Here is a 225338-nt window from a genome sequence, read left to right on the forward strand (position 1 = left end):
ACCATCAGGCGGCGCATGGAGGTCTACGCGGGGCAGACCGCGCCCTTGCTGTTCCACTACGAGAGACAAGGCCTCCTCGTGGAGGTGGAGGGGAGTGGGACAGTCGAAGAGGTCCGGCAGCGGATGCTTGAGGCCGTGGCTGCCCGCAAGGCCTGAGATGACGATTGAGATCAAGACGCCGGGCCAGTTGCGCAGGATGCGTGCGGCTGGGTTGGTCGTGGCTGAGGGCCTGCGCCGTATGCAGGAGGCGACTGTCCCCGGAGTCACCACCGCGGAGATCGACGCCGTCGGGCGTGAGGTGCTCGCGGCGGCGGGAGCAGAGTCGAACTTCCTCGGGTACGGAGCTGAGTATGGCGTTCCCTTCCCTGGGGTCTCCTGCATTTCTGTCAACGATGAGCTCGTCCACGGCGTACCGGGTCAGCGGGTGATCCGCGAGGGAGACCTCGTTTCCATTGACTTTGGTGCCGTGCTCGATGGCTGGCATGGGGACGCGGCCCGCAGCTTCGTGGTCGGCGAGGGCAAGCCGGAGGATGTCGAGGTCAATGAGGCTACCAGGCATGCATTGTGGACCGGGATCGCTGCGATCCGCGACGGCGGCCGGGTTGGTGATGTTTCCCGGGCTATCGAGCAGAGCATCAAGAGCCAGCCACGCCGCTACGGCTCACTGCGTGATTACACAGGCCATGGGATCGGCTCAAAGATGCACATGGAACCGGATGTCCCGAACCAGTTCAGGCTTCGCTCCAACCAGAGGTTGGGAGCCGGGATGGCCATCGCGGTCGAGCCAATGCTGACTCTTGGGCTGCACCAGACCGTGGTGGATGACGACGGCTGGACGGTGCGGAGCCGGGATGGGCAGCGCGGCGCCCACTGGGAGAACACCGTGGCCATCACCGAGCGGGGGCTCTGGGTGCTGACAGAACCCGACGGGGGAGAGGCGGAACTGGCCGCTCGCGGAGTCGCTTTCGGGCCGTTGCCGGAGTGACATTCCCTGGTGGCGCATGCCCGAGCGACTCTGAATTCTTGAACCTGTCGGCTGGGCCTCCCAGCTCTGTCACGGATAGGCCCAGCGGCTTTTCTCATATGGCTGCCCTGGCAACATCGTCCGGCCGGCTGCCGCCGGTCGGTGATTGACCTCCGGCAGAGGACACTACTATGGCCTCATGAGCAACCTTCCGCCCTCCTCCCGGTATCTGCAGCGTGCCGATGAGGCAGTCGAGGAGATTGAGCGGGAGGCGCTGGCTCAGAGGGTGTCGGATGCCTATGCCGATGGACGCCTTGAGGTGGAGTCCTATCGGCAGTCCATGGATGTGATCTATGGGGCGAGCACCCTGGGGGAGTTGGTGCCTGTGATAAAGCAACTCCCAGCTGCCGCCGTCAACACACCGGAGATCGTGGGCAAAGGAACCCTCCCGGCGGGCCAGACCGGGGCCCCGGCCACGCTGGCCCGCATTGTGTGGCCGGCCGTCGGGATCGTCGCAGGCATTGTGGTCCTGTTGATCCTCGTGGCCGTCATCGGAGCCTTGCTGTGGATTCTATGAGCCCTTGCCCCCAGGGAGGGCGGCGCTTGAAGCAATTGATGACGCGAGGCTGCGTCCCTGTGCGCGTATCCTTATTCTGCGAAGATGCCGATCACAGGGGTCCACGGGACGACCTTGGCATCGGCCAGGACCCCATGGATGCGGAACGGATCGTCTGCCAGCATGGTGGAAACTGCTTCGGCGCTTTCGGCCCGGAAGATGAGAAGTGCTGACGGGGGAGCGACCTCCGGGTAGGCGCCTCCCGCGATGAGCCCACGATCAGTTAGGCCCGTCAGGAAAGCCCGGTGGTCCGGGCGGTGACGTGTGATGAGGTCGGTGTCATCGACGTAGGTGTAGTGCACGGCGAAGTACTGCATGAGAGTAACGCTACGCCCCGCCGGGGCGGCTGTATGGCGGGGGCGGATTTGGGGTGCTGTTGCGTGCCGCGTAGACTGCATGTGGCATCGCGGCTTGTAGCCGCACCCGGAAACCGGGTTCCACCGACGAATGAGAGCACATGGCGAAGAAAGAAGGAGCCCTCGAGCTTGAGGGGACCGTGGTCGAGGCATTGCCGAACGCGATGTTCCGCGTCGAGCTGCCCAACGGGCACAAGGTCCTGACCACCATCAGCGGAAAGATGCGCCAGCATTACATCCGTATCCTGCCTGCCGACCGAGTTGTCGTCGAGCTTTCCCCCTACGACCTCACTCGCGGTCGCATCGTCTACCGTCACAAGTGACGGGGCAGTGCCCCTGAACATCACCCACGCCCGGCTTACCGCCGGGCGTCTGCTTTTCCCGCATCTGTCGCGCTCCCGAGTTTGGTGAAAGCCGGTGACGTGACGTAAGCTTTGACGTCGGTCGTCTATGTCCGGGCGCTCGAGCATGCGTGCTTTACCCGGTTTCCGGCGGCCAGCTCATCCACCACAGATTGGGCAGGCAGCTGCCCAGTCGCCGATTGAAAAGGTTGCTCGAATGAAGGTTCAGCCGAGCGTCAAGAAGATCTGCGACAAGTGCAAGGTCATCCGCCGGCACGGTCGTGTGATGGTGATCTGCGACAACCCGCGCCACAAGCAGCGTCAGGGCTGAAGCTCGGCGAGAGCTCGCAGAACATCGCGGAACGGGTCAGGTCGCCCAGCCCGCCAGACAACTCAAACAACGTGATCGTAAGGGCCACTGGAGACGGTGACTCCCGACCCTTGGACGAAGGCCAAGGCCCCTTTGCGGCTAAAGACACGCCGCGAGCCAGGAGGGGACGCGACACGCCACACACCTTCGCGGTCCCCGGCCTGACCGGGTGAGAGCCCACCGGGACCGGAGACACTGAAAGGTAAAATATGGCACGCCTCGTTGGTGTCGACCTACCGCGCGAGAAGCGCCTGGAGGTCGCCCTGACCTACATCTTCGGTATCGGCCGCACCCGCGCCGCCGAGACCCTCGCCGCAACCGGCATCAGCGGCGATCTCCGTGTCCACCAGCTCACCGACGAGCACCTCGTCGCGCTGCGTGATCACATCGAAGGCAACTACGAGATCGAGGGTGACCTCCGTCGCACCGTTGCCGCCGATATCCGCCGCAAGGTCGAGATCGGCAACTACCAGGGCCGCCGTCACCGCAGCGGTCTCCCGGTGCGTGGCCAGCGCACCCGGACGAATGCGCGCACCCGCAAGGGCAAGAAGAAGGCCGTGGCCGGCAAGAAGAAGGCACGCTGACCCGCGCGGTGAGCTGAGACAGGAGATTTGACTACTGATGGCAACTAGCCGCAAGCAGGCCGCCAAGACCAAGGTGCGCCGCAAGGAGAAGAAGAACGTCCTCGCCGGACAGGCTCACATCAAGAGCACCTTCAACAACACGATCATCTCGATCACCGACCCCAACGGGGCAGTGATCTCCTGGGCCTCCGCCGGCACCGTCGGCTTCAAGGGCTCCCGCAAGTCGACACCTTTCGCCGCTCAAATGGCAGCTGAGGCCGCTGGCCGCCGCGCCATGGAGCACGGCATGAAGCGTGTCGACGTCTTTGTCAAGGGCCCGGGCTCGGGCCGTGAGACCGCGATCCGTTCGCTGGGCGCTGTGGGCTTGGAGGTCGGGACCATCTCCGACGTCACGCCTGTGCCGCACAATGGCTGCCGCCCGCCGAAGCGCCGTCGCGTCTGAGCGCCCGAGAAGTAAAGGACTGAAGAGAAAATGGCTCGTTACACCGGCCCCATGACCAAGAAGTCCCGTCGTCTCGGGACCGACCTGGTTGGCAATGACAAGGCGTTTGAGCGCCGCCCCTACCCGCCTGGCGTCCATGGCCGCGGTCGCACCAAGGACTCCGAGTATTCGCTGCAGCTCAAGGAGAAGCAGAAGGCGCGTTTCGCCTACGGCGTCCTGGAGAAGCAGTTCCGCCGCTACTACGAGGAGGCGGACCGTCACCCCGGCAAGACCGGTGACACGCTGCTGCAGATCCTCGAGTCGCGTCTCGACAATGTCGTGTACCGCGCCGGGTTCGCGGCTACTCGCCGCCAGGCCCGTCAGCTCGTGGTGCATGGCCACTTCCTGGTCAACGGTAAGAAGGTGAATATCCCCTCGTACCGCGTCAAGGCTCACGACATCATCGACGTCGCCGAGAAGTCGATGAACCTCCACCCGCTGGTGGTGGCGCGTGAGACCCACGGGGAGCGCTCCGTCCCGGCGTGGCTTGAGGCCCGCCCCAACCGGATGCGGATCCTCGTCCACCAGCTCCCGGTCCGCGATCAGATCGTGATCGACGTACAGGAGCAGATGATCGTCGAGCTCTACTCCAAGTAGTTGACGCCACCGGGCTGGCCGGCATCCAACTGGCCAGCCCAGCTCGGTTCTCCGGGCCCCGCGGCCGGAGCGGTTCCGGTCGCGGTATTCGCGTCATCAAATAGTGGGTGACGCGGGAAGGAAGAAAATGCTCATCGCACAGCGTCCGACTCTGTCGGAGGAAGTGGTCGCCGAATACCGTTCGCGGTTCATCATCGAACCACTCGAGCCGGGGTTCGGGTACACCCTCGGGAACTCGATGCGTCGCACGTTGCTGTCGTCTATTCCGGGCGCAGCCGTGACCTCCATCAAGATCGAGGGAAACCAGCACGAGTTCTCCACCCTGGAGGGCGTGGTCGAGGATGTCACCGAGATCATCTTGAACCTCAAGGGCCTGGTGCTGTCCTCGGAGGAGGACGAGCCTGTGGTCATGTACCTGCGCAAGGCGGGAGCCGGGGAGGTCACGGCGGCTGACATCCAGCCGCCTGCCGGTGTCGAGGTGCACAACCCCGAACTGCACATCGCTACCCTCAGCGAGGATGGCAAGCTTGAGATGGAGCTGGTGGTCGAGCGCGGTCGTGGCTACGTCTCCAGCGTCCTCAACAAGGATCCCGATGCCGAGATCGGGCGTATCCCCGTCGACTCCATCTACTCACCCGTGCTGAAGGTCAGCTACAAGGTGGAAGCCACCCGTGTGGCTCAGCGTACCGACTTCGACCGTCTCATCATCGACGTCGAGACCAAGCCCTCCATGGCTCCCCGCGACGCCGTCGCCTCCGCGGGACGGACGCTGGTGGAGTTGTTCGGCCTTGCCCGGGAGCTCAATGTCAATGCGGAGGGCATCGAGATGGGGCCGTCTCCGGTGGATGAGCAGATCGCCGAGTCGCTGAACCTGCCTGTCGAGGACCTGAACCTGTCGGTTCGCTCCTACAACTGTCTCAAGCGTGAGGGCATCCACACCGTCGGCGAGCTTGTCGCCCGCTCGGAGGAGGATCTCCTCGACATCCGCAACTTCGGGTCCAAGTCCATCCTTGAGGTCAAGGTCACCCTGCACAATCTGGGCCTCTCCCTGCGCGATGCCGCTCCGGGCTTCGACCCGATCCAGGCGATCGAACGCTACGACGAGGAACATGAGGGCGAGGAAGACGTCGACGCTGAGGCTGACGAAGACTACGCCGAGACCGAGCAGTACTGAGAACACACACCGAGCGCTGCTCGGGACGAGACCGAAAGAATTTGAGAAATGCCTAAGCCGACCAAGGGGCCCCGTCTGGGCGGTAGCCCCAACCATGAGCGCCTCATCCTGCGCAACCTGGCCACTCAGCTCTTCGAGCACGGCCGCATCACCACCACCGAGGCCAAGGCGCGCCGTGTCCAGCCGCTGGCCGAGAAACTCATCACCAAGGCAAAGCGCGGCGATCTGCACTCCCGGCGGCTGGTGCTGAGGTCGGTTACTGACAAAGACGTGGTGGCGAAGCTTTTCAATGAGATCGCACCCACTCTGCAGGGACGCGATGGTGGCTGCACCCGTATCACCAAGATCGGCATCCGCAAGGGTGACGCGGCTCCTCTCGCGGTGCTGGAGCTCATCGCGGACCCGGTGCCTGCGCCTGCCGGGGCTGAGACGGAGTGATCTGAACTCAACGCGGGAACGGGGAGACACTCATGGGTGTCTCCCCGTCTTGTATTTCTGGCGCGGTCAGCGCTGTTCGCGGGCCCAGGCCGCGATTCCCCGGTTCTCCGGCAGCAGCGCGTAGCAGGTGGCCTGGTAGGCATGGTAGAGGTCGGGTTTGCCCTCCCACGTGTGGACGACAGGGCGGTTGTTCACATCCAGTTCGTGCCACCAGGAACCGTCTGCATGGTCAATGACGTGTTCCTCGGCGTAGGTCCAGAGCCTGCGGTAGGCATCCTCGTAGCGTTGCTCTCCCGTGGCTCGGAACAGGCCCGCGGCTGCTCCTATGCCTTCTGCGATCTCCCAGAAGAAGCGCTCGGGAACCACTGGCGTTCCATCCCAGTCGACGGTATAGCAGAATCCGCCGTTGCTGGCCCAGGCGTCGCGGAAGGCCCCGTCGAAAAGGTGTCGTGCGGCATCAAGCAGCCAGGGTTCCCCAACGCCGAGCCCGCGGATCTGGAGCAGCAGCTTTGCCCACTCCAACCAGTGGCCCGGCTGGGAGCCGTAGGGACGGAAGGGATGCCGGGGCTCGTCGTGGTTGTGTTCCGGGAGTTCCCGCCAGCTGGCGTCGAAATGCTCTGGGAGCCGCCAGGCCCCATCCTGTCCCGCGGCGGCTCGGTCGGCGATACGGTGTGCGATCCGCAGAGCACGTTCGAGTAGGTATTCGTGGCCGGTCACCTCATAGGCCGCCAGATAGGCCTCGGTCAGGTGCATGTTCGCGTTCTGGCCGCGATAGTGTTCTGCGTCGCGGAACTCCCGGTCGAAGGCCTCGACGCCCGCGCCGTCGCCATCCACCCAGAACCGGTCGGTGACTTCCAGGGCTGCTGTCAGCAGTTCCGCGCCTCCTGGGATGCCGGCGGCTGTCGCGGAGCTGGCTCCGAGCAGGATGTGTGCCTGGCCGTAGAGCTCCTTGCGGGGACTAGGGGCATCGCCACCCACCACCGGGAACCAGCCGCCGTATTCGGCGTCGCGTCCTGGACCATGGAGATAGAAATCGATGCCATGCCGGGCGACGTCCTCGGCGCCGGAACGTCCCAGCAGAGCGGCTATCGAGAAGCAGTGCAGCATCCGTGCACCCAGCCACAGCTGGGAACCCATCTGGGGCAGGGGGCGGCCTGTGGAATCTAGGTAAGCAAAGCCCGCGCCGGGCAAGACCACCTCGGGCTGGTAGAAATCCAGCAGTGACTCCCGGTGCTGCGCCAGCCAGGCGTGATGTTCAGCAGCATCCAGCCAGCTGCTTTGATTGGCGGTTGATTGACTCATCCGGTCTCCTTCGACGCTGGGCATCACGAGTATCGCCGCCCAGGCTATACCTTGTCACGGGTTTCCCGCTGTGGCAGGCTAAGAACCCACTAGGTGAAGTTAGGCTTGGTGCCGAGTCGAACCAACGGAGGTTTATTTTGAGATTTTCTTTGGTGCAGGGCTGAGCGATCTATCCGGATTTATGCATGGCACTCGCGGTGTCTTGGTCCTACTAGGTGATTTTTGATCCCGCCAGATGATTTTGAGAGCTGGAAGATATGAGTATGAGGCTTTCCTGATGTCCTTGCAGCCACTTCCAGTTGAGCAGCAGGGGGTTCTGCATACCACAGTGGACGTCGCTCCCGCCACGCTTGACGAGTGGGCAACCGAACGCGATAAAGCACCCAGAGAGGCGCTGGCAGTGCAGGTGAAACCCGATCTCGCGCCACCCTGGGCAACAATCTCACTTACAAAAGCGGATTTCGATGCTTTTGAGCGGATGGCAAGGGGGCATGTCCGGTTCAGGGCAGATCCGTCAGAGATAGTTGATCGAAGATTGATGGCAGCCAATCTCTTTGATGAGGTAGGAAAGGCCACCGAGATCGGATCGTGGATTCGAAAGATCATGTTGCGTGGGAATTCCTGGAAGGCTGAGAAAGCGATGCAACACCCGGCATCTTTCCGCGTCTGGGCCATGGGAAATTCTAGCCTCATTGTAACGACGTCACCTGATGCGGGAGCAGGGTTGATGCAGTGCTCTATTGAATATTGTCCAACTGAGGATATTGGTAGACATTTACTGGTTTGGAGTGGCTTACAGCCCAGCTGGGCAATGAAGTTCACTATGAAAATTTCTAAACATGCATTCGAAAATAAAATTGATGGGGATGTATGTCCGTCAGCTGTTTTTGAGGATGATGCCGCGGTCTTCTGTCGGGAGTCCTGGGGCTTTGTGATTCTGAGTGATTCACGGGGGGCTGGTGGGTTTAGTTGGGTTTACGCTCCGGCCCGTGGAGCCGCTATTCTTGAGGCATGTGGTGATGCTGATTTGGTGTTATCCCGTGATGATTCTAAACCTTTCTGGCAATTATTGATTGGGGCTGCTTTTGTTATGAGTCTAGGAGAATGAAATGACTAGTTATGAAGTTCAGCCTGACGTCTGCATGGCTATATTTGCACAGGCCGAGGAGGCTGCAGACAGGGCGGATGAACAGCATGTGAGTATGTCATCAGAGGTGGATGAGTTGCGTGGGCTTTGCTCTCGCGGAGAAAGTGCTCCTATAGCCTCGGGTCTGTCTGGAGTTTATAATCGCCTGCTTACAAGGGGGATGACGGGGGCAACCCAGCAGATCAGGAATGCTGCTTCAGGTGGTCGACAAGCAGTTGGTTGTATTCAGCGTGGCGATCATGAGATTGCGGATACAAATGAACGTGCTGCCCGTGAGGTCGACGAAGTCAAAATCAGCGATGGGAAGCCGCTATGACTGTTGATTTCACGGTACTGCAGGATTGGCCGGATGCCGCATCCATTGAAAGATCAGCGGAGAATATTGGAAAACGAGGCGACTTATTCGCTGAGACGGTAACTGACGCTCAGCAAAAATGGCGTGGACTTATGTCATGCTATCACACGCCCCATCAAGACCAGCTTTACTCATCGCTGGATCCGGCAGTCGCATCAGCGGGATACGTGCGGATGGGAACCAGCACTTTAGCGGTGGTTATGGGCGTTTTTGCAAGTACTCTGGCTTCTTTGTCAGGGCAAAGAGTAGATTTAATTAAAAAAGCGGAAGCGGCGAACTCCGAGCCGCCGCCAGTGACATCGTCTGACCTCGAGGAAAAAGTCAGAAGAGAGGGGGAGCTGCAGGCTGAGATAAATACGCTAGCCCAGAAATACAAAGATGCTGTTGAAGAGTGTGTGAGCGGGCTGTCTGGCATAAACAGCGAGGGTAGGTCTGAGTCGTGGGTCAATAGTACTTTGATGCCCTATATAGGAAATGCTAATCTTTCTATACTTGGCGCTCTTGGCGAGTCGCGTATAGTCGAGAGTACAAGTACCTGGATGAATCTGACCCTCAGGCTCTTCGGGCATGATTTCCATCCGCGTCTCCCCTGGGATTATACGTCGATGCGCTATTGGAAGCTCTGGGAGAAAATTCCCAAGGGATCAACTTATCTAGAGCGTTTCGGTGCTGCCTTGAGGGAGGCGTTCATTGGGCCTAGACCAACGACCTACAGTCCTGTGCAGTATCAGATCGCCAAGACTGGCCCGAACGGGAAGTGGTTTGGTCTGGGGGCTGAGAAATTAAGCCAGAGTCGTGTGGGGGTTTCGGGTTTCGGACGGATGGCCGGTCGTGGTCTGTTCCTGCTCGGTACTGGCCTGACATTTGCCGGTGAGTATGGTAAAGCTCAGGAAAAACTAGCTTCGGAGCAGCCAGGTCTATCGGAGAGCGAGCGTAATGGTAAGGCAGCTGAGAGTGCTACGGTCCGGACTGGAAGTCAGGTGGGAACTGCCGCTCTCGTGGGCGCTGGCATAGGGGCTGGCTGCTATTCCAGTGGGAGGGCCTCTTGTCGGTTTTGGAATTGGTGCTGCTGTGGGTGGAGTGATGATGATCCCAGCTGGTGATGGTAAGACCGTGGGAGATCGCATCGCGGACGGCGGGGAGGCCATGTGGAACTGGGGTAAAGATAGATGTGGTGATGTGGCAAACTTTGGGAAGGACCTATGGAAGTCGGTTTTCGGATGATCCTGTTGGAAGGTAGTGGATCTATATCAATGCCGATTTATATCAGCATCGGTCTTGTGCTATTTGGGTTATTTGCGCTTTGGCAAGGTGTCAGGATCAGAAGGGAGCCAATTCCTCGGTTTGTCTTATATTACAGAGGCTGGTCGTCTATTGCGCTGGCAATGCCATATGGCGGGGTCTTTCTTATCACTCTTGGGTTAGGTCCTCTTCTGCCCTATCTGCCATTGGCGCTAGGCTTGCTTATATGGTTTGTCTGGGTTTTCTCGGGAGTGATTTTTTTAGTTGGAATCTTTATTTGGTTTCCCTGGTTTTTGACCCCTAAATGGTATAGACGTGCGCGGAAAGCAGGGGTTCCGAGGCATGATCCAGCCGCTATGGGGGACTTCAAAGCTCTACCGGTGGATGAACAGAAACGTCTCGCGAAGTCCAGATCTCGGCCTTAGAGAGGGGAACCGCCGCTCTCGTGGGCGCTGGCATAGGGGCTGCTATTCCAGCGGGAGGGCCTCTTGTCGGTTTTAGAATTGGTGCTGCTGTGGGTGGAGTGATGATGATCCCAGCTGGTGATGGTAAGACCGTGGGAGATCGTGTAGCAGATGTTGGAGAAGCTGCCTGGAGCTGGACCAAAGACATGTGGAAGGGGACATTTGGATGATTCTGTTCGAGGAGGTTGCTCCTGGTGATTTTTACACGCGTATAGGGATGATAATTGTTGGTGGATTGATATTTTTACAAGGAGTGCGGATAAGATGTTCAAATCCGCCTAAATTTGTTGCCAATTACAGAGGTTGGTCTTCGCCTGAACTGGCATTGCCTTTTGGCGGAGTGTTCGTTTTTACCTTAAGGGTCGGCGCTTTTCGGCCTCCTGTGCCTCCCCTTTTGGGGCTGTTTTTTATGCTTTTTGGCTTTCTCTCGGGAGTGATTTTTTTAGTTGGGATCTTTATTTGGTTTCCCTGGTTTTTGACCCCTAAATGGTATAGACGTGCGCGGAAAGCAGGGGTTCCATTGCATGATCCAGCCGCTATGGGAGAGTTCAAAGCTCTACCGGTGGATGAACAGAAACGTCTCGCGAAGTCCAGATCTTGACCTTAAGAGGTTATTCACGAGCACCTCGGGAGAATGCAAAATCCCTTGCCAGATCCCAGTCGCCTAAGGTCGTGAATAACGCCCTTAGGGTGCTAGCGTTTTCGCTGAGATTTTGTGAAACCTCTCCAGGTGATGGAGAAACCCTTAGGGTGAGCCAGAAACGTGGATAGTTGGGGCTCAGTAGGGAGAGCTGCTGGCATGCCGTAGAGGCTTATTTATAGTTGTGAAATATCTGCTGCGGCAAGGGGTTTGCTGCTTTTTAGATCACTTGTAGATAAGCTTATAGTCTGCCGAGCTCTCCCTGCTGTTTAGTTTCTTCTCTTCTTGACTGATGGCTTAGCCCAGTGTTTTATCCAGGAAGGTGCTGATTTCCTCGAAGGGAATGATATCCTTGCGATGGTATAGGTCGACGTGACCGGCGCCAGGGACCACCAGCAGCTGCTTCTTGGTGGTCAAGCGTTCATGGATCGCCTCTGACAGAGCGTGGGTGGCCGTTTGCTCACCGACCACCGTCAGCACCTCAGCCTCGATCCAATCCGGGTGGGCCAGTTCGGGGAAGTTCATGAGAGAGGGCCGAGATAGCTGTGAACTGGGTGGTGGAATTGTGGTGGTGGCCGTTTTCACACCAGAGGAGACGTGGCGGGGCTCACCCCTGGAGTATCCGTTGTAAGAGGGGTCGAACGCCAGGGTCACGTAGCCGTGCTTCGCCAGCTTATTGGCGTAGAGATTCCCGCCACCTGCTCTTTCACCGCTCCATAGGGAGAGCCGACGAGTAGCGCATGATGCCTCGTGGAACGGCCCAGATCTGCGGGAGCGTAGAGATCCGCAACGATTCCTATACCGTAACGATTCAGGTACGAGACATGCTCCCTTGTCACGTTCTCGGCCAGTGGGAAGATGTAGTTTCCGTCTTGAGCCATGGAGTGTTCCCTTATTTTTCTGGTTGCCAGGCCTAATCAGTCTGGCGCGGGGTTTGATGCGGCACCGGATAATCCGCTCCCTGGGTGTGGATAATCGCAGAGAGGAAGACCGGAAGCTGCATTCCACGTAAGCATAAATGGTGCGATCTGCCACTGGCTCCGCTAGGGGGAGAAGATCTTCTCACCCTAGCGGAGCGGGTTTGATCCACAGGCTGCCCGGTGGCTTTGTCAACTGTGGCATCGCACGAGCTGGGTGCTCCTGCATTCTCATCGTCATGGGGTTAGCCAGGTGTTCTCCGGGCAGCCGTGCAGTTTTGTCAGACCGCTGTCACTCCAGGCGCAGCAGTGCCTGCAGCATCCGGGGGTCTTGGTGGGTGAAGCCCGCGTTTGGGGTTTTCTTGTCCACACCGGCGATGGCGTTCATCTCCTCCTCGGACAGGGCGAAACCGAAGACGTCGAGGTTGGCGCGCAGCCGCTCCTCGTGGGTGGATTTGGCGACCAGGGTTGCGCCGCGCTGAATGAGCCAGCGGATGATCACCTGGGCGACGCTTACACCATGCGCCTCGGCGATCCCTACCAGGATGGGATCCTCCCGGATCGCCGTGTTGCCCTGTCCGAGTGGACCCCAGGCCTGCAGCACCGTGCCGTACTCGGCCATCAGCTCCTGCATCTCGATCTGCTGGTTGTAGGGGTGGGTCTCCCGCTGATTGACGGCCGGGATGATTCCCGCGTGGGTCACGAAGTCCAGGTAGCGGTCCGGGTAGAAGTTCGAGACGCCGATGGCCCTCACCAGACCCTCTGACATGGCCTCCCCCATGTCCCGCCAGGCCGCGTAGTAGTCGCTGAACGGCTGGTGCATCAAGTAGAGGTCCAGATATTCCAGGCCCAGGTTCTCCAGCGACACCTTGAGGGCGTCCTTCGTCTTTCCCTGGCCGTAGTCTTTGAACCACAGCTTGGTGGTGATGAAGAGCTCCTCGCGGGGGACGTCCAGCTCGGCGAGAGTCTGGCCGAGGGCTTTCTCGTTGTAGTAGCGCGAGGCGGTGTCGATTAGGCGGTAGCCCGCGTCGACAGCGGCGGGCACGACGTCGCGGATCGTGGCGTCGTCCATCTGGAAGACGCCCAGCCCGATCACCGGCATCTTCGCGCCGGTGTTGAGTGTGATGGTCTGCATTTCTTATCCCTCTGTCGTTGTGTGGGTTTATTTACCAGGGCAGCTGTTTGCCGTCGCGGAAGAACAATCCAGTTGGCCCATCGTCGGGCAGTGTCGCCGCCCAGACGATTCCCTTGGCGCTCTCCGCTGCGGAACGTCCGAAGCCGACTCCCCGGCTGTCGGTGACTCCTGGGCAGACCGAGTTGACCAGGATGTGGTCGCCTCTGAGGTCTTTCGACATCTTGATGGTCAAACCATTGAGCGCAAGTTTGGTCAGCCCATAAGCGGTGATCGGTGCATCGCCAGAACCAGCGAGAGCAAACCCCGGGTAATTGACCAGCCCATAGTCCGGATCCCAGAAGGAACCCGCCCCACTGGAGACGTTCACCACCCGGCCGTGCCCACCCGAGGCGAGCAGCGGGACGAAGTGTTTCGTGACGCGCCAGACACCAACCACGTTGGTCTCGAACTCCTGGCTGAGCTCGGCCAGGTCCTTTTCCATGATTGTTCCTGAGGACACCATCATGACGGCATTGTTGACGAGAACATCCAGGTGACCGAATTCAGCGGCTACATCCTGTGCGGCCGCTGTAACGCTCGCCTCGTCGCTCACATCCAGGCTCAGCGCGGAGGCGCCCAGACCGGAATTCCTCAATTCCTGGGCAAGAGGCTCGACCTGTCCCAGCTGACGGGCGGTCAGTATCACGTGATATTCCCGCTCCCCAAGCTGCCTGGCGATTTCGTGGCCCAGCCCTTCCCGTCGTCCTGCACCGGTGATCAGTGCTATACGCATACAGTTCTCCAATCGTGGACTGGGACTCAAACTACCCCTGAGACCCAGAATGCCGCCGCGACCTGCAGGTCGCGGCGGCATTCTGCAGCAAGCTGGGTGAGCCGGATATGTCGTGGGTCAGGCGCAGTCGTGTGTCCTGGTCACGGTCCTGTGGAGCGGCATTGTTTTCAGCGGTTGCACAGCAGCGAGTCGATGGTGTCGGACATCAGCTTCTGCTTCTGCAGCATAGGCTCCATATCCGCGACTCCGGTGGCGAACGCCAACGGCATGGCGGTGACGGCGATGGCCACAGCAGTGCCGTCGGGGCCGATCATGCTCTGGCTGGTATAGCCAAAGAGGCCGCCGGTATGTCCCCAGGCCTCGCCACCGCAACTGAGAGGCAGGCTGAAAATGCCCAAGCCATAGCCGTTCATCCCGAGCTCGGGGTGGTCGGTATCGACGGTCTTCTGCATCTCGGTGATGGAGTCCGGGCTCAGGAGGGTGCCGTCGAAGGTTGCCTGGATGAACGTGGTTAGTTCGCTGGGGGTGGAGATCATGGCTCCCGCGCCGCCGGCCCAGGAGGGGTCCATGTGGGTGATGTCTTGCCAATTCTCGGTGGGGGTGTTGCGGTGGTAGCCGTGGGGGTGCGTGTTGCGGATGTCTTCCTCTCCGGGGTTCGGGTAGTAGGTGTGGGTGAGTCCGAGGGGTTCGATGATGCGCTGGGTGATCTGCTCGGCCAGGGGCCGGTGGGTGACCTTCTCAGCCAGCAAGGTCAACACGATGTAGTTGGTGTTGGTGTACCTGAACTGGCTGCCTGGTTCGAAGGCTGCTGGTTTGCTCAGGGCGACATCGAGTAGGTCGCGGGTTGAGTAGTAGTTGTCTCTGATCTGGAAGATGTCGGTCTCGCCAGGAACAGTGTCGGTGTATTCGGGGAGGCCGCTGGTGTGTTGCAGGAGTTGGCGGACGGTGATTTTTGCGGCGTCGATGCCTTCGCCGTGGAGTAGGCCTGGGAGGTAGGTTTCGATGGGTTCGTCGAGGCTGATTTTGCCTTCTTGGACGAGTTGCAGGATCACCACGGCTACGAAGGTTTTGGTGTTGGATCCGATGCGGACTTCGCCGTCGAGGGGTGGGGCTTCGCCGGTTTCCAGGTTGCCTACACCTGCGACTGCGCTGGTGGTGTTGCCTTGGGGATCACGCACTGTAGCCAAGGCCGCTGGGAAGTCTTCGTCCACCAGGCTCTGTAGTGCCGTCAGTACTCGTTCCTTCTCAGCAGATGATGCGGAGTTGTTCGTCGAATCTTTCATAGCACCAGCCTCGCGGACTTTGTTCCGTCTAAGCCCCAGCCGCGAGAACAGTGTTGCCTGTCCAAAAGAACAGGTACGCCGGCACCGGAAACCACAGGGGATTTTCTGTGCTGGAACGGGCACCGAGGCCGCTGAGCCCGGAAGCACACAAGACGATGGCCCCGGCAATCTTGAGTGAGTTGCCGGGGCCATCGTCATCGGGTCAGGCGGCGAAGGCCTGGGCCTTGGCGAACCGCTCGGCAACGTCCTTCCAGTTGACGATGTTCCACCAGGCGTTGACGTAGTCGCCCTTGACGTTCTTGTACTGCAGGTAGAAGGCGTGCTCCCACATGTCTAGCTGCAGCAGCGGGATCTGCGCGGCCGGCAGGTTGCCCTGCTGGTCGTACAGCTGGTTGATGTTCAGGCGGCGTCCTAGCGTGTCGAAGACTAGCATCGACCAGCCGGACCCCTGGATGCCGTTGGCGGCTGCGTTGAACTGCTTCTGGAAGCCCTCGAAACCGCCGAAGTACTCGTCGATGGCTGCGGCCAGCTCACCCTCGGGACGGCCGCCGCCTTCCGGCGACATGTTCTTCCAGAACGTGGAGTGGTTGATGTGGCCGCCCAGGTGGAAGGCCAGGTCCTTCTCCAGTTTGTTGATGGCGCCGAAGTTGCCTGACTCGCGGGCCTCGGCCAGCTGCTCCAGCGCGGTGTTGGCCCCGGCGACATAGGCAGCATGGTGCTTGTCGTGGTGCAGCTCCATGATTTCCGCAGCGATGTGGGGGGCCAGGGCACCGTAGTCGTAGTCGAGATCGGGCAGGACGTAGGTCATCGAGACTCCTCGGTTGGGGACACGCGGCCGGGCCGCGCAGGTCTGCTCTATCCTATGCAGCCTCGCGGGTGCCTGCCGGATGGATCAGGCTGGCGAGTCGCTGCGCTGGACCCTCAGCACCCGGAATCCCTTGGCAGAGGCCAGCTTCTTCGTGGGCCAGTCCTGGCCGGTCAGCCAGGCCGTCAGGGAGTCCGCTCCCAGGTTCTTGCCCACCACCAGGTAGGCGGCACCACCGGGTTTCAGTCGCGGCAGCCAGGTGAGCAGGAGGTCGTGGAGAGCCTGCTTGCCGATCCGGATCGGCGGATTAGACCAGATCTCGTCATAGGTGGCGTCATCGGGCGAGAAAGTCCTCACCCGGCCGGCCACCCCGGCACGCTCCGCATTGAGACGGGTTAGGGCAAGTGCCCGTTCATTGATGTCGACCGCATCGACTGTCACCCTCGGACTGACAGCGGCTAACCCCACCGCGATGGGTCCGAAACCACAGCCCAGGTCGAGGAGGTGCCCGCACTGCGGTGCCTCGACGCTGCGCAGCAGCACCGACGTTCCCAGGTCCAGGCGGGAGCCCGAGAACACCCCGTTTGCGGTGGTGAAGACGAGATCCCGTCCGAAAACCGTGGCCCGGATCTCCCGGGTGACCATGGGGGAGTCGTCGTTGGTGAAATAGTGGTTCATGCTTCCCCTGGTTCTTCCAGGCTCCGGCGGGCGCGGGCCTGCCTGGCCCTGTCTGCAAGCTGATCGTCAGCGGGATAGCCCACCTCCTCCAGCACCAGGCCGTGGGGAGGCATCAGCGGCACCTGGCCGCAGCGATGGTCGCTGGCGGCGACTTCCTCCAGCCAGGCCAGATTCCGGCGGCCCCCAGCGACCACGGTCAGCGCGCCAACCAGGGCCCGCACCATGGAGTGGCAGAAGGCGTCGGCCAGCAGATGCACCTCGATTACCCCGTCGACGCGCTGGGAGACAGAGAACTCCCGCAGCTCCCGGATGGTGGTGGCCCCCTGACGGGCCTTGCAGAACGGGGCGAAGTCGCGCAGCCCCGTCAGCAGCCGCGTCGCCTGCTGGGCGGTGCCGAGGTGGAAGGGGTGCCTGAGCTGGGTCACCTGGGTGCGCAGTAGCGGATCCGGTGTCTGCTCGGAGTCGATCAGCCGGTAGCAGTAGCGACGCCAGATGGCAGAGAACCGTGCATCGAAACCCTCGGGGGCCTCGGTGACGTCGCGGACTGCGATGTCGTCAGGGCAGATGCGGCGCAGCCGCCGCAGCAGGTCCGCCGGCGGGGTAGTGCTTTCCAGGTCGGCGTGGCACACCTGCCCGCGGGCATGCACTCCGGCATCCGTGCGTCCCGCGACGGTCAGCGACGGCGGCGGGTCCAGGCGAAGCAACCTGCCCAGCGACTCCTCCAGTACTCCCTGGACCGTGCGCAGCCCGGGCTGGGCAGCCCAGCCGTGAAACCTGCCACCGTCGTAGGCCAGGTCGATGCGCAGCCGCGTCATGGCAGCCGCCGGTAGGCCAGGTCGAAAACCCTGCGGCCCTGGACCAGCCCCTTGGCTTCGTATTTCGTGACGGGCCGCTCCTCATAGCGTGGTGCCCAGCCGCCGTGGATGTTCTCGAAGCGGGGATGGGCATCGAGGGTCTGGCGCTGCCATAGGGCGTAGTCCTCCCAGTCGGTGGCGAGCCGCCAGATCCCGCCGGGCTGGAGCCTCGCCGCCGCCAGGTCGGCGAAACCAGTGCTGACCAGACGTCGTTTGTGATGGCGGGCCTTGCGCCACGGATCCGCGAAGAAGGTCCACAACTCCTGCAGCGAGGCATCGTCGAACAGGATTGCCAGACCCTGAGCGCCATTGGCCGGCACGATACGCACGTTGCCGACCTGCTCGCGGCCCAGCCGGCCCAGCGTGGAAGCCACCCCGGGCGGGAAAACCTCAAAAGCCACGAAGTCGGCTACCGGACGCGCCTTGGCCATGGGAACCAGCGAGTCGCCATTACCCGAGCCGATCTCCACGATGCGTGGCGCCCGCCGTCCGAACACCTCGTCCCAGTCGACATGGGCGTCGTCGGCGATCGAGGTGTCCATGTCGGCCGCCGGCACCTCGACCATGAAACGGTCCCGGTAGCGGTCCCAGGCGGCCTGTTGGGAATCGTTCATCCGGGTGCTGCGACGCACGAAGCTGACCACGGTGCGCTGAGGACGAGACGGTTTCACCCCGCGATGATAACCGTGATACCTAGACCTGGCCGGGCAACTCAAGGTAAGTTCTCGCTTAGTCTCGTTGCGCAGGAATCCGGTGTGAATCCGGAACGGTCGCGCCACTGTGACCCCTGCGTGGGGAAGTCAGGAACTGCCTTCGATGACCATCCCAAAGGACGCGATATCCAGGATTGGTGATCAACGTGGAATTCACCCGAACCCTCGCAGCCTTCGCTGCCGTCACGCTGCTGCCGCTAGCGGCCTGCTCCCAGTCGACCACAACAGGTGATGGGAGCCCCTCCGCAAGCCCCACCGGGCGTGGGAGTGATGGCTGCGTCACCCAGTACGACGCTAATGCCGACTACTTCCCCGACAAGGCAAGCTTCACCCAAGCCGCCGGTGTCACGGTGGAATATCACGGCTCCTACAAGACCGTGACCGTCAAGGAACCCGTCCAGGGTGCCTCACCTGAGACCTACGTGCTCGTTCAGTGCGGGGCCAGCCCCGAGCTGCCCGCCGAACTTGCGAGCGCACAACGCATCAGCATCCCCGTCCATCGGGCAGCGACCTCATCGACGACGCAGCTGCCGGCCTTCGAATTGCTGAACGTGACCGATTCCCTGGCCGCGGTGGAGTCGCCGGCGATGGTCTGGTCCGATCCCATCGTCAAGCGCATTGCCGAGGGCAAGATCACCGGGTTCGGGAACGAGTCCGGTGGAATGAACGTGGAGACCGTGGCTGCCGCAACGCCCGACGTGTTCTTCTCCAGCGGTACCCCAGACCCGGCCTATGACAAGATCCGGGAACTCGGGATCCCTGTGGTAGGCAACGCTGAATGGCTGGAGAACACTCCACTCGGTCGTGCCGAGTGGCTGAAGTTCACGGCGCTGTTCACCAACACCGAGAGCACCGCCAACCAGGTCTTCACCCAGATTGAAACCGACTACACGGCTGTCAAGGAGAAGGCCCAGCAGGCGTCCGACCGGCCCAGCGTCATAGCCGGTGCCCCCTTCAACGGCCAGTGGTACCGGGCCGGGGGACGAAGCTACCTGGCGGCGTTCCTGGCCGATGCCGGGATGAAGTACGTGTTCGCCGACGACGAATCCAGCGGCAGCGATCCCGCCCAGATCGAGACGATGCTGGAGGCCGGGGCGCAGGCCGATATCTGGGTCAACGCCGACATGACGAAGAAATGGCAGACCATCTCCGCCATCGGGGCCGAGGACCCGAACCTGGCGACCATCAAGGGCGCTAAGGATGGCCGGGTCTACAACCCAACCAAGCGCATCAATGCGGGTGGCGGAAACGACTACTGGCAGCTGGGCGTGGTGCGTCCCGACCTGGTTCTTCGCGACCTCACCAAGGTTGCTCATCCAGATCTGTTCACCGACCAGGAGTTCACCTTCTACGAGCAGCTGCCGGCCTGATGCGTCACCCGGTCAGGTTCGCGGTCCTCGCCGCTGCCCTGGTGGCGGCGGTGGCTGCGGGCCTGCTGCTCGGCCCCGCTCAGATCACCCTCCAGGAGGTCTGGGCGGTGCTGACCGGTCAGCCCACCCGGCCCATCGCCCAGCTGATAGTTGGGTCAGTGCGCCTACCGCGTACCATCACCGCCTGTCTGGCAGGAGCCGCGCTCGGGACAACCGGGCTGGCGATGCAGACCCTGTTCCGCAATCCGCTGGCCGACCCCTTCATCCTCGGTATCTCCTCCGGCGCATCCCTCGGCGTGGCGGGGGTGATCCTGGTGGGCGGTGGTACAGGGGCGGCCTTCCTGACCGCTGGGCTTGGGATTGGCGGTGACCTGGCAGTCATCGTCGCCTCCGCCCTGGGGGCGGGAGCCGTGATGTCCCTGGTACTGCTGCTGGGACGAGTGGTGCGCTCCGCCGTGACGCTGCTGCTGGTGGGCGTGATGATCGGCTACCTGGTGTCGGCGGGCGTCAGCGTCATGATGTCGTTCTCAACCCCCCAGCTGATCGCGGCCTATTCGCGATGGCATTTTGGCAGCTACGGCGGGGTGACCTGGGGGAACCTCGTCCTGATCAGCCTCGTGATCGGGGCCGGGCTGCTGGCTTCCCTGACGCTGGCGAAGCCCCTCAACGCCCTGCTGCTGGGGGAACGCTACGCCGAGAGCATGGGACTACGCCTAACGATGATGCGCACCGCTTTGATAGCGCTGACCTCGGTGCTGGCGGGAACCGTCACCGCCTTCTGCGGGCCGATCCAGTTCCTCGGCATCGCCGTGCCCCACCTGGCCCGGGGCATCTTCAACACCTCTGACCACCGTATCCTCATTCCCGCAACCGCCTTGGTGGGTGCGCTGCTGGCGCTGCTGGCTGACATCATCGCCGCCCTTCCCGGGGACGGCGTGCTGCCACTCAACGCGATCAACGCCGCCTTCGGTGCGCCCGTGGTGATCTGGATCCTGCTGCAGCGTAGGAGGCTTGCCCTGTGAACGTCCTGGAACTGGTGGGACTCACCGTCGGGTACCGGACCCACCGGCGGGTCCGGACAGTCCTCACGGGACTCGACGCCACCTTGGAGGCAGGCGGGCTGGTCGGACTGGTGGGACCGAACGGGGCGGGCAAATCCACTCTGCTGCGGACCATCAGCGGACTGCAGCCGCCGCTTGCAGGGAGCGTGAAGCTACTTGGCCAGGAGATCAGCCGGATGAAACGCGACGAGGTGGCCCGCCAGGTCGCTGTCGTGCTCACCGACCGGGTGGATCCGGGACGTCTCACGGTCTTCGACGTCGTCGCGCTCGGCCGCCATCCCCACACCGGCTGGTCTGGGCGCCTTGGGGCCACGGACTGCGCCGCGGTCATGTCTGCCCTGGACGATGTCGGCGTGGGTCAGCTGGCAGGCCAGATGCTGTGGGAGCTGTCCGACGGGCAGCGGCAGCGAGTGATGATCGCCCGCGCCATCGCGCAGGAGCCGAGGCTGCTGCTGCTCGACGAGCCAACAGCGTTCCTGGACCCTCCGGGCCGGGTCCGGGTGTTCGAGGTGCTGCAGGACCTGGCCCATGGCCACCGCCTTGCCGTGGTGGTCTGCACCCACGACGTCGAGGTCGCGGCCCGGCACGCCGATCAGCTCTGGGTAGCCGGTGCAGGCGACGGCATGTGCACGGGTACTCCCGCGGACCTGGCCGCCGCCGGTGTCATGGAAACTGCCTTCGGCGGCGAGGCGGAGTTTGACCCGGTCACCTACACCTTCGTGTCGAGGCGAAGGCTGCTGGAACAGGAGAGGATTCAGGGGGATACCTGAGGCCGTGTGAGCCGGGAATCCTTATCCTGGAGTCCATGCGCACCCTGCTGAATCTGATCTGGTTCCTCTTCGCTGGTGTCTGGCTGGCCATCGGTTATTTCCTGGCGGGAGTCATCGCCTGCGTGTTCGTCATCACCATCCCGTTCGGCGTGGCCGCCTTCCGGATGGCTGCCTATGTCGCCTGGCCCTTCGGGAAGGCCGTGATCCGCAGGCCGGACGCAGGGGTTGGCAGCGACGCCATGAACATCGTGTGGTTCATCTTCTGCGGCTGGTGGCTGGCCATTGGGCACATCGTCGCCGCCGTCGTCCAGGCGATCACCATCGTCGGGATCGTGAATGCGGTCGTCTCGCTCAAGATGATCCCGGTCACCTGCTCGCCGTTCGGCAAGCAGATCGTGGACCGCAACAACCTGGCTCCCTGGGACCGGCCGCTGCACTCCATCTGACCCATCCGGCAGACTTTTCACACCCTGAGCGCCGCTGGATCATCCAGCGGCGCTCAGGGCTGCGTGTGGAGGAGGTCCCGGACGGGCTGGGCCGTAGTGTCCCCGGGCGGTGGGGAGCCCTACTTCTGTGGCCAGAGCTCCCTGGGCATGAGCTCGTAGCTGTGGAATTCACGGGTGAAGCTACCCGTGCCCTGCGCCAGGCCGCGCAGGTCGATGGGGTAGTTGATTAATTCCAGCTGCGGGACCAAGGCGTCGATGATGGCGTGGTGCTCGGTGTCGGCGTCGCTGCCCAGCACCTGCCCGCGGCGGCCCGCCAGGTCCGTCAGGACCGGTCCGAGCAGGGCCTCGCCGACGGTGATCCGGACTCGGTCCACCGGCTCCAGCACCCCAATGTTGCTCTCGGTGGCCGCTTCACGCAGGGCCAGGGCTCCCGCGGTCTGGAAGGCCATGTCCGAAGAGTCCACGGAGTGGGCTTTGCCGTCGTACAGGGTCACGGCGATGTCGACCATCGGGAAGCCGAACAGGGTGCCCTTGGCCATCTGCGTCTGGATGCCCTTGTCCACCGACCCGATGAACTGCCGGGGAACAGCGCCGCCGACCACCTTGTCGATGAACTCGTATCCTGCGCCGCGTTCCAGGGGAGTGATCTCGATGTCGCAGACCGCGTACTGTCCGTGGCCGCCCGACTGCTTCACGTGACGCCCCTGAGCCTTGGCCGGTGCGATGAAGGTCTCCCGCAGCGGCACCTTGACCGGGACCTCGTGGATGCTCAGCCCATAGCGCTGCCTGAGACGTGCCAGCAGCAGTTCCTTGTGGGCCTGCCCCATCGTCCAGAGCAGCTGCTGGTCCGTCTCGGGGTGACGTTCCAGCCTGACGGTGACATCTTCCACGGCCAGCCGCTGCAGTGCGCCGCCGAGCTTGTCCTCGTCCCCCCGGGTGTCGGCCTCAATCGCGACCGGCAGCAGCGCCTGCGGGACGCGCCAGGGCCGGATCGCACCCGGGCGATCCGGGCTGGACAGGGAATCCCCGGTCTCGGCTTTGGCCAGGCGGGCCACGTAGACGATGTCACCCGCGATGGCCTTGTCTTTGCCCACCAGCTCCAGGCCGATGGGGGCGGAGAGCTGGCCCGCCTTGTCGCTTTCGTCGTGGTCGGGGTGCGACGGATCCTCGGTTTCGCCGAACAACTCGCGCCTGCCCGAGACGTGGATGGCGTCGTCGGTGCGCAGCGTGCCCGAGAAGACCCGTATCAGCGATAGGCGTCCCGAGTACTGGTCGCTGGTGGTGCGGATCACCTGCGCGACGAGGGGACCCTCCGGGTCGCAGGTGGCGCGGGGCAGGGTCTCGCCATCGAGGGTGACGATATCGGGAACGGTCGTGGTGTTCGCGGCCGGGAAACCCTTCTCGATCCAGCGCAGCAGCTCCTCCGTGCCGACGTCGCTGGTGGTGTGGGCGGGCAGCACTGGGAAGAAACGGGCGCTGATGATCGCCTTGTTCAGCACCTCGTACACCTCGGCCACGGCGATCTCCTCGCCCTCGAGGTAGCGCTCCATGAGGTCCTCGTCCTGGAGCTCGGTGATGATCGCCTCAAGCAGCGGGGAGCGCTGCTCGTCGATGTAGGCGGTCTCCTCTTCATTGGCGTCGCGGGAGACGCGGGTGCCGGAGGAATAGTCGTGGATGCGCTTGTTCAGCAGTGAGATGTTGCCGGTGGAGCGGTCGCCCTCGCGGATTGGCAGCAGCGCCGCGACGACGCCCTCCCCGAAGGCGTCGCGGCAGACCTCGACCATGGTGAGGAAGTCGGCGCGGCCCTGGTCCAGTTTCGTGATGGCGATGATGCGGGGCAGCCCCACTCCCTGGCACTCCTCCCAGAGCGCGACGGTGGCCGGCTGGATCTCCTCCCCAGCTGGGATCACAAACACCGCCGCGTCGGCAGCGCGTAGCCCGGCGCGTAGCTCACCGACGTACTCAGGATGTCCAGGGGCGTCCAGGAGGTTGATCTGCACGTCCCGGGCGGGAATGGAGGCCAAGGTGAGCGAGGCCGCCCGCTCCGGGGTGTCCTTCTCGCCGCGATACCCCTCCACCCTGGCGCGCAAGAGGTGTTCGAAAAGGGTGGTTTTCCCTGACCCGCTGGCTCCGACGAGGATGACATTACGGATCTGGTCGGGAGAACTGATTGCTACGTGAATACTCGACTTTGAGGCCATACATGAACATTAGTGCCTTGCTGGGAGGTGACAGGGACAGGGCGAGGGATTTTGGCTGAATTTCACTACTGCCATGTCCAGATCCCGCCAGAGATCATGCCTATGCCGCGGGCAGACTTGGGAGGGTGAGTCTGCTGCCTCTTGACGAAGACGCCTGCTACCGGGCATGTTCCGGTCGTGACCAGGCGTGGGATGGGCATTTCGTGCTTGCGGTGACCTCCACCGGTATCTACTGCCGCCCATCGTGTCCTGCCAGGCTGCCCCGGCGGGAGAACTGTCGTTTTCTCGCCAGCGCGGCCGCAGCCGTGGCGGCTGGCTTCCGGGCGTGCAGACGCTGCCGTCCCGACCGGCTTCCTGGGATGAAGGGATGGGACGACCGTGCAGACCTGGCAGCATGCGCGATCCGGGCCATTCGCGATGGTGAGGCCGATGAGCGTGGTATCGCCTCGATGTCCAAGCGGCTGGGTGTCAGCCAGCGGCATCTGAACCGGGTGCTGGTCGCGGAGGTCGGCGCTACCGCCCAGCAGCTGGCGCAAAGCCGGCGAGCCCACACTGCCCGGGCGCTGATGGATCAAACCGGCTGGCAGCTGGCAGATATCGCGTTCGCCGCGGGTTTCGGGAGCGTCCGTCAGTTCAATGCCGTGATGCGGGCCGAGTTCGGTGCTGCTCCGTCCCGGCTGCGACGTGCGTCGGCGGTGGAGCGCCACGATGGCGGACGGTGCCGCCTGGTGTTGCGGATACCTAGTCCTGGGGCGGCTGCGGGTGATGCGATGCGCGCTGCGCTGGCCGCCCACATCGTCCCTGGTGTGGAACGGGCGGTGGGGGACCGCATAGAGCGCCTGATCACAACTGGTGCGGGGACTGCGACAGTGGCGGTCGATCTGCGCGGCCACCTTGAGGTGAACCTGCCGGGGCTGTCGGCACTGACTGAAACCCTGACGGTTGTCCGGCGGTGGCTGGCCCTCGATGCCGACCCGCAGCCAGCGCAGGCGTTGCTGGGAACTGATCCCGCTGTGGGAAAGCTGATTGCCGCACGGCCCGGGCTGCGGATACCGGGGGCCGTCGATGGCGGGGAATTCGCCTTGTTCACCGTCCTGGGGCAACAGATTTCTCTGGCCGCCGCCAAGACCGCGGCTGCGCGCATGGTCTCCACCTACGGGAAGGCTGCGCCTGAACTGGGTGCTGGATGGACTATCCCGCCTGCTCCGGATGTGCTGGCCGGGATGGGGCCCGATAGATTCCGGGCAGAGCTACGGCTGACCCGGACCAAAGCGGCGACCCTGCACGCGGTGGCTGCCTTGTTGGCGGCCGGCCTGCGGTTGGACGGGCAGGCGGACCGGAGTGAGGTCCGCCGTCGGCTGCTCGCGGTCAAGGGGGTGGGAGAGTGGACCGCGGAGTTCATCGCCATGCGGGCCCTGGGCGATCCCGACGCCTGTCCTGCTGGTGACCTGGTCTTACGGCGCGCTCTCGGGGTAGCGGGCGGGCGCGAGGTACGCGCCCGGGCCGAGAGCTGGCGGCCCTGGCGTGCTTACGCTGTGATGCATTTGTGGACGGAGGCGAGTTATCTGTGCAGCAAGAACTGACCATGGAGCTACCGGGTGGCCGGTGGGCCTTCATCGTGGAGGACGAGGTGCTGGTGAAGGCCTGGCAGGGCGATGCGCTGGGGCAGCTGTCACCAGCGCCACAGGATCACCCAGTCCGAGCCGCGCTGGCTGCCTATGCGGCCGGCGATGTGACGGCATTGGACGAGCTGGCCGTGCGCCAGCCGGGCAGCGAGTTCTTCCAGCGAGTCTGGGAGGAGATGCGCAGGATCCCTGGCGGGACGACCCTCTCCTATGCCGGGCTTGCGGCCCTGGCTGGGCGTCCCAAGGCCGTCCGGGCTGTGGGTGCCGCCTGCGCACGCAACCAGATTCCTCTCGTCGTGCCTTGCCATCGCGTGCTTCGCAGCGATGGCAGCCTAGGCGGCTATGCCTATGGATTGCCGGTCAAGCAGGCCCTGCTGGATTTCGAGCGTCATCATGCCTGAAAGGGACGAGGGAGCGAAGTGTCCGCCTTCGGTTGGTCGAGCCGGTTCCGGAGCTTGAGCAGGAACAGTGTCGAGACCTTGGCGATGGTTGGCAGCGAATCCTTCAGGCGTCTCGGCTGCCGGGCGCTGGATGCCCAGCGCCCGACGGAGAGCAACCTGCAAGTTCGTAGCCGCTGTGTCAGGTCAGACCGTGGCGATGGGCCCAGATGACGGCCTGCACCCGGTCCCTGGCCCCGATCTTGGGCAGCAGCCTGGTCAGATGGGACTTCACGGTACTGACCTCCACCATCAGCTCGCTCGCGATCTCCGCATTCGACATGCCACGGGCAAGCAGCGTGATGATCTCCTGCTCACGAGGGGTGAGGAGCTGGGTGGCCTCGGTGCTGGGGATCGTGGCCTGCCTGCGGGCAAACTCGGCGATCACCCGTTTCGTGACTGCCTGATCCATCAAGCCGAAACCTGCGGCCAGGCGCCGTACCGCAGTCACCAGTTCCTCAGGCTCACAGTCCTTGAGGATGAATCCGTCGGCTCCGGCCTCCAGGGCTCCGAACACGTCGGTGTCCATGTCGAAGGTGGTCACCACCAACACGGCAGGCGTCTCCCTCTGCCGCTCGGTAACAATGCGGTGCGTGGCCTCCAGGCCGTCCCCGGCGGGCATCCGCAGATCCATGCACACCACATCCGGGTTTGTTCTGGCCACGACCTGCACGGCTTGACGGCCGTCGGAGGCCTCACCGACCACCTGGATGTCGGGCTCGGCCTCCAGCAGCATCTTGAACCCGGTGCGCACCACGGCCTGATCATCCACCAGCACCACAGAGATCATGTCTCCTCCTCGCTCACTTGTGGCCAGGTCAGCCGCACCAGCCATCCGCCAGTACTTGTGGGCCCGGCATCGAATGCAGCTCCGATGGCGGCGGCACGTTCCCGCATCACCTCCAGGCCAACGCCGCCGCTGCCGAGGCCGATTTCACCGTGTCCCGGCCCATTGCCAACCCGGAGCCCCTCAGCATCGATCTCGACGTGGATCGTGGCACCGGGAGCGTGTTGGATGGCATTGCTGATGGCCTGCTGGACGATCCGGTACGCGGCGGTATCGCTCAGTGGGGGCAGCGTGGGTGCCTGGGCTAGGCGCAAGGTGATGGGCACTCCCAGTGCGCGTGTGGTATCGATGAGTTCGGGGATGTCGCGCAACCCTTGTTGCGGGTTGTCGTGGCGCAGCAGTTTCACTACTGAACGCAGCCCGGCCAGGGCCTCCTTCCCCAGGCCGCGCAGTTGTCTCGCCGTGTCTCTGGCTTGGGCGGGGTCCCGGTCGATCAGTTGTTCGAGCGCGGCTGCCTGCACCACCAGACCGGCCAGGTGGTGGGCTGCGACGTCGTGAAGTTCGCCTGCCAGACGTCGCCTCTCCTCAAAGAGGGTCATCGCCAGTCGCTTCTCGTTTTCCTCACTCTCCAGTCGCCTGACGGCCTGCTCGTGTCGTGTCCGGCTGGCCAGCATGGCTCCGCCGAGCATGGGCACCACGAAGTTGAGGAAATAGACAATCACCACTGTGGTGCCGGTGGGCCAGTCCGGCTGCTTCACCAGAATCGTGATGAGCGCCATGACTGAGGCCAGACCGGTCAGCAAAACTGTTGCCCGGGGCAGGGGCAGCCGGAGTCCGAGACAGAACGAGATCACCGGTTGGGCGATGCCTGAGCCAGACAGATCATCCGGAAAGAGCCACACGAAGGGGATGGCAAGAAGGAAGATGATTCCTTGGACCAGCAAGGGGTGCTTGCGCCACCAGATCAGCGCCAGTCCCCCCAGGGCCATGAGCACCACCGCGGTCTCCCATGCTCCAGGAGCGAGGGGAGCCGTGGGGAGACCCGTCAGGAGGCTGATGAGCAATGGTAACGCAGCGATTCCCAGGGCCAGTAGCACGTCACCTTGTCGGACCATGATGGATAATCTGCCGTGGATGGCGCGCAGAAAGGTGAGATCTACTGCGGTTATCCTGGTGCCTTCCTGGCAGCGTTGGTCTCCTTGAGCGCACGGTCCAGTGCGATCTTCGTCGTTCGTCTTGCCAGGACGGCACCATGACAATTCTCGTGATGACCCCATCTGTCCGCGCATCCTCTCGTCTCACAATCCGAGGTTGGGGTTGATGGCGTTGCCGGTGATGGCCCACCAGCAGGTGGCCAGGAGCGCCGCCAGGAGGAGAGCTGCCATGGTGGTGCGTTTCCACCCAGCTCTGGTCTTGATGGTGGTGATGAAGTCGAGGGCTGCGGGGATGATGGCGGCGATTCCTGCCCATTGGAGCACCTGGATGGTGCGCAGGAGTGTGTTTTCGAGCAGGTCGAAGTTGCTACCCATCACGGCCATGAAGACGCTGCACCATCCGGTGAGGGCGGTGGCGGCGCTCACTGCGCCGAGTCGGGCGATCCGGGCCGGCCAGGGTAGGCCTGGGACGGATTGACCGCGGCGGTTCTGGACAAGGCGCGTGATGGCGCCTATGAGCCATGCCCCCAGAACCAAGGCAAGAGCTGCAAGGCTGGCGATGAACACCGGGAGGAGGGCCTGTTGTGTGGGGGTGACGGGGAGCAGAGCCGATGCTGGTCCTGGTCCAACGCCGACGGCCTCGACCTTGCCGTCGACAACTCGGGCGGTGAGGGTGGCGTCGGTGTGCGGGTCCTTCCAGATCCAGGGCGCGACTTCCACGTATTCCTTGTCTGCTTTGTCGCGTTTGTCGCGGTAGAGCAGGTTGCCGTTGTCCAACACCTGGATGGTGCTGGATGAGACGAGTGTGCTCCAGGCGGAGAACCACGTGGTGTGAACCGACTGGCTTGAAAAGTAGACGCCTGCGACCTGGTGGGCGCGTTCGGCGGAGCCTTCCAGGTGGGGGGTCTCGACTCTGTCGGTTGGGAAGTAACGGTCGGCGAAGCCTTCGGTGAGGTCGGCTCTCAAGTGCGTGCCGAGGCCTGCCGAGGCGTTGCCATCACCGTTGACCGAGAGGAAGATGCCGACCCGGGAGTCGGGGTAGATCTCGAACTCGGAGTGGTAACCAGTCAGGTCCCCGCTGTGCGCGACGAACCGGTGGCCGTTGCGAGTGCCGGTGAAGTAGCCGAGCCCCGTGCGGGGGGAGTTGGCGAGGTTGCCCAGTGTGTCCTCGGTCAGAGCGGGGGTCCACATCTGTTCCCAGCCCTGAGCGCTGAGGAGATGGGGTGAGCGGTTCAGCTGGGCGAGCATGAAGGCGGCGGCATCGGCCCCGGAACCGCTCAGCGCACCCGCTGGGCTGTCCGGCATGGCGTCGAAGGGCACAGGATCACCGTCGAGGGAGTAGCCGTCTGCCAACTGGCTGGTCATGCCGTCGGGTAGAGGCTGTTCGAAGGTTGCGGTGGTCATTCCGGCTGGGGCGAGGACGTGCTCGCGGAGGTAGTCCTGGAAGGGTTGCCCACTGGCCTTTTCGACGAGATATCCAGCGAGGGCGATGCCGTAGTTGGAGTAGCCGGGGGTGGTGCCTGGGCGGTACACGGAGACGGGTGGGTTGTATCTGACGTAGTCGGCCAGCGGCATGTGCTGGAGATCAGGGCTGCCAGTGTTGAGACTTCCCTCGAAACCTGCGGTGTGGGTGAGCAGGTGGCGCAGTGTGATTGGTTCACTGTGGTGTTTCTTGACCGGGACATCGGTGTAGGTGGCGATGTCGGTGTCGAGGTCGAGTTTGCCCTGTTCGACGAGTTGCATCGCGGCGATGGAGGTGGGGATCTTCGAGATCGATCCCCAGCGGAACACAGTGGTTTCAGGGTCCACCGGCACCTGAGTGCTGGCATCGGTGCCGATGGTGGCGTGGCCATAGCCTCGGCTGGTGAGGATCTCGCCGTCCTTGACCACCACAACCATGGAACCGGGGAAGTCGCCATTGTCGAGGGCATCGGTGAGCTTCCCGTCGAGCCAGGCATCGATGTCGGTCTTGGTGAGCTCATGTGCCCCGGTTGGTGGGGTCACTGGTGGTGGTGGGCTCGTGGGCGGGCTGCTGCATGCGCTGAGCAGGGCCAGTACTGCGATGAAGATGGCTGCCATCAGGCGTCGTGGAAGTGTTTGTGACATGTGTTCCAGCCTTCCGGCACGGCCTGCCGGGCCACCAGAGTCGTAAGAAGGAACTTGGATGACGACTATCGACGCCACTGGAGTTACGACCATCGACGGCAGAGACGTTGTTCACGACGGTTCTTTCGCGCCTTCCCATTCCCAGGTGACCGAGTTGAAGAGCTTTGCGCCCGGCCGTTGCGAGCCTCAGACAAGCAGACCGGGGATTCATGCAGGTGGGCGAGGTCCTGGAACCGCTTCATAGCAGCGGAGCCTGGGTGGTTTTTGACCGCGGCCGCTCGCCGCGCATAGGATAGGTAGCTGTTGCGCGCCGTGCCGTCGATCCAACAGGTCGAGCGGCTGCGCGTGTGCGACCTCTCAAGTGTTTGATAACGAATGGAAGTTGCTGTGTCCACGTACACCCCAAAGCCTGGCGAGATCGCCCGGAACTGGCATGTGATCGATGCTGAAGACGTCGTTCTCGGACGTCTGGCCACTCAGGTCGCCACGCTGCTTCGCGGCAAGCACAAGCCGACCTACGCGCCGCACATCGACGGTGGTGACTTCGTGATCGTCGTCAACGCTTCCAAGATCGCACTCACCGGCAACAAGCGCACCGATGACATGCGCTACTCCCACTCCGGACGCCCCGGTGGCCTCAAGGCTGTCTCCATCGGCGAGCTGCTGGAGAAGGATCCCCGCAAGGCGGTGGAGCGCGCCGTTTGGGGGATGTTGCCCAAGAACAAGCTGAGCCGCCAGCTCATCGGCAAGCTCAAGGTGTACTCCGGCCCGGAGCACCCGCATGCCGCGCAGAAGCCGCAGCCCTTCGAGATCACCCAGATTGCCCAGTGAGCTTAGGAAGTTCGATGACTGAGACCACCACCGCGGTCGAGGAGACCGCCGACGAGATCAAGCCGTTCGTCGACGAGCAGGACCGCGAGATCGCCTACCGCTCCGACTCCACCCCCGGGGCCGCGTCCAGCGAGACCGCCCGGCCCGCCGTCATCGCGCCGGGAGCCGCCACGGGCCGCCGCAAGGAGGCCATCGCCCGCGTCCGTATCATCCCGGGCTCCGGTCAGTGGACCATCAACGGCCGCACCCTGGAGGACTACTTCCCGAACAAGGTGCACCAGCAGCTGGTCTCGGACCCATTCGCGACGGCCGGGGTGACGGGCTCCTACGATGTCATCGCCCGCATCGACGGCGGCGGCGTCACCGGCCAGGCCGGGGCGCTGCGTCTCGGTATCGCCCGGGCCCTGAACGAGGTCGACGCTGAGGCCAGCCGCCCAGCCCTGAAGAAGGCCGGCATGCTGACCCGCGACGCTCGCGTCAAGGAACGCAAGAAGGCCGGCCTCAAAAAGGCCCGAAAGGCCCCGCAGTACTCCAAACGCTGATTCTCACACGCCAGTCAGGAGGGCTCCCACCCCGGTGGGAGCCCTCCTGCGTCCTCCTCTGAGCGCCGGGCGAGCGGAGCGCTCCGGCGGAAAAACTGATGGAAGACATCCATCGGGGAGGGGACTTTCTTGGAGAGCTATTCCTCCATGAGGAACTCGCTGCTGAGATCCGCAAATGGAAACGGGACTGACCGGCGAGTCCCCAGGTCGCGGGCCGCAGCTGTGATGGGTGCGTGGGTCTTCGCTGGGACAGCTGGTCCCTCGCGGCCGGAGCGTGTGGACCGCTGGGGCGGCACGTAGATTCCTTACCCCCTAAGCTTGCTCCCATGGCTCGACTCTTCGGAACTGACGGCGTGCGAGGCGTCGCGAATCAGGAACTGACCGCTGAACTGGCTCTCAACCTGTCGGTGGCGGCTGCCCATACCCTCGGCGAGGCCGGGGTGTTCGGGCGGCGCCAGCCGACGGCCCTCGTGGCACGCGACCCACGCGCCTCGGGGGAGTTCCTGGAGGCCGCGGTCTGCGCCGGGCTGGCCAGCGCAGGCGTGGACGTGCTGAGGGTGGGCGTGGTCCCCACGCCCGCAGCCGCCTACCTGGTGGGCGAGTACCGCACGGATCTCGGCGTGATGATCTCGGCCTCCCACAATGACATGCCGGACAACGGCATCAAGTTCTTCGCCCGCGGCGGCGTGAAACTCGATGACGACCTCGAGGACGCCATCGAGCAGCGGATGGGGGAGTCGTGGCAGCGTCCCGTCGGCGACAAGGTCGGGCGTATTGTTGATCAGCATCAGGCCGTCGACTCCTACGTGGAGCATCTGGTGAAGTCGTTGCGCGCCGACAAACCCCTCGCGGGCCTGACCGTCGTCCTCGACTGTGCCAACGGTGCCTCCTACGAGACCGCCATCGCGGCCTTCGAGGCGGCCGGGGCGTCTGTGACCGCCATCCACGCGTCCCCGGACGGGATCAACATCAATGCCGGTTGTGGCTCCACCCATCCCGAGGATCTGCAGAAGGCTGTCGTCTCCTCGTCCGCGGATCTCGGCCTGGCGTTCGATGGCGACGCCGACCGCTGCCTCGCCGTCGACCACGAGGGGAGCCTCGTCGATGGCGACCAGATCCTGGCGATCCTCGCTTTGGCACTTCAAGAGGACCACCGCCTGGCCTCCAACACGGTCGTCGCGACGGTGATGAGCAACCTCGGGCTGAAACTGGCGCTCGCCGAGCATGACATCCAGATCGACCAGACCAAGGTCGGCGACCGCTATGTGCTGGAGTCCATGAGCGCCAACGGCTTCTCCCTCGGCGGGGAGCAGTCCGGGCACGTCATCATGAATGAGTTCGCCACCACCGGCGATGGTGTGCTGACGGGCCTGCACCTGGCCAAGCGGGTAGCGACCACGGGCAAGTCCCTGAAGGAGCTGGCCTCGGTAATGACGAAGCTGCCGCAGGTGATCATCAACGTCCGGGGTGTGGACAAGCTCCGCGCCGGCATCGACACCGAGATCACCTCGGCGGTCTCCGACGCCAGCCACGAGCTCGGCACCACAGGACGAGTCCTGTTGCGTCCCTCCGGCACCGAGCCGGTGGTGCGTGTCATGGTCGAGGCCCCGACTGACGCCCAGGCCCGCGAGATCGCCGAGCGCCTGGCCGCGCTCGTGAAGGCGCGTCTGGCCATCTGAGCGGCGAGAGACTCACACCTTCCGGATGGCGATCGTCTGAACCCGGTGGTCCGGGCCCTTGCGGAGAACCGCGGTGGCCCGGTCCCGGGTGGTGACGATGTTCTCTCGCAGATTCGGGCCGTTGATGGTGTCCCACACGTGGCTGCCGAACTGCAGGGCCTCCGCGCGGCTCAGCTGGGTGAAGCGTTTGAAGAAGCTCTCCGGGTCCCGGAAGGCGGTGTCGCGCAGCACCATGAAACGGTCCAGGAACCAGCGTTTGATGTCTGCCTCGTCGGCGTCCACGTACACCGAGAAATCGAAGAAGTCACTGATCGCGGCTCCGGAGCGTCCCTGCGCATCGACCCGGGCGGGCAGCAACACATTGAGCCCCTCGACTATCAGGATGTCCGGGTTCTCGATCACTGCCCGCTCACCCGGGATGATGTCGTAGATCTTGTGGCTGTACACGGGGGCGGTCACGCGCGGCTCCCCGGACTTGACATCGATGACGAACTGCAGCAGCGCCCGGCGGTCGTAGGACTCCGGGAAGCCCTTGCGGTCCATCAGGCCCCGCTTCTCCAGCTCCGCGGTAGGCAGCAGGAAGCCGTCGGTGGTGATCAGGTCCACCTTCGGTTTGCCGGGGGCACGGCGTAGCAGCTCTTGCAGCAGGCGGGCCGTCGTCGACTTCCCGACCGCCACCGACCCGGCGACGCCGATCACGAACGGCGTGCGGCGCACCTTCAGCTTCAGGAAGCGGTTCGAGCTGTCACACAGCTGCCCGGCGTTCGCGATATACAGGTGCAGCAGCTGGGTCAGGGGGCGGTAGATCTCGGCGACGTCCTCGGCTGAGGTTGGGTCGCCGAGGCCACGCAGCCGGGCAAGGGTTGCCTCGTCGAGATCGATCTGGGTGTTGTTTGCCAGCGAGGCCCACGCGCCGCGCCGCAATACCACGTAGGGTCGGGACACTTCATCTCTCCGTCGGGGTAGGCCATACCGGGGAAATGCTAGCAGGGTGTCGCGAAGCTGGTCTGACCGTGTCGCTGGCACCTCGCCCAGCGAGAATTAGCAGGTTCCACGCCCCGGTTGCCGGACAGTCTGTGGCTGCTCCCGAGGTTCCTGGCGTCGTGCACCGGGACGTCATTCAGCGGGAGGAGCTGAGCTCTCAGCGAGTGTCACCAGCTGGCTGGTGGTCACGACGGTGGCGAACTCCTCATGCAGGTTCGCCGCGGTGATCAAGGACAGGGTCTCCGCAGACACGTTCGTCCCGTCCAGGGCGGTGCGGTTGAACGTGTGGGTCGCGTCGATGACGAAGTACGTGTCATACCCGAGATTTCCCGCCATCCGGGCTGTTGTCTCGCAGCAGTGGTTCGTGGTGATGCCGCAGATAACAACCTGGGTGATGTCCTGGTCCTTGAGCCATGCGTCAAGGCTGGGGGTGCCGTAGAAGCTGGAGTTGACCTGCTTGCGGACCAGCAGGTCAGGCGCGCCGGTCACCACGTCCTTGAACTCATGTCCTGGGGAATCCGGATGAAGTGACGAGCGCGGATCGGTGGAATCGTGCTGGACGAACACCAGCGGCCGGCCAAGCTCGCGCCACAGGGTGATCAGCCTGCCGATGTTGGCCTCGCATTCAGGGTTGTCGCGCACGCCCCAGTAGTCCGCATCGTCAAAGGACCGCTGCACATCAACGACGACGAGGGCTGGCTGCTTGAACAGGTTCGTCATGCGCCCATGATCCCACTGGCACCAGGCATGTAGGCCTCACCGATGCCGGGCATTGTCGTCCGCAAGGCGTGGCTAGGCAGTGGGGACATCGCGGGCGATCTCATCCAGCCAGATGCGGGGGCCGACGTCGGAGGGCATCCGCCAGTCGCCGCGTGGTGACAGGGAGCCGCCGGGTACCACCTTGGGGCCGTTCGGGAGGGTGCTGCGCTTGAACTGGTTCGTCGTGAAGCGGCGCACGAAGGTCTCCAGCCAGCGGCGGATCGCCGCCAGGTCGTAGGAGCGGCGCTCCCCGGTGGGATGGCCCGCCGGCCAACTGCCGGCCGCCGCGTCATGCCAGGCGTGGTGGGCCAGGAACGCGATCTTCCGGGGCCGCAGGCCATGCCGCAGCAGATGGTAGAGGGTGAAATCCTGCAGTTCGTAGGGACCGATGGCCGCCTGGGTGGACTGTGGCGCCTCGCCTGGTTTCGCGGGAATCAGCTCTGGGCTGATCTCGGTGTCGAGCACCGAGGCCAGCACCTGGTTCACCTCCTCGTCGAACTGACCGGAGGAGACCACCCAGCGGATCAGGTGCTGGATGAGGGTCTTCGGCACCCCGGCGTTCACGTTGTAGTGGCTCATGTGATCACCGACGCCGAAGGTGCACCAGCCAAGGGCCAGCTCCGACAAATCGCCTGTACCGACGACAATGCCGCCATGATGATTGGCGGCGCGGAACAGGAAGTCGTAGCGGATGCCGGCCTGGACGTTCTCGAAGGTGATGTCGTAGGTCTCCTCGCCCTCCGCATAGGGATGGCCGAGGTCCGTCAGCATCTGCGTGGCCATCGGCCGGATGTCGACGGTCTCGAAGGTTACCCCGAGGGCCTCTGAGAGAGCCTGGGCGTTGTTGCGGGTGTGGTCCGTCGTCGCGAAACCCGGCATGGTCCAGGCCAGGATGTGGGTGCGCGGTAGGCCCAGGCGGTCGCACGCCTTCGCGGCGACGATCAGCGCGTGGGTGGAGTCCAGGCCTCCGGAGACCCCGATGCATAGGCGCGGGGCGCGTGCCGCGTCTCCTCCGCCGATGGCCAGCATGCGCCGTTCCAGGCCCGAGACCTGGATGTTGTAGCCCTCGTAGCAGTCCTGCTCCAGGCGGCTGGGATCGTCGGGGACGAAGGGGAAGCGGTCGATGGGGCGCTCCAGGCCCAGGTCCCCGGATGGGGGGCCGAGGGTGAACTCGATGGTGGCGTGCGGCATCGGGGCGTCCAGGCCTTGGCGGTTGTCGTCGAAGGAGCCCTGGCGCAGCCTTTCCTGCCGGATGCGGTCCAGGTCCACGTCCGCGACCGTCAGCTGGGCTGAGTCCGGGAAACGCTCGCCTTCCGCCAGGAGGGAGCCGAGTTCGTGGATCATCGTCTGCCCGTCCCACGACAGGTCCGTGGTGGACTCCCCGAACATCGCGGCCGCATAGACATGGGCTGCCAGGCAGCGCTGTGAGGTGGAGGCGGCCAGCGCCCGCCGGTCCGCCGCCCTCGCGATCGTGATGGGGGAGGCCGACAGGTTCAGCAGCACAGTCGCCCCGGACAGGGCAGCGAGGTGGCTGGGCGGCACCGGCACCCACATGTCCTCGCAGACCTCGGCGTGCACCTTGAGGCCGGGGACGTCGGTGGCGGTGAATATCAGGTCGTTGCCGACGGGGATCAGCTCTCCCCAGCCGGGGATGCCGACGGTCAGCGGCAGATCGTTCATACCCGCCGCGAAATGGCGTTTCTCGTAGAACTCCCGGTAGTTGGGCAGGTAGGACTTCGGGACGATACCCAGCACCCGGCCGTGCTGGATCACCACGGCGCAGTTGTACAGGCGGTTGCCCAGCGCGACCGGAGCCCCGACGGCGATCAGCGGCCGGTAGTCCGCGGTTCCCCGGCACAGCTGAACCACCGCGTCCAGGACAGCGTCTAGCAGTGAGTCGGTCAGCAGCAGGTCATCGATGGCGTAGCCGCTGATTCCCAGCTCCGGGAAGGCCACCACCGCGACGCCACGTTCATGGGCCTCGCGCACCACCTGAAGTGTGCGTTCCGCATTGGCTGCCGGATCGAAGTCGGCGACGGGCAGCGTGGCGGCCGCCACCCGGGCGAAACCCTGGGCGTAGACATTGAAGAAGTCCATGCGGGAAGCATAGAGGTCCATGCGGGAGGCATAGAGACAGCTGCCATCAGCGCCGACGTCTCTTCGAGACAAGTCACAGAATTCTCAAGTCAAGAAGTGAGCATTTTTGATGTACAGTTTGCCAACGTGTGTGGAATTGTTGGATACCTCGGAAGCCGCGATGGGCGGCAGGTTGTCATCGACGGACTACGTCGGCTCGAGTACCGCGGCTACGATTCGGCGGGCATCGCCGTCGTCGCCGGAGGGGAACTCTACACCCGCAAGAAGGCGGGAAAGATCGCCAATCTGGTGGCGGCCATCGAGGCTGACCCGCTGCCGGAGTCAGGCACCGCCATCGGCCATACCCGCTGGGCCACCCATGGGGCGCCCACGGACGTGAACTCGCATCCGCACGTCGCGGGCCGCATCGCCGTGGTGCACAACGGTATCCTCGAGAACCACGCGGCCCTCAGGGAGGGGCTGGGCGCCGAGTTCACCTCGGAGACCGACACCGAGGTGGCAGCTCAGCTGCTGAACCGCGAGGTTGTCGCCGGGGCCAGCCTGGTCGACGCGATGCGGGCGGTGGTCACCCGCCTGGAGGGGGCATTCACGCTGGTCGCGGTCAGCGCCGACGAGCCCGACAAGATCGTCGCGGCCCGCCGCAACTCGCCACTCGTGGTCGGGATCGGCGACGGCGAGTGCTTCCTCGCCTCTGATGTCGCCGCATTCATCGAGCACACCCGCGATGCCATTGAGCTGGGGCAGGACCAGGTCGTCGAGCTGACCCGGGACGGCGTGGTCGTGACAAACTTCGACGGCACCCCGGCCACCACCCGCGAGTTCCACGTCGACTGGGACCTGAGCGCCGCCCAGAAGCAGGGCTACGACTGGTTCATGCGCAAGGAAATCTTCGAGCAGCCCCGGGCCGTGGCCGACACCCTGCTGGGGCGCACCAACGAGCTCGGTGAGATCGTCCTGGATGAGATCCGCATCAGCCCCGAGGAGCTGCGGCTGGTGAACAAGATTGTCATCGTCGCCTGCGGCACCGCCTTCTACGCGGGGCTCGTCGCGAAATACGCCATCGAGCACTGGACCCGCATTCCCTGCGAGGTCGACCTGGCCAGCGAGTTCCGCTACCGCGACCCCATCATCGACCCCACCACCCTGGTGGTGACCATCTCCCAGTCCGGCGAGACCGCCGACACCCTGATGGCCATCCGGCATGCCCGGGAGCAGCACGCCAAGGTGGTGGCGATCTGCAACACCAACGGCGCGACCATCCCGCGCGAGTCCGACGCGGTCATCTACACCCACGCTGGGCCTGAGATCGGGGTCGCCTCCACGAAGGGGTTCACCACTCAGCTCATCGCCTGTTATCTGCTCGGCCTCTACCTGGCGCAGGTGCGCGGCACCAAGTACTCCGACGAGATCGGCGGGGTCCTCGCGGAGCTGGAGCGGATGCCCGCTGAACTGCAACGGGTCCTGGACGCCCAGCAGTCGGTGCTGGAGCTCGCCGCCCAGCTGAAGGACAACCCGTCCATCCTGTTCCTCGGCCGTCACGTCGGCTACCCCGTCGCCCTTGAGGGGGCACTGAAGCTCAAGGAGCTGGCCTATATCCATGCGGAGGGCTTCGCTGCCGGTGAGCTGAAGCATGGTCCGATCGCCCTGATCAGCAAGGGCCTGCCGGTGTTCGTCGTGGTGCCGCCATACAGCCGCGACCAGCTGCGGGACAAGGTGATCTCGAACATCGCGGAGGTGCGTGCCCGGGGCGCTCGCACCATCGTGCTGGCGGAGGCAGGCGACGCGGCCGCACGGGCCCACGCCGACCACTTCATCGAGCTGCCGAGCGTCTCCACGCTGCTCCAGCCGCTGCCCGCCATCCTGCCGCTGCAGCTGTTCGCCTGCGAGATCGCGACCCTCCGGGGTCACGACGTCGACCAGCCACGCAACCTGGCGAAGTCGGTGACCGTCGAGTAACCCCCGGTGCTACGCCATAGGCTGGGCGCATGATCGTTGGCATCGGCACAGACCTGTGTGTCGTCGCGAGGTTTGAGGCCATGCTGGCCCGGCGGCCCCGCCTGGCGGAGCGGTTGCTCACGGAGACCGAGCGGGCGCTTCCCGTCCAGTCGCAGGCCGCGCGGTTCGCGGCGAAGGAGGCCCTCGCCAAAGCCCTCGGCAGTCCTGGTGGGCTGCGCTGGCTGGACGCAGAGGTGGTCACCTCCGCCGCCGGGGCGCCGTCCTTCCGATTGTCCGGCACGGTTGCGGAGCGCGCCGCCGCCCTGGGGATCGGTGGCGTTCACCTGAGCATCTCGCACGACGGTGGGTTCGCCACCGCGATGGTGGTGTGTGAGTCATGACCAGGGCAGTGACGCAGGTGACCGCCGAGGACCTGGCGGCCTGGTGGCCGGTCCCCGGGGCCGACAGCCACAAATACACCCGCGGTGTGGTTGGCATTGACACTGGCTCCGAGGACTACCCGGGGGCAGCGTTGCTGAGCATCGCGGGGGCGCTGGGCGCCGGACCCGGCATGGCGCGATACCTCGGCACAGCGCCCCGTGATCTGATCTTGGGCAGGTTCCCCAGCGTCGTTCTGGTCCCTGGTCAGGTTCAAGCCCTGGTGGTCGGATCGGGCTGGGGGCAGCGCCCGGATGCCGAGGCGCGGCTGTCCGGGGCTGTGAGCCGGGGCGTTCCCCTGCTGGTCGACGCGGATGCCCTGCAGCTGCTCCCGGCGCACCTGCCCCCGGAGTCGCTGCTGACCCCCCACGCTGGGGAACTCGCCCGTATGCTGTCCATGCGTCGGGCCGAGGTGGAGGCGGACCCTGTTGCCGCAGCCCGTGAGGCTGCCCGTGCATTCGGGTGCGCGGTGCTGCTGAAGGGCGCGATGCAGCCTCTGGCCACCCCGGATGGGGAGGTGCGGCTCGCGATCCCGGGGCCGGCCTGGACCGCCCAGGCCGGTTCGGGGGACGTGCTGGCCGGGGCCTGCGGCACGCTTCTCGCGGCAGGCCTGCCTGCGTGGCGAGCAGGTCTGCTGGGAGCCAGCCTCCAGGCATTGACGGCGTCGCTTTTCCCGGGGCCACACACACCCGATGCCCAGGCTCGGCGGTTTCCCGAAGTCCTGGCGCAGACCATACAACCTGACCGACTCAGAAATACCCTCCTCTAAAACCTGGAGACTAATCCACAGCTGCTAGCAACCGGGCTCTGACATGGGGTTTCGTTGTTTTCGAAACCCCATGAATAAGCCTCGTTTCCCTGATTTTTAGGCCCATGTGGAAAGGGTTTGGTGTGGAGTGCCCGGCGTTTCGTGGACAGTGGTGAAAAACCTGAGTTTATTCGAACATGTGAGGTAAAATCTGTACTATGCCGGCTTCGAAATTTAGTAAAGAGTTTAAAGAACAAATCATCGCGGAGGTTCTTGAGGGGTCTCGGCCGATAGCGGAAGTGGCGAAGTCCTACAATCTGGTTCCGGCGAACTGTGGGTAACTGGGTGAGAATATGGCGGAAGCAGCATCCCGACCCAGGTATGGTAGAAGCCTCGTCGGATCAGGTGGCGGAACATCAAACGCTTGCAGGCCGAGGCTGGGTGAAGCGAAGACGGAGGGTTCGAGTTCAGAGATAAAGCGGCGGCCTTCTTCGCGCAGGAATCCCGGTAGCAGCGAAGAATGTGTTTATATACCTCCGCGAGGAAGGCAGCTATCCTGTGTATCTGATGTGCCGCTGGGCCAGCGTATCTCGTTCCGGCTACCACAAGGTGGCGGAATCAGGGCTTATCCGAGACGCAGAAACGCCGGGAAGAACTCACTATTTTAATTACGCATTTCTTCCACGAGTCTGAGCAAACCTACGGGTATCGACGTATCCACGCAGCTCTGGTTGAACGGGGAATCCACGCGAGCCCAGAGCTGGTGCGTCAGCTCATGCACCGGGCTGGCTTGGTGGCCTGTCAGCCCCGGAAACGGGTCCGTACCACCATCCCGGCCCAGGATCTTCACCACCGCCCGGATCTGGTGAAAAGGAATTTTACCGCCAACAAACCAGGGCAGAAATGGGTAGGCGATATCACCTACATCCCCACCTGGGAAGGATTCACTTATCTAGCAACCGTCATGGATTGCTACCCGAGATGAAGATCATCGGTTATGCGATCACTGGGAATATGCGCACCCGGCTTGTTGCCGAGGCTTTACACATGGCAGTCAGAAATTGCCCAGTAACCCGAGGTGAAACCGTCTTCCATTCGGATCGTGGTTCGCAATACACCTCAGCTGATTACGCGGAAATCATGAACACATATGGTATCCGTGCCTCGGTAGGTAGAACTGGGTCGTGTTACGACAATGCCGCAGCAGAATCATTTAATGCCACCTGCAAGAAGGAGGTAGTGAACCGGAAGATCTACCCAACACGGAAACACGCCATAAAGGATGTGACAGCCTGGATCGAGTTACGCTACAATCAGAAACGACTCCACTCGGCGTTAGGGTACCGAACCCCCAACCACGTCCACCAAGAATGGAGCCAACACCAGAAAGCAGCCTAGAAATCCCATTTTTCAGTAGTGTCCACAAAACCCATAGCACTCCAGTGCATTCAAGACGGCAGGTTTTGTTTTAAGAGGGCTATATCAAGGATGTGACATCCTGGATCGAGTTGCGATACAATCAGAAAAGACGTCACTTCGCACTCGGGTACAAAACCCCCAACCATGTCCATCAAGAGTGGACTGAAACCCAGATTCCAGCCTGAAAACCCATTTTTCACAAGTGTCCACAAAACCCATAGCAGTCCAGCTTGCTCTTTTGAGATAACCGGGTGCGAAAACAAACCATCACCTGAAAATGCCAGCACAAAACCCTGATGCCAGTGGAATCCTCGACCTATGCGCAGACGCCCACACCCGAGACCGGCCACCTACCTGCCGGATCACACACACCCGGCCTCCTCACCAGTATTCGCCCCTTACGCCACAACATCACCCAAGAACTTGCTCACGGAGCTGTTTGAGATTTCTCACTCCATGGTCAGCAGGCGTTGTCAACGCCTACACCCCACCCATCGCCGAGGTCCTCCACGTTCGGGTTCTCACCCTGGAAGACCCCCCGACCCAACAACTGAATCCTCGACCGACGCTCCCCCAGCCCTGCTGGTCCTGGCATCAGCCATCAGCATCCGGAGCTGTACTCGGGCAGAGAGCATCACACCACCGGAGCCCCCCATCCAGGTGGCCTGCATCCAGGCGGGAAGACCTACACAGGTTCCACAACCCCTCCCAGACACACACCCCACGACCTCACAGCGCTGAAGACTCCCGACTCCTCGACGTCATTCATCAAGCCACCCACACCGGCGATAAAGACCACACTCCAACACCAAGATTGACCACCCCGACCAAGAAACCCGCCAGTCATGAACCACACAACACCAAAAAGAAGTTCAATAAAAAGATCAACACCATCCCCCACCTCATAGAACAAACTCAAGGGGGCGGTTGAAGACCTGGCACATCCCCCACACCGACTACCACCAACCCATGAGGCTTAGTCAGAATGTGTTTCTGTAGAATTCGAGTGCGGCTACTGTGGTGATTGTTTCTGGGAATGTTGTGAAGGGTCTGCGGTAGTCGGTGTGGAGAATTCTCCAGGTTTTGAGGTTGGCGATGACTCGTTCGATCATGTAGCGTATCGCGTTTACTGACTTGTTGAACCTTTTTTCTTCTTCTGTGTGTTGTTGTTTCGGTTGGGTTCGGATGGGGGTGATCATGCCGAGTCCGATGTATCCTTTGTCGCCGATGAGTTGCCCGGTGGTGATGTGGTCGAGTAGGCCGGTTTCTTTGAGTGCGTGTGCGTCATGGGTGCGGCCGGGCATCGGGTCGGAGATGAAGGCGAGCCGTCCTGTCAGGTCGCATGCAACCTGGACGTTGACGCCGGTGGTTTTGTGTTTGCCGGAGTACAGTTCTGGCATGGTGCGCCATGACCAGGTCGGCAGTAGGGTGCCATCGACGATGAGTGGTTCGCTGACATCGAGGTCGTCGACCGTGGGGGTGCAGTCCTGCAGGGCCTGTCCCAGGATGGGCATCCAGGATGCGATGGTTCGAGAGATCGTTTTCTGGGAGACGTGGAACTGGTCGGCAATCTGGAGTGCTATGGGTTTTGTGGACACTACTGAAAAATGGGATTTCTAGGCTGCTTTCTGGTGTTGGCTCCATTCTTGGTGGACGTGGTTGGGGGTTCGGTACCCTAACGCCGAGTGAAGTCGTTTCTGATTGTAACGTAACTCGATCCAGGCTGTCACATCCTTTATAGCATGTTTCCGTGTTGGGTAGATCTTCCGGTTCACTACCTCCTTCTTGCAGGTGGCATTAAATGATTCCGCTGCGGCATTGTCGTAACACGACCCAGTTCTACCTACCGAGGCACGGATACCATATGTGTTCATGATTTCCGCGTAATCAGCTGAGGTGTATTGCGAACCACGATCCGAATGGAAGACGGTTTCACCTCGGGTTACTGGGCAATTTCTGACTGCCATGTGTAAAGCCTCGGCAACAAGCCGGGTGCGCATATTCCCGGCGATCGCATAACCGATGATCTTTTTCGAGTAGCAATCCATGACGGTTGCTAGATAAGTGAATCCTTCCCAGGTGGGGATGTAGGTGATATCGCCTACCCATTTCTGCCCTGGTTTGTTGGCGGTAAAATTCCTTTTCACCAGATCCGGGCGGTGGTGAAGATCCTGGGCCGGGATGGTGGTACGGACCCGTTTCCGGGGCTGACAGGCCACCAAGCCAGCCCGGTGCATGAGCTGACGCACCAGCTCTGGGCTCGCGTGGATTCCCCGTTCAACCAGAGCTGCGTGGATACGTCGATACCCGTAGGTTTGCTCAGACTCGTGGAAGAAATGCGTAATTAAAATAGTGAGTTCTTCCCGGCGTTTCTGCGTCTCGGATAAACCCTGATTCCGCCACCTTGTGGTAGCCGGAACGAGACACTCTGGCCCAGCGGCACATCAGATACACAGGATAGCTGCCTTCCTCGCGGAGGTATATAAACACATTCTTCGCTGCTACCGGGATTCCTGCGCGAAGAAGGCCGCCGCTTTTTTCAAAAACTCGATCTCCATCTTCGCTTCACCCAGCCTCGGCCTGCAAGCGTTTGATGTTCCGCCACCTGATCCGACGAGGCTTCTACCATACCTGGGTCGGGATGCTGCTTCCGCCATATTCTCACCCAGTTACCCACAGTTCGCCGGAACCAGATTGTAGGACTTCGCCACTTCCGCTATCGGCCGAGACCCCTCAAGAACCTCCGCGATGATTTGTTCTTTAAACTCTTTACTAAATTTCGAAGCCGGCATAGTACAGATTTTACCTCACATGTTCGAATAAACTCAGGTTTTTCACCACTGTCCACGAAACGCCGGGCACTCCAATCGATGCTTGTGTGCGGTTGGATCGCAGATAGATCAAGGCCACAACAACACACTTGTACAGTCCTAGTGTGGGTTTCCGTCCTGCTCGGGAGGCTGGTGCCTCGCGGAGGTCATGGATGCGTGCGACAAGGTCGGTGATCTGTTCGCTGCTAAGACCTGTGCTAGAGTACATGGGAAGGCTCAACTTTCGATTGACTGTGTTGGTACTATCAATTATTCAGGAAGTTGAGCCTTCCTCGCGCATACCGACACGCACAACACGTCAATTAACTATTGCAGCCACCGATTCTGACTAAGCCTCCATCACAACCCTCACTACCACCATCAACACCATCCTCAGAATCATATCCACCTACACCCCGCGGTGGTGTCATAGGGTCGTAGCAACAGTGTTTGTTAGGGAGGGGTTGTTGGTGCGGCGGTTGTTGACGGTGACGGATCGGGCTGGGATCGCGAGGGGTTTGGCGGAGGGGTGTGGGTTGCGTGAGATTGCTCGGCGGATTGGTAGGGATGTGTCGGTGGTTTCGCGGGAAGTGGCCCGGAATCAGGGTGAGACGGGGTACAAGTGTGTGGCTGCTGATGTAGCTGCGCAGCGGCGGCGTGCCCGGCCCAAGCTCCGCAAGTGGAGTGCCCGGCGTTTCGTGGACAGTGGTGAAAAACCTGAGTTTATTCGAACATGTGAGGTAAAATCTGTACTATGCCGGCTTCGAAATTTAGTAAAGAGTTTAAAGAACAAATCATCGCGGAGGTTCTTGAGGGGTCTCGGCCGATAGCGGAAGTGGCGAAGTCCTACAATCTGGTTCCGCAAACTGTGGGTAACTGGGTGAGAATATGGCGGAAGCAGCATCCCGACCCAGGTATGGTAGAAGCCTCGTCGGATCAGGTGGCGGAGAACAAGCGCTTGCAGGCTGAGTTGCGTGAAGCGAAGATGGAGATCGAGTTTTTGAAAAAAGCGGCGGCCTTCTTCGCGCAGGAATCCCGGTAGCAGCGAAATATGTTTATATTCACCGCGAGGAAGGCAGCTATCCTGTGTATCTGATGTGCCGCTGGGCCAGAGTGTCTCGTTCCGGCTACTACAGATGGCGGAATCAGGGTTTATCCGAGACGCAGAAACGCCGGGAAGAACTCACTATTTTAATTACGCATTTCTTCCACGAGTCTGAGCAAACCTACGGGTATCGACGTATCCACGCAGCTCTGGTTGAACGGGGAATCCACGCGAGCCCAGAGCTGGTGCGTCAGCTCATGCACCGGGCTGGCTTGGTGGCCTGTCAGCCCCGGAAACGGGTCCGTACCACCATCCCGGCCCAGGATCTTCACCACCGCCCGGATCTGGTGAAAAGGAATTTTACCGCCAACAAACCAGGGCAGAAATGGGTAGGCGATATCACCTACATCCCCACCTGGGAAGGATTCACTTATCTAGCAACCGTCATGGATTGCTACCCGAGATGAAGATCATCGGTTATGCGATCGCCGGGAATATGCGCACCCGGCTTGTTGCCGAGGCTTTACACATGGCAGTCAGAAATTGCCCAGTAACCCGAGGTGAAACCGTCTTCCATTCGGATCGTGGTTCGCAATACACCTCAGCTGATTACGCGGAAATCATGAACACATATGGTATCCGTGCCTCGGTAGGTAGAACTGGGTCGTGTTACGACAATGCCGCAGCGGAATCATTTAATGCCACCTGCAAGAAGGAGGTAGTGAACCGGAAGATCTACCCAACACGGAAACATGCTATAAAGGATGTGACAGCCTGGATCGAGTTACGTTACAATCAGAAACGACTTCACTCGGCGTTAGGGTACCGAACCCCCAACCACGTCCACCAAGAATGGAGCCAACACCAGAAAGCAGCCTAGAAATCCCATTTTTCAGTAGTGTCCACAAAACCCATAGCACTCCAAAGATTGATGCTGATCTGGTGTTGAAGCAGCGGGTGATTGCTGATCTTCGGAGGTCTCGTACACCACGTCAGATCGCGGGAAGATTACGTGCTGAGGCTGGGGGTGACAGGCTTGAACCGTGTCAGGGTTCCCCCACGGCCCAAGGAGCGAGCGTGTCTCATGAAGCGATCTACACCTGGATTTATGCGATGCCGAAGAAGACGCTGCGGGAGCACGGTGTCATGCTCGGGTCGAAACGCACTAGCCGTCAGTCCCGGCGTCGTTTGGGTGAGCGGAAATCCCCGATTGTGGGAATGGTCAGTATCGATCAGCGGCCTCAGGAGGTTACAGGACGGAAGGTTCCCGGTCATTGGGAAGGAGACTTGATCATCGGCGCCTACGGCAGAACAGCCGCGATCACCCTCGTCGAACGAACCACCCGGTTCGTCACGATCCTCGCCCTGCCGAAGGGCAAGAACGCAGACGGGGTGTGTGACGCCCTGATCGACCACATCACTGGGCTGCCCGAATTGATGAAGGGCACCCTGACCTGGGATCAGGGCTCTGAGATGGCCCGGCACGCCGCGTTCACCATGGCCACCCAGATGCCGGTGTACTTCGCCCATCCCCACTCTCCCTGGGAACGCGGCAGCAATGAGAACACCAACCGACTCATCCGTGACTACCTGCCCAAAGGCACTCCCATCCCCCAACACCAGCCCTATCTCACAGCCATCGCCGAAGAACTGAACGAACGCCCCCGAGCCACCCTCGGCTACCTCACCCCACGAGAAGCTTTCCAGAAACTACTCGTTGCTTCCACCACTTGACACCGCCCGCGAATAAGCCTCAAAACCCCCAGCCATGTCTGTCGGGAGTGAAGTCAAACCCAGACCCTGGAGGGTTATTCGGGTCTGTCTGATTAACGGTGTGTAGGGTCCGGTGGTTTTCATCAGTGGGTGGTTCGGTTGAACCGTTCAGCGAAGGTGATTGCGAACGCGTTGAGTGCGGGCTTCCACCTGATCACCCAGCGTGCCCGGCTCCCGCTGGTGGGGTCAAGGGAGCGGGTCACTAGGTACAGGCACTTCAATGCGGCTTGCTCGTTGGGGAAGTGCTCACGGGCCCGCATGGCCCGGTGGTACCTCGCGTTGATGGACTCGATGGTGTTGGTCGTGTAGATCACCTTCCGGTTCTCCATGTCGTAGGCTAGGAACGGTACGATACTGCGCCCACGTGTTGCGCCACAGCTGCACGATCGCCGGATACCGGTCGCCCCACTCGGTGGCGAACTCGGCAAACCGGTCCTTGGTCGCTTGCTCGGACGGGGCCGTGTACACCGGTTTGAGGGACTTCACGATCGCGTCGCGGTGCTGCCGGCCGGCGTAGCGGAAGCTGTTGCGGAACCAGGTAGATCGATGCACTGCTGCACGATGGTGTGTTCCCAGGTCGTGTTGATCGCCTCAGGGAGTCCCTTCAACCCGTCACACACCGCGATCATCACCTCGACGATGCCTCGGTTCTTCACCTCCGAAAAGATCTGCAGCCAGAACCGGGCACCCTCAGCACCGTCACCAGCCCAGATCCCTGTGGATGTCGCGTTCCCCGTTCATCGTGACACCCATGACAACGTAGAACGGGGTGTTACGGACTTGACCGTCGCGGACCTTCACGTGCGAATCGCGCCGGGCGAAGATCACCGGGTAGACAGGATCCAACGGCCGACTCGACCACTCGGCGAGCTCACCGACGATCTTCTCGGTGATCCGGCTGATGGTGTCCTTCGACACCCTCGCTCCGTACACCTCCTCGAAGTGGGCAGCGACTTCACCGGTGGTCAGCCCGCGGGCGGTCAACGACAACACGATCTGATCGATGCCGTCCAAACGTCGCTTCCGTTTCGGGACGATGATCGGCTCGAAGGAGCCGTCACGATCACGGGGTACCACCGGTCTCGACCGGCCCGATCTGGGTCAACACCGTCTTGACGCGGGTGCCGTTGCGCATGTTCGCCTCGATCGGCGTGCCACCGTGCTCGTGACCCAGATGCTCGGTCAACTCGGCGTTCAACGCCGCCTCCAGGACGTTCCTTGGTGAGCTGGTTCAACAACCCTCCCGGGCCGACCAGACTCACCCCCTGTTCCCTGGCCTGCGCCAGCAGACACTCGGCCAGGTCCTTCTGATCGATGATCTCTCCGGTCACGGGATCGATCATCTCGTCTTCCATCATGTCGGTCGTGTCAGCCACAGCCATCTCCTCTCGAATCAGACCGGACCCCACACACCGTTAATCAGACAGTCCCACAACTGGCAGGCACTCGAAGGTGGCCCGGGATAGGAGCCGAGTCGTGCGGCCGCACCACAACTTGGAGTTGGTGTGGAGATGATGCTGAGGGTCTGGTGCAACCGCTACGGGCTCGCGGGCGGGTAAAGTTCGTCGAGATAAAATCCAGGGCTTGGACGGCAAAGAGGGAATGATGTGACTGCTTGGCGGGATATACCTAACGGTGGCCCTGTGGCTAGCTGGGAGACAGCGCCTGCGTCGACGGCGGGCTGCTGGTGCTGACTCACTCATCGCCTGACTTCCGTCGACTGTTGGTCATCTCTTTTGTCAGTAGCTTCGGCGAGTGGATGAGTCTGATGGCACTCAGTTACATCGTCTTCATCGCCTCTGGCCTGACCGCCCTCGGCATCCTGACGTCGGTACCGGTGGTAGCAGGCACGGCACTGTCCCCGTGGGTCGGTGCCTGGGTCGACCGACTGAACGCCCGCCGTGTTGTGCTATTGACCACCATCGCCCTTGCAGTCGTCACCGCCGCGCTGCAATGGTACCAGCCGCTCGCCTACGTTCTGCTCCTGGCGGTCCGGCAAGTCCTCGGGGGCCTCATGTACACCGCACAGGGCCGTCTGGTTCCGGCGGTGGTCCCCTCAACGGAGCTCGAACGAGGAGCTGGGCTACTAAATGGAGCCGACCGGATCGGCGCCGGGCTAGGGCTCGCCGTCGGGCCGGTCTTGGCGGCTCAACTGGGCCCAACGGTCTTCCTTGTCAACAGCGCCACCCTCCTTCTCGCCTCGGCACTTTTCTGGGGCTTGCGTGCAGACGTCGCGCCGGCACCCACCGGGAAACACGGACGTACCGTGCGTGAGGCCCTGCCGTGGCTTCGCTCGAACGCCATTGTTCTCGCCCTCTACTGTCTCGGCTCGATTCTGTGGGGGCTGAGGGACATCGGCACCCTGCCGGTTGTTGAGCAACGCCTCGGTCTCGATATCGCGACCTGGTCGGGTGCGTTCGCGGCCATCGCTCTGGTTGGAGAGGTACTCGGTGCCGCCGTCCTCGCCTGGCACAACCCCGACGTCCGGACCCACGGGCTACAGATCGTCGGCGGACTAGTGGTGGCACTGGCCCTGACGATCATGCTCCCCGCCCTGGTCGTGTGGCTCCCGCTTGTTGTAGCGGTCAAAGTGGTCGAGGGTCTCGCATCCAACCTCCTCGGCTCCGTGGCTACGATCGTGTTGATCTTTCAGGCACCAGAGGGGCTGCGTGGTAGGGTCGCCGGAGTGTTGTTTTCACTTACCATGTCGGTACTCGCCATGTCGAAGCTTGTTTGGGGGTACGCGATCGATCAGTGGGGCGTCGTTCTAGTCTACGTTGGGGCGCTCGTGGTCACAGTCGTTGTTGTTTTCGCTCTCTCGGCCGCCGGGTTCGGTGAGTCGAAGCAGCTCGGGCGGTCTCGCCCATCCGATTCCTGAAGTGGGGGACCGCTTGGACAACAGAGAGAGGAAGAATCAAGTGGTAGTGGCGAAGACCGACCAACCGCGGCACAAGGTGTCCGAGAACGTCGAGCTGTTGCTCTACAGCGGGTTCGCAGTCATGCCCGAAGCCCCCTCGCTCAACGAGGTCGAGGCATGTCGGGGCGCCGTGCACGTGCTACACGCCAGCGCGCCTGGCAGCCAGGCGAAGTGCACCTCTCCGGCTGATCCCCCTCATACTGTAAGGCAACCCGACAGGGCGCAGCGATCCCAGGGGATCTCCTGCATCGGTCGTACTCGACGTGGCGTATAAGCTGGACAGCTAGGGCACGATGACGACTAACACGGTTCACCATCACCCCGGGCCGATACCGTCGTCGGCCGCTGCACGTTCCTACGCCGGCAAGAGCGTGTTAGTGACCGGTGGGAACGGCTTCATCGGCGCGAACCTCACAGCAGTGCTTTTGGCGGCTGGTGCGCGCGTCACTGTAGCCGACCTAGATTGCACGCCGAGCCGGGCCTCCGCGCTCAGTTGCCAGGGTCTGCTGGATCACCCAAAACTGCGGATGGTCGAGCTTGACGTTCTTGATGCCAACGCGCTGCGCGCTGAGATGGTTCGCACGCGCCACGATGTGATCGTGCATCTGGCTGCGTGCTCAGTGATCGAGCGGTCCGCAATGCAACCGCACGAGGCGATCCGAACCAACGCGATGGGGGTGGTGACTCTGCTCAGCACCTTGCTCGAAGATGATGTCCCGGTGCCCGATTCGATTGTGACGATCTCAACCGACAAGGTCTACGGTGAGTCGGGGAATGAGCCAACGGACGAAGGCGCACCCTTGGGGGGGCTTGGAGTCTATGAAGCAGGCAAGGCCGCAGGCGATATCCTCGCCCGCGCCTTCCACGCCACGCGCGGGCTTCCTGTAACCGTCCTGCGACCGTGCAATGTCTACGGCCCGCATGACTACGGCGGCTCACGCCTGATACCAAGGGCCCTGAGCGCTCTTTACGCGCACGATGAGCCGCTCCCGCCGCAGCTGTACGCGGACTCGGTGCAGCACAGTCGCGATTTTTTATACATCGAAGACGTCATCGAGATGGTGTTAGCGGCGGGAACGTCGTCAGCAGCCATTGGCGAGGTATTCAATCTGGCGGGCAAGTTTAATGCGGCCCCGGCGGAGATCCTCGACCTATTGGTCCAGTGCGCGGCGGAGTGGGAGACCGGCTTCGACCGAACCCGCGCCCAACGCATCCGTGACAACGGTGTGGTGGTCGAGCCGTCTTCGCCGCCGCCCGGCACGCTCGTCATCTCGACGCAGCGTATCGACGGTAGGAAGCTGTCCCGGACGCTGGGGGTTGTCCCCGTCGTCAGCATTGAAGAGGGTTTGCGTCGCACGATCGCCGTCTACCGCGACCATTACCGGGAGGGGCGCGGATGAGCGACGCATGGTCCGGACTACGTTGTTTGGTGACGGGCGGGGCGGGGTTCGGCGGTCGTCGCTTGGTCGACGAGCTCATCTGCAAAGGCGCCGAAGTTACGGTCCTCGACCGTCGTCTCGGCACTCGTGCTTGTCCTGAAGTCGACTATGTCGTTGGGGACGTCCGCGACGACGCGCTGGTGCGCACGCTGCTGCGGACGCGGCACGTCGACGCTGTGTTCCACCTCGCTGCCGAGGCGCTGGTGCCTTATAGCGTGGCGCACCCGGCTGAAGTCTTGGACGTAAACGCGCGCGGTACCTACGTGATGCTCGAGGCGTGGCGTCAGGAGCGCCCGGATGCCCGGTTCATCTTTGCTTCCAGCGGCGCGTATTACGGCGATACCACCTCGTCGGAGCCACTTCCCGAGTCCGCCAGCCCGCTAGCCGCTGCCAATTTGTACGCCTCCTCTAAGGCCGCCGCCGACCTCGCGGTGCAGGGGTACGCTGCGACCTACGATCTACGTGCAGCCGTGTGCCGCTTCATGAACACCTATGGCCCTGGTGATACACATCGCTCGCGCCTAGTCCCGCGGGCGCTCGCCCTGCTTGCCAGCGCAGGACCCTTCGACTTTGGCAACCGCGACGATGGTACGAGCGCCCTGGACTTTCTCTACATCGACGACATGGTGAGCGGCTACCTCGCGGTCGCTGAACACCTTGAGTACGGTGATAGTGGGGCGTTTAATTTCGGCTCGGGTCGATGTGTGCCGATCGCGGAGGTGGCCACCCGGGCGAGCGTAGTCTGGGATGGCCTGTCCCGAGTGCCGGTGTTCTCCGGCGCTCGGCGGGCAGCACCCCGGCGCAAGTGGCTCGACATCCGCAAGGCACGAGACCTCCTCGGGTGGGAGCCAAGAACAGACCTCGATACGGGGCTTGCGGCCACAGTCCGCTGGTTCCGTGAGGCCAAGCGTGGATGCTGACGGTCGATTTGGTCCTTGACGTTGACGCACTGCGACATAGAGCGTTCCCCGCGTCACCCGTGAGCTGGCCTATCTTGCACATGCGGCGGTGGCATTGTTGCTTGCTGTAACGGTCGATGCCATTACCGGCCTCGCCCAGCGCGCCGGCCCGCGCGGCCAGTTCGAGTACCTGTTGGGGGACGCCGGGTCGCAGGTACGTGGGCTGGCCGCAGCCATGCTGGCGGTGTCGGCCGACGAGGTCGCCCTTGTGCCGTTCACCTCGGCCGGACTATCAATGGTGGCCGCAGGGCTGGAATGGTGACCGGGCGACAACACCGTGGTTGAGGCTGGCGACTTCCCGTCCAACACCTACGTGTGGCGGGCACTACGCCACCTCGGCGTGCAAGTTCGGGAGGTCGAAGTCGGCCCGTCCCTCTCAGTCGCATGCATCTTCAGCCATGCGTCAACGAACGGACTTGCCTCGTTGCGTTCAGTAGCACCCACTACTTATCCGGCCGACCCGTCGACGACCTGTGCGGCATTGACGTCTTGCTGTGCGTCGACGCGATCCAGACTCTCGGGGCGCAACCGCTGTGCGGCCGCCACATCGACTTCACCGTGGCGGACGGTCACAAGTGGCTCCTAGCGCCAAAAGGGATGGGAGTGCTTTCGGTGCGGAGCGAGCTGTTTCCCTTACTGCCTCTGGCCGTCCTAGGATGGCGGTCCGTGGACGATTATCGCAGTCTTTGCGTCCGGGAGACCCTCGCCAGTACCGCCCGCCGCTACGAATCAGGTAGCCTGAACGAGATGGGGCTGATCGGTCTGGAGGCCTCCTTGGGACTACTCGTTCAGGTCGGTCAGCACCATGACCCCAAACGGTTGCGGGTGGCTAGGCTACAGCTAGTGGGCGGACTGCGCGCGCTCGGTCTACCGGTGCTGGGTACCCCTAGGCTCCACGACTGGGCCGCTATAGTCAGCTTTCACATGCCGGATACGCATAGTGCAGAGGTCGCGCGCGAGCTTCAGCGGGCCGGGGTCGTCGTGTCCGTTCGGTACGAAACCTCCGGTACAGAATTCCTCCAGTCCGCGCCGCACCTCTACACCACTGACGATGACATCGACCGGCTGCTCGACGCCCTTTCGGGGCACTCGAAGTGTCAGTCACGGCACGAAGGGACGAAGCAATGATCAAGCTGGACGACGGGAGACGACTGCCTGCCGCCCACGTAAACTGGACCGCTCCCGCCGCTGCAGGTCGCGTCCGGTCCGGGGCTGGGGTCGACGTACGCCGTCTCCTACCGCCCTTTGAGGTTGTCACCATGCTGCACTCAGCGCGGGCATGGGAACGACACCACGGCCCGGTCGACCTTTACACCGACCAGGACGGGTACCGGTGGCTTACGCACTGGGGCCTCGAAGATCTGTACCGCGCCATCGACCTCAATGTGCTGGCCAGCGTTGACCATAAGCTCTACGACCCTTCGACCTACTACACTCTCGGCAAAGTGTTTGCCTTGGCCGCGTCAAATACCGCACTGACTTGGCTTGATACTGATCTTTACCTGCACCGCCCCATTGAGAACCTCGGTGGTGAGGTCTTCGTGGTTGCCCACCGTGAAGCCGTCGGCAACGTTGTCTACCCCACCCGGGACCGGCTGCCCGACCCAAACGGCATCGTTGAGGACGGGTGGGACTTCAGGAGGTCAGCCGCCAACACGGCGCTGGCCTACTTCGGCTCCGCCGTGCACCGGGATGCGTTCGTGCGCAGCTGTCTGGCGTTTGCCGCGCGGAACCATACACCCATCGAAGGGTATGACCCCCGGCCGGCCTTCGCGGAGCAGCGCGTTTCGGTGTTTGAGGCGGCCTCGCTCGGTGTCCCGGTGCGCTGCGTCGTCGACACCGTCTGGGACCCTGCGGCGCGTGAGTGGGATCCGGTACCGACGGACGCCGCCTTCCATCACACCTGGCGGGAGAAGAAGCGCCTGGCCAGAAACCCCGTGGCCGCTCGCGCATACCTACAGCAGGAGGTCATCTGCTTTATCAGCCGTTTCCCTGACGATGCTGACCGGATATCCCGGCTCGCTGAGCGCGGCCTTTTCGACTCGATCTGTGACGCGGCCGACGTGTACTCGTGGGTGGATCAGGCGGGAGCGCTGCGGTGATGAGCTGTCCGAACCCAATCGAAGTGGCGGCCTCGTGGGGTGTAATGGTCGAGCACGTTGACGGTCTGCGTCGGGTGCGCCAGCTCGATCCCGTCGTCGCCGCCGATCTTGTGCGCTACCTCGGCGGCGATCCTGAAGAGGCCCGTCAGGACGTGGCCGCGTCGATACTCACGGTTCGCGGCGACGAACCGGTCGCCTTCGCCGACAAGGGCGAACTCGTCCTGGCCAACGGCCAAATGGTGGCGGTCTCACCGGACGTCCCAACTACCGTTCCAGTCGGCTACCACAGATTCTATCCGACCGGGTCTATGGAGCCTGTGACCGTGGTGGGCAGCCCTGCGGTTGCCGCACCCACCCCAGGCCGCGGTTGGGGACTCAGCGTGCAACCCTACGCCCTGCGCTCCAGCCAGGACTGGGGAATAGGTGACCTGGGCACGGTGCGCGACCTCGCGCGCTGGGCGGCGCAGCAGGGGGCGACAACGTTGTTGCTCGGTCCGATGCTCGCCGCCGCACCGACCACACCCCGCGAGCCGAGCCCGTACTACCCGGCCACACGCCTTTTCCTGGACCCGCTCTATCTGTCCATGCAGGACGTGCGCGCACCGGACGGAACGCCTGTTGCTGTGTCCCGTCCGGCGGGACTCAGTGACTCCGCTGATGCGCCGATCGACCGCGATGCGGTGCATACCGCCAAGTACGCCACGCTGAGGGCGCTCTGGACAGACCTTGATGGCAGTCCGGACCCCTTGCTGCAGGACTTTCTTGCCGCCAGTGCGCTTCCTGTGCAGCTCTTCGCCACCTGGTGCGTCCTTACCGATAAGCTCGGGGGCGATTGGCGACAGTGGCCAACGGAACTTCAGGACCCGCGTTCGGCGCAGGTCGAAGCCTTTGCAGAGCAGCACGCTGATGATGTCAGTTTCCATGTCTGGCTGCAGTGGATGTGCGAGCAGCAGATGGCGAGGATCGCTGGCGAAATCGACGTCATTAACGACCTACCGGTCGGCTTCGACCCCGGCGGCTTCGATGGCTGGTTGTGGCAGGAGGCACTAGTCCCACAGGTGCGTATCGGTGCTCCGCCGGATGGATTCGCGCCTGATGGCCATGGCTGGGACAGCGCTCCCTTCTCGCCGATGGCCTTGGAACGGCTGCGGTTCGCGCCGTTGGTGGCGGTCTGGAGGGCGAACATGGCTCGTGGCGCAGGCCTGCACCTAGACCATGCAATGCACCTCACCAGGCTGTTCTGGGTGCCGTGGGACAGGACGCCGGCCGAAGGGGCGTATGTTGAGTACCCTTTCCGGGAGATCCTCGACCTATTGGTGCTGGAAAGTGTTGCGAATAGCTGTTACGTGGTAACGGAGGACCTCGGAAATGTCCCCTCCGATTTCCGGCAGCAGATTGGGGAGCGCGGCCTTCTACGAACAATCATTTTGTGGTTTGTCAAGATTCCCCCGAACAAGTGGCCCGAAGCCGCAGTTGCCTACGTCTCGAACCATGACCACCCGCCGGTGGCGGCAGTCTGGGCCGACCACGACGCTGGCGCAAGGTTGATCGACGTCGATCCGCAAAGTGAGGAAGCGTTTGCCCGGCTGTCGCACCATCAGCGCCTCGTCGCGCTAGGTGAGGGGACGCCGGTCGATGCAGACCTGTTCACCGCGCTCCGCCGGACTCACGAGGGCCTAGGGCGCAGCGGAGCCGGCCTCGTACTAAGCCAGGTGCTCGACCTGATGCTCGGGGCTCAGCGGGTGAACTCTCCCACCGGCGACCGGTCGCAGAGCTGGCGCACGTCTCTGCCAATGCTGCTCGATGATCTGGTGGAGGATGAGGTGGCGCGTGAGCTGTGTAGCGTGCTCGCCGCCGCGCGCAATAAGGACCGATCCGACTTCGACCTCACGGGAGGATAACCATGACGAAGGTCTACGTCGACAGCGCAGACGTGGAGGAGTGCGCATACTGGTTTGCCACCGGCCTCGTCGTGGGAACCACCGCTAATTCCACGCTAGTACGCACTGCCGGTGCGCTGAGCCTGTGCGACCTCGCGGGCCAGTTACTGGCGCTCGATCCCACTGAGCTGCATCTGCAGGTGCTGCCGGAAGACCCAGCGGAGGCCTTCGACCAGGCAAGGACGCTGGCGGCGCAGGGTGACAAGGTGCGGGTTAAGATCCCACTGCTAACCGGCTCTGGTGAGCTCCGGACGTCGCTCATCAGTCGCTGCGCGCAGAACGGCATCAAGGTCAATGTCACTGCGTGCACTACCCCAGGGCAGGCGATGGCAGCTGTGGGCCTTGGTGTGAGCCATGTCAGCCTGCTGTGGTGCCGAATGCGCGACGCCGGCATCAACCCAGCCCGGGCTCTCAAGCAGGTCACTGCTCACCGTGACCGCAGTGGTTTGTCGGCCAAGACAGTGATTGGCAGCATCCGCAAACCGGCGGACGCTTCAGACGCACTCGCGGCTGGCGCGCAGTACCGTCGTCAGTTCTGCGGGCGTGGCTGGCCCCGGACCCGAGCCGCCTGTTTGCTGAACAGTTCAGCACCGACTCTGTCCACCTCACGCTGTGAGCGGCGGGATGGTTGAGCAAGAAGTGGGCACTGCTATTGAGCCGGTCGTGGTGCCGTTCGCAGCGCCGTACCTCGGGAGCGAGGAGCAACAGGCGGTGCTGTCCGTCGTCGAGAGCGGGTGGATCGGGACCGGCGAGGTCGCGCGCGACACTGAGTCCCGGTTCGCGACCTACCTGAATGTCCCGCACGCGCTGCTACTGAGCTCCGGCACGGCTGCCTTACACCTGGCACTGCTAGGACTGGGCGTCGGTGCGGGCGATGAGGTCGTGGTGCCGACTGTAACCTTCACGGCGACAGCAGCCACGGTCGTGCACGCTGGGGCGCGGCCGGTGCTGGTCGACGTTGAGCCTGAAACGCTGAACATCGACCTCGAGTCTGCGCGTCGGGCCCTCACGCCGCGCACCAAGGCCCTCGTTATCGTGCATATGTCAGGCCGGATGGCCGATGTACGTGCTGCCAGGAAGTTCTGCGATGAGCACGGGCTGCGTCTCGTAGAGGACTCCGCGCACGCGCTCCCGGCAGAGCGGGACGGCATTACCCCCGGCGCACTGTCGGACGCCGCAGCTTTCTCGTTCTTCGTCACCAAGCCGCTCACCAGCGCGGAGGGCGGTCTGCTTGTCACACCTCACGCGGACGTTGAGCAGAGATGCCGCGTGCTGAGTAGACACGGTATCGACCGAAGCACGCACGACCGGCACCGTTTCGGCCGCTCGCCCCACTACGACGTAGTCGCCGCCGGGTTCAAGTACAACCTGCCAGATATCCTCGCGGCGGTATTGCGGTGCCAGTTGGCGCGTGCTGACGAGTTGCACGCGCGGCGCGCTGGCATCGCCCGCATCTATCTGGAAGGGCTGGACGGCGTCCCGGGGCTCGACTTGCCGCCCGCCGACACTCGTACCAACAGATCGTCCTGGTACCTATTCATCGTCCGCATCCCGGCGCACCTCAAGCGTGACGAGCTGGCCACCCGGCTGGCGGCCGACGGTGTGGGCACTAGCGTGCATCTGCGCCCGCTCCACCAATTCAGCTACTACGCCGATCACTTCCCCACCGATCCGGCCCATGTCCGGGTGGCTGATGAGGTGTACCCTCGGCTACTCTCTCTTCCCATCTTCCCAGCGATGACAGACGAGCAGGTCGCGCATGTCGTGAGCACTGTCCGCAGGCACGCGATGGCCCGGTCATGAGGCAGGTCGTCGTACTGTGTGGGGGCGCTGGGACCCGGCTGCGTCAGATCACCAGGGGATCACAGAAGTGCATGGTTGAGGTCGCTGGGGCACCATTCCTCGCCCACGTGCTCGGCGTGGTCGACCAATGGAAGCCGGACGAGGTGCTGTTGCTGGTGAGCCACCACGCCGAACAGGTCATCGCGTTCGCGGCGTCGTCCGAGCGGCCGTACCGGGTAAAGTATCGGCGCGAGGCTACGCCGGCAGGGACAGTGGGCGCTCTGCGCGCTGCAAGAGGTCTGCTTGCCTCGGAGTTTCTGCTCGTCCTCGGTGACGTCCTGCCCCCGAAAGTCGGTCGTATCTGGGAGCGCCTGGTACAGGTGGCACAGCGCACCAGCGCTGCGGCGGTCATGACGACGGCCGCTGCGTCGCAATCGATGGACCAGGGGAATATCGACGTAGACGCCGACCTGGTTGTGTCCTACGACAAGTCTTCGCCGTTGCCGCTAATCGACCGCGGGACGCGGTACCTGCGGGCAGACGCACTCGACGCGTTCAGTGGCAACGATGACGATACTTTTTTCGGATCGATGGTGCCGACGCGAGCGCTCGCCCACTTATTTGTCGAAGGGCCGGTGCTCGACGTTGGCACGCCGGAGCGGCTACAGCGAGTGCGGTCCGCACTGGTAGGGTTGCATCGTGCCTGACGCAATAGTCTCGGCTGCCCCGATGCGCCTTCCAGTGGCCGGCGGTGGCACGGATCTACCGGAGTTCTACCAGCGGAGCCAGACTCGGGTACTGGCCGTGGCGATCGACCGCGAGGTCGTCGTCTCCGTCGCGAGCGATCCCGAGGCCGCGCGCGCCGCGGTCCCGTCGCAGGCCGGGTGGTACTGGGTCGAGCACGCTGCCGAATCCGCCGACCCATACGTCGGCGCCGCAGCCGCCTGCCTAGAGACCGCGCCAGTCGTTCACGTCGTTGTAACCTCACCGATAGCACCCGGCTCGGGTCTTGGCGGGTCGGGCGCCTACCTGGTCGCACTCGTCGATGCGCTCGCACGCCATGTCGGTCGGGTCTTGCCAAAGCCAGAGATCGCCGAGATCGCATTCACCATCGAGCGTGACCTGTTGGGCCGTACGGTCGGTAAACAGGACAGTTGGGTGGCAGCGATCGGTGGCGCGGTGCAGCTTGACATCGACACTAAAGGGCATGTATTCTATCATACCCGCTTCGACTTGCTGCATGCCGCGACGCGACTCCTCAAGGACTCTCAGCTGCTCCTATTTGGCCTGCCCGAAACCCGCGACGCTGCGACAGTCCTCGCCTCGTCCGGCCTAGTCAATTCCGCGATCGTGGACACGGCGCTTCGGCTCACGGACGAGAACGAGCGCGCTTTTCTCGGCCAGGACATCAAGCAGATCGGCGCGGTGTTGCGTCGACACTGGGATGAGAAGGTGAGGCGAAACCCCGCAGCGGACCATCCAGCCTGCCGTCGACTGACTGCTTGTGCGGACTCGATGGGTGTGCTGGGGTTCAAGGTCGTTGGAGCTGGCGGAGGTGGGCACCTGCTGGTAGCAGTGATGCCTGGTCGGGCGCAGGATCTTCGGGCGTCGATGGCCACATGGGGCCTGCGGCACATACGAGTGCGACCAGTTGCGACCGGTCTGCGCAGATGGTTTCGGTAGGCGGTCGCTGCGATGATTTCATGACCACTAGAGGAAGTATGAGGATGACGTGCGGGTAGGTATTGTGGGAGCCGGGCTGCAGGCCAACCGACGGTTGGCGGCGCTGGCGCCGGAAGACCGACTGGTCGCGCTGTACTCCCAGCGAGATAGGCGCGCCGAAGCACTTATTGAGAGATACGGCGGCGAAGCGGTCGACAATTGGCAGGACCTCGTGGCGCGAAAGGACTTGGACGCCGTGATCGTTGCCTCGCCGCCGAGGTCACATCGCGAGATCGTCGTCGCGGCACTGGAGGCCGGAAAGCACGTGTTGTGCGAGAAGCCGCTTGCCGCGTCCAGTGAGGAGGCAACGGTAATGGCAGAGGCCGCAGCCCGGCGGGGCCGGATCCTAATTTGCGGCTTCAACCATCGGTTCCACCCGGCCATCACGGCCGCGCGCGAGCTACTCGAGACTGGAATCCACGGTAGAGTGCTAGCGCTGGACGCTGCCTACGGACACGGCTTGCGCGGCGGGTATGCAGAAGAGTGGCGGTCCGACCCGGCGCAGGTATCTGGGGGGCAGTTGATGGAGCAGGGCATCCACCTAGTGGATTTAGTCGAGTATCTGGTGTCGCCCGTCGACGCCGTGGTTGCCCGGCTAGGCCACCACTTCGCCCTGCCGGGCAACCTTGAGGATGACGCGCGCCTGCTGCTTGCCCTGCGTTCGGGTGTGACCGCCACTGTGCATAGCAGCCTCGCCTTCTGGCGCAACCGCTTCACGTTCGAGGTCACGTGCGAGCGGGCGACCATCCGGGTCGTGGGCCTCGGTGGTTCGTACGGGGTGGAGACTTTGGTGGTCGAACCCCGCATCGATGGTCCGTTCCGTCAGGAGATCACCGAGTTTCGCGGCAGCGACTGTTCCTGGGATCGTGAGTGGGAGTATTTCCGGGAGGCGACGGCGCGACCGCAGCACCAGGAGAGCGACGCTGGACGGCGAGCTCTCGCCGTCGTCGAGGCCGCCTACCGGTCAGTGAAACACCAACGATGGGAGCAGGTTGCGTCATGACTACAGCAGACGAGATCGCGACGTTGTGGAGGAATTCCGCCGATGCATTCAGCCGAATTAGCGGTAAAGACATCCTGAGCGCCGCCGAGGTTTTGCACCAGGTCCGGGTGCGCAACGGCGTCGTTCTCGTTGCCGGCAATGGTGGTTCCAGCTCGACCGCGGCGCATTTCGCGGCGGACCTTACGAAGTTCACTCGTCGGACAGGGTGGCCCCACTTGCGCACCGTGTCTCTGACGAACGATGTTAGTTGCCTCACTGCATGGACGAATGATGAGGACCCCGCGCTGGCGTTGGCGCACCTCGCTGAGCCATGGCTACAGGGTGAGTACCCAGTCGGTACGAACGCCGTGGTGCTCTTCTCCGTGCACGGGGGCTCGCGGGACGGATTGGTATCGAGCAATCTAGTCGAGCTCGCGAGTCTCGCAAGGTCGCACGGTACTGCGGTCATCGCCGTCACCGGCTTCGACGGGGGTGCACTGGGCGACCTCGCTGACGTGCACGTAAACGTGGAGATGGATGTGGAGCCATACGCAACACCGGGAGTGGAGTCGCTGCACCTACTGGTCGCGCACGCCATCTGCCTCGCGATGCGCACTACGGGGGAAGAGCTGTGAACGGACGAACGCTGGTCACCGGCGGCGCCGGCTTCATTGGCAGCCATGTCGTTGACGCACTCGTCGCCGAAGGGCGCACGCCGGTGGTTGTCGACAACCTCTCTAATAGCACGATGCGATGGATCGCACCGCACGTGGAGGTCGGGACGTGCCTATTCGAGCAGATCGATATTCTCGACACCCAGGCCCTTCAGCGTGTAATGGACAGCAACGAAGTCGACGACGTCGTGCACCTCGCTGCAAGCGTTGACATGCGGGTGGGCCTTGTCAACAACTGGGTTGACGTAGAGCAGTCCGTCCTCGGAACCCGCTCAGTGCTGGAGGCAATGCGCGCCACCGGCTGCACAAGAATCGCGTTCTCGTCGTCATCCACGGTCTATGGCGAGCCTACGCAGCGGCCGACGTCGGAATCGTATGGACCCCTTCTACCCATCTCTGTGTACGGCGCTTCCAAGCTGGCGGCCGAGGCGTTGATCTCGTCCTACAACCACCTGTATGGCATAGAGGGGACTATCCTGCGTTTTGGTAACGTCGTGGGCGGCCGTCTCAACCACGGCGTCGTGTATGATTTTCTACATAAGCTGCGTAAGGACCCCACGAGACTTGAAGTGCTCGGTGATGGATGTCAGCGCAAGAATTACTTCTTAGTTGAGGATTGTGCTCGGGCCCTTCTCACCTTTCCGGCTCACACCGCTGGCGGTATTCTGGTCGCAAATCTCGGAGCAGAAGACACCGTCAGCGTGTCGGAGATCGCGCAGATGGTCGCCAAGGAGCTCGGGGTCAATCCTCTGATCGAGTTCGGCGCTACAAGCCGTGGCTGGCCGGGAGACGTCCCGGTGGTCGAGTTCGACCTCTCGCTGGCCCATGGGCTCGGCTGGCACGCATCCGTCACGTCGCATGACGCGCTGGTCACGTGCGTGCGTCGACTACTGCAGGAGCACAGAACCAATGGGTGAGGTCGTTGTCGTGGGGGACTGGCACCTCGCGTCGGTCACGTCAGCGGGTCTGCTCAACCTTGGCTACTCTGTTCGGGGTTGGGACCGTGATAGGGATGCGCGCGAGGTCCTCGAGACACTTGGCGGCACGGCCGGTGAACCTGGCGTGGCCGATGTTTTGGCGACCGCTGCCGCCGACGGTCGCTACGTCGTGCTGGCCGATGAGGTGGACTTGGACCAGGCGCTGGGGGGCGCGGGGCTTGTTGTGGTGGCCTACGACTCGCGTACGACCGTCGACGGCGAGATCGACGACTCGCGCTCCGAGGATGCGGTCCGCGCACTACTGGAGCGCGGTGTCAGCGGACCGGCAATAATGCTCTGCAGTCAGGTTCGGGCAGGCACCTGCGAGCGGCTTCTGCGATCGAGCGGCCTGCCGGCGGACAGCCAGGCGTTGGTCCACGTGCCCGAGAACCTGCGGCTCGGGTCGGCACTCGAGGACTTCCTGCACCCCGAGCGCCTTGTCGTGGGCTGCGATGCTCCGGAGCTTCCGCCCGCAGTCGCGGAGCTAGTTGCCCGGTGGAAAGCACGAGATATCCGTCGGGTCCGGCTTGTGGAAGCCGAACTGGTCAAACACGGCACGAACGTCTTTCTGTCCATGTGCATCGTCTTCGCTAATGATCTCGGGTGGATCGCCCGCGAACTCGGCGCAGACCCGGTCGCCGTGACGGAGGCTGTCCGGGCAGACTCGAGGGTGAGCCCAAAGGCCCCCCTACGCCCCGGACAGGCATATGCCGGCGCGACGCTGCAGCGCGATGTCCGGGCGCTGTGGGAGGTGGGTGAATTGTTCGGCCGCGATACCCTATTCGCTGCGGTCAGCCGCTCGAATGCCAGCCATGCGCTCGCGCCGGTGGCTCTCCTAGACCGGATTCTCGATGGTCTGTATCAGCGGCGCGTGTGCCTGCTGGGGCTGACCTACAAGCCGGGGATCGCGACGCTGCGAGACTCACCGGCCCTGCGACTAGCCAAAGAGCTCACTGCGTTCGGCTGTACGGTGACGGCGCACGACCCACACGCGGAACAAATCGCGCTCGATGCGGTTGACCGCCACTGCACGGTTTCATCCGCGGCAGCCGAAGCTGACTGCGTTGTGCTGGTCACCGCCCACGAGGAGTACCGGTCGCTCGACCTGGGCTCACTGCCCGTCCGCCGACCGAACCTGCTTAACCTGTGCGCGGCCGCCTCAAATCTGCGCGGGCATGACGGATGGCAGCTGCACGACATGTGGGGAAAATGAGGCGGGATGTCAGATCGATGGGCGGTATTCTTTGACCGTGACGGTACCTTAAACGCGCACGTAGCGCGCGATGACCGCCGGAGTTCGCCATGGCGAATCGACGAGTTCGCGCTCCTGCCGGACGCCGTCGTGGCAGCCGCGGCCCTACGTGACGCTGGGGCGCGCATGTTCGTCGTGACGAATCAGCCCGACCTACAACGCGGCCTACTCGACCCTTGCGACCTGGACAGCATGCACTGCCAACTGCGTGAGATACTCGTCCTTGACCACGTCTACGTCTGCCCGCACGTTGCGGCGTTACGGTGCGCGTGCCGCAAGCCGGCGGGCACCCTATTCCGCCGTGCGGTCGAGGAGTTCGGGATCGACTTGAGCCACTCTTGGATGCTCGGAGATCGGGCCACTGATGCCCAGGCGGCGCTGTCTGCCGGACTGCGCGCCGTAATCATCACGCCTGTGCAGCGGGCTACCGAGAGTACTGTGCCGGAACTTTCCTATGCCACTAGCCTGATGAGCGGCGTCCGCGAAGTTTTGCGGGCCCGAGATATCCGACACACGATTAGGAGTACGGAATGAAGCTGGGAACCGTCATCGCCACTCAGGAGATCGAGCAGATGGCCGGCGGCGATGTGACCGCCGAGGCCCTCGATCGAGGGTGGATTCACGAGTTTGCCGAAGGGCAGTACATCTATGGCGCTCCGTGGGTCAGGCTCCTGCGCAAGCTGCAGAGCGCGGTGCTCGACCGTGCCGCCGAACTCGGCTTTGAGGAGTGGTTGTTCCCGCGGCTGATCCCGCGCGAGGCCCTCGACAGCTTCCGCCTCAGCCAGTACGCACCGGAGCTGCTCGTTCCCGCAGGCATCGACGCCGATCAAGTGCTTGATCCTGTCCAGTGCATCAGCCTTTACCAGATGCTCCGTGGCCGTGAGCTCGACATCTCCACGACACCGATCCGTATCGTCGAGACCCTCGGCGGGTGGACGTGGCGCAACGAGCTGTCACGCCACCTAGATGGCCCCATTAAGGCGCGGGAATTCATGCGGGTCGAGCATGTGTTTCTGGGCAGTCGGGACGACGTCCGGCGTATCCGCGGCGAGGTACGTGAGGCCTTGACCGGGCTGCTGAGTAGCTGGGGTCTTGCCTGGCAGGTCGTCGTCGCTGAGGGCTGTATGGAGATCCCGTCGCTGGTACAGATGCAGGAAGATGCTCAGACCCCCGATGAGGTTCCGGTGCAGGACATTGAGGTGCCGCTTAGCAGTTTGCGCGCCGACCGGTTCCGGCCCGAGTGGGCCAACCACTTCGATGACCGCTTCGACCTGCGCGAGATCTCCGGCTGCTCCGCCGAGGGCAACCACATGACCCAGAGTTTCGGGATCAGCAGCTCGGATGGCGAGGAACTGTGGAGCGGTTGCTGCGGTATCGGGATGAACCGGCTCGTGGTCGCTTACCTCTACCGCCACGGTTTCGACGACGCTCTGTCCAGCCTAAATGGCTGACCACCGGGTGGCAGTGCTCCTAGTTACAAATGAGGGGTTCTACCGCGTCGACGGTGGGGTAGCGCGCTACGTCCGCAACATCCTGGACGCGCGGGCGATTTCCCAGGAGGTTGCCGCTGCGCACGGCGTGGACCTGAGCTGGCATGTAGCCGAAAGGACGTTGGGAGGTCGTGTTGATGATGCCGCGCTTGAGCAGGCAATGGAGCAGTACATCCGCCCGGGGCACGTCGAGTTCCATCCGCTTGTCGACCCCCGCCGCTCCAACTCGGAGCCGGACCATCTGGAACACTTCGTCGCTCTCGGCGCCGCCGTGGGGCAGCTAGTGGCACATCTCGCCCGGTCGGTTGATTCTGTCCTGGTGGTCGGCGGGATGAGTATGTTTTCGATAGCACCACGGTTCGTGCTGAGAGCCGCAGACCAGTTGGGGCTGCGCGTCAGTTACGTGCATATGACGCATAACCCGGTCATAAGCGCGCACGGCGGGGCAGACCGGCCCGAGGCATACAGCGATGCCGTGATGGGTCACTTAGCCCGCTCTGACGAACGCGTGAACGTCGGCTGGGAGTCTGCGTGGATGCGTCGGCAGTACGCGAGCGTCTACGGCATCGACGAGGATGACATGATCTTCGCTCGTGCCGGGGTGCCGACCAGCGACGCGAAGTTTCGGCGCCAGTCCGACGCGACCGTGCACCATACGCTACGCGCCCTCGGCGTGCCACTCGATCGGCCCCTGGCGCTCAGCTGGGGTCGCGCGGGGGCAGGGAAGGGCTTCTCGCTGCTCGTCCGCGCATGTCGGGCGATTGATGACCGGGTCGTGCCCGTGGTACTGAATCCGGTACCCAACCAATCGTTGGCGCATACTGTGGCCGCGCTCGAGTCGTCTGCGGTGCTACTGGACGGTCAGGACGATGACGTCATCTCAGCGCTGTGTCAATGGGAGGGTACGCTCACAGCGACCTTCTTGTCCTGGGGAGAGGCCGCTTCGGTCACCCCGATTGAGGCGGCGCTAATGAGCGACGGAGGGGGATCAGTGGTGTCAGCCGTCCCGACCGGAGTGTATAGGGAACTGGTGGTCCCCGGACGAAACGGCGTCCTAGCGGAGGATCGCAGCGTCGACGGTGTCGCCCGGATGCTTGACTGCCTCACCCGAATGCCCCTCCAAGAGCGAGTTCGACTTGGCGCCGTCGCCGCCGAGGACGCCCGACGCCACCACGACTTCGCCACGAACTGGCGTACCACCCTGAACGAAGCGCTTGGGCGACACCTTCACGTTATCAGCCGGTCGGCGGCTCAGCGTCGCGACTTGCAGCGTCAGCGGTTCCTCTACGCACCCGGGCCAGACCGGGAGGCCGTTCGATGATTACACGGTTCCGGGAGGGTTATTCAGTGAATCCAGAAGCTCGGCCAAAAAGTAGAGTCTAAATAATGGCAAGAGCGGCTCGTTTCAGAAGCCGTACTCCGGCAAACACCATCAGGCTGGGGTTAACATCCAGATCCTCGCAGACACCCACGGTCGGCTGCAATGGGCATCACCCCCTCTACCCGACTCCACCCATGATGCCACAAGTGTTCGATGCCCATGCCATCCTCGCCCATCTTACAGCTGACACAATCATCGCTGACACGGGCTACATCGGTCGAGGTCTCATTGGAGTGCTATGGGTTTTGTGGACACTACTGAAAAATGGGATTTCTAGGCTGCTTTCTGGTGTTGGCTCCATTCTTGGTGGACGTGGTTGGGGGTTCGGTACCCTAACGCCGAGTGAAGTCGTTTCTGATTGTAACGTAACTCGATCCAGGCTGTCACATCCTTTATAGCATGTTTCCGTGTTGGGTAGATCTTCCGGTTCACTACCTCCTTCTTGCAGGTGGCATTAAATGATTCCGCTGCGGCATTGTCGTAACACGACCCAGTTCTACCTACCGAGGCACGGATACCATATGTGTTCATGATTTCCGCGTAATCAGCTGAGGTGTATTGCGAACCACGATCCGAATGGAAGACGGTTTCACCTCGGGTTACTGGGCAATTTCTGACTGCCATGTGTAAAGCCTCGGCAACAAGCCGGGTGCGCATATTCCCGGCGATCGCATAACCGATGATCTTTTTCGAGTAGCAATCCATGACGGTTGCTAGATAAGTGAATCCTTCCCAGGTGGGGATGTAGGTGATATCGCCTACCCATTTCTGCCCTGGTTTGTTGGCGGTAAAATTCCTTTTCACCAGATCCGGGCGGTGGTGAAGATCCTGGGCCGGGATGGTGGTACGGACCCGTTTCCGGGGCTGACAGGCCACCAAGCCAGCCCGGTGCATGAGCTGACGCACCAGCTCTGGGCTCGCGTGGATTCCCCGTTCAACCAGAGCTGCGTGGATACGTCGATACCCGTAGGTTTGCTCAGACTCGTGGAAGAAATGCGTAATTAAAATAGTGAGTTCTTCCCGGCGTTTCTGCGTCTCGGATAAACCCTGATTCCGCCATCTGTAGTAGCCGGAACGAGACACTCTGGCCCAGCGGCACATCAGATACACAGGATAGCTGCCTTCCTCGCGGTGAATATAAACATATTTCGCTGCTACCGGGATTCCTGCGCGAAGAAGGCCGCCGCTTTTTTCAAAAACTCGATCTCCATCTTCGCTTCACGCAACTCAGCCTGCAAGCGCTTGTTCTCCGCCACCTGATCCGACGAGGCTTCTACCATACCTGGGTCGGGATGCTGCTTCCGCCATATTCTCACCCAGTTACCCACAGTTTGCGGAACCAGATTGTAGGACTTCGCCACTTCCGCTATCGGCCGAGACCCCTCAAGAACCTCCGCGATGATTTGTTCTTTAAACTCTTTACTAAATTTCGAAGCCGGCATAGTACAGATTTTACCTCACATGTTCGAATAAACTCAGGTTTTTCACCACTGTCCACGAAACGCCGGGCACTCCAGTAGACTCGAGGTGGTCGTCGTCGCCACACCTCTGTCATCCTAGACGGAGGTTGCCGTGACGGCCCTCAATGCTGGTTGCCACGTGTCGGTCGAGTGTCCTATGGTCACTGGTGCCGTGGAGGCCGACGTGGTCCGTTCGGCCGCCGAACGCGGCGGGCGGCTCGCAGCTCTCGCCGAGTCTTTCTGTTACTTCCCGCAGTGCTGGCGATACAGCTGGGAGCTGTCCATCCTAGGCGGCAGCGTGCTGGGGCGGCGAGGGCTGGTCCTGAAGATGGACTCCAGCGCGCCAGCCGCTCGGTAGCGGGAGGATCTGGGAATGTCGAGGTACCTAACCGATGGCCTCAGGCCGCTCCTGCACCTGACGGATGACCAGGCGACTGTCGTCACCGGTGTCGAGCCGCTTAGCCGGCGCGGGTCCCTACAACCGGTAGCCCTTGCGCAGACCGCTGCCGGCGCTGCTCACTACATAGTGAGCAGCAGCCTGGTGCCCCGCCCGGTGACCCGGTGGAACCTCACCGGCGAGTGGTAGTCCCTTGAGTCGGATCCGGCAGGCGCCTACCAGGGTGACCTACGGGTGTACCGGCACGATAGCAGGGGACATGGACGACAGCTCCCACCTGCCCGGCCGAACTATACGGAGATTTGTGGGGCCTGGGCCGCGAGCCCGAGCGGCTGATGCTTAGGCGCTTCTTGGTGGCTGTCGCGGGTGACCTACCGGACCTGTCGCTCGAGACGTCGCTCAACATTGCACTCGCGGGCGCCGCTGCCGCCGAGTCGGCCCGTGCGGGCGGGCAGCCCGTACCCATCCCGGTGAGGTGAGAATGTCTGATGGGCAGGATCGCGCTCGCGAGGCCTGTGGGCAGGTTTCCCCTGAGTTTGCGAGGCCGTGGCAGTCAGGACCGTGGGGGCTCGCACTTGGCTCTTCGGCTGGGACACCTCGGCCGAAGAGGCGGAGCGACTGATGGGTGCGGTACTCGACCACGGCATCACCTACTTCGACACCGCCAATAACTATGGCCGCGGCCGGTCTGAGCAAATCGTCGGTGCCTTCCTCGCACCTGTCCGCGACGAGGTCGTGATCAGTACCAAAGTGTACGCACCGTTCGGGCCCCGGTCTGCCGACCGGGGTCTGTCAGCGGACGCAGCTAGACGCGCGACTGAGATCTCGCTACGCCGGCTGGGCACTGACCGTATTGACTTGCTGCTGTTGCATCGTCCCGATCCAGACGTCCCAGCCGAGGAGACCGCAGGTGCGTTTGCAGAGCTTGTCACCGAGGGCAAGGATCTGCAGATTGGGACGAGCACGTTCCGCAACCACCAGCTCGATGCGCTCCAGCAGGCTCCGCCGGCCGTGTTGTATAACCAAGCTCCGTATAGAGCATGTTCGAACACGCTGTCGAACACGTCGCGGCCGCGGCTCTGGACCGCTGGGATATAGGGGTGGTCGCGTGGAGCCCGCTAGCCGAAGGGTTGCTCACCGGCAAGTACGCCGATCCCTCGCCTTCAGGACGGTTACTGCGCTGGTCCGTCGCAGACGAGCCCCGCTTCCGCGCAGGCCCCGTGCGCTCGCCGACGAGCTCGAAACTGGGCTCACGCAGTTGACGCCGGCGCGGCGTCGAGCTCCCACACCTCGAACGAAGGACCCTCGCCGGGCACCTCGGCGACGCCGTCGGGTCTCTCTCGTAGAGGCACCTGCCCGTAGAGCAGGGCGGCGCTGGCGGTGCGACAGCCGAGAAGGAGTTCGGGCGGCAGGGGCACGGGTCGGTGGGCGCGCCGGCTGGCCCGCACGAGCAGGCGCTGACTGGCGCTCTCTCGTAAAAAGATCAAGACGTCCTCTCCAACGTGAACCCAGCGGAAGCCACCCCGTGAAAAGGCGACATGCTCGCACCTCAGATGGATGAGTCGGCGGTACTCCTCGAACAAGGCGGTGTCCCAACGGCTCTCGTCCCAAACCATTGGGGAGCGCGCCAGGTCTCCCTTGGATCCGGTGAGGCCGATCTCATCGCCGTACAGCATCGACGGCACACCGGGGTAGCTCATTAGCAGCCCGACCCCGACCACAGCAGTCTCAACGTCTCGGGCCACTGTCCGCCATCGCGGCGTGTCGTGGGAGCCCAGTAGGTTCAGCGCATGCGTCGCCGCCGTCCATGGTGCGTTGGCGCGATAAGCGTCAAGGGCTTCGGCGACGTCCTGGCCGGAGAGGGAGGGCATCACGGGATTTCCCATGAACCAAGCCCGCCCGAGCAACTCGACGTCCCCTAGCCAGCCGAGTACCGGCCACGTGAAACCTGAATAGTTCGTAACGCCGTGCCAACCATCGCCAAGGAGGTCCGGAGAGGCATCGTACATGTGCTCACCGACGAGGTAGGTCGCGGGGTTCACCTTGCTCATCGCGCGCCGGGTTGCGCGTGCGATTGGCTTGTTTTCATCCGAGTCTCGGTATCGCCCAACCATATTGGCTAGGTCGATCCTCCACCCGTCCAGCTCGAAGGGAGGCCGCAGCCAACGGGTAACGACGGAATTACTCCCCGTCACCATCGCCTGGCGAACACGTGAGGAACGATAATCGAGTTTGGGTAAGGTCGGGATTCCGCGGCAATATGCGAAGTCTGTCCCCTCCCACGGGAAGTACTCCGAAGTGGCCGCCGCCTGTCCGAGCTCATGCGCGGATTGGAACCACTGATGCGTCGAGCCGCAGTGGTGAAGTGTTAGATCACCCAGGATCCGCATTCCGCGACGGTGCACTTCGGCCGACAACATTGCAAGTCCCTCGTCGCCCCCGAGGAGGGGGTCAACGTGAGTGAAATCATCTGCGTTATACCGGTGGGAAGAGGGCGCGCTGAAGAACGGGGTTAGGTACAGAGCGTTGACACCCAGTCGTTCCATGTGGTCGAGGCGCTCGGCGATGCCCTGGAGGTCTCCGCCGTAGACCTGCCGGATGGATACCCGCCAATCGGTCGAGACTGGATCGTCCCAGGCCGACCGCAGCGACCATTCCGGCCATTCGCGCGTGGCACCCGAGTTGGCGAAACAGTCGGGAAAGATCTGGTAGAAGACGCTGTTCGACACCCAGTCCGGAGGCCCAGCGAAGGTCGTTAAGCAGAAGTCTGTACTCTCTGGTGGTTCCCAGCGCGAGACGCCGGCCGCTGTCAACCACGACAGGCCCCCAGGGGAGCGAAGCTGGAACCGGTACCGCGTTACCTGGTTGTGAATAGGTAACTCACACCGCCAGATGACGTCGTGCTCCTCGACCCGGTCCGGGACGCCCTCCCGTAAATGCAGCGTTCCATCGGGCCGCGAACGCACCCATACTTGGCGCACGTCGACCCACCGCGGCACGCGGACGAACACGGCGACGAGTTCGCCAAGCTGTGGGTGCGGATCGCTGACGTACAGCTCTGATCCATCGTGGTGTGGAGGGAGTCTCATCAAGGTGCGCACATCGTTGCTCGGGCACGCTCATATACACCCGTCACAGTTGCCGCTACCTCATCCCAGCTGGGAACTGACCTGAGGTCGTCGGCGGCAGTACGGACTAGTCGCTCGGCGAGACCGGCTTCAAGTAGCACGCGGTCGATAGCTGCCACGAGGGCTTCCACATCGCCCGGCGGGTAGGTCAACGCATTTCGCTCGTTCTGGACGTGCTCGAGTAAGCCACCGGTTGCGGCGACCACTCTCGGCACTCCGGCCGCGGCGGCTTCCAACGCGACCAGACCGAATGGCTCGTACCGGCTCGGGATTACGACCACCGACGCAGCGGCCAGCAACTCTGCCAGTTGGTCCTGCGGGACGAAGCCCACGAGATCGACGATGTCTTGGACACCCTGCTTGGCAGCCTCGGCAAGGAGGTCTTCGCGTCGGTGGCCCTCACCCGCAACGACGACTCGCAGGCCGCGATGACGGTGTCGCAGTAACGCCGTCGCCCGGATAAGGTCCCCGACACCCTTCTCACGTACGAGACGCGCGATGCAAGCCAGTAGTGGACCGGAACTGTGCTCTCCGACACTGCTCCGAGCAACAGGTTGCGCTAAAGGTGACCACGCACGCGCGTCCACGCCGTTAGGCACCACCTCGACTAGACCGACGGCGGGAGCGAACAAGCACTGGACCTCATCGCGCATGTGCGTCGAGCACACCACCACCCGGTTTGCTGACTCCAGCATCCAGCGTTCGACTCCGTGGATCTTGCGGTGTAGATCGGTCCGCAGCGAATCCCCATGACGGCCGGATTCGGTGGCGTGCACGGTCACGACAAGCGGCGCACCGGTCGCAACACTCAAGTTGACACCTGCGTGAGCGACCAACCAGTCGTGGACGTGGACTACATCGAACGGGCCCTCTAATGCAAGCGCACCGCGAGTGAGGGCGTGATTGAAGGCCAGGGCCCAGGTGACGATGTCATCGGGGCCTATCTTGGGCACCGCCGGGTCGGGCTCGGTGCGGATAATCCGGACGCCCTCGAAAACTATAAGGGCAGGGCTGGTGCCGTCATCAGCTCCCCTGGTCATCACGGTCACCTCATGCCCAGCCGCAGCGAGCGCGACACTCAGGCCGTGGACGTGGCGGCCAAGGCCACCGACGACGACTGGGGGGTACTCCCAAGACAATATAAGCACTCGCACTCTCGTATGATGGCACAGTTGCTTCCCACGGCTGCCGCCAGGGCGTGGAATCGTTACGAGTCGAGGAACCCTTCATGAGTGCATGGTCCGGTCGCAGCACGGCTGGTGACGTAGCTGGGTCGTTGCGCGGTCGAGCGTCGGACTACGCCGCGATGATGCGGGAACCCTGGCACCAGCTGCGGATTGAACTTGTATGGCGTACTCTGGAACCGTTCATTCCCCCGAGGTCGAAGTTGCTCGACGTAGGCTGCGGCGACGGTAGCCTCGCACTGCGGGCGGCGGGCGCCGGTCACAGCATCACGATTGCCGACATTGATCCAGACATGGTGGCGGTGGCGACCGACGCGCTGCGCGGTGTGGCCTCTGCGGGCTCATGGGAGCCGCTTATGCTCCACGAACCAGCCGAGGCCGCGTTGGGCGAGCACGCGGAATTCTATGACGTAGTTACAGCGCACAACGTTCTCGAGTACGTCGCCGATCGGACGAGTTTCGCCCGAGCACTTGCCGGCCGGTCGCGACCCGGCGGGATCGTGTCGCTGGTGGTGGCCAACCCGGTTGCGGTGCCTCTGACGACAGCCGTGCGCACCCAGGATCCTCGTGCATTGCTCAGTGACCTGCGCGGGGAAGGTCTGCGACTGGGTATGCCTGGTAAGCAGGTTGCCGCCCCTCCAGTCGACACCACTGCGGTCGTGGACGAGATCGTGGCAGCCGGGTTCACGCCCGTAGGCTTCTACGGAATCCGGGTCTTCAACGAGGTGATGACTGACGAGCACCGCAAGCACGGGCCTGGCTGGTTGACCGATATGGTCGAGGCTGAACTTCTCGCTGCCGAGCGTGAGGAATACCGGGCGATAGCCCGGCACCATCACCTCGTCTTGCGCCGCGAGAACTGAGGTCCACGCCGATACTTCGTCGATGTGGCGGACACCTTACCGACGAGGCTGTGGAAGACCGTGACCCACTGGTCCGGGGATACGTAGGCCACGACGGCGTCTGCCGGCACCCCTGCTGCGCCGAGGCTCTCGCGCACCAAGGCCGAGGGGTATTTCTTACTCAGCGACGCTCTCACCGATCCGCCGACGCCGCTGAACGCTAGCTCGACCATTGCGGCGTACGCCTGCATCCGGCAAGTTGCGACCAACGGAGAGTCGCGACGGTGCAGGTGCAAGACCCCAGCGTCCACCCGGGGAACTGGCCGGAAGTCGGTGCGGGGGATCCGTCCACGCAGCTCCCACTCGTGCTCCGGCCAGGTCGTGGCCGTCAGGCGGGTCCACCGGCCGTACGCACCAGTACGTTTCTTGGCATACTCAAGTTGGGTGATAAACGTTGCCGACCTGACCGCTTGGAGACCCAGCACACGGTCAACGATCGCCGACGTCGTCCCAAAGGGGATGTTCCCCACCACCTTGATTGGGCCGGTTGGCAGAGCAGCCGCGAGGAAGTCCTCGTAGACGATCGCGACGTTTGTCCGACGGGCGACTTCTGCCTCAAGCTTGCTCGACCAGCTTCGGTCGACCTCGTAGGCCACGAGGCGTGCACAGCGCTCGGCGAGTAGCCCGGTAAGTGCGCCTGAGCCGGCGCCAACCTCCACCACCTTGTCGTCACGCTCCAGTTCGGCGGCGTCCAGGAATCTGGAGATGGAGCTCGGCTTGACTAGAAAGTTCTGCGAGAACGTCCGTCGACGCTCGTCGCGTAACGTTCGAATCTGGCTCATGGCGCTCCCTCCGTTGCTTCTCGTGATGACGTCCCCCTGAGTCATGCGGTTCCGCGCCAGCCGTACGGGCGTATGGGCCAAGCGTGTTGCAACCCCAGGGTACCTGGTCACTGGGAAGGTGAATCGCCCTGGGTTCGGTTGAGGCTCTTAGATTCGGTTGAGGCTCTTAGACCAGTGAAGGATGTGAGCCACGGCAGCACCGAGGAAGTGTAGCGTCGAGCTTCAGCATCGCTCGACGTGGATGGCGATGGAGACCTCCGTCAGACTCACGAGTGGATCGACACCGTGGGCCCCGCCACGGCAGCCGGGTTCTGGTTCCCGTGTGCTGACGCCGGTGCTGTCCCGCGGGAGAGGAAGCCCGCCCATTCCTCGTGCGACGTCGGAGGTACCGGCGCGCGAGGAGGAGACCCCGATGACGACAAGGCCCGCATCCCGTACACCCGGACATGGAACGGCTTCGTCGACCAGGCGGCTCACCACCAGTTGACCGTCCTGCACGACGAGGGCCTGTACCGGCACCTGCGGATGGCCGCGCCGGGAATGTCGATGTGGCACTGGGAGGTCGTCACCTGGGCGGGCCACCTGTCGATCACCGGGGCGGAAATCCGGCGTGACAAGGGGTTTCAGCGTCAGCTGCCCTCAACCTGAGCCTGTCGGGCGAGGCCCGTCAGTGATCCCTGTTGAGGGACTTGCGGCGCACGCTCAGACGGATGGCCTCCTCGTAGTGCCCGACCAGCTCTCCGCAGACATTGGCCCAGGTGCGGGTGAGCACGGACTCACGGCCGCCGCCCCGAAGGCGATGCGTTTGGCGTCGTCCCCGACGAGGTCTGCAACCCGGGCGAGCAGCTCCGCCAGGTTTCCCGGCTCGTAGAGCCAGCCGGTGCGCGACGGGTCGACGAGGTCGATGGGGCCCCCGCGCCTGGGGGCCACGACGGGCAGCCCCGAGGCCTTCGCCTCCTGGATGGCCTGGCAGAAGGTCTCCAGCTCACCGGTGTGGACGAACAGGTCGAGGCTGGCCATGGCGCGTGGCAGATCGTCGCCGCCCAGCTGCCCCAGGAAGGCCGCCTCAGGCAGCGCCTGCTCCAGCTCGGGGCGGGAGGGACCGTCGCCGATGATCACCAGCCGGGCGCCGGGGACGCCCTTCAGGGCGGTCAGGTCCTGGACCTGCTTCTCGGCGGCCAGGCGACCCACGTAGCCGATCAGGCATCCGTCGGGGCCGGCGAGCTGGCGGTGGAGACCGTGATCGCGCTTGGCCGGGTCGAAGCGCTCCGAGTCCACGCCACGCCCCCAGATGCGGACGCGGGGGATGCCGTGGCTGATCAGCTGCTGCTGGGCATACGTCGACGGGGCGAAGTTCAGCGTCGCCAGGGAGTGCACCTGCGTCACGTGATGCCACAGCAGGTACTCGGCGTGTGGGAAGCCATACCGGGCGGCAAACGAGGGAACGTCCGTCTGGTAGATCGCCACCATGGGGATGCCCAGCCTGGCGGCGACGGAGGCGGCCTTGAACCCCACGATGAATGGGGCGGCCAAGTGGATCACATCGGGGTTGAAACGGCTCAACAGCCGTTCGATGGTGAAGGAGGGAGTCGTCACCACCCGCACCGAGCCGTATCCGGGAAGGCCGATGGAGGCGACGGTCTCCACAGGGAATCCCGCATAGTCCCTCGGGGTCCTGTCACCGTCAGCTGGTGCGATCACCATCGCCTCATGTCCGATGCCCCGGAGGTGCTCAAGCACCCGCAGGACGGAGTTCGTCACTCCGTTGACCTGCGGCAGGAACGACTCCGCAACGACGGCCACACGCACTGCATCAGTCTACCTAGTCAACGACGCGCGACACCCCTGCCGTAAGTTATGATGGTAAGCTGCCAAAAATAGGTGTAGGTTGTGGATGTGACCGCTGGCAGCAGGCGTAAAAATGGGGTGTCGCGACCCCAGACCCCTTTGCTTCTGAGCACTGTGCTCATGGTGTACGTGGGTCAGATGACCCTCAACCCGATCATTGCCCCACTGGCCCGTGACCTCGGGCTGCAGGACTGGCAGGTGGGGGTGACCATCTCCAGCGCTGCGCTGATGGTGGTGCTCACCTCGCAGGTCTGGGGCAGGCGTGCCCAGGCACTGGGTGCCAAACCCGTGCTGGTGGCAGCGTTGTCCATGGCTGTCATCACCATGGCCCTGTTCACCTGGGTGACGGCCGTGGGGCTGAGTGGCGGGCTGAGCGGGTGGCTGCTGTTCGCCCTGTTCCTGCTGCTGCGCGGTGTGGCGTTCGGGGTGGCCATCGCCGCAGTGCTTCCCACGGCCCAGTCCTATATCGCCGAGGTCACCGACGACGGTCCGGAGCGTGTCAAGGGCATGGCCGGGATCGGTGCGGTGCAGGGGCTCGCGTCCATCCTGGGAGCCATCATCGGGGGTGCGCTGGCCGGATTCGGACTGCTCGTCCCCATCGGCGTGATTCCTCTGATGATCGGCATCAGCCTGATCCTCGTGGCTCTCCAGCTCGGACATGGGGAACGCGGCCAGCTCATCGCGGCCCCGAAGCGGGTCAGCCCAGCCGATGCGCGCATCTGGCCGTTCCTGCTCGCCGGGTTCGGCATGTTCACGGCTCTGGGATTCATCCAGGTCACGGCGGGCTTCCTCATCAAGGACCGGCTCCTGCTGGGCTCTGAGGAGGCGGGCCAGATCACCGGCCTGATGATGCTCTGCATGGGGCTGGGCATGGTGCTGTCGCAGGTGGTGATCGTCCCCAAGAGCACGTGGGCTCCGCCCACGCTGCTTCGCGTTGGGACGGTGGTGTCTGCGCTGGGATTTGTGGCCCTGCTCCCGGAGACGGGAATGTGGCTGTTGCTCGTCGCCCTCTCGCTGCTGGGTCTGGGGCTCGGGATCGCCATCCCCGGGTACATGGCGGGGCCCACCATGCTGGTGCGGCATGACGAGCAAGGTGGAGTCGCCGGGGTGGTCGGCGCGACAAACGGCCTCACCTACGTCATGGCCCCGACGCTCAGCACCATCCTGTATGGCTGGTGGCAGCCCCTTCCTGTCGTAATCTCGCTGATCGTGTTGACGTTCGTTGCCGTATTCGTGACGGTGCACCCGGCTTTCCGACGTTTCCAGCCACTCGCGGAGCAGCAGGAGGTTGAGCTTTGACGGCGGCGGAGGGGCGAAGAGGGCGTCCGCCCCGGCTCACCCGGGGGATGGTGGCGCAGGCGGTGCTTGAGACCGGTTTCCCCAGGCTGACGTTCGCGGCGGTGAGGGAGCGTCTCGGGGTGGGGGAGAGCACTCTGTTCCGTTATGCACCCGACCGTGATGAACTGGTGCGGTTGGGGCTCGGCCTCGTCATCGGGTCCATAGCCTGGCCCGAGCTGGAGGGGACCTGGCGTGAAGTGCTGGCCCGGTACGCCCACTGCGCCTGGTGGGGGTATGAAAGCCACCCCGGCTCGGCCACCGAGGTGTCCAGGGGCATCATTCCATCTGAGGGAATCCGGATCCTGGACGATGTGTGCGTCCACCTGATGGACTGCGGGTTCACCGCGCAGGAGGCGGTACTGTCCTGCGACCTGGTGTTCGACCTCGTGGTCGACAGCCGCCGCGGCGTGGAGCACCTTGATGGGCTGCTGGGTGATGACGGCTCAAGGCGCGCAGAGATCAAGGAGGTCTGGGGTTCGGAGGCAGAGACCGGTTGGGACGCGTGTCACAGGGCCGTTGCGGAGGCGAGACGAGCCGCCGTCGGCGTCGCCCCCTTCGAGTGGTTCCGCAGAAAGCTGGAGGTGCTCCTGGACGGTCTGTCCGTGACCATCGGGCACAACTCCGACAACCTCCCTGTCGAGCGTCCGGAGTGATCGGCTGTGCCTGATGATTGGGTCCAGGGCGCTTTCGTGGGCTACAGTGATGCGTCGGCCTCATTGGCCCGGCCCGGGGCGTCGCTGACCAATCCCCGGGTTCCCTGAGCCGGATACCGGCTGTCAGCATCGCGCATCAAGCGCCAACGGCCGTCTTGTGTTGAGAGCTTCTCTTATGGGACGAGACGAGCCACAGCCCGCGGATCTCTCCGCTGGGCCCGAGACGAGCACGTTTGAGGACCTGACATGGCCATGCCCAAGAAGAAACCCAAGTCGCACAAGGCGGACGGTACCCCGAAGAGACGTTGGACCGCCGCCGAGCGCGCAGCCCGCGGCCACAAACCCCGCAAATCCGGAGGAGTCCGCAACCCCGAGGCGCGCGCCCGGCGCGACGAGATCCCGGGCCGCGTGGAACGCGCCGACTGGCATGAGCGTCGCGACGACCCCCGTCAGTCCCGGTTCTCCCGTGATGACAGGGATGGCGACCACTCGCGAGGCGGGAGATTCCGCGACCGCGACGAGCCCTTCCGCGACGGGGGGCGGCGGGGCCGGCGGTTCGGGGACTCGCGTGAACGGTTCCGCGGGGATGACCGCCGCGACAGTGGCCGCTGGCGCGGTGAGCACGATGCCGACCGGCGGGAAGGCCGGCGATATGATTCGCGCCGGGACTGGGACAGGGATTCCAGGCGTCCGGGACGGCGTGACGTCGATCGCGACGCTGATCGTCGTGGTTGGCGCGATGACCGAGGCTTCGAACGCCATGACTCCGACCGTCGACGTGGCTTCGACCGGGACGACCGCCCCCGCGGCTACCGGGGCCCCGCCAGGGGACACCATGACCGTTCCCGTGGTCGCCGCGAACACGAGCCCCGTGGCTTCGACCGCCGCCGAGACCATGAGCCCCACGACGTCCAGGATTCCGGTCTGGACCAGATGAGCTGGCAGGCCACCACCGTCGACGTTGAGGTCACCGAACGCGACGAGACCTCAGGGTTCGCCGAGCTGGGGGTGGCCATCCCGCTCGTGGCGGCCCTCGCCCAGCAGGGCATCACAGATCCCTTCCCGATCCAGCGCGCCACCATCGCCGACGCCATCGCGGGTCGGGACGTGCTGGGGCGCGGACGCACCGGCTCCGGGAAGACCCTGGCCTTCGGCCTGCCGCTGCTGACCCGTCTGGCTGCCGGTGAGGCGACAGGTACCCCCCCGCGCCGTGGTCCTGACCCCCACCCGCGAACTGGCGTTGCAGATCGCCGACAACCTGTCCCCGCTGGCCGCCGTGATGGGGCTACGCCTGTTCCTGGTGGCTGGTGGCATGGCCTACGCGCCGCAGATCAAGGCCTTCGAACGGGGAGTGGACGTGGTGGTGGCCACCCCCGGCCGGCTCATCGATCTCCTGGAGCAGGGAGCCGCCGACCTCAGCCAGGTCGAGGTGATGGTCCTCGACGAGGCCGACCACATGAGCGACCTCGGTTTCCTGCCAGCCGTCACCACCATCCTCGACGCCGTGCCGGCCGACGGGCAGCGGCTGTTGTTCTCCGCCACCCTCGACGGCGCCGTCGACAAGCTGGTCAGGCGCTATCTCGCGGATCCTGTGACCCATGAGGTGGACTCTGGCAAGGCGTCGGTGACCACCATGAGTCATCATGTGCTGCTCCTGGCACCACATCACAAGAACCAGGTCACGGCTGAGATCGCGAACCGCGAGGGCAGGACCGTCATCTTTGCCCGCACCCAGATGGGAACCGACCGCATCGCAGGACAGCTGCGCGACGCCGGGGTAATGGCGGGGGCGCTGCACGGCGGTCTCACCCAGGGGGCGCGTGCGCGCATCCTCGCGGCCTTCAAGAGCGGGGAGGTGCCTGTCCTGGTAGCCACCGATGTGGCGGCGCGGGGCATCCACGTCGACGACGTCTCCCTGGTGCTCCAGGTGGACCCGCCCAAGACCCACAAGGACTACCTCCACCGCGCCGGGCGCACTGCCCGGGCAGGGGAGGAGGGGGCCGTGGTGAGTCTCGTCCTGCCGCATCAGCGCAAGCAGATGCGCCGCATGGTGGGTCAGGCCGGGGTCAAGACTGAACCGGTTGAGGTGACGCCGGGCAGCGAGGCGCTCACGTCGCTGACAGGTTCCCGGCCCTGCCTCGGTGCGCCTGTCACGGAGGCCGACTACCAGGCCCTGATCGCACCTCGCCCACAGCAGCGACGCCGTCCCGGCGGCGGCCGTGGCCGCGGCCCCTGGCGGCGTGGCGGGCGGCGGGATCGTGGCCACCGGGAAGACCGGGATTAAAATCTGCCCGCCATGACCGACACTCTTCAGGTACGGCTGGCCACCGCAGCCGATGCCCCAGGAATGCTGCGCGTCAGCCAGACCGCCTTTTCCGCCCGTCGCCCCGCAGGGCCCCCGCCAGCTGCGCTTTCAGACAGTCTCGCTGATGTGGAGCGGGCCCTGGCCAAGGGGTGGGGGGTGTGCGCCTTCGACGGCGGTCGCATGGTCGGGAGCCTGCTGGTGGCGCGGGACGGCGAGACCGCCACATTGCGGCGGGTCTGCGTCCTCCCCGATGCGGCCGGCCGCGGAGTCGCGAAGGCTATGGTCGGCGGTGCCGTCTCGCTCGCGGTGGACGCAGGCCTGCGGAGAGTGGAACTCCTGTGCCGCCCTGAATTCCCGGAGCTCGCGAAGTGGTGGTCGGAGCATGGCTTCACCCTGGTCCGCCAGAACACCGACGGGCTGGTCCTGGGACGTGACCTGCCCGTCGGGATTACCGTCCCCACGCCTGGGGCGATGCAGGCCCTCGGAGTGGAGCTGGCGGGCCTGCTCCGGGCCGGAGACGTGATCATCGCCACCGGCGGGCTGGGTGCGGGCAAGACCACCCTTGCGCAGGGCATCGGTGAGGGCCTGCGCGTCGAGGGGCCGGTGATCTCACCCACTTTCGTGCTCTCCCGCATCCACCCGTCTGCCGGTGCCGGCCCCAGCCTGGTGCACGTCGATGCCTACCGCATGACGGACGCGGGAGAACTGGCTGACATCGACCTCGATGCCACCCTGCCGGAGGCGGTGACCCTCGTCGAGTGGGGGGAGGGGCTTGCTGAATGGCTCTCGGAGGACCGTCTGGAGATAGACATCGACCGTCAGGCCGGTGATGATGCCCGATACGTGACCCTGACCGGCGTCGGTCCCCGCTGGGCCGGAGCGCTGGAACCCCTGAGGAGGCAACCATGACCTGGACCCTGGGAATCGACACCTCCCACCATGTGGCCGCCGGCCTCGCCCGGGACGGGGAGCCGGTGGCCTCCGAGGTGGTGCCCGACACCCGGGCCCACGGCGAGACCCTCATCCCCTTGGTCCAGCGTCTCTGCGCCTCGGTGGGTATCGCCGTGACCGACGTCGGCGCCTATGCCGTCGGGATGGGTCCTGGGCCGTTCACCGGGCTGCGGGTCGGAATCGTCGCGGCCCGGACTCTGGCATCGGTCTCGGGCAGGCCTCTGCATGGCGTCTGTTCCCTGGATGTGCTGGCCGCGCAGTGGGTCGACGCGCCGCCGGAGTTCGTCGTGGCCTCCGATGCCCGGCGCAGGGAGTTCTACTGGGCGCTCTACCGGGACGGCACCAGGGTCGACGACCCCCAGGTGAGCGCACCGGAAACCCTGCCCGGCTTGCCTGCGGCCGGCCCGGTCTTCGATGATCCCGCTGGTCCGCGGGCCCTCGACGCGGGCGTGCTGGCAGCCTGCTGGGGCAGCCTGCCGCCCGTTGACGGCGAACCCTTCTACCTGCGGCCCGCGGACGCCACGGTGCCGAAGGCCCGCAAGTCGGCGCTGCCCCGGCTCAGGGCCCCGCGATGATTGTCCGTCCAGCCCACCCGGCGGATGCTCCCGCGCTGGCCGGCCTGGAGACTGCGTTCCCGATGCGGCGGCGCTGGTCGGAGGTGTCCTGGCTGGAAGAGATCTCTGGGCCCGGGCGGCTCGTCGAGGTTGCTGAAGCCGGCACGGTGATTGCCTGCGCGGCCTGGCGCTGTGCCGGGGAGACCGTCGACCTGGACCGGATCATCGTCGCTGGGGAGCATCGTAGGCGGGGGATCGCGGCTCATCTCCTGGAGAGCGGGCTTTCCTGGGCCACGAAGCAGGGCGCACGGAATGTGATGCTGGAGGTGGCCGATGACAATCCGGCGGCCATCGAGCTCTACCGTGGAGCCGGGTTCGCCGCTGTCGCCCGGCGTGCGAGCTACTACGGCGGCGCCGATGCGCTGGTCCTGGAGATGACGCTGGCACCGGAAGGCGTGAAGGAGTACCAATGAGCGAACCGTTGATCCTGGGTATCGAGTCCTCGTGCGACGAGACCGGCGTGGGGATCGTCCGCGGCGACCAGCTGCTGGCCAGTGAGGTCGCCAGCTCCGTCGACCTGCATGTGCGTTTCGGCGGGGTCGTGCCGGAGATCGCATCCCGTGCGCACCTCTCGGCTTTCGTACCGACCTTGGAACGCGCCGTCGCCGCCGCTGGCGTTGACCTCGCTGAGATCGACGCCAGCGCGGTCACCGCCGGGCCCGGCCTGATGGGGGCGCTGCTGGTGGGAATCTCGGCCGCCAAGGCCCTCGCCGCGTACCTCGGCAAACCGCTGTACGGGGTGAACCACCTCGTCGGGCACATCGCCGTCGACCTCCTCGACCACGGCCCCCTCCCGATGCCCGCCCTGGCCCTGCTGGTCTCCGGAGGTCACACCTCCCTGCTGCACGTCCGCGACCTGGCCCGCGACATCGAGGAACTGGGCTCCACCATCGACGACGCCGCGGGTGAGGCCTACGACAAGGTGGCGCGACTGCTCGGCCTGCCCTACCCGGGTGGTCCCGTCATCGATCGCGCCGCGGCCGGTGGCGATCCCGCGGCCATCCGTTTCCCGCGCGGCCTGACGGCGCGCCACGACCTCGAGAAACACCGCTTCGACTTCTCCTTCTCCGGGTTGAAGACGGCGGTGGCGCGTTGGGTGGAGACCGCCCGGTTGGAGGGCCGGGAGGTTCCTGTGGGAGACGTGTGCGCCAGCTTCCAGGAAGCCGTCGCCGATGTGCTGGTCTCCAAAACCCTTGACGCTGCCCAGCATCTCGGGGTGGAGACGATCCTGCTCGGAGGGGGAGTAGCCGCCAACTCACGGCTGCGTGGACTGCTTGAGGAACGGGCCGGCGGAGAGGGGCTTGCGGTGCGGCGACCGAGGCCGGGGCTGTGCACCGACAACGGGGCCATGATCGCCGCCGTCGGCCTGACAGCCGTGCGCGCAGGATTGCCGTCGTCGCCGCTGGACTTCTCCGCTCAGACCGGGCTGCCGGTCACTCGGATTGTGGTCTGAACTGTGGTCTGATAAGGGGTCTCACGTATCAGATACGTAACAATATGTCTCACAACTGACCCCCGGGGTGCGTGATGACTTCGACTACCACTAGGGTCCGATGCCAACCGGTCCTGTGGTGGGACCGCATGTCGGCTCACGACAAGGAGAAAACATGAAGTTCAGGGGAACCAAGGCGGCCCTGGCTGTGCTGGTGAGCGGAGCGCTGGTGCTCAGTGCCTGTTCCAGTGGCGACGAGGCCGAAGACAATGCCAAGCCCGCAGCCTCCGAGACCGCCATCGGAGGCGACAATCCATGCGTCCGGGACGTGGGTATCAAGGAGACTGCCGATGGTCAGGTGGTCTACAGCCCCGGCGCTGGAAACTGGGGTGCCTACAACTCGCTCACCTCGGCGACGAACTCCGTCTACAACCAGGTGGTCGTTGATCAGCTTCTCGGTAATTTCTGGTACTTCGGTACTGACGGCACCATCTGCGAGGACAAGGAATTCGGTTCTTTCGAGACAGTCAGCCAGGACCCGCTCGAGATGAAGTACACCATCTCCGACAAGGCTACGTGGTCGGATGGAACCCCTGTCACCATCAACGACTTCCTGCTGGCCTGGGCCGCCCAGAACCCCGAGTTCGTGGCGCCGGGTCTGATCAGTGGAACGGACGAGAATGCCCAGGCTGTCTTCAACCATGTCTCCACGGTGTGGGCGGAACAGGTCCCGGAGGGGCCGCAGGGTGAGATCAACGGCAAGACCTTCACCATGAAGTTCAAGGGCAATTACCCTGACTACAAAATCATGGTGGATCCCCCGCTCCCGGCCCATGTGGTCGCCAAGCAGGCCGGTCTTACCTCCGACCAGCTTGCTCAGGCGATCCTGAGCCGCGATGCGGACACGGTCAAGAAGGCGGCTGATTTCTGGAATAGCGGCTGGATCTTCAACCCGGGCGAGTTGCCCAATTCCGATCTGGTCCCGTCCTCGAACCGCTACCAGCTCAAGGCGTGGAAGGACAACAACGTCACTCTGGAGGCGAACCCGAACTACTGGGGAACCCCAGCAGGGACGAAGAATCTGGTGTTCTCCTACGTGGACGACAACCAGATGGCGCAGTCGCTGCAGAACGGTGACCTGGATGTGATTCGTCCGCAGGCTACCGTTGACACCGTCGACACCCTTAAGGGCATGGGGTCCTCCGTCAACATGTCGACCTACTCGGAACTGACCTGGGAACACCTGGACTTCAACTTCCGTGACAACAACGTGTTCTCTGACTCCCAGGGTGGACAGAAGCTGCGCGAGGCCTTCGCCTACTGCATTCCGCGCCAGACCATCGTCGACACCATCATCAAACCGATTGATCCCAATGCGACGGTGATGAACGCCCGGGAAGCGTTCCCGTTCCAGTCCGACTACAAGACGATCACTTCAACGTCCTACGATGGTCGGTACGACACGGTCGACATCGAGAAGGCCAAGCAGCTGGTGGCAGAAAGCGGCGTTCAGACTCCCGTCAAAGTTCGGCTCGGATACAAAGCCGGCAACCAGCGGCGCACGGAAACCGTCCAGGCCATCCAGTCCTCCTGCAAGGATGCCGGCTTCAACGTGGTGGATTCCCCTGCGCCGGACTTCTTCCAGAAGGATCTCGTGAATGGCGACTACGAGGTCGCTCTTTATGCCTGGTCGAGCTCCGGTCAGATCGTCACCGGACAGAACATCCAGGCCACCGGTAGGCCCCAGAACTACGGTAAGTACTCCAACGCGACAGTGGACCAGGCCTGGGACAAGATGACCAACACCCTTGACCGGGGGGAGCAGCTCGAGCAGCTCAAGATCATCGAGAAGACGGAATGGGACACACTGTTCAACATCCCGCTTTACGCCCACCCGGGCGTCACCGCGTGGAAGAACAAGGTCAAGAACGTCCGCCCCACATCCACCCAGACCCTGACGTCCTGGAACGCCTACCAATGGCGGGTGAAGTGACATCTGATCTGATCTGAACTGAACTCTTTCGTGGGGGTGGGCTGTCTTGGAGGCTCGCCCCCACGAACTGTTTCCAAGGGACTACTCGTCTCAAAGGTGAAAGGTGGCCGGCGCATTGTTGCCCGGAAGTGCTCTATCATCGGGCGCTATGGGTCAGCCAGGCGTTGGCCTGACAGCCTCCTGGAATAGGAACTCTCGTGATCAAGTACATTGCCAAACGCTTGGGGATCTCTGTGGTGGTCCTCCTGCTGGGCTCTCTGCTGATGTTTGTCCTGGCCATCAACGCAGGTGATCCGCTGGCGGATCTGCGCGAATCGAACTCGCCCAACAGGGACAACCTGATGAAGCAACGGATCGCCTTCATGGGGCTCGACAAGCCTTGGTATGAGCGGTACTTGGAGTGGCTCGGAGGCGCGGCGAAGTGTCTGTACGGCCAGTGTGACCTGGGTACTGCCAGCAGCGGTCAGCCCGTTACCGTCCTGCTCTCCTCGGCGGCCTCGGTCTCGGTCAGGCTGGTGATCTTCGCGGTCTGCCTGGCCATTGTCACGGGTGTCATTCTGGGCATCCTGACCGCCATCAGGCAGTACAGCGGATTCGACTATGCCATCACTTTGATGGCTTTCGTGTTCTTCTCGCTCCCGGTGTTCTGGTTTGCGGTGCTACTGAAGCAGTACGCGGCCATCGAGTTCAACAACTGGATAGAGAAGGCGCGTTTCGCGCCCTTGACGATAGCGGTGACAGCTGTGGTACTCGCCTTCATCGTTGCAGCGATCGTCGGCGGTTCGTGGAAGCGGCGCCTGATCACCTTCGGGTCCCTGGCCGTGAGTTTTGCCGGGATCATGGTCTACTTCGACGCCGTGCGCTGGCTCCGTAAACCCGTCTTCGGGATCCCCATGTACATCCTGGTGGTGATTGGCATCGGTGCCCTGATGGTCGTGCTCACCAGCGGTTTTGAGAACAAGAAGGTGCGCAACGCAGTGGGGGCAACGGTTCTTGGGGGGATCATCGGCTATGTCGCTCTGCGTGGGGAGTTGATGACGAATCCCTCAGTGCCGCTGCTGCTCGGTCTGCTGGCAGCCGCCATCGTGGTCGGCATTGCTGCGGGGCAGCTGCTGGGTGGGTTCTCCAAGCGTCAGGCGACCTTCGCCTCGGTGATCACCTCGCTGCTGGCCTCTCTGACTGCGATGATCGATCTGCTGCTGAGCAACTGGGCCGCCTATCTGAAGGACGTCGATCACCCCATCCCCACCATCGGAGCGTCCACGCCGAACCTGGACACCAGCTGGTGGGGATACACCATCGATGGCCTCACCCACATACTGCTCCCGACGATGGCGCTGACCCTGATCTCGATTGCCTCCTACACCCGGTATACACGAGCCTCCATGCTGGAGGTCCTGAACCAGGACTACATTCGCACAGCCCGTTCCAAGGGTGTTTCCGAGCGTAAGGTCATCACCCGTCACGCGTTGCGTAATGCCCTGATCCCACTTGCCACGATCGTGGCATTCGACTTCGCCGGTCTCGTCGGTGGCGCGGTTATCACCGAGACCGTCTTCGGCTGGCAGGGCATGGGCATGCTCTTCAAGGAAGGGTTGTTGGCCGCCGACCCCAACAGGATCATGGGCTTCTTCCTAGTGACAGGTACCGCCGCCGTCGTCATGAACATGGTGGCCGACATCGCCTACGCCTTCCTCGACCCGAGGATCTCCCGATGAGCCCCACAGAACCCGAGGAAAAGATGTCCGAGCAGAACAAACCGGAACAACCGGAACACAAAGACGCAGAGCAGGCCACCTCGGAGCAGGGGCAAGGCGTCCCTGAAACCAGTGAACCCGATCAGGTGAGTCCGGATCCGGGAGAATACGAATTGGAAGAGACGATCGACGAAGCGGGCCGGAACTCCTACTCTCAAGGCGCCCTGGTGCGTCGCCGTTTCCTCCACCACAAGGGAGCGATGGCGGCGAGTATCATCCTGCTCCTGGTCATTGTGCTCGCGTTCTCCTCCAGCCTCTGGTGGCCGAAAAACCACGTCGACCTGTACCCGCTGGCCAAAGCGAACGGTGCCCCCACCTTCCAGCTGTGGCCCTTCTCCTTGGGGGAGAACCCCTTCGGGCAGAACACCATTGGCAAGGACTACTTCGCCCTGGTGATGCAGGGCACCCAGAAGTCCGTGATCATCGCCTTCGTCGTCGGTTTCATTGCGACCGCGATCGGAACCGTCGTCGGCTCCGCTGCCGGCTACTTCCGTGGGCGTGTCGAATCAGTCCTCATGCGGGCCACTGACCTCGTGATCATCATCCCGCTGCTCGTATTGGCCGCGGTGTTGGGGCGCATGGTCGACGGTGCGAACATCTACATTCTGGCCGGAGTGCTGGGGCTCGTGGTGTGGACCGGGATGGCACGCCTGGTGCGTGGCGAGGTGCTTTCGTTGCGGGAACGTGAGTTCGTGCATGCGGCCAAAGCCATCGGTACATCGGATTGGCGCATCATCTTCCGGCACATCCTACCGAACTGCATCGGCACCATCGTGGTGAACTCGACCCTGCTGATTGCCTCGGCCATTCTGTTGGAGACGGCGCTGTCCTACCTGGGATTCGGAGTCAGGTCTCCCGAGACCTCGCTGGGTCTGTTGATTTCCGAGAACCAGGCTGCCATGGGCACTCGACCCTGGCTGTTCTGGTGGCCGGGCCTGTTCATCCTGGTCATTGCGCTGTGCGTCAACTTCATCGGCGACGGCCTGCGCGATGCCTTCGACCCGCGGCAGCAGATGGACTGAGGGGAAAGAAATGAGCACTGAAGTCAACGAGACCACTCCGTCTTCCAAAGAACTCGAGCCGGTGCTCCAGTTCAGGGAACTGGATGTCAGCTTCCGTACTGAGTTCGGGCGGGTTCAGGCCGTCAAGGGCGTCAGCCTCGCGGTCAAGCCCGGCGAAGTGGTGGCCTTGGTCGGCGAATCGGGTTCGGGCAAGTCGGTGACAGCCACCACGGCCCTCGGTCTGCTGCCCAGGACCGCGCGTATAACCGGCGACACGATGGTTGCGGACAAGACAGTGGGGAGCCTCAGCCCGCGTGAAATGCGCAGTCTGCGTGGCAATCGTGTTGCCATGGTTTTCCAGGAGCCGATGACTGCCCTGAACCCGGTCATCAAGATCGGCGAGCAACTCACCGAGTCGATGGAGGTGCACAACGTCGCACACGGTGAGGTCGCCTGGCAGAAGGCGATCGACCTGCTCAAAGCCGTCGGTATCCCGAATGCGGAGCGGCGCGTCAAGCAGTACCCCCACGAGCTATCCGGTGGTATGCGGCAACGTGTGGTGATCGCCATGGCCCTTGCCTGCGACCCCGAGGTGATCATCGCCGACGAGCCCACCACTGCCCTCGACGTGACCGTGCAGGCCGACATCCTCGATCTGCTGAGATCGCTGAAGGAAAAACTGAACACCGGAATCCTGCTCATCACCCACAACATGGGTGTCGTGGCGGACATGGCCGATCGAGTCGCAGTGATGTTCAAGGGCAACATCGTCGAACGCGGTACGGCAGAGGAGGTCCTCCTCAACCCGCAGCACCCCTACACCAAAAAACTCCTGGACGCGGTTCCGCACCTGGGGGCAGGGCATGGCCAGTTCGGTTCTGTACCGTCCGATGTCGCCGAGAACGCCACGTCGGCCCTCGAGGTCAATGAACTGGTCGTGGAGTACAAACGCACCGGAAAAAGACCGTTCCGTGCGGTTGACGGCGTCACCTTTGACGTGAAACGCGGTGAGATCGTCGGCCTGGTGGGGGAGTCGGGTTCCGGGAAATCCACCATTGGCAGGGCGCTGTTGGGACTGATCCCAGCCGCCGGGGGCGACGTGAAGGTGCTCGGCCAGGAACTGGTCCGGGGAGCCAGCTCGAAGAAGGGCCCACAGGGCCGAAACCTGAAGGAGCTGCGGCGCCGTATCGGGGTGATTTTCCAGGACCCTGCCGCATCCCTTAACCCGCGCCTTCCCATTGGCGATGTGATCTCCGAACCACTGGAGGTGCACAAGGTCGGGGACAAGGCATCGCGGCAGAAACGGGTCTACGAGCTGCTGGAGGCCGTCGAGCTTCCAAGGAGCGCCTTCAACCGTTATCCGCACGAACTCTCCGGCGGCCAGCGGCAGCGTGTCTCGATCGCACGCGCGCTCTCGCTGAGCCCGGACCTGCTGATCGCCGACGAGCCGACGTCGGCTCTCGACGTGTCGGTGCAGGCCCAGGTGCTGGGAATGCTGACCGACCTGCAACGCGATTTCGGCTTTGCCTGCCTGTTCATCAGCCATGACCTAGCCGTCATCGACTCCCTCGCCCACCGTGTCGTCGTGATGCAGCACGGCAAGATCGTCGAGAAGGGGGATCGTGCGCAGGTGCTACTCGATCCGCAGGAGGAATACACCAAACGGCTCCTGGCCGCTGCCCCCGTCCCGAATCCCATCGAGCAGCGCGAACGGCGTGAGGAGCGTCACCGCCTGCTGGCGGCGTTGGGTGACGAAGTCGTGGAACTCGACACCCGCGAACTGGATCAGTAGAGGTCCTCGGCGCGAGCTGGTCGACTCGAGGGGGTTTTCAATCCCCCGATCCCATCAGCTTGTCGATGGCCCTGCGGTCCTTCTTCGTCGGGCGCCCCGCGCCGCGATCGCGTTTGGCAACTGGCACGTTGAGGAACGCGGGACGTTCGGGGGAATGGTCCACGTAGGCCTTCCGGGCGATGGGTGCTCCGACCCGCTTGCTCAGCAGTTCCATCACCTCGAATTCCCGTGTCCAGCCGGGCTCTTTGACGGTGACGCGATCCCCGGGCCTGATTGTGTGTGCCGGTTTGACGGGGTCGCCGTTGAGCCGGATGTGCCCTCCGGTGACGGCTTTCGTCGCCAGTGAACGGGTCTTGAAAAGCCGGACGCTCCACAGCCACACGTCGATTCGGGTCATGCAGGAATTCTAGGAGAATTGCGGATGAGTGCCTGCCGCCAGGTCTTTCACGAACTGAGTGGTTTCGGCTCGGTCGGCTCAACCGGAACCCCTAGGCTGCGTGTGTGGACATTCTGAGCGATGACGGTGCCATGGCTCTGGAAATGGCGGCAGCGGAGTCCGATCCGGATTCACTCGGCGCAGCCGAGCGGCTGCGGCGGCGTTTCCCGTCGGAACTGGCTGCTGCTGCTCTGACCCAGGTGGCCCTGAGGCGCCGGGCCCGGGGGAAACTGCCGATGGCGGAACAGATGTTTTTCACCCCCGATGGGTTGGAACAAGCGACTCGCTGGGTGGTGGCCCGGTGGCGTGCCGCCCGGTTCGTCGATACCGGTGTCAGCGAGGTCTGGGACCTGGGATGTGGGATCGGGGTTGACGCGATGGCCCTCTCGGAGGCGGGCCTCGGCGTTCATGCCGTCGAATTGGATCCTGTGACCGCTGCCCTTGCCCGGGCCAACCTGGCTTTGGTCGGGGGTGGAGAGGTGACCGTGGGGCGCGCCGAGGACGTCCAGGTTCCCGAGTGGGGTGGGATCTTCCTCGACCCGGCCCGCCGTACCGCGCGGGGCCGGACCTGGGACGTCGCCGACCTCACCCCGCCGTGGCCGCTGGTGGAAGGCCATCTGACGGGGGAGCAGGCAGCCATCGCCAAGCTCGGCCCTGGCCTGCCGAAGCAGCTCATCCCTGACGGCGCCGGTGCCGCGTGGGTCTCGGTGGGGGGAGATGTGGTCGAGGTCATGCTCAGCAACATTTCACCGCCTGGCCCCAGGGCTGTGGTGTTTCCCAGGGGAGAGACCGAGCCCGACATCCTGGTGCGGGGCGCCGGGCCGCTGCCCGTCGCCCCGCCGGGAGGGTTCATTCACGAACCCGACAATGCCGTCATCCGTGCCGGGCTCGTCGCGGAGGCCGTCCCAGGCGGCTGGCTGCTGGCCGCCGGGGTGGCCTATGCCTCCTCTGAGGCCCCGGCCTCCAGCCCCTTCGTGACCGACTATCAGGTGCGCGAGGTCCTCGAATACGACGTCGCCACCCTGAGGCGCTGGGTCCGGCAGCACCGCATCGGGCGGCTGGAGATCAAACGCCGCGCCATCGACGTCGATCCCGCCGTTCTGCGGAAACAGCTGAAACCGAGGGGCGACGGGGCCGCGACCCTGCTGCTGGCCCGGACCGCCGCCGGAGCCAGGGCCTTCGTGGTCGAACGGGTGGGCTGACCTGCTGTTCGAGATGGAGCAGCCGCTCGGACTTCTTACTCCCGGGCGCCTGGGGTGCGCATCGCCGAGCTCGTGGACGCCGAAGTGGATCTGGTTCCTGAAAGCACGCTGCGCCCTGGCCTCAGGCAGCGGGTGCTGGAGGAGGCGGTCCCGCTGTGAGGTGTTCGGATCCGACACTTTCTTGGCACTCGGCTTGATTGAGTGCTAACGGGGGTATAGCCTTTTTCTGGCACTCGGTAGGCCCGGGTGCCACCCGGGTGGCACCCGCGACGACGCCCGGACCGGACACCGAACTGAATCCGGCGTCAGCCGGACAACTACAGAAAGGGGTTTGTCGTGGCAACCACGATCAAGCCGCTCGAGGACCGCGTCCTCGTCCAGCCGCTCGAGGCCGAGCAGACCACCGCTTCCGGCCTGGTCATCCCTGACACCGCCAAGGAGAAGCCGCAGGAGGGCCGCGTCGTGGCCACCGGGCCCGGCCGCATTGATGACAAGGGCAACCGCGTTCCGCTCGACGTCGCCGAGGGCGATGTCGTGGTCTTCAGCAAGTACGGCGGCACCGAGGTCAAGTACGACGGCACTGACTACCTGCTGCTCAACGCCCGCGACATCCTCGCGGTCGTAACCCGCTGAATCGGGAAGTGACAGATGGCTAAGATTCTGCAATTCGATGAGGAGGCCCGCCGCTCTCTGGAGCGTGGCGTCGACATCCTCGCAAACACTGTGAAGGTGACCCTCGGACCCAAGGGCCGCTACGTGGTTCTCGACAAGAAGTGGGGCGCCCCCACCATCACCAACGACGGCGTGACCGTCGCCAAGGAGGTTGAGCTGGAGGATCCGTACGAGGATCTCGGCGCTCAGCTGGCCAAGGAGGTCGCCACCAAGACCAACGATGTGGCGGGTGACGGCACCACTACCGCTACGGTGCTGGCTCAGGCCCTGGTCCATGAGGGCCTGCGGGCTGTTGCCTCCGGAGCCAACCCCGTCGGGCTCAAGCGCGGTATCGACAAGGCAGTTGAGGCTGTCGTCGAGCGGCTGCACGAGAACGCCCGCGCGGTCGACACCACCGCCGACATGGCGAACGTCGCCACCATCTCCTCACGGGATGAGCAGATCGGTGAGCTGATCGCCGATGCCTTCGACAAGGTGGGCAAGGACGGCGTCATCACCGTCGACGAGTCCCAGACCTTCGGCACCGAGCTGGAGTTCACCGAGGGCATGCAGTTCGACAAGGGCTACCTGTCGCCCTACTTCGTCACGGACGCCGACCGCATGGAGGCCGTCCTGGAGGATCCCTACATCCTCATCAACTCCGGCAAGATCTCCTCCATGAACGACCTGCTCCCGCTGCTGGAGAAGGTCATCGCCGCCAAGGGCACCCTGTTCGTGGTGGCCGAGGACGTCGACGGTGAGGCCCTGTCCACGCTGGTCGTCAACAAGATCCGTGGCACCTTCACCTCCGTCGCCGTCAAGGCCCCCGCCTTCGGTGACCGCCGCAAGGCCATGCTCGAGGACATCGCCATCCTCACCGGCGGCCAGGTCGTCGCCCCCGAGGTGGGTCTCAAACTGGACCAGGTCGGCCTTGAGGTCCTCGGCCGCGCCCGTCGCATCGTCGTCACCAAGGACACCACCACCATCGTCGACGGCGCTGGTGAGCAGTCCGAGGTTGCGGGCCGCGTCGCCCAGCTGCGCGCCGAGATCGAGCGCACCGATTCCGACTGGGATCGCGAGAAGCTCCAGGAGCGGGTCGCGAAACTCGCCGGTGGCGTGTGCGTCATCAAGGTCGGTGCCGCCACCGAGGTGGAGCTGAAGGAGAAGAAGCACCGCATCGAGGACGCCGTCTCGGCCACCCGCGCGGCCATCGAGGAGGGCATCGTCGCCGGTGGCGGCTCGGCCCTCATCCACGCCGCCAAGGTGCTCGACGGCGATCTCGGCCTGGCTGGAGACGAGCGGGTCGGTGTCGCGATCGTCCGCAAGTCTGTGGTGGAGCCGCTGCGCTGGATCGCCGAGAACGGTGGTGAGGCCGGTTACGTGATCACCTCCAAGGTCGCGGGGCTGGAGCCGGGTCAGGGGTACAACGCCCGCACCGGTGTGTACGAGAACCTCATTGAGGCCGGCGTCATCGACCCGGTAAAGGTGACCCGTTCCGCGCTGGCCAATGCCGCATCCATCGCCTCCCTGCTGCTCACCACGGAGACCCTCGTGGTGGAGAAGAAGGAAGACGAAGAGGACAAGTGAGCTGAATCCTCTTTGAGGGGGCTCCAGGGCAGTGATCCTGGAGCCCCCTCAATGTGTTTTCACAAGGGATTTTGCCGCTGGTTCGGGTGCATGCGCCGACGGAGCTTCCGACAGCCTTTGGTAGAAAAATAGAAGTAAGTGTCATCCAATTGGACGACTTGTGACTAATGGAAGCGCTCTCATAAGTTGACGTCAATGACTCAACGGTGAATCATCTTCATCGCTGGTCGGACCGCATGTTCCCTACCGAGCGGAGCTCAGAATGTCCATCAGTCGTCGCAGCATCCTGGCCACTGCAGTTGCGCTACCCGCGGTAAGCCTGCTGGCAGGTGCACCTGCTGCATCGGCGCGGTCGCGCAGAACCTTCTATCTTGCCGAGAATGGCAACGATGAGGCTGCCGGCACCTCCACTGACGCGCCCTGGAAATCCATCGACCGGGTCAACAAGGCCATGGCCGAGGGGGATATCGCGTATGGCGACACCATATTGTTCCAGCGTGGTCAGCGTTTCTACGGGGAGTTCCCCAGTCTGCCGGACCCCTCCGGTGATGAGCGGCTGACGTTTGGCGCCTATGGCAAGGGTGATCGCCCCCAGATCATGGGGTACAAGGTGCTGAACAAACGTGAGGCCTGGTCGAAGGCCGGCGCGAACCTCTGGCAGATCTACCTGGGAGATGCCAACAACTACTTCGGGAACACCTCCTCGACGGAGGAACGTGGGGGCAACGTCGGCCTGCTACGCCTGAACAACAACCTGCACGGCAATAAGAAGGCATCTGTGGCCGAGCTCAAGGCCGACTGGGACTTCCACTCGGACTCGACCACCAAGGTGTTGACCATCTGCATCCCAGAGAATCCGACCGGCTACGGTGATCTCCGTGTCGCCGTCGACGGCCGCATCTTCCAGGCCAGGTCGAACACCACCATTCAGGGCCTCGACCTGATTGGTTGTGGCGGCCATGGAATCCAGGTGGTGGGCGCCTCTGGGGTCCGCATCTTCAACAACCGCGTCCGCCAGATCGGCGGCAGCGAGCTGATCGGCTACAGCGTCCCCAACACGCGCTACGGCAATGGCATCGAGATGTGGATCGGCAGCAGCGACGTGATGGTGGAGAGCAACATCATCTATGACGTCTACGACGTCGCTGTCACCCTTCAGGGCGAGCAGGAGAACGACTTCATCGGATGGAAGAACGTCCACGTGAAGAACAATCGGATCACACGCTGCAGCCAGTCCTTCGAGGTGTGGTCACGCGGGAACAACCTGAGCTCCGGCGCCGGGTATGTGAACTGCTCCTTCACCGGCAACAACTGCACCGATGCGGGCATCGGCAGCTGGGGCTACGAGGCCCGTCCGAACAAGGACGAGGGCGGTGTGCACCTGCTTGCTTACAACGAGGAGCTCCCCATGGAGCTATCCATCACGGGGAACCGGTTCATTGGGGCTAAGAATGCCTACATGTACCGTCTGACTGAGGGTAAGTCTCGGATGGTCATCGACAACAACGAGATCGAGCTGGCCGCGGGGCAGCGTCTCCAGCAGCCGCGTCCCCCGGAGAAGCAGGAGCAGCGGGAAGAGACCATCGAACAGCATGAGGCGTGGTCGGACGCGACTGGATTCGACAAGAACAGCACCTTCAAGATCGCTGGATCCAACAACTGAATCGTGGGCCTGGTGGGGCGCGTTCTCCGAAGCGCGCCCCACTGGTCATGCTGCGAAAGTCTCGCGAAAAGGTATCGCGGCGGTGTCGGCCATTCGGTTGACTTGAGTTGCTGGGAGCGCTCTCATAAGTTGGCATAAATGCCCGGCAGAGAGCCTTTCGTTGCCGGTAGCACCGCAGATATCTTCTACTGAGCGGAGCCTCGAATGTCCATTAGTCGTCGCCGTATTCTTGCCACGGCCGCAGCCTTGCCTGCCGTCTCACTCCTAGGAGGTGTTTCCGTAGCTTCCGCCGCTGGCGGCAAGACCTATTACGTCGCAGAGGACGGTAATGATAAAGCCGATGGCACCTCGGAAGGTGCCCCCTGGCAGTCCATCAACCGGGTCAATGAGGCCTTTGTCAAAGGGCAGATTGTCCATGGCGATAGCGTTCTCTTCAAGCGTGGTCAGCGTTTCTATGGTGAATTCCTCAGGCTGAGGAATGTTCAAGGCGGTGATGGTATCCTCACCATTGGAGCTTACGGCACTGGCGAGGCTCCGCAGATCCTAGGGTACAAGATTCTCAATAAGGCCGATGCCTGGCAGTCGGCCGGAAACAACCTGTGGCAGATCAATCTGGGGGATACCAATAACTACACTGGCAATACCTCGTCGGATGAAAGCAAGCGAGGCAATGTCGGCCAGCTGTGGGTCAATGGCGAGCACCACCTCAATAAGGTGGGTTCCCTGGGCGAGCTGAAGTCCGACTGGGATTTCTACTCGGATCATAGTTCGAAGTCCCTGACCGTACGAGCTCCGAAGAATCCTGCCGAGGTCGGTGAGATCCTGGTCGCGGTCGATGGAAACCTCGTTGATGCCTATTCGGTATCCAACGTCACGGTTCAGGATCTCGACCTGGTCGGTACCGGTGGCCACGGGGTGAGCATCCATGGGCAGTGCTCTGGCATCAAGATCCTCAACAATAAGATCCGCCAAATCGGTGGCAGCTACACCCCGCTTAAAAGCGGCTGGATTCGTTATGGGAATGGCATCCAGGTCTGGATTGGCAACAGCGATGTGCTGGCAGAGGGCAATACCATTGAGGATGTCTTCGATGTCGCAACCACCATGCAGGGGCCGCAGGAGGGCAATCTCCTGGGCTGGAAGAGCGTGCACTACAAGAACAATCACATCACGCGCTGCAGCCAGTCCTTCGAGGTGTGGGCGACTGGCTCCAACCGTGGGTCGGGTGCCGGGTACCAAGACTGCTCCTTCACCGGCAATGACTGCTCCGATGCAGGTGTCGGCTGGGGATATGAGGCTCGCACGAACAAGGATGAGGGTGGTGTGCATCTTCTTTCCTATGCCGAGGATCTGCCGATGGACCTGAAGGTCACTGGGAATCGTTTCATCGGTGCTCAGAATGCCTACATGTATCGCTCGCCACAGGGCAAGTCGCAAATGGTCATCGACAACAATGAAATCCAGCTTAAGGCGGGACAGAAGCTGCAGCAGCAGCGCTCTGAGACCATCGAGCAGCATGAGGCGTGGTCGGGCGCGACAGGATTCGACAAGAGCAGCACCTTCAAGATTGCCTGATCGGGTCATTCGATCGTGAAAATGAGCGGGGCGCATTCGGGTGAATGCGCCCCGCTCGTTTATGGCGTGAAAGAGATATCTAGGTTGTGCCAGATATCGGCTGAATTGTGACTATGAGATCGTTTTCAATAATGTGATTTGAAGCCTGGTGACGGGTTTCTCATCCAAGATCGCTGGCTGAGGGCCGGACGCGGATAGGACGCGATGTCCAGCGCCAGCTCGCAGAACATCGCGTTCGCCCAGGAGAACCAGGGCCGGGTGAAATGCGCCGGGTCGCTGGCGTCGACGCTCTCATGCATCCACCCGGTGCCTCCGGTGCTGTCTATCAGCATGCGCAGCGCCGCTGACTTCTCCGCCGGGTCGATCGCGGTCAGGCCGGCGACGGCGACCGCGATCGGCCAGACGTGACCGGGCGGGGTGTGCGGGGAACCGACGCCACGCAGCCGGGGGGCCGTCACGAAGTGGGGGTTCGCCTCTGATAGCACCCGGCGACGGGTGGCCTGATACAAGGGACCGCCGGCCTCCATGACCCCCAGGTAGGGCAGTCCGAGCAGGGACGGCAGATTGGCGTCGTCCATGAACAGCTGCCCGCCCATGCCGTTGACCTCATAGGCCAGGTGGGGTTCTGGGCGCCGGATCATCCCATGGGCGCCGATGCCCTCTTCGATGCTGGAGGCCAGGTCCAGGACCCGGGCCTTGAGGGGATTGCGGCCCAGCAGGGGCGCGAGGTGACCGAGGGTGCTGGCGAAGAACGCGTTCCCGGGGATGTTGAAGCCGAGCTGGCAGGCGTCGTCGCTGGGCCGGAAGGCTTGAAACACCAGCCCGCACTCCCGGGTGAGGGGGCCACGGCCCTCGCGCACCAGGGTGTCCGAGGCGGGGGCGCCGGGACGCGTGAACCGATAGGTGCTCTTCGCCTCATGATGTTGTTCGGTCTCGGCGACATCCAGGATGACCTCCAGCGCTGCCCAGAATTCCGGGGTCTGCCAGCTGCGGCAGCCGAGTGCGTCCAGGCGGGCTGCCAGGTCGAGGGGGAAGGCCAGCGAGTCGAGTTCCCACTTACGTTCCCAGACCCACGGCCCCTGGGGTGGTAGGTCCTCGTCCCAGCGGTTGCCGTCCGGCGTCCGGTTGAAGGCATTGGCGTAGGGGTCGGTCAGGATCATCCGCCAGTGGCGTCTAAGCAGGCTGGCAGCCACCCCGGCCAGCTTCGGGAAATCCGGGACCAGGCGTAGCAGAGGCGCCAGCTGCAGGCAGGAGTCCCGCAACCACATGGCGGGTATGTCGCCGGTGATGACCCAGGTCTCCTCGCCGGGAGCTCCCAGGTCGATCGTGGTGGTGGCGGTGCCAGCCAGCAACCGGGCGGTTATCTCTGCCGCGCGTTCGTGCCCGGTCGCCCGCGCGACCCGCGTCCGGACCTCCTCAAGGAGCCAGCCGGGCAGCAGCAGTGGCCGCTGGGTGGGTTTCCCGACCGGAGCTCCCCAGCTCACCACTCGAAGGCCAAGTTCCTCGTCGGGCCCACCGACGGGATGTCGATGGTAAGACCCACCTCGTGCTCCGGGTGCCACGCGCCGCCGGTCACACCCAGCAGCTCCAGCAGCAGCGGCGTCACCTCGTGACTGTAGAGGGCCTTCGGAAGCCCATCCGCCAGGAACCGGACCGGCAGCTCCAGCGGACGGCCGAAGCTGTGCAAGATCAGGAATGAGCGCCGCACGTCCACCTCGTCCTCGCCGTGGCCGCCCTCTGGTTTGTGGCCGTGGTCGGTGGTGACCGTCACCAGCCACTGCTCGTCCAGCGCCTCGTGGCGTTCCGCTACGGCCTTCACCAGGGCGCGGACGTGCTCGTCCACCTCGCCGATGGCGCTCCGGTACCCGGGGGAGGCCGCGCCGTCCCGGTGCCCGGCCTCGTCGACCCCCTCGAAGTAGACGAAGGCCGCGTCCGGCCCCTCGTGGTTCAGCACCTGGCAGGCGTGGCTGCGCACCTCCAGGTCGGCGCTGACGCAGCCACGTGTGAAGTCGCGCGGGATGAACACCTTGTGCTGCCCGGTGCGCTGCTGGTCGATGCGACGCTGGATCACCGGGCCGAAACTGCCGAGCAGCGCCTCCCAGGTGGCAGCCGCATAGGTGCGGGCTTTCGGGTTGGCGAAGAAGACCCGCGACAGCACGTCGGGGCATTCAGCCAGCCTGTGCCCGACGAACTCGTTCCACCAGACGTTGTTCTCCTCATGGGTGGTGCCCGTCAACAGGTTCGACCAGCCAGGGCCGGAGTCTGTGGGCGGGGTCATCCACACCGGCGCGATCAGGCCGCCCCTGATCAGCCGGGCCAGCGTCGGCGCGGCGGGGGAGGGGTCCTGTAGCATCTCGGGACGGTCCGCCGGTGCGGGCTCTGCGGCGAACCGCGGGTCGGCGGGGTGGTGGGGTTCGGCGAAGGCGGGATTCGCGGGTATCGCCGAGGGGACGGCGACATCGATCCGCACCCCATCCAGGCCAATCAGCAGAAGTTTCATGACTGTCCTCCAGCGGGTGTGATGCGCAGCGTCAGGATCGTGAATGCCGTCAATGCGACCGGCACCTCCCGGGTGCCGGTGACGTCGACGCGCGGCGGCCACAGGTCCTCGGAGAGGTCATCCTCCAGCGGATCGACCTCCCGGACGCGGGCCGCGTCGAAGGCCAGGCGCAGAACGCCTGAGGCGGGTCTCCCCGCCCCCTCGTAGAGGCGCATGATCACATCGCCGGAGCCGTCCTCGGCGGGCAGCACCGCCTCGATGTGCGCGCCCGGGACCTCCAGGGTCGCCAGCTGGAGCGCGGGAGCATTCACCACGCGTGGCGGTAGGTTCAGCTCATACCCGGCCCGCGTGGCGGATTCCACGACGGCGTCGAGCAGCAGCGAGAACTGGACCGTGCGCTCCGACTGGTCCGCTTGCGGATCCGGGAACACCGGGGCGCGCATCAGCGACAGCGACACCTGCGTGCCGGCTCCATCGTGCCCCCGTGGGCTGGTGCGCAGCGGAGCAACGGAATGGCCGTGGTTGGAGTCATTGATGACGGCGAGTCCGTAGCCGGGTTCCTCCACCAGCAGCCAGCGCCCGGCGGGCACCTCGAAGCGGGCGTAGTCCCAGCTGGTGTTTTCGTGGACGGGCCGCCTCACATGCCCGAACTGCACCTCGGCGGCGTGCTCGCGGGCCCGCACCGCTAGCGGGAACGCCACTTTCAGCAGGGTCTCGCGTTCCCGCCAGTCGGCGTGCAGCGTGAAGTCCAGCCGTGGGGAATCGGCATCGAGGGAGACGGTCTGGACGAGGCGGGAGGCGCCCAGGACCCGCGTGATCCGCACCTCCGCGCGCAACCCGCCTCCTGCTACGACCTCCATCGCCTCGGCGTCCGGTGCCGCCAGCTCATTGCCGGGGTTCAGGTGGTGACGTTCGAGGTCCCAGGCATCGAACGCGTTCGGGACGTCCTCGAAGGCGCGCAACCGGATCCCGCCGGTCCCGGGCAGCAACACCTCCCGGCCGCGCACCAGGTCAGTCAGGGAGCTGATGTTCCCCGCCGCGTCGATCACCGCGCGGAGCCGGGCATTGGCCAGCACCACCGTCTCATCTTCGCGATATGCCACTGCCGGGGCCGTGGGCTCACGCAAGGCCTGCGCAAGGGGGGTGACCGCCAGTGGCGGGGCGGCTACCAGGCCCAGCCGGCCATCGCCCAGCTCGGTGACCCGCGTCACCTCGTGACCCAGGGCATTCAGGACCGCTTCGCCACCGCCACCCAGAGAGGCGACGGCCTCATCAGCCACGGTCCGCACCCCGGCAAGGATCTGTGCGTACTCCTCGCGGGCCACCCGGTGCACCCACGCGATGGAGCTGCCCGGCAAGATGTCGTGGAACTGGTTCAGCAACACCATCTGCCACAGCCGCTCCAGCCTGGCCGCGGGGAAACGCTCCCGCGGGATGCCGGCCAGCAGCGCCAGGACCCACAGGAACTCAGCTTCTCGCAGCGCATGCTCGCTGCGGCGGTTGCCCTGCTTCATCTCCAGCTGCGAGGTGAAGACACCGCGGTGGAACTCCAGGTAGAGCTCACCGGCGTGGACCGGCGCATCCGCCCCGTACTCGGCGCGTGCCGCCTCGAAGAACGCATCGGGATCGCCCATCGCCACCCGCGGTGCCCCCTCCAGATCGGCCAGGCGCCGGGCCCGCTCCACCATCTCCGCCGTCGGGCCGCCCCCGCCGTCGCCATACCCGAACGGGATCACCTGATGTGTTGCGACCCCCTTCTCCGCGTAGTTGTCGACGGCCCGCAGATACTCCTGCGAGGTCAGCTCCGAGTCGTAGCAGTCGACCGGCGGGAAGTGCGTGAAAATCCGGGTGCCGTCGATGCCCTCCCACCACATCGTGGAATGCGGAAGCCGGTTGTGCTGGTTCCATGACAGCTTCTGGGTGAGGAAACCCCTCATCCCGCACTGGACGGCGATCTGTGGCAGGCTGGCCGGGTAGCCAAACGAGTCGGGCAGCCACAGCGTGCGGCTGCGCACTCCCAGCTCGCGCTGGAAGTACCTGGTGCCGAGGGCGAACTGTCGGATCAGCGACTCCCCGCCGGGCATGTTTACATCCGGTTCCACCCACATGCCGCCCGACGGGAACCACTGCCCGGCATCGACGGCGGCCCTGACGCGGTCGAAGACCTCCGGATGCCGTTCCTGGAGCCAGGCATACTGTTGGGCGCTGGTCGCGGTGAACCGGAAGTCCGGGTATTCGGCGGCGAGCGCAACCACATTCGAGAAGGTGCGAGCCACCTTCCGGACGGTCTCGCGCACCGGCCACAGCCAGGCCGAGTCGATATGGGCATGCCCGATCGCCGTCACGTTCAGCGCCGACGCGATTGCCGGAGCCTCAAAGACCGGGGCCAGTGCTGTGCGTGCTCGTCCCGCCGAGCCGGGCACGTCATGCAGGTCCAGCACGTCGAGCGCCCGCTCCAGGCCCTTGACGATCACCGCGCGCCGGGTGCTGTTCTCCGGGAGGTTCCGTGCCAGGTCCCACAGCACGTCGAGATCGTGGAACAGGCCCCACAGCTGCTCGTCGCGGATCTGCAATTGGGCCGAGCGGAACTCGTAGACCGGATCCCGCGGCGCCGTCAGGTGGTCCCCGAGGACAGTCGGCCTGCATCCGTGAGCGAATAGGTCGGGATTCGCGGCGGCTTCCACGAAGAATTCCAGCGGCGTTCCCGGAACAGCCTGCTCGGTGATGACCGCCGAACGATTCCGGGAGTTGACGGCCTTGATCACCTGCAGGCCGGAGTCGAACAGCAGTCCCTCGCACTGGCCGCCGGGCCAGGCGTCAGCGAACCCCAGGTTCACCGCCAGGCGCAGCCGCTGCCCGTCGGCTGTGGTGGGGACCTTCCCGGACAGCCGGAACCACCAGGTGCTCCACGCCGCACCCCAGCGATGCGGCAGGCGGATGGGGGAGAAGGACTGCGCAGCGGCCTCCGCAGGTGGCACCGGCTCGCCCGGTGCCTGCCAGGCCGCGACCTCCAGGTGTCCCACGGTGCGGTCGATCAGCGGGCGTACGCGGTCGTCCTTGACCCGTTCGGCACGCTCCAGGATCACGGAGTCGAAGTGGTGCATACCGGCCTCAGCTCAGGTACCCAAGCTCCGGGAACTCCTCCCGGGAACGCGCCAACAGCTTCCTGGCCACACCGACCCCGTCGATCAGCGGGTGATGGGCGAAGGCAGCGACGGCCAGCTCCAGGCTGTGCTCACGAGCGGCCCGGATGGCGGTACGCTCCGCGTACTTCACCGACTGCACCAGCCCGGTGGCATGCTCCGGCAGCGGCGAGACCGGCAGTGGCGTCAACCCCGCGGCGCCGATCCGGCACGGAGCCTCGATGACGGCGTCGTGCGGCAGCTGCGGTATCCGGCCGCCATTGCGGGAGTTGACGATCAGGTCGGTGACCTCGTCGAACGCTATGGCCTTCATCACCGCCAGCGCCACCCGGTCATAGCCGCCGGACTCAAGGTCCTCCTCATCGCGCTCGACGCCGCCTGCGGCCAAGCGGTTCGAGGCCATGTAGGTCTCCTCGCGCCGCAGCCGGGTGGCCTCCCACAGTTCATAGGCCTGCGGACCCGGCAGACTGGCGGCGCGTGTGTAGAAGTCACGTTGCTGGGCCGCTAGGAACACGCCGCGGGTGGCTTCCACCGACTCGTCGGCTTCCCGGGTCTCGCGGGCGAAGTAGTAGTAGTGCAGGTACTCGTTGGGCACCGAGCCCAGGTGGCGGATCCAGTCGGCGCCGAATAGGCGTCCCTCCTCGAAGGAGCTGATCAGGCCGGGGCGTTCCAGCAGCCGGGGCAGCACGTCCTCACCGTCGACCAGCAGGCGTTGCAGCCATCCCAGGTGGTTGAGGCCAAGGTAGTCCAGGCGCACCCGGTCATCACCCGCGATCACCTGGGACGCGGTGCCGGCCGGCACGAGCCCGGCACCCTCCAGCGTGCTGAGGGCACGGCGGGCCAGGCCCACGGGGGAGTCGCAGATGCCGATCACCCTGTCCCCGAGGATCTGGGCGCTCACCTCGGTGATGATCCCGGCTGGGTTGGTGAAGTTGATCAGATGGGCGCCGGGGGCCAGCCGGGCGATCTGTTCCGCGATGTGCACCGCAGTGGGGATGCCCCGCAGCGCGTAGTCCAGGCCGCCGAAGCCAGTGGTCTCCTGGCCGAGGACACCGCAGCAGTGGGCGATGGTCTCCTCCGTCGCCCGGCCCTCGGTGCCGCCGGCCCGGATGGCGCTGAAGACGAAATCAGCGCCGGCCACGGCGTCGTCCAGGTCCCCAGCCACCCTGACCACGGGAGCCTTCGGATGCCCCGATGCCATCGCGCCCAGGATGGAGCGGATCACCGCGAGCCGCTCCGCGTCTGTGTCCCACAGCCTAAGCTCGGTGACCCGCTGGTCGCTCTCGTCCCTCAGGAGGGTGCGGAACATCAGCGGGACGCGGAAACCGCCGCCGCCTAGGAGAGTCAGTTTCATGGGTGCAGCACCTCCGCTGGCAGGCTGGGGAATGAGCCGGGTATCGGCAGATCGGTGACCACCAGGTCCACATCGGCGATGTCGATGGCGTTATAGGCCCCGATCCCAGGGAACTTCTCGTGGTCGGCGACGAGGATGACGAGGGAGGCCTGCTTGCAGGCGGCGCGTTTGATCTCGCGTCCCCGCGGGTCGGTGTCGCGGACCACAGCCCGCCTCCCTACCCCGGAGCAGCCGAGCACCGCAACATCGATCTGCAGGTTGGCGAGCTCGCTGGTGGTTGCTGTGCCCTGCGTGGACATGTATTCGCGGTTGATGTGGCCCCCCAGCATGATCAGCTCGACTCCGGATGCGGAGGTCAGCAGGTCCGCGATGCGAAGCGAGTTGGTCACGACGGTCAGCTCGGCGGCTTGCAGCTCGGTGGCCACGTGATAGGTGGTGGTCCCGGATTCGAGGAACACTGTGCTACCTGGCGTGATCCGCTGGGCGACCAGCCTCGCTATCGCCTGTTTGCCCGCGTCGTTGCGGGCGAGCACCTCGTCGAAGGGGTCATCCACCTTCTCGCCCAGAGGGTCCTCGGAGGCCAGCCGTGCACCTCCGAAAACCCGCACGATCAGCCCCAGGGAGCTCAGCTCGTCGAGGTCCCTGCGCACGGTGGCGGCGGAGGCTCCGAGCGCATCGGACAGGGCGGCCGTGCTGGCCACCTGATGTTCGCGCAACTGCCCCAGGAGAGCACGCTGACGAGCCTCTTTCATCACGTCACAAACCTACAATTCCGAGCCGAGCGACTGCAACAAATTCGATCATCAACAGTCTTTAGCGCGCATTGACATGCATTCGCGTGCGTCCTAGCCTGAGGGCTTGCAAGCCTCAATGACGTAGGCGTGGCAAGGTTCACATCTCTAGGAGACTGAAATGCTCACCGAACCAATCACACGACGCGGTGTGATCGCCCTAGGCGGTATCGCGTCGCTTTCCGCTCTCTTGAGCGGCTGCTCAACCGCTCCAGCCGGTTCGGGCGATGCGGCCAGCTCAGGTGGTGCGCAGATGGTGCTGTGGACCTGGCCTGAGGGCTTCTCCGCCAAGGTCCTGGACTCCGTCGCGAAGGTCTTCCCGGACGTGTCGCTGCGCCAGGACGTCATCGGCGGCGAGTTCAAGCAGAAACTCACCACCACCTTCCAGGCCGGCACCGGGCTACCGTCGATCACCGGCGTCAAGGGCGAGGACATCGCCTTCTTCGTCTCTCAGCCAGACTTTTTCACCGACCTCAACACCCTGGGCGCCCAGGACCGGAAGGGCGAGTTCCTGGACTGGAAGTGGAGTCAGGCCACGGCTGCCGACGGCAGGCAGCTGGGCATCCCGATCGACATCGGTCCCACCGCCCTGTTCTACCGGTTCGACGTGTTCGAGCGGCTGGGACTGCCCCACGAGCCCGAGGCGCTGGCGGCGGCCATCCGCACCTGGGACGAATACTTCAGCCTCGGCACCGAGATGCTCGCCAAGGAGTCGGGGACCTTCCTCATCCGGAGCCTGGAGACCGTGTTCCAGACGGCCGTCAAGCAGTCGGGACAGAATTTTGTCGACTCCTCCGGGAAGTTCATCGGAGCCGAGGACCACATCCGCTCCGCCTGGGACACCGCAGTCAAGGCCCGCACGCTGGGCATCAGCGCCGCGGCCAAGGCCGATACCCCGGACACGCAGGCGGCGGTGGCCTCCGGAAAGCTACCGGCCGACATCGGGGCATCGTGGCATCTGTCCGACCTGATGGTGGACGCCCCCGACACCTCCGGCAAGTGGCACGTCTGCGCTCACCCCGGCGATGCCACCAACAATGGCGGCTCCTTCCTGACCATCCCGAAAGGCACAGCCGATGCGGCGAAGGCCTTCGAGGTGATCATGCATATCCTCAACGCCGACAACCAGATCATCGAGTATGAGGACAAGGGCAACTTCCCCGCAAACTCGGCGGCGTTCACGTCGGAGGCACTCCACAAGCCGACGGAATTCCTGGGCGGCCAGGTGGGTGGCGAGGTGTTCGCTGCTGCCGCCGCCACCGTGCGCCCGCTGTACGAACACAAGTTCGACAACACTGTCAGCGGCCCGTTCAGCGCGGAGCTGGAGCTGATCGAGACGGGCCAGAAGGATCCCGAGCAAGCGTGGAATGACGCTGTGGAGCAGGCGAAACGGCTCGCCGAACAGAATGGGCTGACCCTCTGATGTCCCGTAGGACCCGCACGAAAGCTCCTGAACTCGGCACGCTGAGGGTGCGGGGACGGCGAGCTTGGCCGCTGTATGCGGCCGTCTCGCCGTATTACCTGTTGTTTGCGCTGTTCTCGGCTCTTCCGATCCTGTTCACCGCCTTCATCTCGTTCACGAACTGGAGTGGACTTGGGGAATTCCAGCTCATCGGATTCAAGAATTTCCACTATCTGCTGACCGACAAGCTGTTCTGGAAATCGTTCTTCAACACGGTGATCCTGTGGGCGATGTCTACCATTCCCTGCCTCACCCTCGCGACGCTCGTCGCCCTCGCGCTGAACAGCACGAAACGCTTCTCTAACACCTACCGGGTGGCCTATCTGTTGCCGAACGTGACGTCGATGGTGGCGATGGGCATCCTGTTCAGCTCGGTCTTTTCCAGCAACTTCGGTCTCGCGAATGCCCTGCTGAATGCGATCGGGGCAGACAGCATCCCGTGGCTGAGGACGGAATGGGGGATAAAGATCGCGATCTCGACACTGTCGGCGTGGAGTTTCGTCGGCTACAACGCCCTAATCATCCTGGCCGGCCTGCAGGCTATACCCAGGGAGATCTACGAGGCGGCCTCCCTGGAGGGCGCGGGCCCGGTACGGCAGTTCTTCCACATCACCCTGCCGCTGTTGCGCCCGATCGTGATGTTCGTGACGATCATGTCGACCATCGGGTCGCTGCAGTCGTTCACCGAGTCGCAGGTGCTGACGAGCGCGAAGGCCGGCAGCGCCGCAGCCAGTGGGGGAGTCGGCAACTCCGGGCTCACGATGGTCATGTATTTCTACTCGGTGGCCTTCCAGGAAAATCGCTACGGGTACGGTGCCGCCATCGCCTGGGGAATCGTCGTGATAGTGATGGTGTTCGCGATCATCAACTTCTTCGCCACGAGGGAGCGCAGCGCATGAGTGAGCAGCGACGGCGTCCCTTCCGGCCCTGGGGGCTGATGAGGCATCTTTTCCTCGCAGCTGGTGCCCTCATCGCATTTTTCCCGTTCTACTGGATGTTCGTGCTGTCCACCCACCGCTCCAGCGCGATCTATGACTTCCCGCCGCCGCTGGTTCCCGGGGACCGGTTCTTGGAGAACTTCCAGAAGGTGACGGGCACCGTGAATGTGTGGGCGGCCATGATGAACACCCTCATCGTCGCGGTGGTGGTCACCTTCGTGGTGCTCTTCCTCGACTCCATTGCGGCCTTCGCCTTCGCGAAATTCTCCTTCAGGGGACGAGGGATCCTGTTTGGCATCATCATGTTCACATTCCTGCTGCCGGGACAGCTCTCCACGATCCCGCTCTTCCTGGTGATGAGCCAGATCGGCTGGGTAGGCAAACTGCAGGCGGTGATGTTTCCCGCTTTCGCGAATGCCTTCGGCATCTTCTGGCTCCGGCAGTACTTCACCAACGCCGTGCATGCCGAGCTGATCGAGGCCGCCACCATGGACGGCTGCGGCTTCTTCCGGCAATACCTGCACGTCGCCCTGCCCGCGGCACGTCCCGCCCTGGCGTTCCTTGGGATCTTCACCTTCATCGGGTCCTGGAACGACTTCTTCTGGCCGTTGATCGTACTGAACAACCCGAATCAGCTCACGCTGCAGGTGGTGCTGTCGCAGCTCCAGGCCGCCCACGGCACCGACTACGGGCTGGTGATGATGGGGGCGTTCATCGCCGTCGCCCCGCTGCTGCTGGTTTTCATAGCGGGCAGCCGCCAGTTCCTGAGTGGCCTGACCGAGGGCGCGGTCAAGATGTGACTGGGCCCTCGGCCAGGTCACTGGCCGTTCAGACGATGCGGTGCATCCAACCGTAGGGATCCGGCCGCAGCCCGTACTGGATCTCGGTGAGCTGCTCACGCAGACTGAGAGTGGTCGCTCCCGGCTCACCGCCGGCCACCACGTGGACGCCGTCAGGGTCGGCGAAGCTAGCCACTGGGGTGATGATGGCGGCGGTGCCGCAGGCGAAGACCTCGCTGATGCTGCCGTCATCGATGCCCTGGTAGAGCTCCTCCTGGGGCAGGCGGCGCTCCTCCACGGCCAGGCCGGTGTCGGCTGCGAGCCGCAGCACCGCCGAGCGGGTCACGCCCTCCAGGATCGAGTCGGTCAGCTGGGGAGTGATCACCCGGCCATCGGCGGTGACGGCGAACAGGTTCATGCCGCCGAGTTCCTCCACGTAGCGACGCTCCACCGCGTCCAGGAACGCCACCTGGCTGCAGCCGGCGGCCTCCGCCTCCTGCTGCGCCACCATCGACGCCGCATAGTTCCCGCCACATTTGGCGAACCCTGTGCCCCCCGGGGCGGCCCTGCTGAACTCGCGGGAGAACCAGATCTTGACCGGCTGCACTCCCGAACCGCCGAAGTACGCCCCGGACGGGCTGGCGATCACCGCGTAGGTGACCGTCGCCGACGGTTTCACGGCCAGGAAAGCCGAGTGGGCGAACATGAATGGCCTCAGGTACAGGCTCTGCTCCGCCCCGCGTGGCACCCAGTCCCGGTCCACCTCGACGAGACGGTCGATGCCGGCCAGGAAATCGCCGGTGCTGAGCTCCGGCAGCGCCAGCCGGCGAGCTGACCGCTGGAACCGGGCTGCGTTGACCTCGGCGCGGAACCGCCAAAGCGAGCCGTCCGCATGGGCATAGGCCTTCAGCCCCTCGAACGCCTCCTGCGCGTAGTGGAACACCGCTGAGGCGGGGTCGAGGGTGAATGGGGCGTAACCGGTGATGCGGTGGTCATGCCAGCCGCGTTCCCGGTCCCAGTCGATCACGACCATGTGGTCGCTGAAGTTCGAGCCGAAACCGGGGGCGGCGAGGATCGCATTGCGCTCCGCCTCTGGTCTGCGGACGGCGGTCTCCAGGCGGAATTCAGCCATTGGTCTCTCCTTGTTTCAGGCGTAGCGGCCCATGCCGCCGGCGACGTCGATACTGGCCCCCGTGATGTAGCTCGCCCGGTCGCTGGCGAGGAAGGCCACGATGCCCGAGACCTCCTCCGGCTTCCCGAAACGGGCGAGGGGGATCTCGTCGGCGGCGAGTTCCGCGAAGAACTCGTCTGCGGACTTCTCGGGCGCCCGCTTCTGGTGGATGTTCGCCCACTGCGGTGTCTCCACGCAGCCGATGTTCACGGCATTGACCAGGATGCGGTCGCCTGCGAGCTCCTGCGCGAGGGCCTTGGTCAGGTTGAGGCCGGCCGCGCGGTTGACGGTGGTGGAGAAGAAACGGAAATCGGGCATGCGTGCGTACACCGATCCGATGTTGATCACCCGCGGGGCGGGGCTCCGGCGCAGCCAGGGAAGGGCGGCCTTGACGGCCCGGAACCACGAGTGCACCTTGATGTTGAAGTCAGCCAGCAGCGACTCGTCGGAGAGCGCCTCGAACGAGCCGGGATGCGCGCCCCCGGCGTTGTTGACCAGGATGTCGATGCCCCCCATCGACTCTGCAGCCCAGGTCATGAAGGTGCTCAGCTGACTGGCGTCACGCACATCAACGGCTTGGCCACCGGCCTGCTCACCCAGCTTGTCGACGGCGGCTGCTACCTCCTCGGTGTTGCGAGCGCAGATCCGTACCGTGGCGCCCTCACGGATGAGTTCCTGCGCGATGGCGAAGCCGAGGCCCTTGGAACCTCCGGTGACGATCGCGCGCCTGTCTTTCAGGCCTAGCTCCATGACGTCCTCTCCGGTTTTCTAGGCGAAAACCTCGTCGACGGGAACCTGGAGCCCGATCGCGAGCCGGTTGGTCTTGTTGGCCGCGGCGACGATCGACTGCAGCTCGGCGATCTGGGCGTCGCTGGCGCCCTTGGCCCGGGCAGCGGCGGTGTGCGAGCGCACGCAGTAGGTGCAGTTGTTGACGGTGGAGACCGCCACGTAGATCAGCTCCTTGATCATCGGATCCAGCTCGGTGCCGGGAGCCATGAGTTCCTTGAGCTCCTGCCACGTGCGTTCCAGGTTCGCGGGGTCGTTGGCCAGGGCCCGCCAGAAGTTGTTGATGAAGTCGGTCTGGCGGGTGGCGCGGATGTCGTCGAAGACGGCTTTGACGCGCGGGCTGGCGGACTCGTCGTCGACGAGCGGAAGGGTCGGTGTGTATTCCATGGGTGTCCTTGTCTGGGTCGGTTCACTGCCGGGGCACGAAGGCGAACACCCGGGTGGGGAACCCGGTGCCGCCCACGATCCGCGGGACGCCGACGGCGATGACCGAGCCGGTCTCCGGCAGCTGTTCGAGGTTGATCAGGTTCTCTAGATGCCACAGGCCGGCGGGATGCGAGACATCGCGGTGCACTGGGAAGTCCGGCTTGTTACCCGGGTCGATGCCCAGGGTGTCGACGCCCAGGCCCACGACTCCGCGTTCTACGAGCAGCCGGGCCGCCTCGACGCCGAAGCCTGGGAACGCCAGGCCGGTGGTGCCCTCGCTTCCCGCGTAGCTCAGCGGGTCGGTCTTGCGCAGGGCCCAGCCGGAGCGCATCAGCACCGCGGTCCCGGAGGGGATGGGGCCGTGCTGTGCCTCGAACGTCTCCACGTCGCCGGGCTCCACGACCGCGTTCGGGACGGTGGCTGCCTTCTTGGTGATGTCGATGATCACAGCTGGCACCACTAGGTCGTCGATCGGGATGCTCGCGGTGTCCGCTCCGCCCGGCACGAAGTGCTCGGGCGCGTCGAAATGCGTCCCGGCGTGCTCGAAGGTGGTGAAGACGCGGGCGTGGTAGCCGTGCGCGTCGTGGGTCACGGCCTCAAGGACCTCCAGGGCAGGGGCTCCGGGCCACAGGATGGTCTCGGGGCCGAGGGCGTCGCTCAGGTCGACGAGCCGGAAGCCGCCGGCCAGGGCGGCGAAAGCGGCATCACGGGCGGCGATCACGGTTTCGGTGTGCTGGGCCATCTGGCCTCCTCGTTCAGGAATTTGCATCGTGGGCAACTCCCCCCGCGGGGAGCCTACACCCCGGTTTCTTCCACCAGATGGAAATCCGATGTGTCTGAGATCCGGGTCCCTAGACTTGTCAACCGTGGTTTGGGACCTGGAGATGCTGGCCCGGCTGGGGCTGTCAGCCACGGGAGTGATCGCCTTCGCCGCCTCGGGGGCGCTTGAGGCCAAACGGCGGGAGATGGATGCGGTCGGCATCATCACCCTCGCGTGCTGTACCGCGGTTGGGGGCGGCATGATCCGGGACGTCTTGATCGGGGCCATCCCGGTGGCCGCCCTGGTGGATCTGTGGATGCTGGCCCTATCCGTGCTCGCAGCGCTGGTCGTGATGGTCCTGGTGCGCACTTGGGAGAGGCTCAGGATCCCGCTGCTGCTGTGCGACGCCGTCGGTCTTGGTATGTTCACCGTTGACGGCGCCTTGAAGGGTCTGGCCTTCGGGCTGCATCCGGCCTCGGCTGTCGTGGTCGGTGTGATCACCGGGGTGGGTGGCGGCATTCTCCGTGACATCCTGGCCCGGGAGGTGCCGATTGTCTTCAGGTGGCGTTCCCCACTGTACGTTGTCCCGGCTCTGCTGGGTGGCGCCCTGATCGTCGGGCTCTCCCTGGCGGGGTGGGCCGGGAGCGCCGGCATGCTCGGTACCGCGGGCCTGATCGTGGCTATTCGCGTCGTGGCTCTGAGGTACGGCTGGCACGTTCCCAGGGGCCGGGGTGCCAGGAGTGGGCAGCGATAGAATCGGCGCCTGATCAACTTGGGAGGAACAATCTCGTGGCGAATCTGACCCCCTCGGGCGTACCCGCACCTTTCGAGGCGCTGGGGCTGACCTTCGACGATGTGCTGCTTCAGCCCAACGAGTCGGATGTCATCCCCTCTCAGGCCCAGACCTCAACCTGGTTCAGCCGCAACATCCGCCTGAACATCCCCCTGTCGTCGGCTGCGATGGACACCGTCACCGAGTCTCGTATGGCCATCGCCATGGCGCGCGAGGGCGGCATCGGGATCCTGCACCGGAACCTCTCCACAGATGCCCAGGCGCACATGGTGGACCAGGTGAAGCGGTCGGAGGCGGGCATGGTCACCCAGCCTGTGACCATCGGCCCTGATGCCAGCCTGCGAGAGGTGGACGAGGCCTGTTCCCAGTACCGCATCTCGGGCCTGCCGGTCGTTGATGACGACGGGATGCTGCTCGGCATCATCACCAATCGCGACCTGCGTTTCGAGGACGATGCGACCCGTCCTGTCCATGAGGTGATGACGAGGATGCCCCTGGTCACGGCCCCCGTCGGCATCTCCAACGATGAGGCCCTGGCGCTGCTGGCGAAGAACAAGATCGAGAAGCTGCCCATAGTCGACTCGTGGGGCCGTCTCAAGGGCCTGATCACCCTCAAGGACTTCGTCAAGGCCGACAAGTACCCCAACGCCGCCAAGGACGACGCCGGCCGGCTCCGGGTGGGCGCGGCAGTCGGTTTCTTCGGTGACGCCTGGGAGCGGGCCATGGCGCTGGTCGAGCAGGGGGTGGACTGCGTGATCGTGGACACCGCCCACGGGCATTCCCGGGGAGTGGTCGACATGATCCGGCGCATCAAGGCCGACCCGGCCGCCGCCGGGGTGGATGTCATCGGCGGCAACGTCGCCACCTATGCGGGCGCCCGCGCGCTCGTCGAGGCGGGTGCCGACGGCGTCAAGGTCGGGGTCGGGCCGGGGTCGATCTGCACCACCCGGGTGGTCGCCGGGGTTGGCGTGCCGCAGGTGACCGCCATCCACGACGCCGCCCGGGCCGCCCGGCCCCATGGCGTGCCCGTGATCGGCGACGGTGGCCTCCAGTACTCCGGTGACATCGCGAAGGCCATCGTCGCGGGTGCCAATTCGGTGATGCTCGGATCGCTGCTGGCCGGTTGCGAGGAGAGCCCCGGCGACTTGGTGTTCATCAATGGCAAGCAGTTCAAAACCTACCGGGGGATGGGATCCCTCGGCGCGATGGCCGCGCGCGGCCGCAAGGCCTCCTACTCCAAGGACCGCTACTTCCAGGGTGACGTGGCCAGCGACGACAAGCTCGTCCCCGAGGGCATCGAGGGGCAGGTGGCCTACCGGGGACCCCTGTCCGCCGTCGCCTACCAGCTGGTCGGCGGGCTCAGGCAGTCGATGTTCTACTCCGGCGCCCGCACCGTCGAGGAGCTGCAGGAACGCGGCCGTTTCGTGCGGATCACGGCGGCGGGTCTGCGAGAATCACATCCGCATGACATCCAGCTCACCGCTGAGGCCCCCAACTACTGGTCCCGCTGACAGGAAAACCAATGTATGAACTCGGCCATTCCAAGAACGCCACCCACGGATACTCCTTCGACGACGTCGCCATCGCACCCGCCCGGCGTACCCGGTCCGAATCGGAGGTGGATCTGCGCTGGCGCATCGATGCGGTGACCTTCGACACGCCGATAGTGGCTGCCCCGATGGACTCGGTGATGTCGCCCGCGACCGCCATCGAGATGGGGCGTCTGGGCGGCCTGGGAGTGCTCAACCTGGAGGGGCTGTGGACCCGGTACGAGGATCCGTCGCCTGCCTATGAGCAGCTGACCGAGCCGGCGGACCAGGTGACCGCGACGCGGCGCATGCAGCAGCTGTACTCCGAGCCCATCAAGGCGGAGCTGATCGAGGCCCGGCTCGCTGAGATCCGTGCTGCCGGAGTCCCCGTCGCTGGGGCCCTGTCGCCTGCCCGCACCCAGCAGTTCGCGGATGTGATCGAGCGGGCCGGGGTGGATTTCTTCGTCATCCGCGGCACCACGGTCTCCGCTGAGCATGTCGACGAGACCGAGGACACCCTCAACCTGAAGGAGTTCATCTACCGGTTCGATGTGCCTGTTCTGGTGGGGGGCTGCGCCACCTATCGGATGGCTCTGCACCTAATGCGGGCTGGCGCGGCGGGAGTGCTGGTCGGTTTCGGCGGCGGGGCCACCCACACCACGGCCTCGGTGCTGGGGATCGAGGTGCCGATGGCCTCCGCCGTCGCGGATGTCGCGGAGGCGCGCCGCGACTACCTGGAGGAGTCGGGCGGGCGGTACGTGCATCTGATCGCCGATGGGGCGGTTGGGCGGTCCGGGGACATCGCGAAGGCCATCGCCTGCGGAGCCGACGCGGTGATGGTCGGTTCCCCGCTGGCGCGGGCCACGGAGGCCCCAGGGCGCGGCTGGCACTGGGGGCCGGAGGCCTGGCACGCGACCCTGCCGCGTGGCGAGCGGGTGTTCTTCGAGCAGGTCGGCTCCCTGGCGGAGGTCGTCAATGGCCCCTCTCATCTGCCCGACGGCACCATGAACCTCGTAGGTGGGTTGCGCAAGGCCATGGCCTTCACGGGCTACACCGACATCAAGTCGTTCCAGCGCATCGACGTCATGGTGCACTGATGGACGCCGCCGACGCCCGCCGGGAGCTATCGAGGCTGCGAGGCAGCATCGACAACATGGACTCGATGCTCGTCCATCTGCTGGCCGAACGTTTCAAGGTCACCCAGGAGGTGGGCAGGCTGAAGGCCGCAGCCGCGCTACCACCGGCGGACCCGGAGCGTGAGGCTCAACAGATCCGGCGGCTGCGGGCACTCGCCATCGAGTCCGAGCTGGATCCTGAACTCGCGGAGAAGTTCATCACGTTCATAGTCCGCGAGGTGGTGCGGCATCACGAGCAGATCGCCGCCGAGGAGTCCCGGGAGGAACCGGAAGGCTGAGAGAGCCCCGGACCGGGGGCTCTGAAGCCGCTGTCATGGCATACGGATGCCAGGTCTGGGAGTGGGCGGGAGATACCAGGGGTGGCCTCACGGCCTGCGCTCCCGGTCATCCAGCAGCGATATGGCGCCTCGCGCGGTGGCCCGGATCGACCAGTCGAAACGCTCCCTCGCAGTCAGGGAGGCGATGGTCTCGGCACCGGCGCGGACAGTCGGCGCGTGCTCAGGCAGCGAGAGGTCCTGATCCTGGCCGTCGTGGGACAGCGGATTGATCTCGCCGAGCGCCACCGCGTGCTCTGCGACGGTGGATACCAGGAGACTCGCCTGGGCCGGGGGGTAGCCGAAACGCGATGCGAAGGCGGCCTGCTGTTCCTCCGCGAGCCTGATCGTGAAGTCATGCCGGGGAGCGGAGAGCCGGGTGAGGTGCTGGCCGATCCCGGGGTTGACGATGACGAAGTCACGCAGCGCATGCCCCAGCTCCACCAGCGCATCCTCTGGATTCCCGGCAGTCGGTTCGGGAAAAGTGTGCCCGGCGACGATGCCCTCGGCCACCATGGCTCTCAGCCCCTCGAGGTCGCCGGCGACCCGGTAGATCGACATCTCGCTGACGCCGAGCTCTCGTGCCACTCCACGGATCGACAGCTGGGGGAGTGTGATCCGCCTGCCGGCATCGACGATGCGGTCGGTGGTGATGAGGCGGGGGCGTCCAGGTGAGACCATGCCCCCATTCTGGCGTTTCCCGGTGAGTGGTGTGGCCTGGCGGGGTGCCCGCCTGAGATGCCCTAGCCCACAGGCCCCAATTAAGTTAGGCTAACTAACATAAATCTTTTCCACCGGCCGCTGGACTGCTCAGGACGACGCAGTCCCCGAACGAAGGTGTCTTCCACATGTCCTCCAGATCTCCTCTGCTGGCTCAGCTCGGCAGCGTCCTGCTGCTGGTCCTGTCCGCCGTGATGGTTGTCTCCTGCACCGCCACGCCAGGTAGTGAACCGAGTGCTCCGGCCACCTCGGGTGAGGCCACCCTGCTTCCAGCGGCCGAGGGACAGACCGGATACCCGCTCACACTCACCTCGCCCTACGGCGAGTCGGTCATCACACAGCGACCAACCCGCGTGGCCACCGTCGGGGCAAACGCCGTGGACACGGAGCTCCTGTTGGCCATGGGTGGTGTCCCCGTCACCACGAATGGCCTTGGCTACAAGAAGGCTCCATGGCTCGCCGAGGCCGCGGCGGGGCGCATCGAGCTGGTCTTCGAGACCGAGAGCTGGGACCAATACCCCTATGAGTCCATTGCCGCAGCCAAGCCCGATGTGATCGTCGCCTTCGGCTACGACCTCACCAACTCCTTCGCGAAGCTCTCTGAGATCGCTCCGGTGATTACCAGCGACAAGCCGTGGACCGGATACTTCAGCAATCCCTGGAAGGACAACATCCGCATCCTCGGCAACGCCCTCGACCTGCCGGCCGCGGCCGAGAAGGTGATCAGCGACTACGACGCCTACATCACCGGGACCCGGCAGGCGCACCCGGGATTCGAGGGCAAGAGCCTCAGCTACACCGTGTGGTTCGGCACCCAGCGTGGCCTCAGCTATCAGAGCCTGCCCGGGTCGATCATCGAGGAGGTGTTCACCTCGATCGGGTTCACGCAGGCTCCGCAGGCGGGGTCCTTCTCGGAGACCCAGACCGTCAGTCCCGAGCTCATGGGCTCTATCGACGCGGACGTGCTGATCGTCGCCGGCAGCGAGAAGGAGACGGCAGTCAGCCCGGAGGCCATTCCCGGTCTGACCGACTCCGCGGTCTTCCAGGGGCTTGAGGCCTGGAAGAGCGGGCGCACGGTGATCACCGAGAACACATCCCCCGCAGGCTGGGCGATGTCCACCGCAGGCCCGCTGGGCACCAAGGTCGCGCTCGACATCCTGGTCCCCAAGATCGCCGAGGTCATCGAATGAGCCTGAGCGCTCCTAGACAGTCCCGGTCCCGGTGAGTGGGGCCGGCATGGCTCAGCCGGTTCTTGTGCGCGGGAGCCTGCATGTTCTCCGTCACCCAGTCCCCGTCGTGGCGGGATTCGCCGCCGTCCTGTGCGTCTCCGTGGCGCTCAGCGTCATGACGGGCGCGAGGTTCCTCAGCCTGCCCGAGTGGTGGCAGGCCCTCGTCGCCCCCGGTTCTGACCTGGCCACGGCGATCGTCTGGGACATGCGGATTCCCCGCACCCTCGTCGGGCTGGCGGTCGGGGCGGCGTACGGCGTCGCGGGAGCACTCATGCAGGCCCTGACCCGCAACCCCCTCGCGGACCCGGGCATCCTCGGGGTGAATGCCGGGGCCGGGGTCGCCGTGACCGTGGGGGCCGGGCTCACCGGTCTCACCGGCGTGGCCGGCTATCAGTGGTGGGCCTTCGCCGGGGCCCTGGGCGCCACGGCCCTGGTCCTCGCGATCGGCGCCGCGGGCCGTGGGCCCGTCAACCCCGTCCAGCTTCTGCTCGGGGGCGTGGCCATGGCGGCGTTGCTGAATGGGGTGAACCGGTTCCTGTCGCTGCTGGATCCCGACACGTTCGAGGCGGTCCGCACCTGGGGAGTGGGCTCGATCGCCCGCACCCGTCTCGACGAGCTCATCCCGGTGCTGCCTGCCATGGCAGTGGGTTGTGTCCTCGCCTTCGCCCTGGCGCGCTCGCTGGACGCCATGGCCCTGGGCGACGACGTCGCCTCCGGGCTGGGGGTCAGGGCCAGCAGGACCCGGCTTGGCGCTGTGATCGCCATCACACTGCTAGCCGGCTCTGCCACGGCGATCACGGGTGGCCTGGCCTTCATCGGGCTGATGATCCCGCACGTGGTGCGCTGGAGCCTCGGACCTGATCAGCGGCTGATTCTCACCGGCTCTCTCCTGGCCGCTCCGGCCCTCGTGCTGATGGCTGACTCGCTGGGTCGTGTGATCGCCGCGCCCGGGGAGATCGAGGTCGGCATCCTCACCGCCGTCATCGGAGCGCCGCTGCTCGTGACGCAGGCATGGAAGGCAAACCCGTGACGGAGCAGGTGACTTTCGCACACCACATGCTGCGCCTGCGCGGCACCCGCTTCGGCGTCCGCATTGCGGTGCGGCCGGCAGTGCTGCAGATCCTCCTGGTCCTGCTGGCGGTGGCGCTGGCGGGAGCCTGCCTGCTCATCGGCGACTATCCGCTGACCCTCGGCCAGGTCTTCGAGGCCCTGTCCGGCCAGCAGACGTTCGCCCGCGTGATCGTGCTTGAGTGGCGTCTTCCCGCGGCGGTCTCGGCGGTGTTCTTCGGGGCCTTGCTCGGGACCGGTGGCGCGGTCTTCCAGGTGCTGACCCACAACCCGCTGGGATCGCCGGATGTCATCGGCTTCGACGCGGGGGCCTACACCGCGGTCGTGATGGCGATGCTCCTGTTCGGAGCACGCGCCCATGGCGTCATCGCCGCTGCGGCGGTGGGCGGGGGACTGCTGACCGCCCTCATCGTCCATCTGCTCTCTGGCCGCGGCAGAAGGGGATTCCGGCTCGTCGTGGCCGGCCTGGCGGTCTCCGCGGCGCTGGGTGCGGTGAATGCTTACCTGATCACCCGGGCCCGTGTCGAGGACGCCATGCTGGTCGGCTTCTGGGGGGCCGGGACCCTGGCGCGGGTGGATCCTGCGACGCTTCCGATGTGGCTGGGACTCGCGGTCGCTCTGCTGGCGTCCGTGATTTTGCTGGCGCCGTCGCTTGGGATCATCGAGCTGGGGGAGCAGGCTGCCAGTGCGCTCGGACTGCCCCTGGAGTCCCGCCGGCTGCTGCTCGTCTTCGTGGGGGTGGCGTGCTCCGCCGTGGTGACCGCGGCGGCCGGCCCCATTGGCTTCGTGGCCCTGGCCGCCCCGCAGATCGCCCGGAGGCTCATGAGGACCCCCGGGATCTCCGTCACCGGGGCGGCAGCGACGGGGGCGGTGTTGCTTGCCGCCGCCCAGCTCTGCTCCGTGGCTGCCAGCGCCAGCAACCGCCCCATCCCTGCGGGGTTGATCACTGTCTGCGCCGGTGGCCTATACCTGATCTACCTCCTGCTGCATGAGGGGAGACGAACGGCATGACAGCTGACAGCCGGCTGCAGGCGACGGGGGTCGAGCTCCGCTACGGCAGCCACGTCATCTCCACCGGCCTCGACCTGGAGGTCCTCGACGGGGAGTTCACCGCGGTGGTGGGCCCGAACGGCTGCGGCAAGTCCACGCTGCTGAAAGCCCTGGCCCGGCTCATCAGGCCATCCGCCGGGCAGGTGATCCTCGACGGCCGCGACATTCAAGCATGCCCCACCCGGCAGGTCGCCAGGCAGATCGGCATCCTGCCGCAGAGCTCGATCGCCCCCGACGGCATCACCGTCTCCGAGCTGGTGGCCCGGGGCCGGTTCCCGCACCAGGGATTCGCCCGGCGATGGACCTGGCGCGACGAGGAGCTGGTTACCTGCGCCATGCGGGACGCGGGCGTCACCGGCCTGGCCACCCGGCGGGTCGATGAGCTGTCGGGCGGCCAGCGGCAGCGCGTATGGATCGCCATGGCGCTCGCCCAGGACACCCCCATCCTGCTGCTGGACGAGCCCACCACCTTTCTCGACATCCGCCACCAGATAGAGCTGATGGAACTGATGGTCGACCTCAACCGCCGGGGCCGCTGCCTGGTGGCGGTGCTCCACGACCTCAACCAGGCCGCACGCTTCGCAACCCACCTGGTGGCCCTGCGCGACGGCGGGATCGTCGCGCAGGGGCCACCGGGACAGGTGGTCACCCCTGGACTCGTCGAGGAGGTCTTCGGGCTGTCCTGCGTCATACACCCCGACCCCGTGACCGGATCACCCCAGGTGACACCGATCGGAGGGGTCAGGCCATCACCCACGAGAACTCCCAACCCGGAAGGACCGACATGACCCTGAACATAGGAATCGCACTTTCCCCCACCTGGCTGCGCCAGGGAGCCTGGCGACGCGACGACAGCCGCGTCGAGGAGATGTTCACCCTCGCCCCCTACCGTGAACTCGCGCGCCAGGCCGAGGAGGCGGCACTCGACTTCCTCTTCTGCCCCGAGGCCGGCTATCTCAGGCTGGAGACCATCGACAAGGCTCCCGGTTTCGCCACCCTCGACTCGTACACCCTGGTTGCCGCTCTGGCCGCAACCACGACGCGGATCGGCCTGGTGCCGACGATCCAGACGGTCTATGCGCACCCGTTCCCCGTGGCGCGGAGCCTGGCTTCCCTGCAGCAGATCAGCGGCGGCCGTGCGGGTTGGAACGTGGTCACCGCCCTCGGCGGTGAGGAGAACTACGGTCTCGCCAACCCGCCCGGCTCCGCTGAGCGATACGCGCGCGCCGCGGAGTTCGTCAGCGTGGTGACTAGCCTCTGGGACTCGTTCCCCGCCGAGGCTTTCGTCGCCGACCGTGCCTCCGGGGTCTTCGCCGACGCCACGCGAGTGCGGTCCATTGACTTCGAGGGCGAGCACTTCCAGATTGCCGGGCCGATGGCGCTGCCAGCCCATCCCGCAGGGCGGTTGCCCCTGCTGCAGGCTGGGGCGTCGCCATCCGGGATCGCCTTCGCTGGGTCCGTGGCTGATGCGGTCTTCGGCGCGACCCCGGAGCTGGAGGCGGCCCGAGAGCAGCGGACCGCCCTCCGCGAGGCCGCGGTTGCCGCGGGACGTGATGCCGGCGGCATCCGTTTCCTGCCCGGGCTCAACCTGGTTCTGGCGGCCACCCGCGGGGAGGCCCAGGACCTGGCCGAGGCCAGCGAGGTGGACACACCCTTGCATTGGAGTGTCATCGGCACCCCGGCGGATGCGGCCGATGCCATCGAGGCCCGGGCAGCGGCCGGGGCCATCGACGGGTTCATCGCCCTGCCGGGCGGGTCGCGCAAGTCCATAGACCTATTCCTGGACCAGGTGGTTCCGCTGCTCAGACAGCGTGGGCTTTTCCGGGACGGCTACCAGGGCGGCACCCTGCGGGAGCACCTCGGGTTGCCGGGCTGAGGGGGCCGGCCAGGACATGGCGCGGCCGGTCAGGAGCCCGGCCGTAGGATCGCATGATGCGCTGTTTCCTCGCTGTGATCCCGCCTGCCGATGTGATCGCCGGTATCGAGCGCTTCCTGGAGCCGCGCCGGACTGCCTCCCAGAGGTCGCCGTGGCGCTGGACCCGGCCCGGCAGCTACCACGTCACCCTGGCGTTCATGGCCGACTACCCGGACCAGCGCACCGAGGAGCTCATCCAGGGCCTCGACGCGTGGGCCCAGCGCCGCGCACCACTGACCATGACGGTTGCCGGAGCCGGGGCCTTCCGCAGCCCCGAGCGCGCCAAGGTCCTCTACCTCGGCGTGCCGGGTGAGGCCGCGGCGAGGCTGGGGGAGTGGTCGCAGCAGCTGCGGGCACTCGTGACCCACCACGGCGGCAGCCCCGACGGGGCGGGCTTCACACCCCACCTGACCGTGGCCCGGGCCGGCCGTGCCCAGCAGGCCGGCCGCCTCGTCCAGGCCCTCGACACCTACGTCTCAGCGGCGTTCACCGTCTCCGAGGTGGCCCTCGTGGAGTCGCACTTGGGGGAGCGTCGTCACGAGGTGCTGTACTGCGCATCGCTGTCCGGGGTCTGAGAGCCTGGGATTCAGGGTCCAGCGCACCGGTGGTATCCCGCGACACGCCGATAATGTACACATGTACATGTACGAATGTACATTACTCGTGTGACGAAACGAGCGAGGGATCCCGAGGGGCGCAGGAACAAGATCCTGCAGGCCGCCGGGGAGCTGATCAGGGAAATCGGGGTCGCCGCCGTCACCCACCGGAAGGTGGCGGAACGCGCCCAGGTTCCGCTGGGCTCCACCACGCACTACTTCAGGTCCCTGACCGACATGCTGGCGGAGGCGCTGGCTGGCTTGGAGTCAGAGCGTGAGGAGCTGATGAACGAGTTTGGATCTGCGCTCGAACAAGCTGAGGATCCGGTGGGGGTGCTGGTGGACATGGTGATGGAAGCGCTCGCTGACCCGGTGCGGATCCGCAATGAGCTGTCCTTCGCCCTGCTCCAGTCGACCCATCTCAAAATGCGGCGGTTCATCATCCCGACTGATGCCGATCTGCTGAAGCAGATATCGCGAGGCATTCCTGAAAGGACCGTCCAGGCCGTGCTCGCCTACTTCTACGGGGTCATGTTTCTGGCCGCTGTACAGGGCCAGGGGACGGTCACCCCTCGTGAGGAGGTCGAGGAGGCGCTGCGGCGGCTCATCGGCGACACCACGGCGGAACACACATAGGCAAAAGTGCCGTGTCCCATGGAATGCGGGGGACACGGCACTTCCGGGCCAGGAGCCGTTGCAGCGGCTCCCGGCCTCTTCCAACCCACGAGAAAGGGAATCATGACCTTCATCACGGCGCAGGAATTGCGTAAAACGTATCAAACCAAGGCAGGCCCGGTGCATGCGCTCGACGGGCTCAGCCTCTCGGCCGGGCAGGGCACCGTCCGGGCGCTGCTGGGACCCAACGGTGCCGGTAAGACCACCAGCGTGAAAGTGCTGACCACCCTGCTGCGCCCGGACTCCGGGAGCGCCAGCGTCGCCGGGATCGACGTGCTCGCCAACCCCGCGGGGGTGCGGCCCTTGATCGGCGCCTCCGGCCAGTACGCGGCTGTCGACGAGGTGCTGACGGCCCGGGAGAACCTCATCCTCGTCGGGCGTCTTTACCAGTTGGGCACCCGCCAGGCCAAGCAGCGGGCCGAGGAGCTGCTGGAGGCCTTCGACCTGACCGATGCCGCCGACCGGCCGTTGCAGGGCTTCTCGGGAGGGATGCGCCGCCGTGTCGACCTGGCCGGGGCGCTCGTGGTCAATCCGCCGGTGCTGTTCCTCGATGAGCCGACCACTGGCCTCGACCCGCAGGCCCGGATCGGGCTCTGGGAGATCATCCGCCGGCGCGTCAGCGAGGGCACGACGCTGCTGCTGACCACCCAATACCTTGAGGAAGCTGACCAGCTGGCTGATGCCATCTCGGTGATCGACCACGGCCGCGTCATCGCCGAGGGCACCGCCGACGAGCTGAAGGCGTCGGTGGGCGGCCAGCGCATCGAACTGACGCTGGTCGATGAGACCGACGTGGACCGCGCCCGGTCGGTGGTCGCCTTGCAGGCCACAGGGGAGGTGTCGGTGGCCGGCCGCACCGTGACCGCGCAGGCCGCAGATCCCACCAGCGCCCTGGTGGCCGTGCTGGCGGCTTTGAGGAACGAGGGCATCGAGCTGCACGACGCCGGGATCCGGCGCCCCACCCTGGACGATGTCTTCCTGACCCTGACCGGTCATGGGGCTAAGGAGGTGGCGGCATGAGCACGATTCAGCCCCTGGAGCGCGGCCGCCTCGTCTCCTGGCTGAGCGACGTCCACGCTGTTCTGGTGCGCAACCTGCTACAGCTGCGGCGCAGTCCCGAGATCATAGGCTTCTCCGTGATGCAGCCGGTCATGTTCGTGCTGCTGTTCACCCAGGTCTACGGCGGCGCCGTGCAAGTGCAAGGCGGTGACTACACGAATTACCTGATCGCCGGCATCTTCGGCCAGACGATTGTGTTCGGGGCATTGATCTCCGGGCTGTACATGGCTGAGGACTTGAAGGAGGGGATCATCGACCGGTTCCGCACCCTGCCCATGGCTCCCAGCGCGATCCTGGTGGCCCGTACGCTCTCCGACCTCATCGTGGCCGCCTGCTCCACCATCGTGATGATGATTGCCGGCTTCATCGTCGGCTGGCGGTTCAACGACGGCATGGGGAACTTCCTGCTCGGAATCGTGATCCTGCTGGTGTCGGCATGGTGTTTCAGTTGGGTGACGCTGCTGCTGGGAATCCTGGTGTCCAAGCCCCAGGCTGTCAGCAGCGCGGGGCAGGTCGTGCTTTTCCCCGCAGCCTTTGCCAGCAATGCCTTCGTGCCGACGGAGACTATGCCGGACTGGCTGCGGGTGATCGCCGAGTGGAATCCGCTCTCGGCGCTGGTGCAGGCGGTGCGGTCGCTGTTCGGGAATCTCGGCACCGCCGCGGTGCCGGACGTCTGGGCGCTGCAGAACCCCGTCGCGGCCACCGTTATCTCCTGGGTGGTGCTGCTGGCGATCTTCCCAGCGCTGTCGCTCATGGCCTTCCGGCGGCGCATCTCCCGCTGAGCACAATCCCGAATAAAGTAGGCCCCCGCTGGTTCGCCAGCGGGGAGCCTCGTCATGGCAGGTTCTCGGCCTCAGGCGTCGACCAGGCCCTCGAAGAGGACGGTGGACAGGTAGCGCTCACCGAAGTCGGGCAGCACCGCGACGACCGTCTTTCCCGCATTCTCGGGGCGGTTCGCTACTTCGACTGCGGCGGAGATTGCAGCGCCGGAGGACAGGCCGACGAGCAGGCCCTCCTGGGTGGCGGCAGCCCGGGCGAACTCGATCGACTGGTCGATGTTCCGGGTGATGACCTCGTCGATCACGTCGCGGTCCAGGATCTCCGGCACGAAGTTCGCGCCCAGGCCCTGGATCTTGTGGGGGCCGGGCTGGCCACCCGACAGGATGGGTGACTCCGCGGGCTCCACAGCGATGATCTTCACCTCAGGCTTACGTTCCTTGAGTACCTGTCCGACACCGGAGACGGTGCCGCCGGTGCCGACCCCTGCCACCACGATGTCGACGCCGCCGTCGGTGTCGGACCAGATCTCCTCGGCCGTGGTGCGGCGGTGCACGTCCAGGTTCGCGGGGTTCGCGAACTGGCGTGCCAGCACCCCGCCGCGCTCCTCGGCGATCTCCCGCGCCTTCTCAACGGCTCCCTTCATGCCCAGCGGGCCGGGGGTGAGAACCAGCTCGGCGCCGTACGCACGCAGCAGGGCGCGGCGCTCCAGGGACATGGTCTCGGGCATGGCCAGGACCACCTTGTATCCCTTCGCGGCGCCCACCATCGCCAGCGCGATACCGGTGTTGCCGGAGGTGCCCTCCACGATGGTGCCTCCCGGCTTCAGTTCGCCAGAGGCCTCGGCCGCCTCGATGATGGCTGCGCCGATGCGGTCTTTTACGGAGTTGGCGGGGTTGTAGAACTCAAGTTTCGCCACGACTGTGGCGTTGTCCCCGGCGATGCGGTTCAGCTTGACCAGGGGAGTGCGTCCGATGAGTGCGGTGACATTGGGGTAAACGGTCATGACTATGACAACGGGACAAGGGACGAGGCTATTCCCACTACGACTTGTCGTATCACATGCTGGACGCTTGACCGGAGTGTTTCCCGCGTGAGCAACTTCTCCGGGGCGCCATTAGACTCTCGCCCATGACTTCCCAGCATGATCTGGTCCTCGTCGTGGACTTTGGCGCCCAGTACGCGCAGCTCATCGCCAGGCGCGTCCGTGAGGCTCACGTCTATTCCGAGATCATCGGTTCTGACGCGTCTGTCGATGAGATCATCGCCAGGCGGCCTGCCGCCATCATTCTGTCGGGAGGGCCCTCCTCCGTTTATGCTGACGAGGCTCCGCAGCTTGATCCCGCGTTGTTTGAGGCGGGGATCCCGGTGTTCGGAATCTGCTACGGCTTCCAGGCGATGGCGCAGGCGCTGGGGGGCTCGGTGGCCAAGACGGGGCAGCGTGAGTACGGCCGCACCCCTCTGTCGATCCAGAACAGCGGCAAGCTGCTGGCCACCCTTCCCAACACCCTCAACGTGTGGATGAGCCACGGGGACTCCGTCTCCCGGGCTCCCGAGGGCTTCCATGTGTTGGCCCGCACCGCGGGTGCTCCCGTCGCCGCGTTCGAGTGCCGGATGCGCAAACTGGCCGGGGTGCAGTGGCACCCAGAAGTGGCTCACACCCAGTGGGGTCAGCAGGTGCTGGAACATTTCTTGTTCCACATCGCGGGCCTGACCCCGGACTGGACCCCGGAGAACATGGTCAGTGAGGCCATCGCCGACATTCGCGCCCAGGTGGGGGACAGTCACGTGCTGTGCGCCCTCTCGGGGGGCGTCGACTCCGCCGTCGCGGCTGCGCTGGTGCAGCGCGCGATCGGATCGCAGCTGACATGCGTCTTCGTCGATCACGGTCTGCTCCGCGAGGGCGAGGCCAAACAGGTCAAGGAGGACTTCGTCGAGATCACGGGAGTCGATCTCGTGGTCGCCGATGAGTCCGAGCGTTTCCTCGGCGCCCTGGCGGGAATTTCCGACCCTGAGGAGAAACGCAAGGTCATCGGCCGGGAGTTCATCCGCACTTTCGAGGTGATGGCCGCCCGGCTGGCGGGGGAGCGCGGCATCGACTTTCTGGTGCAGGGCACCCTCTACCCCGACGTGGTGGAGTCCGGCGGCGGCGCGGGTGCTGCGAATATCAAATCGCACCACAACGTCGGGGGCCTGCCCGAGGATCTCCAGTTCACGCTGATCGAGCCGCTGCGCACCATGTTCAAGGACGAGGTGCGGGCCGTCGGGCTGCAGCTGGGCCTGCCGGAGTCGCTGGTGTGGCGGCACCCATTCCCGGGCCCCGGGCTTGGCATCCGTATCATCGGCGAGGTGACGGCCGACCGGCTCGCGGTGCTCCGCCGAGCCGACGCCATAGCCCGCCAGGAGCTGGCCAAAGCCCGCAAGGAGAGGGAGATCTGGCAGTTCCCCGTCGTGCTGCTGGCGGATGTGCATTCCGTCGGGGTGCAGGGTGATGGACGCACCTACGGCCACCCCATCGTGCTGCGGCCCGTCACCTCCGACGATGCCATGACTGCCGACTGGGCCAAGCTGCCGTGGGAGCTGCTGGAGAAGATCTCCACGCGGATCACCAACGAGTGTCCCGACGTGAATCGTGTCGTGCTGGATATCACCAGCAAGCCACCGGCCACTATCGAGTGGGAGTAGAGGTCCTGTCCTACCGGTGGGTTTCCCTGACAATGCGGAAGTGCCCGGGACCTGAGTGGTCCCGGGCACTTGCCAGTGTGCGTGTGTCATTGTCGTTGTCATCCGGACAATCCCGCGATCTGTAGACCTTGGGATCCATTGCCGGATGCATTGGCCGGTTTCATCCTGCTACCGGGATTCCGCGGCACACAACTCAGCGGCCAAAAGAACGACAGCGGATCTGGCAGGGGTAGCTCAGAGGCCCCGGTCCTTACGCCACTGGTTGACCTCACGCAAACCGTCCTCTGCCAGCGAGCCACCGGTGGGGCGCGGCATGAGCGCCCAGAGCACCATGTAGATCAGCAATCCGGAGCCGGCGCACACTATGAGTAGGGCCAGCACTATGCGCACCATGGTGGAGTCGAAACCAGTTGCCTCGGCGATCCCACCGGCAACGCCAGCGATCATCTTGTCTGAGTCTGAACGAACGAGCTTCATCATTTTCTCCTTCTGTTTGCGGTGGTTTCCTTGCCTCGTGGTGATCTTCCGAGGCTGATCATGAGTCCGATGGAGCCTGCCACCATCAGGATGCCTGCGAACCACAGCTTCGTTGGGCCCAGCAGTCCCTGTCCGCTGCCAACCCAGGCGATCACCGCGGCGAAGCCCGTGATGACCACTCCGGTGACGATGGTGGGGACGTCGACTCCTCTCATAGCGGATACTCCACCCTCACCGCGGACAGGTGACTGTCGACGACAAGCTGGATTCCCTCCGCCTCAGACCCGTGCTGTGCGGGCTCGATGCCGCCGGGCCAAGTCATCTCCGTCGCCCATGCCGTCACGTGGTAGCTTACTGGCGCCTGGGGCAACATGACACGCACCTGGCTCAGGACCGTCTGCACATGCACGGTCATTGACTTGCCGGCGGGCAGATCCCTGAGGTCGGCGACACCGTCCCCCACCGCCATGAACGGGTACTCCCTGAGCTCCCGGCCGGAGCCGGTGGTGGCCGGGATTCTCGTTTCCGATGCGCTCGTGCTGACCGCGATGGCTATGCCCAGCGCAGCGAGGAGGGCGGGTATCAACAGCAGCATGGGAAGTCGGCGGTCGCGTTTCAGGAGTCCCCAGCCCAGGATGGTGAACCCGATGGCGCCGAGGACTAGGGCGACCCGCACCAGGATTCCGGGGACCAGATCGAAGACCACGATGCTGGCCGCCACGAGGCATCCCACGGACAGCACCAGGATGGCTCCCCACCAGGAAGGCTGCGGCTGCGTGTCCCCGGCAGGCTGCGGTGCGGGGCCTGGGATCTTAGACTCCTCGGGGGCGTAGAGGTCGACGACGGGAAGCTGGGCACTGTTCTTAAAGGGCTGTTCCCCCGGTGGCGTGGTGGAGGAATTCTGGGGTTCTGCGTGCTGGCGGGGTCCCCGGCGGCGGAATAGGACCAGCAGCGCGAACACCGATACCAGCAACAGCGGACCCATCGAGGCCATCTGCGCAACCCAGCCGACGACCAGGATGCAGCTCAGCGCGATGGTGATCCACTGGGCTCTCGGGGTCCAGCTGCTGAAGATGGGCAGCAGACGGTGTATGGGGGCCTGGCGTCCAGCGCGAGGCGTGAGCAGCACCCCCCAGGTGTATGCGACGGCACCTATGCCGCTCAGCAAGGTGGTGAGGATGAACAGGATGCGGATCAGCAGCGGATCGATCCCGAGACGAGCACCGATGGACCGGCATAGGCCCGGGCTGAAACCGTCGGCTGGACGGTCCAGATGAGCGAGCCGTGGGTGCAGGCCACCCAAGTCCACCAGATCGTTCATGGTATCCAGTGTGGACCCGGGAGGGGCGATCGGCCATCAGGACTCCCCCTGAAGTTGTCCTGAAACCCTACCTCCGGGGTGGCGTGGCCGATGGCGCCGTGTCAGTCTTGAGAGGCCATGAGTTCCGAACCGATCACCGTCAGCGCCCCTCCCCAGCTGAAACGCGACCTGTCCCGGAAGGTGATAGCTGGCGTGGCCAGCGGGATCGCGGAACACCTGCAGATGCCCGTCAGCTGGTTCCGGATGGCTTTCGTGCTCCTGTCCTTGATGTTTGAGAGCAGCTTGCTGGGCGTGCTCCTGTATGGCGTGCTGTGGGTGCTGGTGCCCGCGGGCGAGCAGGACGAGGCGCCAGGACTCGCTGGGGCGAGCCGGGCGAGGATGCGGCCGCAGCGGGTCGCCCAGCGGGTTGATGCGGGGGTAGTGTTCTCGGCGGGCGTGCTGATCATGGGCCTGATGTGGGGGGTGTCCGGGCAGGTTCCTTACGGGGGGACGCTGTCCTGGCCTCTGCTGCTAGCCGGTGTCGGGGTGGTTCTGATCTGGGTCCAGGCCGACGGCAGGGCATGGAGAGGGGGCTCCGCTGGGGAGCGTCCCGCATCTCGCGGCAAGACGATCGCCAGCGTCGCACGGCTCATCGGCGGTTTGATCCTGGTGGGGCTTGGCACCAGCTGGCTGCTGGCCTCCCAGTTCGGCTGGAGCGGCCTGCAGCCTGCGGTCGCTGCGGCTGCAGCACTCCTGGCCGGGCTGACCGTGGTCGCGGCGCCGTGGCTGCTGCGCATCTGGTCGCGTGTCAGGACCGCGGACCGGGAGCGGCTGCGCGCGGAGGCGCGCGCCGACATGGCCGCCCACCTGCACGACTCGGTGCTGCAAACCCTGGCGTTGATCCAGCGCCAGGCCGACGACCCCGTGGCGGTGGCTTCCCTGGCCCGGCGGCAGGAACGGGAGCTGCGCACTTGGCTGTATGGGGAGGAGACCCGTGCGCAGACACTGAAGGGCGCTCTGGAGCAGCTGCGGGCGGATGTGGAGGAACGTTTCCCGATCGCGGTCGAGGTCATCTGCGTCGGTGATATGGATCTCGATGAGGCTGCCACGGCGTTGATGCAGGCGACGGGGGAGGCGGTCACGAATGCGGCCAAGCACTCGGGTGCGTCCCGCGTGGACGTGTTCGCGGAGGTCGATCCCGAGCAGGTGGAGGTGTTCATCCGCGACCGCGGGTGCGGTTTTGACGAGGCCACGATCCGCCAGGACCGGATGGGCGTGAAAGAATCAATCAGGGCGCGTATGGAGCGCCATGGGGGGACAGCCCGGATACGAACCGCTCCGGGCGAGGGTACTGAGGTCAGGTTGGAGTTGCGTCGATGAGTTTGGAAGACGGCAAACCGCTGGAGGAGCTGCGGGTGGCGTTGGTCGATGACCATGCCATGTTCCGCGCTGGGGTCCGCCATGAGATCGGGAAAGTGTGCGAGGTGGTCGCGGAGGGCGAGGACGTCGCCTCCTCCGTGACTTCCATCCTTGAGACGAGGCCGGATGTGGTGCTGCTCGATGTCCATCTGCCGGGCGGCGGCGGAGCCGAGGTCATCAAGCAGGTCACCGCGAAGGCCCCGGAGGTCAAGTTCCTGGCCTTGTCGGTCTCCGACGCCGCGGAGGACGTGATCGGTGTGATCCGGGCCGGCGCCCGTGGGTACGTGACGAAGTCCATCTCGTCGGAAGAGCTCGTCGAGGGAATCCAGCGGGTGGCCTCTGGGGATGCGGTGTTCTCGCCGCGCCTGGCGGGGTTCGTGCTTGACGCCTTCTCGGGTGCCGTGGACCTCGCCAGCATCGACGAGGAACTCGACCGGCTGAGCTCCAGGGAACGTGAGGTGCTCAAGCTGATCGCCCGGGGCTATTCGTACCGTGAGGTGGCGCGGGAACTCTTCATCTCGATCAAGACAGTGGAGACCCACGTCTCATCGGTGCTGCGGAAACTCCAGCTGAGCAACCGGCATCAGCTCACGAAATGGGCAACCGACCGCCACCTGGTCTGATCTGCCGCATCACGTCAATGTGGCGTCATCTCGGGCAATGAAGAATAGGAATGCGCGGGCCGCCCAGGACAGCCCGCGCATGGTGAAATTGTCGGGGAACTCAGCTTTTGCGTTTCTTGAGCCAGCCCTGGACCACCAGGATGATGAGGGCACCGACCACGGAGAAGATCAGGCCTTTAACGGAGAAGATTCCGTGGTAGGAGGAGTCAAAGACCAGCTCGCCAAGCCAGCCTGCGAGTAAGGCGCCGAAAGCTCCGAGAGCTGCGGTGGACACCCAGCCGCCTCCCTCGTCACCGGGCATGATGGCTTTTGCGATGCTGCCGCCTATCAGGCCGACGATGATGTATGCGATGAAGGTGAACATGTATCAAGCATGCCTTGCGAAGTGGTCAAAAACCATCAGGTGAACCCCCGGTTTGCCCCTGTGCGGACCTGAGCCAGCAACTCCTCCCCGTGGGCGGGGATCAGAACAGGGGACGCCAGGGGCTCAGCAGCGACTCGGCAGCCTTCTTCCACCATGGACGGCGATGCCAGGTTTCCGCGGTCATCTCGACGGTGTTGCCCTCGTCCATCGCGAAGACCTCTTCCATGTGGGCGGCCACATCCTGGTCGGTGATCTCAAGGTTTGCCTCGTAGTTGCCCTGCAGGCTGAGACGGTCAAGGTTAGCGGTGCCGATGGTCGACCAGGCGCCGTCGATCACGGCGGTCTTCGAATGCACCATCGCCCCCTGGTAGAGGAACAACCGGATGCCGGAGTTCAGCAGATCGGTGTAGAAGCCCCGCGACAGCCAGTCGGCCACGGCGTGGTTCGAGCGGTCGGGGACGATGATCCGGACATCCACCCCGCGCTTCACAGCGTCCCGTAGGGCGGCCACCAGGTCGTCGTCGGGGATGAGATAGGCGTGGGTCAGCCAGATGCGCTCCGTGGCCCGGTCGATGGCCTCCAGATACATGTTGCGTATGGGGTAGACCTGGATCCGGGGCACGTTCCGGTACACCTTCAGGGGGGAGTTCCAGCGCCGCTGCTGGTCATTGGGGAGTTCAGGCAGCCCTTGGCGGGCGGCGTTCTGGTTCCAGAAGTCCACGAAGGCATTCTCCAGCTCGGCCGCTCCAGGGCCGACCACTCGGGCGTGGGTGTCGCGCCACTGTTTCGCGTACAGCTTGCCGATGTTGTACCCGCCGATGAATCCCTTCTCGTGGTCGACGATCAACAGTTTCCGGTGGTCGCGGCCCCAGGTCTTCGGTGACCATGGTTTCGGGAATGCCGGGTGCCGCATTGCGAACACTCCCTCCGGCATGTGGAAGAAGCGGCGAGGCACCACGAGATTCGCGAAGTCATCCCAGATGACGTTCACTTCGACCCCACGGGCCGCGGCTCGCCCCAGCGCGTCCTTGAAGGTTTCGCCCACCTCGTCGGACTTCCAGATGTAGGTTTCGAAATTCACCACCTTCCGGGCGCCGTCAATGGCGGCGAGCATGTCGCGGTAGAGCTCTTCGCCGAAGGTGTAGACGGTGATCTCATCCTGCCCAACGGTGACCGGTTGGGCAGGTGAATAGGGGAAGTGGCGTAGCTTCCGGTGCTTCTTACGCAGCGACTCCCAGCCGGTCACGCCGATCATGAGGGCCAGCTGGGTCAGCAACAAACCAACGCTGATGCGTGGAATAGCGACACGGAGAAACCTCAGGACTCGCCTCATGGCGGCAAGCCTATTACGGTGATGGCACGATGTCTGACTCCCTCTTCCCCGATCTTGCCGCGGTTTTCACACCTACTGAAACCAGCCCCGCTATGCCGTCGCCCCAAGGTTCGGCGCGTGCTGTCGATGAAACCGAACTGCTAGCGGGACTCAATGGGCCGCAGCGCGAGGCCGTGACCCATGCCGGGACCCCGGTGCTGGTCGTGGCTGGCGCCGGATCCGGTAAGACCCGCGTCCTGACCCGGCGGATAGCTCACCTGGTCGGGGTGCGGGGCGTGCACCCGGGAGCTGTGCTGGCCATCACCTTCACCAATAAGGCGGCGGCCGAGATGCGGGAACGTGTCATGGAGCTCGTGGGAAACCGGGCGAAGCTGATGTGGGTCTCCACATTTCACTCGGCCTGTGTGCGCATCCTGCGTTCGGAGATCGACCGCTTTGGCATCGCGAAATCCTTCTCCATCTACGATGACGCCGACTCCAAGCGCCTCGTGTCCCTGGTGATGCGGGACCAGGAACTCGACCCGAAACGATTCCCCGTGCGTGCGGTGATGAGCGCCATCAGCACCTGGAAGAACGAGCTGGTCGACTTCGAGGCCGCGAAGGAGCAGGCCTCAGGACCGGTGCAGCAGGCCAATGCCGGGGTCTATGAGGAATACCAGGCGCGCCTCAGGGCCGCCAACGCCCTCGACTTCGACGACCTGATCATGACCACCGTCCACCTGTTCCAGGCCTTCCCGGAGGTCCGGGAGAAGTACCGGCGCCGGTTCCGGCACGTGCTGGTGGACGAATACCAGGACACGAACCATGCCCAGTACGCGCTAATCCGTGAACTGTGCGGGCAGGCCACTGCATCGGCAACCGAGGCTCCGACCGCCGGACCTGCCGAGTTGATGGTGGTGGGCGATTCCGACCAGTCCATCTACGCCTTCCGTGGGGCCACGATCCGCAACATCCTCGACTTCGAGAGTGACTTCCCCGGAGCCCGGACCATCGTCTTGGACCAGAACTACCGCTCCAGCAACACGATCCTGCAGGCCGCGAACGCCGTGATCGCACGGAACCGGGGACGCCGCGACAAGACCCTGTGGAGCGACCTGGGGGAGGGCGTCCCGATAGTCGGATGGGTCGCTGACACCGAGCACGACGAGGCCCAGTTCGTGGCGCGGGAGATCGACCGGCTGGTCGATGACGGCAGCACCCGCTACGGCGATGTCGCGGTTTTCTACCGCACCAACTCCCAGTCGCGGGCGCTGGAGGAGGTGTTCATCCGGGTCGGGATGCCCTACCGGGTCGTCGGGGGCGTGCGTTTCTACGAGCGCAGGGAGGTGCGTGATGCCATCGCCTATCTGAGGGCCATCGCCAATCCCGCCGACGATGTGTCAGTGCGCCGTATCCTGAACGTGCCCAAGCGCGGGATCGGTGACCGGGCGGAGGCCGCGGTCTCAGCTCTGGCCAGTGCGGAACGCATCACCTTCTTCGATGCCCTGTCACGCAGTCACGAGGCACCCGGGCTGGCCACCCGCTCGGCGAAACAAATCCGCGGATTCGTCGACCTGATCGAGCGGCACCGCGTGATGATGGCCCAGGGAGAACCCGCGGATGCGATCCTCACCTCGGTGCTCACCGGCTCCGGGTACCTCGCGGAGCTGCAGAACTCCACAGATCCCCAGGACGAGACGCGCCTGGAGAACCTGGAGGAGCTGGTGAACGTGGCGGCAGAGTTCGCCGCAACGGCGAGTGCCGTCGATCTCGCACAGGAGGCAGCGGAGGACGACTCCGCACTGGCGGCGGGAATGCCCGAGCCCGATGCGTCGCTGCCCGCGTTCCTGGAGCGGATCGCCCTGGTGGCTGACTCCGACCAGCTCCCCGGCGGGGAGGAAGAACATGCAGTGGTGACCCTGATGACCCTGCACACCGCGAAGGGCCTGGAATTCGACACGGTATTCCTGACAGGCATGGAGGAGGGAATCTTCCCGCACCTGCGGGCCATGGAGTCGCATGATGAGCTGGAGGAGGAACGGCGCCTCGCCTACGTCGGCATCACCCGCGCCCGGAAGCTGCTGCACCTGTCCCGGGCGACGATGCGCGTCACCTTCGGCCAGCCCGCCTACAATCCGGCATCCCGGTTCCTGGACGAGATACCGGATTCGCTGATGGACTGGCGACGTCTGGGCGAGGTGACCACCTGGGCTGCGGGCAGCGCGGAGCGCACCTCACGTACCAGGGACGCACTGAGTTCCGGCACGGGAAGCCGGCGTCCTACTGCCAGCGACCTGGCGGTCGGTGACCGGGTGGCGCACACGGCCTTCGGGCTAGGCACGGTGCTGGCTGTCCATGGTGCCGGACCGAAGCAGCAGGTCGACGTGGACTTCGGATCGGCTGGCAAGAAGCGCCTCGCGATCAGCCATGCCCCCATGGAGAAGCTCTGAAGCCGCAGCTTCCCCGTGCATCGTCCAGCGGCATGGGGAAGCTTGAGGCGGGGGAAGACCAAGCGCTCAGCTGACGGTGACGCCTTGGCTGCGGAGGAAGTCGACTGGGTTCGTGGCCTTGTAGACGTCGCCCGGGGTGGTGCCCTGCGGGTAGTACTCGAAGTGCAGGTGGGGGCCGAAAGACCGGCCCGTCATCCCGACATAGCCGATCTGGTCGCCAGCCTTGACGGCCTGTCCCGGCTTCACCAAGGCCTGTGACATGTGGGCGTACAGGGTCATGCCGCCGTTCATGTGCATGATCACCACGTTGTTGCCGGCCCAGGAAGCCGAGGTGGGGCTCAGCACGATGCCCGAGGCAGCAGCGTAGATGGGGGTGCCGACGGGGGCCGGGAAATCCTGCCCGGTGTGGTAGCGGGACCAGCTTCCGGTCTGCCCGAAGGAAGCACCGATGGTGTAGTTCTCCTTGAGCGGCATGGAGCCACCCTCGGTGGAGACGGCAGCCAGGTCCTCTGAGGAGATAGAGGAGGTGTCGACGCCCGCCTTCTTCAGGACGTCGCGGGCGGCGCTGAAGCGTTCCTCAGCGAGCTTCTTCTCGGCCTCGATCTTCTCCGCCTGTGCGGCCACAAGCTTGAGGTCGGCCTCCATCTGGGCCTCACGCTCGGACGCGGTCTCGTTGGCGTTGGTCTCAAGAGCGCTGTCGCGGGAGGACTTCAAAGAGGCATCATGCTCCTTGGCGTCCTCGTCCGCCACAGCGGAGTTCAGGTCCCCGCGCACGCCGGAACGGGAGGAGTCCGCTGAATGGTCGAAACCGTGCTCCACAGCCTGGGCGGCGGCCTCCGGCACGGCCGCATCGGGGGCGATCTGCCCTGAAGCGGAGTCGTTCCCGGCGGTACGCGAGTACCAGGCCCAGCCGAACAGGGTCCCCACTGCCAGTAGACCTGCTACACCGGAGGCAATCGAGGCCCGGCCAAAGCGGCGGCGACGCCTCGAGCGATGCTTTGTGGAAGCCTCCACGACCTCGTCCGTGCCGGCTTCCTCTTCGGGTAGATCGGAATAATCGACCTCGACCATAGCCCGTCTCGGGGTGCTGGCCTTCTCCATGTGGCTCAAGGCTGTTCTCCGCTCGTGATCGTGATCCGTCGAGAACCTTAGCAATTCTCAGTATGCTCTCAAAATCTCGGATTAAGCCCGGTTAATCCCGGGCCATCACGGATGGAACCGTGGCGGGAGGCTCATCTGGCCGTGGATCAGCCCTGGGAAGCGCGCTGGCCGAGCCTGAGGGCCAGCCCCCTCAGGTGATCCTCGGTGAACTGGTAGCTGTCGCTGGTGTTGTTCACCAGCAGATAGTTGACCGTGGTACCGGAGCGCGCCACGATCAGCTGGTATTGGGTGCTCGCCTCATCCGACGTCTTCTGCGCGATGTTGAAGAGGCGGGACGCCACGGCCGGGCCGTCGCTGCCGTCGGTTGTGACAGCTGACAATTCCTTGACGGTGGCCGTCACAGACGTCTTCGCGCACGAGGCCAGGTGTTCTGAGAGCTGGTCCCCGAAGGTCGTGGCCGCCGCCTCGTCGGCGAACGTGAAGTGGTACTGGGTGACCCCGAACCCCTTGGGCGTGGCGTCATCCGAGTTGATGACATAGGTGCGCTGCTGCCTGGCCGAGGGGCCCGGCTCGGTTGCCAGCGGTATGCCCTCGCATCCCATCCCAGCTGAGGAGGACACCTCACTCGGCTGGGTCTCCTTCCACAGGCCGTGTCCCACTGTGATGCGTGGCAGGTCGCTGGGCGACAGCCAGCCCGGCGGGCTGGTCGCAGGGGGAGCCGCTGGCGTGACCTGTGGGGTGCTGGGACAGGTGCCCTGCGAAGTCTCGCAGATGGTCCCCAGGGGGCGTGTCAGCGCGGCGGCAACCACATCCGGGGAGATGGTGCTCCCCGTTCTCACGACGTCCAGCAGGTTCAGCACCCGTCCGGTGCGGACCATCAGGACCGTGTGGTAATGGACGGGGTCGTTCTCATTGGCGAGGCTGACCTGGGTCACATCGTCGCCGAGCCCGCTGACCGTGGAGGCCCCGGTGATCAGCGCCGTGCAGGAGGCCAGGGCGGCCACCCGCTGCTCGTAGATCTTCTTGGCCGCATCCTCGTTGGCGTAGGCGTCGATCTGGTGCACGAGAGCCAGTTGATCCTGCTGATCGGTCCCTATGGCCCGCTGCATCGTCGCGGTGGTGTTGATGTCCGGTGAGTCGCTGCCCTGGCAGGTTGCCTGGGTCAGTTTGTTCTTGTCCTTCTCCAGGATGTTCTTCGTAATGCTCCAGCTGGCCGACGAGTCGATCAGAGCCGCGTCGGAGGTGTCGACGAGGGAGGACTCCGTGACGTTGACGGGCTCGCTGCTGCTGCCGGTACTTGGCGTCGTGTTGGTGCTCGCGGCTCCAAGGCCGTTGAAACGGGAGAACACATAGAGCCCCCCCCGCGATCAGGACAGCTGCCGCCACGGCTGCCACCACCCAGGTCGTGAGTATCCGCCGGTGGTGTGCCATCCATCCCTCGGAGCTCCCGGCACCGGGTTGGGCCGCCTGCTCCCGGCCGGGGAGGCTGGGGTCGGGCTCTGCTTCGGGAACGGGCCCGGCGGCCCGGGCAGGGGAGCGTGGCGCGGCAGCGGGTGCTGGTGCCGGCTGGGAAGTCCGCTGCTCAGGCCAGTCCCAGGAGGGGGCCTGCCGCGATGCGCGGGACGGTGGCGTGGGGGAGAGCGCTGCATGGATCGCGGTCTCTGAGGCCGAGCCGCGCTCCACGGGCGTGGTCTCGTCGCTGAGTCCGTCCCATCGGCCGCGCCTGCCCGGACCGGATCCGCGTGCTGGTCGGCGTTCTGCGCCCGGCAGGACGGGAGCGGGAACGACGGTGTCCCGGGGGGGATCGGTGGGGCGCGCGAACGGCGAGTTGAAGTCATCGGCGGCGCCGCGTCGGGCCCGGCCAGTGGCCTCGCTGCGTGTATCGTCGACGCCGTCCGGCTGGGCGTCGTCCGCCGAGAAAGCCCTGCGGGGACGCTGCTTGCCGGAGTCAGTCATGTTCACCTCCACGCGGACAACAAACCGCCCTTCAAGCGGCATCTCACTGGTACAGGTTACCCATGACTTCGATGATTCGCCGGATCAAGGAAGGAGGCTGGTGTGGCGGAACGTAGCTCCCGGCACCGGACAATAGCCGTGGATGTCGGTGAGGAGGCACGCAGCAAACGGCCTCAGGTGACCATCGCGTGGTTCGTGCTGGCGCCGCTGGGGGCGCTGGCCGTGGTTGCCGCCGGCTGGCTCCTGATGGCTGGCCCGGCTGCCCTCGGGTGGCTGACCTCACCCAGCTCGCAGCTTCCGGATGCCCTCGCGCTGGCGTCCCGTGTGCTGTTGCTGGCCAACTGGTCGTCCGCCCACATCGGGGGCCAGCGGGTGAGTATCGCCCCACTCGGACTGACGCTGGCAGTGATGCTGCTTGGCGTGCCGGTCTCAGGACTGGCGGCTCGCCACGCCGCTCGTGCCGGCCTGGGGGACGCGGCGGCCTCCCAGGACGATCTCCGGCGCCTGGTGTTGCGGGTTGGCGGCACCTATGCCGCCACCTATGCCCTGGCCATCACCCTGATCGCCCTGGTCATCCCGGGCAGCTCCGTCCTCCAGGCTCTGCTGGGCGGCTGCCTGATCGGTTTGGTGCCGGGTCTGTGGGGGGCAGCACGCTCCGTCGGCTACGACCCTGGCCTGGCCTGGCCCGGGTGGATCCGCGTGATTCCCCGTGCCCTCTGGGTCGCGGTGCTGACCTGTGTGGGCACCGGGGCGGTACTTCTCACCATCGCGCTGATCCTGAGCCGTGACCGTGTCGCGAGCATCGCGGACGGCCTTAGTGGCGATGCCGCTGCGGGCGTTCTCCTGGTCGTCCTACAGCTGGCGTGGCTGCCGAACCTGGTCATCTGGTCCATGGCCTGGGCGCTTGGCGCAGGCATCACCCTAGGAGAGGGGACGCTGCTCAACATGAACGGCACGAGCGTCGGTTTCCTGCCGTCCATACCTGTCCTCGGCGCTGTTCCGGAACCCGGCCCGCTGCCCGGCCTGGTCTGGCTGTGGCTGCTGGGCGGGATCACGGCAGGGGCGGTGGTGGGTCTCATCATCACGCTGGCGCGCCCCGCCCGGCGCTTCGGGGAGTCCGCCTTGGCCGGTGGGCTGTCGGGAGTGGCCTCAGGGGTGCTGTTGGTGGTGGTGGCGTGGCTCTCGTCCGGGGGGCTGGGACTGCGGCGGCTGGCCTACCTGGGAGTGCGCCTGCAGGATCTGATGATCACCGCCCCGGGCATCCTCGGGTTGAGCGGGCTGGTCACCGGCCTCATGGTGGGGGTCTTCAGGAAGGAATGGTCATCCTGGCGCCGGTCCGGAGACGGTGAGGAGGCCGGCGAGCAGTCAGCGGCCAGCGGTCAGAACCGGGGCGAGGACGACGAAGAGACTCGGCGACGGTGACGGCTGCAGGTACGTCCTGCTGGGGATAGCGCATCCAGCGATACGGTTGTCCGGTGACGACTCGCGTGGTGGTGCTGGTTTCCGGCTCGGGGACACTGCTGCAGGCTCTCCTCGATGCCGTGGCGGTGGGTGAGCTGGACGCGCGGGTCGTCGGGGTGGTCTCCGACCAGCCCGCGGCCCCTGCCCTGGAGCGGGCCCGGGTCGCCGGGGTTCCCGCGGTCGCCCATCCGTATGCCAGGGGATCGGACCGGGGCGCCTGGGATGCTGAGCTGACCAGGATCGTGGCGGGATTCGAGCCCGATCTCATCGCCTCCGCCGGCTTCATGAAGCTGCTGGGGGAGAGTTTCCTGGCCCGTTTCGGGGGCAGCGTCATCAACACCCATCCCGCCCTGTTGCCTAGCTTCCCGGGAATGCACGGTCCCCGTGACGCCCTGAACCATGGCGTGAAGGTGTCCGGCGCCACGGTCTTCCTGGTCGACACTGGAGTAGACACCGGTAGGATCCTGGCACAGGGAGCGGTCGAAGTGCTGGCCGGCGACACAGTCGCGACCCTCCACGAACGCATCAAGGTGGTCGAGCGCCGCCTGTTGGTTGAGACCGTGCGTGCCTGGAACGAAGGAGAGATATGACCGACCGGATTCCGCTGCGCCGTGCGCTGCTCAGCGTCTACGACAAGACCGGTCTCGAGGACCTGGCGGCCGCCCTCCATACCGCGGGGGTGGAGCTGGTCTCGACGGGCTCCACCGCCACGCGGATCGCAGCTGCCGGCGTGCCCGTGACTCCGGTGGAGGAGCTGACCGGATTCCCCGAGTGCCTGGACGGCAGGGTCAAGACCCTCCACCCGCGTATCCATGCCGGCATCCTCGCCGACCGCCGCCTGGGATCCCACCTCGCGCAGCTCGAGGAGCTCGGCGTGGACCCCTTCGACCTCGTGGTGGTGAACCTCTACCCCTTCGAGGCCACGGTCTTATCCGGGGCCGGTCCTGACGAGTGCATCGAGCAGATCGACATCGGCGGGCCCTCGATGGTGCGCGCCGCCGCGAAGAACCATCCGAGCGTCGCCGTGGTCACCGCCACCTCGCAGTATCCCCGCGTCCTAGCAGCCCTCGCCGAGGGGGGATTCACCTTGCAGCAACGCCGCGACCTCGCTGCCCGGGCCTTCCAGCACACCGCCTCCTACGACGTCGCGGTGGCGTCCTGGATGGAGGCGAACCTCGCCACCCCGGCCGCGGACGGTTTCCCGGAGTGGCTGGGCGCGACCTGGGTGAAGCAGCAGGGGCTGCGCTACGGGGAGAACTCCCACCAGGGGGCGGCGCTCTACAGCTATCCTCCCGGCCCGGAGGGGATCGCGCAGGCCCGGCTGCTGCACGGCAAACCCATGAGCTACAACAACTACACCGACGGCGAGGCCGCCTATCGCGCCGCCCACGATTTCACCGAGCCGTGCGTCGCCATCATCAAGCATGCCAATCCGTGCGGGATCGCGATCGGGTCCGATATCGCCGAGGCGCATCGCAAGGCACATGCCTGCGACCCGGTCTCGGCTTTCGGAGGGGTCGTGGCGGCCAACCGTCCCGTGACCGCGCAGTGTGCTAAGCAGGTCAGGGATATCTTCACGGAGGTCGTGATCGCCCCCGGCTTCGAGCCCGGGGCCCTGGAGATCCTCACCGCGAAGAAGAACCTGCGACTGCTGGAGGCCGTCCCGTACACGCACCGGCAACGCACCCTGCACCCGGTCTCCGGCGGGGCCCTGCTACAGCAGCCCGACCGGATCGACGCGCTCGGCGATGATCCCGCGGCCTGGGAGCTCAAGGCGGGCACGGCGGCCGATGTGGCGACCCTGTCAGACTTGGCCTTCGCCTGGCGGGCCTGCCGTGCCGTGAAGTCCAATGCGATCCTGCTGGCCCGTGACGGCGCATCTGTCGGCGTGGGCATGGGGCAGGTGAACCGCGTCGACTCCTGCCGCCTCGCGGTAGAACGCGCGGGGGAGCGGTCTGCTGGGTCTGTCGCCGCCTCCGACGCCTTCTTCCCATTTGCCGATGGGCCGCGGCTCCTGATCGACGGTGGGGTGCGGGCGATCGTTCAGCCAGGCGGCTCCCTGCGGGATCAGGAGACCATCGACCTGTGTGCCGAGCATGGGATCACCCTGTATTTCACCGGTACCCGTCACTTCTTCCACTGAGAGGGACGCCATGACTGCGATGAAGCTGGACGGCAGGGCCACAGCCGCTGCGATCAAGGCCGAGCTGGGGCAGCGGGTGGCCAGGCTGCGTTCCCAGGGCGTGACGCCCGGGCTCGCGACGGTGCTCGTCGGGGACGACCCGGCCAGCCAGAACTACGTCCGCATGAAGCACCGCGACTGCGAGCAGGTGGGCATCGCCTCCATTCAGGTGGAGTTGCCGGCGAACGCCACCATGTCCCAGCTCGAGGAGGCCATCGCCGGGCTCAACGCCGACGAGGCCTGCACCGGCTACATCGTGCAGTTGCCGCTGCCGTCCCACCTGGACGAGAACCGGGCGTTGGAACTCATCGACCCCGGCAAGGACGCCGACGGCCTGCACCCGGTCAACCTGGGACGGCTGGTGCTCAACGAGCTCGCGACCCTGCCCTGCACCCCCCGGGGAATCGTGGAGCTGGTGCGCCGCCACGGCATCGAGTGGCAGGGAGCCGAGGTGTGCGTGGTGGGCCGGGGCATCACGGTCGGGCGTCCTCTCGGGCTGATCCTGACCCGTCGTGCCGAGAACGCGACCGTGACGTTGTGCCACACCGGCACCCGGGACCTGGCCGGGCATACCAGGCGGGCCGGCATCGTGGTGGCGGCGGCCGGGGTGCCTGGGATGATCACCGCCGGCATGATCCGTGAGGGCGCGGTGTGCATCGATGTCGGAGTGAGCCGGGTCGATGGCAGGACTACCGGGGACCTGGCCCAGGATGTGTGGGACAAAGCCGGCTGGGTCACCCCGAACCCTGGTGGGGTGGGGCCCATGACCCGGGCCATGCTGCTCAGCAACGTCGTCGATCGCGCCGAGGGTCTCCATGCAGACGCCGCCAACGGTTAACCGGCTCCCGACCAACCCCTGGCCGCTGGTTGCTGTGATCGGGGTGTTCACCATCGGTGTGCTGATCGCGGGTTTCGGGAGCTGGCGGTATGGGGCTTTGGTGATGGCAGCTGCCACCCTGCTGGCAGGATTGGCCCGGATGCTCCTGCCACGCCAGGTCTCAGGGCTGCTCGTGGTGCGGCGGCGCTGGGTGGACGTCACACTGCTGGTCAGCCTGGGAACAGCCATGGGGGTACTCGCTCTGGTGGTTCCCCCTGGCATCTGAGAATGCCGATGGGCGCTAGGCTCTGGGGAGGAAACAACCGTCGAAAGAAAGGTCCGCACGATGAGCACTGAGGCTCCCGTCAAGATCGCAGTGACCGGTGCCGCCGGTCAGATCTGTTACAGCCTGCTGTTCCGTATCGCCAGTGGCTCCCTGCTGGGCGACCGGCCCATCGAGCTGCGTCTGCTGGAGATCACCCCGGCCCTGAAGGCACTGGAGGGGGTCGTCATGGAGCTCGACGACTGCGCCTTCCCGAACCTGAAGAACGTCGTCATCGGCGATGACCCGAAGAAGGTCTTCGACGGTGCCAACCTGGCGATGCTGGTCGGCGCCATGCCCCGCAAGGCCGGCATGGAGCGTGGTGACCTGCTGAGCGCCAACGGTGCCATTTTCACCGCGCAGGGCAAGGCCCTCAATGACGTCGCCGCCGACGACGTCCGGGTGCTGGTGACCGGCAACCCCGCCAACACCAATGCGCTGATCGCTTCCAGCAACGCCCCCGATATCCCCGCGGAGCGTTTCAATGCGCTTACCCGTCTCGATCACAACCGCGCCAAGACCCAGCTGGCCCTCAAGCTCGGCCGTCCCGTCGAAGAGGTCAAGAAGATGACCATCTGGGGCAACCACTCCTCCACCCAGTACCCCGACATCTTCCATGCCGAGGTCGGCGGGAAGAACGCCGCTGAGCTCGTCGGCGACGAGGCCTGGATCGAGTCCACGTTCATCCCGACGGTCGCCAAGCGTGGTGCCGCCATCATCGAGGCCCGCGGCCTCTCGTCCGCCGCCTCCGCTGCCAACGCCACCGTCGAGCACATGCGCGACTGGGTGCTCGGCACCCCCGACGGCGACTGGGTATCGATGGCGGTGCCGTCCGACGGCTCCTATGGGGTCGCAGAGGGTGTCATCGCATCCTTCCCGTGCGTGGTCAAGGACGGCCAGTACGAGATCGTCCAGGGTCTTGAGATCGACCCGTTCTCCCGCGCCAAGATCGATGCCTCGGTCGCCGAGCTGCTCGATGAGCGCCAGGCGGTCAAGGAACTCGGCCTGATCTGACGCCACCAGATGGAAGAACGCCCGGCGGGAATCCGCCGGGCGTTCTCTCGCTGAGGGCAGGCCTATGGGGTCACAGACCCAGCTCACCGGCGAAGTCGCCAGCCTCCAGGCGGGCCTTGACTAGGCTGAGGAAACGAGCAGCCTTGGCGCCGTCGATGAGACGGTGGTCGTAGGTGAGCGACAGGTACATCATGTCCCGGATGGCGATGGTGTCCTCGCCCAGGGCATCGGTCACCACGACAGGACGCTTCACCAGAGCACCTGTGCCGAGGATCGCCACCTGCGGCAGGTTGATGATCGGGGTGTCGAACAGCGTCCCGGCCGAACCGTAGTTGGTGATGGTGAAGGTGCCGTCACCCAGCTCGTCGGGGCCGACCTTCCCCGCGCGGGTGCGGGCCGCCAGGTCTCCGATCCGCTTGGCGAGCCCCGCCAGGTTCAGGTCACCGGCATCATGGATGACTGGCACCATGAGGCCGCGGTCGGTGTCGACCGCGATGCCGATGTTCTCCTGCGACGCGTAGGTCACGGTCCCGGCCTCGAAGTCGGCTGACGCGTTGAGCACCGGCATCGCCTTCAGGGCCTCGATGGTGGCCTTCGTGATGAACGGCAGATAGGACAGGGAAGCGCCCTCGCGTTTCTTGAAGTCGTCCTTGGCTACCTTGCGGAGCTTCGAAATGGCGGTCAGATCCACCTCGACAGTCGCGGTGAGCTGCGAGGCCACCCGCAGCGACTCCACCATCCGCTCGGCGATCACCTTGCGCATCCGCGGCAGCTTCTCCGTCGTGCCGCGAAGTTTTGCCGCCTCCTCGGAGACCGCCACCTGTGGTGCGGCGGCCGTTCCCGCAGCCGGTGCGGCCGCGGCAACCGGAGCAGGGGCAGGTGTGGGCTCAGCGGCTTTCCTGGCCGCCTCCGCCGCGTCGAGGACGTCCTGCTTGCGGATCCGTCCGCCGACGCCGGTGCCCTGCACCGAGCTGAGTATGATGCCGTGCTCCGCGGCAAGCTTGCGCACCAGGGGCGTGACATAGACGCCCTCCTCCGAGGAGGCGCGGCGCGCCGTCACAGGCCCGGGCGCCGCGGGCGCTGGTGCAGCCGGGGCGGTGGCCTGTGGCGCGGGTGACGTGACGGGGGCGGCCGGTGGTGCTGCCGGTGCGGGGGAAGCGGGCGGCTCGGCCGGCGGCACAGGAGCTGGTTCGGGGGCGGCGGCAGGTGCGCCGTTGCCGACCAGGGCCAGCACAGCGCCGACAGCGGCGGTCTCGTCCTCGGCGACCCGGATCTCCAGGAGGGTGCCGGCCACGGGGGAGGGGATCTCGGTGTCCACTTTGTCGGTGGAGACCTCCAGCAGCGGCTCATCCACCTCGACGGTCTCGCCGACGGCCTTCAACCAGCGGGAGACTGTTCCCTCGGTCACCGACTCACCGAGCACCGGCAGCACCACCTCGGTTGCCTCTCCTGCGGGGGCCGCAGGCTGCGGGGCTGGTGCGGCGGGAGCCGGTGCTGTGGCCGGGGCAGGGGCGGTTTCAGCAGGCTGTGGTGCCGCGGCGGCGGGCTGTTGTGGTGCTGGAGCGGCGGGCTGTGGGGCAGGAGCCTCGCTGGCCTCGCCGATTACCGCAAGAACAGCACCGACAGCCGCTACATCGTCCTCGTTGAACCGGATCTCTAGGAGGGTGCCGGCCACGGGGGAGGGGATCTCGGTGTCCACTTTGTCGGTGGAGACCTCCAGCAGCGGCTCATCCACCTCGACGGTCTCGCCGACGGCCTTCAACCAGCGGGAAATGGTGCCCTCGGTGACCGACTCACCCAGTACCGGGAGTGTGACTTCGGTTGACATGTTGAACAGTGGCTCCTTTGCGTCTAGCGCGTCGCTATCCTCCCCAAGCCTATCCTTCAATCAGGTGTGCATGTGCAGAGGCGAACCGGCGAGCGCCAGGTTTGCCTCCCCCAGGGCCTCGCTGAGGGTCGGGTGCGGATGGATCAGTTCCTTCACGTCGTCGGGGGTTGCCTGCCAGCCCACCATCAAGCTGCCCTCGGCGATCAGCTCTGCCACATCGTCGCCCACCACGTGTATCCCGGCCACGGCCCCGCCCGGACGGCGGACGACGCGCACCAGTCCGGGGTCGCGGTCCCCGGCCGCCAGCATCAGGGCGCGCGCATTGCCGCGCAGATCGAAATCGGAGACCTCACAGCCCCCGGTCGCCGCTGCCTGTTCACGGGTCAGCCCCACCGAGGCCAGCTGCGGAGCCGAGTAGGTGATACGCGGAATGTCCGAGTCCTGGGGAGGCCGTGGCCGGGAGGGGTGCCTACCTGCCAGATGGGCCAGGTGCTCGGCCAGGAAGAGGCCATGGGCGTAGCCGCGGTGGGCCAGCTGTGGGCCCGCGATGAGGTCCCCTGCCGCGAATACCCCCGCGGCGGTGGTCGCCAGTTCCCGGGTGACCTTTACATGGCCGGTTGAGGTGGTCTGGACGCCTGCATCCTCAAGTCCCAGGCCGTCTGTGAGGGGCCGGCGTCCCACCGCGATCAGCGCGACATCCGCTGTCAGGGTCTCCTCGGGCAGGCTGAGGTGCACCTCGCCGCCGTCGCGCACTAAGCCCTCGGCCTGTGTACCCAGCCTCAGGCCGACCCCCCGGCTCCTCAGGCGCCGCTCCAGGACCGCGACGAGGTCCGCATCTTCCGCCGGAAGCAGGTGCGGGGCAGCCTCCACCAGGGTCACATCCATCCCCAGGTCACGCCAGAGGGACGCGAACTCGACCCCGATCACCCCGCCGCCGAGGATGACGGCCCGTTCCGGCAGCCGCTCCAGCCGCAGCGCGTGCTCGCTCGTGAGGATGCGCTCCCCATCGGTCGGCAGGCCGAGGGTGATGGGAACGGCCCCGGTCGCCAGGACGACATTGCGGGCCCGCAGCAGCTCGCCACCGACCGCCAGTCCGGGGCCGCCGGAATCCACCATCAGCCGTCCGCGGCCCCGGACCACCTGGATGCCGCGGGAACGGATCAGCCCCGTCAGCCCCCGGTGTAGCCCGGAGACCAGGGAGTCAGCGAAGCCTCGCACCTTCGCCAGATCCACCCCTGTGAGGATGGCCCCGATCCCCAGGCGGTCTGCCTTTGCCACAGTGGCCCTGGTCTTCGCGGCTTGCAGCCACGCCTTGGTGGGGACGCAGCCCCGGTGCAGGCAGGTGCCACCCAGCTCGTCCTCCTCCACGAGAGTTACGTCCAGGCCGAGCTGCGCTGCTCTCAGCGCGGTTGCATAGCCGGCGGAGCCGCCGCCCAGGATGGCCAGGTCAGGAACTTGCGTCATGCGGGACAGTCTTCCATCCTCCCGGCATAATGTCCGGGTGGGTTGGTTCTCAAGGCGTAAAGCTGCCGCGCAGGTGGCGAGGGAGCAGCGGGAGGTCGCTGGGGTGCTCCTGGACCACCTCGACGGTTTCGTCGCGACCCGGCGGGGCGTCGAGGCCTGGCTCGAACAGCCGACCAGCTTCAACCGGCCGTCGATCCTGCTGGTGGCCGCCGACGGGGAGTCGACGCGGCGCGCCATCCCATCGGTTGCCTTCGGCCACGACTTCGCAGCCCGGCACGACATTCCCGCCTACGACGCAGGGGTAGTGCCCTATCCCCAGCGGATGCGCGAATACGGGGCCAAGAACAAAAAGCGTTAATACGGGCGTATTTGCCTGGTGTTATGCGCGTTCATGGTTCCCGCAGCGCAGATGGCCGTCGCTGAGCCTCAAGCAGGACCGTGCCATTGCCAAGTGCCTCATGAGGACGGCATGAGAAACCTGCTGCACTGCCTCGGTGCTGTGTAGCCTGACAGGATGAAGCCGCGGGAATCCCCACTGTCTATCCGGTCGCTGTTAGGCCTGTCTAGTCCCGGGGAGGCCGGGCCAGTGCTCAGTGCGGCAGTGGCCTCGGGCCTGGTTGCGGGCCTTGCCGCGAGGCGCCGCGGCGGGACCGTGCAGGGTGCTGTTGCGGCGATGATCGCCTTTGATCTGACCGGCGGCATGGTCGCCTTTCACCAGCCTGCCACCCGGTGCGTCTATGCCAGGCGCAATCTGGCGGCTCGTCTCCTGTTCACAGGGATGCATGCGCATCCCTTCCTGCTGGCGATGACCGGGCAGGGGACGTGGAAACAAGCCCTCTGCCGCTATCTGGAGGTCAACGCGACCACGGCGGCGCTGGAACTTCTCATCCCCCGTTCCCGCATCCGTCCCGTCCTGGCCACCGTGATCGCTGTCCTGCTCGCCGGTATGGACTGGCGCAACAGTCCAGGCCAGCAGAACCGGTGGCTGGGCCCGGTATTCCTACTCAAACTCATCAGTGGCCATGCAGGCATTCCCAGGGAACGTGCCCATGACCAGGGGCAGCATCCCTGACTCCGCGGCAGCCAGGCATTGCGTTTTTCACTGGCTGCTGGGGCCGGAAGATCAGTCGTGGGCACGGGAGAGAAATCCCGTGCCCACGATCATGATGGGTGAGTCCTAGCCTGCCAGGTGGGCCGCCAGGGAGATCAGCGTGCGTACCGCGGCGCCCGTCCCGCCGGCCGGGGTGTAGCCGTGCGGGGCCTCGTCGTTCCAGGCCGGGCCTGCGATGTCCAGGTGTGCCCAGGACGTGCCCTCCGGGACGAAGTGCTGCAGGAAGGCGGCCGCCACCAGGGCACCGCCGTAGCGGTGCTTCCCGCCGGAACGCAGGTCGGCGGTGTCCGACTTCAGGCTCTCCCGGGCCTCGTCGGTGATCGGCAGGTGCCAGAATGCCTCGCCGGCGGCTTCGGCGGCGTCGAGTAGGCGGTCAGCGGTGGCGTCGTCGCTCGCCATGAGTCCCGAGGTGCGTTTTCCGAGGGCGACCATGCAGGAACCGGTCAGGGTGGCCACGTCGACGATCAGGCTGGGGGAGTCGTTCCCGGCGCGCCCCAGCGCATCGGCCATGACGAGCCGCCCCTCCGCATCGGTGTTGACGTTCTCGACAGTGGTGCCGTCGAACATGGTGAGCACGTCGGAGGAGCGGTAGGAGGTTCCGGAGGGCAGGTTCTCGGCCATGGCGGCATAAGCGGTGACCTTGACCGGCAGGCCCAGTGCCGCGATGGCGCGGGTGGCGGCGATCACAGCGGCCGCCCCGGACATGTCACAGGTCATGGAGGCCATCTGCCCGGCGGGTTTGATGTCGAGACCGCCGGAGTCGAAGGTGATGCCCTTGCCGACCAGCGCCAGGTGGAACTTTGCACCGCGTGGGGCCCAGCTGAGGCGGAGCAGGCGTGGCGGGCGCGATGAGCCGCCGCCCACCGCGAGCAGGCCACCGTAGCCGCCCTTGGCCAGTGCCTTCTCATCCAGTATCTCGACTCCGACCTTGAGGTCCGAGACGTGGTCCTTGGCGGCCTCGGCGAAGGTCTCGGGGTAGAGCAGATTCGGCGGGGTGTTGATCCAGTCCCGGGCCTGTACCACTGCCGCGGCCACGATCCCTGCCTCCTCGACGGACTCCTTGAGTTGGGCCCGTCCGGTGACCAGAGTGATGGTGGCCACCTTGCAGGACCCTGGCTGCTGGGTGACCCGCGGGATGCGGTAGGCCCCGAGGACGGCCCCCTCCGCGGCGGCGCGCGCCAGCTCGGGATCATGCAGCTCCAGGGAGATCGTGACGCTCAGGTTCTCGGCGTCCTTCGAGCCTGTGATCTGCCGCAGCGTCACCCCGCAGGCCTGCCGGAGAGCGGCCGGGGTGACATCCACGTCGCCCAGGCCGACGACCATGACCCGCTGGGGGAACGGCGGCAGGGTGACCAGCGTGCCGAGTTCGCTGCGGGCCCCCAGCCCGACGGCGGTCTCCAGCAGTGAGTCGGGGAAGGACTTGTTCCAGGCCTTCTCCAACTCCGCTGGCACCCCGACCAGGGTGGGGTTTTCACTGACACTGGTAAGGCCGACCACGACGATGTCGGCGTCTCGGTCAATGCTTTTCGCGGTCTTCAGAACAGGGATGTTGGTGCTCACTGGGCCAGCTTAGAGGCTCTGCGGAAAGGGCGCCTGCCCAGAAAGGTCCAGAAGGTGCGGGGGCATCCCAGCCGGTTCAGCCACTGGGCCTTCGGGCACGCCGGTTAGGGGTTCAACGACATAGCGGGGAGGACCTGCTGGTCCGCATCCCAGAGACTGACCTGCGTGACCCCGGCCTCCAGGAGGTCAGACCAGTACAGGCCAAGCCAGTCCTCGGCCTCCTGCTGGGTGCCGAACTCTGGGAGCAGGTCCTGCGACCGGAGGTCCTCCATCTCGTGGGCTCCGGCATCAGGACGCCACTGGTAGCTCATATCGTCTCCCCTCGGTTGATCCGGGGCGCTGGGCGCCGGAAACGGCGGATCCACATTGCCCGGTTGAACATGTACATCAGCAGGCCGCGCGGGCTGGCGCCCGGGACGCGGCGGGCCAGGAGCCTCCGGAAGCCCCGCCACATGAACCAGGTGTTGATGAGGCTCAAGATGAGCATCAGCCACAACCCGAGGCCGATGGCCAGGCTGATCAGCGGCCATGCGGCTGTGGCCATCGTCCCTGCCATGATCAGGATCATGACAGGGAACATGAACTCGGTGACCGTCCAGCGCGCGTCGACATAGTCGCGGGCCAGGACGCGCTCCGGTGAGGACTCGATCTTGTCCCAGGATTCCATCCGCTGCCTGGCGCTGGCCTCGCGGTCGGCTTTGCGCTGTTCCTTCGGGGTCAGGTTCGGGTGCAGCCGCTCCATCCTGGCAGCCTCCGCCTGTTTACGGGTGGGCGTTGGTTCCGACTTGCGCACCGGCTTGCGACGGACCACCTTCACCTTGCCGGCTGCCGGCTTCGGAGCCTCCGGTTCCCTAGCCTCCTGGACGGCGGAGCCGGCAGCGTCCCCGCCCGGGTCCGTGGCGGCTCCTGCCTTCTTCTTAGGCCCGGGCACGAGCCGGGTGCGCTGGCGGGGCTCCCGGCCTGGATGCTCGGTCTTACGCTCGTATGGGCGGAACAGTGCCACGGAATCTGCCTTCGGGTGGTGTCGTCAACTTCAGTGGTCTCAGGGGCGGGTGCTGTGCGTCGCGGCCCTCCAGGTGAGCTGCTGGCCTGCGCTATACCCGCGGATCGCACATGCGCCCAGCGTGATCCTTGTCGTGCGTCTCACCAGCCTCGTCACCGTGTGCGGTCTTTGCCCAGCCACCACCTCTTTGCGAAACCTTTGCGCGGCAATTCTAACGGTCATCGAACATCAGGGTTGGAATCAGGGTGGTACCCACTCCACGTAAACTCATGGGACGGTACGGTTGGTGACATTGACCAGCAGTGGAAGGACCCCAATGGCAGGCATCTTTGAGCGGATAGCCCTGATGTTCAAGACCAAGGCGCACAAAACACTCGACAAATACGAGGATCCGCGCGAAACCCTTGACTACTCATACGAGCGCCAGCTTGAGCTGCTCCGCAAAGTGCGCAGAGGGGTGGCGGATGTCGCCACCAGCCGTAAGCGCGTGGAACTCCAGGCGCAGAAGATGAGCTCCGAGATCGACCGTTACACCGTCACCGCGCAGCGGGCGCTTGAGTCCAACCGCGAGGACCTCGCCCGTGAGGCCCTGACGCGCAAGTCCGGCCTCAGCGCCCAGCTGCAGGATCTCCAGAACCAGCATGCGGCCCTCCAGGCCGAGGAGGAGAAGCTGGTGCGCGCCAGTACCCGCCTCCAGGCGAAGGTCGACGCCTTCCGCACCCGCAAGGAGACCATCAAGGCCACCTACTCGGCAGCTGAGGCGCAGACCCGGATCAACGAGGCGTTCACCGGCATCTCCGAGGAGATGAGCGATGTCGGGATGGCCATCCAGCGTGCCGAGGACAAGACCTTGCAGCTGCAGGCCCGCGCCTCTGCCGTCGACGAGCTGCTGGAGACCGGCGCCCTTGAGGATCCCAGCGGCATGGTCGGCAACGATCTCGACCGTGAACTCGACGCCCTGGCCTCCGGCTCCTCTGTGGAGAGTGAGCTGGCCGCGATGAAGGCCCAGCTGAGTGGCGGCTCTGCGCCGCGCCAGCAGATTTCCACGTCCAACACCCCCATGATCGAGAACACCCGCACCGTTGAACAGAACGGGGGGCAGGCATGATCGTGCGCATCATGGGACTCGGGCAGTGGACTATGGAGCCCGAACAGCTGCTTGAGCTCAACGAGATCGACGAGGCGGTCGAGCGCGCCGTTGAGGCCGGGGATCAGCAACAGCTCCGGGTCGAACTGCAGCGGCTCATCGATGAGGTGCGCCGCAACGGCGAGGAGGTCCCGGACGATGTGATCGTCGAGTCCGACCTGGTGTTTCCCGACGTGGAGGCCTCCCTTGACGAGGTCCGTGAGCTGCTTGACAGCACGTCCGAGTACTACGGTCTCGTCCCTGACAGCCACCCGCTGGGAGGGGGCGATACGGTTCCCGGAGCGGACACGGAAACCGCCCCTGCCGGGAGCGAATGAGGGTCCTGGTCTCCTGCGACCGGATCGGACGCCTTGGCTCAGCCGAGGCGTCCGATGTCATTGCGGAGGCTTTCGCTGAGCGGGGGGCGCAGGTTGCGGTCACCCCGCTGGCTGAGGGTGGCGATGGGTTCGCTGGGGCTGTGCAGCGGTTTTCCCCGGGGGCGCGGGTGCTTGCCGCGCGCAGTTTCCAGCAGGTCTGTGAGCTATTGGGCGAGAGTCCTGGGTATCTGGACGCCACGGCCGTGGCCGCGCCGTCCCTCGCGGAGTTGCTGGAGCTGCCGGTGCTCCCGGTGGGCGCTGGCGTGACGCTGGTGGTCCCGCACCGGGAGGCGGGACGGGTCCTGACGGGCCTGACGGGTTCCCTGGCGGAGCGGGGCCGTGCGCAGGGGGCCGAGCTTGCCGCCACACTTGCCGACGACTCCCGGGCCGCGGCCTGGCTGGAGCGGCTAGGGATCACGGACACCGCCTCCGCGGGGGCGCTGTGTGGGCTCGGGGCCTGGGCCCTGGCCTGCGGGGCACAGGTCGCCTCGGGGATCGACGTCAGCGTCAGCGGCTACCGGCTCCCGGAGCTGTCCGCCAGGGCCGATCTCGTGGTGACTGGCACCGATGTGCTGGACTTTCACCGGCGTGGCGGGGACGTGGTCGCTGAGCTGACGCGCATCGGCGCCGAGGCCCTGCGGCCGGTCGTCGTGGTGGCCGGCCGCAATTTCGTCTCCTCCCGGGAGCTGCGCCTGGCGGGGATTGAGGAGGCGCATGCGGTGGCCCGGGCAGGTGTGCAGGAGATTGACTTCACCGCGGAGGAGCTCGGAGATGTTGCCCGGCGGGTCGCCAGCACCTGGACTTGGTGAGTCGGCGAAGAGAAGTAGAATCGGCTTCGTGAGTGAAACCCAGACTATGCCCAAGGGCGTCGTGCTGACTGACGTCGCCGTCTCCAAGGTGCGCTCTCTCCTGGAGGCGGAGGGCCGCACTGATCTGAGCCTGCGAATTGCGGTGCAGCCGGGCGGGTGCTCCGGGCTGCGCTATCAGCTGTACTTCGACGACCGCGACCTCGACGGCGACATCGCCACCGAGTACGACGGCGTGAAGGTCGTCACCGACAAGATGAGCGCCCCCTACCTGGGCGGCGCATCTATCGACTTCGTCGACACGATCGAGAAGCAGGGATTCACGATTGACAACCCGAACGCCACGGGTGCCTGCGCCTGCGGCGACTCCTTCCACTGATCCCTGCGTGGCGCCTGGCCAGCCGGCTACCAGCTGGCCTTGACCGGGCGCCCCTCCTCGAAACCGGAGCCGGACTGCACACCGATGACAGCCCGCTCGGTGAACTCCGCAAGCGTGCGGGCACCCGCGTAGGTTGCTGAACTGCGCACCCCCGAGGTGATCCAGTCCAGCAGGTCCTCGACCCCTGGGCGCGCTGGATCCAGATACATCCGTGAAGAGGAGATGCCCTCCTCGAACAGGGCAGCACGGGCCCGGTCGAAGGCCGACTGCTCCCTGGTGCGTTGCCTGACCGCACGGGCGGAGGCCATGCCGAAACTCTCCTTGTAGGCCCGGCCCTCGTGGTCGAACAGCTGGTCCCCTGTGGACTCGTGGGTGCCGGCGAACCAGGAGCCGATCATCACCGAGCCGGCTCCGGCAGCCAACGCTAAGGCAACGTCCCGGGGATGCCTGACGCCGCCGTCGGCCCACACCGCCCGTCCCAGCTCACGGGCGGCAGCAGCGCATTCCAGGATGGCGGAGAACTGGGGGCGGCCGACGCCGGTCTGCATCCGGGTGGTGCACATCGCGCCTGGCCCCACCCCGACCTTGACGATGTCAGCTCCGGCCGCGATGAGATCGCGTGTCCCTTCGGCGGTGACGACATTGCCCGCGACGATCAGCACCTGATGGCCCGTGCGCGCCGCGAAGGCGTCGCGTTCCCCGCGTGCCAGCCCCAGCGCCGCGATCATCTTCTCCTGATGCCCGTGGGCGGTGTCTATCACCAGCACGTCAGCATGGGCATCCAGTGCGGCACGCACCTTGGCGGCCACGTCACCGTTGATCCCGACGGCGACCCCTGTGCGCAGGCGTCCCTGCTCGTCGAGTGCGGGGGAGTAGAGCGCGGAACGCAGTGCCCCCTTGCTGGTCATGATGCCGATCAGCAGGCCGTCCTCGCCAATGGCCAGAGCAACCTTCTGATGCCGCTCCGAGAGCGAGTCGAAGACCTGCTTCGGCGCGGTGTCATCCGAGACGGTGATGATGTCGCTGGTCATCACGTCGCGGGCCTGCGCGAAGCGGTCGGCCATGGCGGCGTCCTGTGGATGGACCAGGCCGATGGCGCGGCCGGATGTGGTGACCACAGCCACGCCGTGGGCACGTTTGGCGATGAGGCTGATGGTCTCGCCCACAGTGGTGTCGGGGGAGACCGTCACGGCGGTGTCGAAGACGGGATGGGCCTGTTTGACCTCCCCGATGGAATGGGCGACCACATCGGCCGGGATGTCCTGGGGGAAGATCGCGAGCCCGCCGCGGCGCGCCATGGTCTCGGCCATCCGCCTGCCGGAGACGGCGGTCATGTTCGCCGCGACCAGCGGCAGCGGTGTCGCCAGGCCGTCGGTGGAGGTGAGGTCGACGTCCAGCCGGGAGGCGACATCGGAGCGGTTCGGCACCATGAAGACGTCGGAGTAGGTCAGGTCCTTGGTAGGTCGTTCATTGAGGAAACGCACACGGGCAGCCTATGCCCTGCCAGATGCTTCCCGCGTATTCCGTGCGGGGGATACGATGTTGCGAAGTCGTATGTGGCCAAGGAGAGACAATGAGCGACGAGACCCTCAGGGTGCTGCTGTTTTCCGGCGACCGCACGGTGCGGGAGCAGGTCCGGCTCGCCCTTGGACGCAAGGTGGCCTCTGATCTTCCTCCCATCGAGGTCGAGGAGGTCGCGACCGGTCCGGCGATGTTCAGGAGGCTGGATGTCGGCCCCAGCGTCGACCTCCTGATCCTGGACGGCGAGGCCCAGCCCGAGGGAGGCTTCGGCCTGGCGCATCAGGTCAAGGAGGAGTACGAGGACTGTCCGCCGGTGCTACTGCTCGTCGCTCGCGTCGCTGATGCCTGGCTGGGCACCTGGTCACGTGCCGAGGCAATCTCGCCCTACCCGGTTGATCCGGTCCGGCTGCCGGGTCAGGCCGCTGAGCTGCTCCGGGAGAGGAAGAACGGGAAGAAGAGGGAGAAAGTGTCATGACCCACACCTGGCCGGACATCCTGGCAGGGCTGGTGCGCAGGGAAGGCCTGGAGAGTGAGGCGGCCCAGTGGGCGCTCAACGAGATCCTTTCCGGTCGAGCCAGCGAGGTGCAGCTCGCTGCCCTGCTAGTTGCGCTGCGCGCCAAGGGGGAGACTGAGGACGAGATCGAGGGCCTGAGCTCCGCGATGCTCGCCAACGCCGTCCAGGTCACCCTCGACCGGGAAGCCGTCGATGTCGTGGGGACAGGCGGCGACCGGGCAAACACCGTGAACATCTCGACGATGGCCGCGATCGTGGCCGCCGCCGCGGGCGCCAAGGTGGTCAAACACGGCTCGCGGGCCGCTTCCTCGCAGGCCGGGACCGCCGACACCCTCGAGGCGCTCGGACTAAACATCATGCTCGAACCGATCCGCCAGGCCACAGTCCTGGACGAGGTGGGGATCACCTTTCTGTTCGCCCAGCTCTACCATCCCGCGATGAAATACGTGGCTGGGGTGCGCAAGCAACTGGCGATCCAGACCACATTCAACTTCCTTGGGCCCCTGTCGAATCCGGCCCGTCCCCAAGCTATGGCGCTTGGCGTGGCCAACGACGACATCGCGCCCGTCGTGGCGCGGGTCTTGGCGGGTCGCGGTGTGCGTGGCCTGGTGTTCCGCGGTTTCGACGGCCTTGATGAGCTCACCACGACCTCCGCCTCGGATGTCTGGGTCGTTGCCGACGGGCGGGTGCATCGCACGACTTTGGACCCGGCTGAGCTGGGATTGTCACCCGCCGCCCCAGCCGACCTGAGAGGGGGGGACGCGCAGCACAACGCCCAGGTGGTGCGGGATCTGGTGGCGGGCAAGACCGGTCCGGTGCGTGACATCGTGGTTCTCAATGCGGCTGCGGCCTTGCTGGCCTACCGCGGGGTGAGTGCGGTGGTCCCGCTGGCCGAACAGCTCGACGCCGCCTTGGGGGACGTGAGCCGCGCCATTGACGACGGTAGCGCCCACAGGAAGCTGGACGACTGGATCGAGGCCACCAAAGCCTGATGGTCTGACCCCGCCCAGGCAGGAGAGCCAGGCTGGCGGCAACCCATCGGGGGCGGCGCGCTCACACGGGCAGTCCACGGCCGGGCACTGGTAACAGTAGCCCGGCTATTCCGTGGCCGTCGGTGAGTCTCCTCAGCTGCTCGTGAGGATGGCTGCCGCCAGGGGGCCCAGCCACAGTGCCGGGCCGTAGGGGAAGGGCTCCGAGGCGCGGCCGCGCAGGGCATGGATGAGAGCCCAGAGAGCACCGATCAGGGTGCCGGATACCAGGGCGAGCCCCCAGGGCTGTAGGCCCATCGATCCTGCGGTCGCGCCGACCAGCAACCCCAGGCGGACGTCACCGAAACCGAAGCTGCGGGAGAACCTCCAGACCAGCCACAGCAGCCCAGAGGCCGCGAATGCACCCGCTAGGGCCGATGCCGCCACGCCCGGGGAGGCGCAGGCAACCAGCGCAAGCCCTGCTCCAACCTGGGCAGTGGCAACCCAGTGCAGGCGTTTCGGCAGCCAGGTGGTCTTCAGATCCACCCACACCAGCGCTCCACCGGCGCCGAGATATCCGAACCACAGCGGCAGCTGCACCGGCGGGACCCGCCAGAGCGCACAGGCGCTCCCAAAGGCCACGATCCCCAGCAGGACGGCATCCCATGGCCGCGCCAGGGCGGTGTAATCAGGCGGTGGATCCGCTGGGTCCATTGCAAGACGCGGCAGCCGCGGCACCACCACGATGAGGTGAGCCGCGGCTGCCGCCGCGCTGGCCAGGGCCAGCGCGAAAAGGGTCAGTGTCAGCGCTGGGCCTTTGTGAAGCCGGCCGCCTCGGCGGCCTCCTCAGAGTTGAACCAGACCTCGGCGATCGTCAGCTCGTAGCCGCGCGTGCCAGGGACGTGATACTTCTTCGAGCGCTCATTTCCCTTGAAGATATAGCCCTCCGGGGGATTCGGGCCCACGTAGGAGCCCTCACCGAAACTCTCCTTCGGGGCCTCAGCGGCGGGCTCTGCCACCTTGGGTCCGGCAGGGGAGACAGGCTCGTTGAACTTCGCCGCGGTGGCGAAGGTGTCGTTGTTGTTGATGTAGGCGCGCGATGGCTCATGCGCCGTCCAGCCGTCGTCCTTGGGAGTCAGGAAATGCCGCACCGCGGCGACGGCGCCGGCGACGAGCGAGCCGATGAACACGAACTTCGCGAACTTCTTGAACTTACCGCCCTTGCGCTTCTTGGCGGGCACCACGGCGATCTGGTGCCCGGCAGCCTTGTGCAGGGCCTGCTGCAGATTGGGCAGCAACTCGGTTGTGACCTTGCCGTGGGCTGCGTCGACGGCCGGCGGGACCTTGTCGAGGGCGTCGCGGATGTGCGGCTCCCAGACCTCTAGGCGCCTCGAGGCGAAATCTGCTGTGCGCTTTCCGGCCTCTCGCGCTACCGGTGCGGCCTTGCGCTGTGCTTCCGCCAGGATCGCGGCGGCCTTCTCGACGGCCTCATCCCAGATACCGCGGCTAGCCTCCGTGGCGGCGGCGGCAGAACGCGCGGCGGCCTTGGTCAGTCGTGACTTCTTCACTGCTTCCTCCAATGGTTGGCTCGTGATCGAGCACTCCCAACGCTACCGGTTCACAGGCCACGTGGCTGCCCCCACCCGGAATCAGATGAAAATTCGGGGATAACCCCCATGCCGTTGATTTGCGGGCCGGGCCGCTGGGTTACGTGTAGGTTTGGGCGCATGAGCACAGCTACTCTTCACACCACCAAGGGTGACATCGTCATCGAGTTGTTCGACGACGAGGCTCCCAACACGGTGGCGAACTTCGTCGGCCTCGCGGGGGGCACCAAGGAATACCGTGACGCGACCACGGGCGAGACCAAGACCGGGAAATTCTACGACGGCCTTGGTTTCCATCGCGTCATCGACGGGTTCATGATCCAGGGCGGCTGCCCCCTCGGCACTGGTACCGGTGGCCCCGGGTACCGTTTTGCCGACGAGTTCCACCCGGAGCACTCCTTCAACCGGCCCTACCTGCTGGCCATGGCGAACGCCGGGCCCGGCACTAATGGGTCGCAGTTTTTCATCACCGTCGCACCCACCCCGCACCTCAACCGTCGTCACACCATCTTCGGGGAGGTCAAGGACCCGGCCAGCCAGGCCGTCGTGGATGCCATTGCCACCACGGAGACGGATCACCGCGACCGCCCGACCACTCCCGTCGTGATCAACTCGGTGACCCTCTCCTGATCCATTGCGCAGTGCGCAGGCCAGGCCCAGTCGCCCACGGTACTCAGGAACCTGACCCCAGGTGACTCCAGCCATCCGGCCACGCACTCAGCCTCCTCGAAGCTCCCGGCGGGTAACCCGCCGGGAGCTTCTTCCACGGTCTCGGCCATGTCCCTGGTGATCTGGGCGGTCTCCCGGACCTGGGCGGTGCAGGCCTTGGAGGCGCCCGCGAGCTTCCCGAACCGGATGACGTGGATCGCCCACTCGCCGCCCTCCGGGGCGGCTGCTACCAGCTCGGCGCAGCGCGCTAGGGAGAGCACCCGGTGAAGACGCCGGGAGGTCTCGTGAGCTGTCAGCAGGCGGTCGGTCAGTTCCCCCGCCTCCTCGAAGCGCTCCCCGGCCACCAGCGCCGCAAGCCGCGGAGCGGCTGAGGCCAGCAGCTCTCTGACATCGCCCCGCCAGGCTCTGCGGAGGCGCTCAACGCCCGCCTCGTAGCCTTCCGCGCCCGGTCCCAGTTCGCAAGGGGCCTGGCAACGGTCGAGCTCCGCCGCCGCACAGGCTGCACGTGGCTCCTCGCTGGAGAGCCGGTATCTGCACTCCCGGATCCCGAACGCGTCACGGAATGCCCGGGCCATGTCCCGTGCAGCTGGTGAGGTGCGGAACGGGCCCCAGAAGATGTCCTGGGCAGATGGCCTCCGGGTTGTCGCCAGGCGGGGGAAATGCTCATTGGTGAGTTTCAGCCACCATAGGCGCTGCTGATTCCTGGAGCGCCGGTTGTAGCGCGGTGCCTGGCCGGCGATCATGCGCAGCTCCCGCACCTCCGCCTCGAGAGCGGTGGCGCAGGTGATCGTCCTGACCCCGGTGGCCACCCGCACCATCTCGTGGATCCGGGTCCGCTGTTCCGCCGCTGAGAAATACGATGCCACCCGCCTGCGCAGGTTCCGGGACTTGCCGACATACAGAACCTCCTTGCGAGACCGGCCGTCTGTATCACGGCCTTCGTGCTCGAACCAGTAGATCCCAGGCGCGTCCGGCAGGTCCTTGGTCCAGACGCGTTTTGCCCGGCGGTCCGGTGAGACGCGGGAGAGCATCTCACGCAGGTCCTCAAGCGTGTCGACGCCGAGACTCCCCGCCCTTTCCAGAAGAGCATGCAGCACATCGACGGTGGCGCGGGCATCACTCAGGGCACGGTGGTCAGGCTGGGTTGTGGCATGAAAATGGGCGGCCAGTGTTCCCAGCTTGCAGTTGCGTACCTCATCCCGCGGCAGTACCTGACGGGCTAGGGTGACGGTGTCGATCACGGTGGGGCGGCCCCAGGGGATGCCTAGCTGATCGCAGGCGCGTTTCAGGAAACCCATGTCGAAGGCAGCATTGTGGGCGACCAGTACGCAGCCTGCGGAGAACTGCATGAAGCCCGGGACCGTCACTGCCTGGGAGGGTGCAGCGGCAACCATTGCGTCCGTGATGCCCGTGAGAACCTGGATCATCGCGGGGATGGGGACCGAGGGCCGCACCAGGGTCTGGAACTCGCCGAGCACCTCCCCGCCACAGACTTTCACCGCCCCGATCTCGGTGATCTGCGCATCGGACCCCGCGCCCGTGGTCTCCAGATCCACGACACAGAAGGTGGTGGTGCGCAGGTGGGATCCCAGGTCGTCGAAGCTCGGCTGGGAGAGCTCTGCGGGGCGATGCGGCGTCATCATGCTCAGCAAACTACCCGCCGGGCACGACAAAACACCTCCCCGCGCAGGTCTCGCTACATACAGTTTGGGAATGTCCTAAAGGTCGTTTAGGATTCTCTCAGCCTCGTCCCCCGAGCGTCTGGAGTTTCGAGTGAAGTTGTTCCGTACCGGGCTGGTTGGCCTTCTTGCAGCGACCAGCGTCATCTTCGTCCCCATGGCATCCGCGGATCCCGACGCCGTAGCATCGGCCAAGGCTGACCTGGACCGCATTCAGGAGGAGTCCTCGGCCCTGGACGCCAAGCTCATTGAGACCATCTCCCGGGCTGAGGAGTCAGAGGGCAAGCTTGAGACCATCAAGCAGGACCTGTCCACCCAGGAGTCCAAGGTTGCGCAGCTGGGCACGAACCTCGGTGACCTGGCCATGATGCAGCTCAACAGCGGAGGCGGGCTCGGTGGTAGCGTCGACATCACCGGCCAGCTGCTCAGCAGCGGCGACGACTCCACCTTCCTCTCGGGACTGGGCACCATCCAGAACGAGACCGACCGGAGCGTGGCCGATCTGCAGAGCCTGCAGGTGGAGCAGGCCCGGCTGGACTCGCTCCGTGACCAGCAGAGCGCCATCACCGAGTCCCTGAAGGCAGACCGCGCATCCCAGGAGAAGCTGGCCGCGGACTATGACGCCAAAGAGGCTGAGGCCCAGAAGGTCTACGACCGCTTGAGTGCTGAGGAGCAGGAGCGCCTCAAGGAACTGGAGCGCAAGCGCCAGGAGGAGGCCGCTGCGCGGGAGGCGCAGGAGGCTCAGCAGAGCAGCGCGAGCCCATCTCCGACGTCAAGCCCATCATCACAGTCGTCCAACAAGGCGGCTGACGGCGACAAGTCGGAAAAGTCCGATTCCCCCTCCGCGGGTGGTGGGTCTGGCCGGGCCTCTCAGGCCGTCAACTACGCCTTGGGGCAGGTCGGCAAGGGGTATGTGATGGGCACCGCGGGGCCGTCCACCTTCGACTGCTCCGGTTTGATGTACGCCGCCTACAAGCAGGTCGGGATCTCCCTACCGCGTACCTCTCAGACCCAGTACTCGGCCGGCAGCTCCGTTTCCAAGGGCGACCTGCAACCAGGTGACCTGGTCTTCTACTACAGCGGCATCACCCACGTCGGCATGTACATCGGCAATGGGAAGATCGTCCACGCGGCCAACCCCCGCAGCGGTGTCGTCACCGCCGATGTGAACTCCATGCCCTACATGGGAGCACGACGCGTCGGCTGAGCCCACCCACATGTGGTACACGTTCTTCAAAATCTTCATCTTTCGCCCCTTGGTGCGGCACGGTTTCCGTGCCCGCATCCATGGGGCTGGGAATGTACCCACCAGCGGTGGTGCGATTCTCGTGAGCAATCACATCGCGACGATGGATCCGGTGATCATCCCCGCGATGCTGCCGCGGAAGGTGACCTTCCCCGCGAAGGCCGAGTTGTTCAACGGGGGACGGAATATAGGCCGCATCATCGTGGCCTGGTTCCTGAAGGCCATCGGGATGGTCCCGATGGACCGAGGTGGGGGCCGTGCGTCGGCCGTTTCCCTACAGGCCATCTTCGATGTGCTGGACAGCGGCCAGGTGGTGGCGATCTTCCCGGAGGGCACCCGCTCCCCGGACGGTCGTCTATACAAGGGCAGGACCGGGATGGCCCGTATGGTCCTGGCTTCTGGGGCCCCGGTCATCCCCGTCGGCCTGACGGGCACCCAGACGGTCAGGGGTTTCCTCGGCATACCCTGGGTCAGGCGGCCCGTCGTGACGGTGGGCAAGCCCCTCGATTTCTCAGACCTGCGGGGCCGCGAGGCCGAGACCCATGCGTTGCGCTGGGTTACGGAGGAGGTGCTCGCTGCTATTCAGCAGCTGACGGGCCAGGAATACGCTGACGTCTATGCCACGCGCGTCAAGTATGGCGATCTCAAAGAGAAGGGGTCCGACGAGTTTGTGCTGCCTCGTCCGGGTGGCGGCCCCAGGCCGGCGGCGAGTGGCGACTGATGCCTGGGACACCTCCCACCTCCGCGCCCCTGGGATGGGCCCAGGCAGCCTCCTCCTGGTTCCGCAAGGACTACGACGTCCTGGGACGGGTCTTCGTGGTCACCGCCACGGTCCGCCTGGTGCTGGCGATCCACACCGTTGTCGTCTCCTCCTGGTTCATCTACCCGACCGCCAGGAACCAGCCTGGGCTGGTCGTCGCCATGGTGGTCATCGTCGTGTGGACGATTTCCGTCACGCTGCTGCTGAGGCGCCCCACCGACCGGAGCCTGTGGGTTCATCTGGCTGACAGTGCGGTGACCTGTTCCCTGATCCTCGCGACCCCGCTGGTCACGGAGCATCCCTACGGGCAGAGCTCCCTGGCGGGATATTGGATGACTGGCTGCTGCCTGTATGCGGCTGCGCTGCGGGGAACCGCCGCGGGGATCGCCGCCACCGTGGCCACCGCGATACCACTGCTGGTGATCCCGCCGCGGGTGACGATCGCTCGGATTGACCTGGTGCTGGCGATCCTCCTGATGAGCGTCTGCGTCGGGGTGCTCATCACCCAGTTCAAACGCACCATCACCGAGCAGGAACGGGCCCGGATCCGTTCTGTGGCACTTGGGGAGCGGGAGCGGCTGTCGAGGATCGTGCACGACGGAGCCCTGCAGGTGCTCGCCCTCGTGGAGCGGGAGGGCCCGGAGCTGGGGCCGCGCGGTCTGCGCCTGGCGGAGCTGGCCCATCAATCGGAGGCTCAGTTGCGTAACCTGATCCGTGACAAGAAGATCCTCAGCGACAGCGCCACAGCGCAGGTGGATCTGGCAGCCGTGCTGGACCGGTTCCAGAGTACGAGGGTGACTGTCTCCACGATGGCTGGCCAGGTTCTGGTCCCCAGACTGATCGCGGAGGAGGTGGAGGCTACGCTTGTTGAAGCACTGAAGAACGTCGACAAGCACGCGGGACCGGATGCGAAGGTCTGGGTTCTGCTGGACCAGGAGGACAGCTCGGAGGTGATCCTTTGGGTGCGCGACAATGGAGTTGGCATGGATTTGGCGGCTGCCAATTCAGCCGGGGACCGGGGCCGTCTCGGGATCAAGGACTCGATCGTAGGCAGGATGACAGCGATCGGTGGCTCGGCGGTCCTCAAGTCCACTCCGGGAGAGGGGACTGAGTGGGAGCTGCGGTGTCCCGTGAAGTTTGGAGAGGCGTGAGCGAGATCGTTCGGAACCGCGTGATGCTGGTGGACGACCACCCCATGTGGATTGATGCTTTGAGTGAGGACCTCGTCGATGAGGGCTTTGAGGTCGTCGCTGCGGCCAAGAACGGGACGGAGTGCTTGCAGAGGGCTCGCGCGACCTGCCCCGACGTGGTGGTGATGGACTTGCAGATCCCGGACCCGGATGGCGCCACCTGCACGGAGCTGCTGGTCCAGGAGTTCCCGGACATCCAGGTGCTCGTGATCTCCGCCAGCGGTGAACGAGAGGACGTGCTGCGGGCCATGAAGGCCGGGGCGCGCGGCTATCTCGTGAAATCCGCCTCGAAGGCCGAGCTGATCGAGGGGGTGCGGCGTACCGCGGCGGGCGACGCGGTGTTCACACCAGGCCTGGCCGGGCTGGTGCTCGGGGAGTTCCGGCGTATGGTCAATGTGGCGCACAGCCACGACGACGATGGCCCGGTCCTGACCACCCGTGAGGTGGAGGTGCTGCGCCAGGTGGCCAAGGGCCTGGCCTACCGGGAGATCGCCGAGGAGCTGTTCGTCTCCCACCGCACCGTCCAGAACCACGTGCAGAATGTGCTGCGTAAGCTCCAGCTCCACAACCGTGTCGAACTGACTCTGTACGCCATCGACCAGGGGCTTCACAAACCCAGCGAATGAACGTCCCGTCGCGTCTGTGAGGTAATCTTCCCCGCATGTCGATCATGTCCCGGGCTGAGTTGCGTTCCCTTCCGATGCTCCAGCAGCCCAGCTACCCGGACGAGGCCGCCCTGGATCGCGTGATCGACACCATGGAGAAGCTGCCTCCGCTGGTCTTCGCAGGGGAGTGCGATGACCTCCGCAGCAAGCTCGCGGAGGTGGCCGAGGGTAGGGCATTCCTGCTGCAGGGTGGCGACTGCGCTGAGTCCTTCGACGCGGTGACGGCCCAGCACATCAAGGACAAGCTGCTGGTGCAGCTGTCGATGGCCGTGGTGATGACCTACGCGGCTCAGGTACCGGTGGTGAAGGTGGGAAGGATCGCCGGGCAATACGCGAAGCCCCGCAGCAAGCCGACGGAAACCCGCGACGGCGTCACGCTGCCTTCCTACCGGGGCGATGCCATCAACGGGTTCGATTTCACGCAGGCCGAGCGCGTCCATGATCCCGAGCGCCTGATCCGGGTCTACAACGCCTCGGCGGCCACGCTCAACCTGGTGCGCGCCTTCGTCAAGGGAGGGTTCGCGGATCTACGCGGGGTACACACCTGGAACCGTGACTTCGTCGGCACCCCGGATGTGGAGGCCGCCTACGAGGAGCTGGCGGCTGAGATCGACCGGGCCCTGACCTTCATGGTGGCCTGCGGGGTGGAGGACCGGGCTCTGTCCACCATCGACTTCTACGCCTCACACGAGGCGCTGCTGCTGGAATACGAGCGGGCCATGACCCGCATCGACTCCCGCTCGCAGCAGCTCTACGGCTGCTCCGGGCACATGCTGTGGATCGGGGAGCGCACCCGCCAGCTCGACGGGGCTCACGTCGAGCTGCTGCGGCGGGTGCGCAACCCCCTGGGCATCAAGCTGGGCCCCACCACCACGCCACAGCAGGCCATCGAGCTCGCTGATCGTCTTGACCCCGGACGGGAGCCGGGCCGGATCACATTCATCACCCGGATGGGCGCAGGCAAGGTGCGCGAGGTTCTTCCGGAGGTGATCTCGGGGGTGGAGGAGACCGGCCGTAAAGTCGCCTGGGTGTGTGATCCGATGCATGGCAACACCTTTGAGGCGGCCAACGGGTACAAGACGCGGTCCTTCAATGACGTCGTCGAGGAGGTGCGTGGCTTCTTCGATGTCCATGACGCGCTCGGCACCTGGCCGGGTGGACTGCACGTCGAGTTGACAGGCGACGACGTCACCGAGTGTGTCGGCGGCGTCCTGAAGCTGGAGGAGACGGATCTTTCCAACCGGTACGAGACGGTGTGTGATCCCCGCCTGAATCGCAACCAGAGCCTCGAGCTGGCGTTCACCGTCGCCACTCGGCTCCGTCAGGGCCGCGGCAGGCGCACCAGCCCGGTGCAGGACTTCCAGGTGCGCGATCTCTGACACGCTTTGCGTCCCTGGGTCGCTGCCCGGCGCCTGGGGGAGCCAAGGCCCTCAACCGCGGCGTCTGGCGCGGGAACGCAGCTCCTCGGTGAGCACGTCCAGGAAGCGAGCACGGTGTCTCGGCCAGGCCGTCAGCAGCAGTGCGGAGACCACCAGGCCGCCGCCCACCAGGACCTGCCAGGTGAGTTCCTCCATCCCGACCCCGATGGCGAACACAGCTGCCCACATCGGTTCCGAGCACATGATCACCGCGGATGTGGCGGCCGGCACGTAGCTCTGAGCCCAGCTCTGCAGGAAAAGCGTGACGGCCCCGCAGAATATTCCCAGGTAGAGGACCGGCCACCACAATTCCCAGGTGGAGGGCAGGTGGTAGCCGGCGAAGGGCAGGAAACACAACGCCCCCACGGCCCCGGTCAACGCCTGCATCAAGGTCAGCGACTGCACTGTCTCCGGCTCCACCCAGCGTCCCAGGAGGAGGATGTGCAGGGCGAACAGCAGAGCGCTGAGCAGCGTGATGGCGGCGCCAAACCCGAAACCGCCATCGCCGCCGCCATGCCCGAAAGCCAGGACACCGATGCCGGCCAGGGCCAGCAGCACCGCGAACCAGGTACGTCCCGGGGTGGGCTGCTTCAGGAGCACCGGGGTGAGGATTGCCGTGAACACCACGTAGCTTGCCGTGATGAAAGCGGACAACGACGGTGGCGTGTAGTCCAGCCCCAGCATCTGGAGGGCCAGGCCACTGTTGAAGATCAGCCCCAGGACGATACCCCGCAGGCAGGTCTCACGTTTCATCCTCAGGTGTGGGAGGAACGCTGGCAACAGGCACAGGCCAGTCAGGGTCAGCCGGGAGATCAGCAGGTGCGCCGGCGTCATCAACTCATAGGCCCCTTTGGCGACCACCACGGTTGAGCCCCAGGCTGCAGCCGTCAGCAGCAGAGCGATGGACGGCAGCAGCCGACGGTTCGGGGTCACCTGGACAGCCTATAAGAGACTCCGGGATAAGGAATTGGATTCTCAGGCCAATTTCTGGGGAACATTCCGGGGGAAACGGCGCCTCTGGTGATGGGGGCTCATGCCACCAGGAGCGTGACGGTGCTTCCCTTGGGCGCCATGGTTCCCGCCCCAGGGCTGGTACCGGAGGCAAGGCCGATTGGCAGCGGGAAAGAGGAGGTGTTCTGGACCTCCACCTTGAACCCGGCGCTCTCAAGGATTTTCTGGGCCTCGTCGGTGCGTTTCAATGCCACGTCCGGGATCGCGACCATCTCCGGGCCGAGTGACTTCTCCAGTTTCACCACGTCACCGCGATGCCCGTTGCCGCTGGCGGGGTCCTGGGAGATCACGAGCCCAGCTGCAACGGTGTCCGAGTGCGCCTCGGCGACCTCCACCTTGAACCCCTGGTCCTTCAGCTCCTTGCTGGCCTGGTCGGCGTCCTTGTTCGTGTAGTCCTTGATGGCCAATGGTTGGCGTCCTTTGCTGACCACCAGGTCGATGCTGGTGTCCCGGGGTAGCAGGGTGCCGACCGGCTGGCTGGCCGAGATCACCCGGCCAGATTCCACGGACTCCGACCAGTTCTCCTTGACCTGCCCGACCAGCAGGTGGTTTGACTCGATGTCGGCGCGCGCCTTCGCGAGCTCCTGCCCCTCCACCTCCGGCATGGCGTGGCGCTCGGGTCCCTTCGAGATGATCACCGTCACCTTGGTGCCTCGCAAAGTGCGGGAACCTGCGGCTGGATCGCTGCTGATGACTGATCCCACCGGCACCTCCTCGGAGAAGGCCTCCTGGGTCGTGAAATCGAGGTTGTTCGCCTGAAGAGCCTGGGCTGCCTGGTCCTGGGAGACATTCGTGATGTCGGGAGTGGTGGTGAACCGCCCGTCCGCCCACCACCACGAGGTGACGATGAGTATCACCGTGATCAGCAAAATCAGGATGAGCAGGATGATTCCCCGCCGCCGCCGGTAGACCGGGTCCTGCGAGAAACTCAGCTGGGGGAAGATCGGTGTCCGGTGCGATGCGGGGGACCCCCCTCGCGGGCGGCCGGGCATGGTTGCCCTGGGCGGTGACCCAGCGGACCTGGCCTGTCCCGCTGGAACTGGCGACTGGATGGTCTGCGGCTCGACCACAGCCGTTACGGCATCCGGGGAGACCTCCTCCGCATCCTCCGGCTCTGGCACCGGAGAGTGGAGCACCGGGGGACGGGCAGGGGCGGGGGGCAGTTCCTTGAGCGGCCGGGGCCGGGGCTCGGGGCGTGGCGAGATCTGCTGCGTGGCATCCTCGCCGTCGCTGGGGAGGGGGCGCAGCCGGGCGGCCAGCACCGGATTGTGCTGCCCTGGATGGTCGAGCAGCTCGATGCGCACTCGCCGCAGTTTGTCCATGAGCTCACGCCCATCGGCGATGCGCACCTCCGGGTCGCGCGCGGTGCAGGCCGCGACCAGCGCATCCAGGTAGTCGGGGATGAAGCCCGGATTCCCCAGCTCGCTGAGTTTTGCCGATGGGGCGGGGACATCGACGTTCACGTGTGCGTAGGCGATCTGGTAGTTGTTCTCGCCTATGTGCGGTTTCTTGCCCGTCAGCAACTCGAACAGCACGATCCCGGTGGAGTAGATGTCGCTGCGTGAATCCGGCCGGGCATGGGTGACGAGTTCGGGGGGCAGGTATGAGGCCGTGCCCACCAGGACCCCAGTGGCAGTCATCTGCGGGGACTCGGTCTGCCGGGCCAGCCCGAAGTCGGCCACCTTCACATGGCCGCGGGTTGAGATCATGACATTCTCGGGTTTGATGTCACGATGGACGATCCCGGCGTCGTGGGCGGCGGACAGCGCCGAGGCGATGGGTTCCAGGTAGTCGAGGGCCAGCAGCGGATCCAGGGGGGCGTCGCGGGCGATGAGCCGGCGCAGCGTCTCACCGTCGATGAACTCCATCACGATGTACGGCTGGCCTCGGGAGATGCCCTGGTCGAAGATGCTGACGACTGCAGGGTGGTTGATCAGGGCAGCGGAACGCGCCTCCCGGTCGAACTTCGCCGCGAACTCGTCATCCTCGCCAAGGTCAGTCCGCATGATTTTGACCGCTACGGTTCGCTGGAGTCGCGCATCACGGGCTCGGTAGACCGTCGCCATACCGCCCCGGGCGATTTTTGCGAGGATCTCGTAGCGGTCGTCCAGCACACTTCCGACCATCGGGTCGTAGGTACTGCTTTTGTTCACCACGGTCTCCTGGGGAAGTTAGGGGATCTAAGCTGGGCGATAAGCTCTGCCAGCATAGAGTTTAGGCCGATTGTGAAGTGAGCGGTTCAGGGGCACGCCGCGTAGGCTTCCCCCATGACCGTATTGAGCAGTCTGCGTTCACGAATCCTGCTTTCACGCCTCGCGGTACAGCTGCCACTGGCCGAGGCCAGCGACCGCTTACCGGGTCTTGTGATTGGCGGAGTGGACCTGGCGATGCTCACCACTGCGCACAGCCTGGACCGGAGAGCCGATCTCAAAGTCCTCAGAGAGCTGAGGAATTACGTTGGCCAGAGGGTGCTGCTGGCGGTCGACACCCCGGATATCGAGTCAGATGTACGTGTCCTTCTCCCAGGTGATAGGGATCTCTCCAGGCCGCACCAGTGGGCGCTGCTGGGACATGTGGTTCAGGACGTGGATGAAGTCACCGGGCCGGACGAGGCTCTTCAGTTCCTGGTTGTGCCAGGAACCCGCCCAGATGCCCAGCTAGTGCAGGCCGCGGTGGCTTCGCAGCCGCCGCTGCGGGCGGAGTCGCTGCCCTGGTTCGCTGCCGGGGATCTCGGCGTGGCGTCGGTCGCCTCTCTCGTGGCGGCTGGGGTCCGCCGGGTCTGGCTGACCGGGGGCGAGTCGTTCGAGGAGCTGGAAGAGGTGGACGAGATTCTGCGCCAGGCATGGCGGGAGGACCCGGCCGCCGATGAGTACCTGCGTTTCTCCGTGATGGCGTGAAAACGCCCGGCGAGCTTCACCGGGCTTGGAGACGTGCCTCGTGAAATCTCCCCGGGACGCCGGCCGGCTGCTGTTAATGTGAGGCCTACCTAAGCTGTTTCAAACAGAAAAGAGTTCTCACGTGACCAATACGCGATTCAACTCGATAACCAGGCGGACATTCTCAGGCCTAGCCTCAGCGCTGCTGGTCTTGGGCCTGGCGGGGTGTGCTCCTGGTGGCGGCTCCGGGTCTGAGGGCGGCAATGCCTCCCCGTCCGCGGAGGCCACCCGCACCATCACCCACGACCTCGGGGAGACCACCATCAGTGGCACCCCAAAGCGAATAGTGTCCACCTCCGTGGTGCTGACCGGCACCCTGTTAGCCCTTGATGCCCCCGTCGTCGGATCCGGCGCATCGAAACCAGGCGCCGAGGGCTTTGACGATTCCGGTTTCTTCACCCATTGGTCCCAGGTCGCCAAGGAGCGCGGTGTCAAGGCCCTCTACACGAACAGCGAACTCAACATCGAGGCCGTGACCGCCGAGAAGCCGGACCTGATCATCATCGCGTCCACCGGCGGCGACAGCACCAAGGACCAATATGAATCGCTGTCCAAGATCGCGCCCACCGTCGCCATCAACTACAACTCCGAGAGCTGGCAAAAGGTGACCAAACAGGTCGCGGACGTGACCGGCACGCAGGCGAAGGCCGATGAGCTCATCAAGGGGTTCAACTCCAAGGTCACCGAGCTCAAGGCCGGCATGACCGGGGTGCCGACCGACAAAGTCCAGGCGATCGTCTACACGCCCACCAAGGGGTTGTCCTTCGCGAAGCCCGGTGGACCGCACGACGAGATCTTCTCAGCCTTCGGATTCCAGCTCGCTGACCCGCCAGAGAGCAGCGGCGCGGAGGGGGCGAACCGCGGGGACTTCGTGTTCGCCTCCGTGGAGCAGAGCATCCAGGCCCTGACCTCCGACACCCTGCTGCTCGTCTCTGCGGACGACAAGACCGTGGAGAAGCTGAAGGCCGACTCCAACTACAACACCACCAAGGCCGTCAGCAGCGGGAAGCTGGTGCCGCTCGGCGTCTCCAGCTTCAAACTGGACTACTACAGCGCATTAGCGATGGCCGAGACCCTGGCAGCGGCCTACACCCAGTGAGCCGGCCCATCTGGGCGCTGCTTGGGCTGGCGGTTCTGCTGCCCTGCCTGGTCCTGGCATCGTTCCTGTTCGGGTCGGGCTCTGTGCCATCCGATCAGGTGATCGCGGTGCTCTCCGGTGGTGGCACCGGTGAGCACCGCCTTATCGTGCTGGGAATGCGCGGGTCCAGGACGCTGATCGCGCTCGTCGCGGGAGCGGCCCTTGGGATAGCCGGGGTGCTGGTGCAGGCGCTGACCCGTAACCCGATCGCTGAGCCGGGCCTGCTTGGGGTCAATGCTGGGGCTGCCTGCGCCGTCGCCATCGGCCTGGGGATCGCCCGGTCCTTGCCGATCGCCCTGCTGATGCTCGTCTCCCTGGCCGGGGCTCTCATCAGTGGCCTGGTGGTCACAGGTGCGTCGGGCGCCTGGCGGGGACGCCACGATCCGGTCCGTATCGTGCTGGTGGGCGCTGCGTGGAGCGCTGTTGTCTCCGCCATCACGACGTTCATGCTGCTCAGCGACCCGAGGATCTACGACGAGTTCCGCTTCTGGGATGCGGGTGCCGTGATGCCGCGGCCACTGGATCTGGTGGCCGCCGCCGCGGCGCTGTCAGGACTTGGGCTGCTGGCGGCGCTGCTGCTCTCCAGGTCCCTGGACGCCCTCGCCCTGGGTGAGGAGTTTGCCCGGGGGCTCGGTGTCTCGGCGGGACGGGCCCGGGGCCTGGTGGCTGCCACCTGCCTCGTGCTCTGCGCCGCTGCGACCGCCCTGGTTGGTCCCATCTCCTTCCTCGGGCTGATGGCCCCCTTTGCCGCGCGGCTGATCGCCGGTCCCCGTCATCGCGTGCTGATCTGGCTCTCGGCCCTCCTGGGGGGAGTGACGTTGCTGGCCGCCGACGTGCTGGGCCGGGTGGTCAATCCACCGGCTGAGGTGCAGGCAGCTTTGATGTGCGCCCTGCTGGGAGCTCCCCTGTTCATCGCGTTGGCCCGGGCCCGGAGGCTGGTGCAGCTGTGAGTCTTGAGGTCAGGTCAGTGCGGTGCGGGCCGGTGAGTTTTCGTTTCCGGTCACGCACCTGGCTGGTGGCGGTCCTGGTCTGGGCCGTCGCCCTGGCGGGAGCGATCCTCGAGCTGCTGTCCGGGTCGGTGAACATGACCCCGGGCGAGTTCTGGTCGGCGCTGCTCGGGGTGGGGCAGCGTGCGGACATGCTCCTGCTGTGGGAGTTCCGGATGCCCCGGGCCGTCACCGGGCTGGCGGTGGGCGCATGCCTCGGCGCGTCGGGCTGCCTCTTCCAGTCGCTGTCGCGCAATGCCCTCGGGTCGCCGGAGATCATCGGTCTGACCGGCGGGGCCGGCCTGGGAGCCGTGGCCTCCGTCATCATCTTCGGGTCCTTCGGGTGGGGCACAGCCCTGGGAGCGGCCATCGGTTGCCTGGGGGCGGCGCTGCTCACCTGGGCGCTGTCGCCGCGTGGCTTCGGCGGCGGCAACCGGCTCGTTCTCATCGGCCTAGGGGTCGCGTCGCTGATCCAGCCCGTGACGGTGCTTCTCCTGACCCGCGCCGACAGCGACTCCGCCACCTCCGCGCGGCTGTGGCTGACCGGCACCCTCAACGCGCGCAACTGGAGCCATGCGGTCGTCGGCGCCGTGCTGTTCGTAGTGATCCTGCCTCTTGCGCTGGTGATCTCGCGGCATCTTGACGCAGCCGCGCCGGGTGAGGACTTCGCCGCTGGGCTCGGGGTCTCTCGCCGGTTCACGCAGTGGGTGGCGACCTCCACCGGTGTCGCGCTCACCGCGGCTGCCGTCGCGGTGGCTGGCCCGGTCTCTTTCGTCGCGCTCGCCGGACCGCACGTGGCGCGCCGCCTCCTCAGGGGGCCGACCGCTCCCGCCGGGGTGGCGGCGGGGACGGGTGCCGCGCTGCTGGTGCTGGCGGACCTGATCGGGGCGAACCTGCCCAACGGCCTACAGCTCCCGGTCGGGGTGACGGCCGGCCTGCTGGGTGGCGGGTACCTGTTGTTGCTGTTGAACGGACAGGAGAGGAAGAGATGACTGAGACAGCCTCGGACTTTCCGCTCGCCGCGTCAGCGGTGCGGCTCGGCTATGACCGCAAGGTCGTGATCGAGGACATCACGCTGGATGTGCCCGAGGGTGAGCTGACGATGCTCGTCGGCCCCAACGGATGCGGCAAGTCGACGCTGCTGAAGGCGCTGGCACGGATCCTGGCACCCAAGGCCGGGCACGTATACCTGGCCGGAACCGACATCCACCAGCTGCGCACCACCGCCGTCGCCAGGCAACTCGGTTTCCTGCCGCAGCGCCAGTCGGTTCCCCCGGGGATCAAGGTGCTGGACATGGTCAGCCGGGGACGGTTCGCGCATCAGCGGTTCTGGTCCAGGTGGTCGCCCGCCGACGAACAGGCCGTGGCCACTGCCCTGGAGGTGACGGGTCTTGTCGGTCTCCAGGACGCTGCGGTGGATGAGCTGTCCGGTGGGCAGCTGCAACGAGTGTGGCTGGCCACGGTGCTGGCGCAGGAGACTTCTCTGCTGCTACTCGACGAACCCACCACCTTCCTGGACATCTCCCATCAGTACGAGGTTCTGAGACTGGTGCGCAGGCTCCGCGACGAGGGCCGCACCGTGGTCGTGGTGGTGCACGACCTGAACCAGGCTGCCCGGTTCGCCACCAACTTGGTGGTCATGAAACAGGGGGCGATCGTGAGATCTGGGGCACCCGGAGAGGTGCTGACAGCCGAGCTGGTCGAGGACGTCTTCGGGCTCCCAGTGCTGGTGACAGCTGACCCGGTCACCGGAACCCCGATGGTGGTGCCGCGATGAGTGGGCAGCTGCTCCCGACGCCTCTGGCCGCCACGGGCGCACCACATGCTGCCACGCCAGGCTGGCTGGCGTGGGCCATCGAGGAGACCCCGGGCCGTGCGCTACGGGAGCGGCTGGGCGACTCACCGGTCACCGGTGGCCGGCGAGTCATCGACGGGGTGGCGATGGTGGAGGTGACGTTCGTCGCCCACGAACCCGCCGGGCGTGAGGTGATGGTGCACGTCAACAGCCTGACCGATGCGATCCGCACCGCGCTGGACCCGGCTGTCATGATCCCAGTGGGGAGCTCAGGGGTGCAGACGCTCTCCTGGTGGCTTCCCGCCGACGGCTGCTACTCCTACCGGTACTGGCGTGCAGATCAGGTGCCGCGCGATGCCGGCGCCACGCGCGAGGACTGGTTTCAGGTGCATCGTGAGGGGCAGCGGGACCCGCTCAATCCCGCTGTGCTGCCATCATTCGATCTGCGGGAGCAGTCGGTGTGGTATGGGCCTGATTTCAGATCCATGCCCTGGGCGCCGGCGGGGGAGGCCGAGGAACGGTGGCGTCTGGGCGATGGGATTTTCGCGGTGCTGCCGGGGGATGAGCGGACCCTGGTGCTGTTCGACGGACGGCGGTGGCGCGCGGCCGGGGTGGCCTCCGCCCTACGGGCAGCCGGTTACGGCCACACCGTTGTCGCCGTCGACACGGGTGAGGGTGAGCAGCGCGCGGCCTTCCTGACCACGGCCGACGGCTGTGCCCCGCTGGTTGAACGGGCCCGGGAACTCGGCGGCGGTAGTGGCGAGGTCATCGTGGCCGGACAGTCATTTGGAGGACTGGCCTGCGTCGAACTCGCAACCCATTGCCCCGGCCTGGTGTCCGCGGTGATCGCGCAGTCACCATCACTGTGGTTCGCGGGCGATCTGATTCCGGACCCCGAAGCGGAGGGCACGCTGCTGCGTTCCCTGGCGTCGGGATCTAAGACCCTGAGGGTGCCGCTGGTGGTCCAGGCTGGCACCGAGGAGAGGGGGCTGATCCACGGGGCGCGGAGGCTGGCCAGTATCGCGGCGCAGGCCGGGCTGCTGGTGGCAGCCGGGGAGTTCCGCGGCGGCCACGACCTGGCCTGGTGGCGTCACGGCCTGCTGTCGGGGCTGTCAGTCCTCGGAAGTGCCACGCCAGATCCGGGTGGGCTCGCCCCGGTGCTTCGCGGTGAGCCACCAGGAGACCTCCACCAGGGCTGCGCCGACCAGCCCGGCTACGATCCCGAACAGGAGCGCTGAGGGGTTGGTGGTATCGAGTGACAGCTGCTCCCGGAGCCACGGCCACGGCGCCAGGAACATGGCGAGGTAGAAGCCGTAGGCGAAGAGCACCAAGCCTAGCCGCCACCACACCCACGGCCTCGCGACCACGGCGAGCACCCAGATGGCCGTGATGATCAACGCCGCCAGGGTTGCGGTGGAGGCCTGCGCCTGCACCGCGGACGAGACCTCCCCGAAGCCGCGGGTTGCGACGTAGGTGACCGTCGCCACCGCGCCGATGATGACGCCTGACGGCACGGCCAGCGACAGCACCCGGCGCACGAAACCGGGCCGGGCGCGCTCCTTGTTGGGCGCCAGCGACAGCAGGAAGGCGGGGATCCCGATGGTGAACCAGCCCACCACGGTCATCTGGAGTGGCAAGAAGGGATTTGGCAGCCCCATCAGCCCGATCACCAGGGCCAGGAAGACGGCGTAGACGGTCTTGCTCAGGAACAGTTTCGCGACCCGCTCGATGTTGCCGATCACGCGGCGGCCCTCGGCGACCACGTGCGGGAGGGTGGCAAACCGGTCGTCCAGCAGCACGATCTGCGCGACCGCCCGGGTGGCGGGGGAACCGGAACCCATCGCGACCCCCAGGTCGGCGTCCTTGAGCGCCAGCACGTCGTTGACGCCGTCCCCGGTCATGGCGACGGTGTGTCCCCGGGACTGCAGGGCGGAGACCATGGCCCGCTTCTGCTGCGGGGTGACCCGCCCGAACACATCGGCTCCGGCCACCTTCTCGGTGAACTCCTCGCCCTCCGCCGGCAGGGTGCGGGCGTCGACGGCCTCCGCCACCGAGACCCCCAGTGACCGGGTGACGGCCCCGACGGAGGCAGCATTGTCGCCGGAGATCACCTTCACCGCTACCTGCTGGTCGTTGAAGTAGGCGAGGGTGTCGGCGGCATCGGGGCGGACCAGCTGATCCAGCACCAGCAGCGCGACCGGTTCGACGGCTCCGGGGGCGGCCGGGGAGGTCACGCTCTCCGATGCGCGCGCCAGCAGCAGCACCCGCCGTCCCGTCGAGCCGATCTCCTCCGCTCGTGCCGCCACATCCGTGGGGGCGAGCACGTCGGGGGCGCCCAGTACCCAGTTGCCGTGCGCCTCGAAGGAGACACCCGACCATTTCTTCGCTGAGGTGAACGGCGCCCGGGCCGTCACCGGCCAGGGGGTCCTGGCCGCCGGGTGGGAGGCCGCGATGGCGGTCATGGAGGCGTTCGGCGTGGGATCGGCCGCGACGAGCTGGGACAGCACCTCGGAGATCTCAGCCTCCTGCCCGGCCAGGGGGATCACCTCGCCGAGGGTCATGGCGTTCTGGGTCAGGGTGCCGGTCTTGTCCGCGCACACCACGCTGACCCGCGCCAGGCCCTCGATGGCGGGCAGCTCCTGCACCAGGCACTTGCGGCGTCCAAGGCGGATCACGCCCAGCGCGAAGGCCATCGACGTGAGCAGCACCAAGCCCTCGGGGATCATCGGGACCAGCGCCGCGACCATCCGCAGCGCCGATTCCTGCCAGGTGGCGCCGGGCTGGTGGGCCTGCACCCAGATGGTCAGCAGACCAGCGGGGATCAGCAGCCAGGTGACGAACTTCAGGATACGGTCGATGCCCGCCCGGAGCTCGGAGTTGACCAGCGTGAATTTGGCGGCCTGCGCGGTCAGCTGCGCGGCATAGGCCTCGGCACCGACCTTCGTGGCCCGGTACACCCCGGAACCAGAGACGACGAACGCGCCCGACATCAGCTCGTCGCCCATCGACTTGGCCACTGGATCGGCCTCGCCGGTCAGCATCGACTCATCGACCTCCAGGTACTCCGCGGCCACCACCTCGCCGTCGACGACCACCTGGTCGCCGGGGGCCAGCGCGATGAGATCGTCGGCGACCACCTGGTCGCGCGGCAGGGACACCCGCTCGCCGTCACGCAACACGACCGGATGCGCCTCACCGATCACCGCCAGGCTGTCCAGGGTGCGTTTGGCCCGCAGCTCCTGGATCATGCCGATGATCGAGTTGGCGACGATTAGAAGCGCGAACGCGCCCTGGGCTAGCTGCCCCGTCGCGCCGACGATCACGAACAGTATCGCCAGCATGACATTGACGCGCGTGAAAACGTTGTCGCGCACGATCTGCCAGGTGGTGCGCCCGGAACGCTCCGGCAAGGTATTGACTTTTCCCTCCCTGACCCGCTCAGCCACCTGGTCGGCGGTCAGGCCCAGCAGCTCAGCGGTCACGGTCGGTGGCCAGTTCTGCGAGTTTGACGAGGGCCGAATACCCCTCAGTATTCATATCGATTCCTCCTAGAGCTGTCAGGGCTTTGGTCGTGGAGCTGGCTATGAGTTCCTCGCAGGAACTTCGTGCTCCGGTCGCCTCAATAATTCCACGCGCTGTGGCAAGGTCCTCTTCACCGAGCCCGGGGTACCCGAGAAAGGAGGTGAGAACACGGCGCTGGGTGGTGTCGCCTCTCTCCAGGGCCTGCAGCACCAGGACGGTGCGCTTGCCCTCACGGATGTCGTCACCCGCCGGTTTCCCCGTGACCGCGGGGTCGCCGAACACACCGAGCAGGTCGTCGCGGAGCTGGAAGGCGCGGCCCACCAGGGACCCATAGGTCCCGAGCGCGGCCAGCAGCCTGGCCGGGGCGTCGCCCAGCAGGGCCCCCAGCTCAGCGGGACGGCGCACTGAGTAACGGGCGGACTTGAACTCCAGCACCCGCTCTGCGGTCTCTGCCTGCGCCTGGGGGGTGGACCGGTCGGTGACCCCGAAGGCGGCGGCGACGTCGAGGTACTGGCCGAGCAACACCTCGCTGCGCATCGTCGCCAGCACCGGCGCGGCACGGCGCGACGCCTCCGGCGACAGACCCGCGCTCTCGAACATCTCCGCGCCCCAGGAGAACAGGAGATCACCCAGCAGGATCGCGGCGGCCTGGCCGAAGTGGGAGGCGTCCGGGCCCGGGAGAAGCTTCTCGAGACGCCGGTGGGCCGACGGCGCACCCCGCCGGGTGTCGGAGCCATCGATCAGGTCGTCATGGACCAGGAGGGAGGCATGGAGCAGGTCCAGCGAGGCCGCCACCCGCATCAGGGGAGCCGGATCGGCGGGCCGTCCGGCGGCTGCCACGTACCCCCAGTAGCAGAAGGCGGGACGCAGCCGCTTCCCACCCATCACACAGGTGCGGGCTGCTCCCAGCAGGGCGGTGGCGCCGGTGTGTGCGGCGAGCCCGGCCTGCTCGTCGAGAAAGCCGGTCAATGCGTCTCCCACCGCCGAGACGAAGGCCGGGCTTATCGGATCGTGGACGGACGGGGTCGGCATGCGAACCACAATATCCTTGTCACCATGCCTCCGACTGTCGCCGAGCTGCTTGACCACGCCACATCTCCCCTGCTGAGCTTCGAGTTCTTCCCGCCCCGCACCCCGGATGAGCAGCCGCGCTTCGACGCCTCCGTGGCGAAACTCACCCGGTTCCGGCCGGCGTTCCTGTCGGTCACCTACGGGGCATCCGGCTCCACCCGCGACCGCACGGTGGCGGCCACGGCGGTGCTCGGCGCCGCCCGGCACGCAACCGTCGTCGGCCACCTGACCTGCGTCTCGCAGTCGAAGACCGAGCTGCTGCGCACGCTGGACTCCTTCGCGCAGGCCGGAGTCCGCGATATCCTCGCCATCCGCGGCGACATGCCCGGCGGCCCGCAGCAGCCATGGGAGCAGCATCCCGAAGGCCTTGCCAATGCGACGGAGCTGGTGCGGCTCATCAAGGAACACGGTGACTTCTGCGTCGGCGTGGCCGCCTTCCCCAACGTCCACCAACCTGACAACGACCCCGAGCTGGACGCCCGGATCGTCGTGGAGAAGGCGGCGGCGGGAGCGGACTACGCCATCACCCAGCTGTTCTTCGAGTCACACCGCTATGTGGAGCTGGTGGAGCGGGTCCGCGAGCGCGGCTGCGCCATTCCCGTCATCGCCGGTATCGCGCCGCTGACGGTTATCACGCAGATCGAGAGGTTCGCGGCGCTGGCCGACTGCTCGCTGCCGGAGGATTTCGTCGCCGCCCTGCGGGCCGCCAGGGATCCCGCGGAGGTGCGCAGCATCGGTCTGGCTCGCGCCGTCAGGCTCTGCCGGGAACTCCTGGAGGCCGGAGCGCCAGGCCTGCAGTTCTTCACCCAGAACCGCTGGAAGGCCACCTCGGAGGTCCTGGATGCCATCGGCTGGGGTGAGCGATCAGGTGAGGGCCGTCCGCCACTGTGAGGTGCCCGCGTCCAGGACCGTCATCCGCTGGGTGGCGCGAGTTAGGGCGACGTAGAGGACCCGTTCCCCGCCCGGGGCCTCGGCGACGATCTCATCGGGAGCCACCACCAGGACGCCGTCGTACTCCAACCCCTTTGCCTGCAACGCGGTGACCACGATCAGCCGCTCCTCCAGTGCCACCAGGCGTGGGTCCGACATGGCAAGGCGTGTCACCGTGTTCAGCCGCGACGGCGGGACGACTATGCCCACGGTGCCGCTGACCTGGCCTGCCAGATCGAGGGCCTGTGCCACGATGGCCTGGTCCAGCTCCGCCTCGCTGGTCTGCTTCAGCTTCGGGACAAGCCCTGTGCTGCGCACCGCCCGGGGCAGCTCGGCCCCGGGGAAGACCTGGGTGATGACCTTCGATGCCAGCTCGAAGACCTCGGCGGGGGAGCGGTAATTCGTCGAGAGCGTGAAACGTCGTAGCGGGGCTCGCCCCACCAGGTCCGTGATGGCCCGCTCCGCTTCGGCAGTGTCCGGGTAGGAGCTCTGGGCTGGGTCGCCGACGAGCGTCCAGGATGCCTGAGGGCCGCGCCGCCGCAGCATCCGCCATTGCATGGGGGTGATGTCCTGAGCCTCGTCGACGAGGATGTGCGCATAGGTGACCTGCGGGTCCTCGTCGGGGTCGGCGGCATGGTCGCGGCGCAACAGATCGGAGGTGGTGACCAGCTCGGAGACATCACCGAAGTCGATGAAGACCGGGTCCTCCTGCCTGTCAGCGGGAACCGGCCCGAGCATCTCCAGCAACTCGTCCAGCAGGGCGATGTCCGCCACTGACCAGCCCGTGATCTCCAGATCACCGGTCTGCAGCCACTGGTAGGACTCCGCCAGCTGGTCCTTCTCCTGGGCGCTCAGGTGGGGTGCCAGCTCTTCAAGCAGATCCCGGTCCGCCAGACGGGCCAGTACCGAGGGGGCGCCGAGCATTGGCCACCAGGCGTCCATGAAGTCCCGGAATGCCTGGTGGTCGCGGATCCGCTCGTCGATCTCCTCGGGTGACAGGTCCACGTCGACGGTGAGCTTCCCCGCGAGCGCCCGCGCCACCGCTGTGGCCGCAGCCGTCCGCCCACGGTTCATCTTATAGCTCGACAGCACCGACTCGCGGATGCCTGCCAACTCCACCGCCCCCAGTTTCAGGACCTCGCCCTTGAGAGTCACCCTCAGGTCCTCCGGGGCAGGGGTGGGGGGGCGGCGCACCAGGCGGCGAAGCACCTTGAGCATCCGCAGCGACCCCTTCAGGGAGGCCGCTGGAGCCGCGTCGACTCGTTCCGAGGCCATGCCCAGCACATCCGCGGCAACAGCCCCGATGGCACGCAGCGTCACCGAATCCTCCCCAAGGCTGGGAAGCACTCGCTCGATGTAGTTCATGAACACCGAGCTGGGACCCACCACGAGCACCCCGCCCTTCTCTAGCCGGGCGCGGTTGGTGTACAGCAGGAAGGCCGCGCGGTGCAGCGCGACGACAGTCTTACCAGTGCCGGGGCCGCCGCCGATGATCGTGACCCCTTGGTAGGGGGCGCGGATCGCCTCGTCCTGCTCGGCCTGGATGGTGGCGACGATGTCCCGCATGGTGCGGCCCCTGGCGCGGGTGAGGGAGGCCATCAGAGCGCCTTCCCCGAGGATCGGGAGATCCGTCTCGGCACTGGTGTCGAGCAGATCGTCCTCCAGACCGATGACCTTGTCGTCGCGGCAGCGCAACACCCGCCGCCGGATCACATTCATGGGGTTGACCTGGGTGGCGCGGTAGAAGGGCTCGGCGGCGGGTGCGCGCCAGTCGATCACCAGCGGCTCATACTCGGAGTCACGGACCCCGAGACGGCCGATGTAGCGGGTCTCCGGGAAGCCCAGGTCGAGACGGCCGAAGACAAGTCCCTCGTGTTCCGCGTCGAGGATGGCGAGGCGTTTGGCTGCCTGATAGGCGAAGGCGTCACGCTCGAAGAGCGCGGTCCCGGACTCCTCACGCAGATAGTCGCCCCGGTCGGACTGATAGATTTCCGCGCCGCTGCGGGCGAGCGTCCGGGCGCTGGCCGTGGAAGCCGCTAGGTGTTTGTAAACCCGGTCAACATGCGCCTGTTCCAGCGCGATTTCGTGTTGGAGATCGCCTCGGGAAGTGGTCAAGGGTGTTGGTCCTCACTTCTGGGATGGACGCTCTAGCTTACTCTCTCTGGCTCCCAGAAAAGTGCGTAAGACGTACTTGGGATTAAAGGCGTACACACCGTAGTCTCTTGGGCGGCTTGGAGGGGAGACAACAGTGAATGATAAGCAGCAACCGGGGCCGGGAGCCCGTCCATGGCAGATCGCGACGGGGGTTCTGGCTGTGGCCCTGGTGTTCTGCCTGGGAGTGATGAGTCAGAACACGCAGGGCGGTGGGCCGCAGGCTGCCAGCACGGTCACCGTGACCGCCGGGGCGGGGGACAGGGATGCTGCGGCAAGCCAGTCGGCAGCGGGGGCATCCCAGAACACGGAGCAGGACTCCCAGATAGCCAGGCTCGCGAGGCGGCAGGAGGGGGACCCGATGGCGAGGGGCCGTGTGGATGCCCCTGTCGTGATGATCGAGTATGCCGACTACCGGTGCCCGTTCTGCTCTGTGTTCGCGGAGGACACGCTCCCGAAGCTGCAGCCGTTGATCGACGACGGCACCCTGCGGGTCGAGTTCCGTGATCTCGCGATCTTCGGTGACGACTCCGTGGCGGCGGCCGCCGGAGCCAGGGCGGCTGGGGCGCAGGGCCTGTTCTGGGAGTTCCAGGAGGCCCTCTACAGGCGCCTGCCCAACCAGGGACATCCCGATGTGAAGGATGATCTCGTGCTGGAGGTCGCCAGGCAGGTGGGGGTGCCCGACATGACTGCCTTCGAGACGGCCTATCGTTTAGAGGAGACCCGCGCCGCGGTCAGGAGGGAATCCGACGAGGCCCGGCAGATGGGGATCAACGGAACCCCGTTCTTCTTTGTCGGCACCCGGCCGGTGTCCGGAGCCCAGCCTCTGGAGGTATTCCAGCAGATCATCGCGCAGGAGAAGGCGAAGGCCAGCTGATGGGAGTCGGTTTCGCCGGAGCATTCCTCGGAGGGCTCGCGGCCCTGCTCAGCCCGTGCGCCGCGATGCTGCTGCCGTCCTTCTTCGCCTACGCTTTCGGCGACCAGAGACGTCTGCTCGTGGTGCGCACCGGGATGTTCTATCTCGGATTGCTGCTGACGCTCGTCCCCCTCGGTCTGGGGGCCGGGGCCCTGGGTGGTCTGTTGACCACGCAGCGGCATCTCCTGACCATCGGCGGGACAGTGGTGCTGATCGTTCTCGGCGTCATCACCATGCTCGGAGTCCAGCTCCCCCTGCCAGGGCTGCGTGGCCCGGCACGTGGCACGGACACCGCCGCGGTGGTCGTCATGGGCGCGGTCTACGGGCTGGCCGGGGCGTGTACCGGGCCGCTGCTGGGGGCCGTCCTGACTTTGGCCGCGATCGGTGGCTCCCCGTTGTATGGCGCGCTGCTGCTGGCCTGTTTCGGGGCGGGCATGGTGGCTCCGCTGCTCGTGCTTGCTTGGTTCTGGGATGGTCTTGGCCTCAGCCGCCGGCTCCAGCCGCGTGAGCTCCGGCTGGGTCCGCTGCGGACCAGCTGGTGGGCGCTGGCCAGCGGACTGCTGCTGACCGGCCTTGGTGTGTTGTTCCTGGCCACGGATGCGACGGCTGCGATCGGTGGGCTGCTCGACGCCCGGCAGCAGGCCGGCCTGGAGAACCAGCTCCAGGCGTGGAGTGCGGGCATCCCGGATCTAGTGATGGTGGCCATCATCGCTGCTGCCGCCGGCGTACTGATCTGGTGGGCTGGGCGTCACTGCCGCTAGTGCAAGGGTCCGCCTGATGCTCAGGCGGACCTTTCATACTCATCCACGACCTCGACGTCACCATCATCAACACCACCACCGGAGAAATCCTGCGCGAACTCACCATCGACACCACCCGCGACTACCAACCCCACAACACCACCCCCCACCCCAAAACGTAAACAAAGCCCCGAGACACCCGTTAACCATGTCCCGAGACTTCACATTGTGTCCGAGAGAGGACTTGAACCTCCACGCCCTAAAACGGGCACTAGCACCTCAAGCTAGCGCGTCTACCTATTCCGCCACCCGGACCTGCCCCCACTGTGTGGGCGCGACCAGAAACGATAGCAGGCTGGCCGCTGGAGCCGCAACCAATACGGGTGGCCAGCTCAGTCGATGGCCCGGAACTGGTTCGGGCCGCCCGAGATGTCGTCGAGGGCAGCGATGATGGGCGGGACTAGCCGCTTGGTCTCGGCGTCGAGCAGCTCTGCCAGGTGCTCTGGGGTTCTGGGGCCCACCAGGGCGCTTGCCACCTGCGGTGCGTCACGGACCCACATCAGCGCCACCTGGGCGGGAGTCAGGACCAGGCCGTCGGCGGCCTTTGCGACGGCGTCGATGACGGCCCGGCTCCGGGGCTGGAGGTACGGTTCCAGGAACCAGCCGAAGTGCTCGGAGGCTGCTCGGGAGTCCTTGGGGACACCCCGGCGGTACCGGCCCGTCAGGGCTCCCCTTCCCATCGCGGACCAGGCCAGCAGGCCCATGCTGTGGTACTGGGCCGCGCCGATGACCTCCACCTCCGCGCGCCGGGCCAGCAGCGAATACTCCACCTGCACCGAGGCCAGTTTCGTACGTCCCGCCATCGCCTCCTGCCAGGTGGCGGCCGTCGCGGTCTGCCAGCCGACGAAATTGCTCACGCCGGCGTAGCGGGCCAGGCCACGCGAGACGGCCGAGTCCAAGGCGGAGAGGGTCTCCTCGATCGGGGCCTGGCCCCAGGCATGCACCTGCCACAGGTCAACATGGTCGGTGCGGAGCCTGCGCAGCGAACCCTCGAGGTCGTTCAGAAGGGCCGCGCGGGAGGTGTCTATGATCCGCCTGCCATTCCTGATGATGAAGCCGGCCTTGGTCGCGATGGCCAGGGAATCACGGGGAATGCCCGTGGCCAGCAGTTTCCCGATCATCTGCTCCGCCACCCCGCCGCCGTAGGCGGGGGCAGTGTCGATCAGATTTCCACCGGCCTCGACGAAGTCATGGACAAGCTCACGGACCACCGGCCACTCGACATCCCGTCCCCAGGCCATCGTCCCCAGGCCGACCCTGGAGACGTGCAGCCCAGATCCGCCGAGTGCCCGATGTTCCATCCGTGCAGTCTAAGTCTGCCTCTCCTTAGGATGCTTGAAGCACGCCGGTGAGCAACAGAGCCGCGACAACGACCGCGAGCCCCCAGCGGTAGTAGACGAAACCACGGAAAGTGTGCGTGGAGATGAACTTCAGCAGCCAGGCGATGACGGCGTATCCGATCGCGAAAGCGATCACGGTCGCCACGGCCACCGGCCCCCACGAGATCTGCTCTCCTGCGCTCCCGATGTCCTTCAGCTTGTACAGGCCTGAGCCGAACACCGCTGGGATTGCCAGCAGGAAGGAGTAGCGGGCTGCGGCCTCGCGGGTGTAGCCCATGAGCAGCCCGCCGGAGATGGTCGCGCCCGAGCGGGACACCCCGGGAATCAGGGCGCATGCCTGGGCCAGGCCGAACCACAGGCCGTGGGGCCAGGTGAGCTGGTCCAGCTGGCGCTGGTTGTGCTCGGCGATCTTGTCGGCAAGCAGGAGCACGACACCGATACCGACGAGCATGATGACGGTGACCCAGAGGTTGCGCAGGTGCGTGTCGATGGCGTGCTCGAACAGCACCCCCAGCAAGACGATGGGGATCGACCCGACGATCACGAGCCAGCCCATACGAGCGTCTGGGTCGGAGCGGGCTACCTTGCCGGTCAGCGACCCGAACCACCTGGAGATGATCCGGATGATGTCCTTGCGGAAGTAGAGCAGCACTGCGGTCTCAGTGCCCAGCTGGGTCACCGCGGTGAAGGCCGAGCCCGGATCCGAACCGTTGAAGAACAGCTGACCGAAGATGGAGATATGGGCGCTGGAGGAGATCGGGAGGAACTCCGTCAGTCCTTGCACAACCCCCAGCACTATGGCTTCCAGCCAATCCATTCCCTACTCCTTCTCGATCAGTCATGATTCAGACAATCCCGGGTCACTCTAGCTCTCGGTGCGGGAAGACGTCTCTGGCCGTAGGCTGGGGTAAATGATGTACGAGTTCCCCCACCCCGATCGTGTGGTCGTCGGTGCCCTCGGTCCTGCCGGGGAGCGCAGATTCATCATCCAGGTGCGTCAGGGGAGCCGGATGGTGGCCGTCGAGATCCGCCGCGACGCGGTGCTCTCCATCGCGCGGCGGATCGAGTCGCTGCTGCGGGAGGCGATGGCCCTCGGGTGGCTTGGGGAGCCGCCCCAGACCGATCCCGAGCTTGGGCCGCTGGACGCCCCCGTCGATGTGCTGTTCACCGTCGGTGCCATCGGCTGGGCCCTGGATACCGGCCGGGGGGCCGTGCAGCTGGAGTTTTACCCAGGGGATCAGGAGCCTGGGGCCGCGGGAGCCGATGCTCTCGTCCAGATCTGGCTCTATCCATCCATGGCCAGGCAGTTCGCGGCCCGGGCGCGCTTGATCGTTGCCTCCTGCGACCCGAGCTGCCCGTTCTGCTCCCAGCCGGTCCACGCAGCTGGCCACATCTGTCCTCGCAGCAACGGCTACCGGGCGCCCCTGTTCTGATCCGCTCGTTTACCAGGCTTTCAGCTGCGGGGATCAACGGCAGGCAGTAGTTTTGTAGCCATGTATTCGTGGGCCCCCGTCGAGATTCCCAGCATTCCGCCGTCGCAGGATGTACCCAGACAGCTCCGGCTGCACGACTCTTCCTCGGCCCGGACGATCCCCGTCGACCCCGTCGAGGGGCCCGCCCGCATGTATGTGTGCGGAATAACCCCTTATGACGCCACGCACCTGGGGCACGCCAACACCTACGTCACCTTCGACCTGGTGAACCGGGCCTGGCGGGATCTCGGCCTGCCGGTGAGGTATGTCCAGAACGTCACGGACGTGGATGATCCGTTGCTGGAGCGGGCCGATGCGACGGGTCAGGACTGGGAGGAGCTCGCCGAGGGACAGACCGAGCTGTTCCGGTCCGACATGGCCGCACTGCGCGTCATCCCACCGGACCACTACGTGGGGGCAGTCGAGTCCATCCCGTGCGTGGTGGAGCTCATCGAGAAGCTGCTGCCCACCGGACTGGTCTACCAGGTCGAGGATCCCGAGCATCCCGACTGGTACTTCAACACCGCCGGCGCACCAGGATTCGGAGAGGTCAGCCACTACGACGAGGAGCGCATGGCCAAGATCTTCGCGGAACGCGGCGGGGATCCCGAGCGCCCGGGGAAACGCCACCCGCTGGATTGCCTGCTGTGGCGGTTCGCGCGCCCCGGCGAGCCCAGCTGGACCTCGGCGCTTGGGTCGGGACGCCCTGGATGGCACATCGAGTGCACCGCCATCTCCCTCCACTACCTTGGGCCCTGTTTCGACGTCCAGGGTGGTGGCACCGACCTGATCTTCCCGCATCACGAGATGTGCGCCGCCGAGTCCTGTGCCGTGACCGGGGCGCCGATGGCCGCGGCGTACGTCCATTCCGGAATGGTCGCGCTCGGCGGCGAGAAGATGAGCAAATCGAAGGGTAACCTGGAGCTGGTCAGCAGGCTCCGTCAGCAGGGGGCGGACCCGATGGCCATCCGGCTGGCCCTGCTGGGCCAGCACTACCGCAGCGACTGGGAGTGGAGCCCGCAGTTGTTGGAGAGGGCGGTGGATCGCCTGGCCACCTGGCGATCCCTGCGTGACCTGCCTGCCACCCAGCCCACAGAGGAGACCGTCGCCGAGGTGCGCCGCGCGCTGCGCAACGATCTCGACGCTCCGCTGGCCCTCAGCCTGGTCGACGACTGGGCGGCTGCCAGCCTCACGTCTGGGGGCAGTGACCCGGAGGGTTTCGTGAAGATCGCGGCCTGCGTGGATGCACTGCTCGGCATCAAGCTGTGACCCGTTAGGGTTACATGCTGTGAAGTCTTTCGAACAACTCTTCGAGCAGCTCCGTGAGACTGCCCGGACCCGTCCGGAGGGGTCGTCCACCGTTGCCCGCCTGGACGCCGGAGTGCACCACATCGGTAAGAAAGTGGTCGAGGAGGCGGCCGAGGTCTGGATGGCTGCTGAGCATGAGTCCACTGAGGACGCTGCGCTGGAGATCAGCCAGTTGCTCTATCACCTCCAGGTGATGATGATCGCCCTGGACCTGGACCTCGAGGACGTTTACCGGCACCTGTGAGCCGGTGGGAGAGAACACAATGCTGAAGATTGCCGTACCCAACAAGGGCTCCCTGGCCGAGGCTGCCAGCACCATGCTCCGGGCCGCCGGATACCGGCAGCGGACCGACTCCAAGGACCTGATCCTGGTGGACAGCGCCCATGATGTCGAGTTCTACTACCTGCGTCCCCGCGACATCGCCGTCTATGTGGGGGAGGGGCACCTGGACGTGGGCATCACCGGCCGCGACATGCTCCTCGACTCGGGTGCCCGGGCCACCGAGCTCCTGTCACTCGGCTTCGGGGGCAGCCGGTTCCGGTTCGCTGCTCCCGCCGGCCCCACCCACAGCGTCGAAGAGATGGCGGGGCGGCGCATCGCCACCTCCTATCCGGGGCTTCTCGGGCGCTGGCTTGCCGAGCACGGCATCGAGGCGACCCTGGTCAAGCTGGACGGGGCTGTGGAGTCCGCGATCCGGCTGGGTGTGGCCGATGTGGTCGCGGATGTGGTGGACACCGGCACCACGCTGCAACGAGCTGGGCTTGAGGTCTTCGGGGACCCCATCTGCGTCTCGGAGGCGGTTCTCATCGGCCGGGAGACGGCTGGCGACCTGCCGGGCCTGGCGCCGCTGCGCACCCGGCTTGAATCGGTTCTGGTGGCGCAGAACTACCTGATGATGGACTACAACGTCGCACAGGAGAATCTCGCCGCCACAACCGGCCTGGCATCAGGGGTCAACGGCCCAACTGTCTCCCGCCTCGCCGAGCCCGGCTGGCTGGCGGTGAGGGTGCTCGTGCCGCGTTCTGGGGCTCATTTGCTGATGGATCAGCTTTTTGAGGCGGGGGCTCGCGGCATCATCCTGACAGAGCTGAGTGCTGTCAGGCTTTGACCCCGCCAGCGCGACTCTGGTCAGACGATCCCACGTTTCTTCAGGATGGCCTCGATCTCGTCGAGATCCTCCTCGCCGGAGGCCCCTTTCCCTGCGCTGGGCTTGCCGGCCTTGGGCGCCGGGCCGGGTGCGGGCTGTCCCGCAGGCTGGGACGGGACAGATTTCTGCTCCGGCTTACGCTGCTTGACCGCGGGCCGTTCCCGGGGTGCGGCGTCTTGGCCCTGCCCTGGCTTGGGTTCTGGCAGGAAGCGGGCGACGACGATCAGCAGGATACCCAGGCCGCCCAGTCCCGCTCCCCAGCTCATGGTGTTGGTCCAGCCGGTGCGGTTCACCCAGCTGATCAGGCTCTCAATGCCGCTGACGAGCAGGTCGGACATCCCGGTCAGCAGCAGGCCCAGCGGCAACAGGGCGAAACCGATGCCTGCCACCAGGGTCCGTGTGTTGCGGCCCCGGGCGAACAGCCCCGCAGTGATGGCCACGATGACGGTCATGATGGCGATGGTGACAAACAGCGACGTACCCATGAACCAAGCATTCCACATTAGCGCCCGGCATTTCCCAACCGGGAAAACGGACTTGTGAAAACTGTTTCGCGGAGTTTAAAGTTGCCCCGGCGGGACAGGCCTGTCCCGCCGGGCTGGTAGTACAGGGGAACCCGGTCGGAATCCGGGACTGACGCGCAACGGTAGGTGGGCACGATCCTCGCGACAGAGGCGGCTCCACGAGTCCGAGCACCTGGCCAGCCCCCATGCGAGCCTCGCGCCCAGGTTCTACAGGAGTCCCGTGCCAGCATCCGTCACCCAGCCCCAGAGTTCCACAGCCTCCCGGGAGGCACTGAGCGTCACTGGCTCTCCGGATAAGACCGGGCCGTCAGAATCAGAGAGAAGGCGCCGCGGATCGCTGGCGATGCTGATGGCTCTGCCCGCGCCGCTGCGGCTGGTCATCATCACGCAGTTTGCCTTCAACGTCGGTTTCTACCTGGTGGTGCCGTTCATCGCAGCACACCTTGCGAAGGACCTCCTGCTCGCCGAGTGGATCATCGGCCTGCTCCTGGGACTGCGGACGTTCTCCCAGCAGGGCATGTTCTTCCTCGGTGGGGCGCTGGCAGACCGGTTCGGAATCAAGAACGCCATCATCGTCGGTTGTGTCATCCGCATCTGTGGCTTCCTGGCCCTGACCGTCGCCGACGAGGTCTTCGGGGTGATGGTAGGCGTGGTGCTCATCGGCTTTGCGGCAGCGCTGTTCTCACCTGCAGTCGAGTCCGCGATCGTCGCCTGGGCCGGTGAGGCCGAGTCCGACGGGGTGGCGACCCGGGAAGAGGTCATCGGACTCGAGCTGATGGCATCAGCCTCGGGTTCCGTTATCGGCCCTGTCCTGGGTGGTGTGCTGCTGGTGGTCCCGTTCCGGCTCACCTGCCTGCTGGCCGCCGTCGTTTTTGGACTGGTCCTGGTGGCTCAGATCATCTGGCTCCCCAGCGGAAGCCGCATTGGAACGCCGACGCGGGTGCGTGAATCTGTGGGTCGGGTGCTGGTCAACCGCCGTTTCATGGTCTTCACACTGATCCACTGCACCTACCTGCTCACCTATAACCAGCTCTACCTGGCTGTCCCGGTCGAACTGGACCGGATCGGTGTTCCCAGCGCAGACATCACATGGCTCTTCGGCCTGGCCGCTGTGCTGACCGTCACCCTGCAGCTACCCGTCACCCGCCTGGTGGCCCGCTGGCCTGCGTCGCGTGTCCTCGGGTGGGGATATGGGCTGCTGGCCGCCGGCCTCCTCGCGGTGGCGCTGTTCGCTGCGTTGCCGCCCCTACCGGGTGTGCTGGCCTTCCTTCCCTCGGTGCTGTTCGTGATCGGCCTCCAGCTGGGGCAGATCCTCGTCATGCCCGCAGCCCGCACCATCGTCGCGAACCTCTCCGGTGGTAGGTGGCTCGGCAGCTACCTGGGGATGCTGGCCTCTGTCGGTGGGGTAGCGGTGCTGCTCGGTAGCACCGGGACGGGTGCCATCCTGCCGCTGGCCGAGGTCCCACAGTCCCTGGCCCCCGTTCCGTGGCTGATCCTCGCCTGTCTGCCCGTGCTCTCCTGCGTCGCAGCTGTCGTCTTCTGCCGCAGGCTCTCTCATCCCACCTCCGCAGAGGTGCCTGCAGAGGCACAGTAGAACCAGCTGGGCCTGGGATCTGTGGTCCAGGCCCAGCTGGCTCTGTGTCAGGAGGCCTCGCCGGCAAGGATCTCCTGAACCGCCTCATCGGTCAGGTCCTGGTAGCCGTATTCCTTGTAGAAGGCCTTGACCTCAGCTGAGATGTCCACGTCGGCGAACAGGTCCGGATGCAGGATCTTGCCGAGCCAGTGCGGAGCCAAGGCGCCTTCGGCGCTACGAACACACCACAGGTAGACCCCAGCAGGGCAGACCTGGATGTTCTTCTCCTTGACTGCGTCCACCCCGGCCAGTGCAGGGTCTGCCAAGATGGCATCCCTGGATTCCTGGGAGAGCGTGAAGATCATCTTCGGGTTCCAGGCCGCAACCTGTTCGGTCCCGACCGCAAGTCCTGTGCCCTGACCATTAGCTGTGAAATCAGCGGCCACGTTCACCCCGCCTGCAGCGACGATGTACTCGTGGCTGATGTCCTTTGAGTTGATGGTGGAGTACTCGCCACCATCGGCGCGCAGTTCAAGTACTGGAACCCGTTGCGCATCTGTCAGGGAGGAAGTGCGTTTCGCCGTGTCCGCGACGTTCCCCTGGTAGAGCTTGACCAGCTCTTCCGCTTTCTTTTGATGCTCACCTCCGAGAATGTTGCCGATGATGGTGAAGGCCTGAGACATCTCCTCGACCGTGCCCAATTTGTCGATAGTGACAAAGGCGATTCCTGCTCCTCTGAGCTGGTCCTGCTGCTCTTCATTCACATTGTCGGGGCCGTAAACAACCTGGGCACCCGAAGCAATGATGTCTTCGACGTTCTTGGTGTCGAATCCTTTGGGATTTGCCTTCTCGTAGTCAGGGTAGGTGGCTTTGAAACGTGGGGAGAGCGCACTGGTGGCGGCAGCGGTGATCTTGCCCGATGCGCCCAGCATCGCTGTCACAGCTGAGAAGGCGCCAATGGTGGGAGCCACCCTCGTGACGTCTGCTGGGATCTCGACGTCTTTGCCGCCCGAGTCCTTGACGATCCGGATACCGGATGCGGAGGACGCGGCAGCCGAGTCAGAGGATGTGGGCTGTTGGGTCGCCGGCGAGCAGGATGCGATTAGGGCGACAGTCACCAGGCTGCCGGTCAGTGAGGTCAATAGTTTCTTCATTGCCGGTTTCCTTCTTCTTCAGAGATGGGTATGGGGGCGATGTCTTCGATGGGCTGGACGCAGTGATGCCGATGCCCCTTGTATTCGGCTTCGAACACCGCGACATCGATGTCATAGGCGCGCTTGAGATTCGGTGGGGTCAACACTTCAGCCGCGGAACCATGTAGATACTGATGGTCCTTGGTCATCAGGGAGACTTGGCCGTTGCACTGGAAAACATGGTCTGGGGAATGGGTTGTCATCACTACCGCATAACCATCAGCGGCCAGGCGACGTATGACACGCAGCACCCGCACCTAGTTGCCGAAGTCTAGGTTGCTGGTCGGCTCGTCCATCATGATGAATCGTGGCTGCTGAGCGAGCGCCCTGGCGATCAGGACGAGCTGCCGTTCGCCCCCTGAGAGCTCGGTATAGGCTCGCTTGGCGAGATGGCCGACCTCAAGGCGGTCCAGGCACTCGGCGGCAATCTCCATGTCGTGCCGTCCCAGCATCTCGAAGGTCCTCAGATGCGCGGTGCGACCCATGGCCACCACATCCACCACTTTGAAAGAGAAGGGAGGGACATGGGACTGAGGCACATAGCCCACTAGTTTCGCAAACTCGATGTCACTGAAGTCCTGGACGTCGCGGCCGTCGATCACCACTTTTCCGGTGATGATCGGGTTCACCTGACTTGGCTCATTTAGTGTCGTTCCCGGGTGTTGTGGATGGCGTCGAGCCAGGCTTGGATGTTGTCGGGGATGGGGTCTTCAGCGGTGACGATGGCGTCGCCGGCTTGGATGTCGATGGTTCGGTAGCGGCGTAGTGTCTTGACCAGGGTCTTCAAGCTGACTTTGGTGGTGGCCTCCAACCAGCGAGCGACGGCGAGGGCGGCGAACACGATGGTGAGGTGGGCCTCGATCGAGTCTTTCAGGTGGTGGTAGATCGGGCGGGCTTTCAGATCGGATTTGCTCATCCGGAACGACTTCTCGATCTGCCACAACTGGTGGTAGGCGCCGATCACGTACTCCGGCCTCGGGTCAGCCAGGTTCGTGATGTATCCCTTCCAGCCAGCCAGCGCTTTGGCTTTGGCCTCCAAGTCCCGGTTCACCGATTTCTGTGCGCCGGTGAGAGTGATGAACCGGTTCCGTTTCACCGGGATCTTCCCCGCGACCACGCGTTCGGCCTTGCTGACCTGCTCGCTGATACCGCGCAACGTCCGGCGTGCTCGGTCGGCCCGGTACTGGTAGTAGATCGTCTCTGTCACTGCTGCCCCGGCCGGGCCCCTCGACCAGGGTTGAGTCAGGGTCAGCCCGTCAGGGGGCTGCTGACCGGAATGGGTCTTCAGCCACTCCCGCACGATGTAGGGGACCTCGGGAATCTTCTGACCCACGATGAACCGCAACCCCGCCCCGGACAACGCCCGCAGGTTCCCGTCAGACAACATGCCCGCATCAGCCACCACCGTCACCTCCGGCAGGGCGTGAGCGGCCTGGAACGCCTGGAGCGACGGGATGATCGTGGTCGTCTCCGCACGGTTACCCTCGAACGCCTCCACCATCAACGGGAACCCCCGCGCGTCGGTCAACAACCCGATGGTGATCTGGGGTTCCAAGCGGCGTTCCTTGCTGTATCCGGGTTCCCGGAACCCGTCCCCAACATCAGTCTCAAAGTAGAGCGTGCTCACGTCGTACAACACCAAGGTGGCAGGCCCCAACCCCACATGCGCTGCGCACGCGGACGCTATCTGCTGCCGCCACGCCGGCTCGGCATACACGGCGAGCCGACGCTTCACCGTCGCGTAGCCGCAAGGCCGAACCCCGATCTCTTCGAGCACCCGCAAGGTCTCCAACTTGCTGGCCGGCTCGATCAACCGGCCCAGCACCAACTGCTTGAAAACCTCGTCACCACCACTGGCGGTATCGAACCCGAGCCGTTCAAACCCGACCGACAAGGCATTCCACAAGTGCTCCGCCCGCGACCGCCGGATCGGTAGCGCCCGCCGTCGTGGCTGCCCGTCCCCGAAATCGAGTTCGTCCTGACCAGCGGCGATCATGCGTTGCCGCGCCACCGCTTTCAACACCTCAACATCCTCCGGTGTGTGTGCCGACCCGATGTGATCCATCGACCGCGATCCACGAGACGACGACCACACCACCTGAACCGCCGTCGCCCCCGACGCGGTCTTCACCGTCCTCACATACGGACTCACCCCAACAGGCTAAAACACCCCCGATTAGTGCACACCACACCAACCAAAACCCCTAGCCAACACCCCCTCCAACCCCAAAAACACCAAACATGAGCCAAGTCAGGTGGACGTCGCGGCCGTCGATCACCACTTTTCCGGTGATGATCGGGTTCAGGCGGAGAACTGCCTTGAACAGAGTCGTCTTCCCGATCCCGTTTGGACCCAGCAGGCAGAGAACAGAGCCCGAGTCGATGCTGGTGCTGAACCCCTTCACCACAGCCTTGCCGTGGTATCCACAGGACACGTTCTGAATCTCTAGCCGCATCACACCCAGTCCCTCCGGCCCTGGAAGAGCAGATAGATGAACAGCGGTGCCCCGATGAGGGAGGTGACGATCCCGACCGGCATCTCGCCTGGTAGCAGAAGCCGCACCGTGTTGTCGACCAGCAGCATGAACAGGCCACCGGCAAGCAGGCAACTTGGCAGCAGATAACGGTAATCAGGGCCGACTATGAGGCGCATCAGATGGGGCAGGATCAGACCGACCCAGCCGATGTTTCCGCAGAGGGTCACAGTCGCTGCCGTCAGGACCGTCGCGCAGCAGATGATGATCAGCCGCGTCCTGCGGACGTCTACGCCCATCGTTTGAGCCTCTTCCTCACCGAAGGAGAGCACATTCATGCGATGCCGCAGCAGCATCAGCGGTACGCTTCCCAGCGCCATCGCCACCGCAAGTACGAGCAGGCTGTTCCAGTTGCTTGAGCGTGCGAAGCTGCCCATGAGCCAGAAGACGATTGCGGGCAACTTGTCATTGGAGTCGGCGATGTATTTGATGAGGCTGGTGAAAGCCGAGAAGATCGGCGAGATCACAACCCCGGCCAGCACCAGCACCAGGAGCTTCGACGAGCCTCGGCCGATGAGGCGTCCCAGCAGGAGGACGATTGCCACGGCTCCCAGCCCGAAGGCGAAGGCCACCCCCTGCATCACCCAGAGGGAAGCTCCCAGCAATAGGCACAGGATCGCACCCGTGGAGGCGCCCGAAGAGACCCCGAGGATGTCGGGCGAAATCATGGGATTACGTAGCAGGCCTTGGTACGCCGCTCCAGAGACCGCAAGGGATCCACCCGCCATCAGGGAAAGCAGCAGCCTCGGGATCCGGATCACAGTGAGGACGTACAGGGCTTGGCTGTTCTCCTGCGCCACTCCCTGGCCTGTGGCCAGGTCCACGCAGATGCTTATCAACTGTTCCAGAGGAGTCGCATAGCTTCCCGTTGTCATTGCAGCCAGCAGAGTGATCGCGATCAGCGCCACGAGGATGGGGATCACTGGAATCTCGTGACGGGTCTTCTCCCGGCCGACGGGAGCGATGCGCTGCTTCATTACACAGATCTAACTGCATATGCGTTTGACATGCGATGTACCTTCCGCAAATGAGGAAAGAAGTCTAACTCAGGCTAGTGTGCGCCAAGGCCTGTCTTGGGTGATCCGGAGATGTTTGAAAGCCGGAGGCAAGTGATCGGTTGACCTGGGCATGCCAGGCGCCGTACCAGGCCAGCGAGTGTCGTCGCACGATCTGGCGCGCTTCTTGCCGAGCCCTGTCAGCGAGGCACCTTCTGATACCCCTGGTCGATATGGTTGCGCAGTGGGATTTTTGAAGGGACTATTTGGCCGGGAGTCGACGCTTGCCCAGGGCGGAGAGGGCCAGACGGACCCCAGCCCGGGGTGGGACGCCATCACCAAGGCCTGTGAACGGGTCTACCCCGGCCAGAGCGATCCGCTTCACTTTGACATGCTGGTCCCGGCCTTCCTTGACGACGGCAATCCGCTGCATGGCATCTCTGTCTATCGCGCGGCTGGGCCCCGCCCGCACTGGCACTATGTCACCTATGGGCTGACCGACCTCTTCGGCCAGCAGGAGGGGTCCGGTGATAACGGGGTGTCCGGCTGGGGTTTCGAGCTGACCTTCAGGCTCGCGGATGACGAGGCCATGAAGGCCCGGCAGGCGCCCACCTGGCCACTCAACATGCTGCAATATCTTGCAGGTTATGTCGCTCGCACCGGCAACGGGTTCGCGCCGAATCACCACCTGGACGCAAATGGGCCCATCGTGCCGGGCGAGGAGACCACGCAGACTGCCCTCGGCTTCATTGAGGATCCCGACTTGGGCAGTATCGAGACCTCCAGCGGGACCATCCAGTTCGTGCAGCTTGTGGGCCTCACGCAGGAGGACCTGGAGGATGCCAACAACTGGGATGCCGGCAGACTGTTCGCGCTGCTGGTCAAGGCCTATCCGAAAGGCGTCACAGTCCTGAGACGTGCCTCGTTGCGGGCCGATCCCCAGGCAGCGTCCCAGATCTTGGAAGGCCGTAAGAAGGACGGCTCGCAGATGGGGCAGGTCTTCATCGATGTTCTCCACGTGGCCGCTGAGGACAATATGACGGTTGTCGGCATCGGGGCCCGGACCGCAGGGTTCCTCGGGGAGCGGCTGAACAACCGGCTGCCCCACGGCCGTGAGTTCCTGCTCCACAGTCCTGACGCCGAGTTGCTCTTCCTGCCTGGCGACCGGACGGGGGTCCAGGTGGGCCAGGCGGAGGCCACGCTGACCCTCGATCCCGCGGACCTGTCGCGGCTGGCCGCCACACTCAAGGCGCAGGCGGGGCACTACATGGCTCCGGAGGGTGTCGTGTGGCAGGTGGAGCGTACCGAGATCACCGATGAGGACGGCAATGTCATCGAAACCATCGGATGATCCTTCCTGCGGGGTCCTCCATTTGGTTCTTGGACTTTGGCAGGGTATTCTTTCTCGCCGTTGACAGCGACGTGAAAGCGTTCGCCCGTGAAGTGGAGGCCTGACTTCCCACCCTGCTCGCCTCGGCGTCTGGGTCATACTGCACGCTGTGGCGTGCTCGTCAGGCCTTCGCGCATGCGCGAAGGCCTTCGTCGTGAATGCTGACATCAGACACGACAATCTTGGAGGAACTCATCAGCACTGAACCCCGGATCAACGAACGCATCCGAGTACCCGAAGTCCGGCTCGTGGGCCCGAAGGGTGAGCAGGTCGGCATCGTGCGTCTCGAGGACGCCCTTCGCCTCGCAGTGGAGAGCGATCTCGATCTAGTCGAGGTGGCGCCTCAGGCGCGCCCCCCGGTTGCAAAGCTGATGGACTACGGCAAGTTCAAGTACGAGGCCGCACAGAAGGCGCGGGACGCCCGGCGTAACCAGTCGAATACCATCACCAAGGAAATGAAGCTCCGTCTCAAGATCGACAATCACGATTACGAGACGAAGAAGGGTCATGTCGTCCGGTTCCTGAAGGCCGGGGACAAGGTGAAGATCACCATTATGTTCCGTGGGCGTGAGCAGTCTCGCCCGGAATTGGGCATCGACCTGTTGAAGCGGCTGGCGGACGACGTCACCGAGTTCGGTTTCGTGGAGTCCGCGCCTAGACAGGACGGCCGGAACATGCTCATGGTCCTCGGCCCCACCAAGAAGAAGACCGAAGCCAAGGCCGAACAGGCCGAGGAGCGGGACCGCCGCATGGAGCAGCGCAGGGCTGACGCCGAGGCGGAGAAAGCCGAGGAGGCCCGGATCAGGGCCGCTGCCCGGCCCTCCAAGAAGAAGCGCGGTCCCGCCGACAACATGGATCCCGACATCGACCTGTGACCCAGGCCGATCATCACTAGAAAGCGAGCCAACAATGCCGAAGATGAAGTCGCATTCGGGTGCCAAGAAACGTTTCAAGGTCACCGGATCGGGCAAGCTGATGCACCGCCAGGCGAACCTGGGCCACCTCAACGCCCACAAGCCCTCCAAGCGGCTGCGTCGCCTCAAGGGCAACACCGAGCTGGCCGGCTCTGACCTCAAGCAGGCCAAGGCGCTCCTCGGCGGCTACCCTGGCCGCTGAGCCCCTCCCGACCCCAAGTACACCAGTGGGCCGGGCATGACCGGCCGAAGAACAAGGAGTAACCATGGCACGCGTGAAGCGTTCTGTGAATGCGAAGAAGAAGCGCCGTGAAGTGCTGGAGCTGGCCTCCGGCTATCGCGGCCAGCGCTCGCGTCTGTACCGCAAGGCGAAGGAGCAGGTTCTCCACTCCGCCACCTACGCCTATCGTGACCGCCGCGCCAGGAAGGGCGATTTCCGCGCCCTGTGGATCCAGCGCATCAACGCCGCAGCCCGCGCGCAGGGCCTGACCTACAACCGTTTCATCAACGGCCTGAAGAACGCCGGGGTAGAGGTGGACCGCAAGATCCTCGCCGACCTGGCCGTCACGGACACGGAGGCCTTCGCCGCGCTGGTCGCCGTTTCCCGCGCGAACCAGACCCCGGCTGCCGCCTGAATGGTCCATACCCCGAACGCAGCACGCGAGCTTCCCAGCTCCGTGCTGCGTTCCATTCGCCGGCTGACCCATCGCCGTGGCCGTGGTCTCGCGGGAGAGTTCCTCGCGGAGGGAAGGCAAGCGGTGCGGGAGGCGCTGGCCGCTGATGGGGTCGTCACCGGCGTGATAGTCGTCGACCCGGAGCGCCACGCCGACCTCCTCGACGGTTTGGAGGTGCCCGTCTGGCAGGGCACCGAGGCCGCGATGCGGCAGCTCTCAGACACCGTGACCCCGCAGGGGATCGTCGCAGTCTGCCGGCAGCTGAGCTTCGGCTGGAGAGATGTCGCCGACGCCCAGCTGCTGGTGATCTGCGCACAGGTCCGTGATCCCGGGAACGCCGGTACCGTGATCCGCTGCGCCGACGCCTTCGGCGCGGACGGCGTGATTCTCACCTCCGGCTCGGTGGAGCCATGGAACCCGAAGACGGTGCGGGCATCCGTCGGGTCGTTGTTCCACCTGCCGATTCTCACTGGCATCGAACTGGCTGATGCCATCGCTCATGTCCGCTCCCGGGGGATGCAGGTGCTGGCAGCGGACGGCGACGGTGAGCCTCTGGACCTGCTCGCCGCCTCAGGTGGCCTGGCCAAGCCGTCGGCCTGGCTGATGGGGAACGAGGCCTGGGGTCTGCCGGCCGAGGACGCAGCCCTGGCGGATCAGGTGGTTGCGATCCCGATGTGGGGAGCGGCGGAGAGCCTGAACCTGTCCTCAGCCGCCGCCATCTGCCTGTACCAGACTGCCTCCGCGCAGCGCCGCCGGGAGCTTCGGTAAGGCCGCGGGGACGAGAGCGTACAAAGCCAGAGCATGATCCAAACCGTCGACACTGGTTCTGATGCCCAACTCACCATCACCCTTTGCTCAGTTTGCTCAGTGCCGGGGGAAGGCCCCCGAGGCGCCCCGCACGCCATATATTTCCTTTCTCAACCATCTCAACGACGGCGGTGCGGCTATCCCCGCCAGCAGCGGTTCTTCTACACTCGATTGCTGTATCTGGAAGGGGAACTCCATGTCAGGTTCGAACGACAACTCCGATCCACAGCAGGCGCCGGCTCTTGAGGCCGCAGCCGTCGAGGGCTATGTCGCCGACGCGTTGTCCGCTGTTGCCGCAGCCACGTCGACGGCAGAGCTGAAACAGGTTCGTATCGATCATGCGGGAGATCGTTCTCCACTGGCCCTGGCGAACCGCCAGATCGGTGGCTTGCCACCCGCCGCGCGCAAGGAGGCCGGCGCGCGGGTGGGCAGGGCGCGTGGCCAGGTGAGCCAGGCGATCGCGGCACGACAGCGGGAGCTGGCGGAGGAGGAGCTGGCCCAGGCCCTGGTCACCGAGCGCATCGACATGACTCTGCCCGCCGATGTGCTGCCGCGTGGGGCGTTGCATCCCATCACCAAGATGATCGACGACATGTGCGATGTGTTCGTCGCCATGGGCTGGGAGGTGGCCGAGGGGCCCGAGCTGGAGGCCGAATGGTACAACTTCGATGCCCTCAACCTCGGGGTCGACCATCCTGCCCGCGGCGAGCAGGACACCCTGTGGGTGGAGCCGGCGAATGGCGGCAAGCTGCTGCGCACCCAGACCTCGCCCGTGCAGGTCCGTGCCATGCTGGAGCGCGGTCTTCCCCTCTACATCGTCAGCCCCGGCAAGGTGTTCCGCGCCGACGAGTATGACGCGACCCACCTGCCCGTCTTCCATCAGCTTGAGGGGCTCGTGGTGGACAAGGGCATCTCCATGGCGGACCTGCGCGGGGTGCTGGATCACTTCGCCAAGGCACTGTTCGGGGACGTCACCACGCGGATGCGCCCCCACTACTTCCCATTCACGGAGCCCTCGGCCGAGGTCGACTTCCAGTGCTTCGTCTGCCATGGTGAATCCGTCGGCAACCCCGACCGTCCCTGCCGGACGTGCCGTTCCGAGGGATGGATCGAATGGGCAGGCTGTGGCGTCGTGAATCCACGCGTGCTGCGGGCCTGTGGAATCGATCCCGAGGTCTATTCCGGCTTCGCCTTCGGCATGGGAATCGACCGCACCGTCATGTTCCGCACCGGTGCCCCCGACCTGCGTGACTTCGTCGAAGGCGACGTCCGTTTCTCCCTCTCCGCCAATGGAGGTGCCCGATGAAAGCCCCGATCTCATGGCTGCGCGAGCTGGTGAACCTTCCCGAGGGGATCGGTACCAAAGAGATGGCCGACGCATTCACCGCGCTGGGACTGACGGTCGAGCACATCGAGGCGACTGGTGCCGAGGTCACCGGGCCCCTCGTGATCGGACGTGTCCTCAGCCTCACCGAGGAGCCCCAGAAGAACGGCAAGACCATCCGGTACTGCCGCGTCGATGTCGGTGCCCACAATGCCCCGGCCGATGATCAGTATCCCGCCTCGCGCGGCATTGTCTGCGGGGCGTCGAACTTCGCCGCCGGCGACCTGGTGGTTGTCGCATTGCCCGGCGCGGTGCTGCCTGGGGACTTCCGCATCTCGGCGCGCAAGACCTATGGGCACATCTCCGACGGCATGATCTGTGCGGAGGATGAGATCGGCCTGGGGGAGGACCACAACGGCATCATCGTGGTTCCTGAGTCCTCAGGTCTGCATCCGGGTGACGATGCCCTGGCGGCGCTGTGGACCCAGGACGAGGTGCTGGACATCGAGGTAACCCCGGACTTATCGCATGGCCTGTCCCTGCGGGGCCTGGGTCGTGAGCTGGCCGTGGTCACTGGGGTTCCCTTCAGCGACCCCTACGACCAGCCGCTTCCCGCCCCGGTCTCCGATGGCTACCCGGTGGAGCTGGACTCTGACCGCTGCCGACTGTTCGTCGCACTGACCATCGAGGGTTTCAACCCGGCTGCTCCGACGCCCCGGTTCATGGCGGACCGGCTGCGGGCCTGCGGGGTGCGGTCTATCTCCCTGCCCGTGGATGTCACCAACTATGTGATGCTTGAGTCCGGGCAGCCGCTGCATGCGTACGACGCGGCCAAGCTGCAGGGCACCATCCGGGTGCGACTCGCCACCGAGGGGGAAGAGATCACCACCCTCGACGGTCTCCGGCGCACCCTGACAGCCGAGGACTTGCTGATCACCGACGACTCCGGACCGATCGGGATCGCGGGCGTCATGGGAGGGGAGACGACGGAGGTCTCACCGGAGACCACGACCATCGTCCTGGAGGCCGCGAACTTCGCTCCGGCCAGTGTCTCCCACACCTTCCGGCGGCACGGGCTGCCGTCGGAGGCATCCAAGCGATTCGAGCGTGCCGTGGACCCGGGGCTCTGCTATGCCGCGGCCCGGCGGGCAGCTGATCTGCTGGTTGAACATGGCGGCGGGCAGGTGCGTGGCGACATCACGGTCGCCGGGCAGGCGCCGGCCGCGAATCGCATCGACCTGAGAGCCGGCCTGGTTTCCTCGGTCCTCGGAGCCGAGGTGGAGCTCGAGGAGACCCTCCGGGTGTTGGAGGCCGGTGGCTGCCTAGTCACGGCGCTCGGCGACTCCCTTACGGTCCAGGCTCCGACCTGGCGTCCCGATCTGCGGGATCCCTATGACATCGTGGAGGAAGTCGGACGCAAGATCGGCTACCACCGGATCGGCAGCCGGCTTCCTGCGTCTCCCGCCGGCAGGGGCTTGACAAGAGCCCAGCGTGCCCGGCGCGCCGCCCTGCGTGCCGCCGCCGCTTCCGGATTCACCGAGGTGCTCAGCCTGCCGTTCATCTCCGATGCCGATCTGGACCGTCTGGGGCTGGCGGAGGACGATCCGCGCCGGACGGTGGTGCGGCTGGCGAATCCCCTGGCCGAGACCAGCCCTTATCTTCGCACCACGCTGCTTCCAGGGCTGTTCGCGGCGGTTGTCAAGAACACCTCCCGTTCCCTGCCGGACCTGGCGTTGTTCGAGCGTGGTCTCGTCTACCGCGATGGCGGCACGCCTGCCGCCCCCCCGCCCCGGCGTGACCCAGCGTCCAAGCGACGAGGAGCTCGCAGCGCTGCAGGCCTCCCTGCCCGAGCAGCCGGAGCTTCTCGCCGGGGTTGTCACCGGAGCCTGGCATTCCACAGGCTGGGATGGGCCGGCAGTTGCAGCTGACTGGCGGCATGTGGTCGCCCTCGCCGAATCCGTCGCCCAGGCGACGGGGCATGTGCTCGAACGCCGCAACGCAGATGCCGCGCCCTGGCATCCGGGGCGGTGCGCTGAGCTCCTGCTCAAGGGACAGGTCATCGGTCACGCGGGCGAGCTGCATCCCGAGGTGGTCAAGGCTTTCGGGCTGCCCGCCCGGGCCTGCGCGGTAGAGCTGAACCTCGGTGCCCTGCTGGCGGCCGAGGCTGAGGTTCCCCGCATCGGGCTGCTCTCCGGGTTCCCGCTGGCCAAGGAGGATGTGGCGCTGATTGTCGACGAGGCAACCTCCGCCGAGGCGGTGCGGCAGGCCCTCATGGAGGGGGCAGGTGAGCTGCTGGAGAGCGTCACCCTGTTCGACGTCTACCATGGTGATCAGGTGCCCGAGGGCAAGAAGTCCCTGGCCTTCGCGCTGCGGTTCCGTGCGGACCGCACCCTGACCGACGCGGAGGCCGGCGCCGCTCGTGATGCGGCGGTCGCGGTGGCGGCCAAACGTTGTGACGCCACCCAGCGAGCCTGACGCCGGCATGAAGCAGTAAAGGAGTGATGTGCACGTCTCACGGTCCGCGGGGGAGTGCCCGCTCCGGCAGGAGCATGGGTATCTGAGGGTTGTGGGACATCCCGAGGTGGTTGATGTGGTCACCAGTGCCGCCACCTTCTCGAGTGGTGTCTCCCGGTTCCTCCAGGTGCCTAACGGCCTTGATGGCGCGCAGCACGCGATGTTCCGTGCCGTCATCGACCGTTTCTTCACTCACGAGGCCCTCGCTGTTCTGGAGCCCCGGCTCAGGTCTGTGGCACGGCGTCTCGTGGCGAAGCTGCCCAGGGGAGAGGCGACCGACGTGGTCGGCGGCCTCGGGACCCGCTATGCCGTGCAGGCGATGCTCACCTGGCTTGGCTGGGATCCCGGGCTTGAGGAGGAACTTGTCACGTGGGTTGCGGACAATGCCACCGCGACTCGCTCCGGTGAGCTCGAACGCACCCGCACCGTCGCCGAACGTTTCGACGAGATCATCGTCCGTGTGATCGAGCCCCGCCTGGAACGCCTGGACTCGGCGGCCCGGGACGTTACCGACCAGCTGCTGCGGGAGCAGGTGCAGGGCCGGAACCTGAGCCGCGCCGAGCTGGTGTCGATCCTGCGGAACTGGACCGGTGGCGACCTCGGCTCGCTGGCCCTGTGCGTCGGGGTGATCATGCATCAGCTGGCCGCATCCCCGGGCATATGCAAGCAGGTCCGTGACCGTCTCGGCGACGATGAGGCACTGGACAGGGCCATCGACGAGCTGCTGCGTATTGATGACCCCTTCGTCTCCAACCGGCGGGTCGCCCTCCACGGGGCCAGGCTCGCCGGTAAAGACATTGGTGCCGGGCAGCGGATCGTCGTGGACTGGACCCGGGCCAACCGCGACCCACGGGTCTTCATGGATCCTGACGCCTTCAACCCCGAGGAGAACGCCCCCAACAATCTCGTCTATGGCCGGGGACCACATGTGTGCCCGGGGCGTGGCCTGGCGACCCTCGAGCTGCGGATCCTCCTGGAAGAGCTACTTCCGGTCTTCTCCAGCATCGACCTTCCCGTGACGCCGCGAGGGGTGCGCGCCGAGTTCCCGCTCGGCGGCTGGGCGGCCTGTCCCGTGGTCTTTCACTGAACACCCGGCTTCGGGAACGATGATCCCGTGGATGTAGCATTCACAGCGTGCTGACCAGGGGACGGATCGTCGAGGCGGGACTGCGGATCCTCGACGCCTGGGGGCTGGGCGACTTGACGATGCGGCGCGTCGCCGACGAACTCGGGGTCAAGGCCGGGGCCCTGTACTACCACATGCCCAACAAGCAGTCACTGCTCGCGGAGATCGCCGATGTCATCCTGACGCCCGTCGCCGTTCCCCGGGCCACCGACACGGGGGAGTGGCTGCGTCAGTGGTCGCATCATCTACGTGACGCGCTGCTGGCCCACCGTGACGGGGCCGAGCTGGTCTCCTCCGCCGCCGCGCTGGGCATGGGTGCCGTCGACGTAACCCTCGCGGCCCGGGAGCTGCTGGCCGGAAATGGCTATCCCGAGCCCGCGGCAACCATGGCCACCTTCCTGCATTTCATCCTGGGACACGTCATGGCAGAGCAGACCCGCGTCCAGCTGGCCACCCTCGGGGTCCTTGAGGGTTTCGACGAGCACGCCTCCAGGACCGATTTCAGCCACGGAGTGGAGCTGCTGGTCCGCGGCGTCACCACCAGCCAGCAGCCTGAGGATTTTCCCTCCCGCTCGCAGTGAACTAGGCGGGTACGACGTTCACCAGCTTAGGAGCCCGCACGATCACCTTCCGGACGCCGCCTTGGATCTCCTTGGCGATGCGCGGGTGTGCAAGCGCCAGCTCGCGTAGCTCGTCCTCGGTGATCGAGGTCTTCACCTCCAGCTGGGCTCGCAGCTTGCCGCGTACCTGCACGACAGCGGTGATGGTGTCCTCGGCGACCAGCTCGGGATCCGCCACGGGGAAGGGCTCATACGCCAGCGATTGATCATGCCCGAGACGGCTCCACAGTTCCTCGGCGATGTGGGGGGCCAGCGGAGCGACCATCAGGATCAACGGCTCCACCGCGGACCGGGGAACCACCTTGAGCTTGGTCAGGGCGGTGTTGTACTCGGTCAGGCGCGCGATGGCGGTGTTAAACGACAGATCCTCGTAATCCCTGTCGACGGCCTCGATGGTCTTGTGCAGGGCGCGCAGCGTGGTGTCGTCGGGATCGATGTCGTCCACGACCAGCTCGCCGGTCTCCTCATCGACCACGTTCCGCCACAGGCGCTGCAGGAACCGCTGGGATCCCACCACCGCCCGGGTCTCCCAGGGCTTCGACTGTGCCAGCGGGCCCATGCCCATCTCGTACAGCCGGAAGGTGTCAGTGCCATAGGCCTGGTACATCTCGTCCGGGGAGACGATGTTCTTCAGCGATTTGCCCATCTTCCCGTATTCACGTTTCACAGCCTGGCCATGCCAGGACCACGTGGTCCCGTCCCCCTCCCCGTGGGATTCGACCTCGGCCGCAGGCACTGCTTGCCCGCGGGAGTCGCGGTAGGCGTAGGCCTGGATGTAGCCCTGGTTGAAGAGCCTGCGGAATGGTTCGGCGGAGGAGACGTGCCCCAGATCGAACAGCACCTTGTGCCAGAACCGGGCGTACAGCAGGTGTAGCACGGCGTGCTCGACGCCACCGACGTACAGATCGACGCCGCCGACGTCGCCCTCGCCCCGTGGACCCATCCAGTAACGCTCCACCTCCTCGTCGACGAAGCGGTTGTGGTTCTCAGGATCCAGGTAGCGCATCTCGTACCAGCAGGAACCGGCCCACTGCGGCATCACGTTCAGCTCACGCCGGTAGGTCTTCAGCCCGTCACCTAGATCCAGCTCGACGGTCGCCCAGCTAGCAGCGCGGGCCAAGGGAGGCACCGGGTCGGAGTCCCGGTCCTCCGGGTCCAAGGCCTTCGGGGAGTAGTCGGTGACCTCCGGTAGCTCTACTGGCAGCATCGACTCGGGCAACGCGACGGGCAGCCCTTGGTCGTCGTAGACGATCGGGAAGGGCTCGCCCCAGTAGCGCTGGCGGCTGAACAGCCAGTCTCGGAGCTTGTAGGTGACGGTTGCCTCGCCCAGGCCTTTGGTCTTCAGCCACCTCGTGATGGAGGCCTTCGCCTCAGCGACATTCATGCCGTTGAGCGAGATCTCGGAGTTGGCGGAGTTGATGACCTCGCCGTCGCCCGTCCAGGCTGAGTTGCCGTCGTGTTCTGGCCCAGGCGTCACGGTGTCGATGATCGGCAGGTTGAAGGCCTTCGCGAAGTCCCAGTCACGCTGGTCGCCCGCAGGGACCGCCATGATCGCGCCCGAGCCGTAGCCCATGGTCACGTAGTCGGCGATGAAGATCGGGAGCTGCCGGCCGTCGACGGGATTGACGGCGAAGAGCCCGGTGAACAGGCCTGTCTTCTCCTTGTCCTCGGCGCGGCGGTCGGCGTCGGTTTTGCGTTCCACCTTGGCCCGGTAGGCGGCGATCGCCTCGGCCGGAGAGGGATACCCCCCGGTCCACGCCGGGTCAGTGCCTGTGGGCCACTCGGAGGCGGCGTTGTCGGCCAGGTGGTGCTCGGGGGCCAGCACCATGAAGGTGGCGCCGAACAGGGTGTCGGGACGCGTGGTGAAAACCTCGATCCGCTCGCCGCTGGCGGCCTCGGTGAAGAAAACCCTGGCGCCCTCGGAACGCCCGATCCAGTTGCGTTGCATCGCCTTGACCTTGTCGGGCCAGTCCAGTTTGCCGAGGTCGGCAAGTAGCCGCTCGGCGTAGGCGGTGATGCGCAGCATCCACTGACTCATGTTGCGTTTGAAGACCGGGAAGTTCCCGATCTCAGAGCGGCCCTCGTTGGTGACCTCCTCGTTTGCCAGCACGGTGCCCAGCCCCGGGCACCAGTTCACGGGAGCGTCGGACAGGTATGCCAGGCGGTGCGAGTCGATGATCCGGCGTCGCTCCAGCTCAGACAACTCGTCCCAGGCCTCACCCGAGGGTGTGGCCCGGGTTCCATCGGCGAACTCCTCGATGAGCTCGTCGATGTGCCGGGCCCTGCCTGCCTCCTCGTCGAACCAGGCGTTGAAGATCTGCAGGAATATCCACTGCGTCCAGCAATAGAAGTCGACATCGGTGGTGGCCACGCTGCGGCGGGCATCGTGTGCCAGGCCCAGCCGCCGCAGCTGGCGCCGCATGATGGCGATGTTCTGGTCGGTGGTGACCCGCGGGTGCTGTCCTGTCTGCACTGCGTACTGCTCGGCGGGTAGGCCGAAGGCATCGTAGCCCAGTGCATGCAGCACGTTGCGGCCCTTCATCCGGTTGAAGCGCGCGAAGGTGTCGGTGGCGATGTAACCCAGCGGGTGACCGACGTGCAGGCCCGCTCCGCTCGGGTAGGGGAACATGTCCAGGATGAAGAGTTTCTCGCCGCGGGCCCGGGCCTTTCCCGGCTCGGCCCAGACCCCGGCGGGATTCGGGGCATGGAATGTTCCCTCGGCCTCCCAGCGATCCTGCCAGTGGGCCTCGATCTCACCGGCCAGTTGTGCGTTGTACCGGTACGACGGCTCACTCATCAGCGTCTCTCCTTCACACTCTCTGCGGGGTCGAGACTATCCCGCCACGATCGGGCCAGTCGACTGAGTCCACGCCGACGACCGGACAATTGGAATATTCATTCGTTTAGCAGCATAATTGCCATTGTGAGTTTCAAGGTTGCCGTCGCAGGATGCACGGGATACGCGGGGGGTGAGGTACTGCGGCTGTTGTTGCAGCATCCTCAGGTGGAAATCGGGGCTTTGACGGGCAGTTCGTCGGTGGGTGGTGCCCTCGGAGAGCATCAGCCTCACCTGGTGCCCCTGGCCAGTCGCGAGATTGCCGCCACCACGGCAGAGAACCTGGCCGGGCACGAGGTTGTCTTCCTGGCGCTGCCGCACGGGGCCAGCGCCGGGATTGCCGGCCAGCTCGGGCCAGATGTGCTGGTCGTCGATGCCGGAGCCGACTTCCGGCTGCGTGACGCGCAGGCCTGGAAACGTTTCTATGGCACGGAACATGCCGGGACCTGGCCCTACGGTCTGCCTGAGCTACCCGGATGCCGTGATGCCCTGCGTGATACCCGCCGGATCGCGGTGCCCGGCTGCTACCCGACGGCTGCGACGCTCGCTCTCTACCCCGCAGTGCGGTGGGGGCTGGTCGATCCGGCGGCCATCACGATCGTCGCGGCCTCCGGCACCTCGGGCGCTGGCAAGAGCGCCAAGCCGCACCTGCTCGGGTCCGAGGTCATGGGCAGCGCCTCCGTGTATGGGGTCGGCGGGGTGCACCGCCACACCCCCGAGATCGTCCAGAACCTCGCCATGGTCACCAGTGAACATGTCAGCGTCTCATTCACCCCGATGCTGGTGCCCATGCCCAGAGGCATCCTCGCGACCTGTTCCGCGCCCGTCGTCGAGGGTGTCACGACTGCCCAGGCCCGGCAGGCCTACGCAGAGGCCTATGCGGATGAGCCTTTCGTGGGCCTGCTGCCGGAAGGCAGCTGGCCCGCGACCGGAGGTGTCATAGGCTCCAACCGCGCCGCCGTGCAGGTCGTCGTCGATGAGGCCGCAGGCCGGCTGATCGCGGTCGCGGCCATCGACAACCTCACCAAGGGCACCGCCGGCGGTGCCATCCAGTCCATGAACCTCGCCCTTGGTCTCGATGAGACCACCGGCCTCAGCGTGATCGGAGTCGCCCCATGAGTGTCACCGCCCCCCAGGGATTCGCGGCCGCCGGAGTGGCATCCGGCATTAAAGCCAGCGGCCGCCTGGATCTTGCCGTCGTCGCCAACCTCGGTCCCCGGTTCGCCGCGGCCGGGGTGTTCACCCGCAACCGGGTCGTCGCGGCCCCGGTCAGGTGGTCCCGGGAGGCAGTCGCCAACGGGCAGCTGCGTGCTGTCGTCCTGAATTCCGGTGGGGCCAACGCCTGCACCGGGCAGCCTGGCCTCACCGATGCCCAGGCCATGGCCGGGGCGACGGCTGCCGCGCTTGGAATGGAGGCCGGGGATGTCGCGGTCTGCTCGACGGGCCTGATCGGCACCCGGCTGCCCATGACGGAAGTCACCTCGGGTATCGGCCGGGCCTGTGTACAGCTCGCGGCCACTGGCGGTGAGGCTGCTGCGACCGCGATCATGACCACCGACACAGTGATCAAGCAATCCGCCCACCAGGATGGGGGATGGACTATCGGTGGCATGGCCAAGGGGGCTGGGATGCTCGCACCCGGGCTGGCGACGATGCTCGTGGTGCTCACCACCGACGCCTCCCTGGAGCCATCAGCCCTGGAGCTGGCCCTACGTGAGGCAACCAGGACCAGCTTCGAGCGCGCCGACGCGGATGGCTGCATGTCCACCAACGACACCGTGCTACTGCTCGCATCCGGAGCCAGCGGTGTCGTACCTAGCCAGGAGGAGTTCACCGCCGCGCTCGGCGGGGTCTGCCAGGACCTGGCCCGTCAACTGATCGCTGACGCCGAGGGCGCGAACCATGAAATCGCAATCGAGGTGGTTGGCGCCGCCACCGTGCGGGACGCCGAGGTGGTGGGGCGTGAGGTGGCGCGCAGCAACCTGTTCAAATGTGCGATCTTCGGTGCTGACCCCAACTGGGGGCGTGTGCTGTCCGCCGTCGGTGTCACTGACGCCGTCTTCGACGCTGACCAGCTGGACGTCTCCTTCAATGGCGTCCAGGTCTGCCGCGGCGGTGGTATCGGCGAGCCCCGGGACCTGGTCGACCTGTCCGGGCGGCAGGTCCATGTCCTGATTGACCTCCACGCGGGTGATGCCACCGCCACCATCCTCACCACCGACCTCACGTACGGATACGTGAAGGAGAATGCGGAGTACTCCTCATGACCCCTCGTGTCACCAGCCCCGACCGTGAGCGGCTGCTGGTCAAGGCCGGCACCCTCATCGAGGCCCTGCCGTGGCTCAGTCAGTTCTCAGGCCAGACTGTCGTCATCAAATACGGTGGCAATGCCATGATCGACGACAGCCTGAAGCGTGCCTTCGCCGAGGACATCGTCTTCCTGCGACGCGTGGGTCTGAAGCCGGTTGTTGTCCACGGTGGCGGTCCCCAGATCAGCTCGATGCTGGAGCGGCTGGGCATCACATCAGAATTCCGCGGCGGTCTCAGGGTGACCACCTCAGAGGCGATGGATGTTGTGCGCATGGTCCTAGTGGGCCAGGTGGGGCGGGAGCTGGTCGGCTTGATCAACGCCCACGCCCCTTTCGCCGTCGGCATGTCCGGCGAGGACGGTGGGCTGCTGCGTGCCCGGCGTCGTGGCCTGGTCGTGGACGATGAGGAAATTGACCTGGGATTTGTCGGTGACGTCGACGCGGTCGACCCGGCGGCACTGCTCGACCTGATCGATGCCGGGCGGATCCCCGTGGTGGCCACCGTCGCACCTGGGCCCGATGGCCGGGTCTACAACGTCAACGCCGATACCGCGGCCTCAGCGCTGGCGGTTGCGCTCGGGGCGAAGCGCCTGGTCATGCTCACCGACGTGGCGGGGCTGTATGCCGACTATCCGGACGAGTCGACCATCATCACCTCCATCACCCCGGGGGAGGTGCGGCAGCTGATGCCGGATCTCACCTCGGGGATGGTGCCCAAGATGGAGGCGTGTGTGCGTGCCGTGGAGGCCGGAGTGCAGTCCGCGACCATCATCGACGGCCGGGTGCCGCACTGCCTGCTGCTGGAGATCTTCACCGACGACGGCGTGGGAACCATGGTCTGCGAGGAGCCGGCATGAGTGGCGAGAACGACCTCAAGAGCCGCTATCAGGCGGTCATGATGAATGCCTTCGGCCCACCTCGGAAGGTCTTCGTCCGTGGTGAGGGCATTCACCTGTGGGACGCCGGGGGGAAGCGCTACGTCGACCTGCTGGCGGGGATCGCCGTCAACTCCCTGGGCCACGGCCATCCTGCTGTCGTGGAGGCTGTCACCAGCCAGTTGAACACTCTCGGGCATATCTCCAACTTCTTCGCATCCGAGGCACAGATCCGGCTGGCCGAGCGTCTCGCCGCCGCAGCAGGGGGCGGCAAGGTGTTCTTCGCCAATTCGGGAGCCGAGGCCAACGAGGCCGCGTTCAAGCTGACCCGTCTGACTGGCCGGACCCGGCTGGTGGCGATGGAGGGTTCCTTCCATGGACGCACTATGGGGGCGCTGGCGGTCACCCACACCGCGAAGTACCGGGAACCCTTCGAACCGTTGCCTGGGGATGTCACCTTCGTGCCCTTTGGAGATGTGTCGGCCCTGGAGACAGCCGTTGACGAGACGGTCGCGGCGGTGGTCCTCGAACCCATCCAGGGCGAGTCCGGGGTGATCCCTGCTCCGGATGGCTACCTGGCCGCGGCACGGCGGATTACCTCCCGCGCCGGGGCCCTGCTGTGGGCTGACGAGGTCCAGACCGGCATCGGGCGCTGCGGAGAGCTCCTGCTCAGCCGGGCGCTGGGGGTGACGGCCGATCTGATCACCGTGGCCAAGGGACTCGGCAACGGTTTCCCGGTCGGTGCCTGCATCGCCACCGGGGCCGCTGCGGAACTGCTGACTCCTGGTGGGCATGGCAGCACCTTTGGCGGCAATCCCGTCGCCGCCGCGGCGGGCAATGCTGTCCTGGACGTGCTGGAGGACGGTCTTCTCGCACATGTACACCGCGTTGGAGACTGGTTTGCCGCTGCGGTGACGGGGCTGCACCACCCGGACGTTGCCGGGGTACGTGGTGCGGGCCTGCTGCGGGGTATCGTGCTGAACCGGGAGGTGGCTCCGCGAGTTGTGGAGCTGGCCCTGTCACAGGGGTGGGTGCTGAACGCTCCGCGTCCTGACGTGCTGCGGGTGGCGCCGCCGCTGATCATCACGGAAGCCGACCTCGAGCCCTTTGTCAACGCCCTGCCTGGATGGTTGGAGAGAACCGATGCCTGAGATGAAACGATCTGCTCGGCTCGCCTTGCTGCGCAGCCTGCTCGAGGAAGGGGAGTTCGCCTCCCAGCATGAGCTGAGCGCTGCACTCGTAGAGCGTGATGTGGAGGTGAGCCAGTCCACACTCAGCAAGGACCTCCTCGTCCTCGGCGCCGTGAAGCGCCGCACCGCCGACGGCAGCCTGGTCTACGCGGTCGGCGACGAGTCGGAGGGTGGGGGAGTGGCGGCCGAGAAACTGGCCCGGCGCTGCGCGGAACTGTTGCAGTCGATACAGCACGCAGCCAACCAGATCGTCGTCAAAACGCCTCCCGGCGCCGCGCAGTTCCTGGCCGCTCACGTCGACAGGGCACGCCTACCAGGGGTGATGGGCACCATCGCGGGTGATGACACCCTGCTGCTGATCACCACGGACGGGGACTCGGCGGCGCGCACTGCAAGCATCATCGCCCACATGACACGCACCGGGAAACCGACGAGACTCCGGAACCTTGGGAGGGAAGAACAGTGACTGAGGGAAGACTCTGGGGTGGGCGATTCGCTGGCGGCCCCGCTGAGGCGATGTCCGAGCTGAGCAGGTCCACCCACTTCGACTGGCGTCTCGCCCCCTACGATATCGCCGGCTCGCGGGCCCACGCCAAGGCCCTCCGGGCGGCCGGGCTGCTGACCGGCGATGAGGCCGCCGCCATGGACGAGGGGCTTGCCGAGTTGCTACGCCGCGTCGCCGCCGGTGAGTTTGTGCCAGCACCGGCCGACGAGGACGTGCATGGTGCGCTCGAACGCGGTCTCAAGGAGATCATCGGCCCTGAGCTCGGGGGACGTCTGAGGGCCGGGCGTTCCCGGAATGACCAGATAGCCACTCTGATCCGAAGCTACCTTCGCGAGGAGGTGCGGGTTTTGGCGCTGGGCATCCTGGAGGTTGTCTCCTCCCTTGGACAGCAGGCGCGGGACAACCTCGGCGCGGTAATGCCGGGACGTACCCATCTGCAGTCAGCCCAGCCCGTGCTACTTAGTCATCATCTGCTGGCACACGCCTGGCCGCTGCTACGTGATGTGGCCCGCCTCCGGGATCTCGATTCCCGCCTGGCAATCAGCCCCTATGGGTCGGCTGCCCTGGCGGGCACCTCGCTTGGGCTGGATCCCGAGCTGGTGGCACACGAACTGGGCTTCACATCCTCAGTTCCCAACTCCATCGACGGCACTGCGGCCCGCGACCTCGTCGCCGAAACCGCGTGGGTCCTGGCCCAAACCGGGGTGGACCTGTCCCGTCTCAGCGAGGACGTGATCCTGTGGTGCACTGCCGAGTTCGGCTTCGCGAGGCTGGCAGACGAGTGGTCCACAGGAAGCTCGATCATGCCGCAGAAGAAGAACCCTGACGTGGCAGAGCTCGCTCGCGGCAAGGCCGGACGCCTCATCGGCAATCTCGCTGGGCTTCTCGCGACGCTCAAGGGAATGCCGCTGGCCTACAACCGCGATCTTCAGGAGGACAAGGAACCTGTCTTCGACGGCCTGGACCAGCTCCGGGTCTTGCTACCCGCCGTCGCAGGGATGATCGCCACGCTCACCTTCGATCGCGATCGCATGGCTGCAGTGGCTCCAGGGGGATTCTCTCTCGCTACCGATGTGGCCGATCATCTGGTGAGGATGCGTGTGCCCTTCGCCGTCGCCCACGAGGTGGCGGGGGAGACGGTGCGATACTGCGAGAGGCGCGGCATCACCCTCCAGGACCTCACTGAGGCCGATCTGCCCGGCATCAGCGAACACCTGGATCCAGGTGTCCTGGAGGTTCTCACCGTCGAGGGCTCGGTGAGCGCCCGTGATGGGCGTGGCGGCACCGCGGAGGCGAGAGTTGCCGAGCAGCTTGAAGAGCTCTCCGCCACCCTGGAGGAGAGCAGAGCCTGGGCCGCAGGCCGGTAACCCCTGAGACGAAAACTACCCCGCTCTTTGTGAGGAGCGGGGTTTCAGATGCGGGGTAGTTCGGAGCTCAGATGATCTTCACTCAGGCGGCGTGACGGCAGGTCGCACAGGTGCAGTCCGCACAGTTGCAGGAAGAGCAGGACGTGCAGTTGCAGGATCCGCAGGAGCAGGCATTATGCGAGCAGTTCTCGCAGGTGCAGTCCTTGCAGGTGCAGGTGGCGCAGTTGTCGGAGCAGTTCCCGCAGGTGCAGGTGGTGCACTCGTCGTAGTGGCCGTCGTGCTCGCGGTGGGCGTGGCCGTCATGGATGTAGTCGACGTGGTCGAAGTGGATCACAGCCTCGTGGCCGCAGGACGGCCCGTGGGTGTGCTTGTGGGTCTCGGCGGAGACGTGCTCAGTGGTCGTGGTCATGGTTTCCCTCCTGGGTGTGTTTCATGGCATCGCCCAGGATGTGGGCGATGTGCTGGTCGCAGATGCTGTACCAGATCCCCTGCCCTTGCCGCCGGGTGGCAACCATCCTGGCGCCACGTAGCACACGCAGGTGCTGGGAGACCATCGGCTGGGCCAGCCCAAGCTCCTCGACGAGCTGGCCCACAGTGCGCTCCTGAACGGACAGCAAGTGCACGATGGCGGCACGAACCGGGTTTGCCAGGGCCTTGAAGAAGGCGCTGACCGATTCATACTCGGAGATCCTCGTGCCGGACATGCCTCTATTCTTATATGCGAATGTTCGCATTGCAACTCCTTGGGGATGAGGCGGGGATGATTCCGTCCTCGAAGCGTGGGTAGGCTGCCCCCGTGAACGCATTGCTTGAGGACCTTTGCTGGCGTGGGCTGATCGCCCACTCAACTGATCTGGACGCCCTGGGGGCGCACCTGGATGATGGTCCCATCAAGTTCTATGTGGGTTTCGATCCGACGGCCCCGAGCCTGCACATGGGCAATCTCGTCCAAGTCCTGCTCGCCCGCCGCCTGCAGCAGGCTGGTCATAAACCGCACCTGCTGGTCGGCGGCGCGACGGGGCAGATCGGCGACCCCAAGGAGACCGGGGAACGGGTCATGAACTCGAAAGAGGTTGTGGCCGGCTGGGTGGAGCGCATCCGCAGCCAGGTAGAGCGCTTTGTCTCCTTCGAGGGCGATAACGCCGCCGTAATGGTCAACAACCTTGACTGGACCTCCGGGATGTCGGTGCTGGACTTCCTGCGGGATGTCGGAAAACATTTCCCAGTGAACCGCATGCTTGCGCGTGACGTGGTGGCCCGGCGGCTGGAGGCTGGGATCAGCTATACGGAGTTCTCCTATGTGCTTCTTCAGTCGATGGACTATCGGGAATTGCATCACCGTTACGGCGTCACGCTCCAGCACGGTGGGTCGGATCAGTGGGGCAATATCACTGCGGGTGTCGAGTTGCTCCGCCGGTCCGAGCAGGCCCGGGTCCACGCCCTGGCGACTCCACTGCTCACTAAGGCGGACGGCACCAAGTTCGGTAAGACCGAGTCTGGCACCGTCTGGCTTGACCGTGAGCTGACGAGTCCCTACGCATTCCATCAGTTCTTCCTGAACGCCGAGGACGCGAAGGTGGTTGACTACCTGAAGGTGTTCAGCTTCCGCTCGCATGAGGAGATCGAGGCGCTGGAGAAGGCCACGGAGAACGAGCCGCACAAACGCCTGGCGCAGAAAGCCCTCGCTGATGACGTCACCGACATCGTCCATGGCATCGACGAGAGAAAGGCCGTCGTGGCCGCGGCGGCGGCCATCTTCGGGAGGGGGGAACTGGCCGAATTGTCCGAGGAGACCCTCGGCGGCATCATGCGTGAGCTCAAGGCCCCCGAGGTGAAGCTGCCCATGCCTCTGGTCGACGCCTTCCTGGTCTCCGGGATCGTCGAGTCGAAGGCTGCTGCCAGGCGGGCGATCCTGGAGGGCGGGGCGTATCTCAACAACGAGAAGGTAACTGACCCTGACTTCGTCCTGACCTCCGACCATCTCCTGGGTGGGCGGTGTGCGATAGTCCGCAGGGGGCGCCGTACCATCGGTGGCATCCAGGTCTCAGCTGCTTGACAAGGCCGCAAACAACCGGGGAAGAAATGGATTTGCATTCTCCGGCAGGGCCCTGTAATGTTCTTCGAGCTCTCGCGGGAAGCCACCATATGCGGATGAACGTGGGAGCCCCAGCTCGGTCATGCGAGCCCGGAGTGAGTGTGTGGTCAGTGAGATCCCACTCAAGGCCTCGGGGGAGCAAAAGTCTGACTTGACGGATACTGAGAGTTGGGTCTAAACTAGATGAGCTTCGGTTAGCCGAAGCGAATCAGATCAAACTGAATCGGCCTCGATTTGACGATTGGGATAAAACCGATTAAGCTTGATTAAGTTGCCGGTTTTTGGTTTCGAATTTTGAGAACTCAACAGCGTGCTTTAAGTCAATGCCAATTTTTTTTGCAGTGTCTGCTGGGGTGATGCTCTGCCTGGTTTGTGGTGGGGTGTTGTTTTGGTGGGTGTTGTTTTTGGGGAATGGATCCTTTTTTGGGTTTGTTTCTTGTTTTTTCCTTTGATTGATGGCCCCTGATTGTGTGTTGGGGGTTTGTTGGTGATTGGGTTCTTTGTTGATTTTTTGGTGCCTGGTGGGTTTGGCCTGATTGTGGGTTGGGTTTGCTGGGTGTTGTTTTTTCAGCGGAGAGTTTGATCCTGGCTCAGGACGAACGCTGGCGGCGTGCTTAACACATGCAAGTCGAACGGTAAGGCCCCTTTTTTTGGGGTGTACGAGTGGCGAACGGGTGAGTAACACGTGAGTAACCTGCCCCAGACTTTGGGATAACAGTTGGAAACGATTGCTAATACTGGATATGAGCTGCTGCCGCATGGTGGTGGTTTGAAAGTTCCGGCGGTTTGGGATGGGCTCGCGGCCTATCAGCTTGTTGGTGAGGTGATGGCTTACCAAGGCTTCGACGGGTAGCCGGCCTGAGAGGGCGACCGGCCACATTGGGACTGAGATACGGCCCAAACTCCTACGGGAGGCAGCAGTGGGGAATATTGCACAATGGACGGAAGTCTGATGCAGCAACGCCGCGTGCGGGATGACGGCCTTCGGGTTGTAAACCGCTTTCATCCATGACGAAGCTTTTGTGACGGTAGTGGGTAAAGAAGCACCGGCTAACTACGTGCCAGCAGCCGCGGTGATACGTAGGGTGCGAGCGTTGTCCGGATTTATTGGGCGTAAAGAGCTTGTAGGCGGTTTGTCGCGTCGGGAGTGAAAACTCGGAGCTTAACTTTGAGCTTGCTTTCGATACGGGCTGACTTGAGGGAGGTAGGGGAGAATGGAATTCCTGGTGGAGCGGTGGAATGCGCAGATATCAGGAGGAACACCGGTGGCGAAGGCGGTTCTCTGGACCTTTCCTGACGCTGAGAAGCGAAAGCGTGGGGAGCGAACAGGCTTAGATACCCTGGTAGTCCACGCCGTAAACGGTGGGTACTAGGTGTGGGGGACATTCCACGTTCTCCGTGCCGTAGCTAACGCATTAAGTACCCCGCCTGGGGAGTACGGCCGCAAGGCTAAAACTCAAAGGAATTGACGGGGCCCCGCACAAGCGGCGGAGCATGCGGATTAATTCGATGCAACGCGAAGAACCTTACCTGGGTTTGACATATGCCGGGAGCGTTCAGAGATGGGCGTGCCTTTTTGGGTCGGTTTACAGGTGGTGCATGGCTGTCGTCAGCTCGTGTCGTGAGATGTTGGGTTAAGTCCCGCAACGAGCGCAACCCTCGTCCAATGTTGCCAGCGGGTTATGCCGGGGACTCATTGGAGACCGCCGGGGTCAACTCGGAGGAAGGTGGGGATGACGTCAAGTCATCATGCCCCTTATGTCCAGGGCTTCACGCATGCTACAATGGCCGGTACAAAGAGCTGCGAGCCTGTGAGGGTGAGCGAATCTCGGAAAGCCGGTCTCAGTTCGGATTGGGGTCTGCAACTCGACCCCATGAAGTCGGAGTCGCTAGTAATCGCAGATCAGCAACGCTGCGGTGAATACGTTCCCGGGGCTTGTACACACCGCCCGTCAAGTCATGAAAGTCGGTAACACCCGAAGCCGGTGGCCTAACCCTTTTTGGGAGGGAGCTGTCGAAGGTGGGACTGGTGATTAGGACTAAGTCGTAACAAGGTAGCCGTACCGGAAGGTGCGGCTGGATCACCTCCTTTCTAAGGAGTTTTTGTGTGCTGCAACGTGTTTGTGTTGTGGTGTTGGGTGGAACATTGACTTGTTGTCTTGGAGGGATTTTCTGGTTGTGGGTTTTCTTCAGGGCGGGGGCACGTTGTTGGGTTTTGAGGGGTCGATGCTGTAGTGCTGGCTTCTTGAGGTGTGTTTCTTGAGAACTTTATAGTGGATGCGAGCATCTTTGTAGAATTTGTGTTGTGTTTGGCAAGCTACTAAGTGCGATCGGTGGATGCCTTGGCACCAAGAGCCGATGAAGGACGTTGTAACCTGCGATAAGCCTAGGGGAGTTGGTAAACGAGCTGTGATCCTGGGATGTCCGAATGGGGTAACCTTGAATGTCCGGAGTTATGTCCGGTGACTTCTGCCTGAATGTATAGGGTAGTTGGAGGGAACGCGGGGAAGTGAAACATCTTAGTACCCGTAGGAAGAGAAAACAATAGTGATTCCGTGAGTAGTGGCGAGCGAAAGTGGATGAGGCTAAACCTATACCGTGTGATAGCTGACAGGTGTTGCGGTGTGGGGGTTGTGGGATGTTGTGTGGCCTGGCTGTTGACGGGTCGTGGAGTGATAAATGGTGGGTGAAGTTGAACAGGTTGGAAAGCCTGAGCGTAGTGGGTGATACTCCCGTAGGCGTATGTCTGCCACTTCATTGCAATATTTTTCCCAAGTAGCACGGGACTCGTGGAATTTCGTGTGAATCTGGCAGGACCATCTGCTAAGCCTAAATACTCCTTGGTGACCGATAGTGGATGAGTACCGTGAGGGAATGGTGAAAAGTACCCCGGGAGGGGAGTGAAATAGTACCTGAAACCGGTCGCATACAATCCGTCGGAGCCTTCTGCTGTGTGTGGGGGGTGACGGCGTGCCTTTTGAAGAATGAGCCTGCGAGTTAGTGATGCGTGGCGAGGTTAACCTGTGTGGGGTAGTCGTAGCGAAAGCGAGTCCTAAGAGGGCGTTGAGTCGCGTGTTCTAGACCCGAAGCGGGGTGATCTATCCATGGCCAGGGTGAAGCGAAGGTAAGACTTCGTGGAGGCCCGAACCCACTTCAGTTGAAAATGGAGGGGATGAGCTGTGGATAGGGGTGAAAGGCCAATCAAACTCCGTGATAGCTGGTTCTCCCCGAAATGCATTTAGGTGCAGCGTTGCGTGTTTCTTGCCGGAGGTAGAGCACTGGATGGTCTAGGGGGCCTACAAGCTTACCGAAATCAGCCAAACTCCGAATGCCGGTAAGTGAGAGCGTGGCAGTGAGACTGTGGGGGATAAGCTTCATAGTCGAGAGGGAAACAGCCCAGATCATCAGCTAAGGCCCCTAAGTGGTGACTAAGTGGAAAAGGATGTGGAGTTGCGTTGACAACCAGGAGGTTGGCTTGGAAGCAGCCATCCTTGAAAGAGTGCGTAATAGCTCACTGGTCAAGTGATTCTGCGCCGACAATGTAGCGGGGCTTAAGTTATCCGCCGAAGCTGTGGCGCCTGCACTGTTGTGTGGGTGGGTAGGGGAGCGTCGTGTGTGTGGTGAAGTTGCGGGGTGACCTGTGGTGGAGTGCATGCGAGTGAGAATGCAGGCATGAGTAGCGAATGACGGGTGGGAAACCCGTCCGCCGAATATCTAAGGGTTCCAGGGTCAAGTTAATCTGCCCTGGGTTAGTCGGGGCCTAAGGCGAGGCCGACAGGCGTAGTCGATGGATAACGGGTTGATATTCCCGTACCGGCGGAGCAACGTCCGTGCCGGGGCGCATGATGCTAAGCATGCGAGGCTGTGGTTTGTCTTTCGGGGCAGGTCATGGTTGAGTCTGTGATCCGATTGTGTAGTAGGCAAGCTGCGGAGGGACGCAGGAAGGTAGCTCATCCTTGGTTTTGGTTGATCTGAGGCTAAGTGTGTAGGGCGGGGTGTAGGTAAATCCGCATCCTGGGTGCCTGAGACATGATGGGCCTAGCCCCTTTGAGGGGTTGGGTTGAGTGATCCTATGCTGCCTAGAAAAGCTTCGTTAGCGAGTTGTGAGCCGCCCGTACCCTAAACCGACACAGGTGGATAAGTAGAGAATACTAAGGCGATCGAGTGAATCGTGGTGAAGGAACTCGGCAAAATACCCCCGTAACTTCGGGATAAGGGGGACCTGAAGCGTATTAGACTATTTGCGTTGAAAGCGTTGAGGGTCGCAGAGACCAGGCCCAAGCGACTGTTTACTAAAAACACAGGTCCGTGCCAACTTGTAAGAGGATGTATACGGACTGACTCCTGCCCGGTGCTGGAAGGTTAAGGGGAACTGTCAGCCACTGTGTGTGGTGAAGCGGTGAACTTAAGCCCCAGTAAACGGCGGTGGTAACTATAACCATCCTAAGGTAGCGAAATTCCTTGTCGGGTAAGTTCCGACCTGCACGAATGGAGTAACGATTTGGGCGCTGTCTCCACCACGAACTCGGTGAAATTGCATTACGAGTAAAGATGCTCGTTACGCGCAGCAGGACGGAAAGACCCCGGGACCTTTACTATAGTTTGGTATTGGTGATCGGTGTGACTTGTGTAGGATAGGTGGGAGACTGTGAAGCTGGGACGCTAGTTCTGGTGGAGTCGTCGTTGAAATACCACTCTGGTTACTCTGGTTATCTAACCTAGGGCCATGATCTGGTTCAGGGACAGTGCCTGATGGGTAGTTTGACTGGGGCGGTCGCCTCCTAAAAGGTAACGGAGGCGCCCAAAGGTTCCCTCAGCCTGGTTGGCAATCAGGTGTTGAGTGTAAGTGCACAAGGGAGCTTGACTGTGAGACTGACGGGTCGAGCAGGGACGAAAGTCGGGACTAGTGATCTTCTGGTAGCGGATGGAAGCGCCAGGACTCAACGGATAAAAGGTACCCCGGGGATAACAGGCTGATCTTGCCCGAGCGTCCATAGCGACGGCATGGTTTGGCACCTCGATGTCGGCTCGTCGCATCCTGGGGCTGGAGTCGGTCCCAAGGGTTGGGCTGTTCGCCCATTAAAGCGGCACGCGAGCTGGGTTTAGAACGTCGTGAGACAGTTCGGTCCCTATCCGCTGCGCGCGTAGGAGTCTTGAGAAGGGCTGTCTCTAGTACGAGAGGACCGGGACGGACTAACCTCTGGTGTGCCAGTTGTTCCACCAGGAGCACTGCTGGTTAGCTACGTTGGGAAGTGATAACCGCTGAAAGCATCTAAGCGGGAAGCACGCTTCAAGATGAGGGCTCCCACAGAAACAATCTGGTAAGGCCCCCCACAGACCATGGGGTCGATAGGTCGGACGTGGAAGCGTAGTAATACGTGAAGCTGACCGATACTAATAGGCCGAGGGCTTACCACACAACACACACCCACAACTGTGCACTAACCGCATCCACTATAAGGTATCCCAAGAAACACACCACCCCCAACCCAAAAAGGCAGGGGGGCTACAACTTCACACTATAGACTTGGTTGCCGGTTTGTGACGGTGGTCATAGCGAACAGGGAAACACCCGGACCCATCCCGAACCCGGAAGTTAAGCCTTTCAGCGCTGATGGTACTGCACACGCCAGTGTGTGGGAGAGTAAGACACCGCCGAACAACCACAAAACATGTTCCCCTGCACTGATCACAGTGCAGGGGAACAATCATTTTCGCCACTCTCCCTGCCAGCTGTACTCCACGTATGGAGTACAGTCACCAAGCTGTGCCGCCTTCCCCGTGATCGCGCCGATATACGAGATCCCAGCCGCCCGCTTCCTGACCAAGACTCGTGAAGACCGGGTTGAAGTTGGGTTCTTGGCGTTGCTTTGGGAGAATTACAGCTATGGCTTTTGATGGAAAGCCCCCGGGGAGGGGTGCTCAGGATCGCGGTCATGGCCAGGGCCGCGGCGATCGTGACCGGCACGGCCGTGCCAGTTCGAGGGATCGCACCAAAGGGGGAAAAAGAGACGGGCAAAAACCCCGCGACCGTGACCAGGCGCCGTGGCATCAGGGCGGTGGGCATGGCCGCAGCCTCAATCCTCGTCGCCGAGAGAAGTCCTGGGGAGAGAAAGGCCAGTCCCGTGACGAGCGGAGGCAACAACGCTTCACATCACGCGGGGGAGAAGAAGACCGCAGCTCGCGTGGGCAGCGTGAGCCTCGGAAGTTCCAAGGATCCCAGCGTGAGTTCCGTGGACAGGACACAAAGGGCCGCCGGAGGGAGCCTGAGGAACGACGTGTGCCGAAACCCGGCACCGCGCGGGCGCACGATGGACCCTCCGTGCCCAAGGACTTCGATGAGTCCTCGCTTCCTGTGAACGTCCGGGCTGAGTTGAAGAGCCTGCCCAAGGATCTGGCGGCCACGGTGGGGGGGCATATTCTCGCGGCCGGTGAGCTGCTGGACGTCGACCCGGAACTGGCGCACCGGCATGCGGAGGCCGCCAAACGACGTGCCGGGCGCCTGCCAGTCGTGCGGGAGGCTGCTGCTGAGGCGGCCTATGTCTCTGGGCACTACGACATCGCCCTGCGCGAGTTCCGGGCCATCAGGCGGATGAGCGGAGGCGATGAGCTTCTTCCCGTGCTCGCTGACTGTGAACGCGCCCTGGGAAGGCATCGCGAGGCACTCGAGCTGTTGGCAACCCTGGACCCGCGTACGAAGAAACTTGGGCTCCGTATCGAGTGCATTCTCGTGGAGGCGGGGATTCGCGCTGACCTCGGGCAGCGTGGGGAGGCATTACGTCTGCTCAAGTCTGCGATCTCGCACCGGATCGGCCCGAGGCCGGCTCAGGCTCGTCTCCACTACGCTTACGCTGACCTGCTTGAGGCTGAGGGGCGGAGTGACGCCGCACGGGAGTGGTTTGAATCAGCCGCCAGTCTGGATCTGGACGGGCGGCTTGACGCCACGGATCGGATTGCTGCTCTTGACGGTATCACCCTGCCCGAGGACTTTGAGACGGAAGATCCTGCGGAGAAGACCGATCCAGAAGACGAGATGGAAACCCAGGTGATCGACGTGACGGCCCCGCCAGCAGGCGCGGTGGTGAAACGAGTGGCTCCCGGGGGACGCCAAGACGAGGCGGAGGAAGAGGGCGCGCCGCATCGCACACCGGCGGCGGATGACGCAGCTGGCACGGTGCCTGCACGCCGAGAGTCAGCCGTCCCCTATCAGCGTGATCTTCTGATCAGCCCGGAGGAGGAGATCGCTGAGATCCTCTCCGAGATCGATGGGGATGGTAGATGAGTACGCTCGTATCGGGTTATGACGCCGCCCTGTTCGATCTTGACGGCGTGATCTACCTCGGGCCAGACGCCATCGACGGAGTTCCGGAGGCGCTGGCTGACCTGCGCGCCGGGGGGACTAGGCTCGGGTTCGTCACTAATAACGCCGCACGTACTCCGGCTGCTGTGGCCGAGCATCTCCGTGATCTCGGCATTGACGCCAGTGACTCGGACGTCGTCAACTCAACCCAGGCCACGGTACGCATGCTCCAGGGGAAGCTCCCCGAGGGAGCGAAGGTGCTCGTAGTGGGAACGGACGCCCTTGCCACCCAGCTTGCCGAGGGAGGCTTTGTCCCAGTATCGGCACTTGATGAGGAGCCTGTCGCCGTCATCCAGGGCTACCATCCACAGCTTCCCTGGAGCCTCTTGGAGCTCGGGGCCATAGCAGTTCAGAGGGGGGCGGCGTGGTTTGCCACCAACCCTGACCAGACCCGCCCCACCGAACGCGGCATCCTGCCGGGTTGTGGTGGGCAGGTTGACCTGATCGCGGACTGCGTCGGGCACCGACCCCCGATGGCGGGCAAACCTTTCCGGCCACTCTTCGACGAGACCCTGCTGCGGCTTGGCGCCACACATCCGGTTTTCGTTGGGGACCGGATCGACACAGACATCATCGGTGCTGGAAACGCCGGCATGGATTCCCTCTTCGTGTTCACGGGGGCGCACGGCAAGTACGACCTCGCGGCGGCTGAGCCCATCGGCCGGCCGACCCACATCGGCTATGACGTCTCGGCCCTGCTAGCCCCGGTCCGTGAGGTGGAGACCGTCGGGAATGGCTTCCGCTGTGCTGGGGCGGAGGCCTGGATGGTTGACGGCAGGGCGGTTGCCGATGCGGTCCCGCAGGACATTGATGGGCAGCTGGACCTGTTGTGGTGCGTGCTGCATGCCGTGTGGCGGTTCCAAGCTGACGGCAAGGACCTGTTGGCCCGGCTGGACCGGTTGCGATGACTGCCCCCACTCCCCGCAGCGCCGCCCCTGGTGAGGTGCAGCGCCTCCAGGCGATCAACGAGGCCATGAGGAGGCTTGACGAGGTGGGAGAGCTTTCCGCCGATGAGGCACTCGCCCACTTGGAGGAAGTGCATCAGGTCCTGGCTGAGGCCCTGAACCCCGGGGCGGCCTCCCAGGGCCACGCTGGCTCGGAGGGCCACGCTGGCTCGGAAAACCCACAGTGAGGCTGGATCAGGCACTTGTCGCCCGCGGACTGGCGCGTTCGCGTACGCAGGCCGCCCGGCTGATCGCAGAGGGCAGGGTCCTGGTGGCCGGGGACGTGGCCCAGAAACCAGCGCTGGCTGTGACTGATGACACACAGATCATCGCCGAACCTGAGAAATGGGTCTCCCGGGCTGCCTACAAGCTGCTGGGAGCCCTGGAGGCATCCGGAACCCGGTTGCAGGGCCGTATCCTTGATGCCGGGGCATCGACGGGAGGGTTTACCCAGGTTGCGCTGGAAAGTGGCGCTGAGCTGGTCTACGCCGTGGACGTCGGGCACCGGCAGCTGGCCGGCCTGGTACGCGCCGATCCGCGCGTCCGGGTGCGGGAAGGCCTCAATCTGCGAGAGATCACCCTGCAGGACCTGGACGGGCAGCCGGTCGATGCCATCGTTGGAGACGTCTCGTTCATTTCGCTGAGGCTTCTGCTGCCCTCGCTGCTGGATGTCCTACAAGAGGATGGGGTTGCCCTGCTGCTGGTGAAGCCACAGTTCGAGGTGGGGAGGCGACGACTCGGAACCGGAGGGGTGGTAAACGATCCGCGGCTGCGCGAGGAGGCGGTGGATGCTGTTACCGCGGTTGCTGCCAGCCTGGGCTGGGAGTGCGACTGGCGTGCCCCGAGCCTGCTGCGTGGTGCCAGTGGAAACCAGGAGTTCTTCATTCGATTGTGCGCTGCTCGGAGCGCTGATTACCCTTGATGACCGTGGAGACCCGTGCTGTTGCCGTGCTGTTGCATCCTGAGCGCCCGGAGGCGCTGGAGGCAGCCGTTGCCTTCATGAGGCAGATGCCTGGCTTCCGGTTTCTGAGTTTTCCCGACGATGTCAGCCGACTGGCCGATTTTGTTCCCGATGCGGATCTAGCACCCATCGGTACCAATCCCGTTGAGCTGGCCGTGGTCTTCGGCGGTGACGGCACTTTGCTGCGGGCAGCGGAATGGGCTCAGCCCCTTGAGGTCCCGCTGCTGGGAGTCAACCTAGGGCATGTCGGTTTTCTCGCCGAACTCGAGACCTCGGACCTGACCTCCCTGCCGCAGGCGGTTATCGAGGGCCGCTATGAAATCGAG

At 64.9% G+C, this 225338-nt stretch carries 214 protein-coding genes, 1 tRNA gene, 3 rRNA genes, 8 pseudogenes and 1 riboswitch (2 of these 227 only partly in view); of the genes and pseudogenes, 153 read left to right on the forward strand and 73 right to left on the reverse strand.

From position 1 onward, the window contains the following. From SK1NUM_RS04555 to SK1NUM_RS04565, 3 genes are all read left to right on the forward strand, one after another. Window positions 1-156, forward strand: the 3' portion of a protein-coding gene (locus tag SK1NUM_RS04555; RefSeq protein ID WP_212325898.1) for an adenylate kinase. It extends 417 nt beyond the left edge of the window; the window shows 156 of its 573 coding nt (coding positions 418-573); its start codon lies beyond the left edge, outside the window; it ends in the stop codon at window positions 154-156. A 1-nt stretch (window position 157) separates the two neighbouring features. Then, a complete protein-coding gene (gene map / locus SK1NUM_RS04560) occupies window positions 158-985 on the forward strand; it encodes a type I methionyl aminopeptidase (protein ID WP_212325905.1) in 828 nt (275 codons plus the stop codon). 178 nt (window positions 986-1163) lie between these two features. After that, complete coding sequence (locus SK1NUM_RS04565) at window positions 1164-1541, forward strand: DUF1707 SHOCT-like domain-containing protein (RefSeq protein WP_212325907.1); 378 nt, start codon at window positions 1164-1166, stop codon at window positions 1539-1541. A gap of 71 nt (window positions 1542-1612) precedes the next feature. Here the strand turns inward: SK1NUM_RS04565 and SK1NUM_RS04570 are convergent, their stop codons facing one another. After that, window positions 1613-1897 carry a YciI family protein gene (locus SK1NUM_RS04570; protein ID WP_212325909.1) on the reverse strand — a complete coding sequence of 95 codons (285 nt, stop codon included), beginning with the start codon at window positions 1895-1897 and terminating at the stop codon, window positions 1613-1615. A gap of 140 nt (window positions 1898-2037) precedes the next feature. On the opposite strand from SK1NUM_RS04570, the gene infA reads away from it, so the two are divergent. From infA to rplQ, 7 genes and pseudogenes are all read left to right on the forward strand, one after another. Beyond that, entirely contained in the window at window positions 2038-2259 is a 222-nt protein-coding gene (infA, locus tag SK1NUM_RS04575) for a translation initiation factor IF-1 (RefSeq protein WP_014847213.1), read from the forward strand. Between the two features lie 235 nt (window positions 2260-2494). Then, window positions 2495-2608, forward strand: a complete 114-nt coding sequence (rpmJ, locus tag SK1NUM_RS04580; protein WP_002514836.1) for a 50S ribosomal protein L36 — start codon at window positions 2495-2497, stop codon at window positions 2606-2608. Between the two features lie 248 nt (window positions 2609-2856). Next, on the forward strand, window positions 2857-3231 hold the full coding sequence (rpsM, locus tag SK1NUM_RS04585) for a 30S ribosomal protein S13 (RefSeq protein WP_212325918.1): 375 nt from the start codon (window positions 2857-2859) through the stop codon (window positions 3229-3231). A 37-nt stretch (window positions 3232-3268) separates the two neighbouring features. After that, entirely contained in the window at window positions 3269-3673 is a 405-nt protein-coding gene (rpsK, locus tag SK1NUM_RS04590) for a 30S ribosomal protein S11 (RefSeq protein ID WP_014847211.1), read from the forward strand. A gap of 30 nt (window positions 3674-3703) precedes the next feature. Continuing rightward, entirely contained in the window at window positions 3704-4309 is a 606-nt protein-coding gene (gene rpsD, locus SK1NUM_RS04595) for a 30S ribosomal protein S4 (RefSeq protein WP_212325925.1), read from the forward strand. 127 nt (window positions 4310-4436) lie between these two features. Continuing rightward, window positions 4437-5483 (forward strand): DNA-directed RNA polymerase subunit alpha, encoded by a 1047-nt coding sequence (locus tag SK1NUM_RS04600; protein ID WP_212325927.1) that lies wholly within the window; start codon window positions 4437-4439, stop codon window positions 5481-5483. A gap of 48 nt (window positions 5484-5531) precedes the next feature. Beyond that, window positions 5532-5909, forward strand: a pseudogene (rplQ, locus tag SK1NUM_RS04605) (50S ribosomal protein L17); the annotation flags it as partial. 78 nt (window positions 5910-5987) lie between these two features. Here the strand turns inward: rplQ and SK1NUM_RS04610 are convergent. Then, complete coding sequence (locus SK1NUM_RS04610) at window positions 5988-7223, reverse strand: AGE family epimerase/isomerase (protein WP_212325931.1); 1236 nt, start codon at window positions 7221-7223, stop codon at window positions 5988-5990. Window positions 7224-7500: 277 nt separating this feature from the next. On the opposite strand from SK1NUM_RS04610, the gene SK1NUM_RS04615 reads away from it, so the two are divergent. From SK1NUM_RS04615 to SK1NUM_RS04630, 4 genes are all read left to right on the forward strand, one after another. Beyond that, window positions 7501-8331: a hypothetical protein gene (locus tag SK1NUM_RS04615; protein ID WP_212325933.1), complete on the forward strand. Its 831-nt coding sequence runs from the start codon at window positions 7501-7503 to the stop codon at window positions 8329-8331. Between the two features lies 1 nt (window position 8332). After that, window positions 8333-8686, forward strand: a complete 354-nt coding sequence (locus tag SK1NUM_RS04620) for a DUF6507 family protein (protein WP_223927814.1) — start codon at window positions 8333-8335, stop codon at window positions 8684-8686. Next, window positions 8683-9828 (forward strand): hypothetical protein, encoded by a 1146-nt coding sequence (locus SK1NUM_RS04625; RefSeq protein WP_212325935.1) that lies wholly within the window; start codon window positions 8683-8685, stop codon window positions 9826-9828. Before SK1NUM_RS04620 ends, SK1NUM_RS04625 begins: the two co-directional genes overlap by 4 nt. A 769-nt stretch (window positions 9829-10597) precedes the next feature. Next, on the forward strand, window positions 10598-11032 hold the full coding sequence (locus SK1NUM_RS04630) for a hypothetical protein (protein WP_212325937.1): 435 nt from the start codon (window positions 10598-10600) through the stop codon (window positions 11030-11032). 336 nt (window positions 11033-11368) lie between these two features. On the opposite strand, the gene SK1NUM_RS04635 is transcribed toward SK1NUM_RS04630, so the two are convergent. The 8 genes from SK1NUM_RS04635 to trmB form a co-directional block, all read right to left on the reverse strand. Then, window positions 11369-11596 (reverse strand): alpha/beta hydrolase family protein, encoded by a 228-nt coding sequence (locus SK1NUM_RS04635; protein WP_212325939.1) that lies wholly within the window; start codon window positions 11594-11596, stop codon window positions 11369-11371. 684 nt (window positions 11597-12280) lie between these two features. Next, entirely contained in the window at window positions 12281-13123 is an 843-nt protein-coding gene (locus tag SK1NUM_RS04640) for an aldo/keto reductase (protein WP_212325941.1), read from the reverse strand. A gap of 31 nt (window positions 13124-13154) precedes the next feature. Continuing rightward, complete coding sequence (locus tag SK1NUM_RS04645) at window positions 13155-13895, reverse strand: SDR family NAD(P)-dependent oxidoreductase (protein WP_212325943.1); 741 nt, start codon at window positions 13893-13895, stop codon at window positions 13155-13157. Between the two features lie 167 nt (window positions 13896-14062). After that, window positions 14063-15178: a serine hydrolase domain-containing protein gene (locus tag SK1NUM_RS04650; protein WP_212325944.1), complete on the reverse strand. Its 1116-nt coding sequence runs from the start codon at window positions 15176-15178 to the stop codon at window positions 14063-14065. A 202-nt stretch (window positions 15179-15380) separates the two neighbouring features. Next, complete coding sequence (locus SK1NUM_RS04655; protein ID WP_212325946.1) at window positions 15381-15986, reverse strand: superoxide dismutase; 606 nt, start codon at window positions 15984-15986, stop codon at window positions 15381-15383. An 84-nt stretch (window positions 15987-16070) separates the two neighbouring features. After that, window positions 16071-16661, reverse strand: coding sequence for a class I SAM-dependent methyltransferase (locus tag SK1NUM_RS04660; protein WP_212325948.1), 591 nt, complete (start codon window positions 16659-16661; stop codon window positions 16071-16073). Beyond that, a complete protein-coding gene (truA, locus tag SK1NUM_RS04665; RefSeq protein ID WP_212325950.1) occupies window positions 16658-17476 on the reverse strand; it encodes a tRNA pseudouridine(38-40) synthase TruA in 819 nt (272 codons plus the stop codon). The genes SK1NUM_RS04660 and truA overlap by 4 nt, the downstream gene beginning before the upstream one ends. Then, the gene (gene trmB, locus SK1NUM_RS04670) at window positions 17473-18186 is read right to left on the reverse strand and encodes a tRNA (guanosine(46)-N7)-methyltransferase TrmB (protein WP_212325952.1); all 714 of its coding nucleotides are present in this window, start codon (window positions 18184-18186) and stop codon (window positions 17473-17475) included. The genes truA and trmB overlap by 4 nt, the downstream gene beginning before the upstream one ends. A 27-nt stretch (window positions 18187-18213) precedes the next feature. Further along, window positions 18214-18344: riboswitch (cobalamin riboswitch) on the forward strand. 21 nt (window positions 18345-18365) lie between these two features. Here trmB and SK1NUM_RS04675 point away from each other — a divergent pair. From SK1NUM_RS04675 to SK1NUM_RS04690, 4 genes are read left to right on the forward strand one after another with little or no spacing between them, the layout of a single operon-like run. Beyond that, window positions 18366-19598 (forward strand): ABC transporter substrate-binding protein, encoded by a 1233-nt coding sequence (locus tag SK1NUM_RS04675; protein ID WP_212325954.1) that lies wholly within the window; start codon window positions 18366-18368, stop codon window positions 19596-19598. Beyond that, complete coding sequence (locus tag SK1NUM_RS04680; RefSeq protein WP_212325956.1) at window positions 19598-20620, forward strand: FecCD family ABC transporter permease; 1023 nt, start codon at window positions 19598-19600, stop codon at window positions 20618-20620. The genes SK1NUM_RS04675 and SK1NUM_RS04680 overlap by 1 nt, the downstream gene beginning before the upstream one ends. Further along, window positions 20617-21429: an ABC transporter ATP-binding protein gene (locus tag SK1NUM_RS04685; RefSeq protein ID WP_212325958.1), complete on the forward strand. Its 813-nt coding sequence runs from the start codon at window positions 20617-20619 to the stop codon at window positions 21427-21429. The genes SK1NUM_RS04680 and SK1NUM_RS04685 overlap by 4 nt, the downstream gene beginning before the upstream one ends. 35 nt (window positions 21430-21464) lie before the next feature. Next, window positions 21465-21875, forward strand: a complete 411-nt coding sequence (locus SK1NUM_RS04690; RefSeq protein ID WP_212325960.1) for a YccF domain-containing protein — start codon at window positions 21465-21467, stop codon at window positions 21873-21875. A gap of 119 nt (window positions 21876-21994) precedes the next feature. Here the strand turns inward: SK1NUM_RS04690 and SK1NUM_RS04695 are convergent, their stop codons facing one another. Then, window positions 21995-24076 carry an elongation factor G-like protein EF-G2 gene (locus SK1NUM_RS04695; protein WP_212325962.1) on the reverse strand — a complete coding sequence of 694 codons (2082 nt, stop codon included), beginning with the start codon at window positions 24074-24076 and terminating at the stop codon, window positions 21995-21997. 125 nt (window positions 24077-24201) lie between these two features. On the opposite strand from SK1NUM_RS04695, the gene SK1NUM_RS04700 reads away from it, so the two are divergent. Both SK1NUM_RS04700 and SK1NUM_RS04705 read left to right on the forward strand, forming a co-directional pair. After that, window positions 24202-25659, forward strand: a complete 1458-nt coding sequence (locus SK1NUM_RS04700; protein WP_212325964.1) for a DNA-3-methyladenine glycosylase 2 family protein — start codon at window positions 24202-24204, stop codon at window positions 25657-25659. Beyond that, window positions 25644-26102 (forward strand): methylated-DNA--[protein]-cysteine S-methyltransferase, encoded by a 459-nt coding sequence (locus SK1NUM_RS04705; protein ID WP_223927816.1) that lies wholly within the window; start codon window positions 25644-25646, stop codon window positions 26100-26102. The genes SK1NUM_RS04700 and SK1NUM_RS04705 overlap by 16 nt, the downstream gene beginning before the upstream one ends. Window positions 26103-26280: 178 nt before the next feature. Here the strand turns inward: SK1NUM_RS04705 and SK1NUM_RS04710 are convergent, their stop codons facing one another. From SK1NUM_RS04710 to SK1NUM_RS04720, 3 genes are all read right to left on the reverse strand, one after another. Continuing rightward, window positions 26281-26928: a response regulator gene (locus SK1NUM_RS04710; RefSeq protein WP_212325966.1), complete on the reverse strand. Its 648-nt coding sequence runs from the start codon at window positions 26926-26928 to the stop codon at window positions 26281-26283. Then, window positions 26925-28040, reverse strand: coding sequence for a sensor histidine kinase (locus SK1NUM_RS04715; protein ID WP_212325968.1), 1116 nt, complete (start codon window positions 28038-28040; stop codon window positions 26925-26927). Before SK1NUM_RS04715 ends, SK1NUM_RS04710 begins: the two co-directional genes overlap by 4 nt. Before the next feature lie 183 nt (window positions 28041-28223). Next, a complete protein-coding gene (locus SK1NUM_RS04720; protein ID WP_212325970.1) occupies window positions 28224-30185 on the reverse strand; it encodes a serine hydrolase domain-containing protein in 1962 nt (653 codons plus the stop codon). A 387-nt stretch (window positions 30186-30572) separates the two neighbouring features. Here SK1NUM_RS04720 and rplM point away from each other — a divergent pair, with 387 nt between their 5' ends. From rplM to glmM, 3 genes are all read left to right on the forward strand, one after another. Continuing rightward, on the forward strand, window positions 30573-31016 hold the full coding sequence (gene rplM, locus SK1NUM_RS04725) for a 50S ribosomal protein L13 (RefSeq protein ID WP_212325972.1): 444 nt from the start codon (window positions 30573-30575) through the stop codon (window positions 31014-31016). Window positions 31017-31030: 14 nt separating this feature from the next. Continuing rightward, a complete protein-coding gene (gene rpsI / locus SK1NUM_RS04730; protein WP_212325974.1) occupies window positions 31031-31558 on the forward strand; it encodes a 30S ribosomal protein S9 in 528 nt (175 codons plus the stop codon). Between the two features lie 326 nt (window positions 31559-31884). Continuing rightward, window positions 31885-33237, forward strand: coding sequence for a phosphoglucosamine mutase (glmM, locus tag SK1NUM_RS04735; RefSeq protein WP_212325976.1), 1353 nt, complete (start codon window positions 31885-31887; stop codon window positions 33235-33237). 12 nt (window positions 33238-33249) lie between these two features. On the opposite strand, the gene coaA is transcribed toward glmM, so the two are convergent. The 3 genes from coaA to SK1NUM_RS04750 all read right to left on the reverse strand — a co-directional run bounded on the left by coaA (window position 33250) and on the right by SK1NUM_RS04750 (window position 37077). Continuing rightward, entirely contained in the window at window positions 33250-34182 is a 933-nt protein-coding gene (coaA, locus tag SK1NUM_RS04740; protein ID WP_212325978.1) for a type I pantothenate kinase, read from the reverse strand. A 171-nt stretch (window positions 34183-34353) separates the two neighbouring features. Continuing rightward, the gene (locus SK1NUM_RS04745; RefSeq protein ID WP_212325980.1) at window positions 34354-34941 is read right to left on the reverse strand and encodes a cysteine hydrolase family protein; all 588 of its coding nucleotides are present in this window, start codon (window positions 34939-34941) and stop codon (window positions 34354-34356) included. A 72-nt stretch (window positions 34942-35013) separates the two neighbouring features. Next, complete coding sequence (locus tag SK1NUM_RS04750) at window positions 35014-37077, reverse strand: NAD(+) synthase (protein ID WP_212325982.1); 2064 nt, start codon at window positions 37075-37077, stop codon at window positions 35014-35016. Between the two features lie 126 nt (window positions 37078-37203). Between SK1NUM_RS04750 and glmS the strand changes: the two genes are divergently transcribed. The 6 genes and pseudogenes from glmS to SK1NUM_RS04780 all read left to right on the forward strand — a co-directional run bounded on the left by glmS (window position 37204) and on the right by SK1NUM_RS04780 (window position 41596). Continuing rightward, a complete protein-coding gene (glmS, locus tag SK1NUM_RS04755; RefSeq protein ID WP_212327506.1) occupies window positions 37204-39033 on the forward strand; it encodes a glutamine--fructose-6-phosphate transaminase (isomerizing) in 1830 nt (609 codons plus the stop codon). A gap of 29 nt (window positions 39034-39062) precedes the next feature. Further along, complete coding sequence (locus SK1NUM_RS04760) at window positions 39063-39413, forward strand: holo-ACP synthase (protein WP_212325984.1); 351 nt, start codon at window positions 39063-39065, stop codon at window positions 39411-39413. Next, window positions 39410-40219 (forward strand): ADP-dependent NAD(P)H-hydrate dehydratase, encoded by an 810-nt coding sequence (locus SK1NUM_RS04765; protein WP_212325986.1) that lies wholly within the window; start codon window positions 39410-39412, stop codon window positions 40217-40219. The genes SK1NUM_RS04760 and SK1NUM_RS04765 overlap by 4 nt, the downstream gene beginning before the upstream one ends. Window positions 40220-40416: 197 nt before the next feature. Further along, window positions 40417-40539, forward strand: coding sequence for a transposase (locus SK1NUM_RS15425; RefSeq protein WP_212325988.1), 123 nt, complete (start codon window positions 40417-40419; stop codon window positions 40537-40539). Between the two features lie 314 nt (window positions 40540-40853). Continuing rightward, a pseudogene (locus SK1NUM_RS04775) lies at window positions 40854-41183 on the forward strand (IS3 family transposase); the annotation flags it as partial. Then, window positions 41180-41596: an integrase core domain-containing protein gene (locus tag SK1NUM_RS04780; protein WP_212325990.1), complete on the forward strand. Its 417-nt coding sequence runs from the start codon at window positions 41180-41182 to the stop codon at window positions 41594-41596. The pseudogene SK1NUM_RS04775 and the gene SK1NUM_RS04780, both read left to right, overlap by 4 nt. Window positions 41597-42597: 1001 nt before the next feature. Here the strand turns inward: SK1NUM_RS04780 and SK1NUM_RS04785 are convergent. The 3 genes and pseudogenes from SK1NUM_RS04785 to SK1NUM_RS15430 form a co-directional block, all read right to left on the reverse strand. Beyond that, window positions 42598-43215 carry a transposase family protein gene (locus SK1NUM_RS04785; RefSeq protein ID WP_212325997.1) on the reverse strand — a complete coding sequence of 206 codons (618 nt, stop codon included), beginning with the start codon at window positions 43213-43215 and terminating at the stop codon, window positions 42598-42600. Between the two features lie 18 nt (window positions 43216-43233). Beyond that, window positions 43234-44010 (reverse strand): annotated as a pseudogene (locus SK1NUM_RS04790) (IS3 family transposase); the annotation flags it as partial. A gap of 276 nt (window positions 44011-44286) precedes the next feature. Then, a complete protein-coding gene (locus tag SK1NUM_RS15430; RefSeq protein ID WP_212325988.1) occupies window positions 44287-44409 on the reverse strand; it encodes a transposase in 123 nt (40 codons plus the stop codon). A 506-nt stretch (window positions 44410-44915) separates the two neighbouring features. Between SK1NUM_RS15430 and SK1NUM_RS15435 the strand changes: the two genes are divergently transcribed. The 5 genes from SK1NUM_RS15435 to SK1NUM_RS04820 are packed head-to-tail and all read left to right on the forward strand — an operon-like array spanning window position 44916 to window position 47206. Beyond that, a complete protein-coding gene (locus SK1NUM_RS15435; protein ID WP_223927946.1) occupies window positions 44916-45257 on the forward strand; it encodes a helix-turn-helix domain-containing protein in 342 nt (113 codons plus the stop codon). Then, window positions 45182-45469: a transposase gene (locus SK1NUM_RS04805; RefSeq protein WP_212320937.1), complete on the forward strand. Its 288-nt coding sequence runs from the start codon at window positions 45182-45184 to the stop codon at window positions 45467-45469. Before SK1NUM_RS15435 ends, SK1NUM_RS04805 begins: the two co-directional genes overlap by 76 nt. After that, window positions 45460-45939, forward strand: coding sequence for an IS3 family transposase (locus tag SK1NUM_RS04810; RefSeq protein WP_212327510.1), 480 nt, complete (start codon window positions 45460-45462; stop codon window positions 45937-45939). The genes SK1NUM_RS04805 and SK1NUM_RS04810 overlap by 10 nt, the downstream gene beginning before the upstream one ends. Further along, window positions 45936-46352: an integrase core domain-containing protein gene (locus tag SK1NUM_RS04815; RefSeq protein WP_212326000.1), complete on the forward strand. Its 417-nt coding sequence runs from the start codon at window positions 45936-45938 to the stop codon at window positions 46350-46352. The genes SK1NUM_RS04810 and SK1NUM_RS04815 overlap by 4 nt, the downstream gene beginning before the upstream one ends. Continuing rightward, entirely contained in the window at window positions 46325-47206 is an 882-nt protein-coding gene (locus tag SK1NUM_RS04820; protein ID WP_223927818.1) for an IS30 family transposase, read from the forward strand. The genes SK1NUM_RS04815 and SK1NUM_RS04820 overlap by 28 nt, the downstream gene beginning before the upstream one ends. A 122-nt stretch (window positions 47207-47328) precedes the next feature. Here the strand turns inward: SK1NUM_RS04820 and SK1NUM_RS15440 are convergent. Continuing rightward, window positions 47329-48588, reverse strand: a pseudogene (locus SK1NUM_RS15440) (IS256 family transposase). A gap of 344 nt (window positions 48589-48932) precedes the next feature. Between SK1NUM_RS15440 and SK1NUM_RS04830 the strand changes: the two are divergent. From SK1NUM_RS04830 to SK1NUM_RS04915, 18 genes are all read left to right on the forward strand, one after another. Beyond that, entirely contained in the window at window positions 48933-50123 is a 1191-nt protein-coding gene (locus SK1NUM_RS04830; RefSeq protein ID WP_223927820.1) for an MFS transporter, read from the forward strand. A 332-nt stretch (window positions 50124-50455) separates the two neighbouring features. Beyond that, a complete protein-coding gene (locus tag SK1NUM_RS04835) occupies window positions 50456-51562 on the forward strand; it encodes an NAD-dependent epimerase/dehydratase family protein (RefSeq protein WP_212326017.1) in 1107 nt (368 codons plus the stop codon). Then, window positions 51559-52521 carry an NAD-dependent epimerase/dehydratase family protein gene (locus SK1NUM_RS04840; protein WP_212326018.1) on the forward strand — a complete coding sequence of 321 codons (963 nt, stop codon included), beginning with the start codon at window positions 51559-51561 and terminating at the stop codon, window positions 52519-52521. Before SK1NUM_RS04835 ends, SK1NUM_RS04840 begins: the two co-directional genes overlap by 4 nt. A gap of 97 nt (window positions 52522-52618) precedes the next feature. Beyond that, a complete protein-coding gene (locus SK1NUM_RS04845) occupies window positions 52619-52822 on the forward strand; it encodes a hypothetical protein (RefSeq protein ID WP_212326020.1) in 204 nt (67 codons plus the stop codon). 122 nt (window positions 52823-52944) lie between these two features. Continuing rightward, a complete protein-coding gene (locus tag SK1NUM_RS04850; protein WP_212326022.1) occupies window positions 52945-53688 on the forward strand; it encodes an aminotransferase class V-fold PLP-dependent enzyme in 744 nt (247 codons plus the stop codon). Then, the gene (locus SK1NUM_RS04855) at window positions 53685-54662 is read left to right on the forward strand and encodes a hypothetical protein (RefSeq protein WP_212326024.1); all 978 of its coding nucleotides are present in this window, start codon (window positions 53685-53687) and stop codon (window positions 54660-54662) included. Before SK1NUM_RS04850 ends, SK1NUM_RS04855 begins: the two co-directional genes overlap by 4 nt. 44 nt (window positions 54663-54706) lie before the next feature. Then, window positions 54707-56563, forward strand: a complete 1857-nt coding sequence (gene malQ, locus SK1NUM_RS04860; RefSeq protein WP_212326037.1) for a 4-alpha-glucanotransferase — start codon at window positions 54707-54709, stop codon at window positions 56561-56563. Window positions 56564-56565: 2 nt separating this feature from the next. Beyond that, window positions 56566-57234: a transaldolase family protein gene (locus SK1NUM_RS04865; protein WP_212326039.1), complete on the forward strand. Its 669-nt coding sequence runs from the start codon at window positions 56566-56568 to the stop codon at window positions 57232-57234. Further along, window positions 57227-58405, forward strand: coding sequence for a DegT/DnrJ/EryC1/StrS family aminotransferase (locus SK1NUM_RS04870; protein ID WP_212326041.1), 1179 nt, complete (start codon window positions 57227-57229; stop codon window positions 58403-58405). Before SK1NUM_RS04865 ends, SK1NUM_RS04870 begins: the two co-directional genes overlap by 8 nt. Beyond that, a complete protein-coding gene (locus SK1NUM_RS04875; RefSeq protein WP_212326043.1) occupies window positions 58402-59091 on the forward strand; it encodes an NTP transferase domain-containing protein in 690 nt (229 codons plus the stop codon). Before SK1NUM_RS04870 ends, SK1NUM_RS04875 begins: the two co-directional genes overlap by 4 nt. Next, window positions 59084-60067 (forward strand): GHMP family kinase ATP-binding protein, encoded by a 984-nt coding sequence (locus SK1NUM_RS04880; RefSeq protein ID WP_212326045.1) that lies wholly within the window; start codon window positions 59084-59086, stop codon window positions 60065-60067. The genes SK1NUM_RS04875 and SK1NUM_RS04880 overlap by 8 nt, the downstream gene beginning before the upstream one ends. A 49-nt stretch (window positions 60068-60116) precedes the next feature. Further along, window positions 60117-61109, forward strand: a complete 993-nt coding sequence (locus SK1NUM_RS04885) for a Gfo/Idh/MocA family protein (RefSeq protein ID WP_212326047.1) — start codon at window positions 60117-60119, stop codon at window positions 61107-61109. After that, entirely contained in the window at window positions 61106-61723 is a 618-nt protein-coding gene (locus tag SK1NUM_RS04890) for an SIS domain-containing protein (RefSeq protein WP_212326049.1), read from the forward strand. Before SK1NUM_RS04885 ends, SK1NUM_RS04890 begins: the two co-directional genes overlap by 4 nt. Then, entirely contained in the window at window positions 61720-62679 is a 960-nt protein-coding gene (locus tag SK1NUM_RS04895) for an NAD-dependent epimerase/dehydratase family protein (protein WP_212326051.1), read from the forward strand. The genes SK1NUM_RS04890 and SK1NUM_RS04895 overlap by 4 nt, the downstream gene beginning before the upstream one ends. Beyond that, window positions 62672-63952, forward strand: coding sequence for a UDP binding domain-containing protein (locus SK1NUM_RS04900; protein ID WP_212326053.1), 1281 nt, complete (start codon window positions 62672-62674; stop codon window positions 63950-63952). The genes SK1NUM_RS04895 and SK1NUM_RS04900 overlap by 8 nt, the downstream gene beginning before the upstream one ends. Window positions 63953-63958: 6 nt before the next feature. Continuing rightward, window positions 63959-64525 (forward strand): HAD-IIIA family hydrolase, encoded by a 567-nt coding sequence (locus tag SK1NUM_RS15445; protein WP_212326058.1) that lies wholly within the window; start codon window positions 63959-63961, stop codon window positions 64523-64525. Continuing rightward, window positions 64522-65442 carry a hypothetical protein gene (locus SK1NUM_RS04910; RefSeq protein WP_212326060.1) on the forward strand — a complete coding sequence of 307 codons (921 nt, stop codon included), beginning with the start codon at window positions 64522-64524 and terminating at the stop codon, window positions 65440-65442. The genes SK1NUM_RS15445 and SK1NUM_RS04910 overlap by 4 nt, the downstream gene beginning before the upstream one ends. Continuing rightward, complete coding sequence (locus SK1NUM_RS04915) at window positions 65435-66802, forward strand: glycosyltransferase family protein (RefSeq protein ID WP_212326062.1); 1368 nt, start codon at window positions 65435-65437, stop codon at window positions 66800-66802. Before SK1NUM_RS04910 ends, SK1NUM_RS04915 begins: the two co-directional genes overlap by 8 nt. A gap of 333 nt (window positions 66803-67135) precedes the next feature. Here SK1NUM_RS04915 and SK1NUM_RS04925 read toward each other — a convergent pair whose 3' ends face one another. Continuing rightward, window positions 67136-68026, reverse strand: a complete 891-nt coding sequence (locus SK1NUM_RS04925; protein ID WP_212327380.1) for an IS3 family transposase — start codon at window positions 68024-68026, stop codon at window positions 67136-67138. After that, entirely contained in the window at window positions 68017-68304 is a 288-nt protein-coding gene (locus tag SK1NUM_RS04930) for a transposase (protein ID WP_212320937.1), read from the reverse strand. The genes SK1NUM_RS04925 and SK1NUM_RS04930 overlap by 10 nt, the downstream gene beginning before the upstream one ends. A gap of 130 nt (window positions 68305-68434) precedes the next feature. Between SK1NUM_RS04930 and SK1NUM_RS04935 the strand changes: the two genes are divergently transcribed. The 4 genes from SK1NUM_RS04935 (at window position 68435) to SK1NUM_RS04945 (ending at window position 69817) form a co-directional block, all read left to right on the forward strand. Then, window positions 68435-68680 (forward strand): hypothetical protein, encoded by a 246-nt coding sequence (locus SK1NUM_RS04935; RefSeq protein WP_212326064.1) that lies wholly within the window; start codon window positions 68435-68437, stop codon window positions 68678-68680. A gap of 15 nt (window positions 68681-68695) precedes the next feature. Continuing rightward, a complete protein-coding gene (locus SK1NUM_RS04940; protein WP_212326065.1) occupies window positions 68696-68908 on the forward strand; it encodes a hypothetical protein in 213 nt (70 codons plus the stop codon). 164 nt (window positions 68909-69072) lie between these two features. Continuing rightward, on the forward strand, window positions 69073-69198 hold the full coding sequence (locus tag SK1NUM_RS15195) for a hypothetical protein (protein ID WP_263407065.1): 126 nt from the start codon (window positions 69073-69075) through the stop codon (window positions 69196-69198). 67 nt (window positions 69199-69265) lie between these two features. Then, entirely contained in the window at window positions 69266-69817 is a 552-nt protein-coding gene (locus SK1NUM_RS04945; protein WP_212326068.1) for an aldo/keto reductase, read from the forward strand. Between the two features lie 152 nt (window positions 69818-69969). On the opposite strand, the gene SK1NUM_RS04950 is transcribed toward SK1NUM_RS04945, so the two are convergent. Then, window positions 69970-71808 carry a glycoside hydrolase family 13 protein gene (locus SK1NUM_RS04950; protein WP_212326072.1) on the reverse strand — a complete coding sequence of 613 codons (1839 nt, stop codon included), beginning with the start codon at window positions 71806-71808 and terminating at the stop codon, window positions 69970-69972. Continuing rightward, the gene (locus tag SK1NUM_RS04955; protein ID WP_223927822.1) at window positions 71808-73001 is read right to left on the reverse strand and encodes a glycosyltransferase family 4 protein; all 1194 of its coding nucleotides are present in this window, start codon (window positions 72999-73001) and stop codon (window positions 71808-71810) included. Before SK1NUM_RS04955 ends, SK1NUM_RS04950 begins: the two co-directional genes overlap by 1 nt. Window positions 73002-73075: 74 nt before the next feature. On the opposite strand from SK1NUM_RS04955, the gene SK1NUM_RS04960 reads away from it, so the two are divergent. Further along, window positions 73076-73894 carry a class I SAM-dependent methyltransferase gene (locus SK1NUM_RS04960; protein WP_212326075.1) on the forward strand — a complete coding sequence of 273 codons (819 nt, stop codon included), beginning with the start codon at window positions 73076-73078 and terminating at the stop codon, window positions 73892-73894. Here the strand turns inward: SK1NUM_RS04960 and erm are convergent. Next, window positions 73867-74715, reverse strand: coding sequence for a 23S ribosomal RNA methyltransferase Erm (erm, locus tag SK1NUM_RS04965; RefSeq protein ID WP_212326077.1), 849 nt, complete (start codon window positions 74713-74715; stop codon window positions 73867-73869). The two genes, SK1NUM_RS04960 and erm, sit on opposite strands and share 28 nt — an antisense overlap. Before the next feature lie 237 nt (window positions 74716-74952). On the opposite strand from erm, the gene SK1NUM_RS04970 reads away from it, so the two are divergent. Beyond that, window positions 74953-75363, forward strand: coding sequence for a hypothetical protein (locus SK1NUM_RS04970; RefSeq protein ID WP_212326079.1), 411 nt, complete (start codon window positions 74953-74955; stop codon window positions 75361-75363). A 19-nt stretch (window positions 75364-75382) separates the two neighbouring features. Here the strand turns inward: SK1NUM_RS04970 and SK1NUM_RS04975 are convergent. Beyond that, window positions 75383-76524: pseudogene (locus SK1NUM_RS04975) on the reverse strand (glycosyltransferase family 4 protein). 117 nt (window positions 76525-76641) lie between these two features. Between SK1NUM_RS04975 and SK1NUM_RS04980 the strand changes: the two are divergent. The 12 genes and pseudogenes from SK1NUM_RS04980 (at window position 76642) to SK1NUM_RS05035 (ending at window position 90399) form a co-directional block, all read left to right on the forward strand. Continuing rightward, entirely contained in the window at window positions 76642-77862 is a 1221-nt protein-coding gene (locus SK1NUM_RS04980; RefSeq protein ID WP_263407073.1) for an MFS transporter, read from the forward strand. Continuing rightward, window positions 77859-78554: a TetR family transcriptional regulator gene (locus SK1NUM_RS04985; protein WP_223927824.1), complete on the forward strand. Its 696-nt coding sequence runs from the start codon at window positions 77859-77861 to the stop codon at window positions 78552-78554. Before SK1NUM_RS04980 ends, SK1NUM_RS04985 begins: the two co-directional genes overlap by 4 nt. Before the next feature lie 427 nt (window positions 78555-78981). Further along, a complete protein-coding gene (locus tag SK1NUM_RS04990; protein WP_223928038.1) occupies window positions 78982-79491 on the forward strand; it encodes a hypothetical protein in 510 nt (169 codons plus the stop codon). Next, window positions 79488-80838: pseudogene (locus SK1NUM_RS04995) on the forward strand (DEAD/DEAH box helicase). The gene SK1NUM_RS04990 and the pseudogene SK1NUM_RS04995 overlap by 4 nt, the downstream one beginning before the upstream one ends. A 12-nt stretch (window positions 80839-80850) precedes the next feature. Then, window positions 80851-81768, forward strand: a complete 918-nt coding sequence (gene tsaE, locus SK1NUM_RS05000; RefSeq protein ID WP_212326097.1) for a tRNA (adenosine(37)-N6)-threonylcarbamoyltransferase complex ATPase subunit type 1 TsaE — start codon at window positions 80851-80853, stop codon at window positions 81766-81768. Then, entirely contained in the window at window positions 81765-82385 is a 621-nt protein-coding gene (tsaB, locus tag SK1NUM_RS05005) for a tRNA (adenosine(37)-N6)-threonylcarbamoyltransferase complex dimerization subunit type 1 TsaB (protein WP_212326113.1), read from the forward strand. The genes tsaE and tsaB overlap by 4 nt, the downstream gene beginning before the upstream one ends. After that, a complete protein-coding gene (locus SK1NUM_RS05010) occupies window positions 82382-82837 on the forward strand; it encodes a GNAT family N-acetyltransferase (protein WP_212326115.1) in 456 nt (151 codons plus the stop codon). Before tsaB ends, SK1NUM_RS05010 begins: the two co-directional genes overlap by 4 nt. After that, complete coding sequence (gene tsaD, locus SK1NUM_RS05015; protein WP_212326124.1) at window positions 82834-83877, forward strand: tRNA (adenosine(37)-N6)-threonylcarbamoyltransferase complex transferase subunit TsaD; 1044 nt, start codon at window positions 82834-82836, stop codon at window positions 83875-83877. Before SK1NUM_RS05010 ends, tsaD begins: the two co-directional genes overlap by 4 nt. 154 nt (window positions 83878-84031) lie before the next feature. Then, window positions 84032-85849, forward strand: a complete 1818-nt coding sequence (locus tag SK1NUM_RS05020) for an ABC transporter family substrate-binding protein (RefSeq protein ID WP_212326126.1) — start codon at window positions 84032-84034, stop codon at window positions 85847-85849. 197 nt (window positions 85850-86046) lie between these two features. Next, on the forward strand, window positions 86047-87567 hold the full coding sequence (locus SK1NUM_RS05025; protein WP_212326128.1) for an ABC transporter permease: 1521 nt from the start codon (window positions 86047-86049) through the stop codon (window positions 87565-87567). Beyond that, window positions 87564-88628 carry an ABC transporter permease gene (locus SK1NUM_RS05030; protein ID WP_212326130.1) on the forward strand — a complete coding sequence of 355 codons (1065 nt, stop codon included), beginning with the start codon at window positions 87564-87566 and terminating at the stop codon, window positions 88626-88628. The genes SK1NUM_RS05025 and SK1NUM_RS05030 overlap by 4 nt, the downstream gene beginning before the upstream one ends. A 10-nt stretch (window positions 88629-88638) precedes the next feature. Beyond that, window positions 88639-90399 carry an ABC transporter ATP-binding protein gene (locus SK1NUM_RS05035; RefSeq protein ID WP_212326132.1) on the forward strand — a complete coding sequence of 587 codons (1761 nt, stop codon included), beginning with the start codon at window positions 88639-88641 and terminating at the stop codon, window positions 90397-90399. 37 nt (window positions 90400-90436) lie between these two features. On the opposite strand, the gene SK1NUM_RS05040 is transcribed toward SK1NUM_RS05035, so the two are convergent. After that, entirely contained in the window at window positions 90437-90796 is a 360-nt protein-coding gene (locus SK1NUM_RS05040; protein ID WP_212326134.1) for an RNA-binding S4 domain-containing protein, read from the reverse strand. Between the two features lie 104 nt (window positions 90797-90900). Here SK1NUM_RS05040 and SK1NUM_RS05045 point away from each other — a divergent pair, with 104 nt between their 5' ends. From SK1NUM_RS05045 to SK1NUM_RS05065, 5 genes are all read left to right on the forward strand, one after another. After that, window positions 90901-92037, forward strand: a complete 1137-nt coding sequence (locus SK1NUM_RS05045) for a THUMP-like domain-containing protein (RefSeq protein WP_212326136.1) — start codon at window positions 90901-90903, stop codon at window positions 92035-92037. A 336-nt stretch (window positions 92038-92373) separates the two neighbouring features. Then, entirely contained in the window at window positions 92374-92670 is a 297-nt protein-coding gene (gene groES, locus SK1NUM_RS05050) for a co-chaperone GroES (RefSeq protein ID WP_212326138.1), read from the forward strand. 15 nt (window positions 92671-92685) lie between these two features. Continuing rightward, a complete protein-coding gene (gene groL, locus SK1NUM_RS05055; RefSeq protein ID WP_212326140.1) occupies window positions 92686-94275 on the forward strand; it encodes a chaperonin GroEL in 1590 nt (529 codons plus the stop codon). 262 nt (window positions 94276-94537) lie between these two features. Continuing rightward, window positions 94538-95938 (forward strand): right-handed parallel beta-helix repeat-containing protein, encoded by a 1401-nt coding sequence (locus SK1NUM_RS05060; protein ID WP_212326142.1) that lies wholly within the window; start codon window positions 94538-94540, stop codon window positions 95936-95938. A gap of 204 nt (window positions 95939-96142) precedes the next feature. Continuing rightward, window positions 96143-97513, forward strand: coding sequence for a right-handed parallel beta-helix repeat-containing protein (locus SK1NUM_RS05065; RefSeq protein ID WP_212326144.1), 1371 nt, complete (start codon window positions 96143-96145; stop codon window positions 97511-97513). 125 nt (window positions 97514-97638) lie between these two features. Here the strand turns inward: SK1NUM_RS05065 and SK1NUM_RS05070 are convergent, their stop codons facing one another. Genes SK1NUM_RS05070 through SK1NUM_RS05090 form a run of 5 tightly spaced genes read right to left on the reverse strand, consistent with a single transcriptional unit; the run spans window position 97639 to window position 105262 of the window. Further along, window positions 97639-98997 carry a glycoside hydrolase family 125 protein gene (locus tag SK1NUM_RS05070; RefSeq protein ID WP_212326146.1) on the reverse strand — a complete coding sequence of 453 codons (1359 nt, stop codon included), beginning with the start codon at window positions 98995-98997 and terminating at the stop codon, window positions 97639-97641. Continuing rightward, the gene (locus tag SK1NUM_RS05075) at window positions 98994-100013 is read right to left on the reverse strand and encodes an alkaline phosphatase family protein (protein WP_212326148.1); all 1020 of its coding nucleotides are present in this window, start codon (window positions 100011-100013) and stop codon (window positions 98994-98996) included. Before SK1NUM_RS05075 ends, SK1NUM_RS05070 begins: the two co-directional genes overlap by 4 nt. Then, a complete protein-coding gene (locus SK1NUM_RS05080; protein WP_212326150.1) occupies window positions 100010-103117 on the reverse strand; it encodes an alpha-mannosidase in 3108 nt (1035 codons plus the stop codon). The genes SK1NUM_RS05075 and SK1NUM_RS05080 overlap by 4 nt, the downstream gene beginning before the upstream one ends. Window positions 103118-103124: 7 nt before the next feature. Then, complete coding sequence (locus SK1NUM_RS05085) at window positions 103125-104510, reverse strand: family 4 glycosyl hydrolase (protein WP_212326152.1); 1386 nt, start codon at window positions 104508-104510, stop codon at window positions 103125-103127. Continuing rightward, complete coding sequence (locus SK1NUM_RS05090; RefSeq protein WP_212326154.1) at window positions 104507-105262, reverse strand: DeoR/GlpR family DNA-binding transcription regulator; 756 nt, start codon at window positions 105260-105262, stop codon at window positions 104507-104509. The genes SK1NUM_RS05085 and SK1NUM_RS05090 overlap by 4 nt, the downstream gene beginning before the upstream one ends. A gap of 160 nt (window positions 105263-105422) precedes the next feature. On the opposite strand from SK1NUM_RS05090, the gene SK1NUM_RS05095 reads away from it, so the two are divergent. Genes SK1NUM_RS05095 through SK1NUM_RS05105 form a run of 3 tightly spaced genes read left to right on the forward strand, consistent with a single transcriptional unit; the run spans window position 105423 to window position 108501 of the window. Then, entirely contained in the window at window positions 105423-106724 is a 1302-nt protein-coding gene (locus tag SK1NUM_RS05095; protein WP_212326163.1) for an ABC transporter substrate-binding protein, read from the forward strand. Beyond that, on the forward strand, window positions 106724-107662 hold the full coding sequence (locus SK1NUM_RS05100; RefSeq protein ID WP_212326165.1) for a carbohydrate ABC transporter permease: 939 nt from the start codon (window positions 106724-106726) through the stop codon (window positions 107660-107662). Before SK1NUM_RS05095 ends, SK1NUM_RS05100 begins: the two co-directional genes overlap by 1 nt. Further along, entirely contained in the window at window positions 107659-108501 is an 843-nt protein-coding gene (locus SK1NUM_RS05105) for a carbohydrate ABC transporter permease (RefSeq protein ID WP_223927826.1), read from the forward strand. The genes SK1NUM_RS05100 and SK1NUM_RS05105 overlap by 4 nt, the downstream gene beginning before the upstream one ends. A gap of 28 nt (window positions 108502-108529) precedes the next feature. Here SK1NUM_RS05105 and SK1NUM_RS05110 read toward each other — a convergent pair whose 3' ends face one another. Genes SK1NUM_RS05110 through SK1NUM_RS05125 form a run of 4 tightly spaced genes read right to left on the reverse strand, consistent with a single transcriptional unit; the run spans window position 108530 to window position 111605 of the window. Continuing rightward, window positions 108530-109612: a branched-chain amino acid aminotransferase gene (locus tag SK1NUM_RS05110; RefSeq protein WP_212326167.1), complete on the reverse strand. Its 1083-nt coding sequence runs from the start codon at window positions 109610-109612 to the stop codon at window positions 108530-108532. A 15-nt stretch (window positions 109613-109627) separates the two neighbouring features. Then, window positions 109628-110401, reverse strand: coding sequence for an SDR family oxidoreductase (locus tag SK1NUM_RS05115; RefSeq protein ID WP_212326169.1), 774 nt, complete (start codon window positions 110399-110401; stop codon window positions 109628-109630). 18 nt (window positions 110402-110419) lie between these two features. Next, a complete protein-coding gene (locus SK1NUM_RS05120) occupies window positions 110420-110824 on the reverse strand; it encodes a carboxymuconolactone decarboxylase family protein (RefSeq protein WP_212326171.1) in 405 nt (134 codons plus the stop codon). 22 nt (window positions 110825-110846) lie between these two features. Continuing rightward, a complete protein-coding gene (locus tag SK1NUM_RS05125; RefSeq protein ID WP_212326188.1) occupies window positions 110847-111605 on the reverse strand; it encodes a cyclase family protein in 759 nt (252 codons plus the stop codon). A gap of 124 nt (window positions 111606-111729) precedes the next feature. Here SK1NUM_RS05125 and SK1NUM_RS05130 point away from each other — a divergent pair, with 124 nt between their 5' ends. Genes SK1NUM_RS05130 through SK1NUM_RS05145 form a run of 4 tightly spaced genes read left to right on the forward strand, consistent with a single transcriptional unit; the run spans window position 111730 to window position 115359 of the window. After that, window positions 111730-112377 carry a trimeric intracellular cation channel family protein gene (locus SK1NUM_RS05130; protein WP_212326190.1) on the forward strand — a complete coding sequence of 216 codons (648 nt, stop codon included), beginning with the start codon at window positions 111730-111732 and terminating at the stop codon, window positions 112375-112377. 35 nt (window positions 112378-112412) lie between these two features. Continuing rightward, on the forward strand, window positions 112413-113927 hold the full coding sequence (gene guaB, locus SK1NUM_RS05135; protein ID WP_212326192.1) for an IMP dehydrogenase: 1515 nt from the start codon (window positions 112413-112415) through the stop codon (window positions 113925-113927). Between the two features lie 11 nt (window positions 113928-113938). Beyond that, a complete protein-coding gene (locus tag SK1NUM_RS05140; protein ID WP_212326194.1) occupies window positions 113939-115042 on the forward strand; it encodes a GuaB3 family IMP dehydrogenase-related protein in 1104 nt (367 codons plus the stop codon). Continuing rightward, a complete protein-coding gene (locus SK1NUM_RS05145) occupies window positions 115042-115359 on the forward strand; it encodes a chorismate mutase (protein ID WP_212326196.1) in 318 nt (105 codons plus the stop codon). The genes SK1NUM_RS05140 and SK1NUM_RS05145 overlap by 1 nt, the downstream gene beginning before the upstream one ends. 87 nt (window positions 115360-115446) lie before the next feature. Here the strand turns inward: SK1NUM_RS05145 and SK1NUM_RS05150 are convergent, their stop codons facing one another. Next, complete coding sequence (locus SK1NUM_RS05150; RefSeq protein ID WP_212326198.1) at window positions 115447-116076, reverse strand: TetR/AcrR family transcriptional regulator; 630 nt, start codon at window positions 116074-116076, stop codon at window positions 115447-115449. A gap of 167 nt (window positions 116077-116243) precedes the next feature. Between SK1NUM_RS05150 and SK1NUM_RS05155 the strand changes: the two genes are divergently transcribed. The 9 genes from SK1NUM_RS05155 (at window position 116244) to SK1NUM_RS05195 (ending at window position 124489) form a co-directional block, all read left to right on the forward strand. Next, the gene (locus tag SK1NUM_RS05155; RefSeq protein WP_212326200.1) at window positions 116244-117305 is read left to right on the forward strand and encodes an ABC transporter substrate-binding protein; all 1062 of its coding nucleotides are present in this window, start codon (window positions 116244-116246) and stop codon (window positions 117303-117305) included. A gap of 46 nt (window positions 117306-117351) precedes the next feature. Further along, window positions 117352-118374 carry a FecCD family ABC transporter permease gene (locus tag SK1NUM_RS05160; protein WP_212326202.1) on the forward strand — a complete coding sequence of 341 codons (1023 nt, stop codon included), beginning with the start codon at window positions 117352-117354 and terminating at the stop codon, window positions 118372-118374. Further along, window positions 118371-119423, forward strand: a complete 1053-nt coding sequence (locus tag SK1NUM_RS05165; protein WP_212326210.1) for a FecCD family ABC transporter permease — start codon at window positions 118371-118373, stop codon at window positions 119421-119423. The genes SK1NUM_RS05160 and SK1NUM_RS05165 overlap by 4 nt, the downstream gene beginning before the upstream one ends. Beyond that, window positions 119420-120250 (forward strand): ABC transporter ATP-binding protein, encoded by an 831-nt coding sequence (locus tag SK1NUM_RS05170; protein ID WP_212326212.1) that lies wholly within the window; start codon window positions 119420-119422, stop codon window positions 120248-120250. Before SK1NUM_RS05165 ends, SK1NUM_RS05170 begins: the two co-directional genes overlap by 4 nt. Then, the gene (locus SK1NUM_RS05175) at window positions 120247-121338 is read left to right on the forward strand and encodes an LLM class flavin-dependent oxidoreductase (protein WP_212326214.1); all 1092 of its coding nucleotides are present in this window, start codon (window positions 120247-120249) and stop codon (window positions 121336-121338) included. Before SK1NUM_RS05170 ends, SK1NUM_RS05175 begins: the two co-directional genes overlap by 4 nt. A gap of 53 nt (window positions 121339-121391) precedes the next feature. Beyond that, entirely contained in the window at window positions 121392-121952 is a 561-nt protein-coding gene (gene thpR, locus SK1NUM_RS05180) for an RNA 2',3'-cyclic phosphodiesterase (protein ID WP_212326216.1), read from the forward strand. A 90-nt stretch (window positions 121953-122042) separates the two neighbouring features. Then, a complete protein-coding gene (locus SK1NUM_RS05185) occupies window positions 122043-122609 on the forward strand; it encodes a TetR/AcrR family transcriptional regulator (RefSeq protein WP_212326218.1) in 567 nt (188 codons plus the stop codon). Between the two features lie 102 nt (window positions 122610-122711). After that, on the forward strand, window positions 122712-123668 hold the full coding sequence (locus SK1NUM_RS05190; protein ID WP_212326220.1) for an ATP-binding cassette domain-containing protein: 957 nt from the start codon (window positions 122712-122714) through the stop codon (window positions 123666-123668). Next, on the forward strand, window positions 123665-124489 hold the full coding sequence (locus SK1NUM_RS05195) for an ABC transporter permease (RefSeq protein ID WP_212326222.1): 825 nt from the start codon (window positions 123665-123667) through the stop codon (window positions 124487-124489). Before SK1NUM_RS05190 ends, SK1NUM_RS05195 begins: the two co-directional genes overlap by 4 nt. 71 nt (window positions 124490-124560) lie before the next feature. On the opposite strand, the gene cysK is transcribed toward SK1NUM_RS05195, so the two are convergent. Further along, window positions 124561-125490, reverse strand: a complete 930-nt coding sequence (gene cysK / locus SK1NUM_RS05200; protein ID WP_212326224.1) for a cysteine synthase A — start codon at window positions 125488-125490, stop codon at window positions 124561-124563. Window positions 125491-125615: 125 nt separating this feature from the next. Here cysK and guaA point away from each other — a divergent pair, with 125 nt between their 5' ends. Next, window positions 125616-127169, forward strand: a complete 1554-nt coding sequence (gene guaA, locus SK1NUM_RS05205; RefSeq protein ID WP_212326226.1) for a glutamine-hydrolyzing GMP synthase — start codon at window positions 125616-125618, stop codon at window positions 127167-127169. A gap of 234 nt (window positions 127170-127403) precedes the next feature. On the opposite strand, the gene SK1NUM_RS05210 is transcribed toward guaA, so the two are convergent. From SK1NUM_RS05210 to SK1NUM_RS05220, 3 genes are read right to left on the reverse strand one after another with little or no spacing between them, the layout of a single operon-like run. Further along, window positions 127404-127646 (reverse strand): PspC domain-containing protein, encoded by a 243-nt coding sequence (locus tag SK1NUM_RS05210; RefSeq protein WP_223927828.1) that lies wholly within the window; start codon window positions 127644-127646, stop codon window positions 127404-127406. Continuing rightward, window positions 127646-127861 (reverse strand): hypothetical protein, encoded by a 216-nt coding sequence (locus tag SK1NUM_RS05215; protein ID WP_212326229.1) that lies wholly within the window; start codon window positions 127859-127861, stop codon window positions 127646-127648. The genes SK1NUM_RS05210 and SK1NUM_RS05215 overlap by 1 nt, the downstream gene beginning before the upstream one ends. After that, the gene (locus SK1NUM_RS05220) at window positions 127858-128967 is read right to left on the reverse strand and encodes a PspC domain-containing protein (RefSeq protein ID WP_212326231.1); all 1110 of its coding nucleotides are present in this window, start codon (window positions 128965-128967) and stop codon (window positions 127858-127860) included. Before SK1NUM_RS05220 ends, SK1NUM_RS05215 begins: the two co-directional genes overlap by 4 nt. Window positions 128968-129084: 117 nt before the next feature. Here SK1NUM_RS05220 and SK1NUM_RS05225 point away from each other — a divergent pair, with 117 nt between their 5' ends. Next, window positions 129085-130326: an ATP-binding protein gene (locus SK1NUM_RS05225; RefSeq protein ID WP_212326233.1), complete on the forward strand. Its 1242-nt coding sequence runs from the start codon at window positions 129085-129087 to the stop codon at window positions 130324-130326. Then, the gene (locus tag SK1NUM_RS05230; RefSeq protein ID WP_212326235.1) at window positions 130323-130988 is read left to right on the forward strand and encodes a response regulator; all 666 of its coding nucleotides are present in this window, start codon (window positions 130323-130325) and stop codon (window positions 130986-130988) included. Before SK1NUM_RS05225 ends, SK1NUM_RS05230 begins: the two co-directional genes overlap by 4 nt. Window positions 130989-131088: 100 nt before the next feature. Here SK1NUM_RS05230 and SK1NUM_RS05235 read toward each other — a convergent pair whose 3' ends face one another. Next, window positions 131089-131352, reverse strand: a complete 264-nt coding sequence (locus SK1NUM_RS05235) for a GlsB/YeaQ/YmgE family stress response membrane protein (protein WP_212326237.1) — start codon at window positions 131350-131352, stop codon at window positions 131089-131091. 100 nt (window positions 131353-131452) lie between these two features. Beyond that, entirely contained in the window at window positions 131453-132685 is a 1233-nt protein-coding gene (locus tag SK1NUM_RS05240; protein WP_212326239.1) for a phospholipase D-like domain-containing protein, read from the reverse strand. Between the two features lie 92 nt (window positions 132686-132777). Between SK1NUM_RS05240 and pcrA the strand changes: the two genes are divergently transcribed. Next, on the forward strand, window positions 132778-135114 hold the full coding sequence (gene pcrA / locus SK1NUM_RS05245; RefSeq protein WP_223927948.1) for a DNA helicase PcrA: 2337 nt from the start codon (window positions 132778-132780) through the stop codon (window positions 135112-135114). Between the two features lie 66 nt (window positions 135115-135180). Here pcrA and SK1NUM_RS05250 read toward each other — a convergent pair whose 3' ends face one another. Together SK1NUM_RS05250 and SK1NUM_RS05255 are read right to left on the reverse strand one after the other, a co-directional pair. Beyond that, window positions 135181-136215 carry a M23 family metallopeptidase gene (locus SK1NUM_RS05250; protein WP_212326243.1) on the reverse strand — a complete coding sequence of 345 codons (1035 nt, stop codon included), beginning with the start codon at window positions 136213-136215 and terminating at the stop codon, window positions 135181-135183. A 146-nt stretch (window positions 136216-136361) separates the two neighbouring features. Next, window positions 136362-137564, reverse strand: coding sequence for a hypothetical protein (locus SK1NUM_RS05255; RefSeq protein WP_223927830.1), 1203 nt, complete (start codon window positions 137562-137564; stop codon window positions 136362-136364). Between the two features lie 709 nt (window positions 137565-138273). Between SK1NUM_RS05255 and SK1NUM_RS05260 the strand changes: the two genes are divergently transcribed. From SK1NUM_RS05260 to SK1NUM_RS05285, 6 genes are read left to right on the forward strand one after another with little or no spacing between them, the layout of a single operon-like run. After that, window positions 138274-139593 (forward strand): cell division protein PerM, encoded by a 1320-nt coding sequence (locus tag SK1NUM_RS05260; protein WP_212326247.1) that lies wholly within the window; start codon window positions 138274-138276, stop codon window positions 139591-139593. 53 nt (window positions 139594-139646) lie between these two features. Then, window positions 139647-140222, forward strand: a complete 576-nt coding sequence (gene purN / locus SK1NUM_RS05265; protein WP_212326249.1) for a phosphoribosylglycinamide formyltransferase — start codon at window positions 139647-139649, stop codon at window positions 140220-140222. Beyond that, entirely contained in the window at window positions 140219-141775 is a 1557-nt protein-coding gene (gene purH, locus SK1NUM_RS05270) for a bifunctional phosphoribosylaminoimidazolecarboxamide formyltransferase/IMP cyclohydrolase (RefSeq protein WP_212326251.1), read from the forward strand. Before purN ends, purH begins: the two co-directional genes overlap by 4 nt. Window positions 141776-141785: 10 nt before the next feature. Then, the gene (locus SK1NUM_RS05275) at window positions 141786-142652 is read left to right on the forward strand and encodes a bifunctional methylenetetrahydrofolate dehydrogenase/methenyltetrahydrofolate cyclohydrolase (protein WP_212326253.1); all 867 of its coding nucleotides are present in this window, start codon (window positions 141786-141788) and stop codon (window positions 142650-142652) included. Then, on the forward strand, window positions 142630-142917 hold the full coding sequence (locus SK1NUM_RS05280; protein WP_212326257.1) for a DUF3017 domain-containing protein: 288 nt from the start codon (window positions 142630-142632) through the stop codon (window positions 142915-142917). Before SK1NUM_RS05275 ends, SK1NUM_RS05280 begins: the two co-directional genes overlap by 23 nt. Before the next feature lie 60 nt (window positions 142918-142977). After that, the gene (locus SK1NUM_RS05285; RefSeq protein WP_212326259.1) at window positions 142978-143967 is read left to right on the forward strand and encodes a malate dehydrogenase; all 990 of its coding nucleotides are present in this window, start codon (window positions 142978-142980) and stop codon (window positions 143965-143967) included. 70 nt (window positions 143968-144037) lie between these two features. On the opposite strand, the gene sucB is transcribed toward SK1NUM_RS05285, so the two are convergent. After that, window positions 144038-145795, reverse strand: a complete 1758-nt coding sequence (sucB, locus tag SK1NUM_RS05290; RefSeq protein ID WP_212326261.1) for a 2-oxoglutarate dehydrogenase, E2 component, dihydrolipoamide succinyltransferase — start codon at window positions 145793-145795, stop codon at window positions 144038-144040. A gap of 60 nt (window positions 145796-145855) precedes the next feature. Continuing rightward, a complete protein-coding gene (locus SK1NUM_RS05295) occupies window positions 145856-147259 on the reverse strand; it encodes a dihydrolipoyl dehydrogenase (RefSeq protein WP_212326263.1) in 1404 nt (467 codons plus the stop codon). Between the two features lie 37 nt (window positions 147260-147296). Between SK1NUM_RS05295 and SK1NUM_RS05300 the strand changes: the two genes are divergently transcribed. Together SK1NUM_RS05300 and SK1NUM_RS05305 are read left to right on the forward strand one after the other, a co-directional pair. Continuing rightward, complete coding sequence (locus SK1NUM_RS05300; RefSeq protein WP_212326265.1) at window positions 147297-147617, forward strand: hypothetical protein; 321 nt, start codon at window positions 147297-147299, stop codon at window positions 147615-147617. A gap of 156 nt (window positions 147618-147773) precedes the next feature. Next, entirely contained in the window at window positions 147774-148331 is a 558-nt protein-coding gene (locus SK1NUM_RS05305; RefSeq protein ID WP_212326273.1) for a hypothetical protein, read from the forward strand. A gap of 105 nt (window positions 148332-148436) precedes the next feature. On the opposite strand, the gene SK1NUM_RS05310 is transcribed toward SK1NUM_RS05305, so the two are convergent. The 3 genes from SK1NUM_RS05310 to SK1NUM_RS05320 form a co-directional block, all read right to left on the reverse strand. After that, window positions 148437-149930: a leucyl aminopeptidase gene (locus tag SK1NUM_RS05310; RefSeq protein ID WP_212326275.1), complete on the reverse strand. Its 1494-nt coding sequence runs from the start codon at window positions 149928-149930 to the stop codon at window positions 148437-148439. A 104-nt stretch (window positions 149931-150034) separates the two neighbouring features. Beyond that, complete coding sequence (locus tag SK1NUM_RS05315; protein WP_212326283.1) at window positions 150035-150241, reverse strand: hypothetical protein; 207 nt, start codon at window positions 150239-150241, stop codon at window positions 150035-150037. Beyond that, window positions 150238-150933, reverse strand: a complete 696-nt coding sequence (locus SK1NUM_RS05320) for a DUF3043 domain-containing protein (RefSeq protein WP_212326285.1) — start codon at window positions 150931-150933, stop codon at window positions 150238-150240. The genes SK1NUM_RS05315 and SK1NUM_RS05320 overlap by 4 nt, the downstream gene beginning before the upstream one ends. Before the next feature lie 316 nt (window positions 150934-151249). Here SK1NUM_RS05320 and SK1NUM_RS05325 point away from each other — a divergent pair, with 316 nt between their 5' ends. Genes SK1NUM_RS05325 through SK1NUM_RS05340 form a run of 4 tightly spaced genes read left to right on the forward strand, consistent with a single transcriptional unit; the run spans window position 151250 to window position 153621 of the window. Then, window positions 151250-152041, forward strand: a complete 792-nt coding sequence (locus SK1NUM_RS05325; RefSeq protein ID WP_212326287.1) for a PspA/IM30 family protein — start codon at window positions 151250-151252, stop codon at window positions 152039-152041. Continuing rightward, a complete protein-coding gene (pspAA, locus tag SK1NUM_RS05330; RefSeq protein WP_212326289.1) occupies window positions 152038-152397 on the forward strand; it encodes a PspA-associated protein PspAA in 360 nt (119 codons plus the stop codon). Before SK1NUM_RS05325 ends, pspAA begins: the two co-directional genes overlap by 4 nt. Next, the gene (locus tag SK1NUM_RS05335) at window positions 152394-153245 is read left to right on the forward strand and encodes a glycerate kinase (protein WP_212326291.1); all 852 of its coding nucleotides are present in this window, start codon (window positions 152394-152396) and stop codon (window positions 153243-153245) included. Before pspAA ends, SK1NUM_RS05335 begins: the two co-directional genes overlap by 4 nt. A 46-nt stretch (window positions 153246-153291) precedes the next feature. Next, window positions 153292-153621, forward strand: coding sequence for a HesB/IscA family protein (locus SK1NUM_RS05340; protein WP_212327518.1), 330 nt, complete (start codon window positions 153292-153294; stop codon window positions 153619-153621). 26 nt (window positions 153622-153647) lie between these two features. Here the strand turns inward: SK1NUM_RS05340 and SK1NUM_RS05345 are convergent, their stop codons facing one another. After that, window positions 153648-155105 (reverse strand): GuaB1 family IMP dehydrogenase-related protein, encoded by a 1458-nt coding sequence (locus tag SK1NUM_RS05345; RefSeq protein WP_212326293.1) that lies wholly within the window; start codon window positions 155103-155105, stop codon window positions 153648-153650. Between the two features lie 89 nt (window positions 155106-155194). Between SK1NUM_RS05345 and SK1NUM_RS05350 the strand changes: the two genes are divergently transcribed. Together SK1NUM_RS05350 and trpD are read left to right on the forward strand one after the other, a co-directional pair. Beyond that, window positions 155195-155617: a response regulator gene (locus SK1NUM_RS05350; protein WP_212326296.1), complete on the forward strand. Its 423-nt coding sequence runs from the start codon at window positions 155195-155197 to the stop codon at window positions 155615-155617. Beyond that, the gene (gene trpD, locus SK1NUM_RS05355; protein ID WP_212326298.1) at window positions 155614-156648 is read left to right on the forward strand and encodes an anthranilate phosphoribosyltransferase; all 1035 of its coding nucleotides are present in this window, start codon (window positions 155614-155616) and stop codon (window positions 156646-156648) included. The genes SK1NUM_RS05350 and trpD overlap by 4 nt, the downstream gene beginning before the upstream one ends. Before the next feature lie 132 nt (window positions 156649-156780). On the opposite strand, the gene SK1NUM_RS05360 is transcribed toward trpD, so the two are convergent. Together SK1NUM_RS05360 and SK1NUM_RS15300 are read right to left on the reverse strand one after the other, a co-directional pair. Then, window positions 156781-157338: a prepilin peptidase gene (locus tag SK1NUM_RS05360; RefSeq protein ID WP_212326300.1), complete on the reverse strand. Its 558-nt coding sequence runs from the start codon at window positions 157336-157338 to the stop codon at window positions 156781-156783. 89 nt (window positions 157339-157427) lie between these two features. Continuing rightward, a complete protein-coding gene (locus SK1NUM_RS15300; protein WP_212326302.1) occupies window positions 157428-158192 on the reverse strand; it encodes a sunset domain-containing protein in 765 nt (254 codons plus the stop codon). Window positions 158193-158351: 159 nt separating this feature from the next. Between SK1NUM_RS15300 and SK1NUM_RS05370 the strand changes: the two genes are divergently transcribed. Further along, window positions 158352-158861 (forward strand): peptidylprolyl isomerase, encoded by a 510-nt coding sequence (locus tag SK1NUM_RS05370; RefSeq protein WP_212326304.1) that lies wholly within the window; start codon window positions 158352-158354, stop codon window positions 158859-158861. Here the strand turns inward: SK1NUM_RS05370 and SK1NUM_RS05375 are convergent. Beyond that, the gene (locus tag SK1NUM_RS05375) at window positions 158807-160543 is read right to left on the reverse strand and encodes a DEDD exonuclease domain-containing protein (protein ID WP_223927832.1); all 1737 of its coding nucleotides are present in this window, start codon (window positions 160541-160543) and stop codon (window positions 158807-158809) included. The two genes, SK1NUM_RS05370 and SK1NUM_RS05375, sit on opposite strands and share 55 nt — an antisense overlap. Before the next feature lie 130 nt (window positions 160544-160673). Here SK1NUM_RS05375 and SK1NUM_RS05380 point away from each other — a divergent pair, with 130 nt between their 5' ends. From SK1NUM_RS05380 to SK1NUM_RS05400, 5 genes are read left to right on the forward strand one after another with little or no spacing between them, the layout of a single operon-like run. Continuing rightward, entirely contained in the window at window positions 160674-161786 is a 1113-nt protein-coding gene (locus tag SK1NUM_RS05380) for a C40 family peptidase (protein WP_212326306.1), read from the forward strand. A gap of 10 nt (window positions 161787-161796) precedes the next feature. After that, entirely contained in the window at window positions 161797-162546 is a 750-nt protein-coding gene (locus SK1NUM_RS05385) for a lysophospholipid acyltransferase family protein (protein WP_212326308.1), read from the forward strand. Further along, window positions 162546-163736, forward strand: a complete 1191-nt coding sequence (locus SK1NUM_RS05390) for a sensor histidine kinase (RefSeq protein ID WP_212326310.1) — start codon at window positions 162546-162548, stop codon at window positions 163734-163736. Before SK1NUM_RS05385 ends, SK1NUM_RS05390 begins: the two co-directional genes overlap by 1 nt. Continuing rightward, the gene (locus SK1NUM_RS05395; RefSeq protein ID WP_223927834.1) at window positions 163733-164401 is read left to right on the forward strand and encodes a response regulator; all 669 of its coding nucleotides are present in this window, start codon (window positions 163733-163735) and stop codon (window positions 164399-164401) included. Before SK1NUM_RS05390 ends, SK1NUM_RS05395 begins: the two co-directional genes overlap by 4 nt. Before the next feature lie 35 nt (window positions 164402-164436). Then, on the forward strand, window positions 164437-165819 hold the full coding sequence (locus tag SK1NUM_RS05400) for a class II 3-deoxy-7-phosphoheptulonate synthase (RefSeq protein WP_212326312.1): 1383 nt from the start codon (window positions 164437-164439) through the stop codon (window positions 165817-165819). Window positions 165820-165870: 51 nt separating this feature from the next. Here SK1NUM_RS05400 and SK1NUM_RS05405 read toward each other — a convergent pair whose 3' ends face one another. Next, window positions 165871-166791 (reverse strand): DMT family transporter, encoded by a 921-nt coding sequence (locus SK1NUM_RS05405; RefSeq protein WP_212326314.1) that lies wholly within the window; start codon window positions 166789-166791, stop codon window positions 165871-165873. A 98-nt stretch (window positions 166792-166889) separates the two neighbouring features. After that, on the reverse strand, window positions 166890-169022 hold the full coding sequence (gene pknB, locus SK1NUM_RS05410; RefSeq protein WP_212326316.1) for a Stk1 family PASTA domain-containing Ser/Thr kinase: 2133 nt from the start codon (window positions 169020-169022) through the stop codon (window positions 166890-166892). A gap of 114 nt (window positions 169023-169136) precedes the next feature. Here pknB and SK1NUM_RS05415 point away from each other — a divergent pair, with 114 nt between their 5' ends. The 6 genes and pseudogenes from SK1NUM_RS05415 to SK1NUM_RS05440 form a co-directional block, all read left to right on the forward strand. Further along, window positions 169137-169766 carry a hypothetical protein gene (locus tag SK1NUM_RS05415; RefSeq protein WP_212326318.1) on the forward strand — a complete coding sequence of 210 codons (630 nt, stop codon included), beginning with the start codon at window positions 169137-169139 and terminating at the stop codon, window positions 169764-169766. A gap of 121 nt (window positions 169767-169887) precedes the next feature. Beyond that, entirely contained in the window at window positions 169888-170904 is a 1017-nt protein-coding gene (gene fepB, locus SK1NUM_RS05420; RefSeq protein WP_212326320.1) for a Fe2+-enterobactin ABC transporter substrate-binding protein, read from the forward strand. Then, window positions 170901-171893 carry a FecCD family ABC transporter permease gene (locus tag SK1NUM_RS05425; RefSeq protein WP_212326322.1) on the forward strand — a complete coding sequence of 331 codons (993 nt, stop codon included), beginning with the start codon at window positions 170901-170903 and terminating at the stop codon, window positions 171891-171893. Before fepB ends, SK1NUM_RS05425 begins: the two co-directional genes overlap by 4 nt. Window positions 171894-171925: 32 nt before the next feature. Beyond that, window positions 171926-172921 (forward strand): FecCD family ABC transporter permease, encoded by a 996-nt coding sequence (locus SK1NUM_RS05430; protein ID WP_212326324.1) that lies wholly within the window; start codon window positions 171926-171928, stop codon window positions 172919-172921. After that, window positions 172918-173706, forward strand: coding sequence for an ABC transporter ATP-binding protein (locus tag SK1NUM_RS05435; protein WP_212326326.1), 789 nt, complete (start codon window positions 172918-172920; stop codon window positions 173704-173706). The genes SK1NUM_RS05430 and SK1NUM_RS05435 overlap by 4 nt, the downstream gene beginning before the upstream one ends. A 164-nt stretch (window positions 173707-173870) precedes the next feature. Next, window positions 173871-174821 (forward strand): annotated as a pseudogene (locus SK1NUM_RS05440) (enterochelin esterase domain-containing protein); the annotation flags it as partial. Window positions 174822-174836: 15 nt separating this feature from the next. Here SK1NUM_RS05440 and SK1NUM_RS05445 read toward each other — a convergent pair. Continuing rightward, window positions 174837-177206 (reverse strand): cation-translocating P-type ATPase, encoded by a 2370-nt coding sequence (locus SK1NUM_RS05445; protein ID WP_223927835.1) that lies wholly within the window; start codon window positions 177204-177206, stop codon window positions 174837-174839. Continuing rightward, entirely contained in the window at window positions 177196-178278 is a 1083-nt protein-coding gene (locus tag SK1NUM_RS05450) for a polyprenyl synthetase family protein (protein WP_212326335.1), read from the reverse strand. The genes SK1NUM_RS05445 and SK1NUM_RS05450 overlap by 11 nt, the downstream gene beginning before the upstream one ends. 24 nt (window positions 178279-178302) lie before the next feature. On the opposite strand from SK1NUM_RS05450, the gene SK1NUM_RS05455 reads away from it, so the two are divergent. Beyond that, window positions 178303-179208, forward strand: a complete 906-nt coding sequence (locus tag SK1NUM_RS05455) for a methylenetetrahydrofolate reductase (protein ID WP_212326337.1) — start codon at window positions 178303-178305, stop codon at window positions 179206-179208. Here SK1NUM_RS05455 and SK1NUM_RS05460 read toward each other — a convergent pair. Continuing rightward, a complete protein-coding gene (locus SK1NUM_RS05460) occupies window positions 179182-181362 on the reverse strand; it encodes a HelD family protein (RefSeq protein WP_212326339.1) in 2181 nt (726 codons plus the stop codon). The two genes, SK1NUM_RS05455 and SK1NUM_RS05460, sit on opposite strands and share 27 nt — an antisense overlap. Before the next feature lie 133 nt (window positions 181363-181495). Between SK1NUM_RS05460 and SK1NUM_RS05465 the strand changes: the two genes are divergently transcribed. Both SK1NUM_RS05465 and SK1NUM_RS05470 read left to right on the forward strand, forming a co-directional pair. Continuing rightward, complete coding sequence (locus SK1NUM_RS05465; protein ID WP_212326341.1) at window positions 181496-182275, forward strand: DsbA family protein; 780 nt, start codon at window positions 181496-181498, stop codon at window positions 182273-182275. After that, a complete protein-coding gene (locus SK1NUM_RS05470; protein WP_212326343.1) occupies window positions 182275-183075 on the forward strand; it encodes a cytochrome c biogenesis CcdA family protein in 801 nt (266 codons plus the stop codon). The genes SK1NUM_RS05465 and SK1NUM_RS05470 overlap by 1 nt, the downstream gene beginning before the upstream one ends. A 208-nt stretch (window positions 183076-183283) precedes the next feature. Here SK1NUM_RS05470 and SK1NUM_RS05475 read toward each other — a convergent pair. The 3 genes from SK1NUM_RS05475 to SK1NUM_RS05485 all read right to left on the reverse strand — a co-directional run bounded on the left by SK1NUM_RS05475 (window position 183284) and on the right by SK1NUM_RS05485 (window position 185271). Further along, window positions 183284-183369: transfer RNA gene (locus SK1NUM_RS05475), tRNA-Leu, on the reverse strand. A 77-nt stretch (window positions 183370-183446) separates the two neighbouring features. Beyond that, complete coding sequence (locus SK1NUM_RS05480; RefSeq protein WP_212326345.1) at window positions 183447-184415, reverse strand: aldo/keto reductase; 969 nt, start codon at window positions 184413-184415, stop codon at window positions 183447-183449. A 25-nt stretch (window positions 184416-184440) separates the two neighbouring features. Then, entirely contained in the window at window positions 184441-185271 is an 831-nt protein-coding gene (locus SK1NUM_RS05485) for an undecaprenyl-diphosphate phosphatase (protein ID WP_212326347.1), read from the reverse strand. A 94-nt stretch (window positions 185272-185365) separates the two neighbouring features. Here SK1NUM_RS05485 and SK1NUM_RS05490 point away from each other — a divergent pair, with 94 nt between their 5' ends. From SK1NUM_RS05490 to hisG, 4 genes are read left to right on the forward strand one after another with little or no spacing between them, the layout of a single operon-like run. Continuing rightward, the gene (locus SK1NUM_RS05490) at window positions 185366-185887 is read left to right on the forward strand and encodes a DUF3090 domain-containing protein (RefSeq protein WP_212326349.1); all 522 of its coding nucleotides are present in this window, start codon (window positions 185366-185368) and stop codon (window positions 185885-185887) included. 60 nt (window positions 185888-185947) lie between these two features. Beyond that, a complete protein-coding gene (gene mshC / locus SK1NUM_RS05495; protein WP_212326356.1) occupies window positions 185948-187195 on the forward strand; it encodes a cysteine--1-D-myo-inosityl 2-amino-2-deoxy-alpha-D-glucopyranoside ligase in 1248 nt (415 codons plus the stop codon). A 19-nt stretch (window positions 187196-187214) separates the two neighbouring features. Next, window positions 187215-187478, forward strand: coding sequence for a phosphoribosyl-ATP diphosphatase (locus tag SK1NUM_RS05500; protein ID WP_212326358.1), 264 nt, complete (start codon window positions 187215-187217; stop codon window positions 187476-187478). 19 nt (window positions 187479-187497) lie between these two features. After that, window positions 187498-188343, forward strand: coding sequence for an ATP phosphoribosyltransferase (hisG, locus tag SK1NUM_RS05505; protein WP_212326360.1), 846 nt, complete (start codon window positions 187498-187500; stop codon window positions 188341-188343). A 20-nt stretch (window positions 188344-188363) separates the two neighbouring features. On the opposite strand, the gene SK1NUM_RS05510 is transcribed toward hisG, so the two are convergent. Next, window positions 188364-188867 carry a hypothetical protein gene (locus tag SK1NUM_RS05510; protein WP_212326369.1) on the reverse strand — a complete coding sequence of 168 codons (504 nt, stop codon included), beginning with the start codon at window positions 188865-188867 and terminating at the stop codon, window positions 188364-188366. A 259-nt stretch (window positions 188868-189126) separates the two neighbouring features. On the opposite strand from SK1NUM_RS05510, the gene SK1NUM_RS05515 reads away from it, so the two are divergent. Continuing rightward, window positions 189127-190500 carry an MFS transporter gene (locus SK1NUM_RS05515; protein WP_223927836.1) on the forward strand — a complete coding sequence of 458 codons (1374 nt, stop codon included), beginning with the start codon at window positions 189127-189129 and terminating at the stop codon, window positions 190498-190500. Window positions 190501-190547: 47 nt separating this feature from the next. Here the strand turns inward: SK1NUM_RS05515 and SK1NUM_RS05520 are convergent, their stop codons facing one another. From SK1NUM_RS05520 to SK1NUM_RS05545, 6 genes are all read right to left on the reverse strand, one after another. After that, a complete protein-coding gene (locus tag SK1NUM_RS05520; protein ID WP_212326371.1) occupies window positions 190548-191633 on the reverse strand; it encodes an ABC transporter substrate-binding protein in 1086 nt (361 codons plus the stop codon). Next, window positions 191630-191929 carry an ATP-binding cassette domain-containing protein gene (locus SK1NUM_RS05525; protein ID WP_212326373.1) on the reverse strand — a complete coding sequence of 100 codons (300 nt, stop codon included), beginning with the start codon at window positions 191927-191929 and terminating at the stop codon, window positions 191630-191632. The genes SK1NUM_RS05520 and SK1NUM_RS05525 overlap by 4 nt, the downstream gene beginning before the upstream one ends. After that, window positions 191930-192301: an ABC transporter ATP-binding protein gene (locus tag SK1NUM_RS05530; protein ID WP_212326375.1), complete on the reverse strand. Its 372-nt coding sequence runs from the start codon at window positions 192299-192301 to the stop codon at window positions 191930-191932. Between the two features lie 14 nt (window positions 192302-192315). Next, complete coding sequence (locus SK1NUM_RS05535; RefSeq protein ID WP_422388885.1) at window positions 192316-193812, reverse strand: IS1634 family transposase; 1497 nt, start codon at window positions 193810-193812, stop codon at window positions 192316-192318. A 64-nt stretch (window positions 193813-193876) separates the two neighbouring features. Then, window positions 193877-194128, reverse strand: a complete 252-nt coding sequence (locus SK1NUM_RS05540) for an ATP-binding cassette domain-containing protein (RefSeq protein ID WP_212326377.1) — start codon at window positions 194126-194128, stop codon at window positions 193877-193879. Continuing rightward, window positions 194128-195183, reverse strand: a complete 1056-nt coding sequence (locus tag SK1NUM_RS05545; RefSeq protein WP_212326379.1) for a FecCD family ABC transporter permease — start codon at window positions 195181-195183, stop codon at window positions 194128-194130. Before SK1NUM_RS05545 ends, SK1NUM_RS05540 begins: the two co-directional genes overlap by 1 nt. A 262-nt stretch (window positions 195184-195445) precedes the next feature. Here SK1NUM_RS05545 and SK1NUM_RS05550 point away from each other — a divergent pair, with 262 nt between their 5' ends. The 9 genes and pseudogenes from SK1NUM_RS05550 to SK1NUM_RS05590 all read left to right on the forward strand — a co-directional run bounded on the left by SK1NUM_RS05550 (window position 195446) and on the right by SK1NUM_RS05590 (window position 204531). Then, window positions 195446-196552 (forward strand): suppressor of fused domain protein, encoded by a 1107-nt coding sequence (locus SK1NUM_RS05550; RefSeq protein ID WP_212326381.1) that lies wholly within the window; start codon window positions 195446-195448, stop codon window positions 196550-196552. A 197-nt stretch (window positions 196553-196749) separates the two neighbouring features. Beyond that, on the forward strand, window positions 196750-197466 hold the full coding sequence (gene infC / locus SK1NUM_RS05555; RefSeq protein ID WP_212326389.1) for a translation initiation factor IF-3: 717 nt from the start codon (window positions 196750-196752) through the stop codon (window positions 197464-197466). A gap of 34 nt (window positions 197467-197500) precedes the next feature. Continuing rightward, entirely contained in the window at window positions 197501-197707 is a 207-nt protein-coding gene (gene rpmI, locus SK1NUM_RS05560) for a 50S ribosomal protein L35 (RefSeq protein WP_212326391.1), read from the forward strand. Window positions 197708-197771: 64 nt separating this feature from the next. Further along, window positions 197772-198140 (forward strand): 50S ribosomal protein L20, encoded by a 369-nt coding sequence (rplT, locus tag SK1NUM_RS05565; protein ID WP_212326393.1) that lies wholly within the window; start codon window positions 197772-197774, stop codon window positions 198138-198140. Next, window positions 198141-198947, forward strand: coding sequence for a TrmH family RNA methyltransferase (locus tag SK1NUM_RS05570; RefSeq protein WP_212326395.1), 807 nt, complete (start codon window positions 198141-198143; stop codon window positions 198945-198947). A gap of 235 nt (window positions 198948-199182) precedes the next feature. Then, on the forward strand, window positions 199183-200292 hold the full coding sequence (gene pheS / locus SK1NUM_RS05575; RefSeq protein ID WP_212326410.1) for a phenylalanine--tRNA ligase subunit alpha: 1110 nt from the start codon (window positions 199183-199185) through the stop codon (window positions 200290-200292). Next, a pseudogene (pheT, locus tag SK1NUM_RS05580) lies at window positions 200289-202785 on the forward strand (phenylalanine--tRNA ligase subunit beta). Before pheS ends, pheT begins: the two are co-directional and overlap by 4 nt. A 28-nt stretch (window positions 202786-202813) precedes the next feature. Further along, on the forward strand, window positions 202814-203911 hold the full coding sequence (locus tag SK1NUM_RS05585; protein ID WP_212326414.1) for a cytochrome P450: 1098 nt from the start codon (window positions 202814-202816) through the stop codon (window positions 203909-203911). Window positions 203912-203958: 47 nt separating this feature from the next. Next, window positions 203959-204531: a TetR family transcriptional regulator gene (locus tag SK1NUM_RS05590; RefSeq protein WP_212326419.1), complete on the forward strand. Its 573-nt coding sequence runs from the start codon at window positions 203959-203961 to the stop codon at window positions 204529-204531. Window position 204532: 1 nt separating this feature from the next. Here the strand turns inward: SK1NUM_RS05590 and leuS are convergent, their stop codons facing one another. After that, a complete protein-coding gene (gene leuS, locus SK1NUM_RS05595) occupies window positions 204533-207367 on the reverse strand; it encodes a leucine--tRNA ligase (protein WP_212326420.1) in 2835 nt (944 codons plus the stop codon). A gap of 126 nt (window positions 207368-207493) precedes the next feature. Between leuS and argC the strand changes: the two genes are divergently transcribed. The 6 genes from argC to argH are packed head-to-tail and all read left to right on the forward strand — an operon-like array spanning window position 207494 to window position 213652. Then, on the forward strand, window positions 207494-208525 hold the full coding sequence (gene argC / locus SK1NUM_RS05600) for an N-acetyl-gamma-glutamyl-phosphate reductase (RefSeq protein ID WP_223927837.1): 1032 nt from the start codon (window positions 207494-207496) through the stop codon (window positions 208523-208525). Next, window positions 208522-209673, forward strand: coding sequence for a bifunctional glutamate N-acetyltransferase/amino-acid acetyltransferase ArgJ (gene argJ, locus SK1NUM_RS05605; RefSeq protein WP_212326423.1), 1152 nt, complete (start codon window positions 208522-208524; stop codon window positions 209671-209673). The genes argC and argJ overlap by 4 nt, the downstream gene beginning before the upstream one ends. Continuing rightward, window positions 209670-210572: an acetylglutamate kinase gene (gene argB / locus SK1NUM_RS05610; RefSeq protein ID WP_212326426.1), complete on the forward strand. Its 903-nt coding sequence runs from the start codon at window positions 209670-209672 to the stop codon at window positions 210570-210572. Before argJ ends, argB begins: the two co-directional genes overlap by 4 nt. Then, the gene (locus tag SK1NUM_RS05615; RefSeq protein ID WP_212326428.1) at window positions 210569-211741 is read left to right on the forward strand and encodes an acetylornithine transaminase; all 1173 of its coding nucleotides are present in this window, start codon (window positions 210569-210571) and stop codon (window positions 211739-211741) included. The genes argB and SK1NUM_RS05615 overlap by 4 nt, the downstream gene beginning before the upstream one ends. Continuing rightward, entirely contained in the window at window positions 211734-212246 is a 513-nt protein-coding gene (locus SK1NUM_RS05620; protein WP_223927838.1) for an arginine repressor, read from the forward strand. The genes SK1NUM_RS05615 and SK1NUM_RS05620 overlap by 8 nt, the downstream gene beginning before the upstream one ends. Next, entirely contained in the window at window positions 212243-213652 is a 1410-nt protein-coding gene (gene argH, locus SK1NUM_RS05625; RefSeq protein WP_212326429.1) for an argininosuccinate lyase, read from the forward strand. Before SK1NUM_RS05620 ends, argH begins: the two co-directional genes overlap by 4 nt. Window positions 213653-213734: 82 nt before the next feature. Here the strand turns inward: argH and SK1NUM_RS05630 are convergent, their stop codons facing one another. Both SK1NUM_RS05630 and SK1NUM_RS05635 read right to left on the reverse strand, forming a co-directional pair. Further along, window positions 213735-214061 carry a hypothetical protein gene (locus SK1NUM_RS05630; protein ID WP_212326431.1) on the reverse strand — a complete coding sequence of 109 codons (327 nt, stop codon included), beginning with the start codon at window positions 214059-214061 and terminating at the stop codon, window positions 213735-213737. After that, window positions 214045-214356 carry an ArsR/SmtB family transcription factor gene (locus SK1NUM_RS05635; RefSeq protein ID WP_212326433.1) on the reverse strand — a complete coding sequence of 104 codons (312 nt, stop codon included), beginning with the start codon at window positions 214354-214356 and terminating at the stop codon, window positions 214045-214047. The genes SK1NUM_RS05630 and SK1NUM_RS05635 overlap by 17 nt, the downstream gene beginning before the upstream one ends. 92 nt (window positions 214357-214448) lie before the next feature. Here SK1NUM_RS05635 and tyrS point away from each other — a divergent pair, with 92 nt between their 5' ends. From tyrS to SK1NUM_RS05680, 9 genes are all read left to right on the forward strand, one after another. Beyond that, window positions 214449-215708: a tyrosine--tRNA ligase gene (gene tyrS, locus SK1NUM_RS05640; protein ID WP_212326435.1), complete on the forward strand. Its 1260-nt coding sequence runs from the start codon at window positions 214449-214451 to the stop codon at window positions 215706-215708. A 606-nt stretch (window positions 215709-216314) separates the two neighbouring features. Further along, window positions 216315-217839, forward strand: a 16S ribosomal RNA gene (locus SK1NUM_RS05645). 218 nt (window positions 217840-218057) lie between these two features. Next, window positions 218058-221165: ribosomal RNA gene (locus tag SK1NUM_RS05650) — 23S ribosomal RNA — on the forward strand. Window positions 221166-221290: 125 nt separating this feature from the next. Next, window positions 221291-221408, forward strand: a 5S ribosomal RNA gene (gene rrf / locus SK1NUM_RS05655). The 16S, 23S and 5S rRNA genes sit together here, the layout of an rRNA operon. A 619-nt stretch (window positions 221409-222027) precedes the next feature. Next, window positions 222028-223029, forward strand: a complete 1002-nt coding sequence (locus SK1NUM_RS05660) for a tetratricopeptide repeat protein (protein WP_212326442.1) — start codon at window positions 222028-222030, stop codon at window positions 223027-223029. Further along, the gene (locus SK1NUM_RS05665; RefSeq protein WP_212326444.1) at window positions 223026-224015 is read left to right on the forward strand and encodes an HAD-IIA family hydrolase; all 990 of its coding nucleotides are present in this window, start codon (window positions 223026-223028) and stop codon (window positions 224013-224015) included. The genes SK1NUM_RS05660 and SK1NUM_RS05665 overlap by 4 nt, the downstream gene beginning before the upstream one ends. Further along, window positions 224012-224239, forward strand: a complete 228-nt coding sequence (locus SK1NUM_RS05670) for a hypothetical protein (protein WP_212326446.1) — start codon at window positions 224012-224014, stop codon at window positions 224237-224239. Before SK1NUM_RS05665 ends, SK1NUM_RS05670 begins: the two co-directional genes overlap by 4 nt. After that, entirely contained in the window at window positions 224236-224973 is a 738-nt protein-coding gene (locus SK1NUM_RS05675) for a TlyA family RNA methyltransferase (protein WP_212326448.1), read from the forward strand. Before SK1NUM_RS05670 ends, SK1NUM_RS05675 begins: the two co-directional genes overlap by 4 nt. Further along, on the forward strand, window positions 224973-225338 hold the 5' end (the start) of the coding sequence (locus SK1NUM_RS05680; protein WP_212326450.1) for an NAD kinase. The gene runs 537 nt beyond the window's last position; the window shows 366 of its 903 coding nt (coding positions 1-366); its start codon is at window positions 224973-224975; its stop codon lies off the right edge, out of view. Before SK1NUM_RS05675 ends, SK1NUM_RS05680 begins: the two co-directional genes overlap by 1 nt.

The organism is Arachnia rubra (assembly GCF_019973735.1).
In the GTDB taxonomy this organism is placed as follows: domain Bacteria; phylum Actinomycetota; class Actinomycetes; order Propionibacteriales; family Propionibacteriaceae; genus Arachnia; species Arachnia rubra.

Coding starts and splice junctions, on each gene's coding strand:
- map (WP_212325905.1), top strand. CDS start 158: ATGACGATTGAGATCAAGACGCCGGGCCAGTTGCGCAGGATGCGTGCG.
- SK1NUM_RS04565 (WP_212325907.1), top strand. CDS start 1,164: ATGAGCAACCTTCCGCCCTCCTCCCGGTATCTGCAGCGTGCCGATGAG.
- SK1NUM_RS04570 (WP_212325909.1), bottom strand. CDS start 1,897: ATGCAGTACTTCGCCGTGCACTACACCTACGTCGATGACACCGACCTC.
- infA (WP_014847213.1), top strand. CDS start 2,038: ATGGCGAAGAAAGAAGGAGCCCTCGAGCTTGAGGGGACCGTGGTCGAG.
- rpmJ (WP_002514836.1), top strand. CDS start 2,495: ATGAAGGTTCAGCCGAGCGTCAAGAAGATCTGCGACAAGTGCAAGGTC.
- rpsM (WP_212325918.1), top strand. CDS start 2,857: ATGGCACGCCTCGTTGGTGTCGACCTACCGCGCGAGAAGCGCCTGGAG.
- rpsK (WP_014847211.1), top strand. CDS start 3,269: ATGGCAACTAGCCGCAAGCAGGCCGCCAAGACCAAGGTGCGCCGCAAG.
- rpsD (WP_212325925.1), top strand. CDS start 3,704: ATGGCTCGTTACACCGGCCCCATGACCAAGAAGTCCCGTCGTCTCGGG.
- SK1NUM_RS04600 (WP_212325927.1), top strand. CDS start 4,437: ATGCTCATCGCACAGCGTCCGACTCTGTCGGAGGAAGTGGTCGCCGAA.
- SK1NUM_RS04610 (WP_212325931.1), bottom strand. CDS start 7,223: ATGAGTCAATCAACCGCCAATCAAAGCAGCTGGCTGGATGCTGCTGAA.
- SK1NUM_RS04615 (WP_212325933.1), top strand. CDS start 7,501: ATGTCCTTGCAGCCACTTCCAGTTGAGCAGCAGGGGGTTCTGCATACC.
- SK1NUM_RS04620 (WP_223927814.1), top strand. CDS start 8,333: ATGACTAGTTATGAAGTTCAGCCTGACGTCTGCATGGCTATATTTGCA.
- SK1NUM_RS04625 (WP_212325935.1), top strand. CDS start 8,683: ATGACTGTTGATTTCACGGTACTGCAGGATTGGCCGGATGCCGCATCC.
- SK1NUM_RS04630 (WP_212325937.1), top strand. CDS start 10,598: ATGATTCTGTTCGAGGAGGTTGCTCCTGGTGATTTTTACACGCGTATA.
- SK1NUM_RS04635 (WP_212325939.1), bottom strand. CDS start 11,596: ATGAACTTCCCCGAACTGGCCCACCCGGATTGGATCGAGGCTGAGGTG.
- SK1NUM_RS04640 (WP_212325941.1), bottom strand. CDS start 13,123: ATGCAGACCATCACACTCAACACCGGCGCGAAGATGCCGGTGATCGGG.
- SK1NUM_RS04645 (WP_212325943.1), bottom strand. CDS start 13,895: ATGCGTATAGCACTGATCACCGGTGCAGGACGACGGGAAGGGCTGGGC.
- SK1NUM_RS04650 (WP_212325944.1), bottom strand. CDS start 15,178: ATGAAAGATTCGACGAACAACTCCGCATCATCTGCTGAGAAGGAACGA.
- SK1NUM_RS04655 (WP_212325946.1), bottom strand. CDS start 15,986: ATGACCTACGTCCTGCCCGATCTCGACTACGACTACGGTGCCCTGGCC.
- SK1NUM_RS04660 (WP_212325948.1), bottom strand. CDS start 16,661: ATGAACCACTATTTCACCAACGACGACTCCCCCATGGTCACCCGGGAG.
- truA (WP_212325950.1), bottom strand. CDS start 17,476: ATGACGCGGCTGCGCATCGACCTGGCCTACGACGGTGGCAGGTTTCAC.
- SK1NUM_RS04680 (WP_212325956.1), top strand. CDS start 19,598: ATGCGTCACCCGGTCAGGTTCGCGGTCCTCGCCGCTGCCCTGGTGGCG.
- SK1NUM_RS04690 (WP_212325960.1), top strand. CDS start 21,465: ATGCGCACCCTGCTGAATCTGATCTGGTTCCTCTTCGCTGGTGTCTGG.
- SK1NUM_RS04695 (WP_212325962.1), bottom strand. CDS start 24,076: ATGGCCTCAAAGTCGAGTATTCACGTAGCAATCAGTTCTCCCGACCAG.
- SK1NUM_RS04710 (WP_212325966.1), bottom strand. CDS start 26,928: ATGATCTCTGTGGTGCTGGTGGATGATCAGGCCGTGGTGCGCACCGGG.
- SK1NUM_RS04715 (WP_212325968.1), bottom strand. CDS start 28,040: ATGGTCCGACAAGGTGACGTGCTACTGGCCCTGGGAATCGCTGCGTTA.
- SK1NUM_RS04720 (WP_212325970.1), bottom strand. CDS start 30,185: ATGTCACAAACACTTCCACGACGCCTGATGGCAGCCATCTTCATCGCA.
- rpsI (WP_212325974.1), top strand. CDS start 31,031: ATGACTGAGACCACCACCGCGGTCGAGGAGACCGCCGACGAGATCAAG.
- glmM (WP_212325976.1), top strand. CDS start 31,885: ATGGCTCGACTCTTCGGAACTGACGGCGTGCGAGGCGTCGCGAATCAG.
- SK1NUM_RS04745 (WP_212325980.1), bottom strand. CDS start 34,941: ATGACGAACCTGTTCAAGCAGCCAGCCCTCGTCGTCGTTGATGTGCAG.
- SK1NUM_RS04750 (WP_212325982.1), bottom strand. CDS start 37,077: ATGGACTTCTTCAATGTCTACGCCCAGGGTTTCGCCCGGGTGGCGGCC.
- SK1NUM_RS04760 (WP_212325984.1), top strand. CDS start 39,063: ATGATCGTTGGCATCGGCACAGACCTGTGTGTCGTCGCGAGGTTTGAG.
- SK1NUM_RS04765 (WP_212325986.1), top strand. CDS start 39,410: ATGACCAGGGCAGTGACGCAGGTGACCGCCGAGGACCTGGCGGCCTGG.
- SK1NUM_RS15425 (WP_212325988.1), top strand. CDS start 40,417: ATGCCGGCTTCGAAATTTAGTAAAGAGTTTAAAGAACAAATCATCGCG.
- SK1NUM_RS04780 (WP_212325990.1), top strand. CDS start 41,180: ATGAAGATCATCGGTTATGCGATCACTGGGAATATGCGCACCCGGCTT.
- SK1NUM_RS15430 (WP_212325988.1), bottom strand. CDS start 44,409: ATGCCGGCTTCGAAATTTAGTAAAGAGTTTAAAGAACAAATCATCGCG.
- SK1NUM_RS04805 (WP_212320937.1), top strand. CDS start 45,182: ATGCCGGCTTCGAAATTTAGTAAAGAGTTTAAAGAACAAATCATCGCG.
- SK1NUM_RS04815 (WP_212326000.1), top strand. CDS start 45,936: ATGAAGATCATCGGTTATGCGATCGCCGGGAATATGCGCACCCGGCTT.
- SK1NUM_RS04820 (WP_223927818.1), top strand. CDS start 46,325: ATGGAGCCAACACCAGAAAGCAGCCTAGAAATCCCATTTTTCAGTAGT.
- SK1NUM_RS04835 (WP_212326017.1), top strand. CDS start 50,456: ATGACGACTAACACGGTTCACCATCACCCCGGGCCGATACCGTCGTCG.
- SK1NUM_RS04840 (WP_212326018.1), top strand. CDS start 51,559: ATGAGCGACGCATGGTCCGGACTACGTTGTTTGGTGACGGGCGGGGCG.
- SK1NUM_RS04850 (WP_212326022.1), top strand. CDS start 52,945: ATGCATCTTCAGCCATGCGTCAACGAACGGACTTGCCTCGTTGCGTTC.
- SK1NUM_RS04855 (WP_212326024.1), top strand. CDS start 53,685: ATGATCAAGCTGGACGACGGGAGACGACTGCCTGCCGCCCACGTAAAC.
- malQ (WP_212326037.1), top strand. CDS start 54,707: ATGGTCGAGCACGTTGACGGTCTGCGTCGGGTGCGCCAGCTCGATCCC.
- SK1NUM_RS04865 (WP_212326039.1), top strand. CDS start 56,566: ATGACGAAGGTCTACGTCGACAGCGCAGACGTGGAGGAGTGCGCATAC.
- SK1NUM_RS04870 (WP_212326041.1), top strand. CDS start 57,227: ATGGTTGAGCAAGAAGTGGGCACTGCTATTGAGCCGGTCGTGGTGCCG.
- SK1NUM_RS04875 (WP_212326043.1), top strand. CDS start 58,402: ATGAGGCAGGTCGTCGTACTGTGTGGGGGCGCTGGGACCCGGCTGCGT.
- SK1NUM_RS04890 (WP_212326049.1), top strand. CDS start 61,106: ATGACTACAGCAGACGAGATCGCGACGTTGTGGAGGAATTCCGCCGAT.
- SK1NUM_RS04900 (WP_212326053.1), top strand. CDS start 62,672: ATGGGTGAGGTCGTTGTCGTGGGGGACTGGCACCTCGCGTCGGTCACG.
- SK1NUM_RS15445 (WP_212326058.1), top strand. CDS start 63,959: ATGTCAGATCGATGGGCGGTATTCTTTGACCGTGACGGTACCTTAAAC.
- SK1NUM_RS04910 (WP_212326060.1), top strand. CDS start 64,522: ATGAAGCTGGGAACCGTCATCGCCACTCAGGAGATCGAGCAGATGGCC.
- SK1NUM_RS04915 (WP_212326062.1), top strand. CDS start 65,435: ATGGCTGACCACCGGGTGGCAGTGCTCCTAGTTACAAATGAGGGGTTC.
- SK1NUM_RS04930 (WP_212320937.1), bottom strand. CDS start 68,304: ATGCCGGCTTCGAAATTTAGTAAAGAGTTTAAAGAACAAATCATCGCG.
- SK1NUM_RS04940 (WP_212326065.1), top strand. CDS start 68,696: ATGTCGAGGTACCTAACCGATGGCCTCAGGCCGCTCCTGCACCTGACG.
- SK1NUM_RS04950 (WP_212326072.1), bottom strand. CDS start 71,808: ATGAGACTCCCTCCACACCACGATGGATCAGAGCTGTACGTCAGCGAT.
- SK1NUM_RS04960 (WP_212326075.1), top strand. CDS start 73,076: ATGAGTGCATGGTCCGGTCGCAGCACGGCTGGTGACGTAGCTGGGTCG.
- erm (WP_212326077.1), bottom strand. CDS start 74,715: ATGAGCCAGATTCGAACGTTACGCGACGAGCGTCGACGGACGTTCTCG.
- SK1NUM_RS04990 (WP_223928038.1), top strand. CDS start 78,982: ATGAGCGTCGCGACGACCCCCGTCAGTCCCGGTTCTCCCGTGATGACA.
- tsaE (WP_212326097.1), top strand. CDS start 80,851: ATGACCGACACTCTTCAGGTACGGCTGGCCACCGCAGCCGATGCCCCA.
- tsaB (WP_212326113.1), top strand. CDS start 81,765: ATGACCTGGACCCTGGGAATCGACACCTCCCACCATGTGGCCGCCGGC.
- SK1NUM_RS05010 (WP_212326115.1), top strand. CDS start 82,382: ATGATTGTCCGTCCAGCCCACCCGGCGGATGCTCCCGCGCTGGCCGGC.
- tsaD (WP_212326124.1), top strand. CDS start 82,834: ATGAGCGAACCGTTGATCCTGGGTATCGAGTCCTCGTGCGACGAGACC.
- SK1NUM_RS05020 (WP_212326126.1), top strand. CDS start 84,032: ATGAAGTTCAGGGGAACCAAGGCGGCCCTGGCTGTGCTGGTGAGCGGA.
- SK1NUM_RS05030 (WP_212326130.1), top strand. CDS start 87,564: ATGAGCCCCACAGAACCCGAGGAAAAGATGTCCGAGCAGAACAAACCG.
- SK1NUM_RS05035 (WP_212326132.1), top strand. CDS start 88,639: ATGAGCACTGAAGTCAACGAGACCACTCCGTCTTCCAAAGAACTCGAG.
- SK1NUM_RS05040 (WP_212326134.1), bottom strand. CDS start 90,796: ATGACCCGAATCGACGTGTGGCTGTGGAGCGTCCGGCTTTTCAAGACC.
- groL (WP_212326140.1), top strand. CDS start 92,686: ATGGCTAAGATTCTGCAATTCGATGAGGAGGCCCGCCGCTCTCTGGAG.
- SK1NUM_RS05060 (WP_212326142.1), top strand. CDS start 94,538: ATGTCCATCAGTCGTCGCAGCATCCTGGCCACTGCAGTTGCGCTACCC.
- SK1NUM_RS05065 (WP_212326144.1), top strand. CDS start 96,143: ATGTCCATTAGTCGTCGCCGTATTCTTGCCACGGCCGCAGCCTTGCCT.
- SK1NUM_RS05075 (WP_212326148.1), bottom strand. CDS start 100,013: ATGAAACTTCTGCTGATTGGCCTGGATGGGGTGCGGATCGATGTCGCC.
- SK1NUM_RS05080 (WP_212326150.1), bottom strand. CDS start 103,117: ATGCACCACTTCGACTCCGTGATCCTGGAGCGTGCCGAACGGGTCAAG.
- SK1NUM_RS05085 (WP_212326152.1), bottom strand. CDS start 104,510: ATGAAACTGACTCTCCTAGGCGGCGGCGGTTTCCGCGTCCCGCTGATG.
- SK1NUM_RS05090 (WP_212326154.1), bottom strand. CDS start 105,262: ATGAAAGAGGCTCGTCAGCGTGCTCTCCTGGGGCAGTTGCGCGAACAT.
- SK1NUM_RS05095 (WP_212326163.1), top strand. CDS start 105,423: ATGCTCACCGAACCAATCACACGACGCGGTGTGATCGCCCTAGGCGGT.
- SK1NUM_RS05100 (WP_212326165.1), top strand. CDS start 106,724: ATGTCCCGTAGGACCCGCACGAAAGCTCCTGAACTCGGCACGCTGAGG.
- SK1NUM_RS05105 (WP_223927826.1), top strand. CDS start 107,659: ATGAGTGAGCAGCGACGGCGTCCCTTCCGGCCCTGGGGGCTGATGAGG.
- SK1NUM_RS05110 (WP_212326167.1), bottom strand. CDS start 109,612: ATGGCTGAATTCCGCCTGGAGACCGCCGTCCGCAGACCAGAGGCGGAG.
- SK1NUM_RS05115 (WP_212326169.1), bottom strand. CDS start 110,401: ATGGAGCTAGGCCTGAAAGACAGGCGCGCGATCGTCACCGGAGGTTCC.
- SK1NUM_RS05120 (WP_212326171.1), bottom strand. CDS start 110,824: ATGGAATACACACCGACCCTTCCGCTCGTCGACGACGAGTCCGCCAGC.
- SK1NUM_RS05125 (WP_212326188.1), bottom strand. CDS start 111,605: ATGGCCCAGCACACCGAAACCGTGATCGCCGCCCGTGATGCCGCTTTC.
- SK1NUM_RS05140 (WP_212326194.1), top strand. CDS start 113,939: ATGTATGAACTCGGCCATTCCAAGAACGCCACCCACGGATACTCCTTC.
- SK1NUM_RS05145 (WP_212326196.1), top strand. CDS start 115,042: ATGGACGCCGCCGACGCCCGCCGGGAGCTATCGAGGCTGCGAGGCAGC.
- SK1NUM_RS05150 (WP_212326198.1), bottom strand. CDS start 116,076: ATGGTCTCACCTGGACGCCCCCGCCTCATCACCACCGACCGCATCGTC.
- SK1NUM_RS05155 (WP_212326200.1), top strand. CDS start 116,244: ATGTCCTCCAGATCTCCTCTGCTGGCTCAGCTCGGCAGCGTCCTGCTG.
- SK1NUM_RS05160 (WP_212326202.1), top strand. CDS start 117,352: ATGGCTCAGCCGGTTCTTGTGCGCGGGAGCCTGCATGTTCTCCGTCAC.
- SK1NUM_RS05170 (WP_212326212.1), top strand. CDS start 119,420: ATGACAGCTGACAGCCGGCTGCAGGCGACGGGGGTCGAGCTCCGCTAC.
- SK1NUM_RS05175 (WP_212326214.1), top strand. CDS start 120,247: ATGACCCTGAACATAGGAATCGCACTTTCCCCCACCTGGCTGCGCCAG.
- thpR (WP_212326216.1), top strand. CDS start 121,392: ATGATGCGCTGTTTCCTCGCTGTGATCCCGCCTGCCGATGTGATCGCC.
- SK1NUM_RS05190 (WP_212326220.1), top strand. CDS start 122,712: ATGACCTTCATCACGGCGCAGGAATTGCGTAAAACGTATCAAACCAAG.
- SK1NUM_RS05195 (WP_212326222.1), top strand. CDS start 123,665: ATGAGCACGATTCAGCCCCTGGAGCGCGGCCGCCTCGTCTCCTGGCTG.
- cysK (WP_212326224.1), bottom strand. CDS start 125,490: ATGACCGTTTACCCCAATGTCACCGCACTCATCGGACGCACTCCCCTG.
- guaA (WP_212326226.1), top strand. CDS start 125,616: ATGACTTCCCAGCATGATCTGGTCCTCGTCGTGGACTTTGGCGCCCAG.
- SK1NUM_RS05210 (WP_223927828.1), bottom strand. CDS start 127,646: ATGAAGCTCGTTCGTTCAGACTCAGACAAGATGATCGCTGGCGTTGCC.
- SK1NUM_RS05215 (WP_212326229.1), bottom strand. CDS start 127,861: ATGAGAGGAGTCGACGTCCCCACCATCGTCACCGGAGTGGTCATCACG.
- SK1NUM_RS05220 (WP_212326231.1), bottom strand. CDS start 128,967: ATGAACGATCTGGTGGACTTGGGTGGCCTGCACCCACGGCTCGCTCAT.
- SK1NUM_RS05225 (WP_212326233.1), top strand. CDS start 129,085: ATGAGTTCCGAACCGATCACCGTCAGCGCCCCTCCCCAGCTGAAACGC.
- SK1NUM_RS05230 (WP_212326235.1), top strand. CDS start 130,323: ATGAGTTTGGAAGACGGCAAACCGCTGGAGGAGCTGCGGGTGGCGTTG.
- SK1NUM_RS05235 (WP_212326237.1), bottom strand. CDS start 131,352: ATGTTCACCTTCATCGCATACATCATCGTCGGCCTGATAGGCGGCAGC.
- SK1NUM_RS05240 (WP_212326239.1), bottom strand. CDS start 132,685: ATGAGGCGAGTCCTGAGGTTTCTCCGTGTCGCTATTCCACGCATCAGC.
- pcrA (WP_223927948.1), top strand. CDS start 132,778: ATGCCGTCGCCCCAAGGTTCGGCGCGTGCTGTCGATGAAACCGAACTG.
- SK1NUM_RS05250 (WP_212326243.1), bottom strand. CDS start 136,215: ATGGAGAAGGCCAGCACCCCGAGACGGGCTATGGTCGAGGTCGATTAT.
- purH (WP_212326251.1), top strand. CDS start 140,219: ATGACCGACCGGATTCCGCTGCGCCGTGCGCTGCTCAGCGTCTACGAC.
- SK1NUM_RS05275 (WP_212326253.1), top strand. CDS start 141,786: ATGACTGCGATGAAGCTGGACGGCAGGGCCACAGCCGCTGCGATCAAG.
- SK1NUM_RS05280 (WP_212326257.1), top strand. CDS start 142,630: ATGCAGACGCCGCCAACGGTTAACCGGCTCCCGACCAACCCCTGGCCG.
- SK1NUM_RS05285 (WP_212326259.1), top strand. CDS start 142,978: ATGAGCACTGAGGCTCCCGTCAAGATCGCAGTGACCGGTGCCGCCGGT.
- sucB (WP_212326261.1), bottom strand. CDS start 145,795: ATGTCAACCGAAGTCACACTCCCGGTACTGGGTGAGTCGGTCACCGAG.
- SK1NUM_RS05295 (WP_212326263.1), bottom strand. CDS start 147,259: ATGACGCAAGTTCCTGACCTGGCCATCCTGGGCGGCGGCTCCGCCGGC.
- SK1NUM_RS05305 (WP_212326273.1), top strand. CDS start 147,774: ATGAAGCCGCGGGAATCCCCACTGTCTATCCGGTCGCTGTTAGGCCTG.
- SK1NUM_RS05315 (WP_212326283.1), bottom strand. CDS start 150,241: ATGAGCTACCAGTGGCGTCCTGATGCCGGAGCCCACGAGATGGAGGAC.
- SK1NUM_RS05325 (WP_212326287.1), top strand. CDS start 151,250: ATGGCAGGCATCTTTGAGCGGATAGCCCTGATGTTCAAGACCAAGGCG.
- pspAA (WP_212326289.1), top strand. CDS start 152,038: ATGATCGTGCGCATCATGGGACTCGGGCAGTGGACTATGGAGCCCGAA.
- SK1NUM_RS05335 (WP_212326291.1), top strand. CDS start 152,394: ATGAGGGTCCTGGTCTCCTGCGACCGGATCGGACGCCTTGGCTCAGCC.
- SK1NUM_RS05340 (WP_212327518.1), top strand. CDS start 153,292: ATGCCCAAGGGCGTCGTGCTGACTGACGTCGCCGTCTCCAAGGTGCGC.
- SK1NUM_RS05350 (WP_212326296.1), top strand. CDS start 155,195: ATGAGCGACGAGACCCTCAGGGTGCTGCTGTTTTCCGGCGACCGCACG.
- trpD (WP_212326298.1), top strand. CDS start 155,614: ATGACCCACACCTGGCCGGACATCCTGGCAGGGCTGGTGCGCAGGGAA.
- SK1NUM_RS05360 (WP_212326300.1), bottom strand. CDS start 157,338: ATGGACCCAGCGGATCCACCGCCTGATTACACCGCCCTGGCGCGGCCA.
- SK1NUM_RS05370 (WP_212326304.1), top strand. CDS start 158,352: ATGAGCACAGCTACTCTTCACACCACCAAGGGTGACATCGTCATCGAG.
- SK1NUM_RS05375 (WP_223927832.1), bottom strand. CDS start 160,543: ATGATGACGCCGCATCGCCCCGCAGAGCTCTCCCAGCCGAGCTTCGAC.
- SK1NUM_RS05385 (WP_212326308.1), top strand. CDS start 161,797: ATGTGGTACACGTTCTTCAAAATCTTCATCTTTCGCCCCTTGGTGCGG.
- SK1NUM_RS05390 (WP_212326310.1), top strand. CDS start 162,546: ATGCCTGGGACACCTCCCACCTCCGCGCCCCTGGGATGGGCCCAGGCA.
- SK1NUM_RS05400 (WP_212326312.1), top strand. CDS start 164,437: ATGTCGATCATGTCCCGGGCTGAGTTGCGTTCCCTTCCGATGCTCCAG.
- SK1NUM_RS05415 (WP_212326318.1), top strand. CDS start 169,137: ATGACCGTATTGAGCAGTCTGCGTTCACGAATCCTGCTTTCACGCCTC.
- SK1NUM_RS05435 (WP_212326326.1), top strand. CDS start 172,918: ATGACTGAGACAGCCTCGGACTTTCCGCTCGCCGCGTCAGCGGTGCGG.
- SK1NUM_RS05450 (WP_212326335.1), bottom strand. CDS start 178,278: ATGCCGACCCCGTCCGTCCACGATCCGATAAGCCCGGCCTTCGTCTCG.
- SK1NUM_RS05455 (WP_212326337.1), top strand. CDS start 178,303: ATGCCTCCGACTGTCGCCGAGCTGCTTGACCACGCCACATCTCCCCTG.
- SK1NUM_RS05470 (WP_212326343.1), top strand. CDS start 182,275: ATGGGAGTCGGTTTCGCCGGAGCATTCCTCGGAGGGCTCGCGGCCCTG.
- SK1NUM_RS05480 (WP_212326345.1), bottom strand. CDS start 184,415: ATGGAACATCGGGCACTCGGCGGATCTGGGCTGCACGTCTCCAGGGTC.
- SK1NUM_RS05485 (WP_212326347.1), bottom strand. CDS start 185,271: ATGGATTGGCTGGAAGCCATAGTGCTGGGGGTTGTGCAAGGACTGACG.
- SK1NUM_RS05490 (WP_212326349.1), top strand. CDS start 185,366: ATGATGTACGAGTTCCCCCACCCCGATCGTGTGGTCGTCGGTGCCCTC.
- mshC (WP_212326356.1), top strand. CDS start 185,948: ATGTATTCGTGGGCCCCCGTCGAGATTCCCAGCATTCCGCCGTCGCAG.
- hisG (WP_212326360.1), top strand. CDS start 187,498: ATGCTGAAGATTGCCGTACCCAACAAGGGCTCCCTGGCCGAGGCTGCC.
- SK1NUM_RS05510 (WP_212326369.1), bottom strand. CDS start 188,867: ATGGGTACGTCGCTGTTTGTCACCATCGCCATCATGACCGTCATCGTG.
- SK1NUM_RS05520 (WP_212326371.1), bottom strand. CDS start 191,633: ATGAAGAAACTATTGACCTCACTGACCGGCAGCCTGGTGACTGTCGCC.
- SK1NUM_RS05540 (WP_212326377.1), bottom strand. CDS start 194,128: ATGCGGCTAGAGATTCAGAACGTGTCCTGTGGATACCACGGCAAGGCT.
- SK1NUM_RS05545 (WP_212326379.1), bottom strand. CDS start 195,183: ATGAAGCAGCGCATCGCTCCCGTCGGCCGGGAGAAGACCCGTCACGAG.
- infC (WP_212326389.1), top strand. CDS start 196,750: ATGCTGACATCAGACACGACAATCTTGGAGGAACTCATCAGCACTGAA.
- rpmI (WP_212326391.1), top strand. CDS start 197,501: ATGCCGAAGATGAAGTCGCATTCGGGTGCCAAGAAACGTTTCAAGGTC.
- rplT (WP_212326393.1), top strand. CDS start 197,772: ATGGCACGCGTGAAGCGTTCTGTGAATGCGAAGAAGAAGCGCCGTGAA.
- SK1NUM_RS05570 (WP_212326395.1), top strand. CDS start 198,141: ATGGTCCATACCCCGAACGCAGCACGCGAGCTTCCCAGCTCCGTGCTG.
- pheS (WP_212326410.1), top strand. CDS start 199,183: ATGTCAGGTTCGAACGACAACTCCGATCCACAGCAGGCGCCGGCTCTT.
- leuS (WP_212326420.1), bottom strand. CDS start 207,367: ATGAGTGAGCCGTCGTACCGGTACAACGCACAACTGGCCGGTGAGATC.
- argJ (WP_212326423.1), top strand. CDS start 208,522: ATGAGTGTCACCGCCCCCCAGGGATTCGCGGCCGCCGGAGTGGCATCC.
- argB (WP_212326426.1), top strand. CDS start 209,670: ATGACCCCTCGTGTCACCAGCCCCGACCGTGAGCGGCTGCTGGTCAAG.
- SK1NUM_RS05615 (WP_212326428.1), top strand. CDS start 210,569: ATGAGTGGCGAGAACGACCTCAAGAGCCGCTATCAGGCGGTCATGATG.
- SK1NUM_RS05620 (WP_223927838.1), top strand. CDS start 211,734: ATGCCTGAGATGAAACGATCTGCTCGGCTCGCCTTGCTGCGCAGCCTG.
- SK1NUM_RS05630 (WP_212326431.1), bottom strand. CDS start 214,061: ATGACCACGACCACTGAGCACGTCTCCGCCGAGACCCACAAGCACACC.
- SK1NUM_RS05635 (WP_212326433.1), bottom strand. CDS start 214,356: ATGTCCGGCACGAGGATCTCCGAGTATGAATCGGTCAGCGCCTTCTTC.
- SK1NUM_RS05665 (WP_212326444.1), top strand. CDS start 223,026: ATGAGTACGCTCGTATCGGGTTATGACGCCGCCCTGTTCGATCTTGAC.
- SK1NUM_RS05670 (WP_212326446.1), top strand. CDS start 224,012: ATGACTGCCCCCACTCCCCGCAGCGCCGCCCCTGGTGAGGTGCAGCGC.